Origin of the sequence: Bacillus sp. PS196 (assembly GCF_037963555.1) — a bacterium.
In the GTDB taxonomy this organism is placed as follows: Bacteria; Bacillota; Bacilli; order Bacillales; family Bacillaceae; genus Bacillus; species Bacillus subtilis.
The window spans coordinates 2,301,302-2,528,722 of the sequence record NZ_CP150159.1 but is presented as its reverse complement, the minus strand read 5'-3'; the positions used below and the strand labels follow the sequence as shown (position 1 = coordinate 2,528,722).

Annotated in this window: 261 protein-coding genes, 1 tRNA gene, 3 pseudogenes and 3 riboswitches (1 of these 268 running past the window's edge); of the genes and pseudogenes, 215 read left to right on the top strand and 50 right to left on the bottom strand. The window is 43.3% G+C overall.

The features are described 5' to 3' along the window. From glyS to NST79_RS13100, 9 genes are all read left to right on the top strand, one after another. Positions 1-411, top strand: the 3' portion of a protein-coding gene (gene glyS, locus NST79_RS13140; protein WP_038829712.1) for a glycine--tRNA ligase subunit beta. The gene continues 1,629 nt to the left of window position 1, outside the view; 411 of the gene's 2,040 nt are visible here — the last part of the coding sequence; its start codon lies off the left edge, out of view; it ends in the stop codon at positions 409-411. 132 nt (positions 412-543) lie between these two features. Further along, complete coding sequence (ccpN, locus tag NST79_RS13135; RefSeq protein WP_003237058.1) at positions 544-1,182, top strand: transcriptional regulator CcpN; 639 nt, start codon at positions 544-546, stop codon at positions 1,180-1,182. 25 nt (positions 1,183-1,207) lie between these two features. Then, complete coding sequence (locus tag NST79_RS13130) at positions 1,208-2,020, top strand: pyruvate, water dikinase regulatory protein (protein ID WP_003230064.1); 813 nt, start codon at positions 1,208-1,210, stop codon at positions 2,018-2,020. A gap of 253 nt (positions 2,021-2,273) precedes the next feature. Then, entirely contained in the window at positions 2,274-2,768 is a 495-nt protein-coding gene (locus NST79_RS13125; RefSeq protein ID WP_003230065.1) for a YaiI/YqxD family protein, read from the top strand. A gap of 33 nt (positions 2,769-2,801) precedes the next feature. Beyond that, the gene (gene dnaG / locus NST79_RS13120; RefSeq protein ID WP_015714277.1) at positions 2,802-4,613 is read left to right on the top strand and encodes a DNA primase; all 1,812 of its coding nucleotides are present in this window, start codon (positions 2,802-2,804) and stop codon (positions 4,611-4,613) included. Positions 4,614-4,811: 198 nt separating this feature from the next. Next, a complete protein-coding gene (gene rpoD / locus NST79_RS13115; RefSeq protein ID WP_003226225.1) occupies positions 4,812-5,927 on the top strand; it encodes an RNA polymerase sigma factor RpoD in 1,116 nt (371 codons plus the stop codon). A gap of 329 nt (positions 5,928-6,256) precedes the next feature. Then, positions 6,257-6,619 carry a cytochrome c550 gene (gene cccA / locus NST79_RS13110; protein WP_003230068.1) on the top strand — a complete coding sequence of 121 codons (363 nt, stop codon included), beginning with the start codon at positions 6,257-6,259 and terminating at the stop codon, positions 6,617-6,619. A 256-nt stretch (positions 6,620-6,875) separates the two neighbouring features. Then, a complete protein-coding gene (trmK, locus tag NST79_RS13105; protein WP_015251692.1) occupies positions 6,876-7,526 on the top strand; it encodes a tRNA (adenine(22)-N(1))-methyltransferase TrmK in 651 nt (216 codons plus the stop codon). After that, positions 7,519-8,640 (top strand): Nif3-like dinuclear metal center hexameric protein, encoded by a 1,122-nt coding sequence (locus NST79_RS13100; protein ID WP_015251693.1) that lies wholly within the window; start codon positions 7,519-7,521, stop codon positions 8,638-8,640. Before trmK ends, NST79_RS13100 begins: the two co-directional genes overlap by 8 nt. Before the next feature lie 22 nt (positions 8,641-8,662). Here the strand turns inward: NST79_RS13100 and NST79_RS13095 are convergent, their stop codons facing one another. Then, positions 8,663-9,607, bottom strand: a complete 945-nt coding sequence (locus NST79_RS13095; RefSeq protein WP_014477361.1) for a 4-hydroxy-3-methylbut-2-enyl diphosphate reductase — start codon at positions 9,605-9,607, stop codon at positions 8,663-8,665. A 122-nt stretch (positions 9,608-9,729) separates the two neighbouring features. Continuing rightward, the gene (locus NST79_RS13090) at positions 9,730-10,479 is read right to left on the bottom strand and encodes a YqfQ family protein (protein WP_212060350.1); all 750 of its coding nucleotides are present in this window, start codon (positions 10,477-10,479) and stop codon (positions 9,730-9,732) included. Positions 10,480-10,647: 168 nt separating this feature from the next. Between NST79_RS13090 and cshB the strand changes: the two genes are divergently transcribed. Beyond that, positions 10,648-11,964 carry a DEAD-box ATP-dependent RNA helicase CshB gene (gene cshB / locus NST79_RS13085; RefSeq protein ID WP_032677120.1) on the top strand — a complete coding sequence of 439 codons (1,317 nt, stop codon included), beginning with the start codon at positions 10,648-10,650 and terminating at the stop codon, positions 11,962-11,964. Between the two features lie 9 nt (positions 11,965-11,973). Continuing rightward, positions 11,974-12,867, top strand: a complete 894-nt coding sequence (locus NST79_RS13080) for a deoxyribonuclease IV (RefSeq protein ID WP_029317898.1) — start codon at positions 11,974-11,976, stop codon at positions 12,865-12,867. A 26-nt stretch (positions 12,868-12,893) separates the two neighbouring features. Here NST79_RS13080 and NST79_RS13075 read toward each other — a convergent pair whose 3' ends face one another. Next, on the bottom strand, positions 12,894-13,148 hold the full coding sequence (locus tag NST79_RS13075) for a DUF2624 domain-containing protein (RefSeq protein WP_003230076.1): 255 nt from the start codon (positions 13,146-13,148) through the stop codon (positions 12,894-12,896). Positions 13,149-13,263: 115 nt separating this feature from the next. On the opposite strand from NST79_RS13075, the gene NST79_RS13070 reads away from it, so the two are divergent. Both NST79_RS13070 and zur read left to right on the top strand, forming a co-directional pair. Next, positions 13,264-14,145: a YitT family protein gene (locus NST79_RS13070; RefSeq protein WP_003230077.1), complete on the top strand. Its 882-nt coding sequence runs from the start codon at positions 13,264-13,266 to the stop codon at positions 14,143-14,145. A 137-nt stretch (positions 14,146-14,282) separates the two neighbouring features. Then, positions 14,283-14,720, top strand: coding sequence for a zinc uptake transcriptional repressor Zur (gene zur / locus NST79_RS13065; RefSeq protein WP_004398578.1), 438 nt, complete (start codon positions 14,283-14,285; stop codon positions 14,718-14,720). A gap of 42 nt (positions 14,721-14,762) precedes the next feature. Here the strand turns inward: zur and NST79_RS13060 are convergent, their stop codons facing one another. Then, positions 14,763-15,344, bottom strand: a complete 582-nt coding sequence (locus NST79_RS13060; protein WP_003246215.1) for a nucleotidase — start codon at positions 15,342-15,344, stop codon at positions 14,763-14,765. Positions 15,345-15,476: 132 nt separating this feature from the next. On the opposite strand from NST79_RS13060, the gene NST79_RS13055 reads away from it, so the two are divergent. Beyond that, complete coding sequence (locus NST79_RS13055; RefSeq protein WP_074794481.1) at positions 15,477-15,866, top strand: DUF308 domain-containing protein; 390 nt, start codon at positions 15,477-15,479, stop codon at positions 15,864-15,866. A gap of 25 nt (positions 15,867-15,891) precedes the next feature. On the opposite strand, the gene ispG is transcribed toward NST79_RS13055, so the two are convergent. From ispG to NST79_RS13040, 3 genes are all read right to left on the bottom strand, one after another. Then, a complete protein-coding gene (ispG, locus tag NST79_RS13050; protein ID WP_010886567.1) occupies positions 15,892-17,025 on the bottom strand; it encodes a flavodoxin-dependent (E)-4-hydroxy-3-methylbut-2-enyl-diphosphate synthase in 1,134 nt (377 codons plus the stop codon). A gap of 122 nt (positions 17,026-17,147) precedes the next feature. Beyond that, the gene (locus NST79_RS13045) at positions 17,148-17,447 is read right to left on the bottom strand and encodes a LysM domain-containing protein (protein ID WP_003230087.1); all 300 of its coding nucleotides are present in this window, start codon (positions 17,445-17,447) and stop codon (positions 17,148-17,150) included. A gap of 94 nt (positions 17,448-17,541) precedes the next feature. Then, on the bottom strand, positions 17,542-18,303 hold the full coding sequence (locus tag NST79_RS13040; protein WP_015384107.1) for a DUF1189 domain-containing protein: 762 nt from the start codon (positions 18,301-18,303) through the stop codon (positions 17,542-17,544). 109 nt (positions 18,304-18,412) lie between these two features. Between NST79_RS13040 and NST79_RS13035 the strand changes: the two genes are divergently transcribed. The 9 genes from NST79_RS13035 (at position 18,413) to pstB (NST79_RS12995) (ending at position 27,906) form a co-directional block, all read left to right on the top strand. Next, entirely contained in the window at positions 18,413-18,895 is a 483-nt protein-coding gene (locus NST79_RS13035) for a DUF456 domain-containing protein (protein ID WP_212058907.1), read from the top strand. Positions 18,896-19,073: 178 nt separating this feature from the next. Continuing rightward, complete coding sequence (gene sodA, locus NST79_RS13030; protein ID WP_004398583.1) at positions 19,074-19,682, top strand: superoxide dismutase SodA; 609 nt, start codon at positions 19,074-19,076, stop codon at positions 19,680-19,682. Between the two features lie 106 nt (positions 19,683-19,788). Next, on the top strand, positions 19,789-21,081 hold the full coding sequence (locus NST79_RS13025) for an MFS transporter (protein WP_003230095.1): 1,293 nt from the start codon (positions 19,789-19,791) through the stop codon (positions 21,079-21,081). Positions 21,082-21,194: 113 nt separating this feature from the next. After that, positions 21,195-23,345 (top strand): penicillin-binding protein 2, encoded by a 2,151-nt coding sequence (gene pbpA, locus NST79_RS13020; RefSeq protein WP_212058905.1) that lies wholly within the window; start codon positions 21,195-21,197, stop codon positions 23,343-23,345. 153 nt (positions 23,346-23,498) lie between these two features. Next, entirely contained in the window at positions 23,499-24,401 is a 903-nt protein-coding gene (locus NST79_RS13015; RefSeq protein ID WP_015714269.1) for a phosphate ABC transporter substrate-binding protein, read from the top strand. A gap of 68 nt (positions 24,402-24,469) precedes the next feature. Beyond that, a complete protein-coding gene (pstC, locus tag NST79_RS13010) occupies positions 24,470-25,399 on the top strand; it encodes a phosphate ABC transporter permease subunit PstC (protein ID WP_046160595.1) in 930 nt (309 codons plus the stop codon). Further along, on the top strand, positions 25,399-26,283 hold the full coding sequence (gene pstA, locus NST79_RS13005; RefSeq protein ID WP_003230103.1) for a phosphate ABC transporter permease PstA: 885 nt from the start codon (positions 25,399-25,401) through the stop codon (positions 26,281-26,283). The genes pstC and pstA overlap by 1 nt, the downstream gene beginning before the upstream one ends. Before the next feature lie 20 nt (positions 26,284-26,303). Next, the gene (pstB, locus tag NST79_RS13000; protein ID WP_015384102.1) at positions 26,304-27,113 is read left to right on the top strand and encodes a phosphate ABC transporter ATP-binding protein PstB; all 810 of its coding nucleotides are present in this window, start codon (positions 26,304-26,306) and stop codon (positions 27,111-27,113) included. A gap of 10 nt (positions 27,114-27,123) precedes the next feature. Beyond that, on the top strand, positions 27,124-27,906 hold the full coding sequence (gene pstB, locus NST79_RS12995; RefSeq protein WP_014480273.1) for a phosphate ABC transporter ATP-binding protein PstB: 783 nt from the start codon (positions 27,124-27,126) through the stop codon (positions 27,904-27,906). 28 nt (positions 27,907-27,934) lie between these two features. On the opposite strand, the gene NST79_RS12990 is transcribed toward pstB (NST79_RS12995), so the two are convergent. Together NST79_RS12990 and NST79_RS12985 are read right to left on the bottom strand one after the other, a co-directional pair. Beyond that, positions 27,935-28,399, bottom strand: coding sequence for an endolytic transglycosylase MltG (locus NST79_RS12990; protein WP_014480272.1), 465 nt, complete (start codon positions 28,397-28,399; stop codon positions 27,935-27,937). After that, entirely contained in the window at positions 28,396-28,749 is a 354-nt protein-coding gene (locus NST79_RS12985; protein ID WP_003245993.1) for a hypothetical protein, read from the bottom strand. Before NST79_RS12985 ends, NST79_RS12990 begins: the two co-directional genes overlap by 4 nt. A gap of 179 nt (positions 28,750-28,928) precedes the next feature. On the opposite strand from NST79_RS12985, the gene NST79_RS12980 reads away from it, so the two are divergent. From NST79_RS12980 to NST79_RS12925, 12 genes are all read left to right on the top strand, one after another. After that, positions 28,929-29,399 (top strand): hypothetical protein, encoded by a 471-nt coding sequence (locus NST79_RS12980; protein ID WP_167559464.1) that lies wholly within the window; start codon positions 28,929-28,931, stop codon positions 29,397-29,399. Further along, entirely contained in the window at positions 29,396-30,475 is a 1,080-nt protein-coding gene (locus NST79_RS12975; protein ID WP_212058903.1) for a glycosyltransferase, read from the top strand. The genes NST79_RS12980 and NST79_RS12975 overlap by 4 nt, the downstream gene beginning before the upstream one ends. 83 nt (positions 30,476-30,558) lie before the next feature. Next, entirely contained in the window at positions 30,559-30,708 is a 150-nt protein-coding gene (gene rpmG, locus NST79_RS12970) for a 50S ribosomal protein L33 (protein WP_003153056.1), read from the top strand. Between the two features lie 84 nt (positions 30,709-30,792). Then, positions 30,793-31,356: a 5-formyltetrahydrofolate cyclo-ligase gene (locus tag NST79_RS12965; protein ID WP_212058901.1), complete on the top strand. Its 564-nt coding sequence runs from the start codon at positions 30,793-30,795 to the stop codon at positions 31,354-31,356. Positions 31,357-31,422: 66 nt separating this feature from the next. Continuing rightward, on the top strand, positions 31,423-31,596 hold the full coding sequence (locus NST79_RS12960; RefSeq protein ID WP_003230126.1) for a hypothetical protein: 174 nt from the start codon (positions 31,423-31,425) through the stop codon (positions 31,594-31,596). An 89-nt stretch (positions 31,597-31,685) separates the two neighbouring features. Then, complete coding sequence (gene yqgP, locus NST79_RS12955) at positions 31,686-33,209, top strand: rhomboid protease YqgP (protein ID WP_212058899.1); 1,524 nt, start codon at positions 31,686-31,688, stop codon at positions 33,207-33,209. 109 nt (positions 33,210-33,318) lie between these two features. Further along, complete coding sequence (locus tag NST79_RS12950) at positions 33,319-33,534, top strand: YqgQ family protein (protein ID WP_004399107.1); 216 nt, start codon at positions 33,319-33,321, stop codon at positions 33,532-33,534. Positions 33,535-33,544: 10 nt separating this feature from the next. Next, positions 33,545-34,510, top strand: a complete 966-nt coding sequence (gene glcK, locus NST79_RS12945) for a glucose kinase GlcK (RefSeq protein WP_123373069.1) — start codon at positions 33,545-33,547, stop codon at positions 34,508-34,510. Between the two features lie 116 nt (positions 34,511-34,626). Next, complete coding sequence (locus tag NST79_RS12940) at positions 34,627-36,543, top strand: LTA synthase family protein (protein ID WP_003230133.1); 1,917 nt, start codon at positions 34,627-34,629, stop codon at positions 36,541-36,543. A gap of 82 nt (positions 36,544-36,625) precedes the next feature. Then, positions 36,626-37,756, top strand: coding sequence for a M14 family metallocarboxypeptidase (locus NST79_RS12935; protein ID WP_212058909.1), 1,131 nt, complete (start codon positions 36,626-36,628; stop codon positions 37,754-37,756). A 61-nt stretch (positions 37,757-37,817) separates the two neighbouring features. Then, a complete protein-coding gene (locus tag NST79_RS12930) occupies positions 37,818-38,879 on the top strand; it encodes a lipoprotein (protein ID WP_003230137.1) in 1,062 nt (353 codons plus the stop codon). A gap of 2 nt (positions 38,880-38,881) precedes the next feature. Beyond that, complete coding sequence (locus NST79_RS12925) at positions 38,882-39,196, top strand: MTH1187 family thiamine-binding protein (protein ID WP_003230139.1); 315 nt, start codon at positions 38,882-38,884, stop codon at positions 39,194-39,196. A 31-nt stretch (positions 39,197-39,227) separates the two neighbouring features. Here the strand turns inward: NST79_RS12925 and NST79_RS12920 are convergent, their stop codons facing one another. Then, positions 39,228-39,401, bottom strand: a complete 174-nt coding sequence (locus tag NST79_RS12920; RefSeq protein WP_003230141.1) for a DUF2759 family protein — start codon at positions 39,399-39,401, stop codon at positions 39,228-39,230. A gap of 156 nt (positions 39,402-39,557) precedes the next feature. Here NST79_RS12920 and NST79_RS12915 point away from each other — a divergent pair, with 156 nt between their 5' ends. Then, positions 39,558-40,193: an MBL fold metallo-hydrolase gene (locus NST79_RS12915; protein WP_048655106.1), complete on the top strand. Its 636-nt coding sequence runs from the start codon at positions 39,558-39,560 to the stop codon at positions 40,191-40,193. A gap of 39 nt (positions 40,194-40,232) precedes the next feature. Here the strand turns inward: NST79_RS12915 and NST79_RS12910 are convergent, their stop codons facing one another. Beyond that, positions 40,233-40,478: a DUF2626 domain-containing protein gene (locus NST79_RS12910; protein WP_003226300.1), complete on the bottom strand. Its 246-nt coding sequence runs from the start codon at positions 40,476-40,478 to the stop codon at positions 40,233-40,235. Positions 40,479-40,709: 231 nt separating this feature from the next. On the opposite strand from NST79_RS12910, the gene mgsR reads away from it, so the two are divergent. Beyond that, on the top strand, positions 40,710-41,090 hold the full coding sequence (gene mgsR / locus NST79_RS12905; RefSeq protein ID WP_003230147.1) for a transcriptional regulator MgsR: 381 nt from the start codon (positions 40,710-40,712) through the stop codon (positions 41,088-41,090). A gap of 66 nt (positions 41,091-41,156) precedes the next feature. On the opposite strand, the gene NST79_RS12900 is transcribed toward mgsR, so the two are convergent. Next, positions 41,157-41,227 (bottom strand) — tRNA-Gln (locus tag NST79_RS12900). 86 nt (positions 41,228-41,313) lie between these two features. Between NST79_RS12900 and rsbRD the strand changes: the two genes are divergently transcribed. Then, positions 41,314-42,150 (top strand): RsbT co-antagonist protein RsbRD, encoded by an 837-nt coding sequence (gene rsbRD / locus NST79_RS12895; RefSeq protein WP_046381180.1) that lies wholly within the window; start codon positions 41,314-41,316, stop codon positions 42,148-42,150. A gap of 52 nt (positions 42,151-42,202) precedes the next feature. Here rsbRD and NST79_RS12890 read toward each other — a convergent pair whose 3' ends face one another. Continuing rightward, positions 42,203-43,531 (bottom strand): hemolysin family protein, encoded by a 1,329-nt coding sequence (locus NST79_RS12890; protein WP_003230150.1) that lies wholly within the window; start codon positions 43,529-43,531, stop codon positions 42,203-42,205. Between the two features lie 142 nt (positions 43,532-43,673). Here NST79_RS12890 and corA point away from each other — a divergent pair, with 142 nt between their 5' ends. The 10 genes from corA (at position 43,674) to NST79_RS12840 (ending at position 49,229) form a co-directional block, all read left to right on the top strand. Beyond that, the gene (corA, locus tag NST79_RS12885) at positions 43,674-44,627 is read left to right on the top strand and encodes a magnesium transporter CorA (RefSeq protein ID WP_015483432.1); all 954 of its coding nucleotides are present in this window, start codon (positions 43,674-43,676) and stop codon (positions 44,625-44,627) included. A gap of 1 nt (position 44,628) precedes the next feature. After that, positions 44,629-44,826, top strand: coding sequence for a CBS domain-containing protein (locus NST79_RS12880; RefSeq protein ID WP_014480259.1), 198 nt, complete (start codon positions 44,629-44,631; stop codon positions 44,824-44,826). Positions 44,827-45,037: 211 nt separating this feature from the next. Beyond that, entirely contained in the window at positions 45,038-46,108 is a 1,071-nt protein-coding gene (gene comGA / locus NST79_RS12875; RefSeq protein WP_004399124.1) for a competence protein ComGA, read from the top strand. Beyond that, complete coding sequence (gene comGB, locus NST79_RS12870; RefSeq protein ID WP_212058897.1) at positions 46,095-47,132, top strand: comG operon protein ComGB; 1,038 nt, start codon at positions 46,095-46,097, stop codon at positions 47,130-47,132. Before comGA ends, comGB begins: the two co-directional genes overlap by 14 nt. A 13-nt stretch (positions 47,133-47,145) precedes the next feature. Further along, a complete protein-coding gene (comGC, locus tag NST79_RS12865; protein WP_003230162.1) occupies positions 47,146-47,442 on the top strand; it encodes a comG operon protein ComGC in 297 nt (98 codons plus the stop codon). Next, on the top strand, positions 47,432-47,863 hold the full coding sequence (gene comGD, locus NST79_RS12860; RefSeq protein ID WP_212058895.1) for a competence type IV pilus minor pilin ComGD: 432 nt from the start codon (positions 47,432-47,434) through the stop codon (positions 47,861-47,863). The genes comGC and comGD overlap by 11 nt, the downstream gene beginning before the upstream one ends. Then, on the top strand, positions 47,847-48,194 hold the full coding sequence (gene comGE, locus NST79_RS12855) for a ComG operon protein 5 (protein WP_080529537.1): 348 nt from the start codon (positions 47,847-47,849) through the stop codon (positions 48,192-48,194). The genes comGD and comGE overlap by 17 nt, the downstream gene beginning before the upstream one ends. A 25-nt stretch (positions 48,195-48,219) precedes the next feature. After that, positions 48,220-48,603: a ComG operon protein ComGF gene (gene comGF, locus NST79_RS12850; protein ID WP_080529536.1), complete on the top strand. Its 384-nt coding sequence runs from the start codon at positions 48,220-48,222 to the stop codon at positions 48,601-48,603. After that, positions 48,604-48,978, top strand: a complete 375-nt coding sequence (comGG, locus tag NST79_RS12845; protein WP_014480253.1) for a ComG operon protein ComGG — start codon at positions 48,604-48,606, stop codon at positions 48,976-48,978. It begins immediately after the preceding gene. A 71-nt stretch (positions 48,979-49,049) separates the two neighbouring features. Further along, complete coding sequence (locus tag NST79_RS12840) at positions 49,050-49,229, top strand: YqzE family protein (protein WP_029726723.1); 180 nt, start codon at positions 49,050-49,052, stop codon at positions 49,227-49,229. A gap of 41 nt (positions 49,230-49,270) precedes the next feature. Here NST79_RS12840 and NST79_RS12835 read toward each other — a convergent pair whose 3' ends face one another. Next, complete coding sequence (locus tag NST79_RS12835; RefSeq protein WP_003246051.1) at positions 49,271-49,597, bottom strand: YqzG/YhdC family protein; 327 nt, start codon at positions 49,595-49,597, stop codon at positions 49,271-49,273. A gap of 271 nt (positions 49,598-49,868) precedes the next feature. On the opposite strand from NST79_RS12835, the gene tapA reads away from it, so the two are divergent. The 3 genes from tapA to tasA all read left to right on the top strand — a co-directional run bounded on the left by tapA (position 49,869) and on the right by tasA (position 52,035). After that, positions 49,869-50,630, top strand: a complete 762-nt coding sequence (gene tapA, locus NST79_RS12830) for an amyloid fiber anchoring/assembly protein TapA (protein ID WP_212058893.1) — start codon at positions 49,869-49,871, stop codon at positions 50,628-50,630. After that, positions 50,614-51,186, top strand: a complete 573-nt coding sequence (locus tag NST79_RS12825) for a signal peptidase I (protein ID WP_192858455.1) — start codon at positions 50,614-50,616, stop codon at positions 51,184-51,186. The genes tapA and NST79_RS12825 overlap by 17 nt, the downstream gene beginning before the upstream one ends. Positions 51,187-51,249: 63 nt before the next feature. Beyond that, a complete protein-coding gene (tasA, locus tag NST79_RS12820) occupies positions 51,250-52,035 on the top strand; it encodes a TasA family protein (RefSeq protein WP_212058891.1) in 786 nt (261 codons plus the stop codon). Between the two features lie 92 nt (positions 52,036-52,127). Here tasA and sinR read toward each other — a convergent pair whose 3' ends face one another. From sinR to NST79_RS12800, 4 genes are all read right to left on the bottom strand, one after another. Beyond that, positions 52,128-52,463: a transcriptional regulator SinR gene (gene sinR, locus NST79_RS12815; RefSeq protein ID WP_003226345.1), complete on the bottom strand. Its 336-nt coding sequence runs from the start codon at positions 52,461-52,463 to the stop codon at positions 52,128-52,130. 33 nt (positions 52,464-52,496) lie between these two features. Next, the gene (locus NST79_RS12810) at positions 52,497-52,670 is read right to left on the bottom strand and encodes an anti-repressor SinI family protein (protein ID WP_003230187.1); all 174 of its coding nucleotides are present in this window, start codon (positions 52,668-52,670) and stop codon (positions 52,497-52,499) included. Between the two features lie 182 nt (positions 52,671-52,852). After that, a complete protein-coding gene (locus tag NST79_RS12805; RefSeq protein WP_003230200.1) occupies positions 52,853-53,647 on the bottom strand; it encodes a YqhG family protein in 795 nt (264 codons plus the stop codon). A 20-nt stretch (positions 53,648-53,667) separates the two neighbouring features. Then, complete coding sequence (locus NST79_RS12800; protein ID WP_085186487.1) at positions 53,668-55,341, bottom strand: SNF2-related protein; 1,674 nt, start codon at positions 55,339-55,341, stop codon at positions 53,668-53,670. Between the two features lie 168 nt (positions 55,342-55,509). After that, positions 55,510-55,611, top strand: a riboswitch (glycine riboswitch). A 170-nt stretch (positions 55,612-55,781) separates the two neighbouring features. Here NST79_RS12800 and gcvT point away from each other — a divergent pair. The 3 genes from gcvT to gcvPB are packed head-to-tail and all read left to right on the top strand — an operon-like array spanning position 55,782 to position 59,705. Next, entirely contained in the window at positions 55,782-56,870 is a 1,089-nt protein-coding gene (gene gcvT / locus NST79_RS12795; RefSeq protein ID WP_212058882.1) for a glycine cleavage system aminomethyltransferase GcvT, read from the top strand. 29 nt (positions 56,871-56,899) lie between these two features. Beyond that, positions 56,900-58,246, top strand: a complete 1,347-nt coding sequence (gene gcvPA, locus NST79_RS12790; RefSeq protein WP_212058880.1) for an aminomethyl-transferring glycine dehydrogenase subunit GcvPA — start codon at positions 56,900-56,902, stop codon at positions 58,244-58,246. Next, a complete protein-coding gene (gene gcvPB / locus NST79_RS12785) occupies positions 58,239-59,705 on the top strand; it encodes an aminomethyl-transferring glycine dehydrogenase subunit GcvPB (protein ID WP_101169537.1) in 1,467 nt (488 codons plus the stop codon). The genes gcvPA and gcvPB overlap by 8 nt, the downstream gene beginning before the upstream one ends. Before the next feature lie 34 nt (positions 59,706-59,739). Here gcvPB and NST79_RS12780 read toward each other — a convergent pair whose 3' ends face one another. Next, positions 59,740-60,120: a rhodanese-like domain-containing protein gene (locus tag NST79_RS12780; RefSeq protein ID WP_004398485.1), complete on the bottom strand. Its 381-nt coding sequence runs from the start codon at positions 60,118-60,120 to the stop codon at positions 59,740-59,742. Positions 60,121-60,310: 190 nt separating this feature from the next. On the opposite strand from NST79_RS12780, the gene lipM reads away from it, so the two are divergent. The 3 genes from lipM (at position 60,311) to NST79_RS12765 (ending at position 62,676) form a co-directional block, all read left to right on the top strand. Continuing rightward, positions 60,311-61,147, top strand: coding sequence for a biotin/lipoate A/B protein ligase family protein (lipM, locus tag NST79_RS12775; RefSeq protein ID WP_212058878.1), 837 nt, complete (start codon positions 60,311-60,313; stop codon positions 61,145-61,147). A 99-nt stretch (positions 61,148-61,246) separates the two neighbouring features. Further along, positions 61,247-61,675, top strand: coding sequence for a transcriptional regulator MntR (gene mntR / locus NST79_RS12770; protein ID WP_003236923.1), 429 nt, complete (start codon positions 61,247-61,249; stop codon positions 61,673-61,675). 125 nt (positions 61,676-61,800) lie between these two features. Continuing rightward, positions 61,801-62,676 (top strand): patatin-like phospholipase family protein, encoded by an 876-nt coding sequence (locus NST79_RS12765; protein WP_014480243.1) that lies wholly within the window; start codon positions 61,801-61,803, stop codon positions 62,674-62,676. On the opposite strand, the gene NST79_RS12760 is transcribed toward NST79_RS12765, so the two are convergent. Both NST79_RS12760 and NST79_RS12755 read right to left on the bottom strand, forming a co-directional pair. Beyond that, positions 62,673-63,068 (bottom strand): SA1362 family protein, encoded by a 396-nt coding sequence (locus NST79_RS12760; protein ID WP_003226367.1) that lies wholly within the window; start codon positions 63,066-63,068, stop codon positions 62,673-62,675. The two genes, NST79_RS12765 and NST79_RS12760, sit on opposite strands and share 4 nt — an antisense overlap. Positions 63,069-63,107: 39 nt before the next feature. Beyond that, positions 63,108-64,064, bottom strand: coding sequence for a DUF1385 domain-containing protein (locus NST79_RS12755; protein ID WP_048655107.1), 957 nt, complete (start codon positions 64,062-64,064; stop codon positions 63,108-63,110). Positions 64,065-64,290: 226 nt separating this feature from the next. On the opposite strand from NST79_RS12755, the gene NST79_RS12750 reads away from it, so the two are divergent. From NST79_RS12750 to spo0A, 27 genes are all read left to right on the top strand, one after another. Beyond that, the gene (locus tag NST79_RS12750; RefSeq protein ID WP_080348110.1) at positions 64,291-64,827 is read left to right on the top strand and encodes a YqhR family membrane protein; all 537 of its coding nucleotides are present in this window, start codon (positions 64,291-64,293) and stop codon (positions 64,825-64,827) included. 86 nt (positions 64,828-64,913) lie between these two features. Beyond that, entirely contained in the window at positions 64,914-65,360 is a 447-nt protein-coding gene (aroQ, locus tag NST79_RS12745; protein ID WP_003230223.1) for a type II 3-dehydroquinate dehydratase, read from the top strand. Next, complete coding sequence (papA, locus tag NST79_RS12740) at positions 65,357-66,418, top strand: Xaa-Pro peptidase family protein (RefSeq protein WP_212058876.1); 1,062 nt, start codon at positions 65,357-65,359, stop codon at positions 66,416-66,418. Before aroQ ends, papA begins: the two co-directional genes overlap by 4 nt. A 24-nt stretch (positions 66,419-66,442) precedes the next feature. Then, positions 66,443-67,000, top strand: coding sequence for an elongation factor P (efp, locus tag NST79_RS12735; RefSeq protein WP_003226377.1), 558 nt, complete (start codon positions 66,443-66,445; stop codon positions 66,998-67,000). A gap of 147 nt (positions 67,001-67,147) precedes the next feature. Continuing rightward, complete coding sequence (locus tag NST79_RS12730) at positions 67,148-67,429, top strand: YqhV family protein (protein ID WP_004398639.1); 282 nt, start codon at positions 67,148-67,150, stop codon at positions 67,427-67,429. Between the two features lie 75 nt (positions 67,430-67,504). After that, the gene (gene spoIIIAA / locus NST79_RS12725) at positions 67,505-68,428 is read left to right on the top strand and encodes a stage III sporulation protein AA (protein ID WP_144483064.1); all 924 of its coding nucleotides are present in this window, start codon (positions 67,505-67,507) and stop codon (positions 68,426-68,428) included. Continuing rightward, positions 68,422-68,937 (top strand): stage III sporulation protein SpoIIIAB, encoded by a 516-nt coding sequence (gene spoIIIAB, locus NST79_RS12720; protein WP_212058866.1) that lies wholly within the window; start codon positions 68,422-68,424, stop codon positions 68,935-68,937. The genes spoIIIAA and spoIIIAB overlap by 7 nt, the downstream gene beginning before the upstream one ends. A 22-nt stretch (positions 68,938-68,959) precedes the next feature. Then, complete coding sequence (gene spoIIIAC, locus NST79_RS12715) at positions 68,960-69,166, top strand: stage III sporulation protein AC (RefSeq protein ID WP_003153142.1); 207 nt, start codon at positions 68,960-68,962, stop codon at positions 69,164-69,166. A 6-nt stretch (positions 69,167-69,172) separates the two neighbouring features. Beyond that, positions 69,173-69,574 (top strand): stage III sporulation protein AD, encoded by a 402-nt coding sequence (gene spoIIIAD / locus NST79_RS12710; RefSeq protein WP_003230228.1) that lies wholly within the window; start codon positions 69,173-69,175, stop codon positions 69,572-69,574. A gap of 18 nt (positions 69,575-69,592) precedes the next feature. Beyond that, on the top strand, positions 69,593-70,792 hold the full coding sequence (spoIIIAE, locus tag NST79_RS12705; protein WP_003230230.1) for a stage III sporulation protein AE: 1,200 nt from the start codon (positions 69,593-69,595) through the stop codon (positions 70,790-70,792). Positions 70,793-70,805: 13 nt separating this feature from the next. Next, positions 70,806-71,426 (top strand): stage III sporulation protein AF, encoded by a 621-nt coding sequence (gene spoIIIAF, locus NST79_RS12700; protein ID WP_024573103.1) that lies wholly within the window; start codon positions 70,806-70,808, stop codon positions 71,424-71,426. Next, on the top strand, positions 71,419-72,108 hold the full coding sequence (gene spoIIIAG / locus NST79_RS12695) for a stage III sporulation protein AG (protein ID WP_014477307.1): 690 nt from the start codon (positions 71,419-71,421) through the stop codon (positions 72,106-72,108). The genes spoIIIAF and spoIIIAG overlap by 8 nt, the downstream gene beginning before the upstream one ends. Next, positions 72,109-72,765 (top strand): stage III sporulation ratchet engulfment protein SpoIIIAH, encoded by a 657-nt coding sequence (gene spoIIIAH / locus NST79_RS12690; RefSeq protein ID WP_003230250.1) that lies wholly within the window; start codon positions 72,109-72,111, stop codon positions 72,763-72,765. Positions 72,766-72,920: 155 nt separating this feature from the next. Further along, complete coding sequence (accB, locus tag NST79_RS12685) at positions 72,921-73,400, top strand: acetyl-CoA carboxylase biotin carboxyl carrier protein (RefSeq protein ID WP_144530376.1); 480 nt, start codon at positions 72,921-72,923, stop codon at positions 73,398-73,400. Positions 73,401-73,411: 11 nt separating this feature from the next. Further along, a complete protein-coding gene (gene accC / locus NST79_RS12680) occupies positions 73,412-74,764 on the top strand; it encodes an acetyl-CoA carboxylase biotin carboxylase subunit (protein WP_003230253.1) in 1,353 nt (450 codons plus the stop codon). A gap of 20 nt (positions 74,765-74,784) precedes the next feature. Then, on the top strand, positions 74,785-75,192 hold the full coding sequence (gene yqhY / locus NST79_RS12675) for a fatty acid biosynthesis protein YqhY (protein WP_003230254.1): 408 nt from the start codon (positions 74,785-74,787) through the stop codon (positions 75,190-75,192). Between the two features lie 263 nt (positions 75,193-75,455). Further along, positions 75,456-75,851, top strand: coding sequence for a transcription antitermination factor NusB (gene nusB / locus NST79_RS12670; protein WP_003230256.1), 396 nt, complete (start codon positions 75,456-75,458; stop codon positions 75,849-75,851). Between the two features lie 11 nt (positions 75,852-75,862). Next, positions 75,863-76,714, top strand: a complete 852-nt coding sequence (gene folD / locus NST79_RS12665; RefSeq protein ID WP_003230259.1) for a bifunctional methylenetetrahydrofolate dehydrogenase/methenyltetrahydrofolate cyclohydrolase FolD — start codon at positions 75,863-75,865, stop codon at positions 76,712-76,714. 137 nt (positions 76,715-76,851) lie between these two features. Continuing rightward, positions 76,852-78,198 carry an exodeoxyribonuclease VII large subunit gene (xseA, locus tag NST79_RS12660; RefSeq protein WP_212058865.1) on the top strand — a complete coding sequence of 449 codons (1,347 nt, stop codon included), beginning with the start codon at positions 76,852-76,854 and terminating at the stop codon, positions 78,196-78,198. Next, positions 78,195-78,449 (top strand): exodeoxyribonuclease VII small subunit, encoded by a 255-nt coding sequence (locus tag NST79_RS12655; RefSeq protein ID WP_003226409.1) that lies wholly within the window; start codon positions 78,195-78,197, stop codon positions 78,447-78,449. The genes xseA and NST79_RS12655 overlap by 4 nt, the downstream gene beginning before the upstream one ends. After that, a complete protein-coding gene (locus NST79_RS12650; protein ID WP_212058864.1) occupies positions 78,439-79,329 on the top strand; it encodes a farnesyl diphosphate synthase in 891 nt (296 codons plus the stop codon). The genes NST79_RS12655 and NST79_RS12650 overlap by 11 nt, the downstream gene beginning before the upstream one ends. A gap of 174 nt (positions 79,330-79,503) precedes the next feature. Beyond that, positions 79,504-81,405: a 1-deoxy-D-xylulose-5-phosphate synthase gene (gene dxs / locus NST79_RS12645; protein ID WP_003245985.1), complete on the top strand. Its 1,902-nt coding sequence runs from the start codon at positions 79,504-79,506 to the stop codon at positions 81,403-81,405. After that, positions 81,402-82,247: a TlyA family RNA methyltransferase gene (locus tag NST79_RS12640; protein ID WP_212058863.1), complete on the top strand. Its 846-nt coding sequence runs from the start codon at positions 81,402-81,404 to the stop codon at positions 82,245-82,247. The genes dxs and NST79_RS12640 overlap by 4 nt, the downstream gene beginning before the upstream one ends. Positions 82,248-82,344: 97 nt before the next feature. Beyond that, the gene (argR, locus tag NST79_RS12635; RefSeq protein ID WP_003230265.1) at positions 82,345-82,794 is read left to right on the top strand and encodes an arginine repressor ArgR; all 450 of its coding nucleotides are present in this window, start codon (positions 82,345-82,347) and stop codon (positions 82,792-82,794) included. A gap of 36 nt (positions 82,795-82,830) precedes the next feature. Beyond that, positions 82,831-84,561: a DNA repair protein RecN gene (gene recN, locus NST79_RS12630; protein ID WP_029317928.1), complete on the top strand. Its 1,731-nt coding sequence runs from the start codon at positions 82,831-82,833 to the stop codon at positions 84,559-84,561. 174 nt (positions 84,562-84,735) lie between these two features. Then, positions 84,736-86,016, top strand: coding sequence for a SpoIVB peptidase (gene spoIVB, locus NST79_RS12625; protein ID WP_212058862.1), 1,281 nt, complete (start codon positions 84,736-84,738; stop codon positions 86,014-86,016). Between the two features lie 275 nt (positions 86,017-86,291). Beyond that, positions 86,292-87,095, top strand: coding sequence for a sporulation transcription factor Spo0A (gene spo0A, locus NST79_RS12620; RefSeq protein ID WP_003226427.1), 804 nt, complete (start codon positions 86,292-86,294; stop codon positions 87,093-87,095). A 464-nt stretch (positions 87,096-87,559) separates the two neighbouring features. Here the strand turns inward: spo0A and NST79_RS12615 are convergent, their stop codons facing one another. Both NST79_RS12615 and NST79_RS12610 read right to left on the bottom strand, forming a co-directional pair. Continuing rightward, the gene (locus NST79_RS12615) at positions 87,560-88,678 is read right to left on the bottom strand and encodes an NADH-dependent flavin oxidoreductase (protein WP_042976476.1); all 1,119 of its coding nucleotides are present in this window, start codon (positions 88,676-88,678) and stop codon (positions 87,560-87,562) included. A gap of 72 nt (positions 88,679-88,750) precedes the next feature. After that, positions 88,751-88,903: a hypothetical protein gene (locus tag NST79_RS12610; RefSeq protein WP_014480226.1), complete on the bottom strand. Its 153-nt coding sequence runs from the start codon at positions 88,901-88,903 to the stop codon at positions 88,751-88,753. Positions 88,904-89,210: 307 nt separating this feature from the next. Between NST79_RS12610 and NST79_RS12605 the strand changes: the two genes are divergently transcribed. The 9 genes from NST79_RS12605 (at position 89,211) to prpB (ending at position 97,827) form a co-directional block, all read left to right on the top strand. Beyond that, entirely contained in the window at positions 89,211-89,507 is a 297-nt protein-coding gene (locus NST79_RS12605; protein WP_014480225.1) for a hypothetical protein, read from the top strand. Positions 89,508-89,526: 19 nt separating this feature from the next. Then, positions 89,527-90,147, top strand: a complete 621-nt coding sequence (locus NST79_RS12600; protein ID WP_212058861.1) for an N-acetylmuramoyl-L-alanine amidase — start codon at positions 89,527-89,529, stop codon at positions 90,145-90,147. A gap of 78 nt (positions 90,148-90,225) precedes the next feature. Next, positions 90,226-90,957 (top strand): glycerophosphodiester phosphodiesterase, encoded by a 732-nt coding sequence (locus NST79_RS12595; protein WP_015714234.1) that lies wholly within the window; start codon positions 90,226-90,228, stop codon positions 90,955-90,957. A gap of 126 nt (positions 90,958-91,083) precedes the next feature. Then, positions 91,084-92,265 carry an acetyl-CoA C-acetyltransferase gene (locus tag NST79_RS12590; RefSeq protein WP_032730377.1) on the top strand — a complete coding sequence of 394 codons (1,182 nt, stop codon included), beginning with the start codon at positions 91,084-91,086 and terminating at the stop codon, positions 92,263-92,265. A 24-nt stretch (positions 92,266-92,289) separates the two neighbouring features. Next, the gene (locus NST79_RS12585) at positions 92,290-93,153 is read left to right on the top strand and encodes a 3-hydroxybutyryl-CoA dehydrogenase (protein WP_014480222.1); all 864 of its coding nucleotides are present in this window, start codon (positions 92,290-92,292) and stop codon (positions 93,151-93,153) included. Between the two features lie 27 nt (positions 93,154-93,180). Next, positions 93,181-94,320 (top strand): acyl-CoA dehydrogenase, encoded by a 1,140-nt coding sequence (locus tag NST79_RS12580; RefSeq protein ID WP_212058860.1) that lies wholly within the window; start codon positions 93,181-93,183, stop codon positions 94,318-94,320. Between the two features lie 33 nt (positions 94,321-94,353). Continuing rightward, a complete protein-coding gene (gene mmgD / locus NST79_RS12575; RefSeq protein ID WP_192857885.1) occupies positions 94,354-95,472 on the top strand; it encodes a citrate synthase in 1,119 nt (372 codons plus the stop codon). Positions 95,473-95,486: 14 nt separating this feature from the next. Next, a complete protein-coding gene (locus NST79_RS12570; RefSeq protein WP_080333419.1) occupies positions 95,487-96,905 on the top strand; it encodes a bifunctional 2-methylcitrate dehydratase/aconitate hydratase in 1,419 nt (472 codons plus the stop codon). A 16-nt stretch (positions 96,906-96,921) separates the two neighbouring features. Next, a complete protein-coding gene (gene prpB, locus NST79_RS12565; RefSeq protein WP_003230302.1) occupies positions 96,922-97,827 on the top strand; it encodes a methylisocitrate lyase in 906 nt (301 codons plus the stop codon). A gap of 41 nt (positions 97,828-97,868) precedes the next feature. Here prpB and NST79_RS12560 read toward each other — a convergent pair whose 3' ends face one another. Next, a complete protein-coding gene (locus tag NST79_RS12560) occupies positions 97,869-98,105 on the bottom strand; it encodes a DUF2627 domain-containing protein (protein WP_128993134.1) in 237 nt (78 codons plus the stop codon). Positions 98,106-98,257: 152 nt separating this feature from the next. Between NST79_RS12560 and NST79_RS12555 the strand changes: the two genes are divergently transcribed. The 8 genes from NST79_RS12555 to bfmBB all read left to right on the top strand — a co-directional run bounded on the left by NST79_RS12555 (position 98,258) and on the right by bfmBB (position 108,329). Next, positions 98,258-100,336, top strand: a complete 2,079-nt coding sequence (locus NST79_RS12555; RefSeq protein WP_004398669.1) for a sigma-54-dependent Fis family transcriptional regulator — start codon at positions 98,258-98,260, stop codon at positions 100,334-100,336. Between the two features lie 124 nt (positions 100,337-100,460). Then, positions 100,461-101,360 carry a phosphate butyryltransferase gene (gene yqiS, locus NST79_RS12550; RefSeq protein WP_160245086.1) on the top strand — a complete coding sequence of 300 codons (900 nt, stop codon included), beginning with the start codon at positions 100,461-100,463 and terminating at the stop codon, positions 101,358-101,360. Between the two features lie 11 nt (positions 101,361-101,371). Next, entirely contained in the window at positions 101,372-102,466 is a 1,095-nt protein-coding gene (gene bcd, locus NST79_RS12545; RefSeq protein WP_085186468.1) for a branched-chain amino acid dehydrogenase, read from the top strand. An 18-nt stretch (positions 102,467-102,484) separates the two neighbouring features. Continuing rightward, the gene (gene buk / locus NST79_RS12540; protein ID WP_003230311.1) at positions 102,485-103,576 is read left to right on the top strand and encodes a butyrate kinase; all 1,092 of its coding nucleotides are present in this window, start codon (positions 102,485-102,487) and stop codon (positions 103,574-103,576) included. 20 nt (positions 103,577-103,596) lie between these two features. Next, positions 103,597-105,021 (top strand): dihydrolipoyl dehydrogenase, encoded by a 1,425-nt coding sequence (lpdA, locus tag NST79_RS12535; protein WP_139327895.1) that lies wholly within the window; start codon positions 103,597-103,599, stop codon positions 105,019-105,021. A 21-nt stretch (positions 105,022-105,042) separates the two neighbouring features. Next, positions 105,043-106,035, top strand: coding sequence for a 3-methyl-2-oxobutanoate dehydrogenase subunit alpha (bfmBAA, locus tag NST79_RS12530; RefSeq protein WP_004398565.1), 993 nt, complete (start codon positions 105,043-105,045; stop codon positions 106,033-106,035). A gap of 13 nt (positions 106,036-106,048) precedes the next feature. Beyond that, positions 106,049-107,032 carry a 3-methyl-2-oxobutanoate dehydrogenase subunit beta gene (bfmBAB, locus tag NST79_RS12525; protein ID WP_004398638.1) on the top strand — a complete coding sequence of 328 codons (984 nt, stop codon included), beginning with the start codon at positions 106,049-106,051 and terminating at the stop codon, positions 107,030-107,032. A 22-nt stretch (positions 107,033-107,054) separates the two neighbouring features. Next, complete coding sequence (gene bfmBB / locus NST79_RS12520) at positions 107,055-108,329, top strand: dihydrolipoamide acetyltransferase family protein (protein ID WP_212058858.1); 1,275 nt, start codon at positions 107,055-107,057, stop codon at positions 108,327-108,329. Between the two features lie 54 nt (positions 108,330-108,383). On the opposite strand, the gene bmrR is transcribed toward bfmBB, so the two are convergent. The 3 genes from bmrR to NST79_RS12505 all read right to left on the bottom strand — a co-directional run bounded on the left by bmrR (position 108,384) and on the right by NST79_RS12505 (position 111,456). Further along, complete coding sequence (gene bmrR, locus NST79_RS12515) at positions 108,384-109,220, bottom strand: multidrug efflux transcriptional regulator BmrR (RefSeq protein ID WP_029317937.1); 837 nt, start codon at positions 109,218-109,220, stop codon at positions 108,384-108,386. Between the two features lie 72 nt (positions 109,221-109,292). Then, positions 109,293-110,462 carry a multidrug efflux MFS transporter Bmr gene (gene bmr, locus NST79_RS12510; protein ID WP_003230328.1) on the bottom strand — a complete coding sequence of 390 codons (1,170 nt, stop codon included), beginning with the start codon at positions 110,460-110,462 and terminating at the stop codon, positions 109,293-109,295. A 100-nt stretch (positions 110,463-110,562) separates the two neighbouring features. Beyond that, on the bottom strand, positions 110,563-111,456 hold the full coding sequence (locus NST79_RS12505) for a diacylglycerol kinase family lipid kinase (RefSeq protein WP_212058855.1): 894 nt from the start codon (positions 111,454-111,456) through the stop codon (positions 110,563-110,565). 160 nt (positions 111,457-111,616) lie between these two features. Here NST79_RS12505 and brxB point away from each other — a divergent pair, with 160 nt between their 5' ends. The 6 genes from brxB to NST79_RS12475 all read left to right on the top strand — a co-directional run bounded on the left by brxB (position 111,617) and on the right by NST79_RS12475 (position 116,165). Further along, positions 111,617-112,054 (top strand): bacilliredoxin BrxB, encoded by a 438-nt coding sequence (brxB, locus tag NST79_RS12500; RefSeq protein ID WP_003226477.1) that lies wholly within the window; start codon positions 111,617-111,619, stop codon positions 112,052-112,054. 267 nt (positions 112,055-112,321) lie between these two features. Next, positions 112,322-113,089 carry an arginine ABC transporter substrate-binding protein ArtP gene (gene artP, locus NST79_RS12495; protein ID WP_004398706.1) on the top strand — a complete coding sequence of 256 codons (768 nt, stop codon included), beginning with the start codon at positions 112,322-112,324 and terminating at the stop codon, positions 113,087-113,089. Positions 113,090-113,169: 80 nt separating this feature from the next. After that, on the top strand, positions 113,170-113,829 hold the full coding sequence (gene artQ, locus NST79_RS12490; protein ID WP_003230340.1) for an arginine ABC transporter permease ArtQ: 660 nt from the start codon (positions 113,170-113,172) through the stop codon (positions 113,827-113,829). Next, positions 113,822-114,544, top strand: a complete 723-nt coding sequence (gene artR / locus NST79_RS12485; RefSeq protein WP_032730384.1) for an arginine ABC transporter ATP-binding protein ArtR — start codon at positions 113,822-113,824, stop codon at positions 114,542-114,544. The genes artQ and artR overlap by 8 nt, the downstream gene beginning before the upstream one ends. A gap of 70 nt (positions 114,545-114,614) precedes the next feature. Beyond that, the gene (locus NST79_RS12480) at positions 114,615-115,583 is read left to right on the top strand and encodes an aromatic acid exporter family protein (protein WP_015251753.1); all 969 of its coding nucleotides are present in this window, start codon (positions 114,615-114,617) and stop codon (positions 115,581-115,583) included. A gap of 51 nt (positions 115,584-115,634) precedes the next feature. After that, positions 115,635-116,165 (top strand): L,D-transpeptidase, encoded by a 531-nt coding sequence (locus NST79_RS12475; RefSeq protein ID WP_046663554.1) that lies wholly within the window; start codon positions 115,635-115,637, stop codon positions 116,163-116,165. Between the two features lie 19 nt (positions 116,166-116,184). Here the strand turns inward: NST79_RS12475 and prli42 are convergent, their stop codons facing one another. Then, positions 116,185-116,277, bottom strand: a complete 93-nt coding sequence (prli42, locus tag NST79_RS12470; RefSeq protein WP_003226489.1) for a stressosome-associated protein Prli42 — start codon at positions 116,275-116,277, stop codon at positions 116,185-116,187. A gap of 89 nt (positions 116,278-116,366) precedes the next feature. Here prli42 and mce point away from each other — a divergent pair, with 89 nt between their 5' ends. From mce to NST79_RS12455, 3 genes are read left to right on the top strand one after another with little or no spacing between them, the layout of a single operon-like run. After that, positions 116,367-116,789: a methylmalonyl-CoA epimerase gene (gene mce / locus NST79_RS12465; protein ID WP_004399095.1), complete on the top strand. Its 423-nt coding sequence runs from the start codon at positions 116,367-116,369 to the stop codon at positions 116,787-116,789. Then, positions 116,782-118,305 carry an acyl-CoA carboxylase subunit beta gene (locus NST79_RS12460; protein WP_072692739.1) on the top strand — a complete coding sequence of 508 codons (1,524 nt, stop codon included), beginning with the start codon at positions 116,782-116,784 and terminating at the stop codon, positions 118,303-118,305. The genes mce and NST79_RS12460 overlap by 8 nt, the downstream gene beginning before the upstream one ends. Before the next feature lie 17 nt (positions 118,306-118,322). Beyond that, positions 118,323-119,438 carry a tripeptidase T gene (locus tag NST79_RS12455; protein ID WP_003230352.1) on the top strand — a complete coding sequence of 372 codons (1,116 nt, stop codon included), beginning with the start codon at positions 118,323-118,325 and terminating at the stop codon, positions 119,436-119,438. Between the two features lie 40 nt (positions 119,439-119,478). Here the strand turns inward: NST79_RS12455 and NST79_RS12450 are convergent, their stop codons facing one another. From NST79_RS12450 to mifM, 3 genes are all read right to left on the bottom strand, one after another. Next, positions 119,479-120,207 carry a DUF2071 domain-containing protein gene (locus tag NST79_RS12450; protein ID WP_038427791.1) on the bottom strand — a complete coding sequence of 243 codons (729 nt, stop codon included), beginning with the start codon at positions 120,205-120,207 and terminating at the stop codon, positions 119,479-119,481. A 181-nt stretch (positions 120,208-120,388) separates the two neighbouring features. Next, positions 120,389-121,216, bottom strand: a complete 828-nt coding sequence (locus NST79_RS12445) for a membrane protein insertase YidC (RefSeq protein ID WP_003230359.1) — start codon at positions 121,214-121,216, stop codon at positions 120,389-120,391. A gap of 30 nt (positions 121,217-121,246) precedes the next feature. Beyond that, entirely contained in the window at positions 121,247-121,534 is a 288-nt protein-coding gene (gene mifM / locus NST79_RS12440) for a membrane protein insertion/folding monitor MifM (RefSeq protein ID WP_010886563.1), read from the bottom strand. Positions 121,535-121,606: 72 nt separating this feature from the next. On the opposite strand from mifM, the gene NST79_RS12435 reads away from it, so the two are divergent. Continuing rightward, positions 121,607-122,851, top strand: a complete 1,245-nt coding sequence (locus NST79_RS12435; protein WP_015251756.1) for a DNA polymerase IV — start codon at positions 121,607-121,609, stop codon at positions 122,849-122,851. Between the two features lie 109 nt (positions 122,852-122,960). Further along, positions 122,961-124,370, top strand: a complete 1,410-nt coding sequence (gndA, locus tag NST79_RS12430; protein ID WP_003230365.1) for an NADP-dependent phosphogluconate dehydrogenase — start codon at positions 122,961-122,963, stop codon at positions 124,368-124,370. Positions 124,371-124,492: 122 nt separating this feature from the next. On the opposite strand, the gene zwf is transcribed toward gndA, so the two are convergent. Beyond that, positions 124,493-125,962, bottom strand: coding sequence for a glucose-6-phosphate dehydrogenase (zwf, locus tag NST79_RS12425; RefSeq protein ID WP_003230367.1), 1,470 nt, complete (start codon positions 125,960-125,962; stop codon positions 124,493-124,495). A gap of 226 nt (positions 125,963-126,188) precedes the next feature. Between zwf and rnz the strand changes: the two genes are divergently transcribed. Beyond that, entirely contained in the window at positions 126,189-127,112 is a 924-nt protein-coding gene (gene rnz / locus NST79_RS12420) for a ribonuclease Z (protein WP_080529516.1), read from the top strand. 81 nt (positions 127,113-127,193) lie between these two features. Further along, a complete protein-coding gene (rpmG, locus tag NST79_RS12415) occupies positions 127,194-127,343 on the top strand; it encodes a 50S ribosomal protein L33 (RefSeq protein ID WP_003226511.1) in 150 nt (49 codons plus the stop codon). A gap of 43 nt (positions 127,344-127,386) precedes the next feature. Here the strand turns inward: rpmG (NST79_RS12415) and NST79_RS12410 are convergent, their stop codons facing one another. Together NST79_RS12410 and namA are read right to left on the bottom strand one after the other, a co-directional pair. Then, a complete protein-coding gene (locus NST79_RS12410; protein WP_003230373.1) occupies positions 127,387-128,148 on the bottom strand; it encodes an alpha/beta hydrolase in 762 nt (253 codons plus the stop codon). 109 nt (positions 128,149-128,257) lie between these two features. Further along, a complete protein-coding gene (namA, locus tag NST79_RS12405) occupies positions 128,258-129,274 on the bottom strand; it encodes an NADPH dehydrogenase NamA (RefSeq protein ID WP_003230377.1) in 1,017 nt (338 codons plus the stop codon). A 171-nt stretch (positions 129,275-129,445) separates the two neighbouring features. Between namA and NST79_RS12400 the strand changes: the two genes are divergently transcribed. Then, positions 129,446-131,089, top strand: coding sequence for a M20/M25/M40 family metallo-hydrolase (locus NST79_RS12400; RefSeq protein WP_003230379.1), 1,644 nt, complete (start codon positions 129,446-129,448; stop codon positions 131,087-131,089). A gap of 39 nt (positions 131,090-131,128) precedes the next feature. Here NST79_RS12400 and proC read toward each other — a convergent pair whose 3' ends face one another. Beyond that, positions 131,129-131,965, bottom strand: coding sequence for a pyrroline-5-carboxylate reductase (gene proC / locus NST79_RS12395; RefSeq protein ID WP_212058854.1), 837 nt, complete (start codon positions 131,963-131,965; stop codon positions 131,129-131,131). A 404-nt stretch (positions 131,966-132,369) separates the two neighbouring features. On the opposite strand from proC, the gene NST79_RS12390 reads away from it, so the two are divergent. The 5 genes from NST79_RS12390 (at position 132,370) to NST79_RS12370 (ending at position 136,958) form a co-directional block, all read left to right on the top strand. Continuing rightward, positions 132,370-133,329: an MBL fold metallo-hydrolase gene (locus NST79_RS12390; protein ID WP_043857773.1), complete on the top strand. Its 960-nt coding sequence runs from the start codon at positions 132,370-132,372 to the stop codon at positions 133,327-133,329. Positions 133,330-133,334: 5 nt separating this feature from the next. After that, entirely contained in the window at positions 133,335-134,114 is a 780-nt protein-coding gene (locus NST79_RS12385; RefSeq protein ID WP_015483409.1) for an SDR family oxidoreductase, read from the top strand. Between the two features lie 75 nt (positions 134,115-134,189). Next, positions 134,190-135,536 (top strand): D-serine ammonia-lyase, encoded by a 1,347-nt coding sequence (gene dsdA / locus NST79_RS12380; protein WP_192857883.1) that lies wholly within the window; start codon positions 134,190-134,192, stop codon positions 135,534-135,536. 71 nt (positions 135,537-135,607) lie between these two features. Further along, complete coding sequence (coaA, locus tag NST79_RS12375) at positions 135,608-136,567, top strand: type I pantothenate kinase (protein WP_003245966.1); 960 nt, start codon at positions 135,608-135,610, stop codon at positions 136,565-136,567. Between the two features lie 4 nt (positions 136,568-136,571). Then, positions 136,572-136,958 carry a VOC family protein gene (locus NST79_RS12370; RefSeq protein WP_003230391.1) on the top strand — a complete coding sequence of 129 codons (387 nt, stop codon included), beginning with the start codon at positions 136,572-136,574 and terminating at the stop codon, positions 136,956-136,958. Here NST79_RS12370 and NST79_RS12365 read toward each other — a convergent pair. The 3 genes from NST79_RS12365 to NST79_RS12355 form a co-directional block, all read right to left on the bottom strand. Then, positions 136,955-137,113, bottom strand: a complete 159-nt coding sequence (locus NST79_RS12365; protein WP_004398585.1) for a hypothetical protein — start codon at positions 137,111-137,113, stop codon at positions 136,955-136,957. The two genes, NST79_RS12370 and NST79_RS12365, sit on opposite strands and share 4 nt — an antisense overlap. A 29-nt stretch (positions 137,114-137,142) precedes the next feature. Beyond that, a complete protein-coding gene (locus tag NST79_RS12360; RefSeq protein WP_015714218.1) occupies positions 137,143-138,396 on the bottom strand; it encodes an MFS transporter in 1,254 nt (417 codons plus the stop codon). Positions 138,397-138,947: 551 nt separating this feature from the next. Next, on the bottom strand, positions 138,948-139,154 hold the full coding sequence (locus NST79_RS12355) for a YqzH family protein (RefSeq protein ID WP_015251766.1): 207 nt from the start codon (positions 139,152-139,154) through the stop codon (positions 138,948-138,950). A 165-nt stretch (positions 139,155-139,319) separates the two neighbouring features. Here NST79_RS12355 and NST79_RS12350 point away from each other — a divergent pair, with 165 nt between their 5' ends. From NST79_RS12350 to NST79_RS12320, 7 genes are all read left to right on the top strand, one after another. After that, complete coding sequence (locus NST79_RS12350) at positions 139,320-140,558, top strand: DNA polymerase IV (RefSeq protein ID WP_212058853.1); 1,239 nt, start codon at positions 139,320-139,322, stop codon at positions 140,556-140,558. Beyond that, a complete protein-coding gene (locus NST79_RS12345) occupies positions 140,555-140,893 on the top strand; it encodes a YolD-like family protein (protein ID WP_015251767.1) in 339 nt (112 codons plus the stop codon). Before NST79_RS12350 ends, NST79_RS12345 begins: the two co-directional genes overlap by 4 nt. A gap of 185 nt (positions 140,894-141,078) precedes the next feature. After that, the gene (locus NST79_RS12340; RefSeq protein WP_015251768.1) at positions 141,079-141,549 is read left to right on the top strand and encodes a GNAT family N-acetyltransferase; all 471 of its coding nucleotides are present in this window, start codon (positions 141,079-141,081) and stop codon (positions 141,547-141,549) included. 9 nt (positions 141,550-141,558) lie between these two features. Beyond that, the gene (locus NST79_RS12335) at positions 141,559-141,903 is read left to right on the top strand and encodes an antibiotic biosynthesis monooxygenase (RefSeq protein WP_015251769.1); all 345 of its coding nucleotides are present in this window, start codon (positions 141,559-141,561) and stop codon (positions 141,901-141,903) included. Continuing rightward, positions 141,896-142,927, top strand: coding sequence for a bifunctional GNAT family N-acetyltransferase/GrpB family protein (locus tag NST79_RS12330; protein WP_015251770.1), 1,032 nt, complete (start codon positions 141,896-141,898; stop codon positions 142,925-142,927). The genes NST79_RS12335 and NST79_RS12330 overlap by 8 nt, the downstream gene beginning before the upstream one ends. Then, complete coding sequence (locus tag NST79_RS12325) at positions 142,924-143,247, top strand: iron-sulfur cluster biosynthesis family protein (RefSeq protein ID WP_003226552.1); 324 nt, start codon at positions 142,924-142,926, stop codon at positions 143,245-143,247. The genes NST79_RS12330 and NST79_RS12325 overlap by 4 nt, the downstream gene beginning before the upstream one ends. Before the next feature lie 12 nt (positions 143,248-143,259). Next, the gene (locus tag NST79_RS12320) at positions 143,260-143,499 is read left to right on the top strand and encodes a YqkC family protein (protein ID WP_003230411.1); all 240 of its coding nucleotides are present in this window, start codon (positions 143,260-143,262) and stop codon (positions 143,497-143,499) included. Between the two features lie 39 nt (positions 143,500-143,538). Here NST79_RS12320 and NST79_RS12315 read toward each other — a convergent pair. After that, a pseudogene (locus tag NST79_RS12315) lies at positions 143,539-144,457 on the bottom strand (alpha/beta hydrolase). A gap of 161 nt (positions 144,458-144,618) precedes the next feature. On the opposite strand from NST79_RS12315, the gene NST79_RS12310 reads away from it, so the two are divergent. Further along, positions 144,619-144,843 carry a YqkE family protein gene (locus NST79_RS12310; RefSeq protein ID WP_003230416.1) on the top strand — a complete coding sequence of 75 codons (225 nt, stop codon included), beginning with the start codon at positions 144,619-144,621 and terminating at the stop codon, positions 144,841-144,843. Between the two features lie 31 nt (positions 144,844-144,874). Here NST79_RS12310 and NST79_RS12305 read toward each other — a convergent pair whose 3' ends face one another. Further along, positions 144,875-145,795: an aldo/keto reductase gene (locus NST79_RS12305; RefSeq protein ID WP_212058852.1), complete on the bottom strand. Its 921-nt coding sequence runs from the start codon at positions 145,793-145,795 to the stop codon at positions 144,875-144,877. Between the two features lie 62 nt (positions 145,796-145,857). Continuing rightward, positions 145,858-145,980, bottom strand: coding sequence for a Z-ring formation inhibitor MciZ (gene mciZ / locus NST79_RS12300; protein ID WP_003230420.1), 123 nt, complete (start codon positions 145,978-145,980; stop codon positions 145,858-145,860). Positions 145,981-146,054: 74 nt separating this feature from the next. On the opposite strand from mciZ, the gene nudF reads away from it, so the two are divergent. Then, positions 146,055-146,612 (top strand): ADP-ribose pyrophosphatase, encoded by a 558-nt coding sequence (gene nudF, locus NST79_RS12295; RefSeq protein ID WP_004398600.1) that lies wholly within the window; start codon positions 146,055-146,057, stop codon positions 146,610-146,612. Beyond that, entirely contained in the window at positions 146,609-147,772 is a 1,164-nt protein-coding gene (locus tag NST79_RS12290; RefSeq protein WP_131227591.1) for a TIGR00375 family protein, read from the top strand. Before nudF ends, NST79_RS12290 begins: the two co-directional genes overlap by 4 nt. 8 nt (positions 147,773-147,780) lie before the next feature. On the opposite strand, the gene ansR is transcribed toward NST79_RS12290, so the two are convergent. Then, positions 147,781-148,131 (bottom strand): HTH-type transcriptional regulator AnsR, encoded by a 351-nt coding sequence (ansR, locus tag NST79_RS12285; RefSeq protein ID WP_017695932.1) that lies wholly within the window; start codon positions 148,129-148,131, stop codon positions 147,781-147,783. A 181-nt stretch (positions 148,132-148,312) separates the two neighbouring features. Between ansR and ansA the strand changes: the two genes are divergently transcribed. The 23 genes from ansA (at position 148,313) to lysA (ending at position 168,176) form a co-directional block, all read left to right on the top strand. Further along, positions 148,313-149,302 carry an asparaginase gene (gene ansA, locus NST79_RS12280; protein WP_003230428.1) on the top strand — a complete coding sequence of 330 codons (990 nt, stop codon included), beginning with the start codon at positions 148,313-148,315 and terminating at the stop codon, positions 149,300-149,302. Between the two features lie 44 nt (positions 149,303-149,346). Continuing rightward, on the top strand, positions 149,347-150,774 hold the full coding sequence (gene aspA / locus NST79_RS12275; RefSeq protein ID WP_003230430.1) for an aspartate ammonia-lyase: 1,428 nt from the start codon (positions 149,347-149,349) through the stop codon (positions 150,772-150,774). A gap of 140 nt (positions 150,775-150,914) precedes the next feature. Then, positions 150,915-152,321 carry a malate-H+/Na+-lactate antiporter MleN gene (gene mleN, locus NST79_RS12270; protein ID WP_003230432.1) on the top strand — a complete coding sequence of 469 codons (1,407 nt, stop codon included), beginning with the start codon at positions 150,915-150,917 and terminating at the stop codon, positions 152,319-152,321. 17 nt (positions 152,322-152,338) lie between these two features. Beyond that, on the top strand, positions 152,339-153,658 hold the full coding sequence (locus NST79_RS12265) for an NAD-dependent malic enzyme (RefSeq protein WP_003230433.1): 1,320 nt from the start codon (positions 152,339-152,341) through the stop codon (positions 153,656-153,658). Positions 153,659-153,758: 100 nt separating this feature from the next. After that, a complete protein-coding gene (locus tag NST79_RS12260) occupies positions 153,759-153,974 on the top strand; it encodes a hypothetical protein (RefSeq protein WP_212058851.1) in 216 nt (71 codons plus the stop codon). Positions 153,975-154,074: 100 nt separating this feature from the next. Next, the gene (spoIIM, locus tag NST79_RS12255; protein ID WP_014477241.1) at positions 154,075-154,719 is read left to right on the top strand and encodes a stage II sporulation protein M; all 645 of its coding nucleotides are present in this window, start codon (positions 154,075-154,077) and stop codon (positions 154,717-154,719) included. 112 nt (positions 154,720-154,831) lie between these two features. Beyond that, positions 154,832-155,281 (top strand): ferric iron uptake transcriptional regulator, encoded by a 450-nt coding sequence (gene fur, locus NST79_RS12250; RefSeq protein ID WP_003223972.1) that lies wholly within the window; start codon positions 154,832-154,834, stop codon positions 155,279-155,281. 124 nt (positions 155,282-155,405) lie between these two features. Next, positions 155,406-155,633 (top strand): YqzK family protein, encoded by a 228-nt coding sequence (locus NST79_RS12245; RefSeq protein WP_014477240.1) that lies wholly within the window; start codon positions 155,406-155,408, stop codon positions 155,631-155,633. 7 nt (positions 155,634-155,640) lie between these two features. Continuing rightward, positions 155,641-156,531, top strand: coding sequence for a site-specific tyrosine recombinase XerD (gene xerD / locus NST79_RS12240; protein WP_069703882.1), 891 nt, complete (start codon positions 155,641-155,643; stop codon positions 156,529-156,531). Between the two features lie 160 nt (positions 156,532-156,691). Then, the gene (gene deoB / locus NST79_RS12235; protein WP_032722059.1) at positions 156,692-157,876 is read left to right on the top strand and encodes a phosphopentomutase; all 1,185 of its coding nucleotides are present in this window, start codon (positions 156,692-156,694) and stop codon (positions 157,874-157,876) included. Positions 157,877-157,888: 12 nt separating this feature from the next. Beyond that, entirely contained in the window at positions 157,889-158,704 is an 816-nt protein-coding gene (locus tag NST79_RS12230) for a purine nucleoside phosphorylase I, inosine and guanosine-specific (protein ID WP_003230447.1), read from the top strand. Between the two features lie 153 nt (positions 158,705-158,857). Continuing rightward, a complete protein-coding gene (gene dacF / locus NST79_RS12225; protein ID WP_004398637.1) occupies positions 158,858-160,027 on the top strand; it encodes a D-alanyl-D-alanine carboxypeptidase DacF in 1,170 nt (389 codons plus the stop codon). A gap of 95 nt (positions 160,028-160,122) precedes the next feature. Next, entirely contained in the window at positions 160,123-160,476 is a 354-nt protein-coding gene (gene spoIIAA / locus NST79_RS12220; RefSeq protein WP_181217163.1) for an anti-sigma F factor antagonist, read from the top strand. Further along, the gene (spoIIAB, locus tag NST79_RS12215) at positions 160,473-160,913 is read left to right on the top strand and encodes an anti-sigma F factor (protein WP_014477237.1); all 441 of its coding nucleotides are present in this window, start codon (positions 160,473-160,475) and stop codon (positions 160,911-160,913) included. The genes spoIIAA and spoIIAB overlap by 4 nt, the downstream gene beginning before the upstream one ends. Before the next feature lie 11 nt (positions 160,914-160,924). Beyond that, positions 160,925-161,692 carry an RNA polymerase sporulation sigma factor SigF gene (gene sigF / locus NST79_RS12210; protein WP_003230458.1) on the top strand — a complete coding sequence of 256 codons (768 nt, stop codon included), beginning with the start codon at positions 160,925-160,927 and terminating at the stop codon, positions 161,690-161,692. Positions 161,693-161,818: 126 nt separating this feature from the next. Beyond that, positions 161,819-162,439 carry a stage V sporulation protein SpoVAA gene (gene spoVAA, locus NST79_RS12205; protein ID WP_015714205.1) on the top strand — a complete coding sequence of 207 codons (621 nt, stop codon included), beginning with the start codon at positions 161,819-161,821 and terminating at the stop codon, positions 162,437-162,439. After that, a complete protein-coding gene (gene spoVAB / locus NST79_RS12200) occupies positions 162,429-162,854 on the top strand; it encodes a stage V sporulation protein SpoVAB (protein ID WP_003230463.1) in 426 nt (141 codons plus the stop codon). Before spoVAA ends, spoVAB begins: the two co-directional genes overlap by 11 nt. A gap of 12 nt (positions 162,855-162,866) precedes the next feature. Further along, positions 162,867-163,319, top strand: coding sequence for a stage V sporulation protein AC (gene spoVAC / locus NST79_RS12195; RefSeq protein WP_003223947.1), 453 nt, complete (start codon positions 162,867-162,869; stop codon positions 163,317-163,319). Between the two features lie 12 nt (positions 163,320-163,331). Beyond that, complete coding sequence (gene spoVAD, locus NST79_RS12190) at positions 163,332-164,348, top strand: stage V sporulation protein AD (protein WP_003230465.1); 1,017 nt, start codon at positions 163,332-163,334, stop codon at positions 164,346-164,348. Between the two features lies 1 nt (position 164,349). After that, positions 164,350-164,700: a stage V sporulation protein AE gene (spoVAE, locus tag NST79_RS12185; protein WP_003230467.1), complete on the top strand. Its 351-nt coding sequence runs from the start codon at positions 164,350-164,352 to the stop codon at positions 164,698-164,700. A 7-nt stretch (positions 164,701-164,707) separates the two neighbouring features. Then, positions 164,708-165,319 (top strand): stage V sporulation protein SpoVABEA, encoded by a 612-nt coding sequence (gene spoVAEA / locus NST79_RS12180; protein WP_003230469.1) that lies wholly within the window; start codon positions 164,708-164,710, stop codon positions 165,317-165,319. Then, positions 165,270-166,751, top strand: coding sequence for a spore germination protein SpoVAF (gene spoVAF / locus NST79_RS12175; protein ID WP_088326393.1), 1,482 nt, complete (start codon positions 165,270-165,272; stop codon positions 166,749-166,751). The genes spoVAEA and spoVAF overlap by 50 nt, the downstream gene beginning before the upstream one ends. A gap of 105 nt (positions 166,752-166,856) precedes the next feature. Next, positions 166,857-168,176, top strand: coding sequence for a diaminopimelate decarboxylase (lysA, locus tag NST79_RS12170; protein WP_212058908.1), 1,320 nt, complete (start codon positions 166,857-166,859; stop codon positions 168,174-168,176). 29 nt (positions 168,177-168,205) lie between these two features. Here lysA and NST79_RS12165 read toward each other — a convergent pair whose 3' ends face one another. Further along, positions 168,206-169,078 carry a DUF1002 domain-containing protein gene (locus NST79_RS12165; protein ID WP_021479957.1) on the bottom strand — a complete coding sequence of 291 codons (873 nt, stop codon included), beginning with the start codon at positions 169,076-169,078 and terminating at the stop codon, positions 168,206-168,208. A gap of 256 nt (positions 169,079-169,334) precedes the next feature. Between NST79_RS12165 and NST79_RS12160 the strand changes: the two genes are divergently transcribed. The 3 genes from NST79_RS12160 to NST79_RS12150 all read left to right on the top strand — a co-directional run bounded on the left by NST79_RS12160 (position 169,335) and on the right by NST79_RS12150 (position 171,236). Beyond that, positions 169,335-169,766, top strand: a complete 432-nt coding sequence (locus NST79_RS12160; RefSeq protein WP_003223931.1) for a peptidylprolyl isomerase — start codon at positions 169,335-169,337, stop codon at positions 169,764-169,766. Positions 169,767-169,899: 133 nt separating this feature from the next. Beyond that, entirely contained in the window at positions 169,900-170,169 is a 270-nt protein-coding gene (locus tag NST79_RS12155; protein ID WP_042975721.1) for a hypothetical protein, read from the top strand. A gap of 383 nt (positions 170,170-170,552) precedes the next feature. Continuing rightward, positions 170,553-171,236 (top strand): hypothetical protein, encoded by a 684-nt coding sequence (locus tag NST79_RS12150; protein ID WP_212060316.1) that lies wholly within the window; start codon positions 170,553-170,555, stop codon positions 171,234-171,236. Between the two features lie 314 nt (positions 171,237-171,550). On the opposite strand, the gene NST79_RS12145 is transcribed toward NST79_RS12150, so the two are convergent. After that, positions 171,551-172,465: an SH3 domain-containing protein gene (locus NST79_RS12145; protein WP_247470541.1), complete on the bottom strand. Its 915-nt coding sequence runs from the start codon at positions 172,463-172,465 to the stop codon at positions 171,551-171,553. Between the two features lie 492 nt (positions 172,466-172,957). Here NST79_RS12145 and NST79_RS12140 point away from each other — a divergent pair. Then, positions 172,958-173,209, top strand: a pseudogene (locus NST79_RS12140) (peptidyl-prolyl cis-trans isomerase); the annotation flags it as partial. 140 nt (positions 173,210-173,349) lie between these two features. Here NST79_RS12140 and NST79_RS12135 read toward each other — a convergent pair. Then, complete coding sequence (locus NST79_RS12135) at positions 173,350-173,562, bottom strand: spore germination protein (RefSeq protein ID WP_003230479.1); 213 nt, start codon at positions 173,560-173,562, stop codon at positions 173,350-173,352. Positions 173,563-174,227: 665 nt separating this feature from the next. Between NST79_RS12135 and NST79_RS12130 the strand changes: the two genes are divergently transcribed. From NST79_RS12130 to NST79_RS12120, 3 genes are all read left to right on the top strand, one after another. Beyond that, positions 174,228-174,431 carry a hypothetical protein gene (locus NST79_RS12130; protein WP_004398590.1) on the top strand — a complete coding sequence of 68 codons (204 nt, stop codon included), beginning with the start codon at positions 174,228-174,230 and terminating at the stop codon, positions 174,429-174,431. Between the two features lie 309 nt (positions 174,432-174,740). Next, a complete protein-coding gene (locus NST79_RS12125) occupies positions 174,741-174,944 on the top strand; it encodes a phosphatase PAP2 family protein (protein WP_229762728.1) in 204 nt (67 codons plus the stop codon). Between the two features lie 108 nt (positions 174,945-175,052). Beyond that, positions 175,053-175,259: a zinc ribbon domain-containing protein gene (locus tag NST79_RS12120; protein ID WP_003223929.1), complete on the top strand. Its 207-nt coding sequence runs from the start codon at positions 175,053-175,055 to the stop codon at positions 175,257-175,259. Here the strand turns inward: NST79_RS12120 and NST79_RS12115 are convergent. Further along, positions 175,202-175,443 (bottom strand): annotated as a pseudogene (locus NST79_RS12115) (hypothetical protein). The gene NST79_RS12120 and the pseudogene NST79_RS12115 overlap by 58 nt on opposite strands. A gap of 267 nt (positions 175,444-175,710) precedes the next feature. Here NST79_RS12115 and lepB point away from each other — a divergent pair. The 7 genes from lepB to ribT all read left to right on the top strand — a co-directional run bounded on the left by lepB (position 175,711) and on the right by ribT (position 181,177). Then, positions 175,711-176,265 (top strand): signal peptidase I, encoded by a 555-nt coding sequence (gene lepB / locus NST79_RS12110; protein WP_003246166.1) that lies wholly within the window; start codon positions 175,711-175,713, stop codon positions 176,263-176,265. A 234-nt stretch (positions 176,266-176,499) separates the two neighbouring features. Next, positions 176,500-176,844 carry a hypothetical protein gene (locus NST79_RS12105; RefSeq protein ID WP_032722053.1) on the top strand — a complete coding sequence of 115 codons (345 nt, stop codon included), beginning with the start codon at positions 176,500-176,502 and terminating at the stop codon, positions 176,842-176,844. 120 nt (positions 176,845-176,964) lie between these two features. Then, positions 176,965-177,109, top strand: a riboswitch (FMN riboswitch). Positions 177,110-177,238: 129 nt separating this feature from the next. Beyond that, the gene (gene ribD, locus NST79_RS12100; protein WP_212060756.1) at positions 177,239-178,324 is read left to right on the top strand and encodes a bifunctional diaminohydroxyphosphoribosylaminopyrimidine deaminase/5-amino-6-(5-phosphoribosylamino)uracil reductase RibD; all 1,086 of its coding nucleotides are present in this window, start codon (positions 177,239-177,241) and stop codon (positions 178,322-178,324) included. Between the two features lie 10 nt (positions 178,325-178,334). Continuing rightward, entirely contained in the window at positions 178,335-178,982 is a 648-nt protein-coding gene (gene ribE, locus NST79_RS12095; RefSeq protein ID WP_014480161.1) for a riboflavin synthase subunit alpha, read from the top strand. A gap of 14 nt (positions 178,983-178,996) precedes the next feature. Next, positions 178,997-180,193, top strand: coding sequence for a bifunctional 3,4-dihydroxy-2-butanone-4-phosphate synthase/GTP cyclohydrolase II (locus NST79_RS12090; RefSeq protein WP_116316574.1), 1,197 nt, complete (start codon positions 178,997-178,999; stop codon positions 180,191-180,193). A 32-nt stretch (positions 180,194-180,225) separates the two neighbouring features. Then, positions 180,226-180,690 (top strand): 6,7-dimethyl-8-ribityllumazine synthase, encoded by a 465-nt coding sequence (gene ribH, locus NST79_RS12085; protein ID WP_003223915.1) that lies wholly within the window; start codon positions 180,226-180,228, stop codon positions 180,688-180,690. A 112-nt stretch (positions 180,691-180,802) separates the two neighbouring features. Further along, positions 180,803-181,177 carry a GNAT family N-acetyltransferase RibT gene (gene ribT / locus NST79_RS12080; RefSeq protein ID WP_003223910.1) on the top strand — a complete coding sequence of 125 codons (375 nt, stop codon included), beginning with the start codon at positions 180,803-180,805 and terminating at the stop codon, positions 181,175-181,177. Between the two features lie 13 nt (positions 181,178-181,190). Here ribT and NST79_RS12075 read toward each other — a convergent pair whose 3' ends face one another. Next, the gene (locus NST79_RS12075; RefSeq protein WP_212060755.1) at positions 181,191-181,715 is read right to left on the bottom strand and encodes a DUF309 domain-containing protein; all 525 of its coding nucleotides are present in this window, start codon (positions 181,713-181,715) and stop codon (positions 181,191-181,193) included. A 280-nt stretch (positions 181,716-181,995) separates the two neighbouring features. Here NST79_RS12075 and scpA point away from each other — a divergent pair, with 280 nt between their 5' ends. From scpA to aroD, 15 genes are all read left to right on the top strand, one after another. Continuing rightward, complete coding sequence (gene scpA, locus NST79_RS12070; RefSeq protein WP_003246108.1) at positions 181,996-182,751, top strand: segregation/condensation protein A; 756 nt, start codon at positions 181,996-181,998, stop codon at positions 182,749-182,751. Beyond that, positions 182,741-183,334: an SMC-Scp complex subunit ScpB gene (gene scpB / locus NST79_RS12065; protein ID WP_003223904.1), complete on the top strand. Its 594-nt coding sequence runs from the start codon at positions 182,741-182,743 to the stop codon at positions 183,332-183,334. The genes scpA and scpB overlap by 11 nt, the downstream gene beginning before the upstream one ends. A gap of 54 nt (positions 183,335-183,388) precedes the next feature. Next, positions 183,389-183,928: a YpuI family protein gene (locus NST79_RS12060; protein ID WP_014477219.1), complete on the top strand. Its 540-nt coding sequence runs from the start codon at positions 183,389-183,391 to the stop codon at positions 183,926-183,928. A 122-nt stretch (positions 183,929-184,050) separates the two neighbouring features. After that, positions 184,051-185,199, top strand: a complete 1,149-nt coding sequence (gene dacB / locus NST79_RS12055; protein WP_212060754.1) for a D-alanyl-D-alanine carboxypeptidase family protein — start codon at positions 184,051-184,053, stop codon at positions 185,197-185,199. Further along, the gene (gene spmA, locus NST79_RS12050; protein ID WP_004398980.1) at positions 185,187-185,777 is read left to right on the top strand and encodes a spore maturation protein SpmA; all 591 of its coding nucleotides are present in this window, start codon (positions 185,187-185,189) and stop codon (positions 185,775-185,777) included. The genes dacB and spmA overlap by 13 nt, the downstream gene beginning before the upstream one ends. Positions 185,778-185,781: 4 nt before the next feature. Further along, positions 185,782-186,318 (top strand): spore maturation protein SpmB, encoded by a 537-nt coding sequence (gene spmB / locus NST79_RS12045; protein ID WP_003230509.1) that lies wholly within the window; start codon positions 185,782-185,784, stop codon positions 186,316-186,318. A 91-nt stretch (positions 186,319-186,409) separates the two neighbouring features. Further along, the gene (gene rluB / locus NST79_RS12040; protein WP_004398815.1) at positions 186,410-187,144 is read left to right on the top strand and encodes a 23S rRNA pseudouridine(2605) synthase RluB; all 735 of its coding nucleotides are present in this window, start codon (positions 186,410-186,412) and stop codon (positions 187,142-187,144) included. A gap of 94 nt (positions 187,145-187,238) precedes the next feature. Further along, the gene (gene resA / locus NST79_RS12035; protein ID WP_212060745.1) at positions 187,239-187,778 is read left to right on the top strand and encodes a thiol-disulfide oxidoreductase ResA; all 540 of its coding nucleotides are present in this window, start codon (positions 187,239-187,241) and stop codon (positions 187,776-187,778) included. Beyond that, positions 187,775-189,403 (top strand): cytochrome c biogenesis protein ResB, encoded by a 1,629-nt coding sequence (gene resB / locus NST79_RS12030; RefSeq protein ID WP_038429221.1) that lies wholly within the window; start codon positions 187,775-187,777, stop codon positions 189,401-189,403. The genes resA and resB overlap by 4 nt, the downstream gene beginning before the upstream one ends. Positions 189,404-189,422: 19 nt before the next feature. Then, positions 189,423-190,598: a cytochrome c biogenesis protein ResC gene (gene resC, locus NST79_RS12025; RefSeq protein WP_004398799.1), complete on the top strand. Its 1,176-nt coding sequence runs from the start codon at positions 189,423-189,425 to the stop codon at positions 190,596-190,598. Between the two features lie 80 nt (positions 190,599-190,678). Then, positions 190,679-191,401 carry a DNA-binding response regulator ResD gene (gene resD / locus NST79_RS12020; RefSeq protein WP_003246107.1) on the top strand — a complete coding sequence of 241 codons (723 nt, stop codon included), beginning with the start codon at positions 190,679-190,681 and terminating at the stop codon, positions 191,399-191,401. Next, the gene (gene resE / locus NST79_RS12015) at positions 191,398-193,167 is read left to right on the top strand and encodes an ATP-binding protein (protein ID WP_212060736.1); all 1,770 of its coding nucleotides are present in this window, start codon (positions 191,398-191,400) and stop codon (positions 193,165-193,167) included. Before resD ends, resE begins: the two co-directional genes overlap by 4 nt. A 203-nt stretch (positions 193,168-193,370) precedes the next feature. Continuing rightward, on the top strand, positions 193,371-193,955 hold the full coding sequence (gene sigX, locus NST79_RS12010; protein ID WP_003230521.1) for an RNA polymerase sigma factor SigX: 585 nt from the start codon (positions 193,371-193,373) through the stop codon (positions 193,953-193,955). After that, entirely contained in the window at positions 193,891-194,997 is a 1,107-nt protein-coding gene (locus tag NST79_RS12005; RefSeq protein ID WP_212060734.1) for a GerMN domain-containing protein, read from the top strand. Before sigX ends, NST79_RS12005 begins: the two co-directional genes overlap by 65 nt. A 111-nt stretch (positions 194,998-195,108) precedes the next feature. Then, positions 195,109-195,876 carry a type I 3-dehydroquinate dehydratase gene (gene aroD / locus NST79_RS12000; protein WP_046381154.1) on the top strand — a complete coding sequence of 256 codons (768 nt, stop codon included), beginning with the start codon at positions 195,109-195,111 and terminating at the stop codon, positions 195,874-195,876. Between the two features lie 44 nt (positions 195,877-195,920). Here the strand turns inward: aroD and serA are convergent, their stop codons facing one another. Next, complete coding sequence (gene serA, locus NST79_RS11995) at positions 195,921-197,498, bottom strand: phosphoglycerate dehydrogenase (protein ID WP_004398713.1); 1,578 nt, start codon at positions 197,496-197,498, stop codon at positions 195,921-195,923. Between the two features lie 208 nt (positions 197,499-197,706). Beyond that, a riboswitch (FMN riboswitch) is annotated at positions 197,707-197,841 on the top strand. A 153-nt stretch (positions 197,842-197,994) separates the two neighbouring features. Between serA and fmnP the strand changes: the two genes are divergently transcribed. Further along, positions 197,995-198,567 (top strand): riboflavin transporter FmnP, encoded by a 573-nt coding sequence (gene fmnP, locus NST79_RS11990; protein WP_004399159.1) that lies wholly within the window; start codon positions 197,995-197,997, stop codon positions 198,565-198,567. A gap of 39 nt (positions 198,568-198,606) precedes the next feature. Here fmnP and NST79_RS11985 read toward each other — a convergent pair whose 3' ends face one another. Continuing rightward, positions 198,607-198,855 (bottom strand): ferredoxin, encoded by a 249-nt coding sequence (locus tag NST79_RS11985; protein ID WP_003225461.1) that lies wholly within the window; start codon positions 198,853-198,855, stop codon positions 198,607-198,609. A gap of 265 nt (positions 198,856-199,120) precedes the next feature. Here NST79_RS11985 and NST79_RS11980 point away from each other — a divergent pair, with 265 nt between their 5' ends. From NST79_RS11980 to fni, 17 genes are all read left to right on the top strand, one after another. Further along, positions 199,121-200,179, top strand: coding sequence for a helix-turn-helix domain-containing protein (locus NST79_RS11980; RefSeq protein WP_212060758.1), 1,059 nt, complete (start codon positions 199,121-199,123; stop codon positions 200,177-200,179). After that, a complete protein-coding gene (locus tag NST79_RS11975) occupies positions 200,172-201,662 on the top strand; it encodes an ATP-dependent DNA helicase RecQ (protein WP_212060732.1) in 1,491 nt (496 codons plus the stop codon). Before NST79_RS11980 ends, NST79_RS11975 begins: the two co-directional genes overlap by 8 nt. 26 nt (positions 201,663-201,688) lie before the next feature. Next, positions 201,689-202,291 (top strand): CPBP family intramembrane glutamic endopeptidase, encoded by a 603-nt coding sequence (locus NST79_RS11970; protein ID WP_212060730.1) that lies wholly within the window; start codon positions 201,689-201,691, stop codon positions 202,289-202,291. Next, the gene (locus tag NST79_RS11965; protein ID WP_212060727.1) at positions 202,242-202,973 is read left to right on the top strand and encodes a LysM peptidoglycan-binding domain-containing protein; all 732 of its coding nucleotides are present in this window, start codon (positions 202,242-202,244) and stop codon (positions 202,971-202,973) included. The genes NST79_RS11970 and NST79_RS11965 overlap by 50 nt, the downstream gene beginning before the upstream one ends. Positions 202,974-203,035: 62 nt before the next feature. Further along, complete coding sequence (locus NST79_RS11960) at positions 203,036-203,479, top strand: YpbF family protein (RefSeq protein WP_212060725.1); 444 nt, start codon at positions 203,036-203,038, stop codon at positions 203,477-203,479. Positions 203,480-203,565: 86 nt separating this feature from the next. Continuing rightward, positions 203,566-204,345 (top strand): metallophosphoesterase, encoded by a 780-nt coding sequence (locus NST79_RS11955; RefSeq protein ID WP_212060722.1) that lies wholly within the window; start codon positions 203,566-203,568, stop codon positions 204,343-204,345. 158 nt (positions 204,346-204,503) lie between these two features. Next, positions 204,504-205,088 (top strand): genetic competence negative regulator, encoded by a 585-nt coding sequence (locus NST79_RS11950; RefSeq protein ID WP_003230533.1) that lies wholly within the window; start codon positions 204,504-204,506, stop codon positions 205,086-205,088. A gap of 155 nt (positions 205,089-205,243) precedes the next feature. Continuing rightward, positions 205,244-206,518 carry an NAD-specific glutamate dehydrogenase gene (gene gudB / locus NST79_RS11945; protein WP_003230536.1) on the top strand — a complete coding sequence of 425 codons (1,275 nt, stop codon included), beginning with the start codon at positions 205,244-205,246 and terminating at the stop codon, positions 206,516-206,518. Positions 206,519-206,626: 108 nt separating this feature from the next. After that, positions 206,627-207,601, top strand: coding sequence for a YpdA family putative bacillithiol disulfide reductase (locus NST79_RS11940; RefSeq protein WP_029317974.1), 975 nt, complete (start codon positions 206,627-206,629; stop codon positions 207,599-207,601). Positions 207,602-207,720: 119 nt separating this feature from the next. Further along, the gene (prsW, locus tag NST79_RS11935; protein WP_014480144.1) at positions 207,721-208,377 is read left to right on the top strand and encodes a glutamic-type intramembrane protease PrsW; all 657 of its coding nucleotides are present in this window, start codon (positions 207,721-207,723) and stop codon (positions 208,375-208,377) included. 152 nt (positions 208,378-208,529) lie between these two features. Beyond that, positions 208,530-209,447: a spore cortex-lytic enzyme gene (sleB, locus tag NST79_RS11930; RefSeq protein ID WP_015714181.1), complete on the top strand. Its 918-nt coding sequence runs from the start codon at positions 208,530-208,532 to the stop codon at positions 209,445-209,447. A gap of 34 nt (positions 209,448-209,481) precedes the next feature. Beyond that, positions 209,482-210,834 (top strand): germination protein YpeB, encoded by a 1,353-nt coding sequence (gene ypeB, locus NST79_RS11925; protein ID WP_003230547.1) that lies wholly within the window; start codon positions 209,482-209,484, stop codon positions 210,832-210,834. Positions 210,835-210,927: 93 nt separating this feature from the next. Continuing rightward, positions 210,928-211,581, top strand: coding sequence for a flagellar brake domain-containing protein (gene dgrA, locus NST79_RS11920; protein ID WP_212060713.1), 654 nt, complete (start codon positions 210,928-210,930; stop codon positions 211,579-211,581). A gap of 44 nt (positions 211,582-211,625) precedes the next feature. Continuing rightward, a complete protein-coding gene (locus NST79_RS11915; protein ID WP_003230553.1) occupies positions 211,626-211,802 on the top strand; it encodes a YpfB family protein in 177 nt (58 codons plus the stop codon). 78 nt (positions 211,803-211,880) lie between these two features. Next, on the top strand, positions 211,881-212,555 hold the full coding sequence (gene cmk / locus NST79_RS11910) for a (d)CMP kinase (RefSeq protein ID WP_003230555.1): 675 nt from the start codon (positions 211,881-211,883) through the stop codon (positions 212,553-212,555). Between the two features lie 232 nt (positions 212,556-212,787). Continuing rightward, positions 212,788-213,936: a 30S ribosomal protein S1 gene (gene rpsA / locus NST79_RS11905; protein ID WP_014477197.1), complete on the top strand. Its 1,149-nt coding sequence runs from the start codon at positions 212,788-212,790 to the stop codon at positions 213,934-213,936. A gap of 12 nt (positions 213,937-213,948) precedes the next feature. Continuing rightward, positions 213,949-214,998 (top strand): type 2 isopentenyl-diphosphate Delta-isomerase, encoded by a 1,050-nt coding sequence (gene fni, locus NST79_RS11900; protein ID WP_031315590.1) that lies wholly within the window; start codon positions 213,949-213,951, stop codon positions 214,996-214,998. 42 nt (positions 214,999-215,040) lie between these two features. Here fni and NST79_RS11895 read toward each other — a convergent pair whose 3' ends face one another. Next, the gene (locus tag NST79_RS11895) at positions 215,041-215,172 is read right to left on the bottom strand and encodes a YpzI family protein (protein WP_212060712.1); all 132 of its coding nucleotides are present in this window, start codon (positions 215,170-215,172) and stop codon (positions 215,041-215,043) included. Positions 215,173-215,249: 77 nt separating this feature from the next. Between NST79_RS11895 and NST79_RS11890 the strand changes: the two genes are divergently transcribed. The 15 genes from NST79_RS11890 (at position 215,250) to ndk (ending at position 227,247) form a co-directional block, all read left to right on the top strand. Further along, positions 215,250-215,849 (top strand): hypothetical protein, encoded by a 600-nt coding sequence (locus tag NST79_RS11890; protein ID WP_003230560.1) that lies wholly within the window; start codon positions 215,250-215,252, stop codon positions 215,847-215,849. Then, positions 215,846-216,739, top strand: a complete 894-nt coding sequence (locus NST79_RS11885; protein WP_003230562.1) for a YIEGIA family protein — start codon at positions 215,846-215,848, stop codon at positions 216,737-216,739. The genes NST79_RS11890 and NST79_RS11885 overlap by 4 nt, the downstream gene beginning before the upstream one ends. Beyond that, positions 216,736-216,930: a hypothetical protein gene (locus tag NST79_RS11880; RefSeq protein ID WP_003230563.1), complete on the top strand. Its 195-nt coding sequence runs from the start codon at positions 216,736-216,738 to the stop codon at positions 216,928-216,930. Before NST79_RS11885 ends, NST79_RS11880 begins: the two co-directional genes overlap by 4 nt. Before the next feature lie 153 nt (positions 216,931-217,083). Then, complete coding sequence (engA, locus tag NST79_RS11875; protein ID WP_003230565.1) at positions 217,084-218,394, top strand: ribosome-associated GTPase EngA; 1,311 nt, start codon at positions 217,084-217,086, stop codon at positions 218,392-218,394. A 17-nt stretch (positions 218,395-218,411) separates the two neighbouring features. Continuing rightward, positions 218,412-219,449, top strand: coding sequence for an NAD(P)H-dependent glycerol-3-phosphate dehydrogenase (locus NST79_RS11870; RefSeq protein ID WP_015251807.1), 1,038 nt, complete (start codon positions 218,412-218,414; stop codon positions 219,447-219,449). A 337-nt stretch (positions 219,450-219,786) separates the two neighbouring features. Beyond that, positions 219,787-219,990, top strand: a complete 204-nt coding sequence (locus NST79_RS11865) for a DUF2768 domain-containing protein (RefSeq protein WP_004399143.1) — start codon at positions 219,787-219,789, stop codon at positions 219,988-219,990. Positions 219,991-220,011: 21 nt separating this feature from the next. Next, positions 220,012-220,746, top strand: a complete 735-nt coding sequence (locus tag NST79_RS11860; protein WP_212060710.1) for a hypothetical protein — start codon at positions 220,012-220,014, stop codon at positions 220,744-220,746. 180 nt (positions 220,747-220,926) lie between these two features. Next, on the top strand, positions 220,927-222,405 hold the full coding sequence (gene spoIVA, locus NST79_RS11855; RefSeq protein ID WP_003230572.1) for a stage IV sporulation protein A: 1,479 nt from the start codon (positions 220,927-220,929) through the stop codon (positions 222,403-222,405). 372 nt (positions 222,406-222,777) lie between these two features. Further along, complete coding sequence (gene hbs / locus NST79_RS11850) at positions 222,778-223,056, top strand: non-specific DNA-binding protein Hbs (RefSeq protein WP_003153447.1); 279 nt, start codon at positions 222,778-222,780, stop codon at positions 223,054-223,056. A gap of 187 nt (positions 223,057-223,243) precedes the next feature. After that, positions 223,244-223,816 carry a GTP cyclohydrolase I FolE gene (gene folE / locus NST79_RS11845; protein ID WP_003225516.1) on the top strand — a complete coding sequence of 191 codons (573 nt, stop codon included), beginning with the start codon at positions 223,244-223,246 and terminating at the stop codon, positions 223,814-223,816. A 21-nt stretch (positions 223,817-223,837) separates the two neighbouring features. After that, a complete protein-coding gene (gene mtrB / locus NST79_RS11840) occupies positions 223,838-224,065 on the top strand; it encodes a trp RNA-binding attenuation protein MtrB (protein ID WP_003230576.1) in 228 nt (75 codons plus the stop codon). 163 nt (positions 224,066-224,228) lie between these two features. Next, a complete protein-coding gene (hepS, locus tag NST79_RS11835) occupies positions 224,229-224,984 on the top strand; it encodes a heptaprenyl diphosphate synthase component 1 (protein WP_004398550.1) in 756 nt (251 codons plus the stop codon). 6 nt (positions 224,985-224,990) lie between these two features. Then, positions 224,991-225,692, top strand: a complete 702-nt coding sequence (gene menG / locus NST79_RS11830) for a demethylmenaquinone methyltransferase (RefSeq protein WP_003230580.1) — start codon at positions 224,991-224,993, stop codon at positions 225,690-225,692. A 25-nt stretch (positions 225,693-225,717) separates the two neighbouring features. Further along, positions 225,718-226,680: a heptaprenyl diphosphate synthase component II gene (gene hepT, locus NST79_RS11825; protein ID WP_003246013.1), complete on the top strand. Its 963-nt coding sequence runs from the start codon at positions 225,718-225,720 to the stop codon at positions 226,678-226,680. A 117-nt stretch (positions 226,681-226,797) separates the two neighbouring features. Continuing rightward, a complete protein-coding gene (ndk, locus tag NST79_RS11820) occupies positions 226,798-227,247 on the top strand; it encodes a nucleoside-diphosphate kinase (protein ID WP_010886554.1) in 450 nt (149 codons plus the stop codon). The last annotated feature ends 174 nt before the right edge of the window (positions 227,248-227,421 follow it).

Genomic DNA, 227,421 nt, shown 5'->3' with positions numbered 1-227,421 from the left:
TCTGAGCTTGAGCCGTACTCTGCGCTGCATAAAGCACAAGTACTGGAGCAAAAGCTTGGTGCACCTGGCTTTAAGGAAACAGCCGAAGCGTTAGGCCGAGTGATCTCTATCAGCAAAAAAGGAGTCCGCGGAGACATTCAGCCTGATCTGTTTGAAAATGAATACGAAGCAAAACTGTTTGATGCCTACCAAACAGCGAAGCAAAATCTGCAGGAAAACTTCAGCAAAAAAGATTATGAGGCGGCGCTTGCTTCACTTGCAGCCTTAAAAGAACCGATCGATGCTTACTTCGATCATACAATGGTTATAGCGGATAATGAGTCATTAAAGGCAAATCGTTTAGCGCAAATGGTAAGCTTGGCGGATGAGATCAAGTCCTTTGCGAATATGAATGCCCTTATTGTAAAATAAAGAGAGAAAAGGCGGTTGCTGTGTGATCGGTAATCGTCTTTTCCCCATTTATAAGTTTTTTGTTTGATTACAAGATATTTACGTTATAATATGGATTATTATTTCTTTACATAGCTATGAAGTGAAAAGGTGGTGAGTACGATCGAACTAAATAAACGGCAAGAACATATTTTGCAGATTGTAAAAGAAAACGGGCCGATTACAGGGGAGCATATTGCAGAAAAGCTGAACCTAACCAGGGCGACATTGCGCCCGGATTTAGCCATACTCACCATGTCAGGATTCCTCGAGGCGCGCCCGAGAGTCGGTTATTTCTATACGGGAAAAACCGGCACACAGCTTTTGGCGGATAAACTCAAAAAGCTTCAGGTGAAAGACTTTCAATCTATCCCCGTAGTGATTCACGAAAACGTTTCTGTGTACGATGCGATTTGCACCATGTTTTTAGAAGATGTAGGTACTCTGTTTGTGGTGGACCGCGATGCTGTTTTAGTCGGGGTGCTTTCACGAAAAGACTTGCTCAGAGCGAGCATTGGCCAGCAGGAGCTTACATCGGTCCCTGTTCACATCATCATGACAAGGATGCCGAACATTACGGTGTGCAGACGCGAGGATTATGTGATGGACATTGCAAAGCACTTAATAGAAAAACAAATTGATGCACTGCCTGTCATCAAAGACACCGATAAAGGCTTTGAAGTGATCGGCAGAGTGACAAAAACAAATATGACCAAAATACTTGTCAGTTTATCTGAAAATGAAATCCTATAAGATTGCAAACTAACGGGGGGATAATATGAATAACCGCATCATCTATGTTGTATCGGATTCCGTCGGTGAAACGGCTGAATTGGTAGTAAAAGCAGCACTCAGCCAATTTAACGGATCGGCGGATGATACTCATGTAAGAAGAATTCCTTATGTTGAAGATATAGGCACTATCAATGAAGTGATTTCACTTGCAAAGGCAGACGGCGGCATTATCTGTTTTACACTCGTGGTGCCGGAAATCAGAGAATATTTGATAGCCGAAGCGGAAAAAGCAAATGTTTTATATTATGATATTATCGGCCCGTTGATTGATAAAATGGAAACAGCCTATGGTTTAACAGCGAAATACGAACCGGGGCGGGTGCGCCAGCTTGATGAAGATTATTTCAAAAAAGTGGAGGCCATCGAGTTTGCAGTTAAATACGATGATGGACGTGATCCAAGAGGGATTTTAAAAGCTGATATCGTTTTGATCGGCGTGTCAAGAACGTCTAAAACACCGCTGTCTCAATATCTCGCACACAAACGCCTGAAGGTTGCCAATGTTCCGATTGTACCGGAGGTTGATCCGCCGGAAGAACTCTTTAACGTTGATCCGAAAAAATGCATCGGTTTAAAGATTAGCCCTGATAAACTGAATCATATCAGAAAAGAACGTTTAAAATCACTCGGGCTTAATGATAAAGCGATTTATGCAAATATCAACAGAATCAAAGAGGAACTCGAGTATTTCGAAAAGATTGTGGATCGGATCGGCTGCCAGGTTGTTGATGTTTCAAATAAAGCGGTTGAGGAAACAGCAAATATTATCCATCATCTCAAAACAAAAAACATATAACTCAGGACGCTCTATCCTGGGTTTTTGGCTGTGCCAAAAGGGAATAATGAAAAACAATAGCATCTTTGTGAAGTTTGTATTATAATAAAAAATTGTGATAAAATGATTAATTTTAGGTTTAAGGATCGTGTGATACGAATAAACTATTATGGGTAAGATGTCAAGAATTTCTCCCGGAAATTTTTCGACAAATTCATATACATCCACAATAATAAAGGATGTGCGATTTTGCTTGCTTTTATGCAGGAGTTTAATGGAGGGATGGAGAATTACTCTTCTTAATGAACAAGAAAAGACGATTTTTGTCGATGCTGATGCTTGTCCGGTAAAAGATGAAATTTTACAAACAGCATCCGAGTATGAAGTTCAAGTTCTTTTTGTCGCTTCATTTGAACATTATCAGCTTTCCAGAAGCAATGAAGAAAAATGGAAGTATGTTGATCCTCATAAAGAAGCTGCTGATTTATATATCGCAAATCACGTGAAACCGGGAGATATTGTTGTGACGCAGGACATCGGATTAGCATCTCTGCTGTTGAACAGAAATGTCTCTGTTATGTCGGAAAGAGGTCGTCTTTACAAGGAAGACACGATTGATTTTGCCCTAGAGGGCCGTCATTTTTCCGGCAAACAAAGAAGAAAAGGCGTATATGCCAAAGGGCCTAAAAAATTGAATAAAGAAGATCGAGAACGATTTATTACACTGCTGCAAAAAATCCTGTCGAACGATGAAGGGATTTTGCACTAAAGCATCGAATAATGTACGACGGAGTGTTATAAGATGGGAAATCGGATACCAGATGAAATTGTGGATCAGGTGCAAAAGTCGGCAGATATCGTTGAAGTCATAGGTGATTATGTTCAATTAAAGAAGCAAGGCCGAAACTACTTTGGACTCTGTCCTTTTCATGGAGAAAGCACACCTTCGTTTTCCGTATCGCCCGACAAACAGATTTTTCATTGCTTTGGCTGCGGAGCGGGCGGCAATGTTTTCTCTTTTTTAAGGCAGATGGAAGGCTATTCTTTTGCCGAGTCGGTTTCTCACCTTGCTGACAAATACCAAATTGATTTTCCAGATGATATAACAGTCCATTCCGGAGCCCGGCCAGAGTCTTCTGGAGAACAAAAAATGGCTGAGGCACATGAGCTCCTGAAGAAATTTTACCATCATTTGTTAATAAATACAAAAGAAGGTCAAGAGGCACTGGATTATCTGCTTTCTAGGGGCTTTACGAAAGAGCTGATTAATGAATTTCAGATTGGCTATGCTCTTGATTCTTGGGACTTTATCACGAAATTCCTTGTAAAGAGGGGATTTAGTGAGGCGCAAATGGAAAAAGCGGGTCTCCTGATCAGACGCGAAGACGGAAGCGGATATTTCGACCGCTTCAGAAACCGTGTCATGTTTCCGATCCATGATCATCACGGGGCTGTTGTTGCTTTCTCAGGCAGGGCTCTTGGCAGCCAGCAGCCTAAGTATATGAACAGTCCTGAAACCCCGCTCTTTCATAAAAGCAAACTGCTTTACAATTTTTATAAGGCCCGCCTTCATATCAGAAAGCAGGAAAGAGCAGTCTTATTTGAAGGGTTTGCTGATGTCATATCGGCCGTAAGCTCGGGTGTAAAGGAAAGCATAGCCACGATGGGAACGTCTCTTACAGATGATCATGTCAAGATCCTGAGAAGAAACGTCGAAGAAATCATTCTTTGCTATGACTCTGATAAAGCCGGTTATGAAGCCACCTTAAAAGCTTCGGAGCTTCTGCAAAAAAAAGGCTGCAAAGTCAGAGTTGCAATGATTCCTGACGGATTGGACCCTGATGATTACATCAAAAAATTCGGCGGGGAAAAATTTAAAAACGACATTATTGATGCCAGTGTCACCGTAATGGCGTTCAAAATGCAATATTTCCGAAAAGGAAAGAACCTGTCCGATGAAGGCGACCGACTAGCTTACATTAAAGACGTACTGAAAGAAATCAGCACGCTTTCAGGGTCTCTAGAGCAGGAAGTCTATGTAAAGCAGCTTGCTTCAGAGTTTTCGCTTTCACAGGAGTCTTTAACTGAGCAGCTGTCTGTTTTCAGCAAGCAAAACAAACCTGCTGACAATAGCGGTGAAACAAAAACGCGGCGAGCGCATCTGACGACAAAAGCAAGGCAAAAACGTTTGCGTCCGGCGTATGAAAATGCAGAAAGGCTGTTACTCGCTCACATGCTTCGAGATCGGAGCGTCATCAAAAAAGTGATTGACCGGGTAGGGTTTCAATTTAATATTGATGAGCACCGGGCATTAGCCGCCTATCTTTATGCTTTTTATGAAGAGGGAGCCGAGCTTACGCCTCAGCATCTGATGGCCAGGGTGACGGATGATCATATAAGCCAGCTCTTGTCCGATATATTAATGCTTCAGGTTAATCAAGAGCTTAGCGAAGCCGAGTTATCAGATTATGTAAAAAAAGTGTTGAATCAAAGAAATTGGTCAATGATAAAAGAAAAAGAGGCGGAAAGAGCCGAAGCAGAGAGGCAAAAAGATTTTTTAAGAGCTGCTTCTTTGGCTCAAGAAATCGTTACATTGAACCGATCTTTAAAATAACTGGAGAACTGATGAGGAGCATTTATTGGCAATGATTCCTTGCGGAGGAGCAAATAGATCGCTTAACCTCATCATGAATTGTCATTTCATTATTCGCACATTGTTAAAGGCAGTTCACATAGAAAACGCCTGAATGGACCGAATAAGAATCATACCGCTTATAGAATTCGTTGCAAGCTTTGGAAGGAGGGATCCATAATGGCTGATAAACAAACCCACGAGACAGAATTAACATTCGACCAAGTAAAAGAGCAATTAACAGAGTCTGGTAAAAAACGTGGCGTTTTGACATATGAAGAAATTGCTGAGCGTATGTCCAGCTTTGAAATTGAATCAGACCAAATGGATGAGTATTATGAATTTTTAGGTGAACAAGGTGTTGAATTAATTAGTGAGAATGAAGAAACAGAAGATCCTAATATTCAGCAGCTTGCCAAAGCCGAAGAAGAATTTGACCTTAATGACCTAAGTGTACCGCCTGGCGTTAAAATCAATGACCCAGTTCGTATGTATTTAAAGGAAATCGGTCGGGTTAACCTTCTTTCTGCAAAAGAAGAAATCGCCTACGCTCAAAAGATTGAAGAAGGTGACGAAGAATCTAAACGCAGATTGGCTGAAGCGAACCTGCGGCTTGTTGTCAGTATCGCAAAACGGTATGTCGGACGCGGTATGCTGTTCCTTGATCTGATCCAGGAAGGAAACATGGGTCTGATGAAAGCCGTTGAAAAATTTGATTATCGCAAAGGTTATAAATTCAGTACGTATGCTACGTGGTGGATCAGACAGGCGATTACACGCGCCATTGCCGATCAGGCGAGAACGATCCGGATTCCCGTTCATATGGTTGAAACCATTAATAAATTAATCCGTGTGCAGCGTCAATTACTGCAAGACTTAGGCAGAGAACCAACACCTGAAGAAATTGCGGAAGATATGGATTTAACGCCTGAAAAAGTACGCGAAATCTTAAAGATTGCTCAAGAGCCGGTATCTCTGGAAACACCGATCGGTGAAGAGGATGACTCGCACCTTGGTGATTTCATTGAAGACCAAGAAGCAACTTCACCTTCTGACCACGCCGCATACGAGCTATTGAAAGAGCAGCTGGAAGATGTGCTTGATACGTTAACTGATCGTGAAGAAAATGTATTGCGTCTTCGATTCGGTCTTGATGACGGCCGTACAAGAACATTAGAAGAGGTCGGCAAAGTATTTGGAGTAACGAGAGAGCGTATTCGACAAATCGAAGCCAAAGCGTTGCGGAAACTAAGACATCCTAGCAGAAGTAAACGTTTGAAAGATTTCCTTGAATAAGATGGAACGGGTCTTGAAGATCCGTTCTTCTTTTTTTTAAAAAGATATATGGATAATATGCCTTTATTTTACTGAAAAATGATGTCATTTGCAAATGAACATTGTGGTGAAAAATTTCAAAATCTAATTCCATATTTTCTATTGTAAGCGTATACAATACATTATACAATAGAATAAAAAGGATATTAGAGATTTAGGCATGTTTCAATTCAATTTTGTATAAAGTGTGAATAAAAAACTTTTGTATAGCAATCCATTTACTTTTTGTAAAAATAAGTTAGAATTAGAAGTGTTTACATAGGGGGAAGGATCAAAAAGGGGGAAGGGAAATGAAATGGAACCCGCTTATTCCATTTTTGCTGATCGCTGTTTTAGGAATTGGTCTAACTTTCTTTTTATCAGTAAAAGGACTTGATGACTCTCGGGAGATTGCAAGCGGAGGAGAAAGCAAATCTGCTGAAAAGAAAGATGCAAACGCTTCACCAGAAGAAATTTACAAGGCAAACTGCATCGCATGCCACGGTGAAAATTATGAAGGTGTTTCGGGTCCGAGCTTAAAAGGTGTAGGGGATAAGAAAGATGTCGCTGAAATTAAAACAAAGATCGAAAAAGGCGGTAATGGAATGCCTTCCGGTCTTGTTCCTGCCGATAAGCTGGATGATATGGCAGAGTGGGTGTCAAAAATTAAATAAAAGAACTATTTTTCTCTTTATACATTCACAGGCCGCCGAGATGTTCTCGACAGCCTTTTATTTTTGACTGCCGCGTGCAGACCCGCATCAAAAGAAATAATTTCAAAATCATTTGCTTCAGCTTGGATTCCGGGCTGATTTTTTATATGATAGTAAAGGAAAAAATGATTGAGAAAAGTTGTGATGACAAGTGAACGAATTAAAATTATCTAAACGATTGCAAACAGTAGCGGAGTACATACCGAATGGAGCGGTGATGGCCGATATCGGCTCTGACCACGCATACCTTCCTTGTTATGCGGTGCTGAATCATAAAGCCAGCGGGGCGATTGCCGGAGAAATAACAGACGGCCCGTTTTTGTCTGCAAAGCGGCAGGTTGAAAAATCAGGCTTAAACTCGCACATTTCTGTAAGGCAGGGAGACGGACTGGAAGTGATTAAAAAAGGTGAAGCTGATGCCATTACGATTGCCGGAATGGGCGGGGCTTTGATCGCTCACATTTTAGAAGCGGGCAAAGACAAATTAACGGGGAAGGAACGGCTCATTTTACAGCCGAATATTCATGCTGTTCATATCAGGGAGTGGCTTTATAAAGAAGGATATGCGCTGATAGATGAGGTAATCCTTGAAGAGGACGGAAAGTGCTATGAGGTGCTGGTAGCAGAAGAGGGAGACAGGGATGCGGCTTATGACGGTATTTCTTTATCAGCCGGGATGCTCGTCGGTCCTTTCTTGGCAAAAGAAAAAAATGCTGTCTTTTTGAAAAAGTGGACACAAGAGCTTCAGCACACTCAAAGCATTTATGAACAGATCAGCCAAGCGGCGGATACAGAGCAAAACAAACAAAAATTAAAGGAGCTCTCCGATCGAATGGAGCTGTTAAAGGAGGTAATCGATCATGGCTAAAAGTGTAAATGGGCAGCAGATCATCCAGCTGTTTGAACAATTTTCCCCGAAAGCCTATGCGGTTGAAGGAGATAAAATCGGCCTGCAAATCGGCACCTTAAACAAACCAATTAAAAATGTGATGGTTACACTTGATGTGTTAGAGAGCGTTATCGATGAAGCGATTGAAAAAGAGGTTGACTTGATTATTGCACACCATCCTCCTATTTTCCGGCCGCTAAAGCATATTTCAACAGATCAGCCTGCCGGAAGGTTAATTGAAAAGTGTTTGAAGCATGATATTGCTGTTTATGCAGCTCATACAAATTTAGACGTTGCGGACGGCGGCGTGAATGATTTGCTTGCTGAAGCATTAGAGCTGAGTGAGACGGAAGTGCTGGCACCTACTTATACGGATCCTCTGAAAAAGCTGGCAGTTTACGTGCCGAAGGAATATGAAGAGCAGGTCAGAGCCGCGCTCGGAAATGCGGGGGCCGGCCATATCGGTGAATACAGCCATTGCGCGTTTTCATCTGAAGGAATCGGCAGCTTTAAGCCATTAGAGGGAGCTAAGCCTTTTATCGGTGAAGTGGGAGAGCTTGAGCTTGTTCATGAAGTAAGGCTTGAGACTGTATTTCCTAAAAGCGTCGAAAAGGCTGTTATCAATGCAATGATAAAAAGCCATCCATATGAAGAAGTCGCTTACGATATCTATCCTGTCGAACAGACTCCCGCCGAAAAAGGGCTCGGCCGTGTCGGAACCCTTAAAAATGAGATGACGCTCAAGGAATTCGCTTTATTTGTGAAAGACAAGCTTGACGTCAATGGTGTCAGAATGGTTGGGGATGCTGACAGCATGGTGAAAAAAGTAGCTGTTCTTGGCGGAGATGGAAACAAGTATATTCATCATGCAAAACGAAAGGGAGCCGATGTTTACGTCACAGGAGATTTATACTTCCATGTGGCCCATGATGCGATGATGCTTGGCCTAAATGTGGTTGATCCGGGCCATTACGCGGAAAAAATCATGAAAGAAGGCGTCACGAGAAAACTTACATCAATGTGTAATGATAAAAAGTTTGGCGTGAATATCTTTGTTTCTGAAACAGATACAAATCCATTTACATTTCTATAAAAAAACTGAGGCTTTTACAGCCTCAGTTTTTTGCTTTTACTTTTGGAAGTATTTTTTTGAGCGGTATATTATGTTCAGTTGTCCAAGTTGATGGATCTTCGTGATCAAACTGCTCTAAAAAGCGAATGACTTCTTTTGTGATCGGCGTCGGTGTTGAAGCTCCCGCTGTAACTGCAACGGTATTAACGCCTTTCAGCCATTCGAGCTTCAATTCGCTTAAGTCGCCGATCCGGTATGCTTTTGTCCCGGCTATTTCCTCTGACACTTGAGCAAGCCTATTTGAATTGTTGCTTTTCGGGTCTCCGACAACGATTGTTAAGTCCGCTTTTTTTGCCTGCTCTGATACAGCTTCCTGCCGCACTTGAGTAGCGAGGCAAATCTCTTGGTGATATTCGACATGAGGATATTTTTCTTTGACAAGCTCCATAATGTCGTGAACATCCCATTGAGACATTGTTGTTTGATTCGTCACGATTAACTTCTCGGCTTGGATATCAAGGTTCTTTACATCTTCTTCTGTTTCAACTAAGTGAACGATCTCCGGCGCTACGCCAACGGCTCCCTCAGGCTCTGGATGCCCTTTTTTGCCGATATAGATCACGTGATATCCTTTTTCTTTCATCTCTAAGATTAGATTATGAGTTTTCGTCACATCCGGACATGTAGCATCAATTGCGACTAACCCTTTTTCTTCTGCGATTCTTCTGACTTCGGGAGAAACACCGTGCGCAGTGAAAATGACAGTTCCTTTGTCAACCTGCTTTAAGATGTCCAGACGGTTAGAGCCGTCCAATGTAAAAATCCCTTCCTCTTCAAACGCATCAGTGACGTGTTTATTATGAACAATCATCCCGAGTATATAGATGGGTCTTGGCAAGCTTTTATCTAGCGACGCATTTTTGGCAATGACCATAGCATCAACAACACCATAGCAATAGCCGCGCGGTGAAATTTTAATTACGTCCATTTTCGGTTGTCCTCCAATACTGAAGTGAGTAAAGGCAATATAAAAAGCCGTAATCAAACGGCTCTATTCTTGCATTCTTCTGATCTCATTATAGCCAATCTCACTTAAGATATCAAAGAATGTTAAATATATAATCTCGGTTTTGAACTGCCTGATGTTCTTTTCGGAGCAGGAGAGGCAGCTTCCTTTTTCTTCGGGGCAGATGTTTTTAATTCTTGTTCTTTATTGTCAGTTGTTTTAGATTTCTTTGGGAGAGAAGAACTTTTTGGTTTTGATTTTTTGTTCCCATCTGAGGTTTTTGTTTCAGTCTCTTTTTCTTTTTCTGATGATTCTTCTGAAACGGATTGTTTTTCACTTTCCTCATTGGCCTCTGTCTCAGTATCATCACTTTTACTTAATTGGCTGTACAGCTTCATCATTGCTGGCAGATTGCGGACTAATGGGCCGTACTGCTGGATCATAGGGGTGACTTGCTGCGCCATGCCGAGTACTTTTTGCACATTTCCAAGCATACTGGATAATGATGCAGGATTGGCGATATTTTGAATGCCTTGCAGGCCAGCACCTCCGCTCGCTGCTGCACCTGCTCCTGGAATTCCAGGAACTCCGGCGCTGCCAGCGCCTCCTCCGCCGGGTAGGAACCTTGACAGCATTCCTTTTAAGCCTCCGCCTGTACCTGCACCTGCACCATTTCTCGCTCCGGCATTTGCCTGAGGAAGAAATTGTCCGGCTTGCTGAAAACCTTGCTGCTGTGCTCCAAATGAAGGTCCTCGCATATTAGGCGGTCTTCTGCCCATCATTCGCTGATTTGGCATTGGGCGGGGCGGTCCGGGCTGTGGGTAATTTCTCATTGGCTGCTGCGGTGAAAACATACTTGTACCTCCTTTCAGCTCTCTCTGCTATTAGAATATGCATGGGCTGCGGTATTTGCTTTACATAACTGAATAAAACAAACGCCTTGCAAACGTGGTGTTTTTAAGCAAAATCGGGTATAATGTGATGATGGACACATAATGTGCCGCTTTAAGGAGCTGGGAAAAATGAAAGAAACGAAATTTGAACTTTATGAATTGAAACCATTTATTATAGATGCAGTACATCGCCTTGGTTTTTACGAACCGACTGATATCCAGAAAAGGCTGATTCCTGCAGTGTTAAAAAAAGAAAGCGTCATCGGCCAGTCTCAGACGGGTACTGGAAAGACTCACGCTTATTTACTGCCTTTATTAAACAAAATTGATCCTGCTAAGGATGTCGTTCAGGTTGTCATTACGGCTCCGACAAGAGAGCTTGCCAACCAGATTTATCAGGAAGCGCTTAAAATCACGCAGGGTGAAGAAGGAAGTCAGATTCGCTCGAAATGTTTTATCGGAGGCACTGATAAACAAAAATCAATTGATAAATTGAAAATACAGCCGCATCTTGTTGTCGGTACACCCGGACGGATTGCTGACTTAATCAAAGAACAGGCGTTAAGTGTTCATAAAGCTGAATCTCTTGTTATTGATGAAGCGGATTTAATGCTGGACATGGGATTCCTTGCAGATGTAGATTACATCGGTTCCCGCATGCCTGAGGATCTGCAAATGCTTGTGTTCTCAGCGACCATACCGGAAAAGCTGAAACCATTCTTGAAGAAATACATGGAAAATCCGAAATACGCCCATGTGGAGCCAAAACAGGTGACTGCTGCGAAAATCGAGCATATCCTCATTCCTTCGAAACATCGTGACAAGGACAAGCTCCTTTTTGACATCATGTCGCATCTGAATCCATACCTGGGGATTGTGTTTGCCAACACGAAAAATACGGCTGACCATATTGCCCAGTATCTGACTGGCAAAGGCATGAAAATCGGCTTGCTGCACGGCGGATTAACACCACGTGAGCGGAAAAAAGTCATGAAGCAGATCAATGATTTGGAATTCACATATATCATTGCAACTGACCTTGCCGCAAGAGGTATTGATATTAAAGGTGTCAGCCATGTTATCAACTATGAGCTGCCGGATGATCTAGATTTCTATGTTCACCGTGTGGGCAGAACGGCTCGTGCCGGCTCATCAGGACAAGCGATGACCATTTATGAGCTTACTGATGAGGATGCATTAGTAAGACTTGAAAAAATGGGCATCGAATTTGAGTACTTAGAGCTTGAAAAGGGCGAATGGAAAAAAGGCGATGACCGTCAGCGCCGCAAAAAACGTAAAAAAACGCCGAATGAAGCGGATGAAATTGCTCATCGTCTCGTGAAAAAGCCGAAGAAGGTTAAGCCTGGGTATAAAAAGAAAATGAGCTATGAGATGGAGAAAATCAAGAAAAAACAGAGAAGAAACCAATCTAACAAAAGAAAGTAGGGGAACCTGTTGCTGAGAATAGGCTCACACGTCTCTATGAGCGGAAAACATATGCTTCTGGCTGCAAGCCAGGAAGCAGTCTCTTATGGGGCGAATACGTTTATGATCTATACAGGCGCACCGCAAAATACGCGCCGAAAGAAAATTGAAGACTTAAATATAGAAGCAGGCCGGGCACATATGCAAGAAAACGGCATTGACGAGATTATCGTACACGCGCCTTATATTATTAATATTGGCAACACGACAAATCCGTCCACTTTTGAGCTGGGTGTTGATTTTCTTCGTTCAGAAATTGAACGGACAGCGGCCATCGGAGCGAAGCAAATTGTCCTTCATCCTGGCGCTCACGTAGGGGCAGGAGCTGAAGCGGGCATCAAAAAAATTATTGAAGGCTTAAATGAAGTGATTGATCCGAATCAAAATGTCCAGATTGCATTAGAAACAATGGCTGGAAAAGGATCAGAATGCGGCAGAAGCTTTGAGGAGCTTGCGCAGATTATCGAAGGCGTTACACACAATGAGCAGCTGTCAGTGTGCTTTGACACGTGCCATACACATGATGCCGGGTATAACATTGTCGAAGACTTTGACGGAGTGCTAAATGAGTTCGATAAAATCATTGGCATTGACCGTATTAAAGTGCTTCATATCAATGACAGCAAAAATGTCAAAGGTGCGAGAAAAGACCGCCATGCAAATATTGGCTTTGGTGAAATAGGTTTTGACGCACTGCAATATGTTGTTCACCATGAGCAGTTAAAAGACATTCCAAAAATTCTTGAAACACCATACGTCGGTGAAGATAAAAAGAACAAAAAACCGCCATACCGTTTTGAGATTGAAATGCTGAAAGAAAAACAATTTGATGATACATTGCTTGAAAAGATTTTACAGCAATAAAAAATGGGGGATAACACCCCCATTTTTTAGCTTGTAAATTGTTTGAATAGTTCATTAACTGTTTGAGCTGTTTCTTTCGATGTAATCGTCTCTACTTGTTTCAGCAGCCGCATTCGTTCACTCTCATTAAAGATGTTTACATTTTTCCCGTATAACAGGTTCGCTACTTCAACGGCCTGCGATCTTGTTAAGCTGATTCCGTATTGTTTTGAGTACTTCAGCAAATCATCAGCAGTAGCCTGATTAAGCCGCTGCAAAATAATTCTTTGAAATAAAATCATCGGTCATTCCACCTCCAGACTTAATGTATGGGCAAATCAGTAAAATGTGTCAGTGTTTAATGGTAAAATAGATTTATAATGTATTTAAAATAGTTATTGCAGGAAAGGAGATTTTATGACCCCAACAAAACAACATAAGAAAGAAACATTTACCCATTTTATTTTCAGGGTCTTTATGATTCTGGTAGGAGCTGCATCTGCGGCTGTAAGTATTGAATTATTTTTAATCCCCAATGATTTTATTGATGGCGGGATTATCGGTGTATCACTTATTTTAGACCACCTCTTTATGTCAAACCCCTTTCTGAATTTCGCTTTTTTCGTTGTGATATTAAATATTCCTTTTATGATCTTCGGATATAAATATATCGGTAAGACCTTTCTAGTCTCTACGTTTATAGGGATTGTCGGGCTTGCCGTTATTGAATCCTCACTTCACCATGTAGAAGCCATTACAACCCAGCCTATTTTGGCTACTGTGTTCGGAGGTCTTTTACTCGGCTTTGGCGTCGGGCTTGTTATTCGAAACGGAGGTTCAATGGATGGTACAGAAATTCTCGGTATTTTGCTGACCAAAAAACTCCCGTTTTCAGTAGGTGAGTTCGTTATGTTCATCAATGTGTTCATTTTCATTTGGGCAGTTTTTGTGTTCGGTCCTGAGCAAGCTATGTACTCATTCATGACTTATTATATTGCGATGAAAACGATTGATGCCGTGATCCAAGGGCTTGATGAAACAAAAGCTGTCATTATTGTGTCTGAGCAGTATGATGAGATTTCCGACGCGATTTTGCACCGTCTTGGTCGGGGCACAACGAAGCTGAAGGGGAAAGGCGGGTATACGGACGAAGAAAAAGACGTAATTTACGCGGTTGTCACAAGGCTGGAAGTGACAAAGCTCAAATCGATTGTGTTTGAAGTCGATCAAAATGCATTCATAACAATTATGAATACTCATGAAACGAGAGGCGGAAAATTCAAAAACGCAATCCACTAGGCTTTCATTTACTTTTATTTATTTTATGGGTATAATTTTATCTGCAGTAAAGAAAATGGCTTGCTGGACAGACAGCTGCCATTTTCTTTTTCATACATGTAATACGTTCTTAAGCAAAGCGAAAAGGGGGACCCTTCATGAACGTACAAGAAGCGCTGAACCTACTAAAAGAAAACGGATATAAATATACAAACAAACGGGAGGATATGCTGCAGCTTTTTGCTGATTCAGACAGATATCTTACCGCTAAAAACGTACTGTCTGCACTGAATGATGATTATCCAGGCTTAAGCTTTGATACAATCTACAGAAATCTTTCTTTATATGAAGAACTTGGGATTTTGGAAACAACTGAGCTGTCCGGTGAAAAGCTCTTCCGATTTAAGTGTTCATTCACCCATCACCACCATCATTTTATTTGTCTTGCCTGCGGCAAAACAAAGGAAATTGAATCATGTCCGATGGACAAGCTTTGTGATGATTTGGATGGCTATCAGGTCAGCGGGCATAAATTTGAGATTTATGGCACATGCCCTGATTGTACAGCGGAAAACCAAGAAAACACTACTGCGTAAAATGCGTATATATGAAAAAGGGGCCCGGTTTGGGCTCCTTTTTCAGTTATTGACACGTATTAAGTGATGCTTATTGTTGTTCATCCATTGAACGGCTTCTAGCCAGTTGTTTACTCTGATGATGTTTGAATCAATCGGAAGCTGATTATAAGGGGAATTGAACAAAATCACCGGTATCCCGGCTTCTTTCGCAATCATCATGGCGTTCCCGTGATGATCCTCAAAAAACAGGTCGATGTTATGATTCTTGACCGCTTCAACTTTGTGATGACCGCCAACGAGTTCGATGTGGTCATAATGAATGTTTTGTCTGTCAAACCATTCATAGGTAATATCAGTTAAATGAGTCCGTCTCGCTGTAATATAAATAAGCTTGTGCTCCTCTTTGAGAAGATCAAGTGACTGTTTCGCATGCTGTGCAAGCAATGCTTCCTTATATATGATCGCTTCATTTTGATTCATCCAATCCCAAAATTCTTCCTGGGTAATGTTTAACAGCTTTGTTAAATCATAATCCGTCATATCGTTTAATGAAATGGAAAGATTAAACGAACGGTTCAAATAAGGGACGAATGTATCCTGAGCCGTGATTGTGCCGTCAATATCTATTCCTAAGCGTAACATGCCCACACTCCTTCAGTTTCATCCCTTCAAGTGTAACATAAACAATTGACATTAACAGAAAAGTTTAGCAAACATGAATCAGGCAAAATGGATCAAACTATAAAAGCTCCTTTAATAAAACAGAAGGGGGAATTGAAGGTGGCAAACGATTACGAAAAGCGTGATAACAACAGTTACTATGTTGATCATGGATCTGAAGGGACAAATATTAACCGCGACAATGACGGTTTTTTTGAGGAAACAGCTGCTGAAATCGCAGAGCCTTATCGTGCTGCTGACCGCAGCAATGACCAAGACAATGATCGCAGCGGCGGCAATGTCAATGAAGGACGGGGAATAGGATATATCGCTTTAGCCTTGTCCATCATTTCATTGTTTGTACTGCCTGTTTTATTGGGAGCTGCCGGTATTATTGTCGGCTATATCGCAAGAAGAAGAGGTGCTCAAGGCCTTGGCGCCTGGGCAATGGGTATCGGTGTCGTTTCATTAGTGCTTGGAATATTTATTATTCCATTTTTCTAACACAAAAAAGCTTGACGGGTTCCCGTCAAGCTTTTTGTGTTTCTTCTTTTAATTTTGCTTTTTCAGCTTCAAGTTTTGCGTAGTGTTCCTCAGCAAGAATGTCAATTTCTTTTTTGAGTTCTTCTACCATCGTTTCCTCTGGAACCTTACGGACAATTTTCCCTTTCCGGAACAGCAGTCCTTCACCGCGTGCGCCGGCGATTCCGATATCAGCTTCTCTCGCTTCACCAGGTCCGTTTACAGCGCAGCCGAGAACAGCAACTTTAATCGGTGCTTTTATCTTAGAAATATACTCTTCCACTTCATTGGCAATGCTGATTAGATCAATCTCAATACGGCCGCAAGTCGGGCAAGAGATGAGCGTGGCAGCATTGGAGGCTAAGCCGAAAGATTTCAGAAGCTCCCTTGCTACTTTTACCTCTTCTACAGGGTCTGCGCTTAGTGAAATGCGCATGGTGTTCCCGATGCCTTTGCTTAAAATGGCGCCGAGTCCTGCTGCGCTCTTTACTGTGCCGGCAAACAGTGTTCCTGACTCGGTGATCCCGAGGTGAAGCGGGTAGTCAAACGCTTTCGCCGCTTTTTCATAAGCCTCGATTGCAAGGTTCACGTCAGAGGCCTTCATGCTGACAATAATATCGTGAAAATCAAGATCCTCAAGAATTTTAATGTGATGAAGTGCGCTTTCTACCATTCCATCGGCAGTCGGATAACCGTATTTTTCTAAAATGCGTTTTTCCAATGAACCGGCGTTTACTCCGATTCTGATCGGAATGCCTTTGTCTTTGGCTGCTTTAACAACCGCTTCAACTTTTTCGCGCCGGCCGATGTTGCCGGGGTTGATTCGGATTTTATCTGCGCCGCCTTCAATGGCTTTCAACGCAAGTTTATAATCGAAATGTATGTCAACAACGAGAGGAATGGAAATGCGCTTTTTAATATCCGCAATGGCGTTTGCTGCCCGTTCATCAGGACATGCTACCCGAACGATTTGGCATCCGGCTTCAGCCAAACGGTTAATTTCCGCAACCGTTGCTTCTACATCATGTGTTTTTGTTGTTGTCATGCTTTGGATGACAACTTCATTGTTGCCGCCTATTGTTAAAGGTCCCACTTTGACGGGACGCGTTTTTGTACGATGTGTGATTTCACTCACTTGCAATCGCTCCTTAATTGTAGTTGCCGCTTCTAGATATAACAATTCTAGTATGGTTTATGTGAATTTATTTTACAAATTACATTGTAACAGTGTCTTCGCCGAACTGACAAGAAATTAACGTTAAATTAAGGGTAGACCGGGAATTTATACGCTGTTCCCGCTTGAATGGCATTGGCTTTCACATTTGGATTCAGTGCTTCAAAATCCTTTACAATGTCATCCGGAGAACCTGCTGATCCGACTATCGACATAACCGTATCACCCGGCTTTACCTTCACCGTTTTATAAGCCGGTTCTTGTACAGCCGTTTTTGCTGATGCTTCATAGACAGGGAGGTCCTGAATGGGTATGGTTCCAATTTTAAGGTCATAAAAAAGAATAAAAAGTATAAAAACAATGCTGCATACTAAGGTGAGACGCTTCATCGCTTTTCCTCCCGCATACGAAATTTTATACCATAGTATGCTTGTCCATTTCGATTCATGACAAAAGAAAAGAGACTGCGAATGCAGTCTCGGTTTATACAGCAGCTTTTTTGGACGGAATCTCTTTTAAAACGAGAAACAGGATGACAAAATTGACAAACCAGTTCAGCAAAAATTCACTTGGTACGGTTGCTTCTAATGCCCGCATGATTGTAAAGAATACAGTTGAAAGGGTGATGGAATAAGCAGAAAGCTTCCAGAGCTGATGATAGGATAAATGTTTTTTCTGCGAATTCTTAATGATTAACCCGATAAGCGCTAAAAACGATACTTCAATAAATTTTCCCGCTGCTGTTACGAGAAAAATAAGAGCTGAGAGAACAGTTACAATCATCGCTTTATTTTGGTTTAACCCTGCAATGACATCTTTTTTCTGTAACTCTGATGGCATCATTGAGTAAGACATTTCTTGGGCTTGTCCGTCAATGGCCAAAACAAATTTGTTCTGAAGGATGCCGATCGCGTTTTGCTTTGCTTCAATTTGTTCAGTGCCATAGGAGTCTGTCGGATCGAACACGATAACGAAACCATTTGCTTGAGATTCCGTGGCTTTTTTCTCATCCGTTTGAAGTTTGCCGTTTGAAATTGTGAAATCAGGGAAATCTTTGTTTAAAACAGTTTTAAAGCCGTTCATTGATTTTACGGTCCCTGTACTTACATAATAAGCGGTAGGGATTGCAAACAGGACAGAGAGCAAAAATACATAAAGAATCGCTTTTCCGATTCCTTGAAATCTTGTTTTTGCAATATCACGGGGAGAGTATGTACTTTTAATGAAAAGCTGAAACACATTCACTATCTTCACTTCCTAGCTAAACTAATATATGTTGCTTATTGTATCGTTGCATGCGTGTGAATACAAGGAAGACATGAAGAAGACAGAGTAAAATGGGAGGATGGAAGCTATGGATATGTTGTATTGGCTGTTGATTGCAGCGGTTTTTATCATTGCCTTTATCGGGCTGGTGTATCCTGTTATTCCGAGCGTAGTATTTATTGTTGCCGGATTTGTATTGTACGGATTTTTATTTTCATTCAGTCCGTATTCTTATATGTTCTGGCTTGTTGAGGCAGTTTTTGCCGCAGTATTATTCGCAGCAGATTACGTGTCGAATCTGCTTGGAGTAAAAAGGTTCGGAGGAAGCAAAGCTGCCATATGGGGAAGCACGATCGGTTTATTAATCGGGCCTTTTGTCATTCCGGTTGCAGGGATCATATTGGGGCCGTTTATCGGGGCTGTTTGCGCAGAACTTATCGTTCATCAGAAGGACTTAAAGTCAGCGTTTAAAATTGGCCTCGGCTCACTCATTGGTTTTTTAACAGGGGTTATTGCAAAGGGCATCACACAGCTTTTGATGATCGGATACTTTTTATGGACGGTCCTATAAGAAATGCTGGCGGCAGGTTTAATGGGGCAGATTATCGGTTAAAGTGAAATATGTCCGCTGAAATGAGCCAAATCGTGAGCTTTTTCATTGATTACAAAGCATTCTTTTGTTACATTGAATGAAGAAAGGCTCGCTGTGAAGCGGCATTTCAGTACATATATACTAAGGAGGAATTATCATGGCTTACGAACTTCCAGAATTACCTTATGCGTACGATGCTTTAGAACCGCATATCGACAAGGAAACTATGACTATTCACCATACGAAACACCACAACACATACGTGACAAATTTAAACAAAGCGGTTGAAGGAAACACTGCTCTTGCCAACAAATCAGTTGAAGAGCTTGTTGCAGATCTTGATTCTGTTCCTGAAAACATCCGCACTGCAGTCCGCAACAACGGCGGCGGACACGCGAACCACAAATTATTCTGGACACTTTTATCTCCAAACGGCGGAGGCGAACCGACTGGCGCGCTTGCTGAAGAGATTAACAGTGTATTTGGAAGCTTTGACAAATTCAAAGAGCAATTCGCAGCAGCAGCAGCTGGACGCTTCGGTTCTGGCTGGGCATGGCTTGTTGTGAACAACGGTAAACTTGAAATCACAAGCACGCCAAACCAAGATTCTCCGCTTTCAGAAGGCAAAACGCCTATCTTAGGTCTTGACGTTTGGGAGCATGCTTACTACCTTAACTATCAAAACCGCCGTCCTGATTACATTTCAGCTTTCTGGAATGTTGTAAACTGGGACGAAGTGGCTCGTCTATACAGCGAAGCAAAATAATGGCACAAACAAGGTCCTCATTATGGGACCTTGTTTTTTTATGTCTTCTTTTTACATATCTCGGTTTGAGTGAGACAGACTAAGGGATAGTAAAGGGGAGTCAGTAATGAGCAAACTAAAAAAAGTGATAGGCGATGTAGACGTAAACAAAGGGTTACTCTTTCTGCTGACCATTGGCGGGCTTTACTCGCTGGGAATTGCACTGTCCAATACATTTGTTAATGTGTATCTTTGGAAGCAGTCAGGGAAATTTATTGATTTGGCGATATATAATTTATCCATTGTGACAATGCAGCCGATAACCTTTTATTTGGCTGGACGGTTAGCCAAAAAAATAGACAGGGTATTCATTTTAAGGTTCGGCGTCATTTTTTTAGCTGCCTTTTATTTAAGTGTGCTTTTAGCCGGAGAAACGGCGGCCAGCCGCCTCGTGCTAATCGGCGCGGTGCTCGGAGTTGGCTATGGCTTTTATTGGCTAGCGTTTAACGTACTGACCTTTGAAATAACAGAGCCGGATACACGAGACTTTTTCAACGGGTTTATGGGCATTCTGTCTTCCTCTGCAGGAATGATCGGCCCGATTGTAGCCGGATTCGTGATCTCAAGGCTTGAAAATAATACGGGTTATACAGTGATTTTCAGTCTCTCCCTCAGTTTATTTGCCCTGGCTGTCGTGATGAGCTTTTTCTTAAAACGGAGAGAATCAAAGGGCCGTTTTATGCTGAGCAAAGTATTTGGAGAGCGCCATAGCAATATGAATTGGCGGAGAATCACGAATGCGCATTTTTTTCAGGGTTTGAGAGAAGGGATTTTTGTCTTTTTAATCAGTGTGTTTGTATTTATTGAGACAAACAGCGAACTTGCTCTCGGTACATTCGGTCTTGTCAATTCAGCTGTTTCCTTCTTTGCCTACTACTTTGCATCCAGGCTGATTAAGAAAAAGGCGAGAAAAAAATCGATTTTGCTGGGCGGACTTATTTTGTATGGCGCGCTGTTTTTGATTCTGTTCCATATGAGCTTTTCGACATTATTAACGTATGGCGTTTTTATTGCCATCGGCTATCCTCTGTTGCTTGTGCCATATGTATCACTTACATATGATGTGATAGGGCGCGCGAGGCATGCCAGAAAAGCAAGAATTGAATATATCGTGCTTAGAGAAATGTTCTTGAACGCCGGCAGAATTGTTTCCATTTTGTGCTTTCTCCTGATTGTGGCCCTTCTGAAAGAGGATGTGGGAATTCCTTTGTCACTTGCGATATTGGGTATAGGACATCCTTTGATTTATTACTTTGTCAAGGATATCCGTTTTAAGGAGAAAGAAGGGGAAAATGAAACCATGGAAGAAGATGGCCAAAAACGGGTAACAGAACCGACCCTGTTAAAAGGCGAGAGATAATTTTTTTGCCAAAAAGGGGTTATCTGTAGAAAAAAGTCGAAAAAACCTTTAAAATGAAAACTGGCACTCTTACTTGAGTGTCTTTTCTTTCTGTAAATAGAAAAGGTGATGTTATGAGGAGAAATAAACCAAAAAAGCAAAATCATAAAGAGAAAAAGAAGTCGCTTCCGATCCGGCTGAATATTTTATTTTTAGCTGCCTTTGTTATATTCACCTGGATTATTGTGGAACTGGGCATCAAGCAGATCGTGCAAGGCGATGATTACAAAAACCAAGCGAATAAGCAGGAACAAAGTGAAGTCAGCTCAGCGGTACCACGCGGGAAAATTTATGATCGAAACTTTAATGCCATTGTGACAAATAAGGCTTTAAATGCAATCACATACACGAGATCTAAATCGACCACGCAAGAACAGCGCTTAAAGATCGCAAAAAAGCTGTCTGACATGATCAAAGTCGATACAAAAAAAGTAACAGAACGGGATAAAAAAGATTATTGGATTTTGACTAGACCGAAAGAAGCGAAAAAGCTCATTAGCTCTAAAGAAAGACAGCAGGTTGAAGACAAAAAAATATCCGATGACGATTTATACCAGCTTCAGCTAAAACGGATTACTGATAAGCAGCTGAATGAATTGACGGATAAAGATATGCAGATCCTCGCTATCAAAAGACAGATGGATTCGGGCTATGCATTGACCCCTCAATATATCAAAAACGAAGATGTATCAGCGAAGGAAATGGCAGTGGTAAGTGAACATTTAGACGAACTGCCAGGTGTTGATGTCACGTCCGATTGGGAACGTGAATATCCGTATAAAAACCTTCTTCGCTCAGTGCTCGGAAGTGTGTCCAGCTCTAATGAAGGATTGCCGTCCAACTTGCTCGACCATTATCTGTCGCTTGGCTACAGCCGAAATGACAGGGTCGGAAAAAGTTATCTGGAATACCAATACGAAAGCCTTCTGCAGGGCCAAAAAGCCAAAGTCGAAAATATCACAGATTCAAACGGCAATGTCACGGGAACGAAAACCGTTTCTGAAGGTAAAGCCGGTAAAGATCTCGTCCTTACGATTGACATTGATTTGCAAAAAGAAGTGGAAAAAATCATTGAGAAGAACCTCAAATCTGCTAAAGCAAGACCAAGCACGCAATTGTTAGACAGGGCATTCGTTGTCATGATGGACCCAAGAAACGGTGAAGTGCTTACAATGGCGGGCAAGCAGATTAAACAAGAAAATGGGAAATATAAAATTGATGATTACGCTTTAGGTACAATGACGTCATCTTACGCCATGGGTTCAGCAGTCAAAGGCGCAACAGTCTTGACAGGCCTTCAAACCGGAGCTATCAATCTGAATACTGTTTTTCAAGATGAACCTTTATATATTGGTCAGGATAAACGCGGTAAAAAGTCATGGACTAACTTAGGACCGGTCAATATTCAAAGAGCCTTAGAGCAGTCTTCTAACGTATTTATGTTTAAAACAGCGATCGCGCTCGGAAAAGGTGAATATAAACCGCACCAAGCTTTACCGATTGATACGACGGCCTTTGATACGTTCCGTAATTATTTCAGCCAATTTGGATTAGGTGTCAAAACTGGAATTGATCTTCCGAATGAAATGACAGGCTATAAAGGAACAGACAGATTGACGGGATTCTTGCTTGACTATGCGATCGGGCAATACGACACGTATACACCGCTGGAACTTGCGCAATACGTATCAACGATTGCAAACGGCGGATATCGCTTAAAGCCTCAGCTTGTAAAGGAAGTCAGAGAACCTGATGCTAAAAGAGGGATCGGTGCTGTCGTGCAATCCGTTCAGCCGGAAGTGCTGAATAAAATCGACATGAAGAGTGAATACATTAAAGAGGTTCAGGCCGGATTCAGACGGGTGATGACAAAAGGGACAGCTGCCAGCCAATTTGCTTCAGCGTCATATCAGCCTGCTGGTAAAACAGGAACAGCACAATCGTTCTATGATGGACCTGATAAATCAAAAACAGGAACAGCGACTTATAATACGACACTTGTTGCCTATGCACCGGCTGATAATCCTGAGATTGCGATCTCTGTAGTAGTCCCTTGGGCTTATATTGATTACAGCGCTAAATATACCATTACAAACGAAATCGGCAGGGAAGTAATGGATAAATATTTTGAGCTGAAATCGAAGCAGGACAAAGAAGATACTCAGCAAAAGAATAAAGACAAAATTGAAGAAAATGCAGAAAACACAACGTCTTCTGATAACTAAAAAGAAACGCTCACATGATGTGGGCGTTTTTTTATACAAAAAAACGCACTGATTTACAAAACCTTTACATTCGGTTCAAACCCTTTTTACATAGAACCTTTACTCTATACGTGTAGGACAAATTACACATTATACGCAGGGGGAATTCAGGAAATGAAAAAAAACAAATTGGTGCTTATGCTTCTGATGGCTGCTTTTATGATGATTGCAGCTGCATGCGGAAATGCAGGAGAAAGTAAAAAATCGAATAGCGATTCTGCAAAAGGAGAAGAAAAGGCATCAGGTTCTTTAACCATTTCTGGTTCATCGGCAATGCAGCCACTAGTACTTGCAGCCGCGGAAAAATTTATGGAAGAAAACCCTGATGCTGATATACAGGTACAAGCTGGCGGTTCTGGAACAGGGCTTTCTCAAGTCTCTGAAGGAGCTGTTCAGATCGGGAATTCAGACGTTTTTGCTGAAGAAAAAGAAGGCATCGATGCAAAAGCGCTTGTCGATCATCAAGTCGCTGTAGTTGGTATGGCAGCAGCTGTAAACCCTGATGCTGGTGTAAAGGATATTTCAAAAGATGAATTGAAAAAAATCTTCACTGGCAAAATCAAAAACTGGAAAGAGCTCGGCGGCAAAGACCAAAAGATTACACTTGTAAACCGTCCTGATTCTTCTGGCACACGTGCTACATTTGTGAAATATGCGCTTGACGGAGCGGAGCCTGCAGAAGGCATTACTGAAGATTCCTCTAACACGGTGAAAAAGATCATTGCTGATACTCCGGGAGCGATTGGATATCTTGCATTCTCATATTTAACAGATGACAAAGTAACTGCTCTATCTATTGACGGTGTTAAACCTGAAGCGAAAAATGTAGCAACTGGCGAGTATCCGATTTGGGCTTATCAGCATTCTTATACAAAAGGTGAAGCGACAGGTTTAGCTAAAGAATTTCTTGATTATCTAAAGAGTGAAGACATTCAAAAAAGCATTGTTACTGACCAAGGCTACATTCCGGTTACTGATATGAAAGTGACACGCGATGCCAAAGGGAAGCAAAGCTGATCTTAATAAAAAGAGGAGTGCGGGGACAACCGTTTCTCCTCTTAACACATTCATAGGAGTGTAAAACAATGATAAACAATAGAGAAAATATGTCTGTGAGCGAGCGTTTAATCAGCTCAAGGCAAAATCGGCAATTGGATGAAGTTCGGGGAAGAATGATTGTGACAGCATGTGCGCTGATTATGATTGCGGCATCTGTTGCGATCACCATTTTCCTCGGCGTGAAGGGGCTGCAATCTTTTCTTGTAAATGGTGTAAGCCCAATTGAATTCTTAACGAGCTTAAATTGGAATCCTACAGATAGTGATCCGAAATACGGAGTGCTGCCATTTATTTTTGGCTCATTTGCAGTAACGATTCTTTCTGCTCTAATCGCTGCGCCGCTTGGCATTGCAGGTGCGATTTTTATGACAGAGATTGCCCCGAATTGGGGAAAGAAAGTGCTGCAGCCGGTGATTGAGCTTTTAGTCGGTATTCCATCTGTTGTTTATGGATTCATAGGTCTTACAGTATTGGTGCCGTTTATCGCCCATTTCAAATCGAGCGGAACAGGGCACAGTTTATTGGCGGGAACGATTGTCCTTTCCGTCATGATTCTCCCGACGATCACATCGATTTCTGCTGATGCAATGGCTTCTCTTCCGAAGAGTTTACGAGAGGGTTCTTACGCGCTTGGTGCCACAAGATGGCAGACGATCAGAAAAGTACTTGTGCCTGCGGCTTTTCCAACATTGATGACAGCTGTTGTGTTAGGCATGGCTCGGGCGTTCGGTGAAGCTTTGGCTGTTCAGATGGTCATTGGAAATACAAGAGTATTGCCGGAAAGCCTGTTTGACACTGCGGGAACGCTGACAACGATCATCACGCTGAATATGGGCCACACCACATACGGAAGTGTTGAAAACAATACGCTGTGGTCAATGGGGCTTGTGCTTCTGGTGATGTCATTCTTGTTCATCCTGCTTATTCGCTACTTGTCATCTAGGAGGAAAGTGTAATGAACCGCAAAATAACAGATAAACTGGCGACCGGAATGTTTGGTTTGTGTGCAGCCATTATCGCTGCCATTTTAGTAGGTTTGTTTTCCTATATTATTATAAACGGTGTTTCTCAGCTCAGTTTTCAATTTATTACAACAAAATCGAGCGCCATTGCAGCTGGAGGAGGCATACGAGATCAGCTGTTTAACTCCTTTTATATTTTGTTTATTACAATGCTGATTACAATCCCGCTCGGTGTGGGCGGCGGAGTCTTCATGGCTGAATACGCGCCTAATAACAAAGTAACTGACTTCATCAGAACATGTATAGAGGTGCTTTCATCTCTTCCGTCTATTGTCATTGGGATGTTTGGATTATTGATGTTTGTCAACTTAACAGGCTGGGGATATACGATCATAGGCGGAGCGCTTGCGTTAACTGTTTTTAACCTTCCTGTCATGGTGCGTGTGACAGAAGACGCGATCCGTTCAGTCCCTAAAGATCTGAAGGAAGCCTCTCTCGCTTTAGGTGTATCACGCTGGCATACCGTAAAAACAGTTTTAATTCCAAGTGCGATTCCTTCTATCATCACAGGAGCAATTTTAGCGTCAGGAAGGGTGTTCGGGGAAGCGGCCGCATTATTATTTACGGCAGGCCTGACAACACCGCGTCTTAATTTTACGGAGTGGAACCCGTTTTCGGAAACATCACCGCTTAATATTTTCAGGCCCGCTGAAACACTTGCGGTCCACATTTGGAACGTCAATACACAAGGAATGATTCCGGATGCTGAAGCGATTGCCAACGGTGGTTCTGCCGTGCTGGTGATTTCTGTTCTTGTGTTTAATCTCGCGGCGAGATGGCTTGGCACGATGATCTACAAAAAGCTTACGGCAAATTAGAACGGAAAGAGGCGAAAAACATGTCTGAACAAATGGTAAAAGAAAAACCTGAGCGAGCTGTTATTGTTCCGAAGCAGAATCACGTGCTTGAGGTCAAAGATCTGTCTATTTTTTACGGAAATAAACAAGCCGTTCATCATGTAAACATGGATATTGAAAAAAATGCGGTGACTGCTTTAATTGGGCCGTCGGGATGCGGAAAATCTACTTTTTTGAGAAATATTAACCGAATGAACGATTTAATTCCATCTGCAAGAGCGGAAGGTGAAATCCTTTATGAAGGATTAAATATATTGGGCGGCAATATTAACGTTGTCAGCTTGAGAAGAGAAATCGGAATGGTTTTTCAAAAACCAAATCCATTTCCGAAATCGATCTATGCGAATATCACACATGCATTGAAATATGCCGGAGAGCGGAATAAAGCTGTTTTAGATGAAATTGTGGAAGAAAGTTTAACAAAAGCGGCCCTCTGGGATGAGGTGAAGGATCGTTTACATTCATCCGCACTCTCGTTATCCGGCGGCCAGCAGCAGCGTTTATGCATCGCGAGAACACTTGCGATGAAGCCGGCTGTTCTTCTGCTTGATGAACCAGCTTCAGCGCTTGATCCGATTTCAAATGCGAAAATAGAGGAATTAATTACAGGATTGAAAAGAGAATACTCAATTATTATTGTCACGCACAATATGCAGCAGGCTCTGCGGGTTTCTGACCGGACGGCATTCTTTTTAAACGGCGAGCTTGTAGAATACGGACAGACCGAACAGATTTTCACGAGTCCGAAAAAGCAAAAGACAGAGGATTATATTAACGGGAAATTCGGATAGGAGGGCGGCAATGAGTATTGCTACCGAAGCTGTAATGAAACAGGAAGTCTATCAAGTCAATGGAATGAACTTATGGTATGGACAGCATCATGCTTTAAAAAATATCAATTTGAGCATTTATGAAAATGAGGTTACGGCGATTATCGGTCCATCCGGATGCGGGAAATCGACCTTTATCAAGACATTGAATTTAATGATTCAAATGACGCCGAATGTAAAGCTTGCAGGTGAGCTGAACTATAATGGCAGCAACATTTTAAAGGATAAAGTGGACATCGTGGATTTGCGAAAAAATATCGGCATGGTATTCCAAAAAGGGAATCCGTTTCCGCAATCTATTTTTGATAATGTGGCTTACGGACCGAGAGTCCACGGCACCAAAAATAAGAAGAAGCTTCAGGAAATTGTGGAAAAGTCATTAAAAGACGTGGCGTTATGGGATGAGGTGAAGGATCGATTGCATACGTCCGCTCTTTCGCTGTCAGGGGGCCAGCAGCAGCGTCTTTGCATCGCCAGAGCACTTGCGACCAATCCTGATATTTTGCTGATGGATGAACCGACATCTGCACTAGATCCAATCTCAACGAGAAAAATTGAAGAACTCATTCTAGAGCTGAAAAATAAATATACAATTGTCATTGTCACGCATAACATGCAGCAGGCAGCAAGGGTTTCTGATCAAACCGCCTTTTTCTACATGGGCGAGCTTGTTGAATGCGACAATACGAATAAAATGTTCTCTAACCCGAAGGACCAAAGAACGCTCGATTACATTTCAGGAAAGTTTGGATGAAAAAAACAGGCTGAGTCAGCCTGTTTTTTTATCGTGTTAACGTTTTTACGATCTTTTTGAAACTCATGTCTGATTTTACTTTAAACTCGCCGGCACGAATTTCTTTGTGATAGCCGGCATCAATGACATAGTCATTAAAGTCTTGAGCCGAAGAGATAATGCCCTCTTTTTCAAGAATAGCAGATACATCCGCAGTGCTCATGCCATCTTTAATTTTGAGCTTGTACGTTTTGACTTTGTCTGTTTTCGTGTCTGAGCTGCTGTCATCGGTCAACGATTTCTCTTTTGAATCAAGAAGTTTTTGATATTCATCACGGTTCACAGAAACCATTTTTTTAGAATCAAGGTAATTGTTCACGTCTTGTTCAGTTACTGTTTTATTATCTTTTACAGCAGCGGCCTGATCTTCGTCAGTCAGATAAAAAACAGCTGCAAGAACGGCTGTCGCTAAAATGATGCCGCCAGCAAATGCCTGAATGCCCCGTTTTGTCATACGAGCACCTTCTCATTATCTTTGATAATCGTATTCACGTCTTCCACTGATACATGCTCAGCTTTAGCAATCGCTTCAGCTGACATACCGTTATTATATTTAGAAAGTATTTGTTTAGCGATTTTTTGATTGATGTCGTTCTGCTTTGATTTGCGAATGACAAGGTTTGTTTCCAGTAATTCTTCCTCAAGCACTGTCATTTTCTTTTTGAGCTTGTAAATTTCCTGCATCGCAGAAAGCTGCAGTGTTTCGAGCTCCTGTTCTACATCTTTCATCGGGTCTCTTTGAGAATATGAGAATGCAATTAGCGCTATACTGACGATAAACAACGCAATAATAGCAATTTCCACGTTTCATCACCTTCTATTCTTTTTTTATCCTTCTTTTTTATACCATAAAACCAATAGTTTCTAAAGGAATTCGCGAAAAAAACGAGATTTTGTCGAGAAATCTTTCTTTGCTTCTTCTTTATGTAATGGTTTAATAGGAACACGAAGTGAACGATTGGAAAGGAGAATGTTAGGAGTCCATGGATAAACACCCATTTCCCTATAATATACGACATAAGCTTTCCTTTTTTAGGGACACATTCGACATAATCATTCAAAACGCTCACACCTTGACCGTAAGCTGGGAAATCTCGGAAGAAACAATGCGGCTGGCTGAAGCGGTCCTTTTCGAAAAAACGCAGGATATGATAAAAGAATTGCGGATTGTCATCAAAAGAAAAGACATTGAAGCTGTCAGGACAAAACGCACAACGTATGATAAAGGCGAATGGACGATTAGACAGGCGGCTGGTGATGCTGTATATCGGGCTGAATACAGAATTGTGAATTCAATGAATGTCTCTCTCAAGCTTGCCGATACAGACGACATCTATCTTGATGAAAATGGGATTCGTCATATAAACAGCTTTCAGATTGAGGAAGCGCATACCAGGTGGGAGGCGCAATTTTCTGCATACACCTGTTATGGGAGAGGGGAAAAAGAACGGTGAACATTCTCATGCTTTCACCCGAACATCCCGATGAGCCGAAAAGCGGGCTCGGTGTCCATTTAAACCGCCTCAATTCCTATTTAAACCCTCATATCAACATTACAGTTTGTACTCCGAGCGGGCAGCTGTTTTCGTATGCGAAGTTTGAAGATTACATAGCTGATGCTAACTTTACAATGGTTCGCCATGTGTTATCACACAATAAACGCTTTGATCTGATTCATGCCCATGATGACACAACTGCCCCTGCCGCCCAGTATTTGAAACAACGGCTTGGCCTTCCGCTTACTGCGACAATCCACGGTCTTGAAAGAGAAAGGAAGAAGGTGTGCCGAGAAGCCCCACACCCATACAGGCTCAAGACCGAACGGCTCCTTATAGAATCCGCTGATGCATTGATCGTATTAAGCACATTTATGAAGCGGTCTCTTAATAAGGCAGCACATAAAAAAATAACCGTTATCCCAAGCCCTGCATCTATGGAGGAAGAGAAGGGGAAAATCCAAAGAAGCATAAATAGAAGATTCCTCTTTTCATATGGAAGGTTCGTTCCGGAAAAAGGATTTTCGCAGCTGTTAAAGGTATTTGCCTACTTGAAGCAGCGTCAGCCTGACCTCTATCTAGTGCTGGCTGGGGAGGGGCCGTCTCTGTCCTCCTATGAGAAATTGGCTGCGGCATATAACCTGAAGGATCGTGTCATGTTTCTGCCGTTTCTCAATAGGAAAGACATCAGAACGTTACTGTCTCACTGTGAAATGGCTGTTTTCCCTAGTTCTTATGAACCGTTTGGGCTTGCCGCGCAAGAAAGCATGGAACAAGGTGTGCTGACTGTCGTTTCTCAGTCGGGTGGTTTTTGTGATTATGCCGTTCATGACAAAACGGCAATCATCGCTGATTTTACGCGCGTACAGGAAGCGGCTGATCTGCTGGACAGCTTTTTAAAAGACCGGGAGAAAGCCCGCCGGATAAAAGAAGCTGGCAGACAACAAGTGTTTAAGCTCCACCACCCCCGACTCATTACGTCATCATATTTGCAGCTTTATGAGCGTATCATCAATAATTCAGCAATTCATTGAAAAACAGCCTAGCATTCCGTCCATTATAGTGGTATTATATATAAGTCTGAATAAGTAAATGATTTTAGTTTGGAGGGAAAATAATGCGCGTTAATATTACTTTGGCTTGCACTGAATGTGGTGAGCGTAACTATATTTCTAAAAAGAACAAACGCAACAATCCAGACCGCGTTGAATTTAAAAAATATTGCCCACGTGATAAAAAATCTACGTTACACCGTGAAACAAAATAACAGCTTTGCTGTTTGAGGTGTAAGAAAAAAGCCAGAGCTTTGAAAAAGGTTCTGGCTTTTTTTCTATTCCGAGGGGGATGAGAGATGAAATCACAATTAAGAAAAAAGACAATGCAGGCACTGTCTACTTTATCAAGTGATGATCTGCTTCAAAAAACGGAACGTATGTATAAGTATTTGTTTTCTCTGCCGGAGTGGCAAAATGCCGGCACCATTGCGGTCACCATCTCCAGAGGATTAGAGATACCGACGCGTCCTGTCATTGAGCAGGCTTGGGAAGAAGGGAAACAAGTTTGCATCCCAAAATGCCATCCGGACACGAAGAAAATGCAATTTCGCACATATCAGACTGATGATCAGCTCGAAACCGTGTACGCCGGACTGCTCGAGCCGGTAATTGAAAAAACAAAAGAAGTAAACCCATCACAAATTGACTTGGTGATCGTTCCAGGTGTTTGTTTTGATGTTAACGGGTTTAGGGTCGGCTTTGGAGGCGGCTATTATGATCGCTATTTAAGTGCATATGAAGGGAAGACAGTCTCTTTGCTTTTGGAGTGCCAGTTGTTTGCGCACGTACCCAGTCTGCCGCATGACATCCCGGTACATAAGCTGATAACAGAGGATCGGATCATTTCTTGTTTTTCATAACTTTCCTGTCCCTGATTCGAGAATAAATAAGGTAGAATAACAAACCCTATTGGCAGGAGGGATATCATGAAAAAACTTTTGATATATGCCATTTTCGCGGTTTCTGCCGTCATGTTTTATCAAAATCGCTACCGTCTTATGAATACTGTACTCAGCCAGCCAGGAATCAGGCGGTCTTTTATCCATTTGTTTTTAAGAATTCCATTTATCCGCAATAAGTTTATACAGCAAGCTTTCTAAAATCCCGTGAAAAACGGGATTTTTTGCTTTCAGTAGGCGTTTCGGAGCGCCAGCTGTTATAATGAAAAAAAACTATTGGAGCGGTAAACATGTTTTTGCTGGAGTATACATATTGGAAAATTGCGGCGCACCTGGTGAATAGCGGGTATGGCGTCATACAAGCCGGTGAGTCAGATGAAATATGGCTGGAAGCGCCGGACAAGTCCTCTCATGATCTAGTTCGTCTTTATAAGCACGATCTTGATTTCCGTCAAGAAATGGTTAGAGACATCGAAGAGCAGGCCGAACGAGTAGAACGAGTCAGACATCAATTGGGCAGACGAAGGATGAAGTTGCTGAACGTGTTTTTTTCAACGGAAGCCCCAGTTGATGACTGGGAAGAGATTGCAAAAAAAACTTTTGAGAAGGGAACTGTGTCAGTTGAGCCGGCGATCGTTAGAGGAACGATGCTTCGAGATGATCTTCAAGCGGTTTTTCCATCATTTCGTACAGAAGATTGTTCAGAGGAACACGCTTCGTTTGAAAACGCGCAAATGGCGCAAGAACGCTTCCTTTCGCTAGTGCTGAAACAAGAAGAACAGAGAAAAACTGAAGCGGCGGTTTTTCAAAACGGAAAACCGACTTTTACATATTTATTTATTGCGCTTCAGATCCTGATGTTTTTCTTGCTCGAAATAAACGGAGGCAGCACTAATACGGAGACACTGGTGGCTTTTGGAGCAAAAGAAAACAGCCTGATTGCACAAGGAGAATGGTGGCGGCTTCTGACACCGATCGTGCTTCACATCGGCATAGCGCATTTAGCTTTTAATACGCTGGCTTTATGGTCGGTTGGTACAGCGGTTGAGCGGATGTATGGATCGGGGAGATTTTTGCTGATTTATCTGGCTGCTGGCATTACGGGTTCGATTGCGAGTTTTGTGTTCAGCCCGTATCCTTCGGCAGGGGCATCAGGAGCCATATTCGGATGCTTAGGTGCATTACTGTATGTTGCTTTGTCTAATCGAAAAATGTTTTTAAGAACTATAGGAACCAATATTATTGTCATTATTATCATCAATCTGGGCTTTGGTTTTGCGGTTTCGAATATTGATAATTCAGGACATATCGGCGGCTTGATTGGCGGCTTTTTCGCTGCAGCAGCACTGGGGTTGCCTAAAGCCGGAGCCTTTGGAAAAAGATTGTTGTCAGCGGTTTTGCTGATTGCTTTGGCTGTTGGATTTTTATATTACGGATTGCATTCGCCTTCACACCAGGAGTCAGCGCTGATTCAGCAGGCAAGCGAGCTGTATCAGGAAGGAAAGTATGAAGAAGTAACAGAATTGCTGAACGGAGAAGCAGCGCAAAAAGATGCCTCTGCCGATCTTTTGAAAATTCTTGCTGTTTCTGATATTCAAATCGGCGAATATGATCAGGCGGTTTCCCTTTTGGAACGAGCAGTGAAAAAAGAACCTAAAGACCATGCTTCCTATTACAATTTAGCGTTATTGTATGCGGAAAAAAATGAGCTTGCACAAGCAGAAAAGGCCATCCAGACGGCTGTGAAACTGAAGCCGAAGGAGCAGCGCTACAAGGAGCTGCAGCGGCAAATTGAAAACAATAAAGAATCATAGAGGTGGAATATGGAAAGGAAGCTGGCTTTTTTGTCAGCGTTTTCTTCTTGACTGACCGCTTCCTTATGAATACGCTTATGATAGTTAAGTTCAAGAAATGGTGAGGAAAATGAATACATTTTATGATGTGCAGCAGCTGTTAAAAACGTTTGGCCACATTGTTTATTTTGGAGACAGAGAGCTTGAAATTGAGTTTATGCTGGATGAATTAAAGGAATTATACATGAACCACATGATTGAAAAGGAGCAGTGGGCCAGAGCGGCAGCTGTCCTTCGAAAAGAATTGGAACAAACAAAAAACGGAAGAGATTTTTATAAAGGCTAAGGTGATAAAAATGGACGAGATATGGTTTGCGGGCATTGACCTGGGAGGAACGACGATTAAACTCGCTTTTATTAATCAATATGGCGAAATTCAGCATAAGTGGGAAGTTCCGACTGATAAAACCGGCGACACGATTACTGTCACAATTGCAAAAACAATCGACAGCAAGCTGGATGAGCTGCAAAAACCGAAGCACATCATCAAATACATCGGAATGGGTGCACCAGGCCCTGTAGATATGGCGGCAGGAGTGGTTTATGAAACAGTAAATCTAGGGTGGAAAAATTATGCTTTGAAAAACCATCTGGAGACAGAAACCGGCATCCCAGCTGTTATAGAAAATGACGCGAATATTGCTGCGCTCGGGGAAATGTGGAAGGGAGCGGGTGATGGCGCAAAAGACGTCATTCTCGTGACGCTTGGCACAGGAGTTGGCGGCGGCATCATTGCAAATGGTGAAATTGTACATGGTATAAATGGCGCCGGCGGAGAAATCGGCCATATTTGCAGCATCCCTGAAGGCGGAGCGCCCTGCAACTGCGGCAAAACGGGCTGTATCGAAACAATTGCGTCAGCAACCGGAATTGTAAGAATTGCAAAAGAAAAAATAGCAAATGCTAAAAAGACGACACGTTTACAAGCAACCGAACAATTGTCAGCGCGGGATGTGTTTGAAGCGGCGGGTGAAAATGATGAAATTGCCCTTGAGGTGGTTGATTATGTAGCCAAGCATCTTGGTTTGGTGCTCGGAAATTTGGCAAGCTCGCTTAATCCATCCAAAATCGTTCTTGGCGGCGGCGTATCGAGAGCCGGAGAACTGCTGAGATCAAAAGTCGAGAAAACATTCCGCAAATGCGCGTTTCCGCGGGCAGCCCAAGCTGCTGATATTTCAATCGCAGCACTTGGAAATGATGCCGGCGTTATCGGAGGCGCTTGGATCGCTAAAAATGAATGGCTGAAACATCAAAATTGTTAAAATTGTGTAAATGAAATTGATTTTTTGTTGTGCTCAGGTTAAGATTTAATTTGATGTGTTAATGAGAATGTTGGGAATAGACTGATTTTTTTGAGCGTGCTGCATAGGAGGTTGAAATGCGAAAAACGTTTTTTTCGAAGATTTCATTTATGCTGATTGCCATTTTATTGATGTGGCTGAAAACGTATGCTGTTTACAAAACCAGTTTTCATATTAAAATCGACAATCTAACACAGGAATTTATTCTGTTTATCAACCCATTGAGTTTTTTGTTGCTTATTTTTGGCCTCAGCCTGTTTTTAAAAGGCAAAAACAGAAATCGCTACATTATCGCGATGAGCTGTCTTGTCACGTTTGTATTGCTGGCAAATATGGTTTTTTACCGTTTTTACAATGATTTCTTAACAATCCCTGTTCTTTTTCAAACGAGCAATATGGGTGATCTCGGAAGCAGCATCGGAACACTTCTTGAGCCGACAGACCTCCTATTAGCTGTAGATATTGCGGTTTTAATATGGCTTCACATCCGGCAAAAAGCTTTTCAATCGGACATTCCCTCAACGAAAAATGAACGGGCGGCTTATTTTTTGTTCGTTGCTTCTGTTTATTTCTTCAACCTGGGCTTGTCTGAGGCGGAAAGACCTCAGCTATTGACACGCTCATTTGACAGAGAAATGCTTGTTAAAAACATTAGCCTGTTTAATTTTCATATTTACGATGGCGTTCTTCAGTCAAAGCAATCCGCACAGAGAGCGTTGGCAGACAGCAACAGCCTGACGGAGATTGAAAACTACGTAACCGCTAATGCGAAGGATGCCAACAAACGCTTATTCGGCGCTGCAAAAGGAAGGAACGTCATTCTCGTATCCTTAGAGTCGACGCAAAGCTTCGTGATTAATGAAAAATTGAATGGAGAAGAAATCACGCCTTTTCTGAATGACTTTATAAAACAGAGCTACAACTTTAATAATGTTTACCACCAAACAGGCCAGGGGAAAACCTCGGATTCTGAATTTATCGTGGACAATTCACTGTATCCGCTTGGACGAGGTGCCGTATTTTTTACGAATGCGGGCAATCAATATATGGCCGCTCCTGAAATTTTGAAAAACAGCGGATACTATTCAGCGGTGCTCCACGCTAATAATAAGAGCTTTTGGAATCGTGATTTAATGTACGACTCATTTGGATATGATTCGTTTTTTGATATTAACTCGTATGATGTAACTGACGAAAATTCAGTCGGCTGGGGACTTAAGGATAAAGAATTTTTTGAGCAGTCTTCAGAGCTGATGAAAAATCTGCCTCAGCCGTTTTACTCGAGGCTGATTACACTGACGAACCACTTCCCGTTTGATCTTGATGAAGAGGACCAATTGATTGATGAATATGATTCAAGCAGCCAGACGCTAAATAAATATTTTCCGACAGTGCGTTATCAGGATGAGGCGCTGAAACGGTTTATCGAAAAGCTGAAGGAAGACGGGTTATATGACAACTCTGTTATTGTATTATATGGTGACCATTATGGTATATCAGAAAACCATAATGAAGCGATGGGGCAGTTTTTAGGAAAAGAAATAACCCCATTTGAAGAGGTACAGCTCCAAAAAGTGCCGCTGGTCATTCATATTCCGGGTATTACTGATAAAAAGCCGCAAACCATTGAAACAGTAGGCGGGCAGATTGATATCAGGCCGACGCTGATGAATCTTTTAGGGATTGATACGAAAGATCAAATTCAATTCGGCAACGATCTGCTTTCAGACGAAAAACTGGACTTCACGGTGCTCCGGGACGGGAGCTTTATCACAGATCAGGTTGTTTATACAGACGGTGCGTGTTATGACAAAGAGACGGGAAAACCGTTAGAAGAGACAAAACAATGTGAAGCATTTGCTGATAAAGCAAAACAGGAGCTATCACTTTCTGATGAAATCATTTATGGGGATTTGTTGCGATTTTATGACCAGAAAAGGCTGGACAATTCGTCAAAACGGAAAGAAAAACAAATGCTTGATCAGGCATCGTAATCACAATGTCTCCCGCGTCAAAGTGAGCGGGAGGCTTTCTTTTTTTAAATACGCTGTCATATAGTAACAAAAAAGGGGGATGATGATGGCGTTTATTACGGTGAAACCTGAGATCAAGAACAATTTGGCCAGAGTGGCGAAAGAACTGAAGATAGACGAGGAATTGCTTAAAAGTGCAAATCGCTCCGCACAAAAACATCAATTGTATTGCCCTGGTTATGTGATAGAGGAGCATAGCGGCAAAGAGCTTCAAACCATTCAGGACATAAAGGGCTTTTTACAGCCTCGGCAGCTGAAACTTTCTGATAGCTGGATTGAGCAAGAGAAAATCTATGATGATTCAGCTGTTGAAAAGGAAATAAAGAAGATTATTGATGTTTTTCCGTTTGTCTCATGCCGGGAAATTGGCCGTTCTGTACTCGGCAGGCCTATCTGGGAGCTGAAGGCTGGTGGGGAGCATGCCGTAAAAAAGGTCCATATGAACGCGTCATTTCATGCGAATGAGTGGATTACAACGTCTGTCCTGCTAAAATGGTTTAAGGAATACTGTATGTCATTATGCTGCAATTCGCCTTATTTTGGCTTTTCTCCCATAAAGCTGTTTAACAGCACATCCTTATCCCTCGTTCCTCTTGTCAATCCGGATGGCGTTGATCTTGTTTTAAACGGATCAGAAGTCATGGGAGCCAGAAGAGATGAGCTCGAAAGGCTAAATGAACATCGTCCAAATTTTAATGAATGGAAGGCGAATATAAACGGGGTTGATTTAAATAAACAATTTCCATCATTATGGGAAATTGAAAAATACCGAAAACCGACAGCACCCAGCTACCGCGATTTTCCGGGAATCTCTCCGCTTACGGAGCCGGAATCTATTGCGATGTACCGGCTGATCACGGAGAATCCGCCTGACAGACTGCTGGCTCTTCATACTCAAGGAGAAGAAATTTATTGGGGCTATAAAGGCCTTGAGCCTGAGGAATCTGCTGCCGTCATAAAGGAGTTTGAGGAGTTAAGCGGGAACATTTATAAGGGAGTAAGGGATATAGACAGCTATGCTGGATTTCGTGATTGGTTTATTCACCATTATTTTAAGGAAGGGTATACGGTGGAACTTGGAAAAGGCCAAAATCCTTTGCCGTTTCAGCAGTTTTCACACATATATAACGCCACAAGCGGTATCTTGTGGAGGGCGTTATTTTTTCATGAGTAACTGAAACTTTTTCTTTTTTCTGCCGAAGCAAATATGAGAGAATAAAGATGATCGGAGGGGAATGCTGATGAGATCAGTTTGTTTTATTCTGCTGGCGGTATTGCTGTTTAGTTTATCGGCATGCGAACCATCTCATCAGCAGCAAAAACAGGCATCGGCGGCAAAAGATGAGAAAAAAGACATCATACCGCTTTCCGCGGAAAAAGCGGATGGGGCGGAAGGCTGGCTGAATAACAGCACAATATTATATACTGCGTCTAATCCGACGAAAACAGAGCTTTTTGCGTACCGCATCTTTACAGGCAAAGCGAAAAAGCTCTATCAAACGGATGGTCAAATCGTTGATGTTCAAATCAATGCGAGGGAGCAGATGATTCTGCTGCAAATCACACATAGCCAAAAGACGGCAGTGGTTTTGCTTAATGCAGAAGGAGAGACGCTTTACGAAAAAGATTACGAAACGTATGAGCTTGAAGCTGCTTGGAATCAGTATGATCCTTATCAAATGATGGTGACGGAATTCAATGAAAACTGGGATTTCCATACATATCAGGTGAATGCTAAAAAAGACGAATCTTTCTTAAGCCCAGTACAGGTTCCGTTCATTCATTGGACATCCAAAAATACATTTGATTATGTAAAAGAGGGTAGAGACGATAAAACAGGGCCTTTATATACGTTCGATACAGCTTCTAAGACGGAACAGAAGCTTGAGGATAACGTTCTATTCTTCGATTCTTTCCATCAAATGAGTTTTACTGTCAAATCAGCTTCCGGAGGAAAAGGGACGTATCAGTTTAAAACGCCGCAATCAACATCACCTGTTACAGCGAAATGGCCGCTCCAAGCGAAATATACAAGTTTGGCTCCAATGGAGTATGACTATGATGAAGCAGGAGGCCTGTTTTATACATTCAAACAAAGCGGCGATGCATATAAGCTCGCAGCAATCAATGTAGCATCGGGAGAGACAAAAGATCTTGTGTCTCTGCGGGAAATGGAGCCGATTCAAATATCTCCGAACGGGAAATATGCGTTATACGGCTTTCATTTTGAGCAAATTATTTTATTGAAATCACATGAAACGAAGCAACTCATCATTGATCAAAAGGAGATGGAATAACGATGGCTATCGCAGATGTAACCATTATCCCAATCGGTACGGAAACACCCAGTGTCAGTGCTTACGTAGCCGATGTGCAAAAGATATTAGAAGGATATCAAGCAGAAGGGAAAATCAAATATCAGCTGACACCGATGAATACGCTGATCGAGGGAGAACTCAGTGACCTTTTTGCAGTTATTCAGGCAATTCACGAAGCGCCATTTCAAAAAGGATTGCACAGAGTGGCAACGAATATCCGTATCGATGACAGGCGTGACAAAAAAACGACGCTTGAGAGCAAAATAGAAAGTGTCAATAAACATTTACAGCCATAAAAATAAACCTGTATCCGATCGGATACAGGTTTTAATGTGCGGTTGGATACCCGCTGTTTATTACGGTCATCACGGTAAACCATCCAAAGACAAATAAGGTGGCACCGGCTAATAAAAACCCGAGTATATTTTTATTTCTAACAGAACGCAAGACTCCCCATAAAGCGAAAAGAGCGACAAGGCCGAAAATCACGACAAGTAACATAACACAGCCCCCTTTACATTGAAAAACCTGCAATTCTTTCCAGTTTTATTCTACCTGTTTTTTATAGGTTTGTCGATAGCGTTTTCATTGCGATTGTTTGAATCTTTTTTCAAAAACCCTCATAATAAGAGCATAAAAAAGAAAGAGGTGATAATAGTGAAATGGAGACGAATGCCAGTAGGGCCGATTCAAGCTAACGCATATTTTCTCATCAATGATGATCAATGCCTGATTTTTGATCCGGGCGGCGAGGGACATAAAATCAATCAATACATAAAAGAAAAAGGGCTGACGCCTTTAGCCATTTTGCTTACACATGCCCATTTTGACCATATTGGGGCGCTTGATGAAGTGAGAGAAAAATGGGATATTCCTGTTTACCTGCATCAAAATGAAAAAAATTGGCTTACGGATGCTTCTTTAAACGGCTCCGGCATGCTGCGAGGGATAGAAGTAACAGCTAAGCCTGCAGATCATCTAATTGAAGGCGACGGTGAGTTGAATATCGGGCCGTTTCATTTGGAAACATTATTTACGCCGGGACATTCACCAGGCAGTGTGTCTTACTACGTGAAAGATGCAGACTTGGTCATCTCCGGAGATGTCTTGTTCCAAGGCGGTATAGGACGTACGGATTTAATAGGCGGCGATCAAGAGACGCTGCTGACGTCCATTCATGAAAAACTGCTTACGCTTCCGGAACACACGCTGGTGTTAAGCGGCCATGGACCTGAAACAAACGTACTGACTGAGCAGGACCAAAATCCGTTTTTAAATGGGTTTTCATTGTAAAAAAAGAGACAAACCGATAAGGTTTGTCTCTTTCTGCATTTAATGGCCTCCGCCGCCGGGCACCATAATAAAAATTGAGTAATATGTAAAGCCGGCGAAGAAAATCGTTAAATAAGCGCCAAAAATATAAATATACATGCGTTCGGTTAAGTTCAAATACGATAGAAACACAAATAAGATCGTCTGTCCAAAAAATAAAAGGGAAGCATCTTTCATATCACCTAAATAAAACATGACTGCAAAAATTCCCGTCCAAAATCCTAACACCCGGAACATGCGATTCATTTTTATCCCCTCCCGAGAGTCCCTCTGACTGTTATTATAATGGATCACACCTAGAAATGTAAACATTTTCATTATTAATATACAAATGGAATTTGTCCCTTTGATTGTGTTTTCTATTGTATGAATGTTTTTAAAAAAATAATCCGAAAAAAGTTCTGTAAATGGTTTAAATGAAAAATGATCCGGGTAGTTATTCTACAAAGAGATGGTTAACTGAGGAGGAAAAAACGAATGGAACAACAATTAACTTTTTACTCATATCCAAGCTGCACGTCATGCCGAAAAACAAAACATTGGCTTAAAGCACATCAAATTGAATTTAACGAACGGCACTTATTCAGAGAAACCCCGACAAGAGAAGAATTAAAGTACATTTTATCGTTAACGACAGAAGGAATTGATGAAATTTTGGCGACAAGAAGCCAGACTTTCAAAAATTTAAATTTAAACATTGAAGAAATGACGGTAAATGAGGTGCTGGAACTTTTAATCGAGAAGCCGAAGCTTTTGCGACGCCCGATTCTAGTAGACAACAAAAAGCTGGTGATTGGTTATAACCCGGGAGAACTGTTGAAGTTATCGAAGAAGAAAACGGTTCATCAATCTGCATGATGAAAAACCGAAGATCCGCTGATTTATTCGAATCAGCTTGTCTTCGGTTTTTCACCTGTTCAGAAACTGGGCTAGCTGGATTCGAACCAACGATCACGGAGTCAAAGTCCATTGCCTTACCGCTTGGCTATAGCCCATTGAATCTAAACATAGTATGTGTAAAGGCAGACGCGTTATACATATATAGCGTACATTTTTCAAAAACAGGAGGTAGCTCATTAAGATGATAGCTCTTGATCAGCACTTAACAGAGCACAAAGAAGATATCACGCAACAATGGCTGGAAGTTTGTACATCAACAGGCAGCTGGCTGTATTCAGCGAAAGATCAGCAAAAACTAGAACAAAAGTTAAAAGACCAGCATGAATTATTGGTGACCATCGTAGCAAAATCCCTTAGAAAAGAAGACGTAGAGGATGAGCTCAACCGGTGGTCTCTTCAATGCGCCAGAGACCGTGCCGTTCATGAAGTGACGGTTACACAAAGTGTCGGCCAGTTTAACACTTTCAGGCACATCATGTTTGAATGGATTCATAAATTCAGCGAAGCTTCTTCTCAAGACATCAGCATTCAGGAATTTTATGAGTGGAGCCGGATCTTGAATCAAAACATTGATGAGATCATCGAAGTGTTTACGGGAGAATATCACCAGGTGACCATGATACAATTAAACGCGCAAAAAGAAATGATTAATGAATTGAGTGCGCCGATTATGCCGATTACTGATGGAATTGGGATTCTTCCGCTTGTCGGTGAAATTGATACGCACAGAGCGAGGACGATTTTGGAGTCTGTGCTGGAGCAGTGCTCAGCGTTAAAGCTCTCGTATTTATTTTTAGATATTTCGGGCGTTCCTATCGTTGATACCATGGTAGCCTATCAAATTTTTAAAGTGATTGACAGCACCAAATTGCTCGGCATTGAGACGATTATTTCAGGAATCAGGCCGGAAATTGCCCAAACTGTCGTGAAGCTGGGTCTGGATTTTTCGAATGTGAAAACCGAGCAAAGTCTTGCTAAAGCCCTGGCCAATAAAGGGTTTAAAATAAAAGAGTGTTGATGCCTTTGCCATGTTTATCTTGAAAGATAGCAGCTGAACAGCCTTTCACGGGCTATTCAGCTTTTTTAACTTCTATAAATAAAATGTGATGGCTGTTGATGTCTTTTACCTTAAAAGAGTAGCCATCATATTCTATGGTACTTTCAGGCTCAGCGTCTATGTTTTGTGTCAAAAACCAGCCGCCCAAGGTGTCTACTTCTGCGTCCGATAAATCGGTTCCAAGCAGGCTGTTAACATCGCTGATTAATAATTTTGCATTTAACAAGTAATGATCCTTTCCAAGTTCGCGGATATGAGGCACTTCATCCGCATCAAATTCATCACGGATTTCTCCTACAATTTCCTCGATAATATCCTCGACAGTGACCAAACCGGACGTCCCGCCATATTCATCTATGAGGATCGCCATATGAGTGCGTTCCTTTTGCATTTTCAGCAATAGTTTATAAATAGGAATCGTCTCAATGACATGGATAACGGGCTGTACGAAAGGTTCAATTTGATGCTTCTTGATTGAAAAATCTTTCGTCAGCATGGAAAACAGCACTTCTTTCATATTAATCACGCCAATAACGTTATCTTTATCCTCTCTTACAACTGGGTACCGTGTATATTTTGTTTGCTTGACTGTTTCCTGAAGATTTGAAATGGAGTCTTCATCTAGTGACAAACTGACCATTTCATTTCGCGGCACCATAATTTCCTTTGCCATTCGTTTATCAAAGGTGAAGATATTATTCATGTACTTTAATTCACTTTTTCTAATCTCGCCGCTTTTATAGCTTTCAGCCAATAGGACCCGAAGTTCTTCCTCTGTATATGCCAGCTCGTGCTCTGATGCCGGCTTCAGTCCAAACACTCCTGTAATCAATCGGGCAGAGTGGTTCAACAGCCAAATGAATGGAAACATGATCTTATAAAACCAAATAAGCGGTTTAGCGAACAACAAGGTAATGCTTTCTGCTTTTTGAATGGCGAAACTCTTTGGAGCCAGCTCCCCGATAACGACATTTAAATACGTAACCGCTAAAAATGCGATGACGAGTGAAAGCAGGTGGGTAAGCGATTCATTTAAGCCTGCTTTATGAAAAAGCGGTCGAAGCAGAGTTTGCACAGTCGGTTCCCCAAGCCATCCCAGTCCTAATGCTGCGACTGTGATGCCCAGCTGACAGGCTGATAAATATTCATCAAGGTGAGTGATGACATGCTTTGCCGCTTTAGCACCTTTCTTTCCTTTTGCGACAAGCTGATCAATTTTGGACCGCCGCACTTTCACGATTGAAAATTCTACGGCAACAAAAAATCCTGTTAACAAAATGAGAATAGCGACTGCTAGTAAATTGACAAATTCCAAAACAACTGCCTTCTCCAAGGAAGGCATGCACCTCCCTTTTCCGATGTCTTTCTACATTCCATACCACCTGAAAATGCTCATAAAACATGTGTTGAAGCGGCAGACTGGTTTAGTGACGCGGTTATTGGGCAATTAAAGAATAAAGAACAAAAGTTTGGAGGATCTTGACATGAAGGCACATACAGGAAAGGATTGGTTTTGGTACCAAATGGGGCCTCAAGAAAGAAGTAAGGCAAGAGATCTAATCCATTTTTCTCACTGGCCTCAGTGTGAAAAGTGGTTTGAAAATAACCATCACGTTAATTTTTTGCGAGTAGATACAACTGAAACGGAAAATGAAGCGGTATTTGGGTCGATTGTTTATGATCAGGGGCTTGGTGAAGAAAAAGATCATACTGTTTTTCACTTTTATATCACCAGACAATATTTTTTTACAATCAATTTTGATTTTTCGATTTTGAGAGAGATTAAAGGAAAAGAAGTTGTCCGGCAAATGGAAAGAGCGGACAATGCGATAGAGGGGTTTTTAATTCTTCTCGGCGAACTAATGAATGCGTATTTAATCGGTGTTGATGAATTTGAAGTAAAGCTGAGAAAGCTTAGATGGCAGATTAAAGACGACAATAGCAAAAGCATTTTAAACCGTGTCCATCTCCTGCGCCATGAACTGATGATTTGGAAAAATTTGATACTAAGCGCTAAAAAAATTGAAATGGCGTTGAAAGAAACCTTTTTACCTCAAAATGAAGAGAAAAAGGATTATCAGCGGACACAACTGAAGATTGACAGGGGATTTACATACATCAGCGAATTTGAAGGGGAGCTTAACAATCTGCTGCATTCAGAGGAAGTCATTACCTCACATAGGGGGAATGAAATTGTAAAAGCGCTGACCATTTTCACGACGCTTTTTACGCCGATTACAGCTCTTGGGGCCTTATGGGGGATGAACTTTTCAGTGATGCCGGAACTGAATTGGAAATACGGATATCTCTTTTCTCTCTTATTGATTGTCACATCTACAGTTCTGATCTATCTCTATTTGAGGAAAAAAGGCTGGACGGGAGATATGCTGCAGGAGCGGAAGAAGAAAAAGAAACCTCGAAAAAGGCGGACTCTATAGGATGTTTCATATTTTGTACAGCGTGCCCCGTTTTTTCACCAGTCATATCAGGGTGACCGGATACGATGTCAAGGCGCTTATGGCAGAGCATCAAATCCGCCGTTTACCGATTCTTGAATATGGCCAAATTGCCGGTATTGTTGCATTAGGCGACCTTTCCGTTGAGAAAGATACTGGTCAAAAAGCGAAAACAGCATAATGAAAATGGAATCTAGCAGGCATGGTGACCATGTCTGCTTTTTTATTTATAGGGAAAATTATAATGACAGGGGTACATTCAGTTGAAAGTCTTTTTCTTGCCAGAAAGAAGGGATTTTTCAGCATATAACGTCTCACAAAATCACGTTTTCCCTGTTTGATTACCGCTCCTTCTTTTTCTACAATACGCATTGAAAGGAGAGGGAATCAAATTGGATTCAATAGAAAAGGTAAGCAAAAACTTGATTGAAGAAGCATATCTAACAAAGGCTTCTGATATTCACATTGTGCCGAGGGAGCGGGACGCTATCATTCATTTTCGGGTCGATCATGCCTTGCTGAAAAAAAGGGACATGAAAAAAGAAGAGTGCGTAAGGCTGATTTCACATTTTAAATTTCTTTCAGCAATGGATATAGGTGAAAGGCGAAAGCCGCAAAACGGTTCGCTTACGTTAAAGCTGAAAGAGGGAAATGTTCATTTAAGAATGTCAACGCTGCCCACAATTAATGAAGAAAGCCTCGTGATCAGAGTGATGCCCCAATACAATATCCCTTCGATTGATAAATTGTCGCTATTTCCGAAGACAGGAGCCACATTACTCTCGTTTTTAAAACATTCCCATGGCATGCTCATTTTTACCGGGCCAACTGGTTCAGGGAAGACTACCACACTATACTCTCTCGTTCAATATGCAAAAAAACACTTTAATCGAAATATTGTCACATTAGAGGACCCTGTTGAAACAAGGGACGAAGATGTTCTTCAGGTTCAGGTGAATGAAAAAGCCGGTGTAACTTATTCCGCAGGTCTGAAAGCAATTTTGCGCCATGACCCCGATATGATTATTTTAGGTGAGATCAGAGACGCGGAAACAGCTGAAATTGCGGTGCGGGCAGCGATGACGGGACATCTGGTACTAACGAGCCTTCATACGAGAGACGCAAAGGGCGCAATTTACAGACTGCTTGAATTCGGTATCAATATGAATGAAATTGAACAGACTGTCATTGCAATAGCGGCTCAGCGCTTGGTTGATTTGGCTTGCCCGTTTTGTGAAAACGGATGTTCATCAGTGTATTGTCGCCAGTCACGAAATACCAGGAGAGCTAGCGTTTATGAGCTTCTATACGGGAAAAATCTTCAGCAATGTATCCAGGAGGCAAAAGGAAATCATGCAAATTACCAATATCAAACGCTTCGTCAAATTATCAGAAAAGGAATTGCGCTCGGCTATTTAACGACAAACAACTATGACCGGTGGGTTTATCATGAAAAAGATTAGAAAAGTCTGGTTGTTAAAGGATCAAGCCAGGTTATTAAAGAGGCTCGGTGAAATGACTGCGGGCGGATATACACTTCTGGATGGATTACGCCTGATGGAACTTCAGATGAATAAGAGGCAGGCGGCTGACTTGACTGATTCGGTCACTTGTTTGAGGGAAGGGGCTCCGTTTTATCAAGTACTAAAGAGTTTGTCATTTCATAAGGAAGCCGTAGGTATTTGTTATTTTGCTGAAACACATGGTGAACTGCCTGCTTCAATGATCCAGAGCGGAGAGCTGCTGGAACGAAAAATTGCACAGGCAGACCAGCTGAAAAGAGTGCTGCGCTATCCGCTTTTCCTCATCTTTACGGTCGCTGTCATGTTTTATATGTTACAGTCCATCATCATTCCTCAGTTTTCCGGTATCTATCAATCGATCAATATGGAAACCTCACGTTCAACCGATATGCTTTTTGCTTTTTTTCAGCATATTGATCTTGTGATCATTTTGCTTGTTCTTTTTACAGCAGGTATCGGGATTTATTATTGGCTTGTGTTTAAGAAAAAATCACCTGCCCGGCAAATGCTGATTTGTATCAGGATTCCTTTGGTTGGAAAGCTTGTCAAGCTGTTTAACAGCTACTTTTTTTCTTTGCAGCTAAGCAGCCTTTTAAAATCAGGCCTCTCAATTTATGACAGCCTTAATGCATTTAAACATCAAACGTTTCTCCCTTTCTACCGCTGCGAGGCTGAACAATTGATTGAACGGCTAAAAGCCGGTGAGTCAATTGAATCCGCTATTTGTGGAAGCCCTTTTTATGAAACTGATTTATCAAAAGTCATATCTCACGGCCAGCTGAGCGGCCGATTGGATCGGGAGCTTTTCACATACAGCCAATTCATATTACAGCGGCTGGAACACAAAGCGCAAAAATGGACAGGCATCCTTCAGCCAATGATTTATGGAATTGTTGCAGCGATGATCTTACTTGTGTATTTATCTATGCTTGTGCCTATGTATCAGATGATGAATCAAATGTGAAAGGAAGAGGCTGATGAATGAGAAAGGATTTACACTTGTTGAAATGTTAATCGTGCTCTTTATTATTTCGATTTTGCTTTTAATTACGATACCGAACGTCACGAAACATAATCAAACCATTCAAAAAAAGGGCTGTGAAGGCTTACAAAACATGGTTAAGGCACAAATGACTGCATTTGAGCTTGATCATGAAGGACAAACTCCGAGCCTTGCCGATTTACAGTCAGAGGGCTATGTGAAAAAGGATGCTGTCTGTCCAAATGGTAAGCGCATTATCATCACCGGCGGAGAAGTTAAGGTTGAACATTAAATTAAACGAGGAGAAGGGGTTTACCCTTTTAGAAAGTTTGCTTGTGTTAAGCCTTGCCTCTATCCTCCTGCTTGCCGTCTTCACCACACTTCCTCCTGCTTATGACAATACAGCTGTCCGACAGGCAGCAAGGCAGCTGAAAAATGATATTATGCTCACACAGCAGACTGCTATTTCCCGTCAACAAAGAACAAAAATTCTCTTTCATAAAAAAGAATATCAATTAGTCATTGGTGATACGGTCATTGAACGTCCGTATGCAACGGGACTTTCTATAGAACTGCTGACATTAAAAGACCGTTTGGAATTTAATGAGAAAGGGCACCCGAATGCAGGCGGAAAAATACGAGTAATAGGCCATGACGCTTATGACATAACAGTTTATCTAGGGAGCGGGAGAGTCAATGTGGAGAGAAAATAAAGGTTTTTCTACAATAGAAACAATGTCTGCGCTAAGCCTGTGGCTGTTTGTGCTGCTGACAGTCGTCCCCTTGTGGGACAAGCTGATGTCTGATGAAAAAATGGCGGAATCACGAGAAATTGGCTATCAGATGATGAATGAGAGCATTAGCAAATATGTCATGAGTGGTGAAGGAGCCGCGTCAAAAACGATTACAAAGAACAATCATATCTATGCAATGAAGTGGGAGGAGGAGGGCGAATATCAAAACGTATGTATCAAAGCCGCAGCTTATAAAGAAAAATCATTTTGCCTCAGCATCCTGCAGACAGAATGGCTACACCCTTCTTAACGTATTATTTTCGCTCTCAGTCTTTTTGCTCATATCAGGATCGTTAGCTGCGATTTTCCATCTGTTTTTGTCTCGACAGCAGGAACATGACGGTTTCACACAGCAAGAATGGATGATTTCGATAGAACAGATGATGAATGAATGCAAGGAATCACAGGCAGTTAAGACAGCCGAGCATGGGAGCGTGTTAATCTGCACCAATCTTTCCGGACAAGACATCCGTTTTGACATTTATCATTCAATGATAAGAAAAAGAGTGGATGGCAAAGGGCATGTTCCGATTTTAGATCATATTACTGCCATGAAAGCTGATATTGAAAATGGTGTTGTTTTGCTGAAAATTGAGAGTGAGGACCAAAAAGTGTATCAAACTGCTTTTCCAGTCTATTCGTATTTAGGAGGGAGGTGAATGTATCGTACAAGAGGGTTTATTTATCCAGCTGTTCTTTTTGTGTCAGCGCTTGTGCTGTTAATCGTGAACTTTGCTGCTGCTCAATATATTTCACGCTGCATGTTTGAGAAGGAAACAAAAGAGTTATACATAGGAGAGAATTTGCTTCAAAATGGGGTGCTTCTTTCGATTCGGCATGTTCTAGAGGAACGGAAAGGCCAGGAGGGTACGCAGCAATTTCCATATGGACGGGTTTCTTATTACATTCATGATACATCGATAAAAGAACAAAAAGAAATCAACTTAAGAGTGTCAACGGAGTCGGGAACAGAAAGAACTGCACAGATCGTGTTTGATCAAAAACAGAAAAAACTGCTGAGATGGACAGAATAAAACAGTGTAAAGGGTATAAAAAAAGTCATGTGAGACAACACTTCATAATAATTGAATGATGAGGTGATCACGTGAAAACGAATGACTATGTTAAATATATGACGCAGCAATTTGTCAAATATATAGATACTCCGAGAGATGAGCGAAAAGAACGAAAAGAGGTGCGGAAAGAAACAAAAACGCCTGTTTCCCAGCAGTTGTTCGGTATTTTACCCTATGGCTTCAGACTTTGGCTGAAACGGAAAAAATAACCGCAAATAAACGAATAAGGTCCTTCAAAAAATGGAGGACCTTATTGATATTCTTCTAATATGGCGATTTTATTGACCTTTTGGCTATAAGGATCAAATGAAATCGTCACAAAAACGCCGAATTCTTTTGACCCTTCCCTCAGAGTTAAATGGTATTGCTTCACTGCTTCATCTTTTCTTTTACGGTCCCATACTTTTTGTTTGAACAGTACCTGTGCAAGCGGGTACCTTTTTTTTGCTTCTTTTACAGCAATCTCTTCCCATTTGGACATGTGGCGGGCGGTTACAAGCGGTGTTTCTTCTGCGTGAGCGGCTGTGGTGCCAAAGACGAGAAGAGATAGACAAATCACACATTGTTTGATCATCATGCTGTCACCCTTTCTTTGTTTATTATTACCAAATAATAATGGGATATGCATTTAAATTCTCACATAACAATCCCAAAAATTTCAAAAAAATTGAAAAAATGAGCAATACTGAGCAAGACTTTGTAATATGATGAAAACATTCTTTTAAACGAACGAAATGAGCGATTTCGGTGTTTTTAAATCTATAAATCGTTGATTATACTCTATTTGTGTAGTTCTTTAAAGAGAACGATTGTCATATCAAGTTACAGTGTTTTACAGGAGGTAAGATATGTTTCGATTGTTTCACAATCAGCAAAAGGCGAAGACGAAACTGAAAGTTCTGCTTATCTTTCAGCTTTCAGTCATTTTCAGTCTGACTGCCGCAATATGCTTACAATTTTCCGATGATACAAGCGCTGCTTTTCATGATATTGAAACATTTGATGTCTCACTTCAAACGTGTAAAGACTTTCAGCATACAGATAAAAACTGCCATTATGATAAACGCTGGGATCAAAGTGATTTGCACATATCAGATCAAACGGATACGAAAGGCACTGTATGCTCACCTTTCGCCTTATTTGCTGTGCTCGAAAATACAGGTGAGAAACTTAAGAAATCAAAGTGGAAGTGGGAGCTTCATAAGCTTGAAAATGCCCGCAAACCGTTAAAGGATGGGAACGTGATCGAAAAAGGATTTGTCTCCAATCAAATTGGCGATTCACTTTATAAAATTGAGACGAAGAAAAAAATGAAACCCGGCATTTATGCATTTAAAGTATATAAACCGGCAGGCTACCCGGCAAACGGCATTACATTTGAGTGGTCGGAGCCTATGAGGCTTGCAAAATGCGATGAAAAACCGACAGTCCCTAAAAAAGAAACAAAGCCGGACGTCAAAAAGGAGAATGAAACAACACAAAAGGATATACAGGAAAAAACAATGAAAGAAGAAACATCTCAAGAAGCTGTAACCAAAGAAAAAGAAACTCAATCAGACCAGAAGGAAAGCGGGGAAGAGGATGAAAAAAGCAATGAAGCTGATCAGTAATATTTTATACGTGATCATCTTTACTCTTATTATTGTGCTGACACTTGTCGTGATTTCAACACGTTCATCCGGGGGAGAGCCGGCAGTGTTTGGGTATACGCTGAAATCAGTTCTGTCAGGTTCGATGGAGCCGGAGTTCAATACAGGTTCCTTAATATTGGTCAAAGAAACCACTGATGTGAAAGAGCTCCAAAAAGGTGACGTTATTACATTTATGCAGGATGCAAATACGGCGGTCACCCACAGAATTGTTGACATAACAAAGCAAGGAGACCATTTGTTATTTAAAACAAAAGGTGATAATAATGCAGCCGCTGATTCAGCGCCTGTATCGGACGAAAATGTTCGCGCGCAATACACAGGTTTTCAGCTTCCATATGCCGGCTATATGCTTCATTTTGCCAGCCAGCCGATTGGAACGGCTGTATTATTGATTGTTCCCGGCGTGATGCTGTTAGTGTACGCTTTTGTGACGATCAGCAGCGCCATTAGAGAAATTGAAAGAAAGACAAAAGCCTTGGAAACAGATACAAAGGACAGCACCATGTCTACTTAACTTCAGTTGTAAACCTGGCAACAGGTTTCGATATAAAATCATTCAATAAAAGGGGAGTTTACCATGGGTATGAAAAAGAAATTGAGTTTAGGAGTTGCTTCTGCAGCACTAGGATTAGCTTTAGTTGGAGGAGGAACATGGGCAGCATTTAACGACATTAAATCAAAGGATGCTACTTTTGCATCAGGTACGCTTGATTTATCTGCTAAAGAGAATTCAGCGAGTGTGAACTTATCAAATCTAAAGCCGGGAGATAAGTTGACAAAGGATTTCCAATTTGAAAATAACGGATCACTTGCGATCAAAGAAGTTTTAATGGCGCTTAATTATGGAGATTTTAAAGCAAACGGCGGCAGCAATACATCTCCAGAAGATTTCCTCAGCCAGTTTGAAGTGACATTGTTGACAGTTGGAAAAGAGGGCGGCAATGGTTACCCGAAAAACATTATTTTAGATGATGCGAACCTTAAAGACTTGTATTTGATGTCTGCTAAAAATGATGTAGCGGCTACTGAAAAAATCAAAAAACAAATTGACCCTAAATTCTTACATGCAAGCGGTAAAGTCAATGTAGCAACAATTGACGGTAAAACCGCTCCTGAATATGATGGTGTTCCAAAAACACCAACTGACTTCGATCAGGTTCAAATGGAAATCCAATTCAAAGATGATAAAACAAAAGATGAAAACGGGCTTATGGTTCAAAATAAATATCAAGGCAACTCCATTAAGCTTCAATTCTCGTTCGAAGCTACACAGTGGAACGGCTTGACAATCAAAAAGGACCATACTGATAAAGACGGTTATGTGAAAGAAAATGAAAAAGCGCACAGCGAGGATAAAAATTAATAACAGCAATAAAAAGAGACGGCCTAGTATTCATATACTGGGCCGTCTCGATGGTTATTGACAAAAGAGGAGTTAGTGCCTCTGCTCAGGCACTACTCCTCTTTTTGGGATTTTCTCCATTTTTGATAATCTAAAAATTCACGAAATTGTTTTTTCGATACCCCGGATGTCATCGCATCGCGAACCAATTTCTCCCATTCACTATCTAATTGACCATCGTATTCGGTTTCATGTTTCTCATCGAGCAAAGTATGAACCGAGACGTCCAGAACAGCGGAGACTTTTTCGAGAAATTGAATGGAGGGGTTCGTTTGTAGATTTCGTTCTATTGAGCTTAAATAAGACTTCGCTACCCCAGCTTTTTCAGCTAGTTCTGATAGTGAGTAGCCTTTTTCTTTACGGTATTGTTTAATACGCTGGCCAATCAATGTCATCACCTTCCTTGTGATATTATAGCACATTCAGAAAGGATTTACGGTATGACTTCTGGCTGCCGGACCAGGATGAGCAGACTTTTTGTTTAAAAGTAAATATTTTCGTATTTCTTCCGGGCTGATATTTGCCTCTTTGGCTTCCACCATTAATTCAACCCATTCTTGATCCAATTCAAAGTGCTCTTGTTTTGCATTCTTCATGCAGTTTCTCCTCCTAAAATACTTGTTTATGTATTTCAGCCAGTCCGGCCATGACTCATTGTATGCTTCATTAGTCTCTGGAAGTCATTTGCCATTAAATCACCAGAATTTTTTTCCAATATACCTTTATTATAATCGTATTTTCTCAAAAAAAACGAGAATGATGTCGAATAGTAAAAAAGTTAGCTTGAAATATTATTTTGCAGATAAAACAATCCGCCATTTTCAATTTCAACTGATATCTTTGGTTGATACAAGGTTTTCAGCGCCTGTTTTTCTAGATGGTATTCTTCTGGTTTTTCTTCTATATGCTCGTAAAACTTATCAAGCAATGTCATATCATTCTTCCACCTGTTAACCGCCTGTTCCGCCCAGTCGGACGGCTCCTGCATAGCGGATTTGGAAATATAGTTTTCCATACGCTTAAGTCCGCTTTCTGGTTTGATCATAGGTGAAATGGTGAAGCAATAGTCACATATTTGAGACGTCAGTGAAAACTGGGTCAGCTTGCTTTGAAAATCTTCAATTATCGTTCCAGAGACTAGGTGAAGACCTAGTGACAATAACTTATCCTTTTTCATGTCGGACTGGTATGAAATCGTGACATTTATACCAAGCCAAGGCTGAAGTGGGACTTTAGCTCCGGCTGATTCAATTTTCTCATACATTCTGGTAAATCTCCCATTTTGTTTAACAGCTTTAAATATTTGAAAAAGACGCGGGGCCCCAAAATATATAAATTCACCATCTAGGTCTTTTGGCGCATTTTCTTTATCTGTAATAAAAGTGATTTTCATTGGATTCGGATCACCGCCTGTCTTCTCGCGCCAATGCCAGTAGAAAGGGCGGTTCATGATTTGTTTGTCCATTTCAACTGTAAGCTGCACTGTCATATAGCCTAAGCCTTGATCGACGATTTGGCAGCTGTTTGCTTGAAAAAAACGCAGCAGAAAATCGTGAACCTCTTGCTGTCTCACTAATAAAACCTCCTTACAGGCTAAGATCCTCTTTTTTCAGCAGGCAGCTGTTTTTTATAAGACAAAAATGAGGTTAAGTTATCCATTTTTATTTTCATTTCTTCTTCTGTTGCTGAGTGATACAAAATGTCATGAAGGTGCTCTTCAAAATTGTTCACTTGAATTTTCGTTAAAATATCATCAAGTTCACCGACCACTTTTTCAAACAAATGAATTTTTTCATATAAAAGCTTTAGAATATGCTCTTCCACCGTATGTTTTGTCGCCATGTTATAAATATGCACGTCACGCTCCTGCCCGAGTCTGTGAATTCTTCCGATTCTTTGCTCAAGCCGCATCGGGTTCCATGGCAGGTCATAGTTGATCATGTGATTGCAAAATTGCAGGTTAATTCCCTCACCGCCTGCTTCAGTTGCAATAAGGACTTGGATTTTTCCGCGGAAAAGATCCTTCATCCAGTCTTTTTTTCCACGTTTAAATCCGCCTCTAAACGGCACAGAACTGATGCCGTTTTGCTGAAGAAACCACTGCAGATAAATCTGGGTTGCACGGTATTCTGTAAAAATGATGACCTTATCGTCGATCTTTTTGATCAAATCAACAACTTGAAGCGCTTTAGAGTTTTGTGTCACTTGATTGATGCGATCTATTAAAACTGAAATCGTATCCTCATCAATGGCAGGTGCTTGTTTCTCTTTTTGATCAAGCATCTTTTTCAGCGTCATATACACCGCTTCTCTGCTCGAACAGCATTCTCTTTGCAAGGTCATAATCGAGAACATGCTGGCTGGTTTATTGATACTTTCCTTCAAACGAGAAATTTCATCATAAAGCGCCTGCTCTGATGGAGAAAATTCAATCGGCACTGTTTCAACATGGCGCTGTTTCCAATTCAGCCCGGTATCATGCCGCCTGTTACGGATCATGACTTTATTCACAAGATCTTTTAAATGTTCATGCGCTTCTAAACTGGATTTCTTCTTGGCGAACTCCTCCTGAAAGTGATTCTGACTGCCTAAATGGCCGGGTTTTAATAAGGACACCAAATTGAAAATCTCTTCGATACGGTTCTGGATTGGCGTCGCGGTAAGAAGCAGGCAATATTTTTTTACGAGATTCCGGACAAATTCATAGTTCTTCGTTTTGCTATTTTTCAGTTTGTGTGCCTCATCAATAATGACAAGATCATATGGGATTGACAGAACGATTTCGCGATGGGGCGAGCGCTTCGCGGTGTCTATTGATGAGACGACAATATCGCATTGCTCCCACACATAGCTTTTCTTTTGTTCAACAGCCGGAATCAAAAATTTTTCCTGAAGCTCTTTGACCCATTGTGACACAAGGGAAGCGGGCACAAGGATCAAAATTTTTTTTGCTAACCCGCGAATCATATATTCTTTTAGAATCAGTCCAGCTTCAACCGTTTTCCCGAGACCAACCTCGTCTGCTAAAATCGCTTTGCCGTTCATTTTTTCAACCACTTTTTGCGCCACCTCAAGCTGGTGGGGGAGCGGCGTAAAGGAAGGCAGATATAAAGGAGCCCGTAAACCTTCAAACTCTGGAATTGCTAATGTTTTCTGGATTTCTGCAGAGAGCTTGTACAGTTCCCAGTTTGCCCAAGGGCCATCGTTTTTCAGTCTTTCAGCAAATTCTTCAGGCCATTTTGCATCGTAGATCATTTCTGTATTCATTGCTTTGAAACCGCCTTTCTTATTCTTCGATTCTTAAGATGAATAATATAAGAAAAATCTGCCCAAATTGCTGTTGCCCAGCATATAGTGATGATGGTAGGATATGAGTATGTATTTGATGTAAGATATTGCTATAGTATGTCCATAACAGCATGAAAATATGAGCGAATGACAGCAAGGGGAGAGACCTGACCGAAAACCTCGGGATACAGGCGCCGAAGGAGCAAACTGCGGAGTGAATCTCTCAGGCAAAAGAACTCTTGCTCGACGCAACTCTGGAGAGTGTTTGTGCGGATGCGCAAACCACCAAAGGGGACGTCTTTGCGTATGCAAAGTAAACTTTCAGGTGCCAGGACAGAGAACCTTCATTTTACATGAGGTGTTTCTCTGTCCTTTTTTGTATGTTTTTAGCTGCGCCGTTGATAAAGGGGAGGAATTAGATGCTGAACAGAACGCCGTTATTTGACCTGTATAAGGAATATGGAGGAAAAACGATTGATTTTGGAGGCTGGGAGCTTCCTGTTCAATTTTCTTCTATAAAAAAAGAACACGAGGCTGTCCGAACTGCAGCCGGTTTGTTTGATGTATCTCATATGGGAGAAGTCGAAGTGTCAGGGAACGACAGTCTGTCTTTTTTGCAAAGATTGATGACAAATGATGTTTCCGCATTAACGCCAGGCCGTGCTCAATATACAGCGATGTGTTACCCGGATGGCGGAACCGTCGATGATTTGCTTATCTATCAAAAAGGAGAGAACCGCTATCTGCTTGTCATTAATGCTTCTAATATAGATAAAGACTTGGCTTGGATGAAAGAACATGCAGCAGGTGATGTACAGATTGACAATCAGTCAGACCAAATCGCGCTCTTGGCTGTACAGGGACCGAAAGCAGAAGCGGTCTTAAAAAATCTGACAGATGCGGATGTGTCTGCATTAAAGCCGTTTGCGTTTATTGATGAAGCCGATATCAGCGGCCGCAAAGCACTTATTTCACGCACTGGCTATACGGGAGAAGACGGGTATGAAATTTACTGCCGCAGTGATGATGCTATGCATATTTGGAAAAAAATCATCGATGCAGGGGATGCATACGGATTGATTCCATGCGGTCTCGGTGCACGTGATACACTCCGGTTTGAAGCGAAGCTCCCGCTCTACGGTCAGGAGCTGACCCGGGATATTACACCGATTGAAGCAGGTATAGGCTTTGCTGTAAAGCACAAAAAGGAGTCTGACTTTTTTGGTAAGTCAGTATTGAGTGAACAAAAAGAAAACGGAGCGAAGCGCAAACTTGTCGGTCTCGAAATGATTGAAAAAGGGATACCGCGGCACGGATATGAGGTTTTCCAAAATGGCAAGTCTGTCGGAAAGGTGACAACCGGCACGCAGTCACCGACATTAGGAAAAAACGTCGGCCTTGCCTTAATTGATTCGGAAACGAGTGAGATCGGGACTGTTGTAGATGTAGAGATACGCAAAAAATTAGTGAAAGCAAAGGTTGTCAAAACACCATTTTATAAACGCTAATATTTTTTCTTGGAGAGAGGAGACAACACATGAAGCACCGTTATTTGCCCGCAACAGAAAAGGATAAACAGGAGATGCTTGCTACTATCGGCGTAAGCAGCATCGATGATTTATTTGCTGATATACCGGAAAACGTCAAATATAAAAAAGAGTATCAAATCAAAAAAGCGAAATCAGAAACAGAATTAACAAGAGAACTGACAAAGCTGGCCTCTAAAAATCGTGATACCGTACAATACGCTTCTTTCTTAGGAGCGGGTGTATATGACCACTATCAGCCTGTCATTGTGGATCATGTCATTTCACGCTCTGAGTTTTATACCGCATATACGCCTTATCAGCCAGAGATTTCACAAGGAGAGCTCCAGGCTATTTTTGAATTCCAAACGATGATCTGTGAACTGACAGGCATGGATATCGCCAACTCCTCGATGTATGACTGCGGAACAGCCTTGGCAGAAGCAGCAATGCTTGCTTCAGGCCACACGAAAAAGAAAAAAATTGTTGTGTCAAAAACCGTGCATCCTGAATCGCGAGAGGTGCTGAAAACGTACGCAAAAGGTCAGTATATTGATGTTGTTGAAGTACCCGCTGCGGATGGCGTTACGGATCTTGATGCATTGCGTCAAACCGTTTGCGAGAACACAGCCGCAGTGATCGTTCAATACCCGAATTTTTTCGGCCGGATCGAGCCGCTAAAGGATATTGAGCCTATCGCTCATCAAGGGAAATCCATGTTTATTGTTTCAGCCAACCCGCTGGCGCTTGGTCTTCTCACTCCGCCGGGCAAGTTTCAGTCTGATATCGTCGTCGGTGATGCGCAGCCTTTCGGCATTCCTTCAGCATACGGCGGCCCGCATTGCGGCTTTTTTGCCGTTACTAAAAAATTAATGAGAAAGGTGCCGGGCCGTCTCGTCGGACAAACGGAAGACGAAAACGGAAAAAGAGGCTTTGTGCTTACCCTGCAAGCCAGGGAGCAGCATATCCGCCGGGATAAAGCAACATCAAATATATGCTCGAACCAAGCTTTAAATGCGCTGGCAGCATCAGTGGCCATGACTGCTCTCGGAAAAAACGGCGTAAAAGATATAGCCCGCCAAAATCTCTTAAAAGCCAACTATGCAAAGCAAGAAGCAAAAAAAGCAGGCCTTACCGTTATGTTTGATGGGCCGATGTTTAATGAATTTGTCATCAAACTGGATGAGCCGGTGAGAGCTGTGAACAAGCGTTTGCTGGCAAAAGGCATGATTGGCGGATATGATCTTGGGTTGACGTATCCGGAGCTGGACTGCCATATGCTGATTGCTGTAACGGAGCTGAGAACAAAAGAAGAAATTGACGCACTCATTCAGGAATTGGGGGATCGCCATGAGTAATCAGGACCAGGCACTTATTTTTGAACTTTCAAGAGAAGGCCGAATCGGCTACAGTCTGCCGGAGCTCGATGTACCGGAAATCGAATTGGAGGACCTCTTGTCAGACACCTATATTCGTGACGAAGACGCAGCGCTGCCGGAGGTTTCAGAGCTGGACATCATGCGCCATTATACAGCGCTGTCCAAACGCAATCACGGGGTGGATTCCGGTTTTTATCCTCTCGGTTCTTGCACGATGAAATACAATCCGAAAATCAATGAAAAAATCGCGCGTATACCTGGTTTTGCTGCGATTCATCCCCTTCAGGATGAAGACACGGTGCAAGGCGCATTAGAGCTTTTATATGATTTAAGCAAGCACCTTGAAGAAATAACGGGAATGGATGAGGTTACGCTTCAGCCTGCTGCCGGAGCGCACGGCGAATGGACGGGGCTGATGATGATCCGTGCCTATCATGAAGCTCGCGGGGATTTCAAGCGGACGAAGGTCATTGTCCCTGATTCCGCGCATGGGACGAATCCTGCATCAGCGACAGTAGCAGGCTTTGAAACCGTTACGGTGAAATCGAATGAAAAAGGGCTTGTTGATTTAGAGGATTTAAAAAGAGCAGTGAATGAAGAAACTGCAGCGCTTATGCTGACGAATCCGAACACGCTCGGCTTGTTTGAGGAGCAGATTACAGAGATGGCGGAAATTGTACACCAAGCGGGGGGGAAACTGTATTATGACGGCGCTAATTTAAATGCCGTTTTAAGCAAGGCGAGACCTGGTGATATGGGATTTGACGTGGTGCACCTCAACCTGCATAAAACATTCACAGGCCCTCATGGCGGCGGAGGCCCGGGCTCAGGCCCTGTCGGCGTAAAACAAGATCTGATTCCTTATTTGCCAAAGCCAGTTTTAGTCAAAAAAGAAGGGCGCTTTACGTTTGATTATGACCGCCCTCATGCGATCGGCCGTGTGAAGCCGTATTACGGCAACTTTGGCATTAATGTGAGAGCGTATACGTATATTCGCTCCATGGGGCCTGACGGATTAAAGGCTGTTACTGAGAACGCAGTGTTAAACGCCAACTATATGATGAGAAAACTCGCGCCTTATTACGATCTTCCATTTGACCGCCATTGCAAGCATGAATTTGTATTATCAGGGAAGCGGCAGAAAAAGCTGGGAGTGCGTACGCTTGATATTGCAAAACGGCTGCTTGATTTCGGCTATCATCCGCCGACGATTTATTTCCCGCTTAATGTTGAAGAATGCATCATGATCGAGCCGACAGAGACCGAATCAAAGGAAACACTGGACGCGTTTATTGATGCTATGATTCAAATCGCAAAAGAAGCGGAGGAGAATCCGGAGCTTGTTCAGGAGGCCCCGCATACAACGATTGTAAAAAGAATGGATGAAACAAAAGCGGCGAGACACCCGGTGCTCAGATACGAGGCAGAAGAAAGATAAATAAAAACAGCTGTCTACCAGACAGCTGTTTGCTTTATTTCTTCGCTTTAATCTTTCCGCCCCATTTTTTAAAGCCGCCTTTTAGGTTGTAAATCTCAGTGCAGCCGTTTTTGCGCAGGGTTTGTGCCGCGCGTCCGCTGCGGACACTGTTTTGGCAGTACAGGTAAACAGGCTTGTCCGTACGGATCTCATTTTTTCTCTGTTTCAGCTGGGAAAGCGGGATGTTGCGGGCGCCTAAAATATGTCCGCCCTCAAACTCATTTGGCTCACGAACATCAATAAGCTGCGCTTTGCGGTAACCCGCGCGGAATTCTTCTTCGGTAAGTGTTTTCATAATTCGCTGCTGATAGACATATGAAGCAATCATATAGATGATAAATGCAGCAAAAATAATCAAAACGATCATATTAGACAATGTGATTCTACTCCTTTAGCATATAAAATCAAAACCCTGCTTCATAAAACAAGGTCATAGAGCCGTTTTCGACAAATACTATTATAGTAAAGCACAGCGTGATTGTCATCTATAATGGAACTAAAATATTTTTCATTTTCCCGACAGTTTGATAAACTGATTCTATTAAAACGGTAAGGAAGGTCTTAAAATGCAAAAAGAAACTTGGCGGTTTATAGACTCAGGCAATGCAAGTCCTGCATTCAATATGGCGCTTGATGAAGCGCTTTTATATTGGCACAGCGAAAAGAAAATCCCCCCGGTTATCCGTTTTTACGGCTGGAATCCGGCGACACTTTCTGTAGGGTATTTTCAAAATATTAAAAAGGAAATCAATTTTGAAGCAGTACATAAATATAATCTCGGATTCGTCAGACGCCCGACCGGCGGGAGAGGTGTGCTGCACGATCAGGAACTGACATACAGCGTAATTGTTTCGGAAGAGCACCCCGAGATGCCGGCAACTGTTACTGAGGCTTACCGGGTTATTTCAGAAGGCATACTTCAAGGCTTTAGAAATCTCGGTCTGGACGCTTACTTTGCCATCCCGAGAACTGAAAAAGAAAAAGAAAGCTTAAAAAATCCGCGGTCATCTGTTTGTTTTGACGCGCCTTCATGGTATGAGCTAGTGGTTGAGGGGCGCAAGGTGGCGGGAAGCGCGCAAACGAGACAAAAAGGCGTGATTCTTCAGCATGGCTCCATTCTGCTTGATTTGGATGAGGATAAGCTGTTCGATCTGTTCTTATATCCGAGTGAAAGAGTAAGAGAACGGATGCAGCGCAATTTCAAAAATAAAGCGGTTGCCATTAATGAACTCACTGAAAAGCTGGTGACGATGGATGAGGCTCGTAAAGCCTTTAAAGAAGGATTTGAAACAGGTCTTAACATTCATTTGGAGCCATATGAACTTTCTCAGGAAGAGCTTGATTTTGTTCATCACTTGGCTGAAACAAAGTACGCTTCAGATGAATGGAATTATAAGCGGTAAACAGGGCTTTTGACCCGCGGAGCATCCTTGTTTTTTCAAGTTCATTAGTGTAAACTTGTAATGGTTTATAAAGTTAAGGTGCTTTTTGGGAGGGTTTCGATGACAACACCAAGTATGGAAGATTATATTGAACAGATTTATATGCTGATTGAAGAAAAAGGATATGCACGAGTTTCCGATATCGCGGAAGCATTGGCAGTCCATCCCTCCTCTGTAACAAAAATGGTTCAAAAACTAGATAAAGACGAATATTTAATTTATGAAAAATATCGCGGTCTCGTGTTAACGTCTAAAGGGAAAAAAATAGGCAAACGGCTGGTATACAGACATGAATTGCTTGAGCAGTTTTTAAGAATCATTGGTGTTGATGAAGAGAAAATATATAACGATGTCGAAGGAATCGAACATCATTTAAGCTGGAACAGTATTGATCGCATCGGGGATCTTGTACAATATTTTGAAGAAGATGATGCCCGTAAAAAAGATCTGAAATCAATCCAAAAGAAAACAGAACATCATAATCAGTAAAAAGGCGGTCTCGAAGGAGGCCGTCTTTTTTGATACGCTGACGCCACCCGTCATTCGTTGGTCTATTTCTTCGCGTGTTTTCTTAAAATGGTAATAAACGATCGGATGGAGGGGGAGGGAATGAGATGTATATTGACGGTGTGTTTTCCGGCGGAGGAGTAAAAGGCATTGCGCTCGCAGGCGCTTATGAAGTGCTTGAGGAAAAAGGCTTCCGCTTTAAAAGAGTTGCGGGTACAAGCGCCGGCGCCATTATTGCCGCTTTCATTGCGTCAGGTTACACCAGTAAGGAAATCCACGCTTTAATTGAAGAAGTGGACGGAGAGAAATTGCTGGATCAGAGGTACTCATTTCTCCCCTTAAAGATGCTCCAGTGGGTGTCCATCTACTGGCGTCTTGGATTATACAAAGGCGATACGATAGAAAAATGGATTGCTGATCTGTTAAGAGCGAAAGGCATAAGGGTTTTCGGCGATTTGCAAAAAGGGTCTCTGCGCCTTATTGCTTCTGATCTGACAAACGGCACCATGATTGTTTTGCCGGACGATTTGGCCCGTTACGGGTTAAATCCCGATATGTTCCCGGTTGCCAGAGCGGTCAGAATGAGCTGCAGCATTCCGTATTTTTTTGAACCGATAAAATTAAAAACGGACACAGGCACCGCCACGGTTGTCGACGGAGGTGTGTTAAGCAATTTCCCCATCTGGCTGTTTTCAAAGGAAAGAAAGCGCCCTGTGATCGGTGTGACGCTTGCGCCGCGTGAAAGAGAGCGTCCGAAAAAAAATATCCGCAACGCTTTTGAACTGTTCGGCGCCCTGTTTGAAACGATGAAGGATGCCCATGACGCAAGGCACATTGCATCACGCTATGAACAAAATATCATTTTTCTCCCGGTTGATGGCGTAATGGCAACTGATTTTCATTTAACACAACAAAAAAAACTAGCCCTGATTGAGCTAGGTAAAAGACGGACAGAGCTGTTTTTAAAGCAGTGGACCTATTAAAAAAGCGCTCTGTTTTTCTTTTTATTTTTTTTCCCTTCTATAACAGTCAGCTGAGTCTGGCTTTTTTTCTTGAGAATCATCGGCTTAGGCTTGCTGGCGCTCGGAACGCTTCGCAGGTGGCTGACACGTCCCTTATGTCCGGCGCGGTGTTTTGCTTTTTGTTCTTTCATCCGGCGCCGCGATTGTTTCGCCGCTTTTTTGAAGGCTGCTCCTTCGCTGCCCGCATTTCGATTCATTACATATTTCACAATAAAATAAATAATGATACCTGCCACGATGACGGTTACCGCCATTTTTGCCATTTCACCGGGATTGGTTACCAGCACATAGAGGAAACCGAACGCTCCCAGCGCAATTAATACAGCAATAATAGGTTGTACACGATGATTCATAACTGTCCACCTCCGAAAGTAATAGCAGGGCAACGGATTTTAGATGACGTTGTGAGAAGGCTTCTGATTTTGCTCAGACAATGCTTCGAGTCTGAGAAGTTCGTTAAAGCTTTCGATGGCAACTTCAACCTGATCATCCTTAGGTTCCTTTGTGGTTAACAGCTGAAGCCAAAGACCCGGGTACCCAAGTAATTTCAGACCGGGAATGTCACGCACTTTGTTTGTCAGCTGCAGAACTTCAAAGGATATACCAAGCACGACCGGTATCAGTGCGACACGATCTATTACACGCAGCCAAAGCGGATCTGTCGGAACAAGTAAATAAACAAACATGCCGACAATAATCGTAAATAAAATAAAGCTTGATCCGCAGCGGTAATGAAGCCGAGATTGGTTTTGGACATTCTCCACAGTAATTGGCAAATTCTGTTCATAACAGTTTATGACTTTATGTTCGGCTCCATGATATTGAAACACTCTTTTAATGAGCGGTGTCATGGACAAAAAATAGATGTAACCGAGCAGCAAAATCAACTTAAACAGGCTTTCAACCGCGATTTGCGCTGTGTCCGAGGAAAAAATCGGCCTTGTCAGTTCAGCTAAGAAAACTGGAACCAATGTAAATACGAATTTACTGAACAAAAATGATAGGACGCCTATAACTGCGAGGCTGAGATACATAGACAGCCCGGAGGATTTTTTTTCTTCCTGCTCAAGTGTCTCGTCTTCAGATGGATCGAGCCCGTAACGTTCGCTTGAAAAATTCAGATGCTTTGTGCCGTTTGCACTCGCTTCGATAATGGCCGCGATCCCCCGTAAAAATGGGATCTTTTTCACGATGTTCAGTTTCGGGTTGTGTTTGCGTGGAAGCTTAAAAAAGTCAATGCTTCCATCCGTTCTTTTGATGGCTGTAACGTAATGATGCTTTCCGCCAAACATAACGCCTTCCACAACAGCCTGCCCGCCGTAAGCGGGCGGAACTTTATGTTTTGACATATTATCAACCTGCCTATTTCTTTAGGATTGCTAACCATTTCCTTTCACTCTATTGTACAGGAAACAGCGCTAAACCTCTAGATTGACAGGCTGAAAAAATTGTCATAGCCTTGCTTTTTCTACATGCATTATACCCGTTATTTTCAAATTTTACTCGCAGCTGCCAAAAAGTGTGAGCTTTTTTATTGACATTTCATTTTTTGGGCACACTTTAACTGGAGGTGCCATGATGACAAGCGAAAAAGATACAGAACAAAATGAAGAATTGAATGAGAAGCAAAAGCCGCCTGTTTCAATGGCCGGCAGGGTGGCGGCAACAGGTTTTTGCGGAGGCATACTTTGGAGTTTCGTTGCTTATATCGCATATTTGTTTCATTTTTCCGAAATCAGCCCGAATATGATATTGCAGCCGTTTGTACTCGGAGAGTGGAAAAAACATGGGCTGGGAACGGTAATCAGCATCATTTTGATTGGAGTAATTTCAATTGGCGCAGCATTTCTTTATTTTCTTCTATTGAAACGTTTAAAAACAATGTGGCCGGGTATTTTATACGGCTTGGTGCTTTGGCTGCTCGTGTTTTTTGTTTTTAATCCGATTTTTCCAGATGTGCGCACGGTGACCGAACTGACATCAGATACAATTATTACGACCATTTGCATTTATTTGCTTTACGGGCTGTTTGTCGGGTATTCCATTTCATTTGAATACAATGAGCTGAATTCGGAAAAGCTTGCACGTGCGCTGGGAATGCATAGAGAATAGTGTATAATCCTTTTCCAGTATGATAAAATGTTCACGAGAAGTGAACATTTTTTACATGAGAAACCCTCGCGAAAAGGAGAGATTATGTGCCTCATTTTTTGATTTTGAACGGACCGAATGTTAACCGGCTTGGGAGTCGTGAGCCTGAAGTATTCGGCCGCCAGACACTGACCGATATTGAAACAGATCTTTTTCAGTTTGCTGAAGCCTTACATATCCAGCTCACTTTCTTCCAGTCTAATCACGAAGGTGATTTGATAGATGCGATACATGAGGCTGAGGAGCAATACAGCGGGATTGTTCTGAACCCCGGCGCCCTGAGTCATTACAGCTATGCGATCAGGGATGCTGTTTCAAGCATCAGTCTTCCTGTGGTAGAGGTGCATTTATCAAACTTATACGCCAGGGAAGAATTCAGGCATCAGTCGGTTATCGCTCCTGTTGCGAAAGGGCAGATTGTCGGTCTTGGAGCTGAAGGCTACAAGCTTGCTGTTCGCTACTTATTAAGCCAGCAAGGGGGAGAATCAAGATGAAGCTAGAGAAATTAAGAAACCTGTTTGGACAGCTGGGAATTGACGGCATGCTGATTACAAGCAACACGAATGTACGCTATATGACAGGGTTTACAGGTTCGGCGGGTTTGGCTGTTATATCGGGTGACAAAGCAGCGTTTATTACGGATTTTCGTTATACTGAGCAGGCGAAGGTTCAGGTAAAGGGTTTTGAGATCATTGAACATGGCGGCAGCTTGATTCAGACCACTGCCGACACTGTTGAATCGTTTGGCATCAAGCGTCTCGGCTTTGAACAGAACAGCATGACATATGGCACTTACGCTTCATACAGCGCCGTTATCAGTGATGCCGAATTAGTGCCTGTGGCTGAATCCGTGGAAAAGTTGCGCTTGATTAAGTCTAGTGAAGAGATTAAGATATTAGAGGAAGCTGCGAGGATTGCAGATGATGCCTTCAGACATATCTTGACGTTTATGAAACCCGGCATTTCTGAAATCGCTGTTGCCAATGAGCTGGAGTTTTATATGAGAAGCCAGGGAGCAGACAGCTCTTCTTTTGATATGATTGTCGCCTCAGGCCTTCGTTCAAGCCTTCCGCACGGTGTGGCCAGTGACAAACTGATTGAAAGCGGAGACCTTGTTACGCTTGATTTTGGCGCTTATTATAAAGGATATTGTTCTGATATTACCCGGACGGTCGCTGTAGGTCAGCCCAGTGATCAATTGAAGGAGATCTATCAGGTTGTATTTGATGCTCAGGCGCTTGGCGTCGCACATATTAAGCCGGGAATGACAGGAAAAGAGGCTGACGCCCTCACAAGGGATCATATTGCTGCAAAAGGCTACGGTGACTATTTCGGCCATTCAACCGGGCACGGGCTCGGCATGGAAGTTCATGAATCGCCGGGATTATCCGTCAGATCTTCAGCTATCCTTGAACCGGGTATGGTGGTCACAGTGGAGCCGGGCATTTACATACCAGAAACAGGCGGTGTCCGCATTGAAGATGACATCGTGATTACAGAAAACGGCAACCGGACAATCACCCATTCCCCAAAAGAACTTATTATTTTGTGATTGGAATATAGGAGGACATTAAACATGATTTCAGTTAACGATTTCCGTACAGGATTAACAATTGAAGTAGATGGCGGCATTTGGCGCGTCGTTGACTTCCAGCACGTAAAACCTGGAAAAGGTGCGGCATTTGTCCGCTCTAAACTCCGCAACCTTCGCACTGGCGCCATTCAGGAAAAAACATTCCGCGCTGGTGAAAAAGTAGCGAAAGCGCAAATCGAAACCAAAACAATGCAATATCTATATGCAAACGGAGATCAGCACGTATTTATGGATACTTCTTCTTATGAGCAGCTTGAACTGAGCGCAACTCAAATCGAAGAAGAATTAAAATACCTGCTAGAAAACATGTCTGTGCATATCATGATGTACCAGGATGAAACACTTGGTATCGAACTTCCAAACACAGTTGAGCTGAAAGTTGTTGAAACTGAACCTGGTATTAAAGGTGATACAGCGTCAGGCGGTACAAAACCTGCGAAAACTGAAACCGGGCTTGTTGTAAACGTGCCGTTCTTTGTGAATGAAGGCGACACACTTGTTGTCAATACATCAGACGGTTCTTACGTTTCAAGAGCATAGAAAGAAAAAAAGAAGTCTGTTCCCAAATGGGAGCAGGCTTTTTTTTTTGTGCCCAAAAACAGAATCTTTCTTTTATACGAAAATGACAAGACTACTTCAGCAAGCTAGAGCATATCATATAAAAAAATGGGAGGTTGGGAGAGTGCTATGAAATTTTTACTTGGAAATATCAATTCTACTGTTTTAACAATGGCGGGATTACGAGTTTTATCCTCTATGATTGAGCTGACGGCAGCAATTGTCATGCTTGTGACCAACGATGTCCGGAAGGCGGTTGTGGTTAACAGCATTCTCGCTATTGTCGGTCCGTTGATTTTTATCATTACGATGACTGTCGGAATCTACCAAATTGCCGGGCAGCTTTCGTATGCAAAGCTGATTCTGATTTTTACGGGTGTTGTTTTGATTTTGGCGGGTGTTCATAAATAAAGAGAGGCTTGTCATAAAGTCTGCCTCACATCATACATTTTAAAGAAGCCAATCGGTAGAAAGGAGGAGGCTCTGTTGAATGAAATCGCTGAGGTTCTCCCCGAATCCATGAAAAACGCCCTTTCTGAAATACCGGAACAACAATGGCTGGAAATCGAAGAAGTCAGAATTCGGATCAACCGCCCTGTTGAATTGATTCGAAGAGGACAACCTGTTTATTTGTCCTATGCGGGCACGGCCGAGGATGCCCATCTGATCCTGAGCCGGCTTAGCAACTATAGTATGTATACTCTTGAAGAAGAGCTGAAGAAAGGGTATGTCACGATCAGAGGCGGCCACAGAGTCGGACTGGCGGGCAGAGTCATTACGGAAAACGGAGGTGTGAAAGGCCTCCGTGACATCGCATCTTTTAATATACGAATTGCCCGGCAAAAGCTGGGGATTGCGGAGCCGCTGCTTCCATACTTATATCAAAACAGCTGGCTGAATACGCTGATTATCGGACCGCCCCAAACAGGCAAAACAACACTTCTCCGGGACCTTGCGAGGCTCTCAAGCACCGGCAAAAAACCCATGCTGCCCGTTAAGACAGGAATCGTCGATGAACGGTCAGAAATTGCCGGATGTCTTCGCGGCATTCCGCAGCATCAATTTGGTCAGAGAATTGACGTGTTAGACGCCTGTCCAAAAGCTGAAGGGCTGATGATGATGATTCGATCCATGAGCCCTGAGGTGATGATTGTCGATGAAATCGGGCGTATGGAAGATACAGATGCACTTCTGGAGGCGCTGCATGCCGGTGTTTCAGTAATCGTATCGGCGCATGGCTGGAGCATATCCGACCTGATGAAGCGGCCTTCATTGAAGCGTTTGTGGGAAGAAAGAGCCTTTGACCGCTATTTGGAATTATCAAGAGCAAAAGGGCCGGGCACAGTGAGCCGCATTTATGACAAAGACGGAAATGTGCTGTCTAGGACGACGGGCGTGAAAACATGCTGAAGTTGCTGGGCGCTGTATTCATTGTGGTAGCGACAACATGGACAGGTTTTGAGATGGCGAAGATTTATACAGAACGGCCGCGGCAAATCCGCCAGCTGCGTGCGGCGCTTCAATCCCTCGAGGCTGAAATCATGTACGGCCATACACCGCTTCATACTGCTTCACAGCAGATTGCCAAACAGCTCGCACAGCCTGTTTCAGCTCTTTTTTCCGCATTCAGTGATCAGCTGGACAAGGGAAGTGATTCCGCGAAAACGGCGTGGGAGCAAAGCTTAAAGAAGGTATGGGACACCCTGTCTTTGAAAAAAAGCGAATACGAAGTGCTGAAGCAGTTTGGCGAGACGCTCGGGATTCATGATCGAATCTCTCAGCAAAAGCACATCAAGCTGGCGCTGACACATTTGGAAGGCTCTGAAGCGGATGCTGAGCAGGCGCAAGCGAAAAATGAAAAAATGATAAAAAGTTTGGGCTTTTTAGCGGGCTTGTTACTCATTCTTCTATTGATGTAAACGTGAGGGGAGCAAAAATAAAATGGGAGTAGACGTGAATGTCATATTTCAAATTGCCGGAGTGGGAATCGTGGTCGCTTTTTTACACACGATATTGGATCAGATGGGCAAGAAAGAATACGCTCAGTGGGTGACGCTGTTAGGTTTTATCTATATTTTATTTATGGTCGCCACGATTGTAGATGACCTATTTAAAAAGATAAAAGCTGTGTTTTTATTCCAAGGATAGGGGGGCTTGCAGATTGACATTGTTCAAATTGTAGGTTTAGGGCTGATCGCCACCTTCCTTTCTTTAATTGTAAAAGAACAAAAGCCGACTTTTGCGTTTTTAATCGTCGTTTTTGCCGGATGTGCCATTTTTCTTTATTTGGTAGACCAAATCTACGACATTATTCGAATGATAGAAAAAATTGCGATTAATGCAAATGTCAACATGGTCTATGTTGAAACCATTTTAAAGATTATCGGAATCGCCTATATTGCTGAATTCGGGGCACAGCTCACAAAAGATGCCGGTCAAGGAGCCATCGCCTCGAAAATAGAATTGGCGGGGAAAATTTTAATACTCGTAATGGCTGTGCCTATTTTAACCGTCATTATCGAAACGATTCTCGGACTTATACCTTCTATGTCATAACCGAAAGGAGGCGGTAGATTGAAGCGCTTTCAATGGGTTTTGCTTTTGGCCGTGCTGATCATAGCAGGCCGTGCAGAAATTGTACAAGCAGCTGGTAATGCAGAACAAACGGAAGACCATGCTGAAACAGCCGAGCAATTAGCGGAAAGGACAGCAGCCTCGCTTGAAACAGATAAGATCGGGGAATTTTGGAATGACATTATGACAGAATACGGCGGACTGCTGCCGGAAAGCCAAAAAGGTAGCTTAATGGAGTTTATCAATGGCGATAAATCATTCTCACCGCAAGAATGGCTGAAAGCTCTCTTTTCTTATTTGTTTCATGAAGTGCTTGCCAACGGAAAGCTGCTGGGCACATTGATTTTGCTCACGATTTTTTGCGTCATTCTGCAGCTTCTGCAAAATGCTTTTCAGCAAAGCACCGTCAGTAAGGTCGCTTACTCAATTGTGTACATGGTGCTGATTATCCTTGCGCTTAATAGCTTTCATGTGGCAATTAACTATGCAACTGAGGCGATTCAAACGATGACCAGCTTTATCCTGGCGCTCATTCCGCTCCTCTTGGCGCTTTTGGCTTCCTCAGGCGGAGCTGTATCTGCTGCCTTCTTTCATCCTGTTATCCTCTTCCTGATGAACACGAGCGGTCTCTTGATTCAGAATATCGTCATGCCGCTGATTTTCTTATCAGCGATTCTGAGCATTGTCAGCACCATGACCGAACAATACAAAGTAACACAGCTGGCCAACCTGCTCAGAAATATCGCCATCGGAGCGCTGGCTGTTTTTCTTACCATCTTTCTCGGCGTCATCTCTGTTCAGGGAGCCTCAGCTGCAGTGACAGACGGCATTACGCTCAGGACGGCTAAATTTATAACCGGAAATTTTATTCCTGTGCTTGGCCGAATGTTTACAGACGCAACAGATACAGTAATCAGCGCCTCTTTACTGCTGAAAAATACGGTAGGGATTCTCGGTGTCGCTATTTTGATCTGTATCGCGGCATTTCCGGCAATCAAAGTGCTTTCCCTCGCTTTTATTTATAAGCTGGCAGCCGCGATTCTTCAGCCGCTTGGAGGCGGACCCGTCATCACCTGCCTCGACGTCATCAGCAAAAGCGTCATTTATATTTTTGCAGCTCTCGCTATTGTGTCTCTCATGTTTTTTTTAAGCCTTACTGTCATAATCACAGCCGGAAACCTCACGATGATGATGAAATGAAGGAGGCAGGCGAATGAGTTTTTTAACGGAATGGCTTACCACTATCGTGTTGTTTATCCTATTTGCAATTGTGATTGATATGCTGCTGCCGAGCTCCAGCATGCAAAAGTACGCAAAAATGGTAGTCAGCCTGCTCTTGATTGTCGTCATGCTTACGCCGATTTTTAAACTTTTCAAGACAGACCCCGAAATCATCTTTGAATATCTCACAAAAAACGGGCAGTCAGAGTCTGCCGACATAAAAAATCAAATCAATTCAAAAAAAATAGAAATACAAGCTTCCCAGCGCGCATATATTCTAGAAGAAATGGCTGTCCAACTAAAAAAGAAAGCGGAGGAGAGATTCAGTCATGATGAATATAAAGTAGGCCGCATCAAACTCACGGCAGGAGAAAAGGTAGATTCAGAAGAGGATATTAAAACAATCAGCGTGTATATGGCCCCGTCTTCTGAAAAAACGGTCCAAACGGTCGCGCCGGTCCACATTGATACAGATCATGCATACGTAACGAAAGAAGCAGCCGAACAAAAAGAAGCCAAACAGATACAAACGCGGCTCGCGGACATTTGGGAAATCGGAAGTGAGAAAATTACGGTTCATATGGAAGGCGGGGAGAGTGTCGGCAATGAATAAAAACGGATTATGGAATGTATTGAAAAAGCAGTTTCTTCCGGGACAAACGAAGGACGGCGAAAAGCCGAAGCTGACCAAATATCATTACTTTCTATTCGTTTTTGTTCTCGGAGTTTCCTTTATGCTTGTCAGCCAGCTGTTTTCTTCACCTGAGAAAACAGAAAACGCCAAAACGATAACGGCCGTATCATCGCAACATTCCGCAGACAGCAAAGAGAAAACAGCCGAAGTGTTTAAAGCCTCAAAATCTGATAAACCTAAAGACTCGATCGATGACTATGAAAAAGAGTACGAAAATCAGCTGAAAGAAATTCTTGAAACAATCATTGGTGTGGACGATGTCTCGGTTGTCGTGAATGTAGATGCAACGTCGCTGAAAGTATACGAAAAAAACAAATCAAACAAAAATACAACCACTGAAGAAACTGATAAAGAAGGCGGAACAAGAAGCGTTACAGACCAAACATCGGAGGAAGAAATCGTCATGATCAAAAACGGCGATAAAGAAACACCTGTCGTCGTCCAAACGAAAAAACCTGATATACGCGGTGTACTCGTTGTTGCTCAAGGAGTGGACAACGTTCAAATAAAACAAACCATTATCGAAGCGGTGACACGGGTCCTGGATGTTCCAAGCCACCGGGTTGCGGTTGCCCCTAAAAAAATAAAGGAGGATTCATAAATGCTTAAAAAACAAACCGTTTGGCTATTAACAATGCTTAGTCTTGTCGTGGTGTTAAGCGTCTACTATATCATGTCGCCGGAAAGCAAAAACGCCGTGCAGATGCAAAGTGAAAAAAGCGCGTCTGACAGCGGAGAGGTCGCAACTGAAAAAGCGCCTGCCAAGCAAGACACGAAGGAAAAAAGCGGTACAGAAACTGAAAAAGGAAAAGAAGATGGAACAAAGGGAACGAAAGATTCATCAGCAGACAAGGAAACATCCGCTGAAGCCAGTGAAAAAGGAACTGTTGTTACGGAAACAGCCGATGATGATTTGTTTACAACGTACCGTCTTGATTTAGAAGATGCCAGAAGCAAAGAAAGAGAAGAGCTGAATGCCATTGTATCAAGCGATGATGCAACAGCCAAGGAGAAAAGCGAAGCATACGATAAAATGACGGCTCTCAGTGAAGTGGAAGGAACAGAAAAACAGCTGGAAACGCTGATTAAAACACAAGGTTACGAGGATGCGCTCGTTAATGCTGAAGGAGATAAAATCAATATTACAGTCAAATCAGACAAACACTCCAAATCGAAGGCGACAGCCATTATAGACCTTGTGGCAAAAGAAATCAAAACAATGAAAGATGTCGCTGTCACATTTGAACCATCCAAGTAAGAAAGAGGAAAAAGAAGCCCGCTAAACAAGCGGGCTTTTTGCGTTGCTGTCATATTAGAGTTGAATTCAAAAGTCCGCTCCTGTAAGATGAACATAGTATGTACTTTTAGTAGTAACCTATAAAAAAGAAATTTCATACATAGGAGTGCGATTGAATGTTAAATATCAAAGAAATCCACGAGCTGATTAAAGCAATTGACGAGTCTACAATTGACGAATTCGTATATGAAAATGAAGGTGTATCCTTAAAACTGAAAAAACACGAAGCAGGCACGGTTCAAGTTATGCAGCAGGCACCGGCAGCACCTGTACAAGCACAGGCTCCGCAGGCAGTTCAGCCGCAAGCGCAGCAAGCAGCGGCACCTGCCCAAGAAGTACCAAAGCAAGATGAGAATCTGCATAAAATCACTTCACCAATGGTAGGAACATTTTATGCTTCTTCATCACCGGAAGCTGGCCCGTATGTAACAGCCGGTTCAAAAGTAAATGAAAACACAGTTGTCTGCATTGTGGAAGCGATGAAGCTTTTCAACGAAATCGAAGCAGAAGTGAAAGGCGAAATCGTTGAAGTATTAGTAGAAAACGGCCAGCTGGTCGAATACGGACAACCTCTATTTCTTGTAAAAGCGGAGTAAGGAGACTGAACATGATTAAAAAGCTATTGATCGCCAACAGAGGAGAAATTGCTGTCAGAATCATCAGAGCCTGCAGAGAGCTCGGAATTGAGACTGTCGCTGTTTATTCAGAAGCTGATAAAGATGCCCTTCATGTTCAAATGGCCGATGAAGCTTTTTGTATCGGACCGAAAGCATCAAAAGACAGCTATTTAAACGTTACAAATATTGTGAGTGTTGCAAAGCTGACTGGCACGGACGCCATTCATCCGGGATACGGATTTTTAGCTGAAAATGCTGATTTCGCTGAATTATGTGAAGAAGTGAATGTCACGTTTGTCGGCCCGAGCGCTGACGCCATTTCAAAAATGGGAACAAAAGACGTTGCGCGGGAAACGATGAAACAGGCCGGCGTGCCAATCGTACCGGGTTCACAGGGAATTATAGAAAATGTGGAAGAAGCGGTTTCGCTTGCTAATGAAATTGGGTATCCTGTAATTATAAAAGCCACCGCAGGCGGAGGCGGAAAAGGAATTAGGGTTGCTCGCACTGAAGAGGAACTGATTAATGGCATTAAGATTACACAGCAGGAAGCGGCAACTGCATTCGGAAATCCAGGTGTATACATCGAAAAATACATAGAAGATTTTCGCCACGTTGAGATCCAAGTGCTTGCTGATAACTACGGAAATACGATCCATTTGGGCGAACGCGACTGCTCGATCCAAAGACGCCTGCAAAAGCTTTTGGAAGAATCACCGTCTCCTGCCCTTGATTCAGAAATCAGGGAGCAAATGGGAGATGCAGCGGTAAAGGCTGCAAAAGCGGTTGGCTATACAGGTGCTGGAACAGTTGAATTTATCTATGACTACAATGAACAGCGCTATTACTTCATGGAAATGAACACGAGAATCCAGGTGGAGCACCCAGTCACAGAAATGGTGACGGGAACTGACCTGATCAAGGAACAAATCAAAGTGGCTTCAGGAATGGAACTGAGCCTCAAGCAAGAAGATGTTGAATTTGAAGGCTGGGCCATCGAATGCCGAATCAACGCAGAAAACCCAAGCAAAAATTTCATGCCGTCACCTGGTGAAATTAAAATGTACCTGCCTCCTGGCGGTCTTGGTGTCCGTGTCGATTCAGCTGCGTACCCTGGCTATTCCATCCCACCGTACTATGACAGCATGATTGCAAAGGTAATCACATACGGAAAAACGAGAGATGAAGCGATTGCCCGCATGAAGCGCGCATTGAGCGAATTCGTCATCGAAGGCATTGAGACAACAATCCCTTTCCATTTAAAACTGCTTGAACACGAAACATTTGTGAGCGGAGAGTTTAATACGAAATTTTTAGAAACATATGATGTAATGGGCTCATAATTTTTACGGAGGTGAATTGAATGAAAGACAACAGCTTGCTTAAGATGGATCACGAAGATACGCATTTGGGTAAGGTTGAGATTGCACCGGAGGTCATTGAGGTCATTGCCGGCATTGCAGCATCAGAAGTTGATGGAGTTGCCGAAATGCGCGGAAACTTTGCGACAGGCGTCGTTGAGCGCTTTGGCAAAGTGAATCATGGCAAAGGTGTCAAAGTCGACCTTGCGGATGACGGAATTACGATCGATGTATACTGTGTCGTTACATTTGGCGTTTCGATTCCGAAAGTTGCAGCATCCGTTCAGGAAAACATTCGTCAAACCTTATTAAATATGACGTCTCTTTCGATTAACGAGATCAATATTCACATCGTCGGCATTCAATTTGACACAAAAGCCCAAGAAGTCCAAATCGACGAAGAAATGTAAATGGCTTAACACGAAACCAAGGGGAGGGCGGCCCTTTGGTTTTTTTACACGTTACCCTTTATTTCAAAGCATGAAGAAAGCCGGCTTACATAGCCGAGTTTCTTCATGAACGTGAAATCCGAATAATCATATTAGGGTGTGTGAAAATATTCGGTAATAGGGTAAAAAAACCTTGATTTCAATATGCGGATACGAAAAAAATATGTTATGATCTCTTTGTGGCTTAACGACAAGCGGATAAAGAGGATCAAAGGAGAAAGAAAATGAAAAGAAGAACAGCAAGAGAAAAAGCTTTGCAGGCACTATTTCAAATTGATGTCAGCGATATTGCAGTGAATGAAGCCATAGAACACGCACTGGATGAAGAAAAAACAGATCCTTTCTTTGAACAGCTTGTACACGGGGTATTGGAACACCAAGACCAGCTGGATGAAATGATCTCCAAGCATCTGGTGAATTGGAAGCTCGATCGGATTGCCAATGTTGACCGTGCGATTTTGCGCCTGGCAGCATATGAAATGGCATATGCCGAAGACATTCCGGTGAATGTCTCCATGAACGAAGCGATTGAGCTGGCAAAACGGTTTGGTGATGACAAAGCGACAAAGTTTGTAAACGGGGTTCTTTCTAACATTAAATCTGATATTGAACAATCATAGGAGGAAAGAAAATGACTGCAACAATCATCGACGGAAAAGAAACGGCTAGAGAAAAACGCGAACAATTGGCAAAAGAGGTAGAAGAGCTTAAAAAGCAAGGCGTCACTCCCGGACTGGCGGTTATTTTGATTGGAGATGATCCTGCTTCTCACTCTTACGTGCGAGGAAAGAAAAAAGCGGCAGAAACAATGGGAATGAATTTCAAGCTCGATCAATTTGACAGCAGCCTCACAGAAGCTGAACTGCTTTCCATTATTGATCAATATAACCAAGACCCTGAGTTTCATGGCATTCTCGTTCAGCTTCCGCTCCCAGACCATATTTCTGAAAAAGCGGTGATCGAACGTATCTCTCCTGATAAAGATGTAGACGGTTTTCATCCGTTAAACGTAGGGAAAATGCTGCTTGGCGAAGATACGTTTCTTCCTTGCACGCCTCATGGAATTGTTGAGCTTTTGAAGAAAACCAATATTGACCTTTCCGGTAAAGAGGTTGTTGTAGTCGGCCGAAGCAACATTGTCGGCAAACCTGTCGGCCAGCTTTTATTAAATGAAAACGCGACGGTTACTTACTGTCATTCAAGAACAGAAAATATTACTGAACATACGAAAAAAGCGGACATCCTGGTGGTGGCAGTCGGCAGAGCCAACTTCATCAGTGCAGACCAGATCAAAGAGGGCGCTGTTGTCATTGACGTCGGCGTTAACCGTCTGGAAAACGGAAAGCTTTGCGGAGACGTTGAATTTGAAGGGGCAAAGGAAAAAGCGTCCTTCATCACGCCGGTTCCGGGCGGAGTAGGTCCGATGACCATCACGATGCTTGCGCATAATACTGTTAAATCTGCGAAACGTACGTTATCATAGATAATTGGAGATATTCACAGGCGAAATGTTTACCCGCCTTGAATATGAGCACGATACCCGCTTCTTCAGGCTCCTAAAGCCAGGGCGGGTTTTCTTTAGTTATGGTGCAGGAATGCTTAGGAGAGGAGTTTTTAGACATGGGTGAAGCAGCGTATGTGACCGTCTCAGCGCTGACAAAGTATATAAAACGAAAATTCGATGTAGATCCTCACCTTGAAAATATTTGGATTAAAGGCGAATTGTCGAATGTAAAGATACACACACGAGGGCATATTTATTTCACTTTAAAAGACGAAAACGCAAGAATGCAGTCGGTGATGTTCGCGAGACAAAGCGAGCGTCTGCCTTTTAAACCTGAAAACGGAATGAAAGTGCTGGTCAGAGGCGGAATTTCCGTATATGAACCGAGCGGAAACTATCAATTATATGCCAAAGAAATGCAGCCTGACGGGGTTGGAGCGCTTTATTTAGCGTACGAAGAATTAAAAAAGAAGCTTGCCGGAGAAGGTTTATTTGACGACCGCTACAAAAAACAAATCCCCGCATTTCCAGCCACAATCGGGGTTGTGACATCTCCAACGGGTGCCGCTGTCAGAGACGTTATTACAACTCTAAAAAGAAGATATCCCCTTGTAAAAGTCATTGTTCTTCCAGCGCTCGTACAAGGTGAAAATGCGAGCAGATCCATCGTTACGCGCATTGAAGAGGCAAATGAAAAAGAGATTTGCGACGTATTAATTGTCGGGAGAGGCGGCGGTTCGATAGAAGAACTGTGGGCATTCAATGAAGAAATTGTAGCACGCGCCATCTTTGCTTCCAATATTCCGATTATATCGGCAGTCGGACATGAGACGGATTTTACGATCAGTGATTTTGTCGCCGATATCAGAGCCGCGACGCCGACAGGAGCAGCTGAGATTGCTGTGCCTCATACCACTGATTTAATCGAACGCACAAAAACAGCGGAAGTCAGAATGACAAGAGCGATGCAGCAGCACCTCGGCCAGAAAAAAGAACGGATTCAAACGCTGCAATCGTCCTATGCCTTTCGTTTTCCAAAGCGTTTGTATACGCAAAAAGAGCAGCAGTTTGACCTCGCGTACCAGCAGTTTCAAGCACAGCTGACCGCTCTTTTAGATCGGAAAAGCAGACAGCTGGAGCGTGAAACGTACAGATTAGAGGCACTGCATCCTCATGAACAGCTGAAACAAGCGAGAACACGATACCAGGAACAAACAAATCAGCTGAGAAAAAATATGAATATCCAAATGAAGCAGCTGCATTCCCAATTTCAAACCGTTCTTGGCAAGCTGAATGCACTAAGCCCTCTTCAAGTGATGGAAAGAGGATACAGCTTGGCTTATAAAGAAGATAAACTCATTAAAAGTGTCAGTCAAATAGAAGAGCAGGACCGGCTTGAAGTCAAGCTGAAGGATGGCGTGCTGACCTGTGAAGTATTAGAAAAGAGAGGGGAAGAAAAATGACAGACGTGAAAAAAAATGAAAACATGACATTTGAAGAAGCGATGAAAGGGCTTGAGAGCATTGTATCAAAGCTTGAAGAGGGAGATGTGCCTCTAGAGCAAGCCATTAACTATTTCCAAGAAGGCATGGCTCTGTCAAAAATGTGCCATGAAAAGCTGCAAAAAGTCGAAAAGCAAATGGACTTCATTTTAAAAGAAGACGGCGAACTGGCACCTTTCAGTGTTCAGGAGGAAGACGAAGGTGACAAATAAATTAACGAGCTTTCTGGCGGACCGGAAAAAAACAATTGAAAATCAGCTTTCTGTCTATACAGAAAAGCTTGATATGCCGGACTCATTAAAGAAATCTATGCTGTATTCTCTACAGGCCGGCGGAAAGCGGTTGCGGCCTCTGATTGTACTGGCTGTTTTAAACGCATATGGAAAAAGCGAAAAAGACGGCATTCCGGTGGGCTGTGCTGTCGAAATGATTCACACGTATTCGTTAATTCATGATGATCTTCCATGCATGGATGATGACGATTTGCGCCGCGGGAAGCCGACAAACCATAAAGTGTTTGGTGAAGCGACGGCAGTATTAGCGGGTGACGGGCTGCTCACAGAAAGCTTTAAGCTGATTACCTCCCACGTGTCAGACGAGGTGTCAGCAGAAAAGCGCCTGCGGCTTGTGAATGAACTGATTTCAGCGGCAGGCACCGAAGGCATGGTCGGTGGGCAATTAGCTGATATGGAAGCGGAAAACCGACAAGTCACGCTTGAAGAGCTCGAATCCATTCATGAACGGAAAACTGCCAAGCTCCTTGGCTTTTGTGTAATCGCCGGTGCTATTTTGGCTGATGCGCCTGAGGAAGACATTGAAACACTGCGTACCTTCAGCAGCCACATTGGAATCGGATTTCAAATCAGAGACGATATTTTAGATTTAGAAGGCAGTGAAGAGAAAATCGGCAAACGTGTCGGCTCGGATACCACAAATGACAAATCGACATACCCGTCGCTTCTTTCATTGGAAGGGGCCAAACATAAATTGGATGTTCATATAAAAGAGGCGAAGCGATTGATCGGCGGACTCTCTCTTCAAAAAGACCTTTTATATGAGCTATGTGATTTAATTGCGGCAAGAGATCACTAAAACGATCCTAATTTGAAGCGGCTGCACGAGATATGGTAAAATGTAAGCAGTTTATATGAAAAATGAAAAGGAAAAGCGCGTTTGTCTTTTTTTATGTCTGAGATTATTGTCAGCTCGGCATGCAAAAGACATGTATCATTGCAGAAATTCATGCTGAAAGTGAGTTGATCCGCTTTGGATCTTTTATCAATACAGGACCCGTCGTTTTTAAAAAACATGTCCATTGATGAATTAGAGAAATTAAGTGATGAAATCCGTCAGTTTTTAATTACAAGTTTATCCGCTTCCGGCGGCCACATCGGCCCAAACTTAGGTGTCGTAGAGCTTACTGTCGCCCTGCATAAGGAATTTAACAGCCCGAAAGACAAATTTTTATGGGATGTAGGCCATCAGTCGTATGTCCATAAGCTGCTGACAGGACGCGGAAAAGAATTTGCGACGCTTCGCCAGTACAAAGGGCTTTGCGGATTTCCAAAGCGGAGTGAAAGCGAGCACGATGTTTGGGAAACCGGGCACAGCTCGACTTCTCTGTCAGGCGCGATGGGAATGGCAGCTGCCCGTGATATTAAAGGAACGGATGAATATATTATTCCGATCATTGGTGACGGCGCGCTGACCGGCGGTATGGCGCTCGAAGCCCTTAACCACATCGGCGACGAGAAAAAAGACATGATTGTCATCCTTAATGATAATGAAATGAGTATTGCGCCAAATGTTGGTGCCATTCACTCTATGCTCGGACGGCTCCGTACTGCGGGGAAATACCAGTGGGTCAAAGATGAGCTTGAATACTTATTTAAAAAGATTCCGGCAGTTGGGGGCAAGCTTGCCGCCACGGCGGAACGAGTCAAAGACAGCCTGAAATACATGCTCGTCTCCGGAATGTTTTTCGAGGAGCTCGGTTTTACGTATTTGGGCCCAGTGGACGGACATTCTTATCATGAGCTGATTGAGAATCTTCAATACGCCAAAAAAACAAAAGGCCCTGTTCTTCTGCATGTCATCACGAAAAAAGGGAAGGGGTACAAACCGGCTGAGACCGATACGATTGGGACATGGCATGGTACCGGACCATATAAAATTAATACCGGTGACTTTGTAAAGCCGAAAGCCGCAGCTCCTTCGTGGAGCGGTCTTGTCAGCGGAACTGTGCAGCGAATGGCGCGCGAGGACGGACGCATTGTAGCCATTACGCCGGCTATGCCTGTCGGTTCAAAGCTTGAAGGTTTCGCAAAGGAATTCCCTGACCGGATGTTCGACGTAGGAATCGCAGAACAGCATGCCGCAACGATGGCGGCAGCTATGGCAATGCAGGGTATGAAGCCGTTTTTGGCGATTTACTCAACCTTCCTGCAAAGGGCATATGACCAAGTTGTCCATGACATCTGCCGCCAAAACGCCAATGTGTTTATTGGAATTGACCGTGCAGGACTCGTTGGCGCTGATGGAGAGACACATCAAGGCGTGTTTGATATTGCGTTTATGCGCCACATTCCAAACATGGTCTTAATGATGCCGAAAGACGAAAATGAAGGCCAGCACATGGTTCATACAGCACTTAGCTATGACGAAGGCCCGATAGCGATGCGTTTTCCGCGCGGAAACGGACTCGGCGTAAAAATGGATGAACAGTTGAAAACGATTCCGATCGGTACGTGGGAGGTGCTGCGTCCAGGGAACGATGCTGTCATCTTAACATTCGGCACAACAATCGAAATGGCGATTGAAGCAGCCGAAGAGCTGCAGAAAGAAGGCCTTTCCGTGCGCGTTGTGAATGCGCGTTTTATTAAGCCGATTGATGAAAAGATGATGAAGAGTATCCTAAAAGAAGGCTTGCCAATTTTAACAATTGAAGAAGCGGTCTTAGAAGGCGGTTTCGGAAGCTCGATTTTAGAATTCGCTCATGATCAAGGTGAATATCATACTCCGATTGACAGAATGGGTATACCTGATCGGTTTATTGAACACGGAAGTGTAACAGCGCTTCTTGAGGAAATTGGACTGACAAAACAGCAGGTGGCAAATCGTATTAGATTACTGATGCCGCCAAAGACACACAAAGGAATTGGATCATGACGTCAAAGAAAGAACGATTAGATGTATTATTAGTGGAAAGAGGGCTGGCGGAAACGCGTGAAAAAGCCAAAAGAGCCATTATGGCGGGGATCGTCTATTCAAACGAAAACCGCTTGGACAAGCCTGGAGAAAAAATTGACCGCGACCTTCCGTTAACCGTCAAAGGAAACCCGTTGAGGTATGTGAGCAGGGGCGGCTTAAAGCTCGAAAAAGCGTTGAAGGAATTTCCCGTCTCTGTCAAAGATAAAATTATGATTGATATTGGCTCCTCCACCGGCGGTTTTACGGACTGCGCTTTGCAAAATGGAGCTAAACAGTCATACGCTGTGGATGTAGGCTATAATCAGCTTGCGTGGAAGCTTAGACAGGATGAACGGGTCGTCGTGATGGAACGGACGAACTTTCGTTATGCAACACCGGCAGACTTTACAAAGGGCATGCCGGAGTTTGCCACAATTGATGTGTCCTTTATTTCACTGCGGCTCATCCTGCCTGTCCTAAGGACTTTGCTCGTACCGGGCAGCGACTGCATGGCTCTAGTTAAGCCTCAGTTTGAAGCGGGACGGGAATCCGTCGGCAAAAAAGGGATTGTCAGAGATCCTAAAGTGCATGCTGATGTGCTCAAGCGAATGATCAGTTTTTCTGCCGCTGAAGGCTATATCTGTAAAGGGTTGTCATTTTCTCCAATCACGGGAGGAGACGGAAATATTGAGTTTCTCCTTCATTTGCATTGGCCGGGAGAGGGACAGGAAGGTCAGGAGCTGCCAGAAGAAGAGATCATGCGCGTTGTAGAAGAAGCACATAAGACGTTAAAAGAAAAAAAAGCAGATGTACTGGAATAATAGGGCGCTATTATTCCTTTTTTCTGCATTCATGTACAATGTGCAGAGAATCATATAACATAAAAGAACAGATAAGCTTGGAAATAGAGGTGCTTACATGAACAAAGGCCAGAGGCATATTAAAATCAGAGAGATCATTACAAGCAATGAAATCGAAACGCAGGATGAATTGGTCGACATGCTAAAGCAGGATGGATACAAAGTAACGCAGGCCACGGTATCACGGGATATTAAAGAACTTCACCTTGTGAAAGTGCCTACGAATAATGGTTCTTACAAATACAGTCTTCCGGCGGACCAGCGTTTCAATCCGCTGTCAAAGCTAAAGCGGGCATTGATGGACGCATTTGTGAAAATAGACTCAGCAAGCCATATGATTGTGCTGAAAACGATGCCGGGCAATGCCCAGGCAATCGGGGCGCTGATGGACAATTTGGACTGGGATGAAATGATGGGGACCATTTGCGGAGATGATACGATTTTAATTATTTGCCGGACTCCTGAAGATACAGAAGGCGTAAAAAACAGACTCCTTGAACTGCTGTAACAGAAAATCTAACAAAGATAAGAGGTGTAATGCTGTTTGTTAGCTGAACTATCGATTAAAAACTTTGCCATTATTGAGGAACTGACGGTTTCTTTTGAACGCGGGCTTACGGTTTTAACAGGAGAAACCGGAGCCGGCAAATCCATCATCATAGATGCCATTTCTCTTTTAGTCGGAGGCCGCGGATCATCTGAATTTGTTAGATATGGGGAAGCAAAAGCCGAACTTGAAGGGCTGTTTCTGTTGGAGAGCGGCCATCCTGTTTTAGGCGTATGCGCTGAGCAGGGAATCGACGTTTCAGACGAAATGATCGTCATGAGAAGGGATATCAGCACGAGCGGGAAAAGCGTTTGCCGTGTCAATGGCAAGCTTGTCACGATTGCTTCGCTAAGAGAGATCGGCAGGCTTTTATTAGATATTCACGGGCAGCACGATAACCAGCTGTTAATGGAAGACGAAAATCATCTCCAGCTTTTGGACAAGTTTGCCGGGGCCGAAGTGGAAAGCGCGCTTAAAACGTATCAGGAAGGGTACCAGCGGTATATGAAGCTGCTCAAAAAGCTTAAGCAGCTTTCTGAAAGCGAACAGGAAATGGCCCATCGTCTTGATCTTATTCAATTTCAGCTCGAAGAAATCGAATCGGCAAAGCTTGAGCTTAACGAAGATGAACAGCTCCAAGAAGAGCGCCAGCAAATTTCAAACTTTGAGAAGATATATGAGTCGCTGCAAAATGCATATAACGCGCTTCGCAGTGAGCAGGGCGGATTGGACTGGGTTGGAATGGCATCAGCGCAGCTTGAAGATATATCTGATATAAACGAACCGCTGAAAAAAATGTCTGAAAGTGTTTCGAACTCCTACTATTTGCTTGAGGATGCCACATTTCAGATGAGAAATATGCTGGATGAGCTTGAATTTGATCCGGAACGCCTGAACTATATTGAGACGCGACTTAATGAAATCAAACAGCTGAAACGAAAATACGGTGCCACTGTTGAAGACATTTTGGAATATGCTTCTAAAATTGAAGAAGAGATTGACCAAATTGAAAACAGGGACAGCCACCTTCAAAGCTTGAAAAAGGAGCTTGACTCCGTCGGCAAAGATGTCGCAGTGGAAGCGGCAAATGTGTCACAAATCCGAAAAACATGGGCGAAAAAGCTGGCTGATGAGATTCATCGGGAATTAAAAAGCCTGTACATGGAAAAATCAACTTTTGATACGGAATTTAAGGTCAGAACAGCGTCACGCAATGAAGAGGCGCCGCTTGTAAACGGCCAGCCCGTTCAGCTGACTGAACAAGGGATTGACCTGGTGAAGTTTTTAATTTCAACCAATACAGGCGAGCCGCTGAAATCCCTTTCGAAAGTCGCTTCAGGTGGAGAGCTGTCACGGGTGATGCTTGCCATAAAAAGCATTTTTTCCTCACAACAGGATGTGACATCGATCATTTTTGATGAGGTTGATACCGGTGTAAGCGGCAGGGTCGCACAGGCAATCGCTGAGAAGATCCATAAGGTGTCAATAGGATCACAAGTGCTGTGTATTACACACCTCCCTCAGGTGGCTGCCATGGCCGATACGCATCTTTATATTGCGAAGGAGTTAAAAGACGGCAGAACGACGACACGTGTCAAGCCGCTCTCTAAGCAGGAAAAGGTAGCGGAAATCGGGCGCATGATTGCAGGTGTCGAAGTAACCGACTTAACGAAACGCCATGCGAAAGAACTTTTAAAACAAGCGGATCAAGTCAAAACAACTGGGTAAGTTGCGCGAGAAGCGCAGCTTATTTTTTTCGTGCACATCCATTCGTTCATCAGTATATCCAATGTTTTTCTTCATATGACAGTTATAAATAAGCCGTCAGAAGGCAAAATTAAATGATGTAGCAGCAAGTCATAAAGAAGGTGTGGGATAGGAGCGAGGAGAGTGAAGTAGTGAATGCCCGATAACATCAGAAAAGCAGTAGGTTTAATTCTCCTTGTTTCGTTATTAAGCATAGGTTTATGCAAACCGCTAAAAGAATATTTACTGATTCCAACGCAAATGAGAGTATTTGAAACCCAAACACAAGCGATTGAAACGAGTTTATCGGTAAACGCTCAGACATCAGAATCCTCAGAAGCGTTTACAGTAAAGAAAGATCCGCATGAAATCAAGGTGACGGGCAAAAAATCAGGTGAGTCAGAATTGGTATATGATCTTGCCGGATTTCCAATTAAAAAAACAAAAGTGCATGTTCTTCCTGATTTAAAAGTTATACCTGGCGGACAATCAATCGGTGTAAAACTTCATTCCGTCGGTGTTCTTGTCGTCGGATTTCATCAAATCAATACAAGTGAAGGCAAAAAATCTCCGGGAGAAACGGCAGGAATTGAAGCGGGCGACATCATTATTGAGATGAATGGACAGAAAATTGAAAAAATGAATGATGTAGCCCCATTTATTCAAAAGGCTGGGAAAACTGGTGAATCTTTAGACTTACTGATCAAACGTGATAAACAGAAAATCAAAACGAAGCTGATCCCAGAAAAGGATGAAGGAGAAGGCAAATACAGAATCGGGTTATATATCAGAGATTCTGCTGCCGGCATAGGCACTATGACCTTTTATGAACCGAAAACAAAAAAATACGGAGCACTTGGCCACGTGATTTCCGATATGGACACAAAGAAACCAATTGTAGTGGAGAATGGAGAAATTGTTAAATCCACTGTAACATCAATTGAAAAAGGGACAGGCGGTAATCCGGGAGAAAAACTGGCGCGATTTTCCTCAGAACGCAAAACGATCGGGGATATTAACAGAAACAGCCCGTTTGGGATTTTCGGCACACTGCATCAGCCGATTCAAAACAACATATCAGATCAAGCATTGCCGGTTGCGTTTTCTACCGAAGTCAAAAAAGGGCCGGCTGAAATTTTAACGGTTATTGATGATGACAAAGTAGAAAAATTCGATATTGAAATCGTCAGCACAACGCCGCAAAAATTCCCTGCGACAAAAGGAATGGTGTTGAAAATTACCGATCCAAGGCTGTTGAAAGAAACAGGAGGCATCGTACAGGGGATGAGCGGAAGCCCGATTATTCAAAATGGAAAAGTGATCGGTGCTGTCACCCATGTATTTGTAAATGACCCGACAAGCGGCTACGGTGTTCATATTGAATGGATGCTGTCAGAAGCAGGAATCGATATTTATGGAAAAGAAAAAGCAAGCTGACTGCCGGAGTTTCCGGCAGTTTTTTTATTTTGATCCCTCTTCACTTCTCAGAATACATACGGTAAAATATACAAAAGAAGATTTTTCGACAAATTCACGTTTCCTTGTTTGTCAAATTTCATTTTTAGTCGAAAAACAGAGAAAAACATAGAATAACAAAGATATGCCACTAATATTGGTGATTATGATTTTTTTAGAGGGTATATAGCGGTTTTGTCGAATGTAAACATGTAGCAAGGGTGAATCCTGTTAACTACATTTGGGGAGGAAGAAACGTGGAGAAAATTAAAGTTTGTGTTGCTGATGATAATCGAGAGCTGGTAAGCCTGTTAAGTGAATATATAGAAGGACAGGAAGACATGGAAGTGATCGGCGTTGCTTATAACGGACAGGAATGCCTGTCGCTGTTTAAAGAAAAAGATCCCGATGTGCTCGTATTAGATATTATTATGCCGCATTTAGACGGACTTGCGGTTTTAGAGAGGCTGAGGGAATCAGATCTGAAAAAACAGCCGAATGTCATTATGCTGACAGCCTTTGGGCAGGAAGATGTCACGAAAAAGGCCGTCGATTTAGGCGCGTCCTACTTTATTCTCAAACCGTTTGATATGGAAAACCTTGTCGGCCATATCCGCCAGGTCAGCGGAAATGCCAGCAGTGTGACGCATCGTGCGCCATCATCGCAAAGCAGTATTATACGCAGCAGCCAGCCTGAACCAAAGAAGAAAAATCTCGACGCGAGCATCACAAGCATTATCCATGAAATCGGCGTCCCAGCCCATATTAAAGGCTATCTCTATCTGCGCGAAGCAATCTCAATGGTATACAATGACATCGAATTGCTCGGCAGCATTACAAAAGTCCTCTATCCGGACATCGCCAAAAAATTTAACACAACCGCAAGCCGTGTAGAAAGAGCGATCCGTCATGCAATTGAAGTGGCATGGAGCAGAGGAAACATTGATTCCATTTCCTCGTTGTTCGGTTATACTGTCAGCATGACAAAAGCTAAACCGACAAATTCGGAGTTCATTGCAATGGTTGCGGATAAGCTGAGGTTAGAGCATAAGGCTTCTTAAACATGAGCTTATTAAGTGGTCATTAAATCAAACGTCTTTTATTTATTAGTTTGCGCTGATAAATAGGAGGCGTTTTGTTTTGGGGACATTTGTTAGTATGGGAGAAGAATATTAAGTACCCGCATATAGTAAAGGATGGGTTTGAAAAGTAAGGAAAGCAAATGGCGGTATTACCTGCACTCTTGGTCCATTCATACATCTTATAGGATCACGAGCATGATCGACCCTAGATGTGTCCGTTATAAAATGAAACCTTTCTCCTGCAAAATCGTAAGTAAGGCGTATTCATGTAAAAAGGAGACGTACGAATGAAAAAGAAAAAAGCAAGAAAGCGTGAGGGGTTTTTCCTGGATTTTCTTTTCGAAGTTGGCGGGGAGCTCTTTCTTTTGCTGTTTAGATGTGTACACAAACTATTTATATAAAGGGAAAAAAGACTGCCGAATCGTTTCGGCAGTCTTTGCACATTAATCTTTATAAGGCACCCAGCCTGGCGTGTTCACAATTGCTTGCCATAGCGGTTCAGGCAAATGATATTTTTCTTTATCTGTGCCTTTGATCACTGTTTCGATTTGCTTTTCACGGCCTTCTTTTACTTTTACCGTCCAGTCAGGGTCAACTAGAATTTCGCGTCCCATAGCGACCAGCGGAATACCGTTTTCGATGACGGCAAGCGCGTCATCAGCGGAATGGATGGAACCGACGGCGATCAGCGGCACTTTGTTTCCGACACGTTCATTCAATAAGTCCATGCGTGTGCGAGTCGGATCTGCACCGCGGCGCGCTTTTGAGTTCACGTCCATCAGTGAGACATGAAGATAATCCAATTCTTTATCTCCTAAAGCATCAACAAGCGTATAAGTTTCAGTCATTGTCAATCCCGGTGTCTCAGGTTCTTCCGGAGACAGGCGGTATCCGACTAAGAACGCACCCTTCGCATGTTCTGAAGCGGCTTTTTTCACTTCATCGACAATAGCGAGCGGGAAGGCTAATCGTTTTTCATCGCTTCCTCCCCAGCGATCCGTGCGCTGGTTGGTTTTCGGAGAATAAAACTGCTGAATTAAGTAGCCGTTTGCACCGTGAATTTCGACACCGTCAAAGCCGGCTTCAATGGCGCGTCTTGTCGCTTCTCCAAACGCCTTCACAATGTTTTCCACTTCTTCTTCTTTTAATGCGCGAGCAATTTGTTTGCCGTTATCAAACACGTCACTTGGCCCCACAACATCCTGTTGAGGAACGAGCTCAGACGGGCACTCAATACCGCCGTGATGAATTTGTACAACAGCTTTCGCGCCTTGTGCCTGAATGGCTTGTGCTAACTTTTTTAAACCTGGAATGTTGGAATCGTCATGGATGGCCGGCTGCCCGGGGAATGCTTTTCCGTCCGGTGTAACATTTGCGCAGGCTGTAATCACCATTCCCATCTCTTTTGAACGGGGGATGATGTAGTCGAGCTCCGCTTCAGATATTGTACCGTCTTCATTAGAAGCGTAATGAGTCATCGGTGCTACTGCGATCCGGTTGTTGATTGTAACGCCGCTTTTAAACGTAAATGGTTCAAAAAGTGGCTTATACTTAGGATTCATTTGATCATCTTCTTTCGTTTGGATTCGCACATATTCTAGCCTATATGTAAAAATTAATGCAATTGATCTGCTTTACCGACTGAATATCTTGAGTGCAGAGTGATGTTTTCGCCGCTCTTTTTCGGGGCCTTTGTAGCCGCCGCTGATTTGGTGGCCGATGGAGCATGTGATGACAGCTGCCGCCAGCAGCAGAACGAATTTTTTCATGGCTTTAACTTCTTTCAATAAAGTAAATATCCTTTAAAAGGTTACGCTTGGCTGACCCACCCGTCAAACGATTTGCTCACCCTATTCTCAAATTTTTTAAAATGAATAAAAAGTTGCTTCTTTCCGCTAATTTTTTCTAATTGGCACCTCAATTAGAGCCATCCTCATAGACAAATCTGCTCGTTATCTTTCTAACAACAGGAAATGATCGGGTCGTATAACCCTTTTGAAAATCATGGAACTTGCTCGCCTGCATTCGCGTTGTCTTTACAAATTCGCCATTCTGGTCAAAGATAAAAGCCAAACATCAGGAAGAGGTGGTCATGTGAAACAAACGGTTCTTTTGCTGTTTACTGCGCTCTTTCTTTCGGGGTGCAGTGTTGCAAGTGCGGATGACTCAGTGCCAAGGTTTACCGAAGAGGGAAAATACATTGGCTCGGCTGATCCTCATACGATTGCGGTTTCTCTTAATGGAGAAGAAACCATGATACAAGTTCCGAAGGATAAACGTGATGAATGTGAATCACTGCCAGATCAGACACATGTCCTGGTGAAATATACAAAGAAGGATAATGGAACTTTACAGCTGGAAGATATTCAGCTGCGAAAGAACTCGTCATAAAAAGACCGGAGGGAGTAAGTTGAGAATGTTATGGAGGAGCTTGGCGCTGTGCGGATTGGCTTTGACGCTCGCGCCTTGTGCACAGGCAACAGAGCCGATAGAAGGGAAAACAGTGTATATTGATGCCGGACACGGCGGTGAAGACAGTGGAGCGGTCGGAAACGGGCTCTTTGAAAAGGATATTAATTTGGCTGTCTCAGAGCATGTGACGGACAAACTAAAAGAGGAGGGAGCCAATCCTGTTGCATCCCGGTCTGACGATCATTTTCTGACCTTGGAGGAAAGAGTGGCTAAGGCAAGTGCCAATCAGGCTGACCTTTTTGTCAGCATTCATGTGAATTCAGGGGTTGCTTCAGCTTCAGGAACAGAAACGTATTTTCAATCTGATTATGAAGGGGAGAACAGCCGGCGTCTGGCATCCGATATTCAGTCACAGCTCGTTTCATCCTTACAAACGAGAGACAGAGGCGTGAAAGAATCAGACTTTTACGTCATTACATATTCACAAATGCCAAGTGTGTTGGCGGAGCTTGGGTTTATCACTAACAGCTCTGATGCGGACAAGCTGGGAAGTGAAGAATACCAGCAAAAGGCCGCAGATGCGATTGTCAACGGCATTGATTCTTATTATGATCAGTAGATTGATACAGCCTTAATCCTAGAGTGGAGCCGACAAAATAAGTATAATGGAGAAAACTTTAGGGTTTGAGGTGAAACGATGACAAAGATTTTTGCCCACCGGGGGGCCTCAGGTCAATTTCCCGAAAATACAATGCTTGCATTTGAAAAAGGAATTGAAGCCGGAGCGGATGGGATAGAGCTTGATGTACAGCTGACGAAAGACGGACGCATTGTTGTAATTCATGATGAAAGACTTAACCGTACGACATCACTTAAAGGATTCGTGAAGGATACAGCCTATGATGAGGTAAAGACTGCGAATGCGGCCGCTGGTCACGATCAAGCGTACAGCGATATAAAAGTGCCGCTGCTAGAAGATGTGCTCTCGTGGGCGGTAAAAAAGGATTTTCTCATCAACATTGAATTAAAAAACAGCGTGATCCGCTATGAGGGAATGGAAGAAAAAGTGCTGGAGGCAGTGAAGCGATTTAATGTAGAGGACAGAGTCATCCTATCCACGTTTAATCATGACAGCTTGGCGCTGTGCGCCCGGCTTGCACCGCATATCGAACGGGCAGTATTAACTTCAGATGTGCTTTATCAGGCAGATCGATATATCGCGTCTATTCCGGCTTCCGGCTATCACCCGAAGTTAAACAGCCCAGGGGTCACAGATGAAGTACTGAAGAAAATGAGGAACGGTTTGATTAAGGTAAGGCCGTATACAGTCAATCGTCCGGAAGATATGAAGCGTCTCATTGAAGCGGGAGCAGACGGCATGTTTACCGACTTTCCAGAAAAGGCTTCGGCATTGCTGAAAAATGAATAGTTGTTAGAAGGAGGCTGTTTGACGCAGCCTTCTTTTTTCATTCATTCATGCCCGTTTCAAAGCATACATTCATAGAAGACAACTAGAAATTGTAAGCGCTGTCTATCTTCTGAATGAGGTGAAACCATGAGGAAAACAGTCATTGTAAGTGCTGCAAGAACTCCATTTGGCAAATTCGGCGGAGTTTTGAAAGAGGTGAAAGCTGCTGAGCTTGGGGGCATTGTGATGAAGGAGGCGCTGCAACAGGCTGGAGTCTCTGGAGATGATGTAGAAGGAAACGTCATGGGCATGGTTGTCCAGGCCGGCTCAGGGCAGATACCTTCCCGTCAAGCTGCCCGTCTGGCGGGAATGCCTTGGAGTGTGCCCTCAGAAACACTGAATAAAGTCTGTGCTTCCGGCCTTCGCGCTGTCACTTTATGTGATCAAATGATTCGGGCGCAGGATGCGGACATACTTGTTGCGGGGGGGATGGAAAGCATGAGCAATATTCCGTATGCCGTTCCCGCCGGGCGCTGGGGAGCACGGATGGGAGACGGCGAGCTTAGGGACTTAATGGTGTATGACGGATTAACGTGCGCATTTGACGAGGTGCACATGGCTGTTCACGGAAATACAGCTGCCAAGGAATATGCAATCTCACGAAGAGAGCAGGACGAATGGGCGTTGAGAAGTCATGCAAGGGCAGCTAAGGCCGCCGATGAAGGGAAGTTTCAGGATGAAATTGTTCCCGTCAACTGGATCGGCCGAAAAGGAAAACCAAACGTTGTTGATAAAGATGAAGCGATTCGCCGTGACACAAGTCTGGATCAGCTCGCGAAACTTGCTCCGATTTTTGCAAGTGACGGTTCTATCACAGCCGGCAATGCTCCCGGGGTCAATGACGGAGCCGGCGCGTTCGTGCTGATGTCTGAGGAAAAAGCTGCTGAGCTTGGCAAACGGCCTCTGGCTACAATTCTTGGTTTTTCAACTACGGGAATGCCAGCGCACGAGCTGGCGGCAGCGCCGGGGTTTGCCATTAACAAGCTCCTGAAAAAGAACGGTTTGACTGTCCAAGATATTGACTTGTTTGAAGTAAATGAAGCTTTTGCTTCAGTTGTTTTGACATGTGAAAAAATCGTAGGTTTCGATCTTGAAAAAGTAAATGTGAATGGCGGTGCGATCGCGCTCGGCCACCCGATCGGCGCGAGCGGGGCGAGAATTCTCATGACGCTTGTTTATGAATTAAAGCGCCGGGGAGGGGGTCTGGGCGTTGCCGCTATTTGCAGCGGGGCAGCACAGGGAGACGCCGTCTTAGTGCAGGTTCATTAAAACATGATGAAAAAGGGGATTTGAATGGAAATCAAACAAATCATGGTAGCTGGCGCAGGTCAGATGGGGAGCGGAATTGCTCAAACAGCCGCCGACGCGGGCTTTTATGTGCGGATGTATGATGTGAATCCAGAGGCCGCGGAGGCAGGATTGAAACGGCTGAAGAAACAGCTGGCCCGTGATGCTGAGAAAGGAAAAAGGACCGAGACGGAAGTGAAGAGCGTAATCAGCCGCATTTCGATTTCTCAAACGCTTGAGGAGGCAGAGCATGCGGACATTGTGATTGAGGCTATCGCAGAAAACATGGCGGCAAAAACTGAGATGTTTAAAACACTTGATCGCATTTGCCCGCCTCATACGATTTTGGCCAGCAATACATCTTCCTTGCCTATTACAGAAATCGCTGCTGTAACAAACCGGCCTCAACGGGTTATTGGCATGCATTTTATGAATCCCGTCCCTGTAATGAAGCTGGTAGAAGTGATTCGAGGCTTGGCTACATCAGAAGAAACGGCCTTAGATGTTATGGCATTAGCGGAAAAGATGGGGAAAACAGCGGTAGAAGTCAATGATTTTCCTGGGTTTGTTTCCAACCGTGTGCTTCTTCCAATGATTAATGAAGCCATCTATTGCGTGTATGAGGGAGTGGCGAAGCCGGAGGCAATAGATGAAGTGATGAAGCTGGGCATGAATCATCCGATGGGTCCGCTTGCATTAGCGGATTTTATCGGACTGGATACGTGTTTATCAATTATGGAAGTCCTTCACTCAGGCCTTGGCGATTCCAAATACCGTCCTTGCCCGCTGCTCCGCAAGTATGTCAAAGCAGGCTGGCTTGGCAAAAAGAGCGGACGCGGTTTTTATGACTATGAGGAGAAGACTTCCTGAAGTCTATTCCATCCGGGGGTGGCCGAGTTGCATGTAACCCAAGAGCAAGTCATGATGCGAAAAATGGTGCGTGATTTTGCACGAAAAGAAATTGCTCCCGCTGCGGAAATCATGGAGAAAACGGACGAATTTCCCTTTCAGCTGATCAAAAAAATGGGTAAACACGGACTGATGGGAATACCGGTGCCGGAACAATACGGCGGTGTCGGAGCGGACGTTGTTTCTTATATTTTGGCAATTCATGAGATTTCTAGAATCAGCGCGGCTGTCGGCGTGATTCTCTCCGTTCATACCTCGGTCGGCACAAATCCGATTCTGTATTTCGGCAACGAAGAGCAAAAGATGAAATATATACCAAAGCTCGCGTCAGGAGACCATTTGGGCGCATTTGCACTAACGGAGCCTCACTCGGGGTCGGATGCCGGGAGCCTCCGCACAACAGCAATCAAAAAGAACGGCAAATATCTATTAAACGGATCGAAAATATTCATAACGAATGGCGGAGCAGCTGATATCTATATCACATTTGCTTTAACAGCTCCAGATCAAGGCAGGCACGGGATTTCGGCTTTTATTGTTGAAAAAAACACACCCGGTTTTACCGTTGGAAAAAAAGAAAGAAAGCTGGGGCTTTATGGCTCCAATACTACGGAACTGATTTTTGATAATGCAGAAGTGCCTGAAGCCAATTTGCTTGGCAAAGAGGGGGATGGCTTTCACATTGCCATGGCGAATTTAAATGTCGGTCGGATCGGCATTGCGGCACAGGCCCTCGGAATTGCAGAGGCGGCTCTTGAGCATGCCGTTGATTATGCGAAGCAGCGAGTGCAATTTGGAAGGCCGATCGCAGCCAATCAAGCCATTTCATTTAAGCTGGCTGATATGGCGACTAGAGCTGAGGCGGCAAGACATCTTGTCTACCACGCTGCAGACCTTCATAACCGCGGCCTAAACTGTGGAAAAGAAGCGTCTATGGCTAAACAATTTGCTTCCGATGCAGCCGTAAAGGCGGCGTTAGACGCCGTTCAAATTTATGGGGGATATGGCTATATGAAGGATTATCCAGTTGAGCGCCTGCTTCGCGATGCAAAGGTGACGCAAATTTATGAAGGGACGAACGAGATTCAAAGACTGATTATTTCCAAGTATTTGCTTGGCGGAACCTGATAGACAAAAAACGCAAAAACGGAGGTTGAGGATATGGAGGAGAAACAGCATTATTCTCCAGGGTTGGACGGTGTGATTGCGGCAGAAACTCATATTTCTTATCTTGACACGCAGTCCAGCCAGATTTTGATAAGAGGCTATGATTTAATAGAACTTTCTGAAACAAAAAGCTATCTGGAGCTTGTCCATTTATTGCTGGAGGGCAGGCTGCCAGAAGAAAGTGAAATGGAGACGCTGGAACGTAAAATAAACAGTGCCTCAAGCCTGCCTGCTGATCATCTCCGTCTGCTTGAGCTGCTCCCTGAGGGCACTCATCCAATGGATAGTCTGCGTACCGGCCTGTCGGCACTTGCTGGCTATGATCGGCAAATTGATGATCGGTCTCCTTCCGCAAACAAAGAACGCGCCTATCAGCTTCTTGGGAAAATGCCTGCCCTCACTGCTGCCAGCTACAGGATCATTAATAAGAAAGAACCGATTCTTCCGCTTCAAACCCTATCCTACAGTGCGAATTTTCTCTACATGATGACAGGGAAATTGCCGTCTTCATTGGAAGAACAGATTTTTGACCGGTCGCTCGTCCTGTACAGTGAGCATGAGATGCCGAATTCAACCTTTGCGGCCAGGGTCATTGCATCTACACATTCAGATCTTTATGGGGCTTTGACTGGGGCTGTCGCTTCCCTGAAAGGGAATCTTCACGGAGGAGCAAACGAAGCTGTGATGTATTTGCTTTTGGAGGCAAAAACGACATCTGATTTTGAGCAGCTTTTGCAAACAAAACTGAAAAGAAAAGAAAAAATCATGGGCTTCGGCCACCGGGTGTATATGAAAAAAATGGACCCGAGAGCACTCATGATGAAAGAGGCGCTGCAGCAATTATGCGATAAAGCCGGTGACCATCGTTTATATGAGATGTGCGAAGCGGGTGAGCGGCTGATGGAGAAGGAAAAAGGGCTTTACCCGAATTTGGATTACTATGCTGCCCCAGTGTATTGGATGCTCGGCATACCGATTCCTTTATATACGCCGATCTTTTTCAGCGCGAGAACGTCCGGTTTATGCGCCCATGTGATCGAACAGCATACCAATAATCGGCTCTTCCGTCCCCGTGTCAGTTACATGGGCCCGCGATATCAAACAAAACCATGAAAGGAACTGGTAGAATGCCGAAAACGGATCGTGTTATCGAAGAAATCACAGACTATGTGCTTGAGAAAGAGATTACTAGTGCCGAAGCGTATACAACAGCGGGGCATGTATTGCTGGATACCCTGGGCTGCGGGATCTTGGCGCTACGGTATCCGGAATGCGCAAAGCTGCTTGGCCCGATTGTTCCAGGAACGACTGTGCCGAATGGAAGCAAAGTGCCGGGAACGTCATATGTTCTCGATCCTGTGAGGGCAGCGTTTAATATCGGCTGCATGATTCGCTGGCTCGATTACAACGATACGTGGCTGGCGGCGGAGTGGGGGCATCCATCCGATAACTTGGGAGGAATCCTTGCCGCTGCTGATTATGTATCAAGAGTGAGGCTGTCTGAAGGAAAAGAGCCGTTAACAGTACGCGACGTACTTGAGATGATGATCAAAGCACACGAGATCCAAGGTGTGCTGGCGTTAGAAAACAGCTTAAATCGAGTTGGCCTTGACCATGTGCTGTTTGTCAAAGTTGCGACAACCGCTGTTGCGGCAAAGCTTTTGGGCGGCGGAAGAGAAGAAATCAAAAATGCGCTTTCGAATGCATGGATTGACAATGCAGCATTGAGGACATACCGCCATTCACCAAATACAGGCTCGCGTAAATCATGGGCGGCAGGAGATGCAACGAGCAGAGGTGTTCATTTGGCGCTGATGTCGTTAAAAGGGGAAATGGGTTATCCGACAGCCCTGAGTGCACCGGGTTGGGGGTTCCAAGACGTTTTATTCAATAAGAAAGAGATCAAGCTTGCCCGTCCGCTCGACGCTTATGTCATGGAAAATGTGTTATTTAAAGTGTCTTATCCTGCGGAATTTCACGCCCAGACAGCGGCGGAGTGCGCCGTCATTCTTCACCCGCAGGTAAAGAACCGGATTGATGAGATTGACCGAGTTGTCATCAGAACGCATGAATCCGCTATCCGAATCATTGATAAAAAAGGCCCGCTCCACAATCCGGCAGACCGTGATCACTGCCTCCAATACATTACAGCAATCGGTTTGCTTTTTGGTGATATCACCGCACAGCATTATGAAGCTGAAACAGCGAGTGATCCGAGAATAGATAAACTTCGTGATAAAATGGAAGTGACTGAAAATAAAACATATACCGAGGATTATTTGAAACCTGATAAACGTTCCATCTCAAATGCCGTTCAGGTTCATTTTAAAGACGGAACGAGCACGGAAATGGTGGAATGTGAGTTTCCCCTCGGCCATCGTTTTCGAAGAGAGGAAGCAGTGCCGAAACTGCTGGAAAAGTTTTCTGACAATCTCAAAACCCATTTTCCTGATAAACAGCACAAACACATTTATGAGCGCTGTACCAGCTATGAGACATTACAAACGATGCGCGTAAATGAATTCGTAGACATGTTCTGCATGTAAAAGGGGGATTTGTTTCATGTCGTGGATCGTCAATAAGCAATCGTCACAAGAGGAGCTTGCAGGGCGTTTCCGCAAGCTGATGTCAGCACCGGACATTCTTCAAATTCCCGGCGCCCATGACGGGATGGCCGCTTTGCTTGCGAAAGAAGCCGGTTTTTCTGCTATTTATTTGTCCGGTGCTGCCTATACAGCCAGCAGGGGGCTGCCTGATTTAGGGATCATCACATCGGCAGAGATAGCTGAACGGGCCAAAGATCTTGTACGTGCAGCTGATCTGCCTCTGCTTGTGGATATCGATACGGGATTTGGCGGTGTCTTAAATGCCGCCCGAACAGCCCGGGAGATGCTTGAAGCAAGGGTAGCAGCCGTTCAAATAGAAGACCAGCAGCTCCCAAAAAAATGCGGACATTTAAATGGCAAACAGCTAGTTCCGATAAAGGAAATGGCGCAAAAAATAAAAGCCATTAAACAAGCGGCACCCTCCCTTATTGTTGTTGCCCGTACTGATGCCAGGGCGCAGGAAGGGCTTGCTGCCGCAATAAAACGTTCAGAGGCTTACATTGAGGCGGGAGCGGACGCAATTTTCCCGGAAGCGCTACAGGCGGAGAATGAATTCCGCCAGTTTGCTGAGCGTATCCCCGTTCCGCTCCTTGCGAATATGACTGAATTTGGGAAAACGCCATATTATCGTGCCGATGAATTCGAAGATATGGGGTTTCACATGGTGATATATCCTGTCACCTCGCTTCGAGCGGCGGCAAAAGCTTGTGAGCGGATGTTTGGTTTGATGAAGGAGCACGGCTCACAAAAAGAAGGACTTCATGATATGCAGACACGAAAAGAACTGTACGATACGATTTCTTATTATGACTATGAAGCGTTAGACAAAACGATTGCCAAGACCGTTTTGCCTGACGAATAATGCAACAAAAAAAGCCGGAGCATTCTCCGGCTTTTTTTCAGCTATCGTTTTCTGAATCGCGGGCTGACTTGATTGCGTTTTCTGTCTCTGTATAAAATGAACCCGGCCAGCACATAGAGGCCGATCGCAAAAAAGATGAATCCTGACAACCCTTGGAGCCAAAGAGCTGAAAATGGCTTGATTGTATGGCTGAAAAGTGTATCTCTCATCAGTTTAATGCCTAAAGCAGAAATAGCCCCGGGGATGACTAATATTAAAAGCGCAAGAAGTCGGCTCATCTTCAGAAAACCCCTTTATCTTTTCATTTCCTTTATTGTCCAGCGGAAAAAATATTTTGTCAAGAGAAGAAAACGTGGTAACATAGGGTTGTGCAAATTATTGCAACGGAATAAACAGGTGTGCAAATTTTTTCATACAAAGGGGTATCGGGATGCAAAAGGTACTGATAGTAGGTGCCGGCAAAAGGGGAACGGCGTTATTACATATTCTGATTAAAACAGCCATCATAGATATTATTGCCGTAGTTGACAAAGACCCCGAGGCGCCGGGATTGAAAGAAGCAGAACAGTATGGGATTGCCGTATCATCTGATTGGAAACCTTACATACAACAAAAACCGGATATCGTCATTCATACTACCGGCGATCAAGCCGTGTTTGACGAGCTCCTTCAAAGAAAGCATGAAGATACCATTGTCATGCCGGGAAAAATGGCATACATCGTTTTTCAGCTGATGGAAGAAAAGCAGCACCTGATTCAAATGCTAAAAGAGCAAACCTATAAATATGACAGAATTTTTAATTCCACCCATGATGGAATGATTTTTATTGATATCAATGAAGAAATCATTCTCTTTAACCATATGGCCGAAAAAATGGTCGGAAAAAAACGTGAGGAAGTCATTGGGCGCCCAATAAAAGAAGTGATTCCGAGCACGAAGATGCCGCGGATTTTAAAAACAAGAGTGCCTGAATACAACCAGAAGCAACTGTTAGGCGATCATTTGCAAATTGTGACTACAAGACTGCCGATTATTGATGAAGGCGGACGTCTGCTCGGGGCTCTTTGTGTGTTTAAAGATATCACTGATGCGGTCGAGCTGGCAGAGGAAGTGACCAACTTAAAGCAGGTCCGTACGATGCTGGAGGCAATTATTCAATCCTCCGATGAGGCGATTTCTGTCGTTGATGAAAACGGCATCGGCCTGCTAATCAATAAAGCGTATACGAAAATGACGGGGCTTTCTGAAAAAGAAGTCATCGGCAAGCCTGCAAACACTGATATTTCCGAAGGCGAAAGCATGCATTTAAAGGTGCTTGAAACAAGACGTCCTGTCCGCGGTGTCAGAATGAAGGTCGGCCCGAATGAAAAAGAGGTCATCGTTAATGTAGCACCGGTGATTGTGGACGGGATTTTGAAAGGCAGCGTCGGCGTGATTCACGATGTTTCCGAAATTAAAATGCTGACAGCGGAGCTTAACCGCGCCAGACAAATTATTCGCACGCTTGAAGCGAAATACACGTTTGACGACATTATCGGCAAAAGCGAGCAAATGCTGGTTGCGCTTGAGCAGGCGAAGCTCGGTGCGAAAACACCGGCAACCATCTTGCTGCGCGGGGAATCAGGAACAGGAAAAGAACTGTTCGCCCATGCCATCCATAACGAAAGTGACCGGAAATACAATAAATTTATTCGCGTGAATTGTGCAGCCCTTTCTGAAAACCTGCTCGAATCAGAATTGTTCGGCTATGAGGATGGTGCGTTTTCAGGAGCGAAGCGCGGCGGTAAAAAGGGTTTATTTGAGGAAGCAAATAACGGCAGTATTTTCTTAGATGAAATCGGTGAGCTGACACAAAATATGCAGGCCAAATTGCTGCGCGTCCTTCAAGAAAAGGAAATCGTCAGAGTGGGCGGCACGAAAGCGATCCCTGTCAACGTCAGAGTGATCGCGGCGACAAATGTAAATATTGAAAAGGCGATGGCGGACGGAACATTCCGGGAAGACCTGTATTACCGGATCAATCGCTATCCGATCTCCATCCCGCCTTTGCGGCAGCGGTTGGAGGACATTGAAGCATTGAGCGTCAGACTTATCCAAAAGATCAACCGGGATTACGGCAGGAATGTAAAAGGGCTCTCACAGCAAGCCTTGCGCGCCTTATCTGCCTACCATTGGCCTGGGAATGTCCGGGAGCTTGAAAATGTCCTTGGACGAGCCATGATTTTTCTGAATCCGCATATGGAATGGATTGAAAAAGATCACTTGCCTGTATTCGAACTTGAGCAAAAAGAAAATGACACAGACCAGGGAACAGGTTTTGATTTTCCGGATATTGAAGGCGAAAAGCTGTCTGTCGCAGTAGAAAAATTTGAAGCACATTTGATCCAGCAAACGCTTGAAAAGCATCATTTTAACCGGACAAAAACAGCAAAAGCTCTCGGTGTCAGCATTCGGAACTTATATTACAAAATGGATAAATATGGCCTTGCAAATGAAGGCATGCAATAATTTGCAGAATAAACGCAAACATCTGCACGAATGTTTCAATATACCTGGTATGACAGCACCCTTAAGAGCTGGCATGGAACTTGCATAATAAAAGGCGGAGTCGAAACAAGAAAGGTGGTAACAGATGAAGCTGAAAGATTTAATCGGCAAAGCGTCGATACACAAAAATAAGACCATTGCGGTTGCTCATGCTGAGGATGAGGAAGTGATCCGGGCTGTAAAGCTGGCAGCCGAGCACCTATCCGCCCGTTTCTTGTTAACGGGCGACAGCACAAAACTGAACGATCTGACATCATCCATGCAAGGGCATCAAGTGGAAATCGTCCATGCTGATACTCCTGAGGAATCGGCGAAATTAGCGGTTCGTGCTGTACACCATAAAACAGCGGACGTTTTAATGAAAGGCAATGTGCCGACTTCTGTTTTGCTTAAAGCGGTATTGAACAGACAGGAGGGGCTTCGGTCAGCAAGTGTCCTTTCTCACGTGGCTGTCTTCGATATACCGGATTTTGACCGGCTGATGTTTGTGACAGATTCGGCAATGAATATTGCTCCTTCGCTGGAAGAGCTCCGGCAGATTTTGCAAAATGCCGTTCATGTGGCCCATGCAGTGGGGAACAATATGCCAAAAGCAGCTGCTCTTGCAGCGGTCGAAACGGTGAACCCTAAAATGGAAGCGACCGTGAATGCAGCTTCTCTAGCTCAAATGTACAAAAGGGGCCAGATCAAAGGTTGCATTGTTGATGGACCGCTTGCTTTGGATAACGCAGTTTCACAAATTGCCGCGGCTCAGAAAAAAATTTCGGGAGACGTAGCGGGCAACGCAGATATCCTTCTCGTCCCAACAATTGAGGCCGGCAATATTTTATATAAATCACTGATTTATTTTGCCAAAGCCAGCGTGGCGGCTGTCATAACAGGAGCCAAAGCACCGATTGCCTTAACAAGCAGAGCGGACTCTGCTGAAAATAAACTGTATTCCATTGCGCTGGCAATATGCGCATCCGAAGAATACACACATTAGGAGGAACGAACATGGAACTTTTTAAATATATGGAGAAATACGATTACGAACAATTGGTATTCTGCCAGGATGAACAATCTGGATTAAAAGCGATTATCGCGATTCATGATACAACGCTTGGTCCGGCGCTTGGCGGAACGAGAATGTGGACATATGAAAATGAAGAAGCGGCAATTGAAGATGCGCTCAGATTGGCTAGAGGCATGACCTATAAGAACGCGGCGGCAGGCTTAAACCTTGGCGGCGGAAAAACAGTCATTATCGGCGATCCGCGCACAGACAAAAATGAAGAAATGTTCCGCGCGTTTGGCCGCTATATTCAAGGGCTGAACGGCAGATACATCACGGCTGAAGATGTGGGCACAACGGTCGAGGATATGGATATCATTCATGATGAAACAGACTACGTTACAGGGATTTCTCCTGCGTTCGGCTCTTCTGGAAATCCGTCCCCAGTCACAGCGTACGGGGTGTACAGAGGAATGAAGGCAGCAGCTAAAGCTGCTTTCGGAACCGACTCTCTTGAAGGAAAAACCATTGCTGTACAGGGTGTTGGGAACGTAGCCTATAACCTTTGCCGCCACCTGCATGAAGAAGGAGCAAACTTAATCGTTACGGATATCAACAAACAATCTGTACAGCGTGCAGTTGAAGATTTTGGCGCCCGTGCTGTAGATCCTGATGACATTTATTCACAAGACTGCGATATTTATGCGCCGTGTGCCCTTGGTGCGACTATTAACGACGACACCATTAAACAGCTGAAGGCGAAAGTGATCGCAGGTGCGGCTAACAACCAATTAAAAGAGACACGCCATGGTGATCAAATTCACGAAATGGGCATTGTTTATGCACCGGATTACGTGATTAACGCGGGCGGTGTTATCAACGTGGCAGATGAGCTTTACGGCTATAATGCAGAACGTGCATTGAAAAAAGTCGAAGGCATTTACGGCAATATCGAGCGTGTACTAGAGATTTCTCAGCGTGACGGCATTCCTGCATATTTAGCGGCTGACCGCTTGGCAGAGGAACGGATTGAACGCATGCGCCGCTCAAGAAGCCAGTTTTTGCAAAACGGCCACAGTGTATTAAGCAGACGTTAAGAAATTGATCTGGAGGTTATGAAAGTGCTACATGACGAAAAACGCATTCTCACAATTAATCCAGGCTCAACTTCAACGAAAATCGGTGTTTTTCATAACGAAAGAAGCATTTTTGAAAAAACATTGAGACACAACATAGAAGAGCTGCAGCGATTTGACCGAATTATTGATCAGTATGAATTTCGTAAAAACCATATTCTCGAAACGCTTCATGAACAGGGAATCAATATTTCAAAGTTTGATGCAGTCTGCGCAAGAGGCGGCCTTCTCCGGCCAATTGAAGGCGGGACCTACGTAGTGAATGATGAGATGATTGAGGATTTGAAAAGCGGCTACGCCGGTCAGCATGCTTCTAATCTCGGCGGCATTATCGCGCGGGAAATCGCTGATGGCCTGAATATCCCTTCGTATATCGTCGACCCTGTTGTCGTAGACGAAATGTCAGTGCTTGCGAAAGTGTCAGGCATGCCTGAAATTGAACGGAAAAGCATTTTCCATGCGTTAAACCAAAAAGCTGTCGCTCGTAAAGCGGCAGCCTCTCTTGGCAAACGATATGAGAACATGAAAATGATTATTACCCATATGGGCGGAGGTATTACAATTGGCGTCCATGACCGCGGGCGAGTGGTAGATGTCAATAACGGCCTGCACGGCGAGGGACCATTCAGTCCTGAACGAGCAGGAACAGTGCCTGCGGGAGATCTTGTTGATCTATGTTTTTCAGGGGAATATACAAAAGAAGAAATCATGAAAAAGCTTGTTGGCACCGGCGGACTTTTAGGCTATCTCGGTACTAATGATGCAGTAAAAGTGGAACAGATGATTCAAGGGGGCGATGAAAAAGCCCGCTTCATTTATGATGCCATGGCATATCAGGTAGCAAAGGAAATCGGGGCAGCCAGCGCGGCGTTAAAAGGCGAAGTTGAAGCGATTGTGCTGACGGGAGGCCTTGCGTACGGCAAAAGCTTTGTTTCTGCTATCAGATCATACATAGATTGGATTTCAGACGTTTTAGTCTATCCGGGTGAAAATGAACTGCAGTCTCTTGCCCAAGGGGCGCTCAGAGTATTGCAGGGCGAAGAGCAATCCAAACAATATCGTATTGAATAGACAGACAGGAGTGAGTCACCATGGCAACTGAGTATGACGTAGTCATTCTGGGCGGCGGTACCGGCGGTTATGTTGCGGCCATCAGAGCCGCTCAGCTCGGCTTAAAAACAGCCGTTGTGGAAAAGGAAAAACTCGGAGGAACATGTCTGCATAAAGGCTGTATCCCGAGTAAAGCGCTGCTTAGAAGCGCAGAGGTATACCGGACAGCTCGTGAAGCCGATCAATTCGGGGTGGAAACGGCTGGCGTGTCCCTCAACTTTGAAAAAGTGCAGCAGCGTAAGCAAGCCGTTGTTGATAAGCTTGCAGCGGGTGTAAATCATTTAATGAAAAAAGGAAAAATTGACGTGTACACCGGATATGGACGTATCCTTGGACCGTCAATCTTCTCTCCGCTGCCGGGAACAATTTCTGTTGAGCGGGGAAATGGCGAAGAAAATGACATGCTGATACCGAAACAAGTGATCATTGCAACAGGATCAAGACCGAGAATGCTTCCGGGCCTTGAAGCGGACGGTAAGTCTGTACTGACTTCAGATGAGGCGCTCCAAATGGAGGAGCTGCCACAATCAATCATCATTGTCGGCGGAGGGGTTATCGGTATCGAATGGGCGTCTATGCTTCATGATTTTGGTGTGAAGGTAACAGTTATTGAATACGCGGATCGCATATTGCCGACTGAAGATCTAGAGATTTCAAAAGAAATGGAAAGTCTTCTTAAGAAAAAAGGCATCCAGTTCATAATAGGGGCAAAAGTGCTGCCTGACACAATGACAAAAACATCAGATGATATCAGCATACAAGCGGAAAAAGACGGAGAAACCGTTACCTACTCTGCTGAGAAAATGCTTGTTTCCATCGGCAGACAGGCAAATATCGAAGGCATCGGCCTAGAGAACACCGATATTGTTACTGAAAATGGCATGATTTCAGTCAATGAAAGCTGCCAAACGAAGGAATCTCATATTTATGCAATCGGAGACGTAATCGGTGGCCTGCAGTTAGCTCACGTTGCTTCACATGAGGGAATTATTGCTGTTGAGCATTTTGCAGGTCTCAATCCGCATCCGCTTGATCCGACGCTTGTGCCGAAGTGCATTTACTCAAGCCCTGAAGCTGCCAGTGTCGGCTTAACCGAAGACGAAGCAAAGGCGAACGGGCATAATGTCAAAATCGGCAAGTTCCCGTTTATGGCGATTGGAAAAGCGCTTGTATACGGTGAAAGCGACGGTTTTGTCAAAATCGTGGCGGACCGAGATACAGATGATATTCTCGGCGTTCATATGATCGGCCCGCATGTCACCGACATGATTTCTGAAGCGGGTCTTGCCAAAGTGCTGGACGCAACGCCGTGGGAGGTCGGGCAAACGATTCACCCGCATCCAACGCTTTCTGAAGCAATTGGAGAAGCAGCGCTTGCCGTAGATGGCAAAGCCATTCATTTTTAAAAGCATAAAGGAGGGGCTTGAATGAGTACAAACCGACATCAAGCACTAGGGCTGACTGATCAGGAAGCCGTTGATATGTATAGAACCATGCTGTTAGCAAGAAAAATCGATGAAAGAATGTGGCTCTTAAACCGTTCTGGCAAAATTCCATTTGTAATCTCTTGTCAAGGACAGGAAGCAGCACAAGTAGGAGCGGCTTTCGCACTTGACCGTGAAATGGATTATGTATTGCCGTACTACAGAGACATGGGTGTCGTGCTCGCGTTTGGCATGACAGCAAAGGACTTAATGATGTCCGGGTTTGCAAAAGCAGCAGATCCGAACTCAGGAGGCCGCCAGATGCCAGGGCATTTCGGACAAAAGAAAAACCGCATTGTGACGGGATCATCTCCGGTTACAACGCAAGTGCCGCACGCAGTCGGTATTGCGCTTGCGGGACGTATGGAGAAAAAGGATATCGCAGCCTTTGTTACATTCGGGGAAGGGTCTTCAAACCAAGGCGATTTCCATGAAGGGGCAAACTTTGCCGCTGTCCATAAGCTGCCGGTTATTTTCATGTGTGAAAACAACAAATACGCAATCTCAGTGCCTTACGATAAGCAAGTCGCTTGTGAGAACATTTCCGACCGTGCCATAGGCTATGGGATGCCTGGCGTAACTGTGAATGGAAATGATCCGCTGGAAGTTTATCAAGCGGTTAAAGAAGCACGCGAAAGGGCACGCAGAGGAGAAGGCCCGACATTAATTGAAACGATTTCTTACCGCCTTACACCACATTCCAGTGATGACGATGACAGCAGCTACAGAGGCCGTGAAGAAGTAGAGGAAGCGAAAAAAAGTGATCCCCTGCTTACTTATCAAGCTTACTTAAAGGAAACAGGCCTGCTGTCCGATGAGATAGAACAAACCATGCTGGATGAAATTATGGCAATCGTAAATGAAGCGACGGATGAAGCGGAGAACGCCCCTTATGCAGCTCCTGAGTCAGCGCTTGATTATGTGTATGCGAAGTAGGGAGGAAGAACAAATGTCAGTAATGTCATATATTGATGCAATCAATTTGGCGATGAAAGAAGAAATGGAACGAGATTCTCGCGTCTTCGTCCTTGGGGAAGATGTAGGAAGAAAAGGCGGTGTGTTTAAAGCGACAGCCGGACTCTATGAACAATTTGGGGAAGAGCGCGTTATGGATACGCCGCTTGCTGAATCTGCGATCGCAGGAGTCGGTATCGGAGCGGCAATGTACGGAATGAGACCGATTGCTGAAATGCAGTTTGCTGATTTCATTATGCCGGCGGTCAACCAAATTATTTCTGAGGCGGCTAAAATCCGCTACCGTAGCAACAATGACTGGAGCTGTCCGATTGTCGTCAGAGCGCCATACGGCGGAGGCGTGCACGGAGCCTTGTATCATTCTCAATCAGTCGAAGCAATTTTCGCCAACCAGCCCGGACTGAAAATTGTCATGCCATCAACACCATATGACGCCAAGGGTCTATTAAAAGCCGCAGTTCGTGACGAAGACCCGGTGCTGTTTTTTGAGCACAAGCGGGCGTACCGTCTGATAAAGGGAGAGGTTCCGGCTGATGATTATGTCCTGCCAATCGGCAAGGCTGACGTAAAACGGGAAGGCGACGACATCACAGTGATCACATACGGTCTGTGTGTCCACTTTGCCTTACAAGCTGCAGAACGTCTCGAAAAAGATGGCATTTCAGCGCATGTGGTGGATTTAAGAACAGTTTACCCGCTTGATAAAGAAGCGATTATCGAAGCTGCGTCCAAAACTGGAAAGGTTCTTTTGGTCACAGAAGATACAAAAGAAGGCAGCATCATGAGCGAAGTAGCCGCAATTATATCCGAGCATTGTCTGTTCGACTTAGACGCGCCGATCAAACGGCTTGCAGGTCCTGATATTCCGGCTATGCCTTATGCGCCGACAATGGAAAAATACTTTATGGTCAACCCTGATAAAGTGGAAGCGGCGATGAGAGAATTAGCGGAGTTTTAAAGACGTAAGGGAGGATACAATCATGGCAATTGAACAAATGACGATGCCGCAGCTTGGAGAAAGCGTAACAGAGGGGACGATCAGCAAATGGCTTGTCGCCCCCGGTGATAAAGTGAACAAATACGATCCGATCGCGGAAGTCATGACAGATAAGGTAAATGCAGAGGTTCCGTCTTCTTTTACTGGTACAATAACAGAGCTTGTGGGAGAAGAAGGCCAAACCCTGCAAGTCGGAGAAGTGATTTGCAAAATTGAAACAGAAGGCGCGAATCCGGCTGAACAAAATCAAGAACAGCCAGCTGCATCAAAAGCCGCTGAGACGCCTGCTGCAAAAAGTGCCGAAGCCGCTGATCAGCCCAATAAAAAGCGCTACTCGCCAGCTGTACTCCGTTTGGCCGGAGAGCACGGCATAGATCTAGAACAAGTAACAGGAACAGGTGCCGGCGGGCGCATCACACGAAAAGATATTCAGCGCTTAATTGAAACAGGCGGCGTGCAAGAACAGAATCCTGAGGAGCTGAAAACAGCAGCTCCTGCACCGAAGTCTGCATCAAAACCTGAGCCAAAAGAAGAGACGTCATATCCTGCATCTGCAGCCGGTGATAAAGAAATCCCTGTCACAGGTGTAAGAAAAGCAATTGCTTCCAATATGAAGCGAAGCAAAACAGAAATTCCGCATGCTTGGACGATGATGGAAGTCGACGTCACAAATATGGTTGCATATCGCAACAGTATAAAAGATTCCTTTAAGAAGACAGAAGGCTTTAATTTAACGTTCTTCGCCTTTTTTGTAAAAGCGGTCGCTCAGGCGTTAAAAGAATTCCCGCAAATGAATAGCATGTGGGCGGGGGACAAAATTATTCAGAAAAAGGATATCAATATTTCAATTGCAGTTGCCACAGAGGATTCTTTATTTGTTCCGGTGATTAAAAACGCTGATGAAAAAACAATTAAAGGCATTGCGAAAGACATTACCGGCCTAGCTAAAAAAGTAAGAGACGGAAAACTCACTGCAGATGACATGCAGGGAGGCACGTTTACCGTCAACAACACAGGTTCGTTCGGGTCTGTTCAGTCGATGGGCATTATCAACTACCCTCAGGCTGCGATTCTTCAAGTAGAATCCATCGTCAAACGCCCGGTTGTCATGGAGAATGGCATGATTGCTGTCAGAGACATGGTTAATCTGTGTCTGTCCTTAGATCACAGAGTGCTTGACGGTCTCGTGTGCGGACGATTCCTCGGACGAGTGAAACAAATTTTAGAATCGATTGACGAGAAGACATCTGTTTACTAAATAAGAAAAAAGAGCATTTTTTGAAGTTTTGTTTCAAAAAATGCTCTTTTTCTATTATTCAGCGATTCGTATTTTCATTTCGACACGATATTCTTCTTGTTTTTTCGGGGAGTAATGAATCGGTATGATTAACTCGTATACATCACTGACAACTGTTAATTGGCGGTCTGCGATATACTTGATAAGCTTCTGTAAGTTGAGAAAATAATGTTCAGGCGAAAAATTATACGCGATACACGCATACCTCCCTTTAGGGATCGTTGTGATTTCCATATCCAGCGTAATTGATGAAATCTGTTTATTCGTCAATACAGGCGTGAAAATATGACGGTAAGTCATTTCATCAATGCTGGTGTAGGGCTGAAAAGAGAAAGTAGCGCCGTAGCTATTGTTCGTAAATCCATCTGCTGACTCGATAAATTTTTTTAATTTGCTGTAGGAGGCGTTGAGCACGTTTTCAGGCCCGATTCCTTCTGCCTCTGTCTGAATGATCCGTATTTCTTCTTCATCTAAAACAAACACCTCACCGAGCGCGGGATATTCCATCTGCCGTTTCATCCGCTTTTTCACCAATGAAATGGTTTGCTCCAGGGCTGATAAAAAGTCTAATTTCTCCCTGATTTGCCTCTCCTGCTCTGTATAAAAAGTAAACAGTTCTTCCATCTCTAAGTCCTGTGCTTTTTTCATCTCTTCTAAAGGTGTGCCGATATATTTCAATGATTTGATCAAATCCAGATGAATGAGCTGAGAATCTGTATAATAGCGGTAGCTGGTATCCGGGTCGACGTAGGCTGGTTTAAATAAATCAATTTTATCGTAATAACGGAGCGCTTTTATCGACACGTTTGCCAGTTTTGATACTTCCCCAATTGAGTAATACGATTCCTTCATGCCATCACTCCTTCTATCATCAGTATAAAGAAGAAGCGCATTCTTTGCAGTACACAAAGAATGCGCTTCTTATCACGTGCTGGCTTTAAGATGTGCAGGCGCTTTCCAAGCAATGGTCAGTGCAATCCCTATGGCTAAGGTGACCGTTGCAAAGTAGAAAGGATAGTTTACATCTATATCGAACAGCATTCCGCCGATAATAGGCCCGAATACATTGCCGATACTTGTAAACATTGAATTCATACCGCCGGCAAACCCCTGTTCATTTCCCGCAATCTTTGACAGGTAAGTCGTTACCGCAGGCCGCATGAGATCAAATCCGACAAATACGGTGACTGTCACCAGCAGAATCGCAACATATGAATGTACCGTTGTCAGCAAGAATACCAGACTCGTCGAGAGAATTAAGCTGTACCGAATTAAATGGATTTCACCAAACCATCTTGTGAAGCGGTCGAATAAGACGACTTGCGTAATGGCGCCAACAATCGCTCCTCCTGTAATCATAATGGCAATGTCGCTGGCCGTAAAACCGAATTTATGATCCACGAATAATGCAAATAAAGATTCAAATGATGCTAAACCAAAAGACGAAATTAAGATAATGAGAAAAGCTATGAAATACATGGGGGCAAAAATCCGTTTAAAGCCTGTCTTCTGCCCTTTTATTTCCTGATTTTCAGGGTTTCGTTCCGGCTCGCGCAGCGTGAGGATTGATAAAATGGCTGCTAACAGTGCAAAAGCTGCCGCAAAGAAAAAAGGCAGCCGGGAATGGACTTCTGCTAAAAATCCCCCGATGCCGGGGCCGATAATAAATCCTGTTGAAATAGCGGCTGACATATAACCGAGCGCTTTTGGCCGTGTTTTAATGGTCGTGATATCTGCGATAAAAGCCGTGACCCCGGGCATAATGAAGGCTGCGCTGATACCGCCCAGCATACGGGAGATAAATAACATCTCAACTGTTTTTCCAATGCCGAATAAAAACTCCGACACACTAAAGAACAACAGGCCGATCACGATCATGATCTTGCGCCCGAAGCGATCAACCCATCGTCCGGCTATTGGTGAGACAATGAGCTGTGTAATAGCGAAGCAGGCAACCATATAGCCGACCGCGGTTCCCGATAAATGCAATTCATTCATAATGGTCGGCGTTACTGGAATCACAAGCCCGATCCCCAAAAAAGCAATAAATAAATTGGTTAATAATATAGTTAAGGTAATATTTTTCTTCTCCATATGACTTCCCCTTTTTCAAGTGTGTATCCCTTATACTGTAAGACCTCCTCCTAGGGGAGAGTCAACGGATTTGCAAAATCTTTCTAAAGCCTTATGACAGTTATTCATTTGCGGGAACAAGCATGTCGATATGCTGCGGCAGGACCTGAATGACTGCGGGTGTATGTGTATAAACTTCTCCATCCATATCCGCCTTTTTGGCAGTGTCTGTTTCAATCTCGATACGGGAGGCCTGGACATAGGACAGCTCTCCGGTAAAACGATCAATTGAGCCCTGTTCCATGCTCATCAGCTCCCGCAGCGCGGTGAGGTTGGTGTTGCGGCATATGAGAACATCAAGTAAGCCGTCTTCAATACTGGCATCGGGCAGAGGAATTCGATTCGTTCCAATGTATTGGCCATTCATCACAAGCAGCATAACGGCTTCTTCTTTAATTTCTTCTCCATCAATTTTTAATGTCATCGGAAACGATGCAGCGGATGAGACGGTTCGCAAGGCACTTGTAAAATAGCTGATTTTTCCCAATAATGCTTTTTCCGTTTCGTTGATTTGATTCGACGTTTCTGCAATTAAGCCGATCCCCCAGAAATTCAAAAAATAACGGTCATTCATCTGACATACGTCTACGCTGGTTTTTTTTCCTGCCATAAGTGCTTCCGCGGCCTTTGCAAGATTTTGAGGGATGCCAAGCACTCTTGAAAAGTCATTGCACGTGCCGCCGGGCAAAATTCCGACAGCGGGTTTTCTTGCTAGAGCGCTGATAGCATTTATGCATTGATGGATCGTGCCGTCGCCGCCGAGAATGAAGACGGTGTCGACAGAATCATCAATGGATTGGCAAAAATGATACGCATCATCCTTTTTCTTTGTCTGCTTAATAATCACCTCATCTAAATGGTGAGATAAAACCGGCACCACAGCACCAAGTGCTTTTTCTATATTTTTGTTACCGGCATTTCCGTTATGAATCAGTAACGCTTTCCTGTGGCTCATATACAACTGCTCCTTTATTTTACTTCTAGTTATATAATCCCCTTTTTCTGTAAGCAGTAAACGAAGAGCAAAAAAAGTGCACGGCGAAGCAAAGTCATTTGCCGATATGGACGTTTCCTTGCTATCATAAGAACAGATGATGAAAAAGGAGAGGTCTTCATTGAACATGGACTTTAATTTATTTATGAATGATATTGTCCGCCAAGCGAGACAAGAAATAACAGCTGCCGGATACACCGAGCTTAAAACAGCCGAAGAGGTGGATGAGGCACTTACGAAAAAAGGAACGACGCTCGTCATGGTAAACTCTGTTTGCGGATGCGCCGGAGGAATTGCAAGACCGGCAGCCTACCATTCCGTTCACTATGATAAAAGACCTGATCAGCTCGTCACCGTTTTTGCCGGACAGGATAAAGAAGCGACAGCGCGTGCGCGTGACTATTTTGAAGGTTATCCGCCATCTTCTCCGTCCTTTGCGATTTTGAAAGACGGAAAGATCATGAAAATGGTAGAGCGCCATGAAATTGAAGGCCATGAGCCGATGGCCGTAGTGGCAAAGCTGCAGGAAGCCTTTGAAGAATATTGTGAAGAAGTATAAGACGAACAACCCGGATGCTAAAAGCACCCCGGGTTTTTTTGTGCATAAATTTCCAAGGATATATGAATAAATATTAAGGGATTATTCAATCGGATTGTACAGCGATTTAATTTTTATCTAGTAATATCAGAAGAGATCACTGGAAAGATAAGCTTAAAGATAATTTTTAAAAATAGTATTGCATAAAAATGAGAAACTGTTTAAAATACAAATTAACGAATAAATATTCAAATACACCAAAAGTAATGAATACGGGGGAAATGGATCATGAAAAAATGGCTCTTATTACTTGTAGCTGCTTGCATCACCTTTGCATTAACTGCGTGCGGCTCAAGCAATTCAGGTTCAGAAAGCGGAAAGAAAAAATTAATTATGGGTACTTCGGCGGATTACAAACCGTTTGAATATAAAGAAGGAGATAATATTGTCGGCTTTGATGTAGAGCTGGCAAAAGCTCTGGCAAAGAAGGCAGGCTATGAAATTGAAGTGCAGGATATGGACTTCAACAGCTTAATTACAGCGCTTAAATCAAAACAGGTGGATCTCGTTCTGTCAGGAATGACACCAACGCCTGAGCGTAAAAAACAAGTTGATTTTTCCGATGTGTATTACACAGCGAACCATATGATTGTCAGCAAAAAAGACAGCGGCATTCAATCTTTGAAAGACCTGAAAGGAAAAACAGTTGGCGTTCAGCTTGGCTCTATTCAGGAAGAGAAGGGGAAAGAGCTTTCTCCGGAATATGGTTTTAAAACAGAAGACCGCAACAGAATTTCTGATTTGGTGCAGGAAATCAAATCTGACCGTTTCGATGCCGCGATTATTGAAGACATTGTTGCAGAAGGGTATTTCAAATCAAATGATGACCTGCAAGGCTTTGTGATTCCTGATGCGAAAGCGGAAGAAGCCGGTTCAGCAATTGCTTTCAGAAAGGACAGTGAACTGACAGACAAATTCAATAAAGCGCTCAAGGAAATGGAAGATAACGGAGAGCTTGAGAAATTGAAGAAAAAATGGTTCACTGGCGAGAAGTAAAAAAAAGCGGCTCAACTTTTTCGTTGAGCCTTTTTATTGAATAGGAAACTTTTTTCCTGTAAGAAAAGGAGACAAAGGCTATGAATTTGGATTTTTCAGCAACGATCCCCCAAATTCCTTTTATATTAGAAGGCTTGGCAATTACATTAAAAATTGTTGTTGTATCTGCTATTATCGGACTTATACTCGGTATTGTGCTAAGCTTATGCAAGATCAGCACATTCCGCCCGTTTATCTGGATCGCTGATTTTTATACATCAGTGTTCCGAGGCACGCCTTTAGTGCTGCAGCTTATGATTGTCTATTTTGGCCTTCCTCAGCTGCTCGGATTTCAAATTGACCAGTTTTGGGCTGCGGTTGTCGCATTGTCTTTGAATTCCGCCGCTTATGTATCGGAAATTATCAGAGCCGGAATCAATGCCATTGATAAAGGGCAAAAAGAAGCTGCTGTTGCACTCGGTGTCCCGTATGGAAAAATGATGAAAGATCTGCTGCTGCCGCAGGCCTTCAAAAATATATCACCTGCAATTGTGAATGAATTAATTACGTTAACAAAAGAATCGGCGATCGTTACCGTCATCGGGCTTGGTGATGTCATGAGACGCGCATATCAAGCTGGCGCCGCCACTTACAATTACCTTGAGCCGCTCATTATCGCGGGATTGATTTATTATGTGCTTGTCCTGATTTTAACGTTTATCGGCAAGGCTGTAGAAAGGAAGCTGAAATCCAATGATTAAGGTTGAAAAGCTGTCAAAATCATTTGGGAAACACGAAGTATTAAAAAACATTTCAACAACAATCGCTGAGGGTGAGGTTGTTGCCGTGATCGGTCCTTCAGGCTCAGGCAAATCAACGTTCTTACGCTGTTTAAACCTGTTGGAAAAGCCTAACGGCGGAACCATTACAATAAAAGACACAGAGATTACGAAGCCGAAAACCAACACATTAAAGGTCCGGGAAAACATCGGGATGGTTTTTCAGCATTTTCATCTCTTTCCGCACAAAACGGTTCTCGAAAACATCATGTACGCGCCTGTCAATGTAAAAAAAGAATCAAAACAGGCTGCACAGGAGAAAGCTGAGGACCTGCTCCGCAAAGTCGGTTTGTTTGAAAAGCGAAATGACTATCCAAACCGTTTGTCTGGCGGACAAAAACAGCGTGTCGCGATTGCCAGGGCTCTTGCGATGAATCCGGACATCATGCTGTTTGACGAGCCGACCTCCGCCCTTGATCCAGAGATGGTCAAAGAAGTGCTACAGGTGATGAAAGAGCTGGTCGAAACCGGCATGACCATGGTGATTGTCACACATGAAATGGGCTTCGCAAAAGAAGTGGCAGACCGTGTGCTGTTTATGGACCAAGGAATGATTGTCGAAGACGGCAATCCGAAGGAATTTTTTATGTCGCCAAAATCCAAAAGAGCGCAGGACTTTTTAAAGAAAATATTATAGAATATAAAAAAGAAGAAGGCTGGCCGCCTCTTCTTTTTTATTGAAGAAACAAATAGAAATGGAGTCCGACATGTTTAAAATTGGTTACCGCACAATAAAGACCGCGCTTGGAACAGCTTTGGCTATTTATATAAGCCAGTTATTGCATTTGCAAAACTTCGCATCAGCAGGAATCATCACCATTTTGTGTATACAAATCACACAAAAACGGTCGCTTCAGGCCTCATGGGCCCGCTTTGCGGCATGCTGTCTGGCAATTGCTTTTTCTTATCTCTTTTTCGAGCTTATTGGCTACCACCCGTTTGTGATCGGAGCGCTTCTTTTGATATTCATTCCGATAACGGTTCTGTTAAAAATTAACGAGGGTATCGTCACCAGTTCTGTTATTATCCTTCATTTATACATGTCCGGCGGCATTACGCCTACTTTCATCTGGAATGAAGTTCAGCTGATTACGGTCGGCATCGGCGTCGCTCTATTGATGAACTTGTATATGCCGAGTCTTGATCGGAAGCTGATTGCTTACCGTAAAAAGATAGAGGATAACTTTGCTGTCATTTTTGCAGAAATCGAACGGTATTTGTTAACTGGTGAGCAAGATTGGTCTGGAAAAGAAATTCCGGAAACGCACCAGCTTATTACGGAGGCTAAAAACCTGGCATATCGAGATGTGCAAAACCACATTTTGCGTTATGAAAATCTGCATTATCATTATTTTAAAATGAGAGAAAAGCAATTTGAAATTATCGAACGCCTTCTCCCTAAAGTGACATCGATCTCCATTACGGTAGATCAGGGAAAAATGATCGCTGAATTTATTCATGATTTGCGGGAGGCGATACACCCTGGGAATACAGCGTACAAATTTCTGAAAAGACTTGCTGACATGAGAAAAGAATTTGAGGAGATGCCGCTTCCGGCGACTAGAGAGGAATTTGAAGCGAGGGCCGCTCTCTTCCATCTTCTCGGCGAAATGGAACAATATTTAGTGATTAAAAGTTATTTTAAAGGAATAAAAGCGCAAAAATCACTCGGATGATTCGCATGAGCTCTTCCTTCATTGGTCAACCTAATGAAAAAGGAGGAGCTTATGCGTTTTTTCTTATGTTCGATTATTATGATGATTTCACCGATTTGGCCGCTCGGCGAAAATCCGCTGCCGGGTGATCCATATGTTATTGTCAACAAGCAAACAAATGAACTTGCTGTTATCCTCGACAACAGAGTAGAAGGCGTGTATAGTGTGGCGACTGGAAAAACAGATGATTTGACGCCTGAAGGAGAGTTTTCGGTAACGGTAAAAGCGGAAAATCCTTACTACAGAAAGAAAAATATTGAAGGGGGATCTCCTGACAACCCGCTTGGGGCAAGATGGATCGGATTTGACGCGAAAGGAACGGACGGGCGGATTTATGGAATTCATGGGACAAACCGAGAGGAATCAGTAGGAAAATTTGTGTCTAACGGCTGCATACGTATGCATAACGATGAGGTCGTTCATTTGTTTCAAACGATACCAGTAGGAACGAGAGTGCTGATCACGGACGACAACCGCTCTTTTGAGGAGATTGCCATCGAGCATAAAGCTCTGATAAAAAAGCAGGATATTCCCATTGAATAAGGCGCCTGCTTTTTTATCGTTATAGAAACATGACGATTCCTGAGAGTACAGTTGAAAGAATAAAAACTCCCAAAATCACGATCAAAACGCTTTTCATCAGTTTTTGAGACATGATTTTCACTCCTTAAACAATCTGTCTATATTTTAGCGTGTTTTGAATGGGCGGACAAGCGATATCTATTAGCGAAAGCAGGGATGAAAATGAACAGGCTTGACCATATCGGGATAGCCGTTTTTTCGATAAAAGATGCAAGAAGCTTTTATGAAAATGTATTGGGGCTTGCATTTCTTCATCAAGAAACGGTTGAAGAGCAAAAGGTGAATGTTGCTTTTTTTCAAGCTGGTAGCGTCAAACTTGAGCTGATAGAGCCGTTGACAGCTGACAGCCCCGTCCATTTATTTTTGGAGAAGAAAGGGCAAGGACTGCATCATATTGCGTTTTTGTGCAACTGCCTATCTGAACAGCTTCAAGCATTGTCTGACCAGCATGTTCAATTGATTGACAGGTTTCCAAGACAGGGAGCGAACGGGAAAAAGATCGCGTTTATTTCCCCTCGGGAAACAAACGGTGTTCTTGTAGAGCTTTGTGAACCGAAAGGAGACCAACACAATGAACATGAATGAGCACATGGATCATTTATACACGAAACGCAAGCAGGCAGAAGAAGGCGGAGGACGGGAAAAGCTGGCTCAGCAGCGGCAAAAGGGCAAGCTCACTGCTCGGGAAAGGATCATATTTCTTCTAGATCAGGACAGCTTTATCGAATTACATCCCTTCATGGAAAGTCAAGTGTTAACAAGAGAACAGCGCATGTTAGGGGATGGGGTCGTGACAGGGTACGGCACAATTGACGGCCGCTCAGTTTATGTATTTGCGCAAGACTTCACAGTGTACGGAGGGGCGCTTGGCGAAACCCATGCCAGGAAAATCTGCGCTTTGATGGATCTGGCAGCAAAAAATAAGGCGCCGATTATCGGGCTGAATGACTCAGGTGGTGCGAGAATTCAAGAGGGTGTGTTATCATTAGATGGATACGGTCACATATTTTACCGAAACGTCTTATATTCCGGAGTCATTCCGCAAATATCGGTTATTTTAGGGCCGTGCGCTGGAGGCGCTGTATATTCTCCGGCACTCACAGATTTTATATTTATGGCTGAACAGACCGGCCGGATGTTTATTACCGGCCCGAAGGTGATTGAAAAAGTGACAGGGGAACAGGTTGATGCGGAGAGCTTAGGCGGAGCGGGGATACATAATGCCGTCAGCGGAAACGCCCACTTTTCCGGACATACGGAGAAGGAGGTTCTGACAGGGGTGAGAAAACTGCTGTCTTATTTGCCGCTGAATGGCCGGACAACTGAGCCAAAGCCAGAGAAAGAGGCGTCCAGACCGTTATTAAACCGTCTAGTGCCTGCTGACACGACAAAGCCGTATGATGTTCGGACGGTGATTAAGGAGATGGCCGACCCGCAGTCTTTTTTTGAGATTCAGCCATTTTTTGCGAAGAACATTGTCATTGGGTTTGCAAGGCTGGGTGAAAAAACAATCGGCATCGTGGCGAGCCAGCCGAAGCATCTGGCGGGAAGCTTGACGATTGACGCTGCTGATAAAGCAGCAAGGTTCATCCGTTTTTGTGACGCATTTGATATCCCGCTGTTGACTGTTGAGGATGTCCCGGGGTTTCTGCCCGGTATTCAGCAAGAGCACAACGGAATCATCAGGCATGGAGCAAAATTATTGTTTGCTTATGCAGAAGCGACTGTCCCAAAAGTCACACTCATCATTAGAAAAGCGTACGGCGGCGCCTATGTGGCCATGAACAGCAAAGCAATCGGAGCGGACCTTGTGTTTGCATGGCCGAATGCTGAAATCGCAGTGATGGGTCCAGAAGGTGCGGCATCGATTTTGTATGAAAAGGAAATCAAAGCTTCAGCTGACCCGCAAAAGACGAAACGCGAAAAAACAGCGGAATACAAAAAGCAAAACGCCGGCCCATACAAAGCGGCCGCTTGTGGAATGGTCGATGACATCATTTTGCCGGAAGAATCAAGGGGAAGACTGATTCAAGCTTTTCATATGCTTGCACATAAGACAGAAGAGAGACCGAAAAAAAAGCACGGTAACATACCGCTTTAATATGGAGGGACTTACAAATGGTGAATGAAAAACGCCTGCTGGAAGAATTTTTAGAGCTTGTCCAAATTGACTCAGAAACAAAGCACGAAGCTGAAATCTGCAAAGTGCTGAAACGAAAATTTTCTGATTTAGGTGTGGACGTTAAAGAAGACGATACAATGGATATCACGGGCCACGGAGCCGGTAACCTGATTTGCACGCTAAAAGGGACAAAACAAACAGATACGATCTATTTTACATCTCATATGGACACAGTTGTACCCGGAAACGGCGTAAAACCAGTTGTAGAGAACGGTTACGTCAAAACTGACGGCACGACGATTTTAGGCGCTGATGATAAAGCGGGATTGGCTGCAATGTTTGAGGCGATTAAGGTGCTGAAAGAAGAAAACATTGAACACGGCACGATTGAATTCATCATCACAGTAGGGGAAGAATCGGGTCTGATCGGAGCGAAGGCGCTTGACCGTTCTATGATCACTGCATCCTACGGCTATGCTCTTGATTCAGACGGAAAAGTCGGAAATATCATTGTGGCCGCGCCGACACAGGCGAAGGTAAGAGCGGCAATTTTCGGGAAAACCGCTCACGCCGGGGTTGAACCTGAAAAAGGCATTTCAGCGATTACAATCGCTAGCAAAGCCATTTCAAAAATGCCATTGGGCCGTATCGATGAAGAAACAACAGCTAATATCGGCCGGTTTGAAGGCGGCACACAAACAAACATTGTGTGCGACGAAGTTCATATTCTTGCTGAAGCGCGCTCTTTAGTTCCTGAGAAAATGGAAGCTCAGGTTCAAAAAATGAAAGCTGCTTTTGAAGAGGCAGCTGCTGATATGGGCGGACGCGCAGAAGTCGAAATTGAGGTTATGTATCCGGGCTTTAAATATCAAGACGGCGACCAAGTTGTTGAAATCGCGAAAAAAGCGGCTGCTAAAATCGGACGTCCAAGCGAGCTGCAAACGAGCGGCGGCGGAAGCGACGCGAACGTAATCGCTGGTCATGGCATCCCGACGGTCAATCTTGCTGTCGGTTATGAGCAAATCCATACAAAAAATGAAAAAATGCCGATCGAAGAGCTCGTTAAAACGGCAGAAATGGTTGTTGCCATTATTGAAGAGGCGGCAAAATAAAAAAAGAAAACCCGAGTGCGATTTCCCGCATCGGGTTTTTTTAGCTCCATTTCCTAAGCGGCCAAAATAACACATCCTGTTTTTTAGCGTAATGAAGCAAGGGGTCTGACTCTGGCAATGCAATGCCGTGAGCATCAGTCACCGTATTGACTGAAATTTCCGCTTCGGCGTTTTGCAGCAGCCATGGATGATGATGGATGTCTTCGTAATAGAGTTTGTTTTGATTGGTAGTATAGAGTCTATACCGTTCTGTCAGCCAGTAATCGAGCGAATCCTTTTCTGCTGTAAAAGGCGCTGAAATGGGCCGGTATGCGGCGTGGAATGCTGCTTCTTTGTCATTTTTCCGCTTGCTGACATAGTCAATGGCATCACCGTTTTTTTCGGACTTCATATCCGCGTAAAAATAAGGCAGATGAAAGAATGTGCGAGCGCCAAGGACCGCCAGACGATGATCGGCATCTAAGCTAAAAAAATAAATGCCGGGCTTGCCTTTATACGTGACATAGGTGCGGAGGTTAAGCTCAGGAAATGCACGCGCACCGGGAATGACAGGAAGATAACGCGCCCTCAGGTTCGTGAGCATAAAGGGAAGCATGCTGATCCAAGCTTGCCCGTTATATGTATCTAATTCTAAAACGGACGGTACCAAAGCGCGAAGGATAGAAACATCAACAGGCCAGTGAGCAAATAAGACATCATTCCAGGTTTGTCTCATGATCCAGATTCCATCAGGTACAGAAATATTTTTTTGCTGAAAGCGTTCCGTCAACGTATATGCTCCTTTCGGTTGGAGGTGAGTAAAGGTATTCCCGATTTCCTTCTTTTTAAACGATACGGCTATTTTTTAGGATGGCCATTTCTGCTTCAGCCATGATAAACAAGACTGTTTGGCGCGGTATGCTTTGCAAGTAACAAAAAACAACCCCGGCTTTTCGCACGGGGTTGCTTTTTTATTTCACCGACTCAGTAAGAGCGGCTGTTTTTTTACTTTTATGATGCGTCATCTGAAGGACGATGTTTTGCACTGTCAAAAACAGTCCGCTTGTAAACCAGTACAGCGGAAGGGCTGCCGGCACATTAAGCGAGAAAATCGTCATCATCACAGGGAAGATGAACACCATCAATTTTGCGGATTGCTGCGCTGCAGGGTTTTGCGGGACAGCGGAATATTTCGCGCTCAGTTTTTGAGCGATATAGGCTTGGACAAAATACATAATCCCTGCACTAAGGGACATGAGAATATCAGATTGCCCTAAACTGAACCATAGAAACGAGTGTGACGCAATTTCAGGTGTTGAGCGAATCGCGTAATAAAGCCCAATCATAATCGGAGACTGAATCAGCATTGGAAGACAGCCCATCGCAAGCGGGTTGATATTATGCTCCTGATACAGCTTCATCATTTCCATTTGCAGCTCTTTTTGCTTTTCCGGGTCCTTCGTCTTTTTCAACTTAACCTGGATACTGTCAACCTGAGGTTTAATAACGGCCATTTTCTCTTGGAAGATGCGCTGTTTTTTGAACTGATTGACAAACAAAGGCAATACAACTATACGCACAATAATGGTTACGAGGATAATAGAGAGTCCGTATTCTCCGTGAAACAGCCCGGCAACACCCTTAAGCAGAGCGGAAAACGGTTCGATTAAATAATCGTGGAAAAAACCTACGTTGCTGAGGCCTCCCACCTGATTAGTCGCTGCAAATGCAGCATTGCCCGAGCATAATACGATCAAAAAGATACCCATAGCCAAAAGTTTTTGATATGTTTTTAACAATTTTGTTCTCCTCCTTTTTATAAATGCGGTTTATAAAAGAAGAGAACCGGCGTCTTCCTCATCGTTCACAGGCGAATTCATGCGGAAGACTTTACGTATCCAAGTTGTAATGCGATGATATATAATAATAAGAAAGTCTGTTCGGTTAATGTGAAAGACCGTCTGATGTTCATCTGTTCGTTTTGATTTCCATTGCTCGCCCGCACGGCACTCCCGTAAGAGGAATGCAATCCCGATTGCCGTTAGAGCAGGAAGAATAATTGTGAAAAAATCGACTAAGAATAAAACGTCATTTATCGATTCCACAAACATTGTCATCACATCCATTCAATAGCTTCATTTTACTATATGTACAAGCTGTTGTCTAATGACCGAAAAGGAGATTTGTTTATGCCGGGAAAGAGCCGAATTATTTTCCATATTGATATGAATAGCTTTTATGCGTCGGTTGAAATGGCATATGATCCGGCTCTCCGGGGAAAGCCGGTCGCAGTTGCCGGAAACGTAAAGGAGCGAAAGGGCATTGTGGTAACATGCAGCTACGAAGCAAGAGCGCGCGGCGTCAAAACAACGATGCCGGTTTGGCAAGCGAAGCGCCATTGTCCTGAGCTCATCGTTCTTCCGCCGAACTTTGACCGCTATAGAAACTCTTCACGAGCGATGTTTACCATTCTTCGTGAATATACTGACCTAGTGGAGCCTGTCTCCATCGACGAAGGCTATATGGACATGACCGATACACCATACAGCAGCCGCGCTCTAGAGACGGCAAAAGAAATCCAAAGCAGGCTGCAAAAAGAGCTGCTGCTCCCGTCAAGCATAGGGATTGCACCGAATAAATTTCTCGCTAAGATGGCGTCTGATATGAAAAAACCGCTTGGAATTACGATCTTAAGAAAGAGGCAAGTGCCCGACATCCTGTGGCCGCTTCCTGTTGGAGAGATGCACGGAGTCGGCAAAAAGACAGCGGAAAAACTGAAGGGACTCGGCATCCATACAATCGGAGAGCTAGCTGCAGCTGATGAACACTCGCTGAAGCGCCTGCTTGGCATCAACGGTCCGCGCCTGAAAAATAAAGCAAATGGCATTCACCATGCGCCGGTTGACCCGGAGCGCATTTACGAATTTAAAAGCGTCGGCAACTCATCGACACTTTCCCATGATTCCAGTGATGAAGAAGAGCTGTTAGGCGTCTTTAGAAAGCTTGCCGCTTCTGTGAGTGACCGTTTACAGCGCAAGGAAGTCATGGCTTCGAAGCTTTTTATTATGATTAGATATGCGGATTGGAAAACCATCACAAGAAGCACTACGCTGAGAAACCCGATTGATCAAAAAAATGACATTTTGAAAGAAGCGGAGCACCTCTTTTTTAAACATTGGAATAAAAATCCTGTCAGGCTGCTTGGCATTACCGGAACGGATTTAGTAGAAAAAGAGCAGGCCTATAAACAGCTCGATTTGTTCAGCTTTAATGAAGATGCGAAGGATGAGCCCATTCAGCAGATGATGGAAAAGCTGAATAAAAAGTACGGTACCAAACTGATCAGAAAAGGGGCAACGTTAAAAAAAGAGGAGAGCAAAACAAAGGGAACAAGCTTTAATAAAGATTTTTTTCAAGATGAAAAGAAAAGCTGAATCGCTTGAAAAAAAGGGTGAATGTATGGTAATTTCTTTATTATAAATATCATTTTATTTTAATTTAAATTTTAAAATGATTAAACGTTTGCAGAAGGGACGTTAGAATATGTCAAAACAACAAATCGGCGTTATCGGACTTGCGGTCATGGGTAAAAATCTGGCTTTAAATATCGAAAGCCGGGGATTTTCTGTTTCTGTTTACAACAGATCAAGCAGTAAAACTGAGGAGTTTTTACAGGAGGCAAAAGGAAAAAATGTTGTTGGCACTTACAGCATTGAAGAATTTGTCCAATCCTTGGAAACACCGCGCAAAATCTTATTAATGGTTAAAGCGGGAACTGCAACAGATGCGACAATTCAATCTCTTCTTCCTCATCTAGAGAAGGATGATATTTTAATTGACGGCGGTAATACATACTATAAAGATACACAGCGCCGTAACAAAGAACTCGCTGAAAGCGGCATTCATTTTATCGGAACAGGCGTTTCCGGCGGAGAAGAAGGAGCGCTTAAAGGACCTTCTATCATGCCTGGCGGACAAAAAGAAGCACATGAGCTTGTAAAACCGATTCTTGAAGCCATTTCTGCAAAAGTTGACGGAGAACCTTGTACGACATATATCGGTCCGGACGGCGCCGGCCATTACGTAAAAATGGTGCACAACGGAATTGAATACGGAGATATGCAGCTGATCTCTGAATCATATTTCATTCTGAAACAGGTGCTGGGCCTTTCTGCTGATGAGCTTCATGAAGTTTTCGCTGAATGGAATAAAGGTGAGCTTGATAGCTACCTGATTGAGATTACGGCTGACATCTTCACAAAAAAAGACGAAGAGACAGGCAAACCGCTTGTTGATGTGATTCTTGATAAAGCAGGCCAAAAAGGAACAGGAAAATGGACAAGCCAAAGCGCACTTGACTTAGGCGTTCCGCTTCCGATTATTACTGAATCTGTATTCGCACGCTTTATCTCAGCTATGAAGGAAGAGCGTGTAAAAGCGAGCGGACTTCTTTCAGGACCAGAAGTGAAGCCTGTTACAGAAAATAAAGAAGAGCTGATTGAAGCGGTCAGAAAAGCGTTGTTCATGAGTAAAATCTGTTCATACGCGCAAGGATTTGCCCAAATGAAAGCTGCTTCTGAAGAATACAACTGGGATCTGAAATATGGTGAAATCGCTATGATCTTCCGCGGTGGTTGCATCATTCGCGCGGCATTCCTTCAGAAGATCAAAGAAGCTTACGATCGCGAGCCTGAGCTTGACAACCTGCTTCTTGACAGCTATTTCAAGAATATTGTAGAAAGCTATCAAGGAGCGCTTCGCCAAGTGATTTCACTTGCAGTTGCCCAAGGTGTGCCGGTGCCATCATTCTCAAGCGCATTAGCCTACTATGACAGCTACCGCACAGCCGTACTGCCTGCAAACTTAATTCAAGCACAGCGCGACTACTTTGGCGCTCATACTTATGAGCGTACTGACAAAGAAGGCATCTTCCATACTGAATGGATGAAGTAATCAATAGAAACCCCCGAAGCTCTTAAGCTTTGGGGGTTTTGTTATTAAGGAGATTGTTATACCTTTGTTCAGCGTAAAAAAGCCGAAAATGCTTGTAAACATTTTCGGCTTTTTTCTTCTTATTATATATTCCACCAGTGTAAGCCGTCTTTCACCAAAAGATCATCAGATTCTTTCGGTCCCATTGAGCCTGATTCGTAGTTAGGAGATAAGGTTTTGTTTGCTGCCCATGTTTCAGAAATAGAGTCGACAAAGCTCCAAGAAAGGGCAACTTCATCCCAGTGTGCAAAGTTTGTTGCATCGCCAAGAAGACAGTCGTGAATTAGTTTTTCATATGCTTCAGGGGTGTTCAACTCGTCATTGCAATTGCTGCAATAATCGAGTTTGATTGGCTGTGCGTGTGCTGCTCCGCCAAGCTTTTTAGCATTTAAGTAAAGCGTAATGCCTTCGTCAGGCTGAATATGAATGACAAGCAAGTTCGGATTCATGTTGTTTTCATTACCGTAGTACAGGTTCATCGGAATGTCCTTAAATTGAACGACAATTTTTGTGGACTTTTCTTTCATTCGTTTTCCGGTTCTGATGTAGAATGGAACACCAGCCCATCTGAAGTTGTCGATCAGGAGCTTGCCGGCAACAAAGGTTTCTGTATTGGAGTCAGGAGCGACATTATCTTCATCTGTATAAGCAGGAACCGGTACACCGTCAATTTCACCAGCTTGATATTGTCCGCGCACAAAGTATTCATCCACTTCGTCTTTTGCAATAGGACGCAGTGCTCTCAGCACCTTCACTTTTTCGCTGCGGATTTCTTCTGTGTTCAATTTGATAGGCGGCTCCATTGCAAGAAGGGCAACCATCTGCATAATATGGTTTTGCACCATGTCGCGAAGGGCGCCTGATTTTTCGTAATATCTTGCGCGGTCTTCAACGCCTAGTGATTCGCTAGATGTGATTTGAATGTTTGAAATGTAGCGGTTTGTCCAAAGCGGTTCGAAAATCGCATTGGCAAATCGAATCACTTCAATGTTCTGAACCATTTGTTTGCCTAGATAATGGTCGATTCTGTAAATTTGATCTTCCGTAAATGCTTCGCGGATTTCTTTATTCAATGCCTGTGCGCTTGGCAGATCATGGCCGAACGGTTTTTCGATGACAAGGCGGGACCAGCCGGTTGTAGCTGTTACACCCTCTGATTTTAATGTTTTTGCAATCGTTCCGAAGAATTCAGGAGCCATTGCCAAGTAGAACATTCTGTTGTTAGGAATTTGATATGTATCTTCCAGCTGGTTAAGCAATACGTTTAGCTCTTGATAAGAACCAGGGTTTGTCACGTCAAACGGGTGATAGTAAAAATGAGACGTGAAATCATCTATATGCTTATCTGCAGATGAGGAAATGGATGTTTTAACAGTTTGGCGAAGATCCTCATTAGACCAAGGTCTTCTTCCAACTCCTACCACTGCAAACTCTTCTCCGATTTGTCCGTTTTGATATAAACGGTGAATAGACGGATACAATTTTCGTTTTGCTAAATCTCCAGTTGCACCGAATATGACAATTACTGCTTTTGGTTGTTGGTTTGTTTTCACTAAAAGTACCTCACTTTATTCGAAGCTTTATTTTAGTACACCCCGTATATTTCCTTCATTTTAAATCTAAAATTCAACGAAAGCAAACATTTAAGCCCTTTTTTAAGCAGAATGCTGAAAAAATGTTTCTAGCACGAAAGGATTGTTCTTTTCAGAGGCAAGATTCACATTTTCCGCTTGATCCTGTATTCTTGTAGGTATCTGGTTCTAGTAGGAGGAAGGAAACGTGGAATTACTTTTTTTAGGGACGGGAGCCGGCATCCCCGCCAAGGCGAGAAATGTAACGTCGGTGGCATTAAAATTGCTTGAAGAAAGGCGTTCGGTATGGCTTTTTGACTGCGGGGAAGCCACACAGCATCAAATTTTACATACAACGATTAAACCTCGTAAAATAGAGAAAATCTTTATTACACACATGCACGGCGATCATGTATACGGACTTCCGGGGCTTCTGGGGAGCCGTTCCTTTCAAGGCGGAGAGGACGAGCTGACAGTGTACGGACCTAAAGGGATCAAGGCGTTTATTGAAACAAGCCTTGCCGTCACGAAAACCCATTTGACATATCCGCTTGCGATCCAGGAAATTGAAGAAGGAATCGTGTTTGAGGACGATCAGTTTATTGTCACAGCGGTATCTGTTATTCATGGAGTGGAAGCCTTCGGGTACCGTGTGCAGGAAAAAGACGTACCGGGTTCCTTGAAGGCTGACGTATTAAAAGAAATGAACATCCCGCCCGGACCTGTATATCAGAAAATCAAAAAAGGCGAAACGGTAACGCTTGAAGACGGACGAATCATCAATGGGAATGATTTTCTGGAGCCTCCTAAAAAGGGAAGATCTGTTGTGTTCTCCGGTGATACGAGAGTAAGTGACAAACTAAAAGAGCTTGCGAGGGATTGTGATGTGCTTGTTCATGAAGCAACCTTTGCTAAGGAAGACCGTAAACTTGCTTATGATTATTATCACAGTACAACGGAACAAGCGGCTGTAACAGCGAAAGAAGCAAGAGCGAAGCAGCTCATTTTAACCCATATCAGCGCAAGATATCAGGGAGATGCTTCTTTGGAGCTTCAAAAAGAAGCGGTTGACGTTTTCCCCAATAGCGTGGCGGCATATGATTTCTTAGAGGTAAACGTCCCGCGAGACTGAAGGCGGAGCTCTTATTTGACAATTTGTGATGACGTTGTATAATAAAACGTAATCATTACGCTTTATAAGGAGATGTTAATTATGAGAGTAAATGTTACTTTAGCCTGCACTGAAACGGGAGACCGAAATTACATCACAACAAAAAATAAACGCACCAATCCAGACCGTTTGGAGCTGAAAAAATATTCACCGCGTTTAAAGAAATATACCCTTCACCGTGAAACAAAATAATATAAAAGACCGGGAATCCCTTACGGCCCGGTCTTTTTTTACGTTAATTGACTGCCTGGTAAAGAGGAGCGGCCTGCTGGCACGCTGCGCACCATACGTCATAAATAGCCAAGTGAACGATATGAGGTTCATCATGATGGATGTTGTGGGAGCTGTTTTTAGCTTGAATCCAGCCGCTTTGGTTAGATAGAGACAATATGCTGCTGTGCAAGTTTTGCCACTCCTGTTCAGCAGCGAATTTCTCAGTCCGTTCTCCTGATGACAACACAAGAAGAGGCATGTTTCCTAAGTGGACTTGCCGCTTTTTGAGCTCCTGCAGACTTTTTGAAAACTCTGCATGTGTGCCCTCAAGCATCATCTTTCTCGTATGTGATTTGTGCATTTCTTCGGGTATAAAGGTAAAGCTGGCGCAATCGCCTAAAGCTGGGTCAAGAAGGACCATGCCGATAATATCATGCTTGTTTTTGCAGGCCCATAAACCGGTGATGACAGCTCCGTATGAGTGTGAAACAGCCAAATAAGGAGGTTTTACATCAGCTGCTTTAAGCAAACTCTCCAATTCTTTCACTTGTTGATCAGCTGTTCGTTTAGCTCTGCTTTGCCCGCTTTTTCCTATGCCTGCCCGATCATATGTGAAAATGCCAAATTCATCATCAATGTCCGCCATTAATGGTTTCCACGTCTCAGAAGAAGTACCATAGCCGGCCTCAAAGACAATCGTTACACCGCTTGATCCTTTCCGGTGCTGTGTATGAAACGCACATCCGTCAATTGTATATGTCTTTTCCATCCAAGCTGATTTCATTGGAGTCATCTCCTCTAATTGGTTCTACTAGGGAGACGGAGAACCTTAGCCGATCGTTTCTCTAAAAATAAAAAAAGAGATATCCTCTACAGGATATCTCTTATGGGCATTACCAGCCTCTTTCGTATTGAACAGGGGCCGGAATCTCTGTATTGAGCTGTTTCGCAGCAGTTCTTGCAAAGAATGGATCCCGCAAAAGCTCTCTGCCGATAAAGATGAGGTCGGCACGTCCGTTTTGCAGAATTTCTTCAGCCATTGAACCGTCTGTAATCATGCCGACGGCACCAGTAGCCATGTCCGCCTGTTCACGGATTTTCTCAGCGAAGCTGACCTGATAGCCAGGGAATACGTTAATGTCTGCGTGAACAAGGGCGCCTGAGCTGCAGTCAATTAAGTCAACACCCTGCTCCTTCATCCATTTTGCAAAACCGATGTGATCGGCAATGTCTAAGCCTTTATCAGTGTAGTCAGAAGCAGATACACGGACAAATAAAGGACCGTCCCATACTTGTTTGACTTCATCAATGATCTCTCTCAAGAAACGATAGCGGTTTTCAGGTGAGCCGCCATATTCATCTGTTCGATGGTTGGAAAGCGGAGACAAAAATTCATGAATTAAATATCCGTGCGCCGCATGAATTTCAATCACATCAAAGCCGGCTTCTTTTGCGCGGGCAGCCGCTTGCTTGAACTCCTGGACCGTTTCTTTTACTTTTTCTGCTGACATTTCTACAGGTGTTGCTGATTGTTCGTCAAACGCAATCGCCGATGGAGCGAAGATATCTCCTTCAAGCTCAGCTTTACGTCCGGCATGGGCAAGCTGAATGCCGATTTTTGAACCTTGTTCTTTGACCTGCTCAGTCAGTTTTGCAAAGCCTTCAATATGCTCGTCGCTCCAAATGCCTAAGTCTTGGTCAGTGATTCGTCCTTGAGGGTTAACTGCTGACGCCTCTACAATAATCAGTCCGACCTGGCCGATTGCGCGCGATATGTAATGTGCCATGTGGAACGGTGTTAATTTTCCGTCCTTTTCATGAGAAGAATACATGCACATTGGCGACATGACAATGCGGTTTTTTAACGTCATATCTTTAATTGTAATAGGTGTAAATAATTTTCTGGCCATTTCTTTCGCCTCCCGTAAGGTTTTTAGAGATTGATTATATCAAGTCATTTCTTTCCCGTCATATAAACTGCTCAAATGAACCGCTTTTGTCAAACATTTCTGTATAATAGACGAGAAATCAGTTTATTTTTCAGTATAGAAGCATTTTTATTCATAGGAGGGGCGGAATCAATGAATTGGCAGACGAAGGACGAATTGCTGGCACTTTTAACTTCTCTTGTGCAATACGAAAGCATCACCGGTTCAAAGGGCGAGGCAGCGCTTGCAGAGTATCTTTATTTTATTTTGAAGGACAAGCCCTATTTTCAAAAGCACCCTGATGATGTAACACTTCATCCGATGGACGATGGCAGATCTTTTCTTACGGCTCTAGTCAAAAAGAAGAATGTCAAAAAGACAGTGCTTCTGCTGAGTCATTTTGATGTCGTTGACATAGAAGATTACGGCGAATTTAAACATATGGCTTGCAAGCCTGCTGAGCTTTTGAGCTCCTTTTTAGAGAAAAAAGAGCTGCTCCCGGAACGTGTGAGAAGAGATGCCGAAAGCGGAGACTGGCTGTTCGGAAGAGGGACGATGGATATGAAAGCGGGGCTTTGTATTCAACTGTCGATGCTGGAGAGGGCAATGAACGGGCATTTTGAGGGCAATCTGCTGTTGATAACGGTTCCGGACGAGGAAGTGAATTCAAGAGGCATGATTGAAGCGGTTCCTGCATTGAAGGAGATGGAGAAAAAGCATGATATCACATTAACCGCTTGCCTGAATGCCGAACCGATGTTTGAAAAATTTCCCGGCGATCAGCAGCAATATTTTTATACAGGAAGCATTGGCAAGGTGCTTGCGGGTTTTTTCTGCAAGGGGATTGAGACACATGTTGGAGAGCCGTTTTCAGGTCTAAACGCAAATTTAATGGTATCTGAGATTAACCGTTTGCTTGAACTGAATGCTGATTATTGCGAAAAGGTTGATGGCGAGGTCACTCCGCCGCCGGTAAACTTAATGCAAAAGGACTTGAAAGAGGCATATTCAGTCCAGACACCGCATACAGCCGTCACATTATTTAATGTGCTGTCAATGAAACGCTCAGCTAGTGAGCTGCATCAGATGCTGCTTAAAACAGCAGAACAGGCGGCGGAGGAAATCATGTCGAACGTTCGGAAGAAAACACAGGATTTTCAACAATTTGAGCCATTTCAGCCGATTGAGCGGGACGTCACTGTTTTGACATTTGATGAGCTGGTCTCGCGTGCAAAAAAGCGTGCGGGGATCTCGGAAACAGAGCGGGCTCTAAATTATGCCTTTGCTAACAGGGGGGAGCTTGGAGACAGGGATTTTTCGACGAAAATTGTTTCTGAGCTTGCTTCGCTTTGTAAGGAGGATGCGCCGCTCATCGTTCTGTTTTATAGTCCGCCGCTTTATCCAGCTGTTTCTTCAAAGGATGATCAATTGATCAGAAATACAGCAGATCAGATAAAGCATTATGCGGCTGAGCGATACGGCATTGCATTACGGGAGGTTCAGTACTTCCCCGGACTTTCGGACTTGAGTTATCTTCAGCTGGAAAAACAGGAGGTTGATGCATACACAAGCAATATGCCGCTCTTTAACAGAGGATATTCATTGCCAAGCGGTAAAAATCAGGCTTTATATGTTCCGGTTTTAAATGTCGGTCCGGCTGGTAAAGACCCGCATAAATGGACGGAAAGATTGTATATGCCTTATTCCTTTGAAGTGCTTCCCGATTTGCTTTCATTTACGATCTCCGCGCTATTAAAGCAATCAGAATCTGCCGGCCAGCTGCTGCGGGAAAAATAAAAAACAGAAGGCACAGTGCCTTCTGTTTTTGTCTTACATCTAAGAATGTCTCTCTAAGGCGGCAACGGCAAACTGTTCTTTGATTTCTGCGCTCCGTTTAGCTGTTTCTTCAATACAGTGAATAATTGCTTCTTCAAAGCGGGAGTCCTGTAAAGCGCGAAGACCTGCCTCTGTAGTGCCCCCAGGACTGGTGATTTCTTTACGCAGCTTTTCCGGCTGTTTGCCGCTTTGAAGGAGCATATCTGTTGCCCCTGCCATTGTCTGCAAAATGAGTGCTTTTGCCGTTTCTTTATCTAATCCTACTTTTTGTGCCGCTTTTTCCATCGCCTCAATATAACGATACACATAGGCCGGGCCGCTGCCTGCGATTGCAGTGACAGCGTCAAGATCTCGCTCCTCAACCAGTGTTGCATCACCGATTGTTTTCAATAGAGCTTTTGCGGCACTAATATCATTCTGGCTTGCTTCAGCGCTTACGGAAAATCCGGTTGCTGATTTTCTGATTGCCGCTGATGTATTCGGCATGACGCGAATGACCGGGAGCTTTCTGCCAAAATAATGCTGAATGGTTTCGATGGTAAGGCCTGCAAGTACTGAAATGACAAGCTGGTCCTTGATATACGGCCGTATGCTGTCGATGCTTTCCGCCGCGTCTTTCGGTTTGAAAGTGAGGATAATGATATCGGTGTGAGTGAAAAACTCATTTTTATCTCTGCATGGACGCACGCCGTACGTTTCCTTTAATTCAATCAGACGCTCGTCATTTGAGCGATTTGTAATATAGATATGTTCTGGTTTTGTGATGCCGCTTTGCAAAATGCCGTTGATCATTGCTTCTGCCATTGACCCGGCGCCGACAAATCCTATCTTTTTCATTGATATCCTCCTTCTATCAGAACAACAAAAAACCTTTTCATCACGTAAAGGACGAAAAGGTTCGCGGTACCACCCTCATTAGCACAAATTGTGCTCAGCTCAAATCCCCGTAACGCGGGAAACGTTTAGGTTTTCCTAACCGCGACTTGAGGGCAGGTTCTACAAACAAGCGGGCCGCAACACCTTTCAGCCGGGGGTATCGCTCTCTTAGGCCATTGCCTTGTATACTATTCCTCGTCATAGCGTTCCAATGGTTCTCGTTTTAGTTTGTTGTTCATTATGCAATGGCGGACAAGCTAATGTCAATAGCTTTTTCAAAAAGGTTTGTTCTCATTCTGCAATAATGACACAAGACCGAGAAAAAGCTAAAATATGAATAATGAATGAAGACAAGGAGCGAAAGGATGACAACTGAAGATGTAATTGCGATCCGCGTCCCGACGCCGTTTGCTGTCGGCGATGTTATCGTTTACCTCGTAAAAGGTGATGCACTGACACTTATCGATGCCGGGCCGAATACAAAAGAGGCTGCCAGAGCCCTGCAAGAGCAGCTTGCCGCTGTAAATGTGAAAATGTCAGATATCGAGCAGGTTGTACTGACTCACCATCATGCTGATCATGCAGGCTTGCTTGATGTCTTTTCAGATGAAATCGAAGTGATTGGGCATACATTCAACGAACCTTATATCAGCCGAAATCAAGCCTTTATGGATTGGCAAAAACGTTTTTTTCAAAAGCTGCTGCCTGAATTAGGCGTTCCATTTGATACGGGGAAGGCGGAAAAGCTGATTCGATCAGCGTACGCATTTTCCTGTACGAGATCTCTGACAAAATCAATCAGAGAAGGTATGGGCATAGATGGGCTTGAGGGCTGGTCTGTGTTGGAGATGCCTGGACATGCTGAATCGCATATCGTTCTGTTCCATGAAAAAAGCGGAAGGATGCTTGGCGGCGATCTACTGCTGGCCAACAGCTCGTCTAATCCGATTTTGGAAGCGCCGAAAGCGGGAGACGTCAGGTCAAAGCCTTTAGTGGATTATCAGCGGTCATTGCGAAGGCTGTCTCAACTTGATCCAACAATCGTATTTCCTGGTCACGGCGAGCCTATCACCAGTGTACAAGCGCTGATTGAGAAGCGTTTTGACAAGCAGAGGAACAGGACGGAGGATGTGCGTCGCATGCTGGATGAAAAGCCAATGACCGCTTTTCAGGTCTGTCAGCAGCTTTTTCCTGCTGTATATGAAAAGGAATTGTTTTTAACGATGTCAGAAACGGCAGGTCACCTTGATGTGTTGGAGGCTGAAGAAGCCATCACGTCATATTGGGAAGGAAATACCGCATACTTTAAAACAATGAAGAGGTGAAATGGGTGAAACATATAGCGGGAAAAAGGATTTGGATAACCGGCGCTTCAGGAGGGCTTGGTGAAAGAATCGCATACTTATGCGCGGCTGAAGGAGCCCATGTCCTGCTGTCGGCTAGACGCGAGGATCGTTTGATAGAAATCAAAAGGAAAATAACCGAGGAATGGAGCGGACAGTGTGAGATTTTTCCTCTGGATGTCGGCCGCCTAGAGGATATTGCCCGGGTCCGCGATCAGATCGGCTCGGTTGATGTACTGATTAACAATGCGGGCTTCGGTATATTTGAAACGGTTTTAGACTCTACATTGGATGACATGAAAGCGATGTTTGATGTGAATGTCTTCGGCTTGATCGCCTGTACAAAAGCGGTGCTTCCGCAAATGCTTGAGCAAAAAAAGGGCCATATCATCAATATCGCCTCTCAAGCGGGGAAAATCGCAACACCGAAGTCTAGCCTGTATTCCGCGACCAAACATGCCGTGTTAGGTTACTCAAACGCTTTGCGGATGGAGCTTTCGGGAACCGGCATTTATGTGACAACAGTCAACCCGGGACCGATTCAGACGGACTTTTTTTCCATTGCTGATAAAGGCGGGGACTACGCCAAAAATGTCGGCCGCTGGATGCTTGATCCTGATGACGTGGCAGCTCAAATTACAGCTGCAATTTTTACGAAAAAGCGGGAGATCAATCTTCCGCGTTTAATGAATGCCGGCACTAAGCTGTATCAGCTGTTTCCAGCTCTTGTAGAAAAGCTGGCAGGACGCGCGCTCATGAAAAAATAATGATGGAACTGCCTGTGGTGGAGTGGCTTGTTTCTCACGAGGCAGTTTTTGATAGTGGAAGGGAGAGATTGTTGAATGTCAGTTCATTCAGAAGTCCTTCATGCTCTGCTTAAAGATCCGTTTATTCAGAAACTGATTGATGCAGAGCCTGTATTCTGGGCAAATTCAGGCAAGAAAGAGGGGCCAATACCCCGTGCAGATGAGTCGGCAACCGAGATAGCGGAAGCGGAAAAAAGAATGCAGCGGTTTGCACCTTACATTGCCGAGGTGTTTCCTGAGACGAAAGGCGCTAAAGGAATCATCGAGTCTCCGCTTTTTGAGGTGCAGCATATGAAGGGAAAGCTGGAAGCGGCATATCAACAGCCATTTCCCGGAAGATGGCTTTTAAAGTGCGACCATGAGCTTCCGATTTCAGGATCGATTAAAGCGAGGGGCGGGATTTATGAAGTGTTAAAGCATGCTGAAAATCTCGCGCTTCAAGAAGGGATGCTTCAGGAAACCGATGATTACCGCATCTTACAGGAAGAGCGGTTTACCGGGTTTTTCTCCCGCTATTCGATTGCTGTCGGTTCGACAGGAAATCTAGGTTTAAGCATCGGCATCATCGGCGCGGCACTCGGCTTTCGCGTGACAGTGCATATGTCCGCCGATGCTAAGCAGTGGAAAAAGGATCTCCTCCGCCAAAAGGGAGTCACTGTTATGGAGTACGAAACAGATTACAGCGAAGCGGTGAACGAGGGGAGACGGCAGGCGGAACAAGATCCATTCTGTTATTTTATTGATGATGAACATTCTCGTCAGCTGTTCTTAGGATATGCTGTTGCCGCAAGCCGATTAAAAACACAGCTTGACTGTATGAATATAAAGCCAAGTCTTGAGACGCCCTTGTTTGTGTATCTGCCGTGCGGAGTCGGCGGAGGACCGGGCGGTGTAGCATTTGGGCTGAAGCTTTTATACGGAGATCATGTTCATGTGTTTTTCGCAGAACCAACTCATTCACCTTGTATGCTGTTAGGGCTTTATTCAGGACTTCACGAAAAGATCTCCGTCCAGGATATCGGCCTGGATAATCAGACTGCTGCTGACGGACTTGCCGTAGGGAGACCGTCAGGATTTGTCGGCAAGCTGATTGAACCGCTTCTGAGCGGCTGTTATACGGTAGAGGACAATACGCTTTATACTTTGCTTCATATGTTGGCTGTATCTGAAGATAAATATTTAGAGCCCTCGGCTCTTGCCGGCATGTTCGGGCCGGTTCAGCTTCTTACGACAGAAGAGGGAAGGCACTATGCTCAGAAATATAAGATGGAACATGCCGTACATGTCGTCTGGGGAACGGGAGGAAGCATGGTTCCAAAAGATGAAATGGCTGCGTATAACCGAATCGGTGCTGATTTGCTAAAAAAACGAAATGAAAAATAAGCAGACAGTGAAAAGGTTTTCCGTTACAATCTTTGTAAGGGTTTTAACCTACAGAGAGTCAGGTGTAAACAGTGAAAAATAAAGAACTTAACCTACATACTTTATATACACAGCACAATCGGGAGTCTTGGTCTGGTTTTGGGGGGCATTTGTCGATTGCTGTATCTGAAGAAGAGGCAAAAGCTGTGGAAGGATTGAATGATTATCTATCTGTTGAAGAAGTGGAGACGATCTATATTCCGCTTGTTCGCTTGCTTCATTTACATGTCAAGTCTGCGGCTGAACGCAATAAGCATGTCAATGTTTTTTTGAAGCACCCACATTCAGCCAAAATTCCGTTTATTATCGGCATTGCTGGCAGTGTCGCAGTCGGAAAAAGCACGACGGCGCGGATCTTGCAGAAGCTGCTTTCGCGTTTGCCTGACCGTCCAAAAGTGAGCCTTATCACGACAGATGGTTTTTTATTTCCTACTGCCGAGCTGAAAAAGAAAAATATGATGTCAAGAAAAGGATTTCCTGAAAGCTATGATGTAAAGGCGCTGCTCGAATTTTTGAATGACTTAAAATCAGGAAAGGACAGCGTAAAGGCCCCGGTGTATTCCCATCTAACCTATGACCGCGAGGAAGGTGTGTTCGAGGTTGTAGAACAGGCGGATATTGTGATTATTGAAGGCATTAATGTTCTTCAGTCGCCCACCTTGGAGGATGACCGGGAAAACCCGCGTATTTTTGTTTCCGATTTCTTTGATTTTTCGATTTATGTGGATGCGGAGGAAAGCCGGATTTTCACTTGGTATTTAGAGCGTTTTCGCCTGCTTCGGGAAACAGCTTTTCAAAATCCTGATTCATATTTTCATAAATTTAAAGACTTGTCCGATCAGGAGGCTGACGAGATGGCAGCCTCGATTTGGGAGAGTGTCAACCGGCCGAATTTATATGAAAATATTTTGCCGACTAAATTCAGGTCAGATCTCATTTTGCGTAAGGGAGACGGGCATAAGGTCGAGGAAGTGCTGGTAAGGAGGGTATGAAATTGTGCATCATATTGAACTATATGTCTCTGATTTGGAGGCGTCTAGGCGGTTTTGGGGCTGGTTCTTAAAAGAACTTGGTTATAAAGAGTATCAAAAATGGAGCTCAGGCATCAGCTGGAAGAAAGATCGTTTTTACCTAGTGATTGTGCAGGCGAAAGAGTCATTTCTAGAGCCGAAATACCATAGATGCCGAGTCGGTCTGAACCATCTCGCATTTCATGCTGAATCCAAGCTTCAAGTCGATCAGATGACTGAAAAATTGACGGCAAAAGGTTATCGTGTGTTGTACCGAGACAGGCATCCTTTTGCCGGAGGAGACGGGCATTATGCAGTCTTTTGTGAGGATCCAGACCGGATTAAGGTAGAGCTCGTTGCCCCAAGCTGTTAATCGTGATCTTCGGACAGGCTGTTCAGCTTTTTCTCAATGCGATCCAGCTGCGCTTTTCGGTTTTTCGCATACTTGAAGCCTGTAACAGCCGCAAAGACGACAGCGGCAAATATAATAAATACAAACAGCTGAAACATCACATCACCTATATTCATGTTCTTCACCTCATGTTTGCGGGAGAGATTCATTCTCTTCCGTTTTTTATGTAAAGCGGCTTTTCCAGACGGGAACGGTGTTTTGTGGTCTCCATTTTCATTTGCCGATAGGCGAACGCTAAAAATGGCAGGCCGAGCAGGGTAATGCCGCTCAGGACAGAAAAAATATAAATCGGCCGGCCAGCGCCAAACAGGTCTATACATATCCCCCCGACCCAAGGGCCGATGACGTTTCCGAGCTGTGAAAAACCGATTGCCCCGAAATAAGTGCCTTTTAATCCTGGTTTTGCAATCTGGTCTACATACAAATCCATCATAGAGAATAAAAGCACTTCGCCGATTGTAAATGTGATGACAATCATCACAATTGATGGAACACCGTGTGATACGGTGAAAATGGCCATGCTGATGCTAACCATCACATTACCGAGCATCAGAGAACAAAGCGGCGAAAACCGTTTTGCAAAATGGACAATGGGAAATTGCGTCGCCAACACAACGATTGCGTTTAATGTCAGCATCAGCCCATACAGCTTCGTTCCATTGCCGATCAAGGGGTTCTGCGCCATATACTGAGGGAATGTGGAACTGAATTGTGAGTAGCCGAAGGTGCATAGCGTAATGCCGACCAAAGCAATGGTAAAAAGATAATCCTTTTGCGTGACCATAAACGCTTCCCGCACGCTCATATTTCGGGACTGGGCTGGTGCTGATAAGGATGGATGTTTTTTAAATTGGAGGGCAAGCACAATTCCGTATAGTCCGTAAATGACTGCAGGCACCAAAAAGGGCGTAGTCGATTGCGATGAGCCGAAATATAGGCCAAGCACAGGTCCGAAGACAACGCCGATATTAATAGCCGCATAGCGTAAATTAAAAACTAGCAGTCTCGTTTTTTCTTCTGTCATATCAGACAGCAAGGCCTTTGAAGCGGGCTCAAACAGTGATTTGCAAAGACCGTTTAATGCGTTTACTACAAAAAACACCCAGAGATTAGATGCTGCCGCAAAGCCTGCAAATACCAGCATCCATCCGAAAATCGATACAAGCATCATGTTTTTTCTGCCGAATTTATCTGAGATATATCCGCCGTAAAAGCTTGCGAGGATGCCGACTGATGAGCTCGCGGCAATGACCAGCCCTGCATAGGAAGCTGATGCGCCTTGGACGGCTGTCAAATAAATCGCTAAAAAAGGAATGCTCATCGATGTTGCCATTCTGCCGAAAATGGTTCCGATTATAATTGTCCAGCTGATCGGGTGGATATCTTTCCATTTCTTCATGAATTATATTCTCTCCTGTATGTATGATCTTTCTCTATCATATATGAAAAAATTTCCTTCTCCAATAGATCGTTCAAAATATTTCGTTATTGACATGTAGTATGCCTGATTGTATGGATGGCAATATACTATGCGTTGAGGATGCGTGTGGCTGACGGAGTTTACATCTTGAAATTGAAGAAGGAAAATGACGGGATGTCCGATGAAAAGCAAAGCGATTGGTCAGTGAGAGTGTGTTAGTTTAAGCCGCCAGGACGTAGATCATATCGGCAGTGAAACCGGCTATGAGTCAAGATGTACGCTGAAAACCGGCATGGGCCGCATGACAGAACAAGAGAGCACATCTCTTCGAAAAAGTGTATACGCGTGATCATGGACAGCTTATTCCGTTTTGCGCGAGCACTGAGGGGAATTTTACGCCAGGCCATATGAATCTATGGAGCGTGAGAAAATCCTGCTTTTTTCTGTAAGCCTGAGACTGTTTATTTGTTTCAGGCGGTGTTTTCAAAGGGAAGCCGCATCAGCGGCTGAAAGAACTGACAGTCATGCGTTTAAGAGAACAGACCTTGGTTTGTGACATAGTCATAAATGATATCTTCTATATGCGCATGCAAATCCTCATCCGGTTCTTCATTCCGTCTCTCTTGTAGAGCCGCTTTCAGGCTTTGTTTTTCATACGGGCTTAACGGGTCTATAGCAACGTTTCTGCCGTATTGACGCAATGCCTGTCCCATCATTTTTTCGACAAATTTCTCCATCATGACTCTCCTATCCTTATGCTTCGCTTTTATTCTACTAAATGTTTTTCTTCTCTCAAACCCTTGGATCATATTTTCTGTCAGACAAGAATCATTTACCAGTATAAAACGAACATACTTTCGCATATAATGAAAAACGAACATAAGTTCTTTTTAGAGGTGTGTATGATGAAAGAAAAAGTGATTTTTCTCGTTGACATGCAATCGTTTTATGCATCTGTAGAGAAAGCGGAAAATCCACATTTGAAAAATAAGCCTGTCATTGTTTCGGGTGACCCTGAAAAAAGGGGCGGAGTGGTATTGGCTGCCTGCCCGCTGGCGAAACAAAAAGGTGTGGTGAATGCTTCACGGCTGTGGGAGGCGCAGGAAAAGTGTCCTGAGGCTGTTGTGCTCCGGCCGCGTATGCAACGGTATATTGATGTATCACTGCAAATTACGGCCATTCTCGAGGAGTATACAGACCTTGTGGAGCCTTATTCTATCGATGAACAGTTCATGGACATTACAGGCAGCCAGAAGCTGTTTGGGACGCCGATGGAGATCGCGAAAAGCATTCAGGGCAGAATCATGCGGGAGATCGGCGTTTATGCGCGGGTCGGAATCGGCCCTAACAAAGCGCTGGCCAAAATTGCGTGTGACAATTTTGCCAAAAAGAATAAGAACGGTATTTTTACCTTAACGAAAGAAAATATGAAAACCGAAATGTGGACGCTCCCGGTGGGCAGCATGTTTGGCGTCGGGAGCCGCATGAAGCATCATTTAAATCGAATGGGCATCAGCACGATCGGCGGGCTCGCGGCTTTTCCGCTCGATCTTTTAAAAAAGAAATGGGGCATTAACGGCCACGTGCTGTGGATGACGGCAAACGGAATCGACTATTCCCCTGTGTCAACTTCGTCTCTGGACGGGCAAAAGGCGATAGGCCATGGAATGACTCTCCCGAGAGACTACGAACACTTTGACAAAGAAATCAAGGTCGTATTGCTTGAGCTGAGTGAAGAAGTGTGCAGGCGAAGCCGAAACGCCGGGGTCATGGGGCAGACGGTGTCAGTGAGCTGCCGGGGTGCTGATTTTGATTGGCCGATGGGCTTCAACCGGCAAGTGAAGCTGGCAGAGCCGACTAATTCTACGCAGGATGTATATGAGGCTGTACGCCGGCTGTTTCTTACATTTTGGGACGGGAAACCTGTCCGCCGTCTCGGTGTCAATCTGTCTCAGCTCTCATCTGATGACATATGGCAGCTCAATTTATTTCAGGATTATGCAAAGAAAATGAGCCTAGGCTATGTGATGGATGGCATTAAAAATCGATTCGGCGATACAGCAATCATCAGGGCGGCGTCACTGACAGCGGCAGGCCAGGCATTTGAACGTGCGGCTAAAATAGGGGGGCATTATAAATGAACGACCATTTAAAAAGGGGCAACCTGCTGTGGGAAGGGAGCAGGATGTTTCTGCCGGAACATAAGCAAAACCTGCTGGAGAGAAAGCGACTTAAACAGAAGCTGCAAAAGCCGATCCTTGACCCCGATAAGCTGGAAGAGATGAATCAAACGCTTTGCGTCGCGATGGAGTTTGCTCAGGATATCACTGTCAGCTGCTTTCAGGACGGTGAAATTGTCCGCTGCACCGGGAAAATCTGCCGGTATGAAGAGTTTGAAAAAGCAGTATGGATAAAAGGAGACGAGGATCATCTTTATAAGCTGAAACTTGATCAAGTGCTTGATATTGTGCTGTAAAGTCTTTCCTCCTGCTTGGGGGAGAAATAGGCGTAAAATGATCAAACATTGTTCCCTCGGCAGTCTGGAAACGTATGATAAAGGAAAGAAGGCATTTACAATTCCAGCCAGGCAAAATATAATTTTTATATTGTGAGAAAAAGAGCTGACATTCGTTTTGCCAGACGGAGGGAGATCAAATCGTAATGGATATTCGAACAATCATGTCTTCAGATTATGAAATGGTAACGTCTGTACTGAATGAATGGTGGGGCGGCAGACAGCTGAAAGAAAAATTGCCGAGACTATTTTTTGAGCATTTTCAGGACACAAGCTTTATTACATCCGAACATAACAGCATGACGGGATTTTTAATCGGATTTCAATCGCAATCGGATCCTGAAACGGCGTACATTCATTTTTCCGGTGTGCATCCGGATTTCAGAAAAATGCAAATTGGGAAACAATTGTATGATGTATTTATCGAAACAGTAAAACAAAGAGGCTGCACCCGGGTAAAGTGCGTCACTTCACCTGTGAATAAGGTATCAATCGCATATCACACAAAATTGGGGTTTGATATTGAAAAGGGCACCAAGACGGTAAATGGCATCTCAGTGTTTGCAAACTATGATGGTCCGGGCCAAGACAGGGTACTGTTTGTCAAAAACATATGAGGGGGAAATATGATGGATTTTTTATCAAAAACACCTGAGCCTCCTTACTATGCAGTCATTTTTTCTTCTGTCAAAAGCGAAAATGACACAGGATATGGAGAAACAGCGGAGCGGATGGTATCACTTGCGGCGGATCAGCCTGGATTTTTAGGCGTGGAAAGCGTACGTGAAGCGGATGGAAGGGGCATCACAGTTTCCTATTGGGACAGTATGGACGCAATTAACCATTGGAAGCATCACACTGAACATCAAGCGGCAAAAGAAAAAGGAAAAAGCCTTTGGTACGAGTCGTATGCAGTCCGCGTCGCAAAAGTCGACAGACAGCGGCTGTTTCAGGAGAACACGAATGATTGAATTTCTCCAGCATAAGGAAGCCGCTATAGCGCGTGAGATTTTAGCCATACAGATCCCCGCCTACATAAAGGAAACAGAGATTATCGGTTTTGACGGTATTCCCGCTTTACAAGAGAAGGTGAAGGATATTCAAGCATCCCATGAACGGTTTGCGGGATATCGGAAAAACGGCAAGCTGATCGGTGTCATTTCATATGAGAAAAACATGCATCATCTCACCATTTGCAGGCTTGTTGTGCATCCTGACGGTTTCAGAAAAGGAATTGGACGAGCACTTCTGCAATTTGTCATTGATCATAATGAAGACGCTGAGAAAATCGAAGTAGTCACAGCCGAGAACAATACCCCGGCCGTGTCACTCTATACACAGGCTGGATTCCAAAAGGCAGAAACCGTCAAAGCAGCGCAGGGTCTATTGCTGTCGGTCTTTCATTTGTATCCGAAAAGAAAAGTTGAGGTCATTCTCTACAACGAAAAATGGGCAGAATGTTTCGATGAAGAAAAAGAACGGCTGAAACTTGTGTTCGGGCCGGAGATTATCGCTGTTCATCACATCGGAAGCACATCAATACCGAACATGGCAGCGAAGCCAATCATTGATATGTTAATTGAAGTCAGAAGCATTGAAGCCGTGAGCCAATTTGATGAACAAATGAAGGCTAACGGCTATACACCAAAAGGTGAGAACGGCATAGCGGGCAGGCGTTATTTCCAAAAGGGCGGAAATAAACGCACTCATCATGTCCATATGTACGAACAGGGAAACCCTGCTATTGAAAGGCATCTGTTATTCAGAGATTATCTCAGATCTCATCCAAACATAGCGAAAGAATACGCCGTTCTCAAAAAACGGCTGGCGGCCCAGCATCCTGACAGCATCAATCAGTACATACAAGGGAAAGATGAGTGGATCAAGACTGCAGAAGAAAATGCGAAGCGGTGGAAAAAAGGCAGAAACAATGCGAATGGCAGTGTTGTATGCTACAATAGCGAAAATGATGAAAACGGGGGTTTCACCTTATGAACATACATGTGACAGATGCAGCAAAACAGGCACTGCAGCAGGCGTTTGACGCCAACCCGGGGAAAAAAGCCCAGCTTCGTTACGATGCAGAAGGATGCGGCTGCGCGGTAAGCGGTGTCCCGACAATCTGGCTGGCAGAAGAATTAACGGGACAGTGCGAGCAGCTGGAAACGAACGGCATTCCGCTGTATATCCAATCGTCACAAAAAGTGTTTTTTGACGATCAAATGACGATCGATTACAATGAAAAAGCCAAAACATTGGCGCTGAAAAGCCCGGCTGAAATGCTCAGCCCCAGAATGAGCATATTAGTAAAGTAGGAGACGCGAAACGTGGAACAAAAGCTGAAGGCAATGAAGAACACAGCACAAAATAAAACGTGGGTATCCTTCCTGAATCAAAACCATCCCTATACCTTGCTTCACTGGTCAATTGGAGGAGCAGAGTCCATCAAGAAAGATGTCTGGCTATTGCAGGATGAAATGACCTTCGAGACGCAGGAGTTTACAACGATAGATCTTGCGATTGAATGGATCAGAGAAAATATGGATGGCATTACCGACGTTCTGTAACATAAAAAAGCGAAAGAGCCGAAGAGGCCTTTCGCTTTTTTATTCTGTTGAATCATTCATGTTGTCTAAAAACTCCTGCACTGTTTTTCGGTACGTATCCCGATTTTTGGTATATGACATGGCGTGTTCACCGTTCTCGGCAATGTACAGCGCTTTCGGCCCGCGTTTCTTTTCATAAAGCCGCTCGGTTGAAGAAACAGGAATGTAGTCATCATCCTTACTGTGAATAAAGAGGACCGGCTTTTCGATTTTATCAATGACAGCAAGCGGAGATACTTCACGTGCGCGATAGCCGCCTCTCAGCTTCAAAAAGAAGTCGGCGATAGGAAGCAGGGGCCAAGACGGGAGCCTGTATTCCGCTCTCAGCCGGTAGGCAAGCTGTTCATCAAAACATGCGAACGGACAATCGGCAATATAAAAATCAGCGCCATCGCTGCAGTGTGCACCAGCGTAAAGCAGGGCGGTCACAGCTCCCATCGACTCACCGTGAATTCCGATCAATCCGCGATGATTTGTTTTGTTTTTGAGCCAGCTGACAACTTTATTGAGATCATCCTTTTCGTAAAACCCGTAGCTGGTCGTCTTTCCGCCGCTTTGGCCATGCCGGCAGTGGTCGTAAATGAGAGACATTCCAGCCGAGATCAAGAAATAAATGCATATACTTAAGAGAATTCAGCACATTCATGGTTACCCCGTGGCAGATGATGATGGTATTTGGTGTGTCATGCGGTGCGACATGGTATCCTTTTATGTCGTACCCGTAAGCGGAGGGTATCACAAAAGCGGTTTTCTCCATTTGCTCAAATGATTCAAACACATCATGTCCGTTGTCTGTCTCTCTTTTGATAATGTCTTCATCCGTTTTTTTCTTGATGAATAGAATCATATTTGAAAAAACAATTCCGATTGCGATGACAGCTGTTACGAGAGCGCCAATGGCCAAAAGGATTTTCTTCAAAAGTCACAGCACCTTTCAACTAAATATATAGGCAATTCGTGTTTGAAATCATTATACCTAAACACTGCTCCGCTGAGAAAGTGACCAGAAGAGAGTCTGCTTGTTCAGTGTATATGCTCCGTGATAAACTGTCTTCAAAACAAAACATGGGGGAAGTCTGAATGAAAAAACAAAAATCCGCTGACAAACACCAGCTAAAAGACGGCCTTCAATCCGATATCAAAGCAAAGCTTATGGAGATGAAGAGCCAATTGAAGGAAGAGGATGAAAAGAGGCAGGAAAGAGAAAAAGCAGAACAGATCAGAAAGAAAAAAGAGATCGAAAAAAATAAGAGCTTTGAAGAACTCCTAAATGAAAGCCAAATGGATTGGCATCAATATAAATAAACCAGCACCCGTACAGGTGCTGGTTTTTCTGCTATGAGCGATGAGCTTTGTAAATGTCTTGTTTCGTATGAGATTGGAGCGCTTTGATTTCCTCTTCGGTTAAACGCCGTGCATTTGCTGCCTGAATATTTTCCCGTAACTGCTCAATCTTACTGGCGCCTGTAATCACTGAAGCGACAGCCGGCTGTGCTAGCAGATACTGCAGCGACTTTTCTGTCATGGAAAGATCGGGAGCCACTTCCTCCATTGCCTTGCGGGCATTTGTCAGTTCCTCGAATGAATAGGACAAGTACCCGTTTTGTTTCATACTGTCTGAAGCTTGATCAAGCGGTTTTTCAGTTAAGAGCCCTTTTGCAACAGGACCTCTGGCGACTACGCTGATTTGATGTTTCTCTAAAAGCGGGAGCCATTCCTCAGGGCGTCTGTCAAACAGGCTGAATTGCATCATAATGCTGACGATGTTTGATTTTTTTACATATTCTTTAATCACATTCGGGCGGATGGAAGAAATGCCGTAGTAGCGGATGACACCTTCTTGTTTTAATTCCTCAAACGCTTCAATCGTTTCATCAATGTTGTCCTCTATCGTGCCGCCGTGGAGCTGATAAAGGTCGATATAATCTGTTTTCAGACGTGTAAGGCTCTTTTTTACCGCCTCTTTTATGTAAGCTTTTGAAGGGTCCCAATACCAGCCCTCGCTTCCGTCATCCCAACGGTTTCCCGCTTTTGTTGCCAGAATAATATCATGGCGTCTGTTTTGGATCGCATCACCGACAATTTCTTCGTTGCGTCCCCGGTCATACAAATCCGCTGTGTCCAAATAGTTGATGCCGAGCTCGATCGCTTCATCCAGAATGGACAATGCTTTGTTTTTTTCAGTTCCAAGAGACATACAGCCGAGTCCGACTTCACTAATGTCTAAATCAGATGTACCCAATTTGCGCTTTCTCATGTGCACACTCCTTTTTTAGGCTTTGTATTGACCGTAATATAAAGGAGCTAAAGTTTCAACTTTTATGGCTTTGAGATCCAATCTTTCACATATTGAAATGTGCGTCCATACTCTTTTAACTTCGCCCGAATTTCCCATGCTTTTCCGACTAAGACAACACCTTTTGGCATGCGGTGCACTTTCACGAAGAAGCCCCCTTTTGCTCTAGTATGATAAAATGTATGGGGCATCATATAGAGACAGAACGGGAGATGAAGAAATGAAATCATTAGAAGAAAAAACAATTGCCAAAGAACAGATCTTTTCGGGTAAAGTCATTGATCTTTATGTCGAGGATGTAGAGCTGCCAAACGGCAAAGCCAGTAAACGTGAAATTGTGAAACACCCTGGAGCTGTAGCGGTACTAGCCGTCACAGATGAAGGGAAAATCATCATGGTCAAACAATTCCGTAAGCCGCTTGAGCGGACGATCGTTGAAATTCCGGCCGGTAAGCTTGAAAAAGGTGAGGAGCCGGAGTATACGGCACTTCGGGAACTTGAAGAGGAAACCGGTTATACAGCAAAAAAACTGACAAAAATAACTGCGTTTTATACATCACCCGGATTTGCAGATGAAATCGTTCACGTTTTTCTTGCTGAGGAGCTTTCTGTGCTTGAAGAAAAACGGGAGCTTGATGAGGACGAGTTTGTTGAAGTGATGGAGGTGACGCTTGAAGATGCGCTAAAGTTGGTTGAATCGCGTGAAGTATACGATGCTAAAACAGCCTACGCGATTCAGTATCTTCAGCTGAAAGAAGCGCTCCAAGCACAAAAATGAAAAAGATTTACGCGGATTTGCACATTCATATCGGCCGGACCTTTACAGGAAGGGCTGTCAAAATAACAGGCGCCAAAACATTAACACTGGACAGAATTTTGGTTGAGGCCAGTGAACATAAAGGAATTGAACTCCTCGGCATTATCGACTGTCATTCTCCGGAAGTCATTCTAGAGCTTGAGGAAGGCATTTCATCTGGAAAATATCGCGAGCTTGACGGGGGAGGAATCCGTTATCGCAGCACGACTCTTTTATTGGGGAGCGAGCTGGAGATTTATGATGAAGCCTGCAGCGGACCGATCCATGTGCTCGTATTTATGCCGACGCTGGCTGCTATGAAACAGTTTTCAAACTGGCTGTCAGCCCGGCTGAAAAATATTCATTTAAGCTCGCAGCGGATTTATGAAACGGGCTTAAACCTGCAAAAAAAAGTGCAGGATATGGGCGGCTTGTTTATCCCCGCCCATATCTTTACGCCGCATAAAAGCTTATATGGAAAAGGGGTTAAATCAAGCTTAACTGAGGTTTTTGATCCATCTATGATAGACGCGGTGGAGCTTGGATTAAGCTGTGATACAGACATGGCATCACAGGTATCTGAATTGAATCCGTATCCTTTTTTAACAAATTCTGATGCGCATTCGTTGGGGAAAATCGGCAGAGAATATAATGAACTATATGTGCAGTCAGCTGATTTTACTGAATTTGCTCTTGCATTAAAGGGACAAGATGACAGGAAAATTATCGCAAATTATGGCTTGGACCCGTTATTGGGGAAATATTATCAGACGGCTTGCGAAGCGTGCGGAGAGCCTGCTGTAAGCGGGGAAACAGCGTGCGCGAATTGCGGAAATGCCAGATTTACCAAGGGAGTCAGCGAAAGATTGCGTGAATTGAGTGATCAGCTTGAAGATCGCGTCCCGCGTCCGCGATATGTACATCAGATCCCGCTGCAATTTGTTCCGGGTGTAGGTCCGAAAACGCTGGACAAACTAAAAAAAGCCTTCGGAACAGAAATGGCTGTTCTTCATGAGGCTGCAGAAGAAGATTTGGCTCGCGTTGTCCCGCCGAAAACCGCGGCGCTTATCGTAAAAGCGAGATCCGGAAAATTGGAATTGAAAGCCGGAGGAGGAGGAACCTACGGTAAAATTAAACCGTGAGCTAAAGATTAACTCAGTTCCTCCTGTACTTTTCTTTTTGTGCGTATAAAGGTAATCAGCTGGATGATTTCATCTTCACTCAGCGGCTTGCCATCAACAGAAATGGTAAAGTCAAGGCTGCTCCACGTGGCCAATTCTATGGCCTGAGGAGCAGTCTGCTTTTGTTTCTCGCGGCCTAAAAGTTCATCGCAGGTTGTGTCAAAGAGGTCAGCCAGCATGGCAAGCGCTTCAAGTGAAGGCCGTCGGTAGCCTGACTCGTAGCCGGCATATGTGCTTTTTGCGATACCGAGAAGGTCAGCTGTATATTGAAGCGACCAATTTTTCTTTTTTCTCAATTCAGTTAAACGATCTAGATTCATGAACTTCCGCTCCTTTTTCACCTTGAGCTGATTATATCATATAGGTATTAGGAAGTGTACGCGAATTGAATAATAATGTCTTGCGTATTTTATTTTCCGTGTCTATAATTGCATTAAAAGTATGCGAAAAGCGAATACCTTCTCGCAACCCATCTTTAGATACAGTGAAGAGGTGCATGGTATGAAAAAATTATTGATGTTGACAACTGGGGGAACGATTGCTTCAGTTGAAGGGGAAAATGGGCTGGCTCCCGGAGTCAAGGCTGATGAATTATTAAGTTACGTATCAAAACTTGATAACGATTACACAATGGAAACTCAGTCGCTTATGAATATAGACAGCACCAATATGCAGCCTGAATACTGGGTGGAAATAGCGGAAGCCGTTAAGGAAAATTATGATGCCTATGACGGGTTTGTTATTACTCACGGTACAGATACAATGGCCTATACATCTGCCGCACTATCGTATATGCTGCAGCATGCCAAAAAGCCGATTGTCATCACCGGCTCGCAGATTCCGATCACGTTCCAAAAAACCGATGCTAAAAAAAATATTACAGATGCCGTTCGATTTGCCTGTGAAGGCGTGGGCGGCGTTTATGTTGTATTTGACGGCAGAGTCATTCAGGGAACGCGTGCGATCAAATTAAGAACGAAAAGCTACGACGCATTTGAAAGCATCAATTACCCATATATCGCTTTTATCAATGAAGACGGGATCGAATACAACAAACAAGTAACGGAACCTGAGAACGACACCTTCACAGTTGACACCTCACTATGCACAGATGTATGTCTGCTGAAGCTGCATCCAGGCTTAAAGCCCGAAATGTTTGATGCCCTGAAAAGCATGTACAAAGGAATTGTCATTGAGAGTTATGGCAGCGGAGGGGTGCCGTTTGAAGGCAGAGACATTTTGTCAAAAGTGAATGAGCTGATCGAAAGCGGCATTGTCGTGGTCATTACGACTCAATGTCTTGAAGAAGGCGAAGACATGAGCATTTACGAAGTTGGCCGCAGAGTCAACCAAGACTTAATTATCCGATCAAGAAATATGAACACAGAAGCGATTGTGCCAAAATTGATGTGGGCACTAGGTCAGTCTTCGGATCTTCCTGTCGTCAAGAGAATTATGGAAACGCCGATAGCTGATGACGTTGTCCTGTAAAATGTAAAAACGATAACCAGCAAAGAGAAAGAAGGTTAAAGATTATGTTAAACGGCCAAAAAGAATATCGCGTGGAAAAAGACTTCCTTGGGGAAAAACAAATTGAAGCAGATGTTTATTACGGAATTCAGACGCTCCGTGCTTCTGAAAATTTCCCGATCACAGGATACAAAATCCATGAGGAAATGATTAACGCACTGGCGATTGTGAAAAAAGCTGCGGCTCTTGCTAACATGGACGTAAAACGGCTGTATGAAGGAATTGGCCAAGCTATCGTACAAGCCGCTGACGAGATTCTGGAAGGCAAGTGGCACGATCAGTTTATCGTCGATCCGATTCAGGGCGGTGCCGGAACTTCTATGAACATGAACGCGAATGAGGTTATCGGAAACCGGGCGCTTGAAATCATGGGACATAAAAAGGGAGATTATATCCATTTAAGTCCAAACACACATGTGAACATGTCACAGTCTACGAACGATGTGTTCCCGACTGCTATCCATATTTCCACATTGAAGCTCTTAGAAAAACTGCTGAAAACAATGGAAGATATGCATAGTGTGTTTAAGCAAAAAGCACAGGAGTTTGATTCTGTTATTAAAATGGGCCGGACACACCTTCAAGATGCGGTTCCGATCCGTCTTGGCCAGGAATTCGAAGCTTACAGCCGTGTTCTCGAGCGAGATATCAAACGAATCAAGCAATCGCGCCAGCACCTATATGAAGTCAACATGGGCGCAACTGCTGTTGGTACAGGGCTGAACGCTGATCCTGAATATATCAAACAGGTAGTAAAGCACCTTGCTGATATTAGCGGGCTTCCTCTTGTCGGCGCTGATCATCTTGTTGATGCGACACAAAATACAGATGCCTATACAGAGGTATCAGCTTCATTAAAAGTCTGCATGATGAACATGTCGAAGATCGCAAACGACCTGCGCTTAATGGCGTCGGGACCGCGCGCCGGACTTGCGGAAATTTCTCTGCCTGCACGTCAGCCGGGTTCATCTATTATGCCGGGGAAAGTCAATCCGGTTATGGCGGAGCTGATCAACCAAATTGCGTTCCAGGTTATCGGAAACGACAATACAATCTGCCTTGCTTCAGAAGCCGGCCAGCTTGAGTTGAACGTCATGGAGCCCGTGCTTGTCTTTAATTTGCTTCAATCCATCAGCATCATGAACAACGGCTTCCGTTCGTTCACTGACAACTGCTTAAAAGGCATTGAAGCCAACGAAAAGCGTATGAAGCAATACGTAGAAAAAAGCGCAGGCGTGATCACAGCTGTCAATCCGCATCTTGGGTATGAAGCGGCAGCTAGAATTGCCAGGGAAGCAATTATGACAGGGCAATCTGTCCGGGATCTTTGCCTGCAGCATGATGTGCTGACTGAAGAAGAATTGGATATTATTTTAAACCCATATGAGATGACCAAACCAGGTATCGCGGGGAAAGAACTATTAGAAAAATAAAATTTGTACAAAATACAGCTTATTCATCTCCGAATAGTCGGATGAATAAGCTGTTTACAACATAGGGATGAGGAAGTATAGTATACGTGTTGCACTATATATTGAAAGCGTTTTAGCTTTTACATGAAGGGGGACTTCTTTTGAAGGATGTAAGATTGCCAACACTATTTGAAATTATTATTGTACTAGGAGTATTTTTAGCACTTGTTCTATCGTTTACAGTCTTTCTCGACTTGCCGATACAGCTGGCGCTTTTTGTTTCATGGTTTATTGCAATGCTTTTAGGTATAAGACTCGGTTATTCTTATAAAGATTTACAAAATGCGATTGTACATGGAATATCAAATGGCCTTGAAGCCGTACTGATTCTCGTTTCAGTTGGGGCGCTCATCGGAACATGGATTGCCGGAGGCGTTGTGCCGACTTTGATTTATTACGGACTGGAATTTATTCACCCAAGTATCTTTTTACTGGCAACGTTAATTATTTGTTCCATTATGTCTGTGGCAACAGGAACGTCATGGGGAACAGTCGGAACTGCCGGCATTGCCATGATCGCAATTGGAGAGGGGTTAGGCATTCCGCTTCCTCTAGTAGCGGGAGCTATTCTTTCAGGTGCTTATTTTGGGGACAAGCTGTCTCCGCTGTCTGACAGTACAGTTCTAGCTTCTTCACTATCAAAAGTCGATGTATTGGCTCACGTGAGAGCAATGCTTTATTTATCAATACCTGCTTATGTCATTACAGCTATACTCTTTACAGTTGTTGGATTTATGTACGGCGGGAAAAATATTGATCTTGATAAAGTTGAATTCTTAAAATCATCTTTGCAAAACACGTTTGACATTCATATTTGGATGCTGATCCCGGCAGTTCTCGTCATAGTCTTATTGGCGATGAAAAAGCCATCTATGCCGGTTATCGTAATTGGCGCTTTACTCGGTGCAATCTGGGCTGTTGTTTTCCAAGGAATGGATATTGCTCATGCGATTGCAACTGCGTACAACGGCTTCTCTATTAAAACTGATGTTGAATTTTTGAACGGCTTGTTAAACCGCGGTGGAATTGTCGGTATGCTTGATTCTCTCGTCGTCATCATCTTTGGCCTTGGTTTTGGCGGTCTGCTTGAGAAACTCGGCGTGTTAAAAGTCATTGTTTCAACATTTGAAAAGAAATTAACTTCAGCCGGCAATGTCACATTGTCTACACTGATCGTAGCGTTTTTAGCAAACATCTTCGGCTGTGCGATGTATGTATCTCTTATTTTGACTCCGAAAATTATGGAAGACAGCTATGATCGCTTACATCTGGACAGAAGAGTGTTATCACGTAACTCAGAGGTCGGGGGAACATTGACTTCGGGGATGGTTCCTTGGTCTGATAATGGGATTTACATGGCTGGTATTTTAGGTGTTTCTACCTTCTCTTATCTGCCGTTTATGTGGCTCAGTTTTGTAGCAATAGGTCTTGCAATTATCTATGGTTATACAGGAAAATTTATATGGTATACGAAAAACAATACAGTTAAAGCCGAAAAACTAGGCTAATAGGGGAGGATCACTGAATGATAGCGAAACACATGATTCGGACACTGATGATCGAAACGCCTTCGGTTCCCGGAAATCTTGGAAGGGTGGCTACGGCAATCGGCCTTCTGGGCGGGGATATTGGTGAAGTGGAGACGGTAAAAGTCGGACCCAATTACACAATGCGGAATATTACCGTTCAAGTGGAGAATGAAGAACAGCTTCAGGAAGTGATCGCGGCTGTACAGGCCCTCGGAGAAGGGATCAGGCTTCACACCGTATCTGATGAAGTCCTGTCCGCACATGAAGGCGGAAAAATCCAAATGAAAAGCAAAATGCCGATCCGTTCACTGGCAGAGCTGGGACGTGTCTATACACCAGGTGTTGCGGACGTGTGCCGACTGATCGAAAAAGAACCTGAAAAAGCTTCTATTTATACAACGATCAGCAATTCTGTTGCAATTGTAACGGATGGAACCGCAATTTTAGGCCTGGGGAATATCGGCTCTGTGGCTGGCATGCCTGTCATGGAAGGAAAGGCTGCTTTGTTTGATCAGCTGGCGGGTATTAGCGGCATTCCGATACTTCTTGATACGAGTGATCCTGAAGAAATCATCAAAACAGTAAAACATATTTCTCCGGGCTTTAGCGGCATCCTTCTTGAGGATATCGGTTCGCCGCATTGTTTTGAAATCGAGGATCGCCTAAAAGAGGAGCTGAACATCCCTGTTATGCACGATGACCAGCATGGTACAGCTGTAGTGACGCTGGCAGCTGCCATTTCGGCATGCAGGAGTGCGGGGGTTGACCTGAAGGAAGCGAAAGTGGGGCAAATCGGCCTTGGCGCAGCAGGCGTGGCCATCTGCCGGATGTTCATGGCTTATGGTGTGAATGCTGTGTACGGAACAGACAAATCAGAGTCAGCAATGAACCGTCTCGAACAATACGGCGGACAGGCAGTTTCCAGTATTGAGGAGCTTATGGAAACATGTGATATTGTCATTGCTACAACGGGCGTTCCGGGTTTAATAAAACCGGCATTTGTACGTTCTGGTCAAGTGATTTTGGCTTTATCGAATCCGAAGCCGGAAATTGAGCCGGAGGCCGCGCTGCAGGCTGGCGCCGCATATGCAGCTGACGGGCGTTCTGTTAATAATGTACTCGGTTTTCCTGGGATTTTTAGAGGAGCGCTTAACGCAAAAAGCACGGAGATTAATCATGATATGCTTGTCGCAGCAGCAGAGGCCATCGCAGCCTGCACTAAACAAGGTGATGTGGTCCCTCAGCCGCTTGATTCAAAAGTCCATCATGCGGTAGCAACAGCTGTCGAGCATGCAGCTCTTACAGCAGTGAAATAAATGTAGCTAAACAGCACCTGTCGTAGCAGGTGCTGTTTTTTTTCTTATCATTGTTCAATTTTGTTATCATTACTATGAAAATAAAAAAGGGAGTGATCACATGGCAAAAAGCCAAGCGAAAAAGAAGCGGGAGCATCGATTGAGAAACGGCGGACGTGACGTCTTTTTATCAAGAGGCAGCACACCATCTTTCAGCACACATGAAAGAATGACAAAAAGCAAAAAAGAGATTTTGAATAAACGGAAGCATAAGAATCCTTATGATCATACAGCAGTTGATGATAGGGATTTTTTTGTGCCCCAAAAAGCCGCCTAGCATTCGTCTCTAGCGTTTCTTTTTGAAAAAGGGCATGTTTTTCTGTTTCTTTCATACAATCTATTAAATCAAATCACTAGAGCGGGCGGGAGGAAACGGTATGCGAAAAATCTCTTATAAGGACATGTTTCTCAGGCATGTTAAAGATCATCTCTCTCTTTATATATTTGTGTCAGTGCTGTTTTTCATGGGTGTCATCTTTGGCGCGATTATTGTCAACAGTATGACCATCAGCCAGAAAGAAGATTTATACTACTACTTAAGTCAATTTTTTGGACAGCTTTCGGATGGAAAACAGGCAAGTTCAGCTGATATGTTTGGGCAAAGTATCTTTCATAATGCAAAGTATTTAGGCCTGATGTGGATACTGGGAATTTCCGTCATTGGGATGCCGATTATTTTCATTATGGTCTTTCTGAAAGGGATCGTCGTCGGCTTTACTGTCGGGTTCCTAGTCAATCAGATGGGAGTAAGCGGGTTTTTCCTATCATTTGTCTCCGTTTTGCCGCAAAATGTGCTGCTGATTCCGGCTTATCTCATTATGGGCACATGTGCAATTGCGTTTTCTTTAAAGTTAATCAGACAGCTGTTCGTGAAACGAAGCCTGCATGACGCGCCGATTCAATGGTTCGGGCGGTATGCCTTTGTGCTGCTGGTCATTCTGTTTTTAGCGCTGATCTCATCTCTGTTTGAAGCATACTTATCTCCTGTTTTAATGGAAAAGCTTACATCTAGACTTTTTTAAAATCATTATTAAAAGAAAACCATTTTATTTATCAGTTTATAATAATTATAGTTGGAACTCTGCGCGTATTTTGTTATAATGAGTCATGGAATGCGGCGTAGGAGGGAAAGACATGGAAAACCGTATTGATCGTATTAAGAAACAACTGCACTCATCCAGCTATAAACTTACGCCACAGCGTGAAGCGACAGTAAGAGTGCTGCTTGAAAACGAAGAAGACCATTTAAGCGCAGAAGATGTATACCTCCTAGTAAAAGAGAAATCTCCTGAGATCGGTCTCGCTACAGTATACCGTACGCTTGAATTATTAACTGAATTAAAAGTCGTAGATAAAATTAACTTTGGAGACGGTGTGTCCCGTTACGACCTTCGGAAAGAGGGAGCAGCTCACTTTCATCACCACTTGGTGTGCATGGAGTGCGGAGCCGTTGATGAAATTGAAGAAGATTTGCTTGAAGACGTGGAAGAAATCATTGAACGTGATTGGAAATTTAAGATTAAAGATCATAGATTGACGTTTCACGGCATTTGCCACCGCTGTAACGGAAAAGAAACTGAATAGACGGTGCCGAGCGCGAACCTTTTCTCATAGGGAAAGGTTTTTTTGCTGTTTCTATGTATAAAACCTTTCTGATTTGGCATATGGTTTATATAACTGGAACCATAGGGAAAGGATCGATTAGGACATGGGAAGATTCCTGAAAACAGCTGTCGATGCATTGAAAGTTTTCATCCTGTTTACCGGTTTTACCGCTTTGTTCTATTATGCTATGATATGGGTGAATCAAGAGTATGAAAACTATCATCGGTATGATAAACCGGAAGGCTCCGCTGTAAAAGTTGTTGAAATGGATCAGGATGAAAAAGGCGGATGGCTCGACCGGTTGATCTTTTTTTACCAAAACGGGGAGTAGATCAAGAGTGAAAGATCAAATAAAGGATTTCATCCACTACGTCATGGTAGAGAGAGGGCTCTCTCAAAATACGATCGTATCCTATGAACGTGACTTGAAAAGCTATTCTCTCTACTTAACAGAAACCCTTCATGTTACGGATTGGAATCACGTTACCCGCATACATATTATCCAATACTTAAAGCATTTGAAGGACTCGGGGAAATCCGGCAAGACATCGGCGCGGCATTTGGCATCCATTCGCTCTTATCATCAATTTCTGCTCAGGGAAAAAGTAACGGATAAGGACCCTTCCGTTCATATCGAAACACAAAAGACGGAACGGGCGCTTCCGAAGGTGCTCGCGCTCAATGAGGTCGAGCGGTTATTGGACACGCCTAAGCTGACGAGCCCATTCGGATACCGGGATAAAGCGATGCTGGAGCTGCTTTATGCGACAGGCATACGAGTCAGTGAAATGATTGAATTGAAAACGGCTGATGTTCATTTATCTATGGGGTTTATCCGATGCTTCGGCAAAGGAAGAAAAGAACGGATTGTGCCAATCGGTGAAGCCGCTGCTTCCGCCATTGAGGAATATATGACAAAAGCCAGGGGAAAACTGTTAAAAAATAATGTATCTGACGCCCTCTTTTTAAATCATCACGGCAAACAGATCAGCCGCCAGGGATTTTGGAAGAACCTGAAAAAAATCGCGTTGGAAGCCGGCATTAAGAAAGAGCTGACTCCGCATACACTCAGGCATTCCTTTGCGACGCATCTGCTTGAGAACGGGGCAGATTTAAGAGCGGTGCAGGAAATGCTCGGTCATGCGGATATATCCACGACGCAAATTTATACGCATGTGACGAAAACAAGGCTGAAGGATGTGTACAAGCAGTTTCATCCGCGAGCATAGCCGCAGGTGGCTGCGGCTTTTTTGTTTAGAGCGACAGAAAATATTGAAGTTTCTCATTATTTCCAAATACATTGTCAACGGGAATGAAAACGGTTTATACTTGAGTTGTCAGACCTCTTAGCGATACAATAGACGTATAGAAAAAAAGGAGGCTTTCAAGATGCCTGCATACAAATATAATCGTGTGTTTTTAATTGTGATGGACTCAGTCGGAATCGGCGAAGCGCCGGATGCCGCTGACTTTAATGACGAAGGCGCTCATACGCTCGGTCATATTGCCGAGCATATGAACGGATTACATATGCCGAATATGGAAAAGCTCGGCCTTGGTCTTATCGAAGATATCAAAGGTGTAGAAAAAACAGAACATCCGCTTGCCTATTATGGAAAAATGCAAGAAGCGTCAAACGGAAAAGATACGATGACCGGCCATTGGGAGATTATGGGTTTATACATTGATAAACCATTTAAAGTGTTCCCGGAAGGCTTTCCTGATGAATTGCTTCAAGAGCTGGAAAAGAGATCTGGCCGCAAAATTATTGGAAACAAGCCGGCTTCCGGCACAGCGATTTTGGATGAGCTTGGTCAGGAGCACATGGAGACAGGGGCTTTAATTGTTTACACGTCTGCTGACTCTGTTCTGCAAATTGCCGCTCACGAAGAGGTTGTGCCGCTTGAGGAGCTGTATCGCATTTGCGAAACGGCGAGAGAGCTGACGCTTGATCCGAAATATATGGTTGGCCGCATTATTGCACGGCCGTTCGTCGGAGAGCCGGGTCAATTCAAACGGACGCCAAACCGCCATGACTATGCCCTTAAACCGTTTGATCGCACTGTCATGAATGAATTGAAAGACAGCGGCTTAGATGTGATTTCAATCGGTAAAATCTCTGATATTTACGACGGAGAAGGCATTACTTCTTCACGCAGAACGGTTTCCAATATGGACGGAATGGACAAGGTGATCGATACGCTGGGAGAAGACTTTACGGGTCTGAGCTTTGCGAACCTTGTTGATTTTGACGCGTTATTCGGACACCGCCGTGACCCTGAAGGCTACGGACGCGCGCTTGAAGAATTTGATGCGCGGCTTCCGGAAGTGTTTGAAAAAATGAGAGAAGACGATCTGTTAATTATTACAGCCGACCATGGCAATGATCCGATTCATCATGGGACTGACCATACACGCGAGTATGTGCCGATTCTCGCTTACAGCAAAAAACATAAGAAAGCGCAAATGCTGCCGCTTGCAGATACATTTGCTGATATCGGCGCAACGATCGCTGATAATTTCCAAACGAATAAACCGAAATACGGGAAAAGCTTTTTATCTTTATTACAATAGGGGGACTGTTTCTTGAAGGACAGAATTGAACGCGCAGCCGCTTTTATTAAACAAAACCTGCCGGAATCTCCGAAGATCGGCCTTATTTTAGGCTCAGGTCTTGGCATTTTGGCGGACGAAATTGAAAATCCGGTCAAGCTGAAATATGAAGATATACCTGAATTCCCGGTATCTACTGTTGAAGGGCATGCCGGACAGCTTGTGCTTGGCACTCTTGAAGGAGTTTCCGTCATTGCAATGCAGGGCCGCTTTCATTTTTATGAAGGCTACTCAATGGAGAAAGTCACATTCCCTGTACGCGTGATGAAAGCGCTCGGTGTGGAAGCGTTGATCGTGACAAATGCCGCAGGCGGTGTCAACACTGAATTCCGTGCGGGAGACTTAATGATTATTACCGATCATATCAACTTTATGGGAACAAACCCGTTAATCGGGCCAAACGAAGCAGATTTCGGCGCCAGATTTCCAGATATGTCTTCAGCCTATGACAAAGATCTGTCCAGCCTGGCTGAAAAGATTGCGAAAGACCTTAATATCCCAATTCAAAAAGGCGTGTACACTGCTGTGACAGGACCTTCTTACGAAACACCGGCAGAAGTCCGTTTCTTAAGAACGATGGGCTCTGATGCAGTCGGCATGTCTACTGTTCCGGAAGTCATTGTAGCGAATCATGCGGGAATGCGGGTTCTTGGCATTTCCTGCATCTCTAACGCGGCAGCCGGAATTCTGGATCAGCCTTTAAGTCACGATGAAGTGATGGAAGTGACCGAAAAAGTAAAAGCTGGATTCTTAAAGCTTGTTAAAGCGATCGTCGCTCAGTACGAATAAAAATGAATCAATGCAGGACCAAAAGACAGCTGTGTCTGATATCACACAGCTGTCTTTTTTATGCCCAAAATTCGAAACATTTTCCATCAGTGGCGTATAAAACCATCCCGCTTGGAAAAAATAAAAAGGATTATGAAATGGAGGGCTTTTGAGATGAAACGTCTTTTATCCACTTTGTTGATTGGTATAATGCTGCTTACATTTGCACCGTCTGCATTTGCAAAACAAGACGGAAAACGTACATCGGAGCTTGCTCATGAAGCGAAGTCTGCGGTGCTGATAGAACGTGACACGGGAAAAGTGCTTTACAACAAGAACAGCAATGAGAGACTGGCGCCTGCAAGCATGACGAAAATTATGACGATGCTTTTGATTATGGAAGCTTTAGATAAAGGCAAAATCAAAATGAGTGATAAAGTCCGTACAAGCGAGCATGCGGCGTCAATGGGCGGCTCACAGATCTTCCTTGAGCCCGGCGAAGAAATGACTGTCAAAGAAATGCTGAAAGGCATCGCAATCGCTTCGGGAAATGACGCTTCCGTCGCCATGGCTGAATTTATTTCCGGCTCTGAAGAAGAATTTGTGAAGAAAATGAATAAAAAAGCAAAAGAGCTGGGATTGAAAAATACATCCTTTAAAAACCCAACAGGACTGACCGAGGAAGGACACTACAGCTCTGCTTATGACATGGCAATCATGGCTAAGGAATTATTGAAATACGAATCAATTACGAAGTTTACCGGCACGTATGAAGATTATCTGCGTGAAAATACAGATAAAAAGTTTTGGCTTGTAAATACAAATCGCCTTATCAAATTTTATCCTGGTGTAGACGGCGTAAAAACAGGCTATACAGGCGAAGCGAAATATTGTCTGACTGCTTCGGCTAAAAAAGGAAACATGCGGGCCATAGCGGTTGTATTCGGAGCGAGCACGCCTAAAGAAAGAAACGCGCAAGTGACAAAAATGCTTGACTTCGCCTTTAGCCAATATGAAACGCATCCTTTATATAAACGAAATCAAACAGTAGCAAAAGTAAAGGTCAAAAAAGGGAAACAAAAATTTATCGAACTCACTACATCTGAGCCGATTTCAATATTGACGAAAAAAGGCGAGGATATGAACGATGTGAAAAAAGAAATCAAGATGAAGGACAATATTAGTGCTCCGATTCAAAAAGGCCAAGAGCTTGGCACTCTTGTTCTGAAAAAGGATGGAGAAGTACTCGCTGAAAGTCCTGTTGCTGCAAAAGAAGATATGAAGAAAGCCGGGTTTATCACATTCTTGAAGCGGACGATGGGAGACTGGACAAAATTTAAGTAATTATGCCGAATGACCACTAGTTTTGTCACGGTGAAGGAATTCATTCCGTCGAAATCGAAACACTCATTATCCGATCATATCAAGGAGGAATGAGCATGAGCCTTGGAATTGACATGCATGTCAAAGAATCTGTGCTTTGTATTCGATTAACAGGCGAACTCGATCACCATACGGCTGAAACCCTGAAGCAAAAAGTGACTCAATCATTGGAGAAGGATGATATTCACCATATCGTGCTGAACTTGGAGGACCTCTCCTTTATGGACAGCTCGGGGCTTGGCGTTATTTTAGGAAGATACAAGCAAATTAAGCAAATTGGCGGGGAAATGGTCGTTTGCGCTATCTCTCCTGCGGTGAAGCGATTGTTTGATATGTCGGGTCTGTTTAAAATTATCCGATTTGAACAATCTGAACAGCAGGCGCTCCTGACACTGGGGGTGGCATCATGAAAAATGAAATGCACATTGAGTTTTCTGCCCTCAGTCAGAATGAATCGTTCGCCCGTGTGACAGTTGCTTCATTTATAGCTCAGCTGGACCCGACAATGGATGAACTGACTGAAATCAAAACAGTCGTGTCAGAGGCTGTCACGAATGCGATTATCCATGGATATGAAGAGAACTGTGAAGGGAAAGTTTACATTTCAGTGACGCTGGAAGATCATGTCGTATATATGACCATTCGTGATGAAGGCTTAGGCATTACAGATCTTGAAGAAGCCCGTCAGCCTCTATTTACGACTAAGCCTGAGCTTGAGCGCTCTGGAATGGGCTTTACCATTATGGAAAATTTCATGGATGATGTCAGTATCGATTCATCGCCTGAAATGGGAACAACGATTCGCTTAACAAAGCACTTATCAAAAAGCAAAGCGCTTTGTAATTAAGGAGATTTGTTATGGATGTGGAGGTTAAGAAAAACGGCAAAAACGCTCAGCTGAAGGATCATGAAGTAAAGGAATTAATCAAACAAAGCCAAAATGGCGACCAGCAGGCAAGAGACCTCCTCATAGAAAAAAACATGCGTCTTGTTTGGTCTGTCGTACAGCGGTTTTTAAACAGAGGATATGAGCCTGACGATCTCTTCCAGATCGGCTGCATCGGGCTGTTAAAATCTGTTGACAAATTTGATTTAACCTATGATGTGCGTTTTTCAACGTATGCAGTGCCGATGATTATCGGAGAAATCCAACGATTTATCCGTGATGACGGAACCGTAAAGGTATCAAGGTCATTAAAAGAGCTTGGAAACAAAATCCGGCGCGCGAAGGATGAGCTTTCGAAAACACTGGGCAGAGTGCCGACGGTGCAGGAGATCGCTGACCATTTGGAGATTGAAGCTGAGGATGTTGTACTGGCCCAAGAGGCGGTAAGGGCTCCATCTTCGATTCACGAAACCGTTTATGAAAATGACGGAGATCCGATTACCCTGCTTGATCAAATCGCTGACAACTCAGAAGAAAAATGGTTTGACAAAATTGCGCTGAAAGAAGCGATCAGCGATTTGGAGGAAAGGGAAAAACTAATCGTCTATCTCAGATATTATAAAGACCAGACACAGTCCGAGGTGGCTGAGCGGCTCGGGATCTCTCAGGTGCAGGTTTCCAGGCTTGAAAAGAAAATATTAAAACAGATTAAGGTTCAAATGGATCATACGGATGGCTAGTCTGCAGTGCAGGCTAGCTTTTTTGTGTGCAAAAGCGTGGTAATTTATGGTCTTTTCGAGCGGATGAATGAGAACAAAATCGAACCACATACTACATATATAACCACCGAAAGATGGTGATCAATGATGGAACGACGAATATTTATCCGGCTTCGCCACCGGGTGCTGGCACATCCAGGGGATATTATTACCGTTGGAGATGCCGCGCAAATAGAAGGGCAGCTTCAGCTGAAAAAGAAACTTTCGGCTATGCCGCTTTATCAGGTGAGCGAAAAAGATAAAAATATCGTAATTCTGGATATCATACAAGTCCTCAGAGCCATTCATTTACAAGATCCGACACTTGATGTTCAAACCGTAGGCGGAGCAGAAACCATTGTTGAAATTCAATATCGAAAGCGAAATTTATCAACGGTTCTATTTATCGGTGTCTGGCTGCTTCTGTTTATTGGATCGTGTCTTGCCATCATGAACTTTCATGAGGATGTAAGCATGAGAGATGTTCATATCGCACTATATGAAATCATAACCGGAGAGAGGAATGACTATCCATATTTGCTTCAAATCCCATACAGCATCGGTTTGGGACTGGGGATGATCGTGTTTTTTAACCACATATTTAAAAAGCGCCTAAATGAAGAGCCCAGCCCGCTGGAGGTTGAGATGTTTAACTATCAGCTTGATCTCGATCAATATGTGGCCATGCATGAGAATCAAGAAACCATAAAGGATCTGCATGATCGTTAGTGTATTGTTCATTATTTTTGTAGGGCTCGGCGGAGGCATAACGGTGGGGGCGGGTTTCGTTGCTTTTTTAACCGTAATGGGAATCATTCCGCGGCTGATGCAGCTCACCAAAACAATGAGATTTGTTCAGGCTTATGAAGCGGCTGTTATTCTTGGCGCGGTTTGCGGGGGATGGGAGACGCTTCATATGAATCATCTTTATCTAACAAAATGGATAGCTGTGCCGGTCGGGCTTCTGGCAGGTTTGTTCGTCGGGATGCTAGCGGCTGCTCTTACAGAGGTTTTAAATGTCCTGCCGATTTTGGCAAAACGAATCGGGCTCAGAAGTAAAATCATTATTCTGTTAATGGCCATCGTTATTGGGAAAATCGCGGGATCCTTATTTCATTGGCTGTACTTTATTGACCATTCATAAGGAGGTTTCAAGATGACAAACATAAAAGAAAATTACAAATCAAAAGTGAAAACATATCAGCCTAAGCCGCCTTACGTCTGGAACTGTGTAAAAGCCTTTTTAGTGGGCGGACTGATTTGTGCAATCGGGCAAGGTCTGCAAAATTTTTATATCCATTTTTTTGATTTCAATGAAAAAACTGCGGGGAATCCAACAGCTGCAACGCTGATATTAATTTCCGCCCTGCTTACAGGGTTCGGCATCTATGACAGAATCGGACAATTCGCAGGCGCAGGTTCAGCCGTACCTGTCACAGGTTTTGCCAACAGTATGGCAAGCGCGGCTCTTGAATATAAAAGTGAAGGATTAGTGCTTGGAGTAGCGACAAATATGTTTAAACTGGCAGGAAATGTTATTGTTTTCGGAGTTGTAGCTGCATACATCGTTGGAATGATTCGGTTTGCTTTTGAGAAACTGATGTCATAGGAGGAGAAGAAAATGAAATTAACAGGAAAGCAAACCTGGGTATTTGAACATCCCATATTTGTCAACTCAGCGGGAACGGCAGCAGGACCAAAGGAAAAAGACGGACCGCTTGGCTCTTTATTTGATAAAACCTATGACGAAATGCATTGTAATCAAAAAAGCTGGGAAATGGCGGAACGGCAGCTGATGGAAGACGCTGTTAATGTTGCACTTCAAAAAAACAATCTGACAAAAGATGATATTGACCTATTGCTGGCAGGCGACTTGCTGAACCAAAACGTGACGGCTAACTATGTGGCAAGACACTTGAAAATCCCATTTCTTTGTATGTTTGGCGCCTGTTCAACATCAATGGAAACAGTGGCTGTCGCATCAGCCTTAGTTGATGGAGGGTTTGCCAAAAGGGCACTCGCTGCCACCAGCAGTCACAATGCAACTGCGGAAAGACAGTTTCGCTATCCGACAGAATACGGAGGCCAAAAACCGGACACTGCTACCTCCACTGTAACCGGAAGCGGTGCAGTTGTCATCAGTCAGACACCGGGTGATATCCAAATCACAAGTGCGACTGTCGGGAAGGTTTCTGATTTAGGAATTACAGATCCTTTTGATATGGGATCGGCTATGGCTCCGGCTGCAGCTGATACGATTAAGCAGCACTTTAAAGATCTCAACCGGACAGCGGATGACTATGATCTAATCCTGACAGGTGACCTGTCAGGCGTCGGTTCTCCAATCGTAAAAGACATTTTAAAAGAAGATGGATATCCAGTCGGCACAAAGCATGATGATTGCGGGCTTCTGATTTACACTCCGGATCAGCAGGTCTTTGCCGGGGGGAGCGGCTGTGCTTGTTCAGCGGTTGTCACCTACTCTCATATTTTTAAGCAGCTGAGAGAAGGAAAACTAAACCGTGTATTTGTCGTGGCGACCGGGGCGCTATTAAGCCCGACGATGATCCAGCAAAAAGAAACCATCCCGACTATCGCCCACGGGGTTGTATTTGAGCGTGCAGGAGGTGCATCTTAACATGGACTACCTTTTGGCTTTTGTCTGCGGCGGGGCCATTTGTATCGTCGGCCAGCTGCTCTTGGATATTTTTAAATTGACGCCAGCTCATGTCATGACATCATTTGTTGTAATCGGTGCAATATTAGATGGTTTCGGCATTTACGATAAATTTATTGAATTTGCCGGAGGAGGCGCCACCGTTCCGATCGTCAGCTTCGGTCACAGTCTTCTGCACGGCGCCATGCATCAGGCGCATATACACGGATTTATCGGAATCGGCATGGGGATTTTTGAGCTGACCTCGGCCGGTATCTCAGCCGCTATTCTTTTCGCCTTTATCGTAGCTGTTATTTTCAAACCGAAAGGATAATGCCGACATGACGACAAAACGCAAGGTCATACTGGTAACAGACGGGGATGTTTATGCCGCTAAAACAATTGAATACGCCGCAAGCAAAGTGGGAGGCCGATGCATTTCACAATCAAAAGGGAATCCTTCCACCCGCAGCGGCGCCGAGCTTGTCAAGCTGATCGCCTCAGCACCGTATGATCCTGTATTTGTCATGTTTGACGACTCCGGCCTTCAAGGAGAGGGTCCGGGAGAAGCCGCTCTGACCTATGTCGCAACCCATCCGTCTATTGAAGTGCTCGGTGTGATTGCGGTCGCGTCAAAAACACATCAGGCTGAATGGACCAGGGTCGATGTAAGCATTGACCGCAATGGAGAAATAACTGAATACGGCGTCGATAAAGTCGGGGAAAGGGAATTTGATGACCACAGAATGAGTGGAGATACAGTCTATTGCCTTGATAAACTTGATCTCCCGCTTATTGTCGGTATCGGGGATATCGGCAAAATGGGCAGAAAAGACGATATCTCAAAAGGGTCGCCAATCACCATGAAAGCGGTCGAGTTTATTTTAGAAAGGAGCGGGTATCATGCCGGACCACAAGGAAGAGAAAATTCGGGTTTATCGGAATCCAGCTAAAAATGAAGAGTATTTCAAAAACCGTGTTGGGATGGGGACGAGCTATGATGTAGGTGTTCGCAAGCTCACGATTTTAGATAAAGAGATCCAGCTTTACTATCTAAATGGATTATGCGATACAGCCTATATTATTCATTTAATGAGAGAGCTTGTTGCCATTAACAATCGGAAAGAAGACCCTGATGAGCTGGTCGACATCGTCGAAAACAGGCTGCTTAACGCCCAGGTCGAAAAAGTAAAAACCTTGGATGAAACCACCGACCAAGTGCTGTCCGGGCTCGTCGCTGTCATTGTTGAAGGTGCAGGCTTCGCATTTATAATTGACGTCAGAAGCTATCCGGGCAGAAACCCGGAAGAACCTGATACGGAAAAGGTAGTCAGGGGAGCCAGAGACGGATTTGTTGAAAATATCGTCGTCAATACGGCCCTTCTCAGAAGGCGGATCAGAGACGAACGCCTTCGAGTCAAGATGACTAAAGTTGGTGAGCGGTCAAAGACGGATTTAAGCATTTGTTATATAGAAGATATAGCTGATCCGGATCTGGTTGAGATCGTAGAAAAAGAAATTGCATCCATTGATGTCGATGGATTAACAATGGCAGACAAAACTGTCGAGGAATTCATTGTTAATCAAAGCTATAATCCTTTTCCGCTCGTGCGCTATACAGAAAGACCGGATGTGGCCGCAAATCATGTTCTAGAAGGCCATGTTATCATTATAGTGGACACATCGCCGAGTGTGATCATTACCCCGACGACTTTATTTCACCATGTGCAGCATGCTGAAGAATATAGGCAGGCGCCTTCAGTCGGGACCTTTTTAAGATGGGTAAGATTTTTCGGTATTCTTGCTTCTACTTTATTTCTTCCGATCTGGTTTCTCTTTGTGCTTCAGCCTGATCTGCTCCCGGACAACATGAAATTTATCGGTTTAAATAAAGATACGCATATCCCGATCATCCTGCAGATATTTTTAGCTGACTTAGGAATCGAGTTTCTCAGAATGGCTGCCATTCACACACCGACGGCTTTATCGACAGCAATGGGTTTAATTGCCGCTGTTCTGATCGGGCAGATTGCGATTGAGGTCGGCCTTTTTTCTCCTGAGGTGATTCTGTACGTCTCACTTGCGGCGATTGGAACCTTTACGACGCCTAGTTATGAATTAAGCTTGGCAAACAAAATGAGCCGTCTTGTCCTCATGATACTCGTTGCTTTATTTCATATAAAAGGGCTCGTCATCGGATTTACAGTGCTAATTATTGCCATGACAAGCATCAAATCCCTTCAGACACCGTACTTATGGCCGCTGATTCCCTTTAACGGAAAGGCGCTGTGGCAGGTTCTTGTCCGCACAGCGAAACCTGGCGCAAAAGTAAGACCCAGTATCGTTCACCCCAAAAATCGCTTAAGACAGCCTACCAATTCATAATCGCATTGAAACTGACTGAAGAGTATGATAATGTATGTCTTAATTATGAAGGGACAGTCCATAAAACTGTCCTTTCATCCATAAGCGGAGAAAGAGGGAATGACATTGTTCTTACACGGCACAAGCAGACAAAATCAACATGGTCATTTAGAAATCGGAGGTGTGGATGCTCTCTATTTAGCGGAGAAATATGGTACACCTCTTTACGTATATGATGTGGCTTTAATACGTGAGCGTGCTAAAAACTTTAAACAGGCGTTTATTTCTGCAGGGCTGAAAGCACAGGTGGCATATGCGAGCAAAGCATTCTCATCAGTCGCAATGATTCAGCTCGCTGAGGAAGAGGGACTTTCTTTAGATGTCGTATCCGGAGGAGAGCTATATACGGCTGTTGCGGCAGGCTTTCCGGCAGAACGCATCCACTTTCATGGAAACAATAAGAGCAGGGAAGAACTGCGCATGGCGCTTGAGCACCGCATCGGCTGCATTGTGGTGGATAATTTCTATGAAATTGCGCTTCTTGAAGACCTATGTAAAGAAACGGGTCACTCCATCGATGTTCTTCTTCGGATCACGCCCGGAGTAGAAGCGCATACGCATGACTACATTACAACGGGCCAGGAAGATTCAAAGTTTGGTTTCGATCTTCATAACGGACAAACTGAACGGGCCATTGAACAAGTATTACAATCGGAACACATTCAGCTGCTGGGTGTCCATTGCCATATCGGCTCGCAAATCTTTGATACGGCCGGTTTTGTGTTAGCAGCGGAAAAAATCTTCAAAAAACTAGACGAATGGAGAGATTCATATTCATTTGTATCCAAGGTGCTGAATCTTGGAGGAGGTTTCGGCATTCGTTATACGGAAGATGATGAACCGCTTCATGCCACTGAATACGTTGAAAAAATTATCGAAGCTGTGAAAGAAAATGCTTCCCGTTACGGTTTTGACATCCCGGAAATTTGGATCGAACCGGGCCGTTCTCTCGTAGGAGACGCAGGCACAACTCTTTATACGATTGGCTCTCAAAAAGAAGTGCCGGGTGTCCGCCAATATGTGGCTGTAGACGGAGGCATGAACGACAATATTCGTCCTGCGCTTTACCAAGCTAAATATGAAGCTGCGGCAGCCAACAGGATCGGAGAAGCGCATGACAAAACGGTATCAATTGCCGGAAAGTGCTGTGAAAGCGGAGATATGCTGATTTGGGATATTGACCTGCCGGAAGTAAAAGAAGGCGATCTTCTTGCCGTTTTTTGTACAGGCGCTTATGGATACAGCATGGCCAACAATTATAACCGTATTCCGAGACCCGCCGTTGTATTTGTCGAAAACGGTGAGGCTCATTTAGTCGTGAAGCGAGAAACATACGAAGATATTGTAAAACTTGATCTGCCATTTAAAACGGGTGTAAAGCAATAAAAGAAAGCGCCGATTTTTCGGCGCTTTTCCTATTTGAATATAGATACAATCGCATTCCAGATAGATACGAAGAAATCAATGACTTTCTGGATGAAGTTTTTGCCTTCATCTGATTCTATGAATTTCGTAATCTTATCTTTCGCTTTATCAAGCTGGTCACTGACCTGTCCCCAGTCAATGTCAGCATTTTTCATCTTATTGAATAGGGAGACAAGCTGATTCTTTTGGCTGTCTGTAAGCGTGACATTTAAATCAGAAGCTGCGTCGTCCACTTGTTTTTCGATGTCAGCTTTATTATCAGGCACCCCGTTTTTAGCAAACTCTTCTTTGATTTTTGCAATCAGGGCTGATGCATTTTCGTTACCGATTTTGTCTCCAAGCTCTGATGTCGTGACAAGCTCTTGGTTGGCGACTTGTTTAACATCCTCCGAGATCGCTTCGTCTGAAGAAACTTCATACGCCTTAATCAATCCAGTTAAAGCCGCAGTCCCGGATACTTCAAACGGTGCTGTAACATACACCTTCGCATCTTTAACACCGGCTGTCATCAGTGCATTCAGGTACATTTCATCTGTGATGCCGCTGATATTATGGGTCTCAACATTCAATCCGGAGCCTTTTTTGGCAATGGTGATTGACGATGAAGAAATCGCTCTCGATCCGATTTGCGCGTTCGATATATATTTTCCTAAATATTCATGTTCTTCCTTATTGGTCACGGTTACCGTTGTGGCATTATCAGGGACATTCATTTCATCAAGCACTTTTTGTTTGTCGGATTCTGACAAATCAGCACCCAGTGTTACAATGACATCTCCAACTGCGGCATCCGCGAGACTGACCTTCGGAACCGTCAGCAGCAAAACGGCCGCTGCTAGCATTCCAATCCAAATTTTCTTCAAAGCAGTTTGACCTCCTTCAATTTCACAAGCAGCTGGATAGTGCTGCTTTGTGAGGACCTGAATCATGAAAAATACAGTTCCGTTAGGTTAGACGGAGATAAAGAGATTCAGGTTTCATTTTTATTTTTTAGTAAAGCCCGGGAGATTCGTTTTCCCCCGAAAGGTGTGGTATAATAGCCGCGACAAGGAGAGACAGGCTATAACCTATCATACATAATCTCCTTTGAAAATTAAAATAAAGAAAGTAGGCATACAATTGAAAACAGGTTACTTTTTATTAGAAGACGGGAACAAAATCGAATTTGAACTTTATCCTGAAGCTGCACCTGGAACTGTTGCAAACTTTGAAAAGCTTGCGAACGAAGGCTTTTATGACGGGCTTACATTCCACCGAGTGATTCCTGGCTTCGTCAGCCAAGGCGGATGCCCGCACGGAACTGGTACTGGCGGTCCGGGATACACAATCAAATGTGAAACAGAAGGCAACCCGCATACACATGAGGCGGGCGCACTTTCTATGGCACATGCCGGAAAAGACACTGGCGGCAGCCAATTTTTCATCGTTCATGAGCCACAGCCTCATTTGAACGGTGTTCACACTGTATTCGGTAAAGTAACAAGCGGATTAGAATTCGCGAAAAACATGTCTAATGGCGACGTCATGAAAGAAGTTCGTGTAGAAGGCTAATCGGCAGGTAAAAGGCTTCCTCATATAGAGGGAGCTTTTTTATTTGTAACTAATTGAATAGTTTACTAAATAGTATTGTTGATATGTGTTTTTGATTTTAGGGTGAGTATTTTAAGCTAGAGGAGGAAGTAAAGTGAATAATGAAATATACGAAATTGTAGAGAAGATCAATTATCTGAATAATAAAGAGCAATTGGAATTGCTCGATTTAATGATGGGATTCTTTCAACAAACAGTACTGGATAAAGAAAGTTTGGATTCGGCTAGGGTAATTCAGATGTTTAATACGTTGCTAAAGGAAATTAATCGTGAGTATACTCCTGAAGAAGTTGAAAAAATGTATTTGCTAAGAGATATGTTGGGTTTGAAACAAGCATTGATAAATAGTATTAAAACTGTGTAAAGGGGGCGTACAATGGTTTTTATTGCTCAGTAATATAAAAGAACTCAATAGAGCATACAGCGCTCAGATTGCAATAAAATTATGATTTTATTTAAATTAAATGAATTAGAAATAGGGGAGGAATTTGACTGAATAATATTGAGCCAAGATCGAGCTTATCACACGAGAACTCATCCTATTTATTATAACAGAATTGGAAAAGATTAAAACTCTCTATTAATTCCGTATTAATATTCTTTAAGTTTAGGGAAAGAGAATACTGCACTGAAAAAACAGCTGAGAAATTTTCCATTTTTTAAAATATAATGAAATAATTGTTGTTAATGAAAGCGTTTTCGTGTTATTTTATATGTGAAACAAATAATAAGATAGGGAGTGATTCTTTGAAAAAGATCAAGTCATTGTTTCTTATGTTCTTGGTCATTGCTATGTTTATTGGCATATTGCCAGACATTAAAGCCAAAGCCGATAGTGAGGATGTATTGGATACTTCTTCACCAGTATTAAGTGATATTGAGGGGAAGGAAGAGCTTGAAATTAACGGAGAAAAGTACACGTATACTTACGACTTCACTGATCCTGAAGTGAATAGAGTTAATGTTACTGATGAAAGTGGTGTTGAGATAAAATTTGAATATGACACTAAGACGAATACACTATATAAAAACAATGAGCTTGATTTTAATCTTGTCAAGGAAGAAGACGGAATTATATCACCTTCAGATGCATCCACTATGAAAATTCCACCGGGCGGGAAATACATGGGTAAATACAACTATAAGTACAACTTGAAAGGCGTTTCAGTTGGTGTAGCTACAGCAGCCATAGCTGCAGTCTCAAAAGCACCTTATAACGTCATACTGAGTATTGTATCATTTTTAGCAGGTACGCAAACAACTGCATATTATACGGTATTCCAGTATCGTTATGCTTTTAAGTGCAATGCTTATCCTTATGCTAATAGAACAAAGTTCTATGAAGATTCTTCAAGGAAAAAAGTTCTAAGAACAGCTGACAGTGCTAAGTTCTTTGGAAGTAGACCAACTCCGGCAAGTTGTCAACCATAAAAACGAGGTGAGAAAATATGCAACAAGAAAAAACAACAGCTATTAATAGGGTTATAAAAAGATATATCCTTTTGTTCCTTGTTTTATGTGCATGTTATTTTGTTTACATGGGGGTACTCGGTAATAAATTTACTTTGATCCCATTGATTATTTTCATTGTCGGTTCTGTAATTGGCGAGCTCATAAGAATAGCGAGGATAAAAAGATAAAAGGGGGAAACGCCCCCTTTTTTATATGATACTGTTTAAATAAAAGAAGAATTTTATTTAGAGAGAAAATTGAAACAAAAAAGACTCCCGTTTAGCGAATCAGTTTTAATCAAGCTTTTTAATATAACGGGTATAAACCCATCCGCTTTGATCCTCACCAGCTTCATTGCGAAAGAGAACCTTACTCCAATTCTTTTTCTTTTCTTCAACAAAGACAATTGATGACTTGTCTAATACGTACGCTACATTTGAATTTGTTTTAGGACGTGTTCTAACTACTAATGTATCTTTTATAACCATTCTGTAATTGGTTTTAAGTTCTTTATTCATTGGAATGTCTTTTAAAACGTTTTTAGCTTCCGATACTGTTTCTGGTTTTTTTTCAATGAATTCATCTATTATATATTTTGAAGTTAATGCCTGGTTAATAGGAGAGATTAAATCAGTGTAAATGAGGTTCGCCAGTAATAATAAAGCCGTTGAGTGTTTAGAAATAAAGTAAAGAACAGTGTTCCATAAACGATTCAATCCCTCGAAGTAATTTTGTCTAGTTATCCCATCATTATTGGTTAAAGCTATAACTGTTTCTTCAACGTAATCAGAAATTTCGTCGATCTCACTTATGATTTTAGAAGAGATTTCCTCATTTGTAACATATAAGCTTGAATTTAGAATAGCTTGGTCTTTGAATACTGTTCTAAGTTGCTGCATGTATGTTGCTATCTGAACTCTATTAGAACCTAAGTCATGCATTAAACTATTTCTTAACTGTTGAGTATATTTTTCTTTAAAGTTCGTGGGTCTTAAAGCCGTCCTCATCTGATTCAAGGCAGATTCAACCCCTGATGATTTTAAGATATCTGAAGTGTGCATTTTAGGTAGGAGGTTTATTCTGTTTAAAGCAAATTGTTTCTTATAAGATTTAATTAGCTCTAATTGTGATTCGGAAACTGCTTTCATGGCATCTTGCATAGGACGAGTGTTGATATTAATTTGAGATTGTAAAGATGATGTAGTCAATAAAGATTGCCCCTTTGTTTTTTATTATAATTTTACCACAAAGTGGACTTTAATAGACGAAAAGACATATCCAATAAGGATACGCCTGTTTAGTTTACATGCCTATATGCTTCCCAGATATACTTGACGTTTAATTTATTCCCTCTTTGATCGCTGTCTGATCCTGTTATAAACCCAAGTTCGTTTATACTTCCGTATGTAGTAGAGTTTCCCCCAACCAGGGATAATCCCATTTCATTTACACATTACGTATGGCCTCCATTGTCATTATCAATTAATAACATGGAATCACCTATAGATAATGGGTAAACCTTTACAAGAGTTGGAGTGAAAGGCAGCAATATTTGTTTACTAATTGTTCCATCGCCTACATACGTTCCTTTAGCCATCTGAGGAACATCAGAGGATAACGCATATTCCGAGTGTAGTTTACCACCAAGAAACTCAGCGTTTCCATCTATAGAACCTGTAATGATTCCCTTGTCATTACGTACTGGTACTGGCGGTCCGGGATACACAATCAAATGTGAAACAGAAGGCAACCCGCATACACATGAGGCGGGCGCACTTTCTATGGCACATGCCGGAAAAGACACTGGCGGCAGCCAATTTTTCATCGTTCATGAGCCACAGCCTCATTTGAACGGTGTTCACACTGTATTCGGTAAAGTAACAAGCGGATTAGAATTCGCGAAAAACATGTCTAATGGCGACGTCATGAAAGAAGTTCGCGTAGAAGGCTAATTGGCAGGTAAAAGGCTTCCTCATATAGAGGGAGCTTTTTTATTGGGTAAAAATGTTCAATAAAAAACCGCCGAGTGCTGATGGCGGTTGGTAAACCGGGTTTTTAAGGAAGGAGATTTCTCAATCCCCAAATAAATACATTAAAAAGTTTTGGTGACGTTTTGATCAGTAAATTGATGATTAATCATTTTAGCTTTGCTTACAAAGTTATTTTCAAAGACAATTCCTGTGTTTAAACCTCCGGAGCCAAACACAGATTTGGACAAAGTTAAAGGCCTGATCATAAAAGCGCCGCCTACGTTAATTACACTGTTCCCGGAAACGTTGTTTATATTAATAGGATAATCAATCATACTATCAAGTCTCCTTTCATATCATTCTATTTTTTATATGTATTAGTGCTAGAGTTGATTAGCGTAAACTTATCGGCAAAAATATTTAGGAGATGCCTGTTTTTATTGATTTATAAAAATGCTCGAAAAAAGAGCCTCCTTTAAAGCTTCCGGAAGCCCAGATATCTGTCTATTCTTTTAACTACTCTGAATGCGGCAGCTGCTTTTCTGGCGAATGTAATAGGATCATCCTGTGCTGACTCAAAGTGCATATACATTGCTCACGGCTCACTAAATAACCAGTGGTTATGCAATGCAGTAATCGTCATGCGCAGCTATCATAGTTCGGTGAGCAAAGAATTTACCTCTTCATGTACGAAACTAAGTGAAATACTTTACCATTTCGAACCTCAAACGGGAAAAATGGGGAATTGACAAGGGATGAGGTGGGCAAACAAACACCTGACTCGGTGGCAGAACGAACTGCCCAAAATTTTGGCAAACTCCCTGCGTATCTTTTGTTTCCTCCCATTTCATGCTATTGCTCCTCCTATGTCAAAAAAGAATGTATGAGAGAAGATCCCGCCATAGACAATGTTGTTGGACGACTGAAGATAAAATTGTGCTGATTATACAAAAAGTGGATTGGGAATGATAAAAGAACAAAAAAGTTTAAGGAGAATCACATGCAAGTTTTGACAGGGTTGCTCGAACAGTACGGATATGCCGTCTTGTTTATTGTCTTGATGTTAGAGCTTCTAGCTTTACTTGGACCGGGAGAGTTTGCCGGTGTTCTCGTGTTTCAAGAAAAGTTAAACTGGGTGCTAAGCATGTTAGCGGCCGGATTGGGGAGCTGTGGGAGTGAGCATGTCGTATTGGATCGGGTATAGACTGGGCCCAGCTGCAATTCAGAAAGCTTTTGCGTCGAGAGGTGTTCTGTTAGCCGTTATTGTTCTAACTTTTTTTTGGACGGTATTCAGAGGGCAAGATCGGAAAATCGAACTCTCTTTCTTATTTTTCCTAGTCATTGGTGGGGAGCTTTATGAAGAGGGAATCAGACGGCTCTTTCATTCCCTTCATCCTGTTCACGCTCCTTTGGAAAGTCATGTATTATATCCATTCCCGAGCGAACAGACTTTAACGGCATTTGTCATTTTTGGTTTTTGTGCTTATCTTTTTGTTCGTCATTCTCACAAGGCGTGTCTGCAAACTGTTGCGTTTTTTTGTTTATTATCGTTTTATTCCTCATCGGGCTGAGCCGTGTGTACGTTAATGAGCAGTATCCGAGTGATGTTGCTGCGGGTTACGCCTTCGGCGGTGTTTGGCTGAGTTTGAATGTTTTGGTCATGGAGCTTTTCCGTTTCTCCAGAAGATTTACCAAGCTGAGAAACGAACCCAATTAGTATGTAATCAAAATTAAGTAAACTTTAAAGTAGTACGGGTCATTGGGATTGATATTTTGTAGTAAAATAAATCAAACAAACGTGATGTAATGAAAAGGAGATCGCGATATGAACAACAAAGGCTGTATAAAATGCGGTAGTACTGAAGCCGGACAAAAAGAAATAGCTACAACCGGCACGGGATTATCAAAGCTGTTTGACGTGCAGCATAACCGATTTCTAGTGGTTTACTGTAAGAACTGCGGATATTCAGAGTTTTATAATAAAGAGTCTTCAACTGCCGGGAATATATTGGATTTATTTTTTGGAGGCTGATCCATGTTTTTTTTCGAGCTTGAATGATTTTAAACATATCATGAAAGCAAAAACGGGATGCGGTTATCACCTGTGAAATAGGTTGCTGCAAACATTCCAGTAACCTTTATGACGTGAATTGTTTTTTGTCAAGTGCCATGGGTATCATGGACTGGGAGATCAATGGAATGCAGTAAATGAACAAACTGCTCGTAACCTCATGCTTTATATACGATCTAAAGATTTTGCATATGAGAACTCTCTTTCTTCTGAGTCCATCGCTTCTGAATTATGCGATTCATTTCTTTCAATATTTTCAGGCCTAGTTATGGTCGACAAGAAAAAAATAGGCATGATGTGGGTAGAAGATGAAGATTAACAGTTTGTAAAATCACTTCAATGGTCCTAATGGGATTTTTTTTCGATTCGTGATAACATAAATTGAAGACCGTTGTTTATTGGAGGAAATCAGTTGAAATCAGAAAATGTTTCGAAGAAAAAATCAATATTAGAATGGGCAAAAGCAATTGTGATTGCTGTCGTTCTCGCTTTGCTCATCCGCAACTTTATTTTTGCGCCGTATGTCGTTGATGGTGACTCTATGTATCCTACACTTCACAACCGTGAAAGGGTCTTTGTCAATATGACAGTCAAATACATCGGCGAGTTTGATAGAGGAGACATCGTCGTGTTAAACGGAGATGATGTTCACTATGTCAAACGTATTATCGGCCTTCCCGGCGATACGGTTGAGATGAAAAATGACCAGCTCTATATCAACGGGAAAAAGGTGGACGAACCTTATTTGGCGGCTAATAAAAAGAGAGCGAAACAGGACGGTTTTGACCATTTGACCGATGATTTCGGCCCGGTTAAAGTGCCTGATAACAAGTATTTTGTGATGGGCGACAACCGTCGGAATTCAATGGACAGCCGTAACGGTCTTGGCCTCTTCACGAAAAAACAAATTGCGGGTACGTCAAAGTTTGTTTTCTACCCGTTTAACGAAATGCGCAAAACAAATTAGGATCAAGCAGTTTCCCATTGGGGCTGCTTTTTTTATATCTTTTTTACGGTCATCCCCTAAAAACAGAACATAAATTCGTATATCTATAGAAAAGAAATTTTTGCAGAAATGTGAAACATATTCCCGTTATGCATCGTTATATTAATAATTTACGAGAATTTACGGTTTTTTATTCATGAAAAAAAGGAATAACTCATATGAATGAATAGATTCATATTGGCTGGAGGTTTAGAAATGGGAAGAATAAAAACCAAGATTACCATTCTGTTAGTGCTTTTGCTTTTACTTGCAGGCGGTTATATGTACATAAATGATGTTGAGCTGAAGGATGTTCCGACAGCAATTGGACAAACCTTGTCCTCGGAAGAAGAGGAATACACCATCCAGGAATATAAAGTGACGAGAATTGAGGGCTCAGAGTATCATGGAGTAGCAGAAAACGGAACGAAAATCATCTTCAACGGAAAAAAATTAAATCAGGATTTATCTGATATAAAAGAAGGTGACAAGATTAAGGCATACTTCAGCAAATCAAAGCGGATCGACGGATTAATCAAGGTTGCAAAAGTGAATGATTAACAAAACATCACCTTTCGGATCGAAGGGTGATGTTTTGTTTTTCTCAAATTGTAAGTTTATTTCATTGCGTACTTTAAAAAGGATCGCTATAATAGCCAATAAGGACAAATGAATAAAGATTGTATCCTTCGGGGCAGGGTGGAAATCCCGACCGGCGGTAGTAAAGCACATTTGCTTTAGAGCCCGTGACCCGTGTGCATAAGCACGCGGTGGATTCAGTTTAAGCTGAAGCCGACAGTGAAAGTCTGGATGGGAGAAGGATGATGAACCGCTATGCAAAATGTTTAAAAATGCATAGTGTTATTTCCTATTGCGTAAAATACCTAAAGCCCCGAATTTTTTATAAATTCGGGGCTTTTTTGACGGTAAATAACAAAAGAGGGGAGGGAAACAAATGGAAGAGTATTATATGAAGCTGGCATTAGATCTTGCGAAGCAGGGCGAAGGACAGACCGAATCCAATCCGCTCGTCGGTGCTGTTGTCGTAAAGGACGGACAAATTGTCGGAATGGGCGCCCATTTAAAATATGGTGAAGCTCATGCAGAAGTTCATGCCATCCATATGGCTGGAGCACATGCAGAGGGTGCCGACATTTACGTTACACTCGAACCGTGCAGCCATTACGGAAAAACACCGCCATGTGCAGAATTGATTATCAACTCTGGCATCAATAGAGTGTTCGTGGCGATGAGAGATCCTAATCCGCTTGTGGCTGGAAGAGGGATCAGCATGATCAAAGAAGCCGGCATTGAGGTAAGGGAAGGCATCCTGGCAGACCAGGCGGAGAGCCTGAATGAAAAATTTCTGCACTTTATGAGGACAGGCCTTCCGTACGTCACGCTAAAAGCGGCTGCCAGCCTTGACGGCAAGATAGCTACCAGCACGGGTGACAGCAAATGGATCACGTCAGAGGCTGCAAGACAGGATGCTCAGCAATACAGGAAAACACACCAAAGCATTTTAGTCGGAGTTGGCACAGTGAAAGCCGACAATCCGAGCTTAACCTGCAGACTGCCGAATGTAACAAAACAGCCGGTTCGGGTCATACTTGATACCGTACTCTCGATTCCTGAGGACGCTAAAGTGATTTGCGATCAAATAGCGCCGACATGGATTTTTACGACGGCACGCGCAGACGAGGAAAAGAAAAAACGGCTTTCAGCTTTCGGAGTGAACATATTTACACTTGAAACCGAGCGCATTCAAATTCCTGATGTTTTGAAGATCCTAGCGGAAGAAGGCATCATGTCGGTGTATGTGGAAGGCGGTTCAGCTGTTCACGGAAGCTTTGTCAAAGAAGGCTGTTTTCAAGAAATCATCTTCTATTTTGCCCCTAAACTAATCGGAGGAACGCATGCTCCCAGCTTAATCTCCGGTGAAGGTTTTCAATCAATGAAAGATGTCCCCTTATTACAATTCACTGATATAACCCAAATCGGCCGTGATATCAAACTGACGGCAAAACCGACAAAGGAATAGGATGGTGACCATGTTTACAGGAATTATCGAAGAAACAGGCACAATCGAATCCATGAAAAAAGCAGGGCATTCAATGGCCTTAACTATTAAATGCTCAAAGATTTTAGAGGATGTTCATCTTGGCGACAGCATTGCAGTGAACGGCATTTGTCTGACTGTCACTGATTTTACAAAAAATCAATTCACAGTGGATGTTATGCCTGAAACAGTCAAAGCTACGTCACTGAATGATTTAACAAAAGGAAGCAAAGTAAATCTGGAAAGAGCGATGGCGGCAAACGGCCGTTTCGGAGGCCATTTCGTCTCTGGCCATGTCGACGGAACTGCGGAAATCACACGAATTGAAGAGAAAAGCAACGCAGTTTACTATGATTTAAAAATGGACCCATCATTAACAAAAACATTGGTTTTAAAGGGATCAATTACTGTGGATGGCGTGAGCTTAACCATATTCGGCCTGACAGAAGACACAGTGACGATCTCCTTAATACCGCATACGATCAGCGAAACGATTTTTTCAGAAAAAACGATCGGCTCTAAAGTGAATATCGAATGCGATATGATCGGAAAATATATGTATCGATTTTTGCATAAAGCCAATGAAAATAAGACCCAACAAACCATTACAAAAGCCTTCTTAAGCGAAAACGGCTTTTAGAGAGGAAGATTTGCATGTTTCATCCGATAGAAGAAGCACTGGACGCTTTAAAAAAAGGCGAAGTCATCATCGTTGTAGATGATGAAGACAGAGAAAATGAAGGAGACTTTGTGGCTCTTGCCGAGCATGCAACGCCGGAAGTCATTAACTTTATGGCGACACATGGGAGAGGACTGATCTGCACGCCGCTCAGTGAGGAAATCGCAGACAGGCTTGATCTTCACCCTATGGTTGAGCATAATACAGATTCTCACCACACTGCATTTACCGTAAGCATAGACCATCGTGAAACGAAGACAGGTATCAGCGCTCAAGAAAGATCTTTTACCGTTCAAGCATTGCTGGACAGCAAATCCGTGCCATCTGATTTTCAGCGTCCGGGGCACATTTTTCCACTGATCGCGAAAAAAGGAGGTGTCCTGAAAAGAGCGGGCCATACAGAAGCTGCTGTTGATCTTGCTGAAGCTTGCGGATCTCCAAGAGCCGGCGTCATTTGTGAAATTATGAATGAAGACGGAACGATGGCGAGAGTGCCTGAGCTCATTGAAATTGCGAAAAAGCATCAATTAAAAATGATCACCATTAAGGATTTGATTCAATACCGTTACAATCTGACAACACTTGTAGAGCGTGAAGTTGACATTACGCTGCCTACTGATTTTGGGACATTTAAGGTTTATGGATACACAAATGAGGTAGATGGAAAAGAGCATGTCGCATTTGTGATGGGAGAGGTGCCGTTCGGAGAAGAACCGGTATTGGTCCGGGTGCATTCAGAATGTCTCACAGGTGACGTGTTTGGCTCTCATCGCTGTGATTGCGGACCGCAGCTGCACGCCGCGCTGAACCAAATTGCCGCAGAAGGCCGTGGAGTGCTCCTGTACTTGCGCCAAGAAGGACGAGGCATCGGTTTAATCAATAAATTAAAAGCTTATAAGCTTCAGGAACAAGGCTATGACACCGTAGAAGCCAATGAGGCGCTTGGATTCTTGCCGGATCTTCGCAACTATGGCATCGGAGCACAAATTTTACGCGACCTCGGTGTCCGGAATATGAAGCTTTTGACGAATAATCCGCGAAAAATCGCAGGCCTTGAAGGCTACGGACTCAGTATTTCAGAAAGAGTGCCGCTTCAAATGGAGGCGAAAGAACACAATAAAAAATATTTGCAAACCAAAATGAACAAGCTAGGTCATTTACTTCATTTCTAATCACAAATATCACAAAAAAGGATGGGAATCATATGAATATCATACAAGGAAATTTAGTTGGTACAGGTCTTAAAATCGGAATCGTAGTAGGAAGATTTAATGATTTTATTACGAGCAAGCTGCTGAGCGGAGCAGAAGATGCGCTGCTCAGACATGGCGTAGACACAAATGACATTGATGTGGCTTGGGTTCCAGGCGCATTTGAAATACCGTTTGCTGCGAAAAAAATGGCGGAAACAAAAAAATATGATGCTATTATCACATTGGGCACTGTCATCAGAGGCGCGACGACACATTACGATTATGTCTGCAATGAAGCTGCAAAAGGCATCGCGCAAGCAGCAAACACTACTGGTGTACCTGTCATCTTTGGAATTGTAACAACTGAAAACATCGAACAGGCTATCGAGCGTGCCGGCACAAAAGCGGGCAACAAAGGTGTAGATTGTGCTGTTTCTGCCATTGAAATGGCAAATTTAAACCGCTCATTTGAATAATTTGCTGAAAACAGTTTAAAAATATGGCGAAAATGATATAATGTGAGAAAACGGATCACCTATTCGTATCCGTTAATAGCAGACTGGACATTTTGGATATAGAGGGGTTTTTATGTTAATTCGTTATAAAAAATCGTTTGAAAAGATTGCGATGGGGCTTCTTTCGTTTATGCCGAATGAAAAAGACCTTAAGCAGCTTCAGCAGACAATTAAGGACTACGAAACGGATACAGACCGCCAGCTCTTTCTTTGGAAAGAGGACGAGGATATCGTCGGAGCAATCGGAGTCGAAAAAAAGGATTCTGAGGTTGAGATCCGGCATATCAGTGTGAATCCTTCTCATCGCCATCAAGGAATCGGAAAACAGATGATGGATGCTTTAAAGCATTTATTCAAAACGCAAGTACTGGTTCCAAATGAATTAACGCAGAGCTTTTTCGAACGTTGTCAAGGTCAGCAGGATCAAGACATTTCATACAATAATTAAGCAGAGGCTGTCATCAGCCTCTGCTTTTTTTTCTGCGTTCTATTTCTCTTTCACGTTCACGGATGACGTCAGTCCGATCCCGCAAACGGTGTTTGTCGATCAGAAATATGTTCCTGAGTGCACTGGGCTGCCCCCATGTATACTTTTTTTTCCTGCATTCGATCCTGCATGCTTCCTCCAGTTTCTCATCTTTGATTGGCAGCATAATGCTTTTATAGGCAGAGCCCGTTTCGATTTGTTCGTAAACCGATTGCATAAGCTCGAGAAAACGGCCATGATCGAGCCCTAAGTCTTCGACTGCCCGGTGTTCTGCTTTGAGAATCCGGATGCTGTTCGCCATCAGTCTTTTTGCCCCGGCTGTATTCTGCCTTCTGTGATGATATAAAGCAACTGCAAGCTGAATAAAGCCGACCCAATAGCGTTTTCGTTTCTTTGGCGGATCTTCCTTCCAATATTCTTCTAATATTTCATGGCATTCAAAATAATCCCGTGTCGCGTGAAACTCAACGAGATAATCTATATAAGCTTTCGGATACAAGGTGCTTCCTCCTTTAATGTGCTTTTAGTGTACCATAGAAGGGATAAAAGGAAAAAAGAACGCCCGGCCTCTAGTGCTTCTTAGAAAGGAAAACCAGAAGCAAAGGCTTTTTCTCCCGCTTCTGCGCTCCGAGCAAACACCTCTTGTGTTTTGAATATTCTGTACAAACTCCTTCAAAACAGGATATGAAATAGTATTGGACGAGAGCTTTTTGGTGGCTTATACTATAGGGTAGCCAGTTTTTCCGGCAATGAGAGTGATACTTGAAAATGGTGAGATGATGGAAGAATATCAAGTGAAAATTGATACGTTTGAGGGCCCATTGGACCTGCTGCTTCATTTAATCAATCGTCTTGAAATTGACATATATGATATACCTGTGGCGAAGATCACTGAACAATATTTATTATATGTACATACGATGCGCGTGCTTGAGCTCGACATTGCCAGCGAGTATTTGGTTATGGCTGCCACGCTGCTCAGCATTAAAAGCAGAATGCTGCTCCCGAAGCAAGAGGAGGAGCTTTTTGAAGATGAATTACTTGAAGAAGAAGATCCGCGGGAGGAACTGATTGAAAAGCTGATTGAGTACCGAAAATATAAAGATGCGGCGAAGGATTTAAAAGAACGGGAAGAAGAAAGACAAAAATCGTTCACGAAACCGCCGAGTGATTTGAGTGAATATGCAAAAGAAGTAAAACAGTCTGAGCAAAAGCTCTCTGTCACGGTCTATGATATGATCGGAGCTTTTCAAAAAGTGCTGAAACGCAAAAAAATAAACAGGCCGATGGAAACAACAATTACAAGACAGGACATACCAATCGAAGCCAGAATGAACGAAATCGTGCACAGCTTGAAATCTAGAGGAACGAGAATTAACTTTATGGATCTGTTTCCATATGAGCAAAAAGAACATTTAGTAGTGACCTTTCTAGCTGTTCTTGAGCTGATGAAAAATCAGCTGGTCCTCATTGAACAGGAGCACAATTTTTCAGATATTTACATTACGGGGAGTGAATCCATTCATGGGGCTTGATATCGTGAATTGGAAAGCTATTGTGGAAGCCCTTCTTTATGCGGCAGGCGATGAAGGGCTTACAAAAAAGCAGCTGTTAACAGTGCTTGAAATCGAAGAGCCTGAACTAAACACTATCATGGCGGATGTGGCGGACGAATACCGCGGAGATACACGAGGGATTGAACTTATTGAGTATGCAGATACGTACATGCTCTCTACCAAAAAAGACTTTGCGCCTTACTTGAAAAAACTGATTGAAGTGCCGTCAAAGGGCCTTTCTCAAGCATCTTTAGAAGTACTGGCCATTGTTTCATACAAACAGCCAATTACGAGAGCAGAAATTGAAGAAATCAGAGGAGTAAAATCAGAGCGGATTTTACACAGTCTTGTCGCGAAGGCGCTATTGTGTGAGGTAGGGCGTGCCGATGGTCCGGGGCGGGCCATTTTATACGGTACTACGCCGACTTTTCTTGAACAATTCGGTCTGAAAACGCTGGACGAGCTTCCGCCGCTGCCTGAAAATGCGGAAGAAGACGTTCTTCAAGAAGAAGCAGATTTATTTTTTGAAAACTTTAACCAAACCTTCGAAGATATAAAATAGAAGTTTAATGAATCGCGCTTTTTCATCATCATAAGATATAAGGAAGAAGCTATCATGAAAGAAGCAAAATGTGAGAGACAAAGACATGAGGGGAAGATACCAAACGAAATGGGACATTCGATTGTGCGAGCGCAGACTCAAAAAACAGGCGAATTCTTATCAATGGTTGTCAATACCGTGAACGATTACCTAAATCAAACGACGCTTGAGTCCTTACAGGCTGAATTGCCTATTGAAAAAGGATACTGCTGTGATGTGCTGAGCACTCTGAGAAGAATGGCAGTATTTTGTGAAGGAGGCGCAGAAGCGTGCCGCCGTCTCCTGATGCAGGAGCCTTTTCAGGAAGCCAGAGCGGAAAAAACACTTTATAATGTGTATCACCAATGCATTGAAGAGTTCTTTATGCCGAAAAAAGACACGTGGTGTGAAAATAGCCGGGCGTCTTATACCGGGGTCAGCGCAATTGAGTTTTATCATGCTGTTCCTGCGTCGCTTGAGCAATTATTATTGCCGTTGAGCGCGGCCTTTCTGAAGATGAGGGAAGAGCTGGCTCATTACGAAGCGTCCGGATCAAGCATGGCGCCAATCAGATAACGTTTACTCTCCCTTTTTCAGGGAGAGTTTTTTTATGTTTGCTTCCAGAAATATAATTGTTATTCATAACTGATGGACATGCGCATAAACTTGTACAAACCACCACAAGGACGTGAGCAAACATGCGCATTTTCAAAAAAGCAGTATTCGTGATCATGATTTCTTTTCTTATTGCAACTGTAAATGTGAATACAGCACATGCTGCTATAGATGTCAGTGCAAAAAGCGCGATCATTATTGACGGTGCGTCAGGCAGAGTGTTATATGCCAAGGATGAGCATCAAAAAAGGCGGATCGCGAGCATCACAAAAATTATGACCGCCGTCCTCGCCATCGAATCCGGCAAAATGGATCAAACGGTGACGGTTTCGGCAAATGCTGTCAGAACAGAAGGCTCCGCCATTTATTTAACAGAAGGTCAAAAAGTAAAGCTGAAAGATCTTGTGTATGGCCTGATGCTAAGATCAGGAAACGACGCCGCTGTCGCGATTGCTGAGCATGTCGGTGGGAGCCTCGATGGGTTTGTTTATATGATGAATCAAAAAGCCGAGCAGCTTGGTATGAAGAACACCCGTTTTCAAAACCCGCACGGATTGGACGACCATGAAAATCATTATTCAACAGCTTATGACATGGCCATTTTAACTAAATATGCTATGAAGCTGAAAGACTATCAAAAGATTTCAGGCGCAAAAATATACAAAGCGGAAACGATGGAAAGCGTATGGAAAAACAAAAATAAACTGCTGACCATGCTATATCCGTACAGCACAGGAGGAAAAACAGGCTATACAAAACTTGCAAAACGGACACTGGTCTCTACGGCTTCAAAGGACGGCATTGACCTGATAGCCGTCACCATTAATGACCCTAATGATTGGGATGATCATATGAAGATGTTTAACTATGTGTTTGAGCATTATCAAACCTATTTAATTGCAAAAAAAGGGGATATTCCAAAGCTGAAAGGCACATTTTATGAATCGAAGGCTTTTATCAAACGTGATATCACCTATTTGCTGACCGAAGAGGAAAAAGAAAATGTAAAAATTAATACCACACTGCTCAAGCCGAAAAAAGCATGGGAAAAAGATGCCTCGAAAATCCCTGACATCGTAGGGCACATGGAGATCATGTTCAACGATGCAACCATCGCAAAAGTGCCGATCTATTATGAAAATGAGCGGCATCAAAAACCGAAGAAACAATTTTTTGAAACGTTTAAATCAATCTTTCTGAATGCGGCAGGCGGAGCAAAATGGTCAATATAATTTGGGTCAGTTTAACCGTGATCGGACTCGTTTTTGCGATGTGCAACGGAACTCTGCAAGATGTAAATGAAGCCGTGTTTAAGGGTGCAAAAGAAGCGATTACGATCTCATTTGGATTGATGAGCGTGCTTGTTTTCTGGCTTGGCTTAATGAAAATCGCCGAGCAGTCAGGGCTTTTGGATATTTTCAGCCGGATGTGCAGACCTTTTATATCTAAACTGTTCCCTGATATACCGCCGGATCACCCGGCGATGGGCTATATTTTATCTAATCTTATGGCGAATTTCTTCGGCCTCGGAAATGCAGCAACTCCGCTTGGCATTAAAGCAATGGAACAAATGAAAAAGCTGAACGGAAACCGATCGGAAGCAAGCCGGTCGATGATTACTTTTTTAGCTGTTAATACGTCCTGCATCACACTCATCCCGACAACGGTGATCGCTGTCCGAATGGCTTATTCCTCCAAAACGCCGACAGATATCGTCGGGCCAAGCATTTTGGCAACGCTTATTTCCGGAATCGGTGCCATTATCATTGATCGGTATTTTTATTACCGCCGCAAAAAGAAGGGAAGGTGAGCGGATGGAAATCATCAACTGGCTGTCTTTAGCCATGATTCCAATCATTATTGCCGGAATTCTTCTTTATGGAACGATCAAAAAGGTTCCGACATATGAATCGTTTGTCGAAGGCGGGAAAGAGGGGATAGAAATTGCCTTTTCCATTATCCCCTATTTAGTCGGAATGCTTGTCGCTATAACTGTTTTCAGATCATCAGGCGCGCTTGATTTTATAATGGATCTTTTAAAACCGGCTTTCTCCGCTATCGGCATCCCTGCTGAAGTAGTGCCGCTTGCTCTGATCCGCCCGATCTCCGGTACGGCCGCACTTGGAATGACGACCGATTTAATTGCAGTATACGGGCCCGATTCCTTTATCGGCAGGCTGGCTTCCGTCATGCAGGGATCTACAGATACAACGCTTTACGTACTGACTGTGTATTTCGGAGCAGTCGGCATTAAAAAAATGGGTGATGCATTAAAGGTGGGACTTCTTGCAGATTTAATCGGCGTAGTTGCATCTATCATCATCGTTACGTTATTATTTGGGAGCGCCTGAAAACGGCGTTTTTTTTAGATTTGGCATAGGAATTTGAAAAAGCTTGTTTGTTAAGGTTGAAAAAAGTAAGATAATACTTGAGGTGAAAGACATGGAAAGACTGCAAAAAGTGATTGCTCATGCCGGAGTTGCGTCGCGCAGAAAGGCAGAAGAGCTGATTAAAGAAGGAAAAGTAAAGGTGAATGGCAAAGTAGTAACAGAGCTAGGTGTTAAGGTCACCGGTTCTGATCAGATTGAGGTAAACGGGTTAAAGGTTGAACGCGAAGAGCCGGTTTACTTTCTCTTATATAAACCAAGAGGCGTTATTTCCGCAGCGCAAGATGATAAAGGACGCAAAGTGGTGACGGACTTTTTTAAAAATATTCCGCAGCGCATTTATCCGATTGGGCGTCTGGACTATGATACGAGCGGTCTTTTGCTTTTAACCAATGACGGCGAATTCGCCAATAAGCTAATGCATCCTAAGTATGAAATAGACAAAACATACGTGGCGAAGGTGAAAGGAATCCCGCCTAAAGAGCTGCTCAGAAAGCTGGAGCGCGGAATTAGGCTGGAGGAAGGCAAAACAGCGCCTGCTAAAGCGAAGCTGCTGTCTTTGGATAAGAAAAAGCAGACAAGCATTATTCAGCTGACGATCCATGAGGGACGCAACAGACAGGTGCGCCGCATGTTTGAAGCGATCGGACATGAGGTAATCAAGCTGAAGCGTGAGGAATACGCGTTTTTAAACCTGCGAGGCCTGCACACGGGCGATGCCAGAGAGCTTACGCCTCACGAAGTAAAAAGGCTCAGAGCACTGGCGGATCACGGTAAAAACGCTTTCTAAATTTCACATAACCTTCAAAAAGTAAGAAATGTGAAATGAACGTGCAATGATATAATTGAATGGATCTGCAATAGGGGGAAGGGGGCAGTGGACAATGAAGAAAAAAAGGCGTTTATTCATTCGGACCGGCATCCTTCTCGTTTTAATCTGCGCACTCGGCTATACCATTTACAACGCTGTATTTGCCGGCAAAGAGAGTATATCCGAAGGGTCCGACGCACCGAATTTTGTCCTAGAGGATACGAATGGGAAACGTATCGAGCTCAGTGACTTAAAAGGGAAAGGTGTTTTTTTGAATTTCTGGGGTACATGGTGTGAACCGTGCAAAAAAGAGTTTCCTTATATGGCAAACCAATATAAGCATTTTAAAAGCCAAGGTGTTGAAATTGTCGCTGTAAATGTTGGGGAGTCAAAGATAGCAGTACATAATTTTATGAAATCCTACGGAGTCAATTTCCCGGTTGTTCTGGATACAGATCGCCAAGTGCTTGATGCCTATGACGTATCTCCGCTTCCGACAACCTTTTTGATCAATCCGGAAGGAAAAGTTGTCAAGGTGGTGACCGGCACTATGACAGAAAGCATGATACACGATTATATTAATCTCATAAAACCCGGAGAGACTTCGGGATGAAGCAAGTCAAATGTGAATGCGGACATATAAACCCGGTCGGAACCGTTTTATGCGAATCGTGCGGAAGAGCTCTTCAGGAAACTCAACCTCCGCTCGCTGATATGAGATATGACGGAAGCGCAAGACGTTCGCAAACCTATAACAAAACGATCATCGACAAAATTTGGAATTTCTTTTCCTCGGTTAAGGTGGGAATATGGCTTATCGTCATAACCCTTGCCGCATCAGCGTTCGGCACCATTTTTCCCCAGGAAGCCTATCTGCCTCCGGGCGCACAGGCTGATACTTATTACAAGGAGCAGTACGGCACGTTTGGCCAGCTTTATTATTTGCTCGGGTTTCATCATTTATATGGTTCTTGGTGGTATTTGCTGCTCATTGCCTCGATCGGCATTTCACTCGTGATTTGCAGCCTTGATCGGGTCATTCCGTTGTACAGAGCGTTAAAAAACCAAGGCGTCAGAAGGAGCCCAGCTTTTTTAAGAAGGCAGCGCTTGTTCAGTGAAACAGTTACTGTGCTGAACGGGGAATCGAAAGAAAAGATAGTTGCTCTATTAAAGAAAAAACATTATAGAATCAGAGAAAAAGAGGGCAGCATTCTTGCTGAAAAAGGACGCTTTTCCCGCTGGGGCCCGTATGTCAACCATATTGGATTGATCATCTTTTTGATTGGTGCGATGCTGAGATTTGTGCCTGGCATGTACGTCGATGAGACGCTTTGGGTCAGAGAAGGCGAAACCGCCGCAATTCCGGGTACAGACGGAAAATATTATTTGAAAAACAATCAATTCAGCGTAGAGACCTATAACAGCAAAACGGAAAAAAAGGTATTTGCAGATGCCATTGACAGAGTCGGGGACGGTAGAGTGGCAAAGAACTTTCAAACCGATGCCGTACTCTACAAGAGAGAAGGAAAAATTGTTTATGGCGAGAAGCCGAAGCTGAAAAAAGTAACAGAAGAAGACATCCGTGTCAATCAGCCGCTGCGTTTTGATTCTTTTTCCGTTTACCAGGTGGATTATAAAGAGAATCAGCTTGACCAAATGGTGTTCCAGCTGATTGATAAAAAAACAAAAAAATCCTTTGGGAGCCTGAAGATCAACCTTCTGGATCCAGATTCGGTCTATGATCTTGGCAACGGTTACAAAGTGGAAATCGCCAGCTACCTGCCAGACTTCTATTTTAATCAGGACGGAGAGCCGAGCACAAAAACAAAGATCCCTAACAATCCGGCTTTTGTCTTTAATATTATAACGCCGGACAAACCGAAAGGCGAAAAGAGCTTTGTCGCCATCCAAGAAACCATCGAAGGATCAGGCAATAATAAATACAAGCTGAAATTTGACCATGTCGAAACGAAAAACATTACTGGACTTACAGTCAGAAAGGATCTGACACTCTGGGTGCTTGCTGTCGGCGGAGCCATTTTTATGATCGGTGTTATTCAAGGTATGTACTGGCAGCATCGAAGAATTTGGCTGCACTCACAGGACGGTGCAGTTATGGTAGCAGGGCATACCAATAAAAACTGGTTTGGCCTGAAGAAGGATTTAGCATTTATATTGGCTGATTCCGGACTGACTGAACCGGTGGACCAAAAAGAATTAATCAAAACACAGAAATAGGCGAAAAGGGAGTGATGTCATGGCAGAGCTGAGCGGAAATTTTCTTTATGCGGCCTTTCTTGTGTATTTAATCGCTGTCCCAATCTTCGGCGGGGCCATACGCGGGAATAAAGATAAAAAGGGCAGGCCAAACCGATGGGCCAACATTGGAATCACCCTTTCTATTGTCGGTTTTTTCTGCCACCTAGGATATTTCATCACAAGGTGGGCTGCCAGCGGCCATGCGCCTGTCAGCAATATGTTTGAATTCACCACCGCTTTTGGCATGATGCTTGTTTTGGCGTTTATCATTCTTTATTTTCTCTATAGATTGCCTTCATTAGGCCTGTTTACGCTGTCAATTGCTTTATTGCTGATTGCCTACGCCAGCATGTTTCCGACAGATATCTCGCCTTTAATTCCTTCGCTCCAAAGTAACTGGCTGTATATTCACGTAACAACGGCCGCGCTTGGGCAAGCTATACTTGCCATCAGCTTTGTCGCTGGTGTCATCTTTCTTTTGAAGCATGTAGACCAGACAAAGCCAAGCAAAAAGACCTTCTGGCTTGAAGCGATTATGTTTATCCTGGTCACAACCGTCGCCTTTATTGCAATCACATCGGCATTTCGTCTTGCAGGCTATGAAGCGGAGTTTAACTGGGTGGACAAAAGTAAAGAAAAAAGCGTGATGGTGTACGAAATGCCCGCGCTTGTCGGTCCGCATCAGGGAGAGCTTTTGACCGAAGGAAGAATGGAACCGCTTGTTGATCTTCCCGCGCTTTTCTCAGGCAGAAAAGTGAACACTGTCATTTGGTCATTTGGAGCAGGTCTTGTGTTGTATGGGGCTCTCCGTCTGATCATCAGAAAAAGAATCAGCGCTCTATTACATCCGCTGGTGAAAAACGTCAATCTTGATCTGGTGGATGAGGTTGGGTACAGGGCCGTATCAATCGGATTTCCGATCTTTACACTCGGCGCGCTGATCTTTGCAATGATTTGGGCTCAGCTCGCCTGGACCAGATTTTGGGGCTGGGACCCTAAGGAAGTATGGGCGCTGATCACGTTTTTGTTCTATGCCGCTTACTTGCACTTAAGACTGTCAAGAGGCTGGCACGGTGAGAAGTCAGCATGGCTGGCCGTAATCGGTTTTGCTATTATTATGTTTAATTTAATATTCGTAAATCTTGTGCTTGCCGGACTTCATTCTTATGCATAGTCCTTTGAAAGCGACACAGTTCTCAAACTTTCTCACGATTTGATAAAATGAAAGTAACAGAAGGAAAGCAGGGGGAAAACATGGACCAAACGAACGAAACAAAAATATTAGTAGTTGATGACGAAGCCAGAATTCGCCGCCTTTTAAGAATGTATCTTGAACGTGAAAATTATGCTATAGATGAAGCTGAAAATGGTGATGAAGCCATTGCCAAAGGGCTTGAAGCCAATTATGACTTAATTTTGCTTGATCTGATGATGCCGGGGACTGATGGAATTGAAGTGTGCCGGCAAATTCGTGAAAAAAAAGCGACACCCATTATTATGCTGACCGCAAAAGGAGAAGAAGCAAACCGGGTGCAGGGGTTTGAAGCGGGAACAGATGATTATATTGTTAAGCCGTTCAGCCCGAGAGAAGTCGTGCTGCGTGTAAAGGCCCTTTTGAGAAGAGCATCCCAAACCTCTTATTTCAATGCCAATACACCGACGAAAAATGTGCTCGTGTTTTCACATCTGTCAATAGACCATGATGCTCACCGCGTAACAGCTGATGGAACAGAAGTGAGCCTGACGCCAAAAGAGTATGAGCTTCTATATTTCTTAGCGAAAACGCCTGACAAGGTGTATGATCGGGAAAAGCTTCTGAAAGAAGTGTGGCAATATGAGTTTTTTGGTGATTTACGGACAGTGGACACTCACGTCAAACGCTTGAGAGAGAAGCTGAACAAGGTTTCTCCGGAGGCTGCGAAAAAAATTGTCACCGTATGGGGTGTAGGTTATAAATTTGAGGTCGGCGCTGAATGAAATTTTGGAAAAGCGTAGTAGGCAAGCTGTGGTTTACGATCCTTTCACTCGTCTTGATCGTATTGTTCATTTTAACGGTTCTTTTGCTGGAGTTTATTGAAAACTACCATGTGGAAGAAGCCGAGAATGATTTAACACAGCTTGCGAATAAAGTTGCTGTCATCCTAGAAAATCATGAGGACCAGGCACTGGCAAGGTCAATCACTTGGGAGCTCGCTGATAACTTAACAAGCATTGCCATCATCCAGGATGAGAAGAACCACTGGTATTCTCCGAATGATAAAAATCGCCTGTCGTCTATTACGGTTGAGCAAATACAGCATGACAAAGACTTAAATAAAGCTCTCAAAGACCATAAAAAAGTAAGCAAACGGACGGGATTGAGCGATACAGACACGGATAATGAACGCCTGATTGTAGGTGTCCCGTATGAAAAAGACGGAAAGAAAGGCATGGTCTTTTTATCCCAGTCTTTGCTTGCCGTTAAAGATACAACAAAACATACGACCCGCTATATTTTTCTTGCCGCTGGAATTGCGATTGTGCTGACCACATTTTTCGCATTCTTTTTATCAAGCAGGGTCACGTACCCTCTCCGAAAAATGAGAGAAGGCGCGCAGGATTTGGCGAAGGGCAAGTTCGATACAAAAATCCCGATTTTAACTCAGGATGAAATCGGTGAACTGGCGACCGCTTTTAATCAAATGGGCCGGCAGCTTAACTTTCATATCAATGCGCTCAATCAAGAAAAAGAGCAGCTTTCTAACATTTTGAGCAGTATGGCTGACGGGGTTATTACCATTAATATTGACGGTACGATTCTTGTGACCAACCCGCCGGCTGAACGTTTTCTTCAGGCTTGGTATTATGAACAGAACATGAATATCAAAGAAGGCGACAACCTTCCGCCTGAAGCAAAAGAGCTGTTTCAAAACGCTGTCAGCACTGAAAAAGAACAAATGATTGAGATGACGCTTCAAGGCAGATCATGGGTGCTTTTGATGTCGCCGCTTTATGCGGAATCGCACGTCAGAGGAGCGGTTGCCGTACTGCGTGACATGACAGAAGAACGCCGCCTTGATAAGCTGCGGGAGGACTTTATCGCAAATGTCAGTCATGAGCTGAGAACACCGATCTCCATGCTTCAGGGATACAGTGAAGCAATTGTTGATGACATTGCAAGCTCTGAAGAAGACCGGAAAGAAATTGCCCAAATCATTTATGACGAATCGCTCCGAATGGGCCGTTTAGTTAATGATTTGCTTGATTTAGCCCGAATGGAATCAGGCCATACAGGCTTACATTATGAAAAAATCAATGTGAATGAGTTTTTAGAAAAGATCATTCGGAAGTTTTCCGGTGTTGCTAAAGAAAAAAATATTGCTTTACATCATGACATTTCTCTCACAGAAGAGGAATTTATGTTTGATGAAGACAAGATGGAGCAGGTATTTACCAATTTGATTGATAACGCGCTGCGGCATACTTCAGCCGGCGGCAGTGTCTCCATTTCAGTCCATTCTGTGAAGGATGGATTGAAAATTGATATCAAAGACTCCGGGTCTGGCATACCGGAAGAAGATCTGCCATTTATCTTTGAGCGGTTTTATAAGGCAGATAAAGCGCGGACAAGGGGCAGAGCAGGAACCGGGTTAGGGCTGGCTATCGTTAAAAATATCGTGGAAGCCCACAACGGATCAATTACTGTGCACAGCCGAATAGATAAAGGAACAACATTTTCTTTTTATATTCCGACAAAACGGTAAAATCGAGTCTGAATTTGCCGAAGAATCTTGTTCCATAAGAAACACCCGCTGACTGAGCGGGTGTTTTTTTAATAGCCAACATTAATAAAATTTAAGGATATGTTAATATAAATTCCCTTCCAAATTCCAGTTACTCGTAATATAGTTGTAATGTAACTTTTCAAGCTATTCATACGACAAAAAAGTGAACGGAGGGGTTTCAAATGGAAGAAACCTTTCAATTATTATATGATACATATCATCAAGATTTGTACCAATTTTTATTTTATATGGTAAAGGATAAAAACCAGACAGAAGACCTTCTTCAAGAGGTTTATATCCGGGTATTAAATTCTTATCATACGTTTGAAGGAAGAAGCAGTGAAAAAACATGGCTTTTGTCTATCGCACGCCATGTTGCGATAGACTGGTTCCGTAAACAGCAAACAATCAGACAGCGTATACTCGGTACATTTGACTGGGATACACAGGATGTCAGGGATCAGCAATTGCTGCCGGACGAACTTGCGGTTCAACATGAAAATGTCCGGGAAATTTATGCTGCGCTTGATCAATGTACAATCGATCAAAGAGCTGTGATTATCTTGCGGTTTATTCAGGGATATTCAATACAGGAAACAGCCAAGGCTCTGCGCTTCTCGGAAAGCAAAGTAAAAACGACCCAACACAGAGGGCTCAAAGTACTTCGGAAACATATGGAGCTTTTGAGGGAGGAGCTAATGGATGATGAAGTCAGAATGGAACGAAGAACAGATAAAGGAGTTGTTAAGTCAACTTCCGGCAGTTAAAGACCATCGTTCGCCTCAGGATATTTACAAGCGGCTGACGATGGCAAAGCGTAAAAATAAGCCCGCTGTCAGGTGGATTGGCCCCGCGTGTGCCGCTGCAATTGCGGTTTATATCGCCTTCATTATTTCTCCTCATTTCTTTGATCAGGCACAGCCTCAACAAAAAGAAGCGTCCCAAGAGAACGCAGTAACGAAAACTGAGACAGAAGACAGCCCAAAAGCTGCATCGTCCTTGGATCATACATCGTTTGTCGTTCCTGAAAAGGAACAAGACAATTACATCACTGTAGCAGTTGCTGATGCCGATACATCCGCAATCATACCCGTCAGCATCCAAAAAACAAATGCAGACCAAACGATCCAGGATATGCTGTTTGAAAGTAGTGAATTGGGCATCCTTGATCATGCCATTACAATTCCATCCTTCATAGATGAAGTAGAAATAAAAGAAAAACCAAAGCAGAAGGAATTAAGTATACGAGTCCATCAGCCAGCTACGGCATTTTCTGTAAAAGATGATACACTGTTAAAAAAATTGCTTAAAGAATCCTTAAAATGGAGTCCTTATGAAAAAGTCAAATTTCTATCGGATCAAAATGAGAGTGGGGTTCGGATTGGCTCATATGGCACTTTTACGGAAATTTCGATTCCCAAACAGTCAAAACGATCCTACTACTTGTACCAAAATAAACAAGGACAAGACTTTCTCGTTCCGTCAAATCATTCTTTTGATACAGTAAAAGAAGCGATTAAGGAAATGGAATCGAGCAGCCAAGAAGATACGACACCTCTTATTCAAGCGGGTACTGTCCAATCTGTAACGAAGAAACAGAAACACTTATATATCCGCTTTTCAAAGGACTCAGAAGTTGAGGATTCTATTGCCGGTATTTTAATGATTGAGGGACTTCTTTTAACCGCAAAAGAGTTTGGCTTCACAGAAGTGACCTTTGCGGAAACCAGAACGAAAAAAATCGGCAAATATGACGTATCAGATGCAATTCCGGTGCCAGCTGCTCCAAATCCGATTTCCTTAAACTAAAAAGAGCCCTTTAAGGCTCTTTTTTAGTTGCTATTCATATAATAGAAATTTTCAAAAAAAAGTTGTACGTGTATAATAAAACAAGGTAACGATTGAAAGGATTTGAGATGAGTGAACGTGTTAACGATTAAAGGAGTTTCCATTGGGGAAGGGATGCCGAAAATCATCGTTCCGCTGATGGGAAAGACGGAAAAACAAATTCTGAATGAAGCAGAGGCTGTAAAATTACTGAATCCGGACATTGTTGAATGGAGAGTCGACGTATTTGAAAAAGCTAATGACAGAGAAGCGGTCACAAAGCTCATTTCTAAGCTTCGTAAATCTTTAGAAGACAAGCTATTTCTATTTACATTCAGAACCCACAAAGAGGGCGGGAGCATGGAGATGGACGAAAGCTCCTATCTTGCTTTGCTGGAATCGGCAATCCAAACAAAAGACATCGATCTGATAGACATCGAATTATTTTCAGGAGATGCAAATGTAAAGGCGTTAGTATCGCTGGCGGAAAAAAACAACGTCTATGTGGTGATGTCAAATCACGACTTTGAAAAAACACCTGTAAAAGATGAAATTCTTTCCAGACTTCGAAAAATGCAGGACTTAGGCGCGCATATTCCAAAAATGGCTGTTATGCCGAATGATACTGGAGATCTCCTAACACTGCTTGATGCGACGTATACAATGAAAACAAAATATGCAGACCGCCCCATTATTACAATGTCAATGGCTGCAACAGGGCTCATCAGTAGGCTGAGCGGTGAGGTTTTTGGATCGGCTTGTACTTTTGGAGCTGGAGAAGAGGCGTCCGCACCAGGTCAAATACCTGTTTCTGAGCTAAGGAGTGTCTTAGATATTTTGCATAAAAACACACGGGGATAGAAATAAAAAAACTCAAGCTATATAGATAGCTTGAGTTTTTTTGATTATGGCAGATCAATGAGTTTCACAGACACAATATCAGGGACATTTGTTAGTTCTTTCACAATTTTATCTTCCAGATGTCTGTCAAAGGAAAGCATCATGATGGCTTCTCCGCCTTTTTCCTTACGGCCAACCTGCATAGTTGCAATGTTAATATCGTTATCTCCGAGAATACGTCCTACTCGGCCAATGACACCTGTTGTATCTTGATGCTGGATATACACCAAGTGACCTGTCGGATAAAAATCAATATTAAATCCATTGATCTCGACAATTCGTTCTCCGAAATGAGGAATATACGTAGCCGTTACAGTAAAGGTGCTGCGGTCTCCTGTCACTTTTACGCTGATGCAGTTATCGTATCCAGATTCAGAAGAGGAAATTTTTTCACTGAAGCTGATGCCGCGTTCTTTTGCGACACCCCCGGCATTGACCTCATTAACAGTAGAGTCAACGCGCGGTTTTAAAAAGCCTGACAGAAGGGCTTTTGTAATGAACGATGTTTCAAGTTTAGCAATTGTGCCTTCATATTGAATGGCAACATCCTGTACTGGTTCTTTCATGCACTGTGATACAAGGCTGCCAATTTTTCCTGCAATTTGATGGTAAGGCTTAATTTTAGCAAATTCATCTTTTGTCATGGCAGGCAGGTTGATAGCTGACATGACAGGCAGGCCTTTTGCGAACTGCAGAACTTCTTCTGACACTTGGGCGGCGACATTGAGCTGTGCTTCTTTCGTTGATGCTCCCAAGTGAGGAGTGGCAATGACTAATGGATGATCAACAAGTTTGTTGTCAACTGGCGGTTCGACTTCGAAAACGTCAAGAGCCGCTCCCGCAACATGCCCGTTTTCCAAAGCTTCGAGAAGTGCTGCTTCATCGATAATTCCGCCTCGCGCACAGTTAATTAAGCGAACGCCTTTTTTCGTTTTTGCAATCGTTTCTTTATTCAATAAGCCTTTTGTTTCTTTTGTTAAAGGCGTGTGAACGGTAATGATATCCGCACTTTCAAGCACTTCTTCAAATGTACGGCTGTTTACGCCGATTTTTTTCGCTCTTTCTTCCGTTAAGAAAGGATCAAAAACGTGCACAGTCATACCGAACGCTCTCGCACGCTGTGCAATTTCACTTCCGATTCGGCCTAATCCTACAATACCAAGCGTTTTTCCATAAAGCTCTGAACCGACATAAGCTGTGCGGTTCCACTCTCTGGATTTCACTGAGATATTAGCCTGCGGAATGTGTCTCATTAAAGAAGAGATCATTGCAAATGTATGCTCAGCTGTCGAAATGGTGTTGCCGTTCGGAGCATTGATCACGATTACCCCGTGTTTCGTAGCCTCATCAATATCGATATTATCGACACCGACACCGGCTCTTCCGACAATTTTTAAAGAAGTCATTTTGTTGAAAAGGTCTTCTGTTACTTTTGTCGCGCTTCGCACCAAAAGAGCATCAAAAGTATGTAATTCATCTTCTGCATCTGCTACGTTTTTTTGAACGATTTCAATAAAGTCTGATTCAATAAGTGGCTGTAAACCGTCGTTGCTCATTTTGTCTGAGACCAATACTCGAAACATCGTTAGATTTCCTCCTAAATTGACAAACTAAATATCTGATAATTTAACATATTCTCAAAAGAGTGTCAACGTGTATTGACGCAGTAAAGGATAAAAGTAAAGCCTAATAAATCAATGATCTGACAGCTTGCAGGTAATATATTTAATTTGAAGCAATTCTCTATACAGCCAACCAGTTATCGTTTATAATGTAATTAAATTTCATATGATCAATCTTCGGGGCAGGGTGAAATTCCCTACCGGCGGTGATGAGCCAATGGCTCTAAGCCCGCGAGCTGTCTTTACAGCAGGATTCGGTGAGATTCCGGAGCCGACAGTACAGTCTGGATGGGAGAAGATGGAGGTTCATAAGCGTTTTGAAATTGAATTTTTCAAACGTTTCTTTGCCTAGCCTAATTTTTGAAACCCCGCTTTTATATATGAAGCGGTTTTTTTATTGGCTGGAAAAGAACCTTTCCGTTTTCGAGTAAGATGTGATCGAAAAGGAGAGAATGAAGTGAAAGTAAAAAAATTAGTTGTGGTCAGCATGCTGAGCAGCATTGCATTTGTTTTGATGCTGTTAAATTTCCCGTTTCCGGGTCTTCCGGATTATTTAAAAATCGATTTTAGCGACGTTCCCGCAATTATTGCCATTCTGATTTACGGACCTTTGGCGGGTATTGCCGTAGAAGCGATAAAAAATGTTCTTCAGTATATCATTCAGGGAAGCATGGCCGGAGTTCCTGTAGGGCAAGTTGCGAATTTTATTGCAGGAACACTCTTTATATTACCGACTGCTTTCTTATTTAAAAAACTCAACTCAGCAAAGGGCTTGGCTGTCAGCCTGCTTTTGGGAACTGCAGCGATGACCATTTTAATGAGTATTTTAAATTATGTTCTGATTCTTCCGGCATACACGTGGTTTTTACATTCACCGGCATTATCCGACAGCGCGCTAAAAACAGCAGTCGTCGCAGGTATCCTGCCGTTTAACATGATAAAAGGTATTGTAATTACGGTTGTATTCTCACTAATTTTTATCAAGCTTAAGCCATGGATTGAGCAGCAGCGAAGTGCACATATCCATTAAATAAAAAAGCTCCCGTTCGGGAGCTTTTTTTAGTTACTTCTATTCAAATTTAAGTGGGTCGCCTTCAAATGGCTCATCCGCCACTTTGATGGAATCAGTAGGGCATCCTTCAAATGCGTCAATCATATCTTCTTCCAGTACCTCAGGGACTTCGACAACACCTTTGTTTTCATCAAGCGTTACGAACGCGATGCCTTCATCATCGTAATCGTAAATGTCTGGTGCAGCAGCTCCGCAAGCGCCGCATGCAATACATGTATCTTTGTCTACGATTGTGTACTTTGCCATGAATAAAACCTCCCAGATTGTTCTTGGTGGAACAAATGGATCAATCTTTATATTTAATCAATTTAACACCTATTCCTCTTACTTATTGTAATGATGTTGCTGCCACATTTCAACAGAAAAATGATTGAGAATGCTTATCACATAAGGGGTTATCTACATAACATCCCCCTTAATGATGACTTTAAACGTCGATTTCTGTTTGAAATCTGTTAAAATAAAAAGAGCAAATCAACGATTTTTGTCAGGAAGAATGTAGGTGGATAGGTTGTCATTTAATTACTTCGATATTATGGTTCTCGATTGTCTTTGCAAAATAAACGGGGAACGGTCGGGAAGCGCTGTTTTTCACCTATTCAAAGGCAAGAGATCGTCACAGACCATTCAAGATGCCGGCTTATTTCAGACTGCAAAATACTTTGGAATGGCGGCAAAATGTTCGAGAAGCGATATTTCTGCGTCGCTTGACAAGCTTGAAAAGCATTCATATCTCGCGCCAATGTCTGAATCAGATACATACAAAGTGACAGCCAGCGGCGCAGCAGTTTTGAGACATGCCCTTAGCGAGCGGCCTTGGCCCGTTCATTGTCACGGCGCTCATTATCAGCAGGCTGCCGGCGTGCTTTGGAAAAGGCTTTCGCTGCTTGTGCAGGTCCTATCCCATAAACAGCAAGGGAGCAGGCAGTATATCCCTGTCACAAAGGATCATAAGACACTTCACTGGGTAAAGAAATACCTGTCCCGGCATACGGATCATATAGAGATGGCAAAAAGCCTTTTTGCCATGCTTGAGGCGCATTTGAAAAAGATTGAAAACAAAGCAGCGCAAATTTTTGTCTACTCCTTAACCTCGCACCATCGGATCGGTTATACGAGCAGGCAGCTTGCTGATACGCTGAAAGAAGACGAATGGTATGTCTATATCATGTTTTGGGCTTCGGTACATTATTTTATTCATTCTCTTCCGGAGTGTGAAGATGCTTTGTTAAAGGATCTCCTTTCTGATGTGCACTTAGATAATGCCCTGACAGAGTCGACGAGGAAAACATGGCAGATGGTCAAACAAGGGTTTCCGATACAGCGAATTGCTGAAATCAGAAAGCTGAAAACAGCGACGATTGAAGACCACATTGTCGAGATTTCTCTCCATGAGCCTGCGTTTATGATTAATGACTATGTATCAGCAGAAGACCAGCTCCAAATCGCAGAGTTTGCCAAACGGATGCGGACGAATAAAATCAAACAAATTCGCGACGGGCTGGAACAGCGGTTCAGCTACTTTCAAATCAGACTGGCATTGACAAAGCAGGTGCAGCAATATGACTAAATTACAGCAAACGTTATATCAGTTTTTTGGTTTTACTTCCTTTAAAAAAGGGCAGCAGGACATTATTGAAAGCATACTCAGCGGGAAGGATACCATTGCAATGCTCCCGACTGGGGGAGGGAAATCGCTTTGCTACCAGCTGCCTGGTTATATGCTTGACGGCATGGTATTAATCGTTTCTCCACTGCTTTCTTTAATGGAGGATCAGGTGCAGCAGCTCAAAGCCCGGGGGGAAAAGCGTGCTGCAGCTTTGAACAGCATGCTTAACAGGCAGGAAAGACAATTTGTTTTAGAACATATTCATCGATATAAATTTTTGTACTTGTCTCCTGAAGCTTTACAGTCTCCATATGTATTGGAAAAATTGAAAAGCGTCCCGATCAGCCTATTTGTTATTGACGAAGCGCATTGTATTTCTGAATGGGGACACGACTTCAGGCCTGATTATTCAAAGCTCGGGCAGCTGAGAAAAAAACTTGGTCACCCGCCCGTTCTGGCATTGACCGCCACGGCTACAAAGGAAACGCTGCAAGATGTCATGAACCTGCTGGAGCTGCAGCATGCTGTACGCCATCTCAACTCAGTCAACCGCCCAAACATCGCACTGAGGGTTGAAAATGCGGCGGATACTGCCGAAAAAATAGATAGGGTCATTCAGCTGGTTGAAAACCTGCAAGGTCCGGGAATTGTTTATTGTCCGACACGGAAATGGGCTGAGGAATTAGCGCGTGAAATTAAAAGCAAAACGAGCAGCAGAGCCGACTTTTACCATGGCGGTTTGGAGTCAGGGGACAGGATTTTAATTCAGCAGCAGTTTATTCATAACCAGCTTGATGTGATATGTTGTACGAATGCGTTTGGAATGGGTGTCGATAAACCCGATATCAGATATGTGATTCATTTTCACCTCCCGCAGACGGCAGAAGCTTTTATGCAGGAAATCGGCAGAGCGGGCCGCGACGGAAAGCCGAGTGTCAGCATTTTGCTGCGGGCGCCAGGGGATTTTGAATTGCAGGAACAGATTATCCAGATGGAGAGTGTCACAGCTGAAGAAATCGCCGACGTAATCCGTGTGCTAGAGAAGACGGAGGAGCGGGATGAGAGAAGGCTTCGTGACGTATTACTTCAGTATGGCGTCGGAGAGACACAGGCCCGTACGATGATTCATCTCTTTATGCAGGGAAAAACATCAGTTGAACTGATGAAGAAAGAAATTTCATATCGCATGGAGCTGAAACTGGAAAAAATGCACCGTGTATCATTTTTGCTTCAGCGTGACGGCTGTTTAAGGCAGGCACTGTTAACCTACTTTGATGAATCATACGAGCCTGATGACGGAAACCTCCCGTGCTGTTCACATTGCGGTTTTGATTTATCCTTGTATGAACAAAAAGGGGCACGGAGTAAAATGGCGCCATTAGACAGCTGGAGTTCGGAATTGCACCGGATATTCAGCTTGCAGACTGTAGGTGAGCTGAACTGAAACAGCAAAAAGATTATATTCAGCATATGTCTGACCATGATATGCTGAAGCAGTTATATTTGACGCAGCTACTCATCATCTTTGCCGCTGCTGCAGCAGGACTGTTCTTTTTTGAGGATGTACGGGACGTATTAAAGCTCTGGGACATTCGCGATATGCGAATCATCTGGTATGGTGTTTCTATAGCTGTTATTGTTATTTTAGCCGATATGGCAGTAATGAAATGGTTTCCGTCTCATTTATATGATGACGGCGGAATCAATAAAAAAATATTCAGTAAGAGGTCAATCCCTCATATTATATTTTTAACGCTTCTGATTGCTTTCGCGGAAGAAATGTTATTCAGGGGAGTGCTGCAGACTCATATCGGTTTATGGGCGGCCAGCCTTATATTTGCCGCTCTGCACTTTCGGTATTTGTCAAAATGGCTGTTATTTATTATGGTGACAGCAATCAGCTTTTTGCTCGGTCTGATGTATGAATGGACCGGCAACTTATTTGTTCCGATGACGGCGCATTTTATCATTGATGCCGTGTTTGCCTGTCAGATTCGTTTTGAACATGTGAGGAGGGATAAACATGACGAACATGTCGAGAGTAGAGAGAAGAAAAGCCCAGAATCTTTATGAAGATCAAAACGCCGCATTGGCGGACGATTATGCCGATGATGGAGAAAGCCTTCCGACAAGACAATCTGTAAAAAATCAAAGAGAACAGAAAAAAAAGCAAGGCAAAACAAAAACGCCATTATTCACAGTACTCGCAGTAATATTTGTATTTGTGCCGGTTATCGTTTTAGTCACCTTATTTTATCTAAAGAGCCACCCGGATAATCATGACGATTATGAAGATGTTTTTATTGACAGCAGCCAAAGCAAATATGAGGTTGTCCCGAAATCAGAGGATAAAAACGATACCGCAGACACTAAAGAAACCGCACTGCAGAAGGAGTCAAAAAAAGAGCCTGAAGATTCCAAGCCAAAAGAGCAAACAGCTGCTGATAAGAAACAGACTGCTGTAGCGGAAAAAGAAGACTCGGCAAATAAGGAGGAAGCAACCGCCGCGGCTGCTTCCTCTTCCCAATCAACAGTACAACAGCAAGAACAGCAACAGCAGCCGGCTGAGCCAGTTCAAAATGTGCCGAATCGCGTTGTCAAGCACACCGTCCAAAAGAAAGAAACGCTATACCGCATTTCCATGAAGTATTATAAAAGCCGGACAGGAGAAGAAAAAATTCGAGCGTATAATCATCTGAATGGAAATGATGTTTACACCGGACAAGTTTTGGACATCCCCTTAATGGATGAATAGGGTATTATTTTTATTTTACGTTCATATATTGTAGCAATGAAAATGGACAAGGTGTGAAGCGTATGGAATCCTTATGGAATCAGCTGGATCAGTTTACAGACGTGCCGACCAAACAGATGCTCCAAGCGCTTGTAAAACGAAAACAAAAATTCGAAAATTATGCAGCGCAATGCCGCAGATGGCGATGGGCTTCACTTATCTGCCTAGGCTTATTATGTGTTATGATCATGATCAAAAGCCCGGAGCCTCAGCTTATACTTCAAGAAATACTTAGCCATACCTTTTATTTATTTTGGATGCTGGCAACCGCTTTTGCCTACTGCACTTCATATTATTTCAAGAAAAAGGAAGAAAAATCCGAGACTGATTTCCATAAACTGAGATGTGAAATTATTCAGAAAAGCACTGATCTCTGGCCGCAGCCCGATAAATGGAAGGCGAGAGAGTCTGTTTTTCATATGATGAAGCACAAATATGACATTAATCTATATTTTGAAAGTAAATAAAATGGGGCGTTTTCTCAAACGATAGAAACGTCTTTTTTTTATTGTCCGTCTTATTGATAAGTTCTAAAAAGAATGGAGAGTTTTTTATGAAGCTATCAGTGAAAATTGCCGGTGTACTAACTGTTGCGGCAGCGGCAATGACGGCAAAAATGTATGCAACAGCAAAAGGCAATCATTTGAAGACACATACGTTTCCTTTATCAAAGATGAAGGGCAAGCCGCCTCTGACAATCTTTTTTATTTCAGACATTCACAAACGTCTCATCGATCAAGACCTTTTAGAAAAAGCGCGAAGCCATGCCCCCCACTTGGTTATAATCGGCGGTGATTTAGCTGAGGGCGGGGTGCCCAGTGCGAGAATCGAGGAAAACATCAAAAGGCTCGTACATTTCGGGGTCCCTATCGTGTTTGTGTGGGGGAATAATGATTATGAAGTCAGGCAGCATAAGCTGTATTCCATATTTAAAGCGCACGGCGTCATCGCTCTGAGAAATGAGTCAGTCCCGTTTTCATACAATGGGCATAAAATTGCGATTGCGGGGGTTGATGATATCAGGATGGAGATGGATCATTATGAGGAAGCCATCAAAGAACTTGATGAAAGCCAGCTGAATATTCTGGTTTGCCATAATCCGGAGATTCATGAACAAATCAATGAAGATGACGGTATTGATGTGATATTCAGCGGACATACCCATGGAGGCCAGATCAGGTTTGGAAAATTCGGTCCTTATGAACTGGGGAAAACAGGTATTGTTAAAAACGCGGCATATCTGATCAGCAACGGCTACGGCACGACAAAAGTGCCTCTTCGTTTAGGTGCTGAGCCTGAAACTCACATTGTGACTCTTTGCGGGCCAGAATAACTTCTAAAAAGCAAAAATCCGTATGGCAATAAAAACTGCATTGTGCTTGTCTTACTAGTGAACTCAGTGTAAACTGATAACAATTAAGAACCTATGACTCATCATCTCATATAATGTGTTATATGATTTGTGTGCAAGTAGAGGCAGGAGGGAACGTTATGCGGCTTGAGCGTCTGAATTATAATAAGATCAAAATCTTTTTAACCCTCGATGATTTGACAGACCGGGGATTGACAAAAGAAGACCTCTGGAAGGACTCATTCAAAGTCCACCAGTTATTTAAAGATATGATGAATGAAGCAAATACAGAGCTCGGCTTTGAAGCGAATGGACCGATTGCAGTGGAAGTGTATTCTCTCCAAGCACAAGGGATGGTCGTGATCGTAACAAAGAACCAAGACGCCGATTCAGAAGACGATGAGTATGATGATGATTACATCGAAATGCAAGTCAAGCTTGATGAAAGCGCGGACATCATATATCAATTCCATTCCTTTGAAGATATCATTCAGCTTTCAGAAAGCTTACAGCGAATCGGTATCACAGGGGGAACTGTCTACCACTATGACGGGCAGTACTTTTTAAGCCTTGAAGATCTAGGGTCACATACGGCTGAAGGGGTTGTGGCGGTTCTGGCTGAATACGGCAATCCGACAACTTTAACGATTTATCGCCTGCAAGAGTATGGTAAGCTCATTATGGACGGTAATGCCGTAGAAACGATACAAACTCATTTTTCATAAGAATGCAACGGAAAACTGCTGATTTCAGCAGTTTTTTTTCGTTAAAAAACATGGAAAAACATAACGTTTATTCTATGCACAGATCATATGAAGGTGTATACTATTCTCTGAAAGGGAGCATGTGAGAAACAGAAGATTCTAGGAGGTTAACTCAAATGGCAGCCGATCGAAACACCGGTCATACAGAAGAGGACAAACTTGATGTATTAAAATCAACCCAAACCGTAATACATAAGGCTCTGGAAAAATTGGGATATCCCGAAGAGGTATACGAATTGTTAAAAGAGCCGATGAGATTATTAACGGTAAAAATACCTGTTCGTATGGACGACGGTTCAGTAAAGATTTTCACAGGATATCGTGCGCAGCACAATGACTCTGTCGGTCCAACGAAAGGCGGGATACGTTTTCACCCGAACGTAACAGAAAAAGAGGTGAAGGCGCTTTCAATTTGGATGAGTTTAAAATGCGGCATAATTGATCTTCCATATGGCGGTGGTAAAGGCGGAATTGTTTGTGATCCAAGGGATATGTCGTTTAGAGAGCTGGAGCGTCTGAGCAGAGGGTATGTCAGAGCGATCAGCCAAATTGTCGGCCCGACAAAAGACGTGCCGGCACCGGATGTATTTACAAACTCACAAATCATGGCTTGGATGATGGATGAGTATTCAAGAATTGATGAATTTAATTCGCCTGGATTTATTACAGGCAAACCGCTTGTGCTTGGCGGATCTCACGGGAGAGAATCTGCGACAGCAAAAGGTGTTACCATCTGTATTAAAGAAGCGGCTAAGAAGAGAGGCATCGATATTAAAGGTGCGCGTGTCGTTGTCCAAGGCTTCGGAAACGCGGGAAGCTATTTGGCAAAATTTATGCATGATGCGGGGGCAAAAGTTGTCGGCATCTCAGATGCGTATGGCGGACTTTATGATCCGGAAGGCCTTGATATCGATTATTTACTCGACCGACGCGACAGCTTCGGTACCGTAACAAAGCTTTTCAACGATACCATTACCAACCAAGAGCTGCTGGAGCTGGATTGTGATATTCTCGTTCCTGCTGCGATTGAAAATCAAATTACAGAAGAAAATGCCCATAATATCCGGGCTAAAATTGTCGTTGAAGCAGCGAACGGACCAACAACGCTTGAAGGAACAAAAATTCTTTCAGACCGGGACATTCTGCTTGTACCAGACGTGCTGGCAAGTGCCGGTGGCGTAACAGTTTCTTATTTTGAATGGGTTCAGAATAACCAAGGCTTCTACTGGAGTGAAGAAGAGGTAGAAGAAAAATTAGAAAAAATGATGGTCAAATCATTTAACAATATTTACGAAATGGCTAACAACCGAAGAATTGACATGAGGCTCGCTGCATATATGGTCGGCGTTCGCAAAATGGCTGAAGCTTCGCGTTTTAGAGGCTGGATATAAGTTGATGATTTGCATAAAAATAAAAAATCTCCTATGATAAAATAGGAGATTTTTTTATTCGGAAATAGAAAATATGAAGTGAAATGCCAATCGCAGGAGTTGACAGAAATGATTCAAGAAAAAGCAATTATTATAGGCGGAGGACCTTGTGGACTATCTGCTGCCATTCACCTAAAACAAATTGGCATTGATGCCCTCGTCATTGAAAAAGGCAATGTCGTTAACAGTATTTACAATTATCCGACGCATCAAACCTTTTTCAGCTCAAGTGAAAAGCTCGAAATCGGAGATGTCGCATTTATTACAGAGAACAGGAAGCCTGTCAGAATCCAGGCTTTATCGTATTACCGTGAAGTCGTTAAACGGAAAAACATCCGTGTTAATGCGTTTGAAATGGTGCATAAAGTGACGAAAACGCAAAAAAACACATTCGTTATTGAGACGTCAAAAGAGACCTACACGACGCCATATTGTATCATCGCCACAGGCTATTATGATCATCCAAACTATATGAATATACCCGGTGAGGATTTGCCGAAAGTATTTCATTATTTTAAAGAAGGCCACCCGTATTTTGATAAAGATGTTGTTGTTATCGGCGGGAAAAATTCAAGCGTGGACGCCGCCCTTGAACTCGTGAAATCTGGGGCGCGTGTCACAGTTTTATATAGGGGCAATGAGTATTCTCCAAGCATTAAGCCGTGGATTCTGCCGGAATTTGAAGCTCTCGTCAGAAACGGTACAATCCGTATGGAATTTGGCGCTTGTGTCGAAAAAATCACCGAGGATGAAGTTGTGTTTCGCTCCGGAGAGAAAGAACTCATTACCATTAAAAATGATTTTGTATTTGCCATGACAGGCTATCATCCTGATCATCAATTTCTTGAAAAAATTGGTGTTGAAATTGATAAAGAAACAGGGCGTCCATATTTCAACGAAGAAACGATGGAAACGAACGTTGAAGGTGTCTTTATTGCCGGTGTTATTGCTGCGGGAAACAATGCAAATGAAATATTTATTGAAAACGGCAGGTTTCACGGGGGGCATATCGCAGCGGAAATCGCCAAAAGAGAAAACCATTAAAGATGAGGAGCATATGATGCATTCGTATGCTCTTTTTGTTTTTTTAAGTGCAGACAGATGTAAAATTTTAAACAACATGGTAGGATAGACGTAGGAATATAAAGGAAAGAGGTTGCCTGATGTTTGCAATCATCTCTGCAGGAATTGCCCCCGGCATCGCGTTATTAAGTTATTTTTATTTAAAAGATCAGTATGATAATGAACCTGTACATATGGTGCTACGGTCGTTTTTTCTCGGGGTTGTTCTTGTATTTCCCATCATGTTTATCCAGTATGTACTTGAAAAAGAGAATGTAGGAGGCGGAAGCTTTTTCGTTTCTTTTTTATCTTCGGGGTTTTTGGAGGAATCATTAAAATGGTTTATACTGATGATCAGTGTCTACCCGCACGCCCACTTTGATGAGCATTATGACGGGATTGTGTACGGTACAAGTGTATCACTCGGTTTTGCAACCCTCGAAAATATTCTTTATTTAATTGGCCACGGCGTGGAGCATGCGTTTGTCAGGGCGCTGCTGCCTGTTTCATGCCATGCCTTGATTGGCGTTATAATGGGATTTTACCTTGGAAAAGCCCGTTTTTCCGCTGATAAGGCGCGTGTAAAGTGGCTTACTCTTTCTTTAGTTGTCCCATCCCTTTTGCATGGATCATATGATTTTATCCTAACAGCGCTTAGCAATTGGATTTATTATATGCTTCCATTTATGGTATTTTTATGGTGGTTTGGTTTGCGTAAAGCGAAAAAAGCCCGTTCCGTTAATATGATGCAAGTATAGAAGCCGCACAGCAACCGTGCGGCTTTTTTGTGTGCAGTTTTTACAAAAGAGTTTTTATGTTCTGAGGGATAACAAGGAAAGAGTGTATAAAAATAACCTCGTTACAGAAAATACGATTACACTTAAAAATTTGCAGTAGGAGGCTTGAAAAGATGAAGTCCAAAGGATCGATTATGGCATGTCTCATCCTTTTTTCCTTTACAATAACGACGTTTATTAATACTGAAACGATCTCTGCCTTTTCGAATCAGGTCATTCAAAGAGGGGCAACAGGGGATGATGTGGTCGAACTTCAGGCGCGTCTTCAATACAACGGATATTATAACGGAAAAATTGACGGGGTTTATGGATGGGGGACGTACTGGGCAGTTCGAAATTTTCAGGATCAATTCGGGTTAAAAGAGGTTGACGGCCTTGTAGGAGCTAAAACAAAGCAAACCTTAATATGTAAATCAAAATACTATCGTGAATATGTCATGGAACAGCTCAATAAAGGGAATACATTCACGCATTACGGAAAAATTCCGCTAAAGTATCAGACGAAACCATCAAAAGCAGCAACACAAAAGGCAAGACAACAAGCAGAAGCACGGCAGAAACAGCCTGCGGAAAAAACAACGCAGCAGCCTAAAGCGAATGCGAATAAACAGCAAAACAATACACCAGCAAAAGCAAGAAAACAGGATGCGGTAGCAGCGAACATGCCTGGTGGATTTTCCAACAACGATATCAGGCTGCTTGCTCAAGCGGTTTATGGCGAAGCCCGGGGCGAGCCGTACGAGGGGCAGGTTGCTATTGCAGCAGTCATTTTAAACCGTTTGAACAGCCCGTTATTTCCAAATTCAGTAGCGGGGGTTATTTTTGAGCCGCTTGCCTTCACAGCAGTAGCCGACGGACAAATTTACATGCAGCCGAATGAAACGGCACGAGAAGCAGTGCTGGATGCCATCAATGGCTGGGACCCATCAGAGGAAGCACTTTACTACTTTAATCCGGATACGGCTACAAGTCCGTGGATTTGGGGGCGTCCGCAGATTAAAAGAATCGGTAAACACATTTTCTGTGAGTAGCAGATATGAGAAAGCATAAAAAGAGGTGTGATAAATGATCAGAGGAATTTTAATCGCCGTGCTTGGTATTGCAATAGTCGGTACAGGCTACTGGGGATACAAAGAACACCAGGAAAAAGACGCAGTTCTTCTTCATGCTGAAAATAACTATCAGCGGGCGTTTCATGAGCTTACCTATCAGGTGGATCAGCTTCATGATAAAATCGGAACAACACTTGCCATGAACAGCCAAAAATCACTGTCGCCTGCATTGATCGATGTGTGGAGGATTACATCAGAAGCTCATAACAGCGTCAGTCAGCTGCCGCTTACATTAATGCCGTTTAATAAAACTGAAGAGCTATTATCAAAGATCGGCGATTTCAGCTATAAAACGTCAGTCAGAGATTTGGACCAAAAGCCGCTTGATAAAAACGAGTATACATCACTAAATAAGCTATATCAGCAGTCCGAAGATATACAAAATGAATTGCGTCATGTTCAGCACCTTGTCATGAGCAAAAACCTTCGCTGGATGGACGTAGAAATGGCTCTGGCTTCTGACGAAAAACAAAGTGATAATACGATTATCAACAGCTTTAAAACAGTCGAAAAAAATGTTGGTGCATTCTCCACTGGGACTGATCTTGGCCCGAGTTTCACCAGTACGAAAAAAGAAGAGAAAGGCTTCAGCCATCTGAAGGGAAAACAAATTTCCGAACAGGAAGCAAAACAAATTGCTGAGCGCTTTGCCCCAGATGACAATTATTCAATTAAAGTGGTAAAGAGCGGAAAAAAAACAAATCGCGATGTATATAGCATCAGCATGAAAGACCCAGACCATAAAGCAGTGATTTATATGGATATTACGAAGAAGGGCGGGCATCCGGTATACTTGATCCAAAACAGAGAAGTGAAAGATCAGAAAATCAGTTTAAATGACGGATCGAACCGAGCGCTTGCATTTTTAAAGAAAAACGGATTTGAAACAGATGATTTGGAAATTGATGAAAGTGCCCAATATGATAAAATCGGTGTATTTTCATATGTTCCTGTTGAAAATAAAGTCCGGATGTACCCCGAGGCAATTCGTATGAAAGTGGCCTTGGATGACGGTGAGGTTGTCGGCTTTTCAGCAAGAGACTTCCTCACATCTCACAGAAAAAGAACCATACCTAAGCCTGCAATTACTGAAGCAGAGGCAAAGTCTAAATTAAATAAAAATGTACAAGTGAGAGAAACAAGGCTCGCTTTGATTACAAATGAACTAGGTCAAGAAGTGTTATGCTACGAAATGCTTGGGACAATTGAAAATGACACATTCAGAATGTATATCAATGCCAAAGACGGATCGGAAGAAAAGGTTGAAAAACTAAAAAATGCAGAACCTATATATAAAGACCTATAAAAAACAGGAGGAAAGGACTAAATGTCTTTTCCTTTTTTTCATTACGTGCTTTAATAAAAACGTGAGTATATTGAATGCGAAAGAGTGAAGTCAATGATAGAGATTGGAGAAAATGTACTTTTAGAATATATAGAAGAAAATGAATTGAAAAAGGCAAAAAGCAAGGCGGTCAGCATCGAAAACAATGAACTTTTGATCGCGTATCCTGTTGATGTAGTTACAGGGCGAACTGTGATTTTACATAACGATATGGAAGTAACGGTAGAGTTTGTGGGAAAAGACGAAGTTCCTTATCGCTTTATAAGCCGTATAAAAGGTAAAGTGAAGGACAAACTTCAAATGATCTGTCTTGAAATGCCTCCCCGTGAAAAAATGAAAAGAATCCAGCGCCGCCAATATGTAAGAACTGATGCGGTATTAGATGTGCAAATTCAGCCGGGAAATGAAGAAGAGATCCGCACACTATCCTATAATATCAGTGCAGGCGGCATCACCGTGGTTTTAGCTGATGGCCTTTTTTTTCAATCGGGGGAATCATTGCGCCTGATCATCCGTCTTCCTGAAGAGGAGCACACACGTCAAATAGAAACAGAAGCAGTTGTCAGACGAATCTTTAATGACCCCAAGTCAGAAAAACGAAAAATGACTTTAGAGTATTCAGAAATTGCAGCAGGTGACCAGCAGGTTTTGCTTCAATACTGCATCAGGCGCCAGTTAAATAAGAGAAGAAAGGCCCGAATGGAATAAACATCGGCAAACACTTCCATACTATTTGTAATGGAGGTGCTCCAATGAAAACATTTGAACGGCTGCTGATCAAATTATTGTTCATTCAGGCCATCATTTTACTTGGTGTCCAATTTCTTTTTCACTATCAGCATATTGAACCATACGTATCAAAAGTGATTCAATATGAAGGGGTGGATAAAATGGAGGAAAACAATAGGATTGAAACCTTCAAACATTAATTATTCATCAATTTTTCACCCTTTTTCATAAAGTTCGTGATACAATCCTTAGAGGAGAAAAGAGCAAGGAGAGGAATTATGGAAAAGAAATTATCGATTGCAATCGACGGCCCGGCAGCTGCGGGGAAAAGCACCGTTGCCAAAATTGTGGCTGAGAAAAAATCGTACATATATATTGATACAGGAGCGATGTATCGGGCGATTACGTACGCGGCTTTACAGGAAAACGTTGATCTGACAGATGAAGAAAAACTGGCTGAGCTGCTAAAGCGGACAGACATTGAGCTGATTACAACAAAAGATGGACAAAAAGTGTTTGTAAACGGCACCGATGTAACTGAGGCGATCAGAACAGATGAAATCAGCAACCAAGTTTCAATTGCGGCCAAGCACAGAAGTGTCAGAGAAGAAATGGTGAAACGCCAGCAGCAGCTTGGGGAAAAAGGCGGCGTCGTCATGGATGGTCGTGACATCGGGACGCATGTGCTGCCAAATGCAGAAGTAAAAATCTTTCTTTTGGCATCTGTGGAAGAGAGAGCGAAACGCCGTTATGAAGAAAATGTGAAAAAAGGCTTTGATGTCAACTACGAAACATTAATTGAGGAAATTGCAAGAAGAGACAAGCTTGATTCAGAGCGCGAAGTATCTCCGCTGCGTAAAGCAGAAGACGCTCTTGAAATCGACACGACATCGCTTTCCATTCAAGAGGTAGCTGATAAAATCCTCGAGGCTGTGGAGCAAAAGTCCCGCTGAGGATGGCAAATGCCACTTTTTTTGAATTTTTCAACGAAGATAGAATGTTATTGCTTGACAAACCTGTCCTTTTATTAGAAGTTAATACTAATAAAACTTTTTATTGATCATTCAAAAAACTTTTTTGGATGATTCTTTAATACATATTCGGCTAAAAGCGGGCATGTTATATGTTCAGCTTTCAAACCGTTTTAATTAAGCTGTGTAGGTTTGGACCAAGGAGGTTATTCAAATGACAGAGGAAATGAATCAAATTGATGTTCAAGTGCCAGAGGTTGGAGATGTAGTTAAAGGGATTGTGACAAAGGTAGAAGACAAACATGTAGATGTAGAAATTATCAATGTCAAACAATCCGGTATTATTCCAATCAGTGAATTATCAAGTCTTCATGTAGAGAAAGCATCGGATGTTGTTAAAGTAGACGACGAGCTTGACCTGAAAGTAACAAAAGTGGAAGACGATGCTTTGATTTTATCTAAACGTGCTGTTGATGCAGACCGCGCTTGGGAAGACCTTGAGAAAAAATTTGAAACAAAAGAAGTGTTTGAAGCTGAAGTGAAAGATGTCGTGAAAGGCGGCCTTGTCGTTGATATCGGCGTTCGCGGTTTTATTCCGGCATCACTTGTTGAAGCACATTTCGTTGAAGACTTCACTGACTATAAAGGAAAAACACTGTCACTGCTCGTTGTAGAGCTTGACCGTGATAAAAACCGCGTGATCCTTTCACACCGTGCTGTTGTTGAAAGTGAACAAGCGAATAAAAAACAAGAACTTCTTCAGTCTCTTGAAGTTGGAAGTGTACTTGATGGCAAAGTACAGCGCCTGACTGACTTTGGCGCGTTTGTTGATATTGGCGGCATCGACGGACTTGTACACATTTCACAGCTTTCCCACTCTCATGTAGAGAAGCCGTCTGACGTTGTTGAAGAGGGACAAGAAGTAAAAGTGAAAGTGTTATCGGTTGACCGTGATAATGAACGTATTTCTTTATCGATCAAAGATACACTGCCTGGACCTTGGAGCCAAATCGGCGAAAAAGTGAAGCCTGGCGATGTGCTTGAAGGAACTGTACAGCGTCTTGTAAGCTTCGGTGCCTTTGTTGAAATCCTTCCAGGTGTTGAAGGTCTCGTTCATATTTCTCAAATTTCCAATAAACACATCGGCACGCCGCATGAAGTCCTTGAAGAAGGACAGACTGTAAAAGTGAAGGTTCTTGATGTGAATGAAAATGAGGAGCGCATTTCATTAAGCATGCGTGAACTTGAAGAAACGCCTAAAGCTGACCAGGAAGATTACCGTCAATATCAAGCGAAGGAAGAAACAAGCACTGGCTTCCAGCTTGGAGATCTGATCGGAGATAAGCTGAATAAACTAAAATAATTGGTGATAAACGTGACTCGAGCAGAACGAAAAAGACAACACATCAATCATGCCTTGTCCACCGGCCAGAAGCGGGAAACAGGTCTTGATGATATTACGTTTGTTCACGTCAGTCTGCCCGATCTTGCATTAGAACAAGTAGATATTTCCACAAAAATCGGCGAACTTTCAAGCAGTTCGCCGATTTTTATCAATGCAATGACTGGCGGCGGCGGAAAACTTACATATGAGATTAATAAATCGCTTGCGCGAGCGGCTTCTCAGGCTGGAATTCCCCTTGCTGTGGGATCGCAAATGTCAGCATTAAAAGATCCATCAGAGCGTCTTTCCTATGAAATTGTTCGAAAGGAAAACCCAAACGGGCTGATTTTTGCCAACCTGGGAAGCGAGGCAACGGCTGCTCAGGCAAAGGAAGCCGTTGAGATGATTGGAGCAAACGCACTGCAGATCCACCTCAATGTGATTCAGGAAATTGTGATGCCTGAAGGGGACAGAAGCTTTAGCGGCGCATTGAAACGCATTGAACAAATTTGCAGCCGGGTCAGTGTACCGGTCATTGTGAAAGAAGTCGGCTTCGGTATGAGCAAAGCATCAGCAGGAAAGCTGTATGAAGCTGGTGCTGCAGCTATTGATATTGGCGGTTATGGGGGAACAAATTTCTCGAAAATCGAAAATCTCCGAAGACAGCGGCAAATCTCCTTTTTTAATTCGTGGGGCATTTCGACAGCTGCAAGTTTGGCGGAAATCCGCTCTGAGTTTCCTGCAAGCACCATGATCGCCTCTGGCGGTCTGCAAGATGCGCTTGACGTGGCAAAGGCAATTGCGCTGGGGGCCTCTTGCACCGGAATGGCAGGGCATTTTTTAAAAGCGCTGACTGACAGCGGTGAGGAAGGACTGCTTGAGGAGATTCAGCTGATCCTTGAGGAATTAAAGTTGATTATGACCGTGCTGGGTGCCAGAACAATTGCCGATTTACAAAAGGCGCCCCTTGTGATCAAAGGTGAAACCCATCATTGGCTCACAGAGAGAGGGGTCAATACATCAAGCTATAGTGTGCGATAAATGATAAAAGCCCAAAACCATATGTGGTTTGGGCTTTTTGTATTATGATTTTCGCTTTTTGAATCTTCCGTTTTGTTCAAGGTTTGTCGCTCCGTCATAGTGAATGGACTGGTCGCGATCTGATTCGACTCTGCCTGAAGCTTTGAGTTTTTTCTCTTGTCTGTCTTTTCCCATGATCATACTCCTTAATGTGAGATCGATTGTTTAAAAAATGTGCTTGAACTCCATACTGGGAATATGGAGGAAGTAAAATGGAACAATTTTATTACTATTGGTCAATGTGGTTTCTGTGGGTTCTGACAACATTTATTTTTGAAAAGACGAAAAGACGAATTGCCGTCTCTGTCTTTATTTTAACTAATATTATTCTAAGCATACATGACATCGCTTTATATTTTTCCCTGAATGCTGCATATTTGATGTTTTTCGTTTGCGGATGTGTCTATGCCGGGTATTTGGGAATGTATCGTTTTCGTTACATCATGGTCTATCTGACGCTTGTTGCCGCGTATGCGTTTGTTTATCTTTTTGCATTATATGACCCGGTTTGGTTCATCATAAAACCTGAGTGGGCTGCTGTTATATTAATAGTGCTTTTAACAGCTTCTGTTGAAAGGAATTTTGAGAAGCAGCTTGTCTTATTTGTCCTAGGGATGTGCCAAGGCGAACTGGTGTATTCATTTGTGATCCAGAAGTTGGCCGGGGCTATGGCTGTCGGCGGCTTTCAATGGCTGAATGCGTGTTCTGCGGGGATGATATTGCTGTTTGGCATATCTAAATACGAACACCTCGCAAGCCAGATTGGTCAGAAAAGCAAAAGATCAAACAAAGGAGCTACCAAAATGTCATGAGTGATTACATCTATCCGATTATTGCTGGGGTCATTGCCGGAATTGCGACAAGGCTTTATATGCTGAAAACGGATTACCGCCAGTATCCGACCTATGTACATGGGAAAGTGATTCACATCGCACTGGGGTTGATAGCGGCTGGTTTAGGTGCAATTATTATGCCGGCGCTTTTGCAGGAGGAATTTACGGCCATCACATTTTTAACATTGGCAGCGACGCAATTTAGAGATGTCCGAAACATGGAGCGGAACACATTGACGCAAATGGATTCGTATGAACTTGTCTCAAGGGGAAGCACATATATTGAGGGGATTGCCATTGCGTTTGAAAGCAGAAATTATATTGTGATCTTTACAGCGCTTTTGACAACCTCTGCGTATGTGTTTTTATCCATCTGGGCTGCAGTCATAGCGGCTGTCGTTTGTTTTTTACTGGCCATGAAGTTTATGTCGGGCAGTGTGTTGAAGGATATTGTAGATATCGAGTACATAAAGCCGCGCTTTGACGGTCCGGGACTGTTTGTTGATAATATTTATATGATGAATATCGGGCTTCCAGAGAAACAGGAACTGATTTTAAAGCATGGCATGGGCTTTATTTTGACGCCGAAAAACTTTAATTCAGCAGCGACGATAGCAAATTTAGGGCAGCGTCAGGCCATTTTATTTGATGTTTCCAATGTGCTCGGGGTTTATCGGGATTCAGGAGAGCCATCTTTGACACCAATTGCAAAACGGGATTTAAATGATGGGAGAGTGGCAGTATTTGTTCTCCCGCAAATTCACCATCCCGAAACGGCTGTTCAAATTATTAGCAATGTTCCAACCCTGGAAAATGCGATTAGAATGCCGACTGAATTTATCAAGAATCAGGATAAGGTGATAGGATGAGTGAATCTCTTACGAAAGTGATTTTGTCTGTAATCACGACAAATCGAAATCGGGTTGCAGGGGGAGCACCTGTCTTTTTTTGCAATGACCAAAAGGAGATGGAGCTTTTCGCTAAAAATCTTGAGGCGATCCTTGATGGAATAGCTCACAGAATCGGAGATGACGTGTATTTGATCGTGAAACATTTTTAAGAATAGTTGTGATCCCAGTAAAAACTGATATAATAAATGAGTTAAGCCCTTCCTCTGAAGGGTTTCTTTTCATAAAAGTGAATGAAATGATTTTAATAACCGGTTGAAAATTTATGTAAAAATGAAAGCGGCTGGATTGAAAGGAAGGGTACTATGGGTAAACCTGTCGTAGCCATTGTCGGGAGACCAAATGTAGGAAAATCCACAATCTTTAACCGGATTGCGGGAGAAAGAATTTCAATAGTAGAAGATACCCCTGGCGTGACAAGGGATCGGATATACAGCTCGGCTGAATGGCTGAATTATGATTTTAATTTGATTGATACGGGCGGTATTGATATCGGTGATGAGCCGTTCTTAGCGCAGATTCGCCAGCAGGCTGAAATCGCCATGGATGAAGCGGACGTGATTATTTTTATGGTGAACGGCCGTGAAGGCGTGACAGCTGCTGATGAAGAAGTGGCGAAAATTTTGTACCGCACAAAAAAGCCTGTTGTTTTAGCGGTTAATAAACTGGATAACACAGAAATGAGAGCGAATATTTATGATTTTTATTCGCTAGGCTTTGGCGAGCCGTATCCAATTTCGGGAACACACGGACTCGGACTGGGTGATTTACTGGATGCCGTTGCAGAGCATTTTAAAAACATTCCTGAAACGAAATACAATGAAGAAGTTATTCAATTCTGTCTGATCGGACGTCCAAATGTCGGAAAGTCCTCACTTGTGAATGCGATGCTCGGCGAAGAACGCGTTATTGTCAGCAACGTGGCTGGAACGACAAGAGATGCTGTTGATACGTCATTTACTTACAACCAGCAGGAGTTTGTCATTGTCGATACTGCAGGTATGCGAAAAAAAGGGAAAGTCTATGAAACGACTGAGAAGTATAGTGTACTGCGGGCGCTGAAAGCGATTGACCGCTCAGAAGTCGTGGCGGTTGTGCTGGATGGCGAAGAAGGCATTATTGAACAGGATAAGCGCATCGCCGGCTATGCACACGAAGCGGGCAAGGCCGTCGTCATCGTCGTAAACAAATGGGATGCTGTTGACAAAGATGAGAGCACGATGAAAGAATTTGAAGAAAATATTCGCGATCATTTTCAATTTCTGGATTATGCGCCAATCCTATTTATGTCTGCCTTAACGAAAAAACGGATCCATACGCTGATGCCTGCGATTATCAAAGCTAGTGAAAATCATTCACTTCGAGTTCAAACAAACGTCTTAAATGATGTCATCATGGACGCTGTGGCAATGAATCCGACACCGACTCATAACGGTTCTCGTTTGAAAATTTACTATGCGACTCAAGTGTCGGTAAAGCCGCCAAGCTTCGTTGTGTTTGTAAACGATCCGGAATTGATGCATTTTTCATACGAACGGTTTTTAGAAAACCGAATCAGAGACGCGTTCGGTTTTGAGGGGACACCAATCAAAATATTTGCAAGAGCTAGAAAATAAAAAGGTGTGAAGCAAATATGAAAAAAGTCACAATGCTCGGAGCGGGGAGCTGGGGAACAGCACTGGCTTTAGTGTTAGCTGATAATCATCACGATGTAACCATGTGGGGGCACCGTGCAGATCTGATCCATCAAATCAATGATCAGCATGAAAATAAAGATTATTTGCCGAACGTCAAGCTTCCAGAATCAATAGAGGCAACAACGGATATGAAGACAGCTGTTTCAGACGCAGATTTCATTATCGTTGCGGTCCCGACAAAAGCAATTCGGGAAGTGCTGAGACAGGCTGTCCCTTTTATAACGAAAAAGGCAGTCTTTGTTCATGTCAGCAAGGGTATTGAGCCAGATTCACTTCTGCGCATTTCTGAAATTATGGAAATTGAGCTCCCGAGTGATGTCAGAAAAGATATCGTTGTCCTTTCCGGCCCGAGTCATGCGGAAGAAGTAGGGCTGCGGCACCCCACAACTGTTACTGCATCTTCAAAGAGCATGAGGGCAGCAGAAGAGGTACAGGATCTATTTATTAATCACAATTTTCGGGTGTACACAAATCCTGACATTATCGGAGTTGAAATCGGAGGGGCTTTAAAAAATATTATTGCCCTTGCTGCAGGAATTACAGATGGTTTAGGGTACGGCGACAATGCCAAAGCTGCTTTGATTACACGCGGACTTGCCGAAATCGCGAGACTCGGAACGAAAATGGGCGGAAATCCCTTGACGTTCTCTGGATTGACAGGAGTAGGCGATCTGATTGTGACGTGCACAAGTGTTCATTCCAGAAACTGGCGTGCGGGCAATTTGCTCGGAAAAGGGTACAAGCTTGAAGATGTTCTTGAAGAGATGGGAATGGTAGTCGAAGGCGTCCGCACGACGAAAGCGGCTTATCAGCTTTCGAAGAAATATGATGTTAAAATGCCGATTACAGAAGCTCTCCATCAGGTCCTATTCAACGGACAAAAAGTGGAAACCGCTGTTGAATCTTTAATGGCGAGAGGGAAAACCCACGAGATGGAGGATTTGGTAAATACGTTTGAAAATCAAGTGAAGTAAAAGTGTCAATCAAATGGTGAATCGCATATCTTAATTGAACGAAAGCCCGAAAAACAGAAGAACACCCAAGTCTTGGGATCTCCTGAAACATTTTGCCGATTTAGGCAATAGAGGATGCATCTGTATGCCAAGTCGCATACTATAGCATCGAAGTCCAAGAGAGTGTTTCTTAAACGTGCAGGTGAATATAGTCAAGTTGACTGAAGCGAAGGTCCCCCTCTTTGCTTCAGTTTTTTTGTTCTATCAATGGATGGAAAATCTGGTTGATCTTTTCCGGCGCTGTATATTAAAATATAATATAACGCTTACATCTTACATATCGGGGAGGCGCACGTCATTGAATCTGGCATTGATGAAAATGTGGTTTGCTCTAGGGTCCATGGGTCTGATGTTTCTGGCTGTAGCTTCCATCTATTTAAGCCGCTTTAAGTGCCAAAACCGTTTTTTGAAGATTGCGATTTCATCATTCGCATACATGTGTATGCTCATATCTGGAATTATTGTGTTTGTCGTGGTTTTTAGCGGCCCTGTCAATGAATAAAGCTGTAAAAGGAAGTGCTGTATGGGTAAACTGAAGTGCGCAATCATTTTTACGGCAGTCGTGTTTTTATCCGGATGTTTATATCCAAATGAACGGAAAAGCAGTGTGCATGCCATTCCTTATCAAGACCAGCTAAAGCAGGTTCAATCTGCTGTTGATGAATTTCAAAAGGCAAATGGAGGCCTGCTTCCCATTCAAACCAAAGATATGTCGACACCGCTATATCAAAAATATCCGATAGACTTTAATCGGTTAGCGCCAAGGTACATAGCTGAACCTCCAAGTACGGCATTTGAAAGCGGGGGAGACTATCAATACGTGCTTGTTGACGTAGAGAACGATCCGACTGTTAAATTAATTGATCTAAAGATGGCAGAAAAAATTCGCGATGTGAAATTGCGCATCCAAATGTACCGTCAGGAGCATCAATATCCGCCTTACAAGGATGTGCTATCTCGTGATTTATTTACACTCGATGAGAAGAAGCTTGGGGATGGCAGCTCTCTTACAGTGACAAGCCCAATCTCAGGGAATTCCTTGCCGCTTATGATTGACGGAGACGGAGAAATATATGCCGATTACCGGACTGAGCTGGCTTCTTGCCTCAAAAAAAGCAAAAAAACGTTTAAACCCGGGACTGAAATCCAGGATATGATTTGGCATGAAACCCCCTTTGTCCCCGCGTTTTCTGTAAAATATACGGTAAATGACAAACAGGAACCTGTTTTTTTAGAAAATGATATGAAAAAGGAATGAACCTTTCTCCCTTGCATACAAATAGGGAGAAAGGTTTTTTTATATTAATAGATTGAGGATGAGAAATTTTCTAAAGATGTCATATTCAAATAGGACAACGTCATACACATATAGTGTCCTGTGTTTGATTGAAAGAGCTTAATAAAATTGAAAAGGATAGGAAGTCCGGGAGGGGATCACTTGGAAAAGGTCGATATTTTCAAGGATATCGCTGAACGAACAGGAGGCGATATATACTTAGGAGTCGTAGGTGCTGTCCGTACAGGAAAATCCACGTTCATTAAAAAATTTATGGAGCTTGTGGTGCTCCCGAATATCAGTAACGAAGCAGACCGGGCCCGAGCGCAGGATGAACTGCCGCAGAGCGCAGCCGGCAAAACCATTATGACTACAGAGCCTAAATTTGTTCCGAATCAGGCGATGTCTGTTCATGTGTCAGACGGACTCGATGTGAATATAAGATTAGTAGATTGTGTAGGTTACACAGTGCCCGGGGCTAAAGGATATGAAGATGAAAACGGGCCGCGGATGATCAATACGCCTTGGTACGAAGAACCGATCCCATTTCATGAGGCTGCTGAAATCGGCACTCGAAAAGTCATTCAAGAACACTCGACCATCGGAGTTGTCATTACGACAGACGGCACCATTGGAGATATCGCCAGAAGTGACTATATAGAGGCTGAAGAAAGGGTCATTGAAGAGCTGAAAGAGGTTGGCAAACCTTTTATTATGGTCATCAACTCAGTCAGGCCGTATCACCCGGAAACGGAAGCCATGCGCCAGGATTTAAGCGAAAAATATGATATCCCGGTATTGGCAATGAGTGTAGAGAGCATGCGGGAATCAGATGTGCTGAGTGTGCTCAGAGAGGCCCTCTACGAGTTTCCGGTGCTAGAAGTGAATGTCAATCTCCCAAGCTGGGTAATGGTGCTGAAAGAAAACCATTGGCTGCGTGAAAGCTATCAGGAGTCCGTGAAGGAAACGGTTAAGGATATTAAACGGCTCCGGGACGTAGACAGGGTTGTCGGCCAATTCAGCGAGTTTGAATTCATTGAAAGTGCCGGATTAGCCGGAATTGAGCTGGGCCAAGGGGTGGCAGAAATTGATTTGTACGCGCCTGATCATCTATATGATCAAATCCTAAAAGAAGTTGTGGGCGTCGAAATCAGAGGAAGAGACCATCTGCTTGAGCTCATGCAAGACTTCGCCCATGCGAAAACAGAATATGATCAAGTGTCTGATGCCTTAAAAATGGTCAAACAGACGGGATACGGCATTGCAGCGCCTGCTTTAGCTGATATGAGTCTCGATGAGCCGGAAATTATAAGGCAGGGCTCGCGATTCGGTGTGAGGCTGAAAGCTGTCGCTCCGTCGATCCATATGATCAAAGTCGATGTCGAAAGCGAATTCGCCCCGATTATCGGAACTGAAAAACAAAGTGAAGAGCTTGTACGCTATTTAATGCAGGACTTTGAGGATGATCCGCTCTCCATCTGGAATTCCGATATCTTCGGAAGGTCGCTGAGCTCAATTGTGAGAGAAGGGATTCAGGCAAAGCTGTCATTAATGCCTGAAAACGCACGGTATAAATTAAAAGAAACATTAGAAAGAATCATAAACGAAGGCTCTGGCGGCTTAATCGCCATCATCCTGTAATACCGGTAGACCTCTTTATAGAATGGGAGGTCTTTTTTCTTTGCTCTTAATAATGGAAAAGGATCAAGGAATAGGATGAAAAAAGGAAAAAAAGGAATATTTGTTCGGTAAATCACCTTAAATCCTTGACGAGCAAGGGATTGACGCTTTAAAATGCTTGATATGGCTTTTTATATGTGTTACTCTACATACAGAAATTCTTCACTTTGTTGGACAAACATTCCTCAGAGTGCAGTTTTTCTTAAAAGCCGTTTAATTGTCTTTCTCTTACTTGCTCTCATTTTTTTCTGAGACAGGTTTAGAATCAGACTGAACTGTGAAGAAATGATAATAAACGAACTGAATGTATCCTTTTGGGAGGAGGTGAAAGGCATGAACAAAACAGAACTTATCAATGCGGTTGCAGAAGCAAGCGAATTGTCTAAAAAAGACGCTACAAAAGCAGTTGACTCTGTTTTTGATACGATCTTAGATGCACTTAAAAACGGTGATAAAATCCAACTGATCGGTTTTGGTAACTTCGAGGTGCGTGAACGTTCTGCACGTAAAGGACGCAACCCTCAAACAGGTGAAGAAATCGAAATTCCAGCAAGCAAAGTACCTGCTTTCAAACCAGGTAAAGCGCTTAAAGACGCAGTTGCCGGAAAATAATTGTGAATATAGATCGTGTATGCATCTAGCTTACATACACTTTATTTCTTCACAGAAAAGCCCCTTTCTAAGGGGCTTTTCATATTTCAAGAGCATGGGCTTCCTGACAGGGCATTCACTTTGCTTTTAGCGGGGCATATGTGCTAGAATCGAAATTAAATGTATTCATTGGTGGAGGACATAGAACATGAAAGAAGTTAATAAAGAGCAAATCGAACAAGCTGTTCGTCAAATTTTAGAAGCGATCGGAGAAGACCCGAATAGAGAAGGGCTTCTTGATACTCCGAAAAGAGTCGCAAAGATGTATGCCGAAGTATTCTCCGGCTTGAATGAAGATCCAAAAGAACATTTCCAGACTATCTTCGGTGAAAACCATGAGGAGCTTGTTCTTGTAAAAGATATCGCATTTCATTCTATGTGTGAGCATCACCTTGTTCCCTTTTATGGAAAAGCACATGTTGCATATATCCCGCGAGGCGGAAAGGTCACAGGGCTCAGCAAACTGGCACGTGCCGTTGAAGCCGTTGCAAAGCGCCCGCAGCTTCAGGAACGCATCACTTCTACAATTGCAGAAAGCATCGTAGAAACGCTTGATCCGCATGGCGTAATGGTAGTGGTTGAAGCGGAACACATGTGCATGACGATGCGCGGTGTAAGAAAACCGGGTGCGAAAACTGTGACTTCAGCAGTCAGAGGCGTTTTTAAAGATGATGCCGCTGCCCGTGCAGAAGTATTGGAACATATTAAACGCCAGGACTAATAAAGATAGAGGGTGCTATAAATGAACCAAAAGCATTCAAGTGATTTTGTCGTCATTAAAGCCGTTGAGGACGGAGTGAATGTGATCGGCCTGACAAGAGGAACAGACACAAAGTTTCACCATTCCGAAAAACTCGACAAGGGAGAAGTGATCATCGCTCAGTTTACAGAGCATACTTCTGCCATTAAAGTCAGAGGAGAGGCACTGATTCAAACCGCGTACGGAGAAATGAAAAGCGAAAAAAAATAAGCTGGCTGTCCCCGCTGTTAAAAGCAAATGCTCGCAAACAGCGGGAGGATACAGCCAATTTCTTTTTTTTATGCTATAATGATACCTGCGTAAGCGAATGAAAAGATAAAACTCATACATAGATTAAGAAATAAATGTGAATTTGGGGACAAGGGTGATATTTTTGCAAGACATCTACGGAACTTTAGCCAATCTGAACACGAAATTAAAACAAAAGCTGTCTCATCCTTATTTAGCGAAGCATATTTCCGCGCCGAAAATTGATGAGGATAAGCTTCTTCTTTTTCATGCTTTATTTGAAGAAGCTGACATAAAAAACAACGACAGAGAAAATTATATTGTAACAGCGATGCTTGTACAAAGCGCCCTTGATACCCATGATGAAGTGACGACAGCTAGAGTCATAAAACGAGACGAAAACAAAAACCGCCAATTGACTGTTCTCGCGGGCGATTATTTCAGCGGGCTGTACTACTCTTTACTATCTGAAATGAAGGATATCTACATGATTCGGACGCTTGCTACAGCCATTAAAGAAATCAACGAACATAAAATTCGTCTGTATGACCGTTCTTTCAAGGACGAAAACGATTTTTTCGAAAGTGTCGGCATCGTTGAATCAGCTTTATTCCATCGTGTGGCGGAACACTTCAACCTTCCGCGCTGGAAAAAGCTGTCGAGTGATTTTTTTGTATTTAAGCGGCTTATGAACGGAAATGATGCATTTCTGGATGTGATCGGCAGTTTTATACAGCTGGGAAAAACAAAAGAAGAGATATTAGAAGATTGTTTTAAAAAAGCGAAAAACAGCATTGAGTCACTTCTGCCTCTAAATTCACCTATTCAGAACATTTTAATAAACCGTCTGAAGACAATCAGCCAAGATCAAACCTATCATCAGAAAGTGGAAGAAGGGTAAACCATTATGCAGGACTCAAAAGAACAGCGCGTACACGGAGTATTTGAAAAAATATATAAAAACTATGACCAAATGAACTCTGTCATCAGTTTTCAGCAGCATAAAAAATGGCGCGACAAAACGATGCGCATCATGAATGTAAAAGAAGGCGCAAAAGCACTTGATGTCTGCTGCGGAACGGCTGACTGGACGATCGCTCTTGCAAAAGCGGCCGGCAAAAGCGGCGAGATCAAGGGCTTGGATTTCAGTGAAAATATGCTGAGTGTCGGCGAGCAGAAAGTAAAAGACGGCGGATTCAGCCAAATTGAACTGCTGCACGGAAATGCGATGGAGCTTCCTTTTGATGATGATACATTTGATTATGTCACCATTGGCTTCGGACTCCGCAATGTCCCTGATTACTTGACTGTACTGAAAGAGATGAGACGTGTAGTGAAGCCGGGCGGGCAGGTGGTATGTCTGGAAACGTCCCAGCCGGAAATGTTCGGATTCAGACAGGCTTACTTTATGTACTTTAAGTATATTATGCCGTTTTTCGGGAAACTGTTTGCGAAGAGCTATAAAGAATATTCTTGGCTTCAAGAATCAGCCAGAGATTTCCCTGGAATGAAGGAACTGGCAGGCCTGTTTGAAGAGGCGGGCCTGAAAAATGTTAAATATCATTCGTTTACTGGCGGAGTCGCTGCCACGCATATCGGATGGAAATGAAAACACAGATGTTTGGGTGAATGATATGAAATTTAAAATGGCCTACTCTTTTTTAAATGACGATATTGATGTAATCGAAAGAGAACTTGAACAAACCGTACGTTCCGATTACCCGCTTTTAAGCGAGGCAGGTCTTCACCTGCTGCAGGCCGGAGGGAAACGTATTCGGCCTGTTTTCGTGCTGCTTTCTGGCATGTTTGGCGATTACGATATTAATAAGATTAAATATGTCGCCGTCACTCTGGAAATGATTCACATGGCATCTTTGGTTCATGATGATGTCATTGATGATGCGGAGCTTCGCCGAGGAAAACCGACAATCAAAGCAAAGTGGGACAATCGTATTGCGATGTACACAGGCGATTATATGCTTGCGGGATCTCTTGAAATGATGACGAGAATTAACGAACCGAAAGCCCATAGGATTTTGTCACAGACGATCGTTGAAGTTTGTCTAGGGGAAATTGAGCAGATCAAAGACAAATACAACATGGAACAAAATCTCAGAACGTATCTCCGCCGTATCAAAAGAAAAACGGCTCTCTTGATCGCGGTCAGCTGCCAGCTTGGTGCTATTGCGTCTGGAGCTGATGAGAAGATTCATAAGGCATTGTACTGGTTTGGGTATTACGTCGGCATGTCTTATCAGATTATTGATGATATTCTTGATTTTACTTCAACTGAAGAAGAGCTGGGTAAACCCGTTGGAGGAGATTTGCTTCAAGGAAACGTCACATTGCCAGTGCTGTATGCCCTGAAAAATCCTGCATTAAAAAACCAGCTTAAATTGATTAACAGTGAGACAACGCAGGAACAGCTTGAACCAATCATTGAAGAAATCAAAAAAACAGATGCAATTGAAGCATCTATGGCAGTAAGCGAAATGTATCTGCAGAAAGCTTTTCAGAAATTAAACACGCTTCCTCGAGGGCGCGCACGCTCATCTCTTGCAGCCATCGCAAAATATATCGGTAAAAGAAAATTTTAATTTTTTTGTAGATATTAAGAAATTTCTCCGCCCCGGATTGATTAATTATCAGAAAGATGTTACGATTTCGGTGTGCAGTGTGAAAGCCTATACATACATAATGATGGGGTGGAGAATATGATGGAAAAGACTTTTATCATGGTGAAACCAGACGGTGTCCAACGTCAGCTCATTGGGGACATTTTATCTAGATTCGAACGTAAGGGCTTACAATTAGCTGGCGCCAAGTTAATGAGAGTGACTGAACAAATGGCTGAGAAACACTACGCCGAACATCAAGGTAAGCCTTTCTTCGGAGAGCTCGTTGAGTTTATTACTTCAGGACCTGTATTCGCAATGGTGTGGGAAGGCGAAAATGTCATTGAAGTGACGAGACAGCTGATCGGGAAAACAAACCCTAAAGAAGCTTTACCTGGTACGATTCGTGGGGATTATGGCATGTTTGTCGGAAAAAACATCATCCACGGCTCTGATTCTCTCGAAAGTGCAGAACGCGAGATTAACATTTTCTTTAAGAATGAAGAATTAGTATCATATCAGCAGCTTATGGCAGGCTGGATCTATTAATCATTGTGAAAATAAGCAACAGAGCCGGCAACATATAACGCCGCCGGTTTTTGTTCTGTTTTGTAAAGGTTTACATTAAAGTGAATAAAGGGTTGAATGGCAGTGTGCATCAGACCTCTGCCTTTCCCAACGATCTAAAATCAGCTGAAAAGCTGATTTTTTTATTGAAACAAT

What these genes read in the sequence shown, in the direction of transcription:
- NST79_RS13130 (WP_003230064.1), top strand. Translation starts at nt 1,208, where the DNA reads ATGAATAACCGCATCATCTATGTTGTATCGGATTCCGTCGGTGAAACG.
- NST79_RS13125 (WP_003230065.1), top strand. Translation starts at nt 2,274, where the DNA reads ATGGAGGGATGGAGAATTACTCTTCTTAATGAACAAGAAAAGACGATT.
- dnaG (WP_015714277.1), top strand. Translation starts at nt 2,802, where the DNA reads ATGGGAAATCGGATACCAGATGAAATTGTGGATCAGGTGCAAAAGTCG.
- rpoD (WP_003226225.1), top strand. Translation starts at nt 4,812, where the DNA reads ATGGCTGATAAACAAACCCACGAGACAGAATTAACATTCGACCAAGTA.
- cccA (WP_003230068.1), top strand. Translation starts at nt 6,257, where the DNA reads ATGAAATGGAACCCGCTTATTCCATTTTTGCTGATCGCTGTTTTAGGA.
- trmK (WP_015251692.1), top strand. Translation starts at nt 6,876, where the DNA reads ATGGCCGATATCGGCTCTGACCACGCATACCTTCCTTGTTATGCGGTG.
- NST79_RS13100 (WP_015251693.1), top strand. Translation starts at nt 7,519, where the DNA reads ATGGCTAAAAGTGTAAATGGGCAGCAGATCATCCAGCTGTTTGAACAA.
- NST79_RS13095 (WP_014477361.1), bottom strand. Translation starts at nt 9,607, where the DNA reads ATGGACGTAATTAAAATTTCACCGCGCGGCTATTGCTATGGTGTTGTT.
- NST79_RS13090 (WP_212060350.1), bottom strand. Translation starts at nt 10,479, where the DNA reads ATGTTTTCACCGCAGCAGCCAATGAGAAATTACCCACAGCCCGGACCG.
- cshB (WP_032677120.1), top strand. Translation starts at nt 10,648, where the DNA reads ATGAAAGAAACGAAATTTGAACTTTATGAATTGAAACCATTTATTATA.
- NST79_RS13075 (WP_003230076.1), bottom strand. Translation starts at nt 13,148, where the DNA reads ATGATTTTATTTCAAAGAATTATTTTGCAGCGGCTTAATCAGGCTACT.
- NST79_RS13070 (WP_003230077.1), top strand. Translation starts at nt 13,264, where the DNA reads ATGACCCCAACAAAACAACATAAGAAAGAAACATTTACCCATTTTATT.
- zur (WP_004398578.1), top strand. Translation starts at nt 14,283, where the DNA reads ATGAACGTACAAGAAGCGCTGAACCTACTAAAAGAAAACGGATATAAA.
- NST79_RS13060 (WP_003246215.1), bottom strand. Translation starts at nt 15,344, where the DNA reads ATGTTACGCTTAGGAATAGATATTGACGGCACAATCACGGCTCAGGAT.
- NST79_RS13045 (WP_003230087.1), bottom strand. Translation starts at nt 17,447, where the DNA reads ATGAAGCGTCTCACCTTAGTATGCAGCATTGTTTTTATACTTTTTATT.
- NST79_RS13035 (WP_212058907.1), top strand. Translation starts at nt 18,413, where the DNA reads ATGGATATGTTGTATTGGCTGTTGATTGCAGCGGTTTTTATCATTGCC.
- sodA (WP_004398583.1), top strand. Translation starts at nt 19,074, where the DNA reads ATGGCTTACGAACTTCCAGAATTACCTTATGCGTACGATGCTTTAGAA.
- NST79_RS13025 (WP_003230095.1), top strand. Translation starts at nt 19,789, where the DNA reads ATGAGCAAACTAAAAAAAGTGATAGGCGATGTAGACGTAAACAAAGGG.
- pbpA (WP_212058905.1), top strand. Translation starts at nt 21,195, where the DNA reads ATGAGGAGAAATAAACCAAAAAAGCAAAATCATAAAGAGAAAAAGAAG.
- NST79_RS13015 (WP_015714269.1), top strand. Translation starts at nt 23,499, where the DNA reads ATGAAAAAAAACAAATTGGTGCTTATGCTTCTGATGGCTGCTTTTATG.
- pstC (WP_046160595.1), top strand. Translation starts at nt 24,470, where the DNA reads ATGATAAACAATAGAGAAAATATGTCTGTGAGCGAGCGTTTAATCAGC.
- pstA (WP_003230103.1), top strand. Translation starts at nt 25,399, where the DNA reads ATGAACCGCAAAATAACAGATAAACTGGCGACCGGAATGTTTGGTTTG.
- pstB (WP_015384102.1), top strand. Translation starts at nt 26,304, where the DNA reads ATGTCTGAACAAATGGTAAAAGAAAAACCTGAGCGAGCTGTTATTGTT.
- pstB (WP_014480273.1), top strand. Translation starts at nt 27,124, where the DNA reads ATGAGTATTGCTACCGAAGCTGTAATGAAACAGGAAGTCTATCAAGTC.
- NST79_RS12990 (WP_014480272.1), bottom strand. Translation starts at nt 28,399, where the DNA reads ATGACAAAACGGGGCATTCAGGCATTTGCTGGCGGCATCATTTTAGCG.
- NST79_RS12980 (WP_167559464.1), top strand. Translation starts at nt 28,929, where the DNA reads ATGGATAAACACCCATTTCCCTATAATATACGACATAAGCTTTCCTTT.
- rpmG (WP_003153056.1), top strand. Translation starts at nt 30,559, where the DNA reads ATGCGCGTTAATATTACTTTGGCTTGCACTGAATGTGGTGAGCGTAAC.
- NST79_RS12965 (WP_212058901.1), top strand. Translation starts at nt 30,793, where the DNA reads ATGAAATCACAATTAAGAAAAAAGACAATGCAGGCACTGTCTACTTTA.
- NST79_RS12960 (WP_003230126.1), top strand. Translation starts at nt 31,423, where the DNA reads ATGAAAAAACTTTTGATATATGCCATTTTCGCGGTTTCTGCCGTCATG.
- yqgP (WP_212058899.1), top strand. Translation starts at nt 31,686, where the DNA reads ATGTTTTTGCTGGAGTATACATATTGGAAAATTGCGGCGCACCTGGTG.
- NST79_RS12950 (WP_004399107.1), top strand. Translation starts at nt 33,319, where the DNA reads ATGAATACATTTTATGATGTGCAGCAGCTGTTAAAAACGTTTGGCCAC.
- glcK (WP_123373069.1), top strand. Translation starts at nt 33,545, where the DNA reads ATGGACGAGATATGGTTTGCGGGCATTGACCTGGGAGGAACGACGATT.
- NST79_RS12940 (WP_003230133.1), top strand. Translation starts at nt 34,627, where the DNA reads ATGCGAAAAACGTTTTTTTCGAAGATTTCATTTATGCTGATTGCCATT.
- NST79_RS12935 (WP_212058909.1), top strand. Translation starts at nt 36,626, where the DNA reads ATGATGGCGTTTATTACGGTGAAACCTGAGATCAAGAACAATTTGGCC.
- NST79_RS12930 (WP_003230137.1), top strand. Translation starts at nt 37,818, where the DNA reads ATGCTGATGAGATCAGTTTGTTTTATTCTGCTGGCGGTATTGCTGTTT.
- NST79_RS12925 (WP_003230139.1), top strand. Translation starts at nt 38,882, where the DNA reads ATGGCTATCGCAGATGTAACCATTATCCCAATCGGTACGGAAACACCC.
- NST79_RS12920 (WP_003230141.1), bottom strand. Translation starts at nt 39,401, where the DNA reads ATGTTACTTGTCGTGATTTTCGGCCTTGTCGCTCTTTTCGCTTTATGG.
- NST79_RS12910 (WP_003226300.1), bottom strand. Translation starts at nt 40,478, where the DNA reads ATGAATCGCATGTTCCGGGTGTTAGGATTTTGGACGGGAATTTTTGCA.
- mgsR (WP_003230147.1), top strand. Translation starts at nt 40,710, where the DNA reads ATGGAACAACAATTAACTTTTTACTCATATCCAAGCTGCACGTCATGC.
- rsbRD (WP_046381180.1), top strand. Translation starts at nt 41,314, where the DNA reads ATGATAGCTCTTGATCAGCACTTAACAGAGCACAAAGAAGATATCACG.
- NST79_RS12890 (WP_003230150.1), bottom strand. Translation starts at nt 43,531, where the DNA reads ATGCCTTCCTTGGAGAAGGCAGTTGTTTTGGAATTTGTCAATTTACTA.
- corA (WP_015483432.1), top strand. Translation starts at nt 43,674, where the DNA reads ATGAAGGCACATACAGGAAAGGATTGGTTTTGGTACCAAATGGGGCCT.
- NST79_RS12880 (WP_014480259.1), top strand. Translation starts at nt 44,629, where the DNA reads ATGTTTCATATTTTGTACAGCGTGCCCCGTTTTTTCACCAGTCATATC.
- comGB (WP_212058897.1), top strand. Translation starts at nt 46,095, where the DNA reads ATGAAAAAGATTAGAAAAGTCTGGTTGTTAAAGGATCAAGCCAGGTTA.
- comGC (WP_003230162.1), top strand. Translation starts at nt 47,146, where the DNA reads ATGAATGAGAAAGGATTTACACTTGTTGAAATGTTAATCGTGCTCTTT.
- comGE (WP_080529537.1), top strand. Translation starts at nt 47,847, where the DNA reads ATGTGGAGAGAAAATAAAGGTTTTTCTACAATAGAAACAATGTCTGCG.
- comGG (WP_014480253.1), top strand. Translation starts at nt 48,604, where the DNA reads ATGTATCGTACAAGAGGGTTTATTTATCCAGCTGTTCTTTTTGTGTCA.
- NST79_RS12835 (WP_003246051.1), bottom strand. Translation starts at nt 49,597, where the DNA reads ATGATGATCAAACAATGTGTGATTTGTCTATCTCTTCTCGTCTTTGGC.
- tapA (WP_212058893.1), top strand. Translation starts at nt 49,869, where the DNA reads ATGTTTCGATTGTTTCACAATCAGCAAAAGGCGAAGACGAAACTGAAA.
- NST79_RS12825 (WP_192858455.1), top strand. Translation starts at nt 50,614, where the DNA reads ATGAAGCTGATCAGTAATATTTTATACGTGATCATCTTTACTCTTATT.
- tasA (WP_212058891.1), top strand. Translation starts at nt 51,250, where the DNA reads ATGGGTATGAAAAAGAAATTGAGTTTAGGAGTTGCTTCTGCAGCACTA.
- NST79_RS12810 (WP_003230187.1), bottom strand. Translation starts at nt 52,670, where the DNA reads ATGAAGAATGCAAAACAAGAGCACTTTGAATTGGATCAAGAATGGGTT.
- NST79_RS12800 (WP_085186487.1), bottom strand. Translation starts at nt 55,341, where the DNA reads ATGAATACAGAAATGATCTACGATGCAAAATGGCCTGAAGAATTTGCT.
- gcvT (WP_212058882.1), top strand. Translation starts at nt 55,782, where the DNA reads ATGCTGAACAGAACGCCGTTATTTGACCTGTATAAGGAATATGGAGGA.
- gcvPA (WP_212058880.1), top strand. Translation starts at nt 56,900, where the DNA reads ATGAAGCACCGTTATTTGCCCGCAACAGAAAAGGATAAACAGGAGATG.
- gcvPB (WP_101169537.1), top strand. Translation starts at nt 58,239, where the DNA reads ATGAGTAATCAGGACCAGGCACTTATTTTTGAACTTTCAAGAGAAGGC.
- lipM (WP_212058878.1), top strand. Translation starts at nt 60,311, where the DNA reads ATGCAAAAAGAAACTTGGCGGTTTATAGACTCAGGCAATGCAAGTCCT.
- mntR (WP_003236923.1), top strand. Translation starts at nt 61,247, where the DNA reads ATGACAACACCAAGTATGGAAGATTATATTGAACAGATTTATATGCTG.
- NST79_RS12765 (WP_014480243.1), top strand. Translation starts at nt 61,801, where the DNA reads ATGTATATTGACGGTGTGTTTTCCGGCGGAGGAGTAAAAGGCATTGCG.
- NST79_RS12760 (WP_003226367.1), bottom strand. Translation starts at nt 63,068, where the DNA reads ATGAATCATCGTGTACAACCTATTATTGCTGTATTAATTGCGCTGGGA.
- NST79_RS12755 (WP_048655107.1), bottom strand. Translation starts at nt 64,064, where the DNA reads ATGTCAAAACATAAAGTTCCGCCCGCTTACGGCGGGCAGGCTGTTGTG.
- NST79_RS12750 (WP_080348110.1), top strand. Translation starts at nt 64,291, where the DNA reads ATGATGACAAGCGAAAAAGATACAGAACAAAATGAAGAATTGAATGAG.
- papA (WP_212058876.1), top strand. Translation starts at nt 65,357, where the DNA reads ATGAAGCTAGAGAAATTAAGAAACCTGTTTGGACAGCTGGGAATTGAC.
- efp (WP_003226377.1), top strand. Translation starts at nt 66,443, where the DNA reads ATGATTTCAGTTAACGATTTCCGTACAGGATTAACAATTGAAGTAGAT.
- NST79_RS12730 (WP_004398639.1), top strand. Translation starts at nt 67,148, where the DNA reads ATGAAATTTTTACTTGGAAATATCAATTCTACTGTTTTAACAATGGCG.
- spoIIIAB (WP_212058866.1), top strand. Translation starts at nt 68,422, where the DNA reads ATGCTGAAGTTGCTGGGCGCTGTATTCATTGTGGTAGCGACAACATGG.
- spoIIIAC (WP_003153142.1), top strand. Translation starts at nt 68,960, where the DNA reads ATGGGAGTAGACGTGAATGTCATATTTCAAATTGCCGGAGTGGGAATC.
- spoIIIAF (WP_024573103.1), top strand. Translation starts at nt 70,806, where the DNA reads ATGAGTTTTTTAACGGAATGGCTTACCACTATCGTGTTGTTTATCCTA.
- spoIIIAG (WP_014477307.1), top strand. Translation starts at nt 71,419, where the DNA reads ATGAATAAAAACGGATTATGGAATGTATTGAAAAAGCAGTTTCTTCCG.
- spoIIIAH (WP_003230250.1), top strand. Translation starts at nt 72,109, where the DNA reads ATGCTTAAAAAACAAACCGTTTGGCTATTAACAATGCTTAGTCTTGTC.
- accB (WP_144530376.1), top strand. Translation starts at nt 72,921, where the DNA reads ATGTTAAATATCAAAGAAATCCACGAGCTGATTAAAGCAATTGACGAG.
- accC (WP_003230253.1), top strand. Translation starts at nt 73,412, where the DNA reads ATGATTAAAAAGCTATTGATCGCCAACAGAGGAGAAATTGCTGTCAGA.
- yqhY (WP_003230254.1), top strand. Translation starts at nt 74,785, where the DNA reads ATGAAAGACAACAGCTTGCTTAAGATGGATCACGAAGATACGCATTTG.
- nusB (WP_003230256.1), top strand. Translation starts at nt 75,456, where the DNA reads ATGAAAAGAAGAACAGCAAGAGAAAAAGCTTTGCAGGCACTATTTCAA.
- folD (WP_003230259.1), top strand. Translation starts at nt 75,863, where the DNA reads ATGACTGCAACAATCATCGACGGAAAAGAAACGGCTAGAGAAAAACGC.
- xseA (WP_212058865.1), top strand. Translation starts at nt 76,852, where the DNA reads ATGGGTGAAGCAGCGTATGTGACCGTCTCAGCGCTGACAAAGTATATA.
- NST79_RS12655 (WP_003226409.1), top strand. Translation starts at nt 78,195, where the DNA reads ATGACAGACGTGAAAAAAAATGAAAACATGACATTTGAAGAAGCGATG.
- NST79_RS12640 (WP_212058863.1), top strand. Translation starts at nt 81,402, where the DNA reads ATGACGTCAAAGAAAGAACGATTAGATGTATTATTAGTGGAAAGAGGG.
- argR (WP_003230265.1), top strand. Translation starts at nt 82,345, where the DNA reads ATGAACAAAGGCCAGAGGCATATTAAAATCAGAGAGATCATTACAAGC.
- spoIVB (WP_212058862.1), top strand. Translation starts at nt 84,736, where the DNA reads ATGCCCGATAACATCAGAAAAGCAGTAGGTTTAATTCTCCTTGTTTCG.
- NST79_RS12615 (WP_042976476.1), bottom strand. Translation starts at nt 88,678, where the DNA reads ATGAATCCTAAGTATAAGCCACTTTTTGAACCATTTACGTTTAAAAGC.
- NST79_RS12595 (WP_015714234.1), top strand. Translation starts at nt 90,226, where the DNA reads ATGACAAAGATTTTTGCCCACCGGGGGGCCTCAGGTCAATTTCCCGAA.
- NST79_RS12590 (WP_032730377.1), top strand. Translation starts at nt 91,084, where the DNA reads ATGAGGAAAACAGTCATTGTAAGTGCTGCAAGAACTCCATTTGGCAAA.
- NST79_RS12585 (WP_014480222.1), top strand. Translation starts at nt 92,290, where the DNA reads ATGGAAATCAAACAAATCATGGTAGCTGGCGCAGGTCAGATGGGGAGC.
- mmgD (WP_192857885.1), top strand. Translation starts at nt 94,354, where the DNA reads ATGGAGGAGAAACAGCATTATTCTCCAGGGTTGGACGGTGTGATTGCG.
- NST79_RS12570 (WP_080333419.1), top strand. Translation starts at nt 95,487, where the DNA reads ATGCCGAAAACGGATCGTGTTATCGAAGAAATCACAGACTATGTGCTT.
- prpB (WP_003230302.1), top strand. Translation starts at nt 96,922, where the DNA reads ATGTCGTGGATCGTCAATAAGCAATCGTCACAAGAGGAGCTTGCAGGG.
- NST79_RS12560 (WP_128993134.1), bottom strand. Translation starts at nt 98,105, where the DNA reads ATGAGCCGACTTCTTGCGCTTTTAATATTAGTCATCCCCGGGGCTATT.
- NST79_RS12555 (WP_004398669.1), top strand. Translation starts at nt 98,258, where the DNA reads ATGCAAAAGGTACTGATAGTAGGTGCCGGCAAAAGGGGAACGGCGTTA.
- yqiS (WP_160245086.1), top strand. Translation starts at nt 100,461, where the DNA reads ATGAAGCTGAAAGATTTAATCGGCAAAGCGTCGATACACAAAAATAAG.
- bcd (WP_085186468.1), top strand. Translation starts at nt 101,372, where the DNA reads ATGGAACTTTTTAAATATATGGAGAAATACGATTACGAACAATTGGTA.
- buk (WP_003230311.1), top strand. Translation starts at nt 102,485, where the DNA reads ATGAAAGTGCTACATGACGAAAAACGCATTCTCACAATTAATCCAGGC.
- lpdA (WP_139327895.1), top strand. Translation starts at nt 103,597, where the DNA reads ATGGCAACTGAGTATGACGTAGTCATTCTGGGCGGCGGTACCGGCGGT.
- bfmBAA (WP_004398565.1), top strand. Translation starts at nt 105,043, where the DNA reads ATGAGTACAAACCGACATCAAGCACTAGGGCTGACTGATCAGGAAGCC.
- bfmBAB (WP_004398638.1), top strand. Translation starts at nt 106,049, where the DNA reads ATGTCAGTAATGTCATATATTGATGCAATCAATTTGGCGATGAAAGAA.
- bfmBB (WP_212058858.1), top strand. Translation starts at nt 107,055, where the DNA reads ATGGCAATTGAACAAATGACGATGCCGCAGCTTGGAGAAAGCGTAACA.
- bmrR (WP_029317937.1), bottom strand. Translation starts at nt 109,220, where the DNA reads ATGAAGGAATCGTATTACTCAATTGGGGAAGTATCAAAACTGGCAAAC.
- bmr (WP_003230328.1), bottom strand. Translation starts at nt 110,462, where the DNA reads ATGGAGAAGAAAAATATTACCTTAACTATATTATTAACCAATTTATTT.
- NST79_RS12505 (WP_212058855.1), bottom strand. Translation starts at nt 111,456, where the DNA reads ATGAGCCACAGGAAAGCGTTACTGATTCATAACGGAAATGCCGGTAAC.
- artP (WP_004398706.1), top strand. Translation starts at nt 112,322, where the DNA reads ATGAAAAAATGGCTCTTATTACTTGTAGCTGCTTGCATCACCTTTGCA.
- artQ (WP_003230340.1), top strand. Translation starts at nt 113,170, where the DNA reads ATGAATTTGGATTTTTCAGCAACGATCCCCCAAATTCCTTTTATATTA.
- artR (WP_032730384.1), top strand. Translation starts at nt 113,822, where the DNA reads ATGATTAAGGTTGAAAAGCTGTCAAAATCATTTGGGAAACACGAAGTA.
- NST79_RS12480 (WP_015251753.1), top strand. Translation starts at nt 114,615, where the DNA reads ATGTTTAAAATTGGTTACCGCACAATAAAGACCGCGCTTGGAACAGCT.
- NST79_RS12475 (WP_046663554.1), top strand. Translation starts at nt 115,635, where the DNA reads ATGCGTTTTTTCTTATGTTCGATTATTATGATGATTTCACCGATTTGG.
- prli42 (WP_003226489.1), bottom strand. Translation starts at nt 116,277, where the DNA reads ATGTCTCAAAAACTGATGAAAAGCGTTTTGATCGTGATTTTGGGAGTT.
- mce (WP_004399095.1), top strand. Translation starts at nt 116,367, where the DNA reads ATGAACAGGCTTGACCATATCGGGATAGCCGTTTTTTCGATAAAAGAT.
- NST79_RS12460 (WP_072692739.1), top strand. Translation starts at nt 116,782, where the DNA reads ATGAATGAGCACATGGATCATTTATACACGAAACGCAAGCAGGCAGAA.
- NST79_RS12455 (WP_003230352.1), top strand. Translation starts at nt 118,323, where the DNA reads ATGGTGAATGAAAAACGCCTGCTGGAAGAATTTTTAGAGCTTGTCCAA.
- mifM (WP_010886563.1), bottom strand. Translation starts at nt 121,534, where the DNA reads ATGACAATGTTTGTGGAATCGATAAATGACGTTTTATTCTTAGTCGAT.
- NST79_RS12435 (WP_015251756.1), top strand. Translation starts at nt 121,607, where the DNA reads ATGCCGGGAAAGAGCCGAATTATTTTCCATATTGATATGAATAGCTTT.
- gndA (WP_003230365.1), top strand. Translation starts at nt 122,961, where the DNA reads ATGTCAAAACAACAAATCGGCGTTATCGGACTTGCGGTCATGGGTAAA.
- rpmG (WP_003226511.1), top strand. Translation starts at nt 127,194, where the DNA reads ATGAGAGTAAATGTTACTTTAGCCTGCACTGAAACGGGAGACCGAAAT.
- NST79_RS12410 (WP_003230373.1), bottom strand. Translation starts at nt 128,148, where the DNA reads ATGAAATCAGCTTGGATGGAAAAGACATATACAATTGACGGATGTGCG.
- namA (WP_003230377.1), bottom strand. Translation starts at nt 129,274, where the DNA reads ATGGCCAGAAAATTATTTACACCTATTACAATTAAAGATATGACGTTA.
- NST79_RS12400 (WP_003230379.1), top strand. Translation starts at nt 129,446, where the DNA reads ATGAATTGGCAGACGAAGGACGAATTGCTGGCACTTTTAACTTCTCTT.
- proC (WP_212058854.1), bottom strand. Translation starts at nt 131,965, where the DNA reads ATGAAAAAGATAGGATTTGTCGGCGCCGGGTCAATGGCAGAAGCAATG.
- NST79_RS12390 (WP_043857773.1), top strand. Translation starts at nt 132,370, where the DNA reads ATGACAACTGAAGATGTAATTGCGATCCGCGTCCCGACGCCGTTTGCT.
- dsdA (WP_192857883.1), top strand. Translation starts at nt 134,190, where the DNA reads ATGTCAGTTCATTCAGAAGTCCTTCATGCTCTGCTTAAAGATCCGTTT.
- NST79_RS12365 (WP_004398585.1), bottom strand. Translation starts at nt 137,113, where the DNA reads ATGAATATAGGTGATGTGATGTTTCAGCTGTTTGTATTTATTATATTT.
- NST79_RS12360 (WP_015714218.1), bottom strand. Translation starts at nt 138,396, where the DNA reads ATGAAGAAATGGAAAGATATCCACCCGATCAGCTGGACAATTATAATC.
- NST79_RS12355 (WP_015251766.1), bottom strand. Translation starts at nt 139,154, where the DNA reads ATGGAGAAATTTGTCGAAAAAATGATGGGACAGGCATTGCGTCAATAC.
- NST79_RS12350 (WP_212058853.1), top strand. Translation starts at nt 139,320, where the DNA reads ATGATGAAAGAAAAAGTGATTTTTCTCGTTGACATGCAATCGTTTTAT.
- NST79_RS12345 (WP_015251767.1), top strand. Translation starts at nt 140,555, where the DNA reads ATGAACGACCATTTAAAAAGGGGCAACCTGCTGTGGGAAGGGAGCAGG.
- NST79_RS12340 (WP_015251768.1), top strand. Translation starts at nt 141,079, where the DNA reads ATGGATATTCGAACAATCATGTCTTCAGATTATGAAATGGTAACGTCT.
- NST79_RS12335 (WP_015251769.1), top strand. Translation starts at nt 141,559, where the DNA reads ATGATGGATTTTTTATCAAAAACACCTGAGCCTCCTTACTATGCAGTC.
- NST79_RS12330 (WP_015251770.1), top strand. Translation starts at nt 141,896, where the DNA reads ATGATTGAATTTCTCCAGCATAAGGAAGCCGCTATAGCGCGTGAGATT.
- NST79_RS12325 (WP_003226552.1), top strand. Translation starts at nt 142,924, where the DNA reads ATGAACATACATGTGACAGATGCAGCAAAACAGGCACTGCAGCAGGCG.
- NST79_RS12310 (WP_003230416.1), top strand. Translation starts at nt 144,619, where the DNA reads ATGAAAAAACAAAAATCCGCTGACAAACACCAGCTAAAAGACGGCCTT.
- NST79_RS12305 (WP_212058852.1), bottom strand. Translation starts at nt 145,795, where the DNA reads ATGAGAAAGCGCAAATTGGGTACATCTGATTTAGACATTAGTGAAGTC.
- nudF (WP_004398600.1), top strand. Translation starts at nt 146,055, where the DNA reads ATGAAATCATTAGAAGAAAAAACAATTGCCAAAGAACAGATCTTTTCG.
- NST79_RS12290 (WP_131227591.1), top strand. Translation starts at nt 146,609, where the DNA reads ATGAAAAAGATTTACGCGGATTTGCACATTCATATCGGCCGGACCTTT.
- ansR (WP_017695932.1), bottom strand. Translation starts at nt 148,131, where the DNA reads ATGAATCTAGATCGTTTAACTGAATTGAGAAAAAAGAAAAATTGGTCG.
- ansA (WP_003230428.1), top strand. Translation starts at nt 148,313, where the DNA reads ATGAAAAAATTATTGATGTTGACAACTGGGGGAACGATTGCTTCAGTT.
- aspA (WP_003230430.1), top strand. Translation starts at nt 149,347, where the DNA reads ATGTTAAACGGCCAAAAAGAATATCGCGTGGAAAAAGACTTCCTTGGG.
- NST79_RS12265 (WP_003230433.1), top strand. Translation starts at nt 152,339, where the DNA reads ATGATAGCGAAACACATGATTCGGACACTGATGATCGAAACGCCTTCG.
- NST79_RS12260 (WP_212058851.1), top strand. Translation starts at nt 153,759, where the DNA reads ATGGCAAAAAGCCAAGCGAAAAAGAAGCGGGAGCATCGATTGAGAAAC.
- spoIIM (WP_014477241.1), top strand. Translation starts at nt 154,075, where the DNA reads ATGCGAAAAATCTCTTATAAGGACATGTTTCTCAGGCATGTTAAAGAT.
- fur (WP_003223972.1), top strand. Translation starts at nt 154,832, where the DNA reads ATGGAAAACCGTATTGATCGTATTAAGAAACAACTGCACTCATCCAGC.
- NST79_RS12245 (WP_014477240.1), top strand. Translation starts at nt 155,406, where the DNA reads ATGGGAAGATTCCTGAAAACAGCTGTCGATGCATTGAAAGTTTTCATC.
- deoB (WP_032722059.1), top strand. Translation starts at nt 156,692, where the DNA reads ATGCCTGCATACAAATATAATCGTGTGTTTTTAATTGTGATGGACTCA.
- dacF (WP_004398637.1), top strand. Translation starts at nt 158,858, where the DNA reads ATGAAACGTCTTTTATCCACTTTGTTGATTGGTATAATGCTGCTTACA.
- spoIIAA (WP_181217163.1), top strand. Translation starts at nt 160,123, where the DNA reads ATGAGCCTTGGAATTGACATGCATGTCAAAGAATCTGTGCTTTGTATT.
- spoIIAB (WP_014477237.1), top strand. Translation starts at nt 160,473, where the DNA reads ATGAAAAATGAAATGCACATTGAGTTTTCTGCCCTCAGTCAGAATGAA.
- sigF (WP_003230458.1), top strand. Translation starts at nt 160,925, where the DNA reads ATGGATGTGGAGGTTAAGAAAAACGGCAAAAACGCTCAGCTGAAGGAT.
- spoVAA (WP_015714205.1), top strand. Translation starts at nt 161,819, where the DNA reads ATGGAACGACGAATATTTATCCGGCTTCGCCACCGGGTGCTGGCACAT.
- spoVAB (WP_003230463.1), top strand. Translation starts at nt 162,429, where the DNA reads ATGATCGTTAGTGTATTGTTCATTATTTTTGTAGGGCTCGGCGGAGGC.
- spoVAC (WP_003223947.1), top strand. Translation starts at nt 162,867, where the DNA reads ATGACAAACATAAAAGAAAATTACAAATCAAAAGTGAAAACATATCAG.
- spoVAD (WP_003230465.1), top strand. Translation starts at nt 163,332, where the DNA reads ATGAAATTAACAGGAAAGCAAACCTGGGTATTTGAACATCCCATATTT.
- spoVAE (WP_003230467.1), top strand. Translation starts at nt 164,350, where the DNA reads ATGGACTACCTTTTGGCTTTTGTCTGCGGCGGGGCCATTTGTATCGTC.
- spoVAEA (WP_003230469.1), top strand. Translation starts at nt 164,708, where the DNA reads ATGACGACAAAACGCAAGGTCATACTGGTAACAGACGGGGATGTTTAT.
- spoVAF (WP_088326393.1), top strand. Translation starts at nt 165,270, where the DNA reads ATGCCGGACCACAAGGAAGAGAAAATTCGGGTTTATCGGAATCCAGCT.
- NST79_RS12135 (WP_003230479.1), bottom strand. Translation starts at nt 173,562, where the DNA reads ATGATTGATTATCCTATTAATATAAACAACGTTTCCGGGAACAGTGTA.
- NST79_RS12130 (WP_004398590.1), top strand. Translation starts at nt 174,228, where the DNA reads ATGCAAGTTTTGACAGGGTTGCTCGAACAGTACGGATATGCCGTCTTG.
- NST79_RS12120 (WP_003223929.1), top strand. Translation starts at nt 175,053, where the DNA reads ATGAACAACAAAGGCTGTATAAAATGCGGTAGTACTGAAGCCGGACAA.
- NST79_RS12105 (WP_032722053.1), top strand. Translation starts at nt 176,500, where the DNA reads ATGGGAAGAATAAAAACCAAGATTACCATTCTGTTAGTGCTTTTGCTT.
- ribD (WP_212060756.1), top strand. Translation starts at nt 177,239, where the DNA reads ATGGAAGAGTATTATATGAAGCTGGCATTAGATCTTGCGAAGCAGGGC.
- ribE (WP_014480161.1), top strand. Translation starts at nt 178,335, where the DNA reads ATGTTTACAGGAATTATCGAAGAAACAGGCACAATCGAATCCATGAAA.
- NST79_RS12090 (WP_116316574.1), top strand. Translation starts at nt 178,997, where the DNA reads ATGTTTCATCCGATAGAAGAAGCACTGGACGCTTTAAAAAAAGGCGAA.
- ribH (WP_003223915.1), top strand. Translation starts at nt 180,226, where the DNA reads ATGAATATCATACAAGGAAATTTAGTTGGTACAGGTCTTAAAATCGGA.
- ribT (WP_003223910.1), top strand. Translation starts at nt 180,803, where the DNA reads ATGTTAATTCGTTATAAAAAATCGTTTGAAAAGATTGCGATGGGGCTT.
- scpA (WP_003246108.1), top strand. Translation starts at nt 181,996, where the DNA reads ATGGAAGAATATCAAGTGAAAATTGATACGTTTGAGGGCCCATTGGAC.
- scpB (WP_003223904.1), top strand. Translation starts at nt 182,741, where the DNA reads ATGGGGCTTGATATCGTGAATTGGAAAGCTATTGTGGAAGCCCTTCTT.
- NST79_RS12060 (WP_014477219.1), top strand. Translation starts at nt 183,389, where the DNA reads ATGAAAGAAGCAAAATGTGAGAGACAAAGACATGAGGGGAAGATACCA.
- dacB (WP_212060754.1), top strand. Translation starts at nt 184,051, where the DNA reads ATGCGCATTTTCAAAAAAGCAGTATTCGTGATCATGATTTCTTTTCTT.
- spmA (WP_004398980.1), top strand. Translation starts at nt 185,187, where the DNA reads ATGGTCAATATAATTTGGGTCAGTTTAACCGTGATCGGACTCGTTTTT.
- spmB (WP_003230509.1), top strand. Translation starts at nt 185,782, where the DNA reads ATGGAAATCATCAACTGGCTGTCTTTAGCCATGATTCCAATCATTATT.
- rluB (WP_004398815.1), top strand. Translation starts at nt 186,410, where the DNA reads ATGGAAAGACTGCAAAAAGTGATTGCTCATGCCGGAGTTGCGTCGCGC.
- resA (WP_212060745.1), top strand. Translation starts at nt 187,239, where the DNA reads ATGAAGAAAAAAAGGCGTTTATTCATTCGGACCGGCATCCTTCTCGTT.
- resB (WP_038429221.1), top strand. Translation starts at nt 187,775, where the DNA reads ATGAAGCAAGTCAAATGTGAATGCGGACATATAAACCCGGTCGGAACC.
- resC (WP_004398799.1), top strand. Translation starts at nt 189,423, where the DNA reads ATGGCAGAGCTGAGCGGAAATTTTCTTTATGCGGCCTTTCTTGTGTAT.
- resD (WP_003246107.1), top strand. Translation starts at nt 190,679, where the DNA reads ATGGACCAAACGAACGAAACAAAAATATTAGTAGTTGATGACGAAGCC.
- resE (WP_212060736.1), top strand. Translation starts at nt 191,398, where the DNA reads ATGAAATTTTGGAAAAGCGTAGTAGGCAAGCTGTGGTTTACGATCCTT.
- sigX (WP_003230521.1), top strand. Translation starts at nt 193,371, where the DNA reads ATGGAAGAAACCTTTCAATTATTATATGATACATATCATCAAGATTTG.
- NST79_RS12005 (WP_212060734.1), top strand. Translation starts at nt 193,891, where the DNA reads ATGATGAAGTCAGAATGGAACGAAGAACAGATAAAGGAGTTGTTAAGT.
- serA (WP_004398713.1), bottom strand. Translation starts at nt 197,498, where the DNA reads ATGTTTCGAGTATTGGTCTCAGACAAAATGAGCAACGACGGTTTACAG.
- NST79_RS11985 (WP_003225461.1), bottom strand. Translation starts at nt 198,855, where the DNA reads ATGGCAAAGTACACAATCGTAGACAAAGATACATGTATTGCATGCGGC.
- NST79_RS11975 (WP_212060732.1), top strand. Translation starts at nt 200,172, where the DNA reads ATGACTAAATTACAGCAAACGTTATATCAGTTTTTTGGTTTTACTTCC.
- NST79_RS11970 (WP_212060730.1), top strand. Translation starts at nt 201,689, where the DNA reads ATGTCTGACCATGATATGCTGAAGCAGTTATATTTGACGCAGCTACTC.
- NST79_RS11965 (WP_212060727.1), top strand. Translation starts at nt 202,242, where the DNA reads ATGACGAACATGTCGAGAGTAGAGAGAAGAAAAGCCCAGAATCTTTAT.
- NST79_RS11960 (WP_212060725.1), top strand. Translation starts at nt 203,036, where the DNA reads ATGGAATCCTTATGGAATCAGCTGGATCAGTTTACAGACGTGCCGACC.
- NST79_RS11955 (WP_212060722.1), top strand. Translation starts at nt 203,566, where the DNA reads ATGAAGCTATCAGTGAAAATTGCCGGTGTACTAACTGTTGCGGCAGCG.
- NST79_RS11950 (WP_003230533.1), top strand. Translation starts at nt 204,504, where the DNA reads ATGCGGCTTGAGCGTCTGAATTATAATAAGATCAAAATCTTTTTAACC.
- gudB (WP_003230536.1), top strand. Translation starts at nt 205,244, where the DNA reads ATGGCAGCCGATCGAAACACCGGTCATACAGAAGAGGACAAACTTGAT.
- NST79_RS11940 (WP_029317974.1), top strand. Translation starts at nt 206,627, where the DNA reads ATGATTCAAGAAAAAGCAATTATTATAGGCGGAGGACCTTGTGGACTA.
- prsW (WP_014480144.1), top strand. Translation starts at nt 207,721, where the DNA reads ATGTTTGCAATCATCTCTGCAGGAATTGCCCCCGGCATCGCGTTATTA.
- sleB (WP_015714181.1), top strand. Translation starts at nt 208,530, where the DNA reads ATGAAGTCCAAAGGATCGATTATGGCATGTCTCATCCTTTTTTCCTTT.
- ypeB (WP_003230547.1), top strand. Translation starts at nt 209,482, where the DNA reads ATGATCAGAGGAATTTTAATCGCCGTGCTTGGTATTGCAATAGTCGGT.
- dgrA (WP_212060713.1), top strand. Translation starts at nt 210,928, where the DNA reads ATGATAGAGATTGGAGAAAATGTACTTTTAGAATATATAGAAGAAAAT.
- NST79_RS11915 (WP_003230553.1), top strand. Translation starts at nt 211,626, where the DNA reads ATGAAAACATTTGAACGGCTGCTGATCAAATTATTGTTCATTCAGGCC.
- cmk (WP_003230555.1), top strand. Translation starts at nt 211,881, where the DNA reads ATGGAAAAGAAATTATCGATTGCAATCGACGGCCCGGCAGCTGCGGGG.
- rpsA (WP_014477197.1), top strand. Translation starts at nt 212,788, where the DNA reads ATGACAGAGGAAATGAATCAAATTGATGTTCAAGTGCCAGAGGTTGGA.
- NST79_RS11895 (WP_212060712.1), bottom strand. Translation starts at nt 215,172, where the DNA reads ATGGGAAAAGACAGACAAGAGAAAAAACTCAAAGCTTCAGGCAGAGTC.
- NST79_RS11890 (WP_003230560.1), top strand. Translation starts at nt 215,250, where the DNA reads ATGGAACAATTTTATTACTATTGGTCAATGTGGTTTCTGTGGGTTCTG.
- NST79_RS11885 (WP_003230562.1), top strand. Translation starts at nt 215,846, where the DNA reads ATGAGTGATTACATCTATCCGATTATTGCTGGGGTCATTGCCGGAATT.
- NST79_RS11880 (WP_003230563.1), top strand. Translation starts at nt 216,736, where the DNA reads ATGAGTGAATCTCTTACGAAAGTGATTTTGTCTGTAATCACGACAAAT.
- engA (WP_003230565.1), top strand. Translation starts at nt 217,084, where the DNA reads ATGGGTAAACCTGTCGTAGCCATTGTCGGGAGACCAAATGTAGGAAAA.
- NST79_RS11870 (WP_015251807.1), top strand. Translation starts at nt 218,412, where the DNA reads ATGAAAAAAGTCACAATGCTCGGAGCGGGGAGCTGGGGAACAGCACTG.
- NST79_RS11860 (WP_212060710.1), top strand. Translation starts at nt 220,012, where the DNA reads ATGGGTAAACTGAAGTGCGCAATCATTTTTACGGCAGTCGTGTTTTTA.
- hbs (WP_003153447.1), top strand. Translation starts at nt 222,778, where the DNA reads ATGAACAAAACAGAACTTATCAATGCGGTTGCAGAAGCAAGCGAATTG.
- folE (WP_003225516.1), top strand. Translation starts at nt 223,244, where the DNA reads ATGAAAGAAGTTAATAAAGAGCAAATCGAACAAGCTGTTCGTCAAATT.
- mtrB (WP_003230576.1), top strand. Translation starts at nt 223,838, where the DNA reads ATGAACCAAAAGCATTCAAGTGATTTTGTCGTCATTAAAGCCGTTGAG.
- menG (WP_003230580.1), top strand. Translation starts at nt 224,991, where the DNA reads ATGCAGGACTCAAAAGAACAGCGCGTACACGGAGTATTTGAAAAAATA.
- hepT (WP_003246013.1), top strand. Translation starts at nt 225,718, where the DNA reads ATGAAATTTAAAATGGCCTACTCTTTTTTAAATGACGATATTGATGTA.
- ndk (WP_010886554.1), top strand. Translation starts at nt 226,798, where the DNA reads ATGATGGAAAAGACTTTTATCATGGTGAAACCAGACGGTGTCCAACGT.